Here is a 222,766-nt window from a genome sequence, read left to right as displayed (position 1 = left end):
TGGCCTCATGTTGCCGTGGCCGGGAAACGCCGATCCAGGGTCGCCTTCCGCTTCGCGGATCCACTTGCGCAGCACGTTCGCATGCACATCCAGATCGCGCGCTGCCTGCGATGCCGAAACGCCACGCTCCAATACCAGCTTCACCGCCTCGAGCTTGAACTCCCGGCTGAACTTCCGTCGTTGCATCGTCACCCTCCGGTTCCAAAAACACCTTATCTCGGTGTCCACGAAACCGGGTGCAGCTCAACGATGCGCTTACGAAGCGCGGACCTTCCGATGCGGGCCGCTAGGGTCGGGCCCAGGCGGTAGTACCACGAGGTAGCGAGCCGCCCCACAGGCCGCTTCAACAACCACTCGTCTCGAAACCTCCTGAGGACCCCAACGTCAGGGTGAGATGCATCACCCATTGCAGCTGTAATGACGAAGCACGCTCCAGCTTGTTTCTTTTCGATGGTGGGCGCCTGATAGGCGTCATCTATCTGGCACAGGCTCGCGACGGCCTGATCCATCATCGCACGTAGTGCCTCCTCGTACTGCGGCGATATGCTGTGCAGTCCAGAAACATTGTGGATGTTATCCCAATATTTATACCCTTCTATATTGTCCTTCGCTAGGTGAACGATGTTTTCGAGAACGGTTCTATTGCGGGGATCCCAATTTCTGGCTTGTTCAAGCGCATCCAGCATCTGAGCGACCTGGTTGATATAGCTCGCCCATGTTTGATCGAGGGAGGCATATTCCTCCATGTGGTTGCGCGACATTCGATATAGAGCTGAAATTATCTTGTTTATTTCTTCAACGGCGCCGTCGACCACTGCGCCACGTTCCTCGCCAGCGTTGGCGATCGCGTGCTGGAAGGCAATCAACCCCTCCGAAACCCTGAAGTTGGCCAATGTGGACTGCCAGGATGCGGACCTGCCCTTGCCGAGCCAAGCCTCGGTAATCGTCGGATCGATCTCCAGCACACGGTTGTAGTATTCTAGCGCCTCCGCGTTGTTAGTTCCGAGCTCAGCCGTTCGGGCCATTCCCATCAGTGTTTCAACATTTCCCTGCTCGGAACCCCTTCCTCTCCCCGGCACAGCTATCCCATTAGACGCCTGAGGTGTGCCACACTCACCACAGAACTTTTCGGAGCCACGAAGTTCATTTCCACACTCGGTGCAATGAGGCATATCTATCCATCCCCCGTTATTCTCGCGAAGCTTATCGGCTTGAACCCGTCGCGCAAGATCCCTCATTGCCCACAGCAGCCGGCGTCGTCGACGGGTCTGCGCAAGTCATCGGATGGTATCAAACTCCTGGCGATGCAAGTAGCGGCCACCGCGCCAATCGATACAAACCTTCGATCCAGTGCATAGACAGCCGTGCGCTGGAACGACTGTTCTCGGGCAATACCAAGCGAACGCCTAATGACGGGAACTGGGCGCTAAGCCGACTTCATCGCCCCATCCAGCCAATGCCCGCTTTTTACCACTTCTTGATTAGGATCACCCAAGTGGCGATTGCCGCGCCCTCCCCAGTCCCAGCCATCGGGTCCCATCATCAACGGTGCAACAGACGCCACTTGCAAGATCGACACCGACTCTTATCCCCGCATCCGCTTGTCTAGCATCTGGCGAGCATGATGTTGAAGTCGCACTATAATTACCCACCTCTGCCAATATCAAAAGTGTCAGCAACCTTCATGACATTCTGAAAAACCCCCGATTCAACCCGCGCCCCGCGCCCGCTATGCCCGCGCGATGCGCCGCCAGATCCTCTTTGCCGATCGGCCCGGCGCGTCAAACGACCCAGCAGAGGGCCACACTCGCGTCCCGCGATCAGGCGACGCCGGCGCAACGCGCTCTTCATTCTTGCATCTGATCCCCGATCCATCCGCTTGTGTAGGCCGCAAAGCACTCACGGCGTGCCACAAGAAAAGTGCGATGAAAATCCGATACCCCTCGCGTAATTCGGCAAGTAAACTGGCAATAGCGCTGCAGTACCGCAGCGCCGTCGAAGCCCCCTCGTTCAAGTCCCCGGACTCCCCGCATCCGGCCTCCTGCCCAAATTCCCGCACAAGCCCCAAGAAGCGCTCGATTCTGTCCCCCTCGTGGGTGCCTCGCATAAATCGACGAATATTGGCCGCTTCCTCTCAGCTCCGCGCCATCGCCAACACGAAGTCGCGCGCTATATTGTCCGCCCGATCCAACCGCGCATCGCTTGATTATCGCGCGCGGTCGCGCGGCGGCGAAATCGGCGTCGATTCCGCGCGAAACTCGCAATATTCGCATAAGTCGCGCTGCCGGCTATCCTCGGCGCCCGGGAACGCCCTTATCCGCCGCCGGCGCCACGACACCGGCGCACGCGCACGCGCACGCGCACGCGCACGCGCACGCGCAGCGATTCTACGCGTCATCCCCCATGCGCAAAGCCGCAATAAACGCCTCCTGCGGAATGCTCACAGAGCCATATTCCCGCATCCGCTTCTTGCCCTCTTTCTGCTTGTCGAGCAGCTTGCGCTTGCGGCTGGCGTCGCCGCCGTAACATTTCGCCGTCACGTCCTTGCGCAGCGCCGCGATCGTCTCGCGGGCGATCACCTTGCCGCCGATCGCGGCCTGGATCGGGATCTTGAACAGGTGCCGCGGGATCAGGTCCTTCAGCCGCTCGCACATGCCGCGCCCGCGCGCCTCGGCGGTGCCGCGGTGCACGATCATGCTCAGCGCATCGACCGGCTCGTTGTTCACCAGGATGCTCATCTTGACCAGGTCGCCCTCGCGATAGCCGATCTGGTGATAGTCGAAGCTGGCATAGCCGCGGCTGATGCTCTTCAGCCGGTCGTAGAAATCGAACACCACTTCGTTGAGCGGCAGTTCGTACGTCGCCTGCGCGCGGCCGCCGACATAGGTCAGGTTCTTCTGGATGCCGCGCCGGTCCTGGCACAGCTTCAGGATGGAACCGAGATATTCGTCGGGCACATAGATCACCGCCTCGATCCACGGCTCCGCGATGCTCGCGATGCGGCTTGGGTCGGGCATGTCCGCCGGATTGTGCAGCTCGATATGGCCGGCGCCGTGCGCCAGCTCGATCTGATAGACCACCGACGGCGCGGTGGTGATGAGGTCCAGGTCATATTCGCGGGTCAGCCGCTCCTGGATGATCTCCAGGTGAAGCAGCCCCAGGAACCCGCAGCGGAAGCCGAAGCCGAGCGCGGCGCTGGTCTCCATCTCGAAGCTGAAGCTCGCATCGTTCAGCCGCAGCTTGGAAATGCTCTCGCGCAGTTTCTCGAAGTCGTTGGCATCGACCGGGAACAGCCCGCAGAACACCACCGGCTGCACTTCCTTGAAGCCGGGCAGCGGCTCGTCGGCCGGGCGCTTCGCATCGGTGATGGTGTCGCCGACGCGGGTCTGCGCCACTTCCTTGATCTGCGCGGTGATGAAGCCGATCTCGCCCACGGCAAGCTCGTTCAGCTGCTCGATCTTCGGGCGGAAACAGCCGACCCGGTCGACCAGATGCAGCGTGCCGGTCTGCATGAACTTGATCTGCTGGCCCTTTTTCAGGACGCCGGCCATCACGCGGATCAGGATGACGACGCCCAGATAGGGGTCGTACCAGCTGTCGATCAGCATCGCTTTCAGCGGCGCGTCGATATCGCCCTTGGGCGGCGGAATGCGGGTCACCACCGCCTCCAGCACGTCGGCGATGCCGATGCCCGACTTGGCCGATGTCAGCACGGCGTTGGACGCGTCCAGGCCGATCACTTCCTCGATCTCGGCCTTCACCTTCTCGGCATCGGCGGCGGGCAGGTCGATCTTGTTGATGACCGGCACGATCTCATGGTCATGCTCGATCGACTGATAGACGTTCGCCAGCGTCTGCGCCTCGACGCCCTGCGCCGCATCGACGACGAGCAACGCGCCCTCGCACGCAGCCAGGCTGCGGCTCACCTCATAGGCGAAGTCGACATGGCCAGGCGTGTCCATCAGGTTCAGCTCGTAATCGAGCCCGTCCTTCGCCTTGTAGCGCAGGCGCACGGTCTGCGCCTTGATGGTGATGCCGCGCTCGCGCTCGATATCCATATTGTCGAGCACCTGCTCGGACATCTCACGGTCGGAAAGGCCGCCCGTGAGCTGGATCAGGCGATCGGCCAGGGTCGACTTGCCATGGTCGATATGGGCGATGATCGAAAAGTTGCGGATTCGGGAAAGGTCGGTCGACATGATCGGACGCGCGTTAGCAGGCGCGACGCCCGATGCGAAGGGGGTCGCGCGATACGGGCGCCCCGCGGGCGTTTCGTCGTGGCTGTCGACCGGCCGTCGCCTTTCCGTCGCACCTATCTTCACCGTGTCGCAAAATCGCCTACCGCGCCGGGCAGGCCTTTGATAGAAGCGCGTCCGAATGCCGGCGAGGTCGCTGGTCGGGCATTTTCGTGGAGGATCGCCGTAATCCGGATATTCGGAGCGGAATTGAAGTCGCGCCTTTTGCAACACGGCGCTTGGGGAGAAAGTACATGCGTATTTTGATGATCGGTGTCGCTGCTGTTGCCCTGGTGGCAACGGGAACCCCGGCCTTTGCCGGCGGCGGTCAGGCGCGGGCGTCCAAGACGCAGCGCACCCAGGAACAGATGATGACGGACGTGCCACGCTGCACGCGCAAGCTCGGCACCGTCTCGGTGATGGACGGCGACGATCCCTCGGGCTGGACCCAGTTCCAGCTGGCCGCCCCGCAGAAGCTGCTGAAGGTTCTGGTGCAGCGCTCGGGCTGCTTCAACCTGGTCGATCGCGGATCCGGCCTCAGCGCCGCCCAGCGCGAGCGCGACATCGGCGGCGGCCTCGGGCTGCAGCGCCGGTCGAACGTCGGCCAGGGCCAGATCAAGGCGGCAGATTACGTGCTGATCGCCGAGGTCCAGGCAGCCAACCGGAATTCGAGCGGCAGCGGTGTCGGCGCCGGCATCGGCGGCCTCATCGGCGGCGGCGTGGGCGGCATCCTCGGCGGCATCAGCTCGCGCAAGATGGAGGCGAACACCGTCCTCTCGCTCACCAACGTGCGCACGACCGAAACGATTTCGACGACTGACGGCTATGCGGCCAAGAACAGCCTGTCCTTCGGCGGCGGCGGCGGCGGTTTCGCCGGCGGCCTCGGCGGCGGCATCGTCGGCGGCGGCTATGACAATACCGATATCGGCCGGATCGTGACGCTCGCCTTCATCCAGGCCTATGCGAAGATGGTCAACGAGCTCGGCCTGGTCACGCCGGGCGACGCGGGCACCGCGCAGGCAGCGCCGGCCAAGACCTATACCGCACAGGCCCCGGTCGCGATGCGCGCCACGGCCGCCGCGGGCGGCAAGGTGATCCGCACCCTGCCGGCCGGCTCGGTGATCTATCCCACCGGCAACAAGAACGGCCTGTGGTGGGAAATCGCCGACGAGAACGACAATGTCGGCTGGGTGCTGAACACGAAGCTGGCCCCCACCGGCCAGCCCTGCGGCCAGAGCGTCACGTTCAAGTGTGAATGACGGGCTCTCCCCTTCGCGTCCGGTTGGGCGCGAAGGGGCCTGTCCAGCATCGCGCCGGGTCGCTACGATGGGGCTACTTCCCCAGCTGGAGTCCTTCGATGAAATCCGTTGCCCTCGCTCTTGCCGTCACGCTGCTCGCCGCCGCTCCCGCCACCGCGGCGCTCAAGGTCGGGGCCAGGGCGCCCGATTTCACCACCCAGGCGGCGCTCGGGGGCAAGCAGTTCAACTTCGCGCTGAAGTCGGCCCTGCGCAAAGGCCCGGTTGTCCTTTATTTCTTCCCCGCCGCCTTCACCAAGGGCTGCACGATCGAGGCGCATGAATTCGCCCTCGCCGCGTCCGAGTTCAAGAAGAACGGCGCGACCCTGATCGGCCTGTCGGCCGACCCGATCGACAAGCTCGCCGATTTCTCGAAGGTCGAATGCCGCGATGCCTTCCCGGTCGGCGTGGCCAAGCCGGCGACGATCACAGGGTATGACGTTCATATCGGCAAGGGAGAGCGGGTCATGACCAACCGCACCTCCTATGTCATCGCGCCCGACGGCAAGATCATCTTCGTCCATTCCGAAATGAGCCCCGCCGGCCATGTCACCGGCACCATGGACGCCGTGAAGGCCTGGCGCGCCAAACGCCGCGCCTGAGCGCGGCCCCGGCACCGCTCCGCACCTGTTCGATTCAACCGCGCCTGTTGCGAGGGTAACGATCGAACCGGGTGCGGAGGCGGGCTCTTTCCCCGACGCCCCTCCTCGGGGCATCGCATGGCGGCTTGCCCTGCCGCTCCCGTCCGCTAGCATCAGGCGAAAGACAGGAGAGCGTCCTTGCGTCACATCGCGATCATCGGTTCCGGACCGGCGGGCTATTACACCGCTGAGGCCTGCCAGAAGACCTTCGGCGACGCGGTCCGCGTCGACATCATCGATCGCCTGCCCGTCCCTTACGGCCTGATCCGCACCGGCGTCGCGCCAGACCATCAATCGATCAAGGGCGTCTCGCGCCGCTACGAAACCGTCGCGCTCACCGATAACGTCCGCTTCGTCGGCAATGTCAGCGTCGGTCGCGACGTCACCATCGCGGAGTTGGGGGATCTCTACGACGCCGTCGTCCTCGCCACCGGCGCCCCCGCCGACAAGCCGCTCGGCGTGCCGGGCGATGATCTGCCCGGCGTGGTCGGCTCGGCCGCCTTTGTCGGCTGGTATAACGGCCATCCCGATTTCGCCGGCCTCAACCCGCCCCTGCACGGCCCCGGCGCCGTGGTGGTCGGCGCAGGCAATGTCGCGCTCGACGTCGCCCGCATCCTCGCCAAGGCCGAAAGCGAATTCGCCGGCTCGGACATCGTCGGCCATGCGCTCGACCATCTCGGCACCGCGACTCACGACCGCATCACGATCCTAGCCCGACGTGGCCCGCACCAGATCGCCATGACCCCCAAGGAGCTCGGCGAGCTTGGCCATCTCGAGCGCGCCGTGCCGCATGTCGACCCGGCGGATCTGCCCCCGGTCGAGGAAGACGCCGACCTAGACCCCGGCCAGCGCAAGTCGGTCGCCCATCTGCGCGAGTTCGCGACACGCACCGACCGCAGGCAGATCGACGTTGATTTCGACTTCTACGCCATGCCCGTTCGCGTCGAAGGAGACGGCAAGGCGGAGCGCGTCATTGTCGAGCGCACTGCGATCGACGCCGAAGGCCGCGCCCTGGGCACCGGTGAGACCTATGTCATCCCCGCCAGCCTGGTGGTCAGCTGCATCGGCTATCGCACCCCGCCCATCGACGGCGTGCCCTATGACGAAAAGCTCGGCCGCTTCGCCAACACCGACGGACGGATCGGCCCCGGCCTCTACGCGGTCGGCTGGGCCCGGCGCGGGCCGACCGGCACGATCGGCACCAACCGGCCGGACGGCTTCCTCATCGCCGAGCACATCGCCGCCGACCTCATGGATGCCAGTGGCAAGGCCGGCCGCGCCGGACTCGATTCGCTGCTCGGTGATCGCAAGGTGGATGTCGTCACCTTCCGCGACTGGCAGAAGATCGAGGCGGCCGAAATCGCCCGCGCCCGCAACGGCGCCCCGCGGGAGAAATTCACCAGCATCGCCGAAATGCTGGGCGCGCGCGGCTGAATCGCCCGCTCCTCCCGGCTCTTTTATTGTCGCTGTCGAATGCGGGTTGATGCCCGCGATTCCCTCGGCTAAGGGCCGTCGCCTTGCCGCACTCGATAGCGCGGCATCCCTGGTCGGGGAATAGCTCAGCCTGGTAGAGCACTGCCTTCGGGAGGCAGGGGCCGGAGGTTCGAATCCTCTTTCCCCGACCAATGGTTTCCGCGATTTGTCGCGGATCGGCCCAAACCCCTCCAACGCTACCGCAACCCATTCTCGTCCGGACCACTCACGGCTCAGGCCGCCGCGATCGCCGCGTCATCGGCATGGGGCCGGCGCAGGCGCCACCAGCGCATGACGAAGCGCTGCGACGGCTCCTCGATGAAGATATGCGCCAGCCATGCCAGACCGATCATCGCGCAGCACGTGCCGACGACCGCTACCGCCTTGGGCAAGCCAAGCCGTAACAGATCGGCAATCAGGATGAGCCCGAGCACCTGGTGGAGCAGATAGAGTGGGTAGGAGATCCGCCCGATCCACGCCAATGGCCCGACCGTCCAGTCGCGGTCGAGCAGCAGCAACGCGATCAGCGCCGCACCCGGGATGAGTGCGGGCCATTGCAGATGGGCCTGCTGCCCCATGGCATAAGTGGCGACCGCGCCGCCCAACAGGCACAGCGCCGCACGATGGTCCTTTTCGCGGGACGCGTACCAGACGGCCATGCCGAGCAGGAAGAAGCTCGAATAATCCGCAATCAACAGCACGCCGATCGCCTTGCTGGCCAGCCGCAGAAAAGCCCCACCGACCAGCAGGACAAGCACACCCACCCAGAATCGTCGGCCGAACACCGCCATCGACACGGCGACGACGCCGTAGAACAGTGCCTCGACGAACAACGACCAATAGGCCCCGTCGATATAGCGGAAGCCGATCCGGTCCGCAGCCAGGGTCAACGAGGCGAGATAGTCGGCGAAGCTCTTCCCCGTCCCGAGCGGGTTATGGATCCTCGTCACCGCAAAGGTGATTGTGACGCAGATGAGAAAGGTCGGATAGATTCGGGCAAAACGCCGCGCCGCGAATTCCACTGGGCTTCTCGCCCTCAACGCAGTCATCGTAATGACCAGGCCGGAGATGATAAAGAAGAGCTGGACACCATATTTGCCGTACCCGGCAAGCCCCGCGGCATCCCATTTCAGTCCAATCACCCCGTAGTGAAAGATCATCACTACGAGAATCGCGACGCCGCGGAAGCTATCGATTGTCCGATTACGTTTCGCCGCGGTGTCAACGCTGTTCAAAGCGGCCCCCTGGGTCTGCAGGCAGCGAAACGGTCGATGCTGCACCGCCGCAATAGAGACCGAATCACTCAGCCGCTATGCGAAATAGCGGCAGTCCGACAGCGATTGGGCGCTCATCGCGGGCTCTTCGGCTGCTATTCGGCGAAAAGCCGTTACCGCTGCCCGCGCCGGTATGCTGCGGATCGTGGTTATCATCCGCATACTCGATGTTGAGGGGCCCTATTCCACGGACCGGGGCGATGTATTCACCCGGGACGGCCAAGTGGAACTCGGCCTGTTTCGCAACAGCATCACGCTGCCCCGTTCAACGCCCGTTCGGCGGCCAGCGCGATCTCTCTGGAGCTGACGACGTGCCTGCCCACACTCCCCTGTAGCGCCGCGTCGACCAGCAGGGCCGCAACGGTCGATGCGGGGCTGGTGCGGGCGCCAGCAGGAAGGATCGGCGCAGCAATGTCCAACAGCCGCCCGATGGCCTTCTCCATCGGCCTGTGCTCGCTGCGCTCCCCGCCCAGAAAACCCGGGCGTACGATTGTCAGTGATGGGAAACCGAGGCGATCGATCGCGTCCTCGAGTTCGCCCTTGGTACGGGGATAGCGAAACCACGACCGCGCATCGCCCCCCATGGACGAGGTCAGGGCAAAGCAGGTCGCGCCGCCCTTGCGGACCTGAGTCGCGATGGCGAGCGCATAGTCATAATCGATGGCCCGATACGCCGCGGCCGATCCGGCGTTCGCCCGCGTCGTGCCCAGTGCGGAGATGGCGCTGTCGACCGCCCACCAGTCGGCATCAAGCGGCAGATCCTCGCTCGTCGCCATCGGATTCAGCAGCTTCGCATGCGGCAGAAGCGGCCGCCGCGTCGGCGCCACGACCAGAGTCACACGCGGGTCCTCCAGCAACAGCGCCAGCGCCGCTGTGCCCACCATGCCCGTCGCGCCCGCCAGGAGAAGCTTTGTCATCGCAGGTGACATAGAGCATTTCGAGCCGGAGATGCACCGCTTCGATTGCGCCTCTCTCTCCCAAAGCCCCCGGAAGTGCGGCTTCTCCACGATGTCACGCCACGCGGTACGGGAAAATGCTCAGCCCGGACGGTTGCCCATCATGTCGCCCATGCGCACCGGCCGTTCGGGCGCCCAGTCTGCGTTGAAGGCGATGACATCCCGCCCAAACAACATCACGATCGTCGAGCCGAGAAGGAAGCGCCCCATTTCCACGCCCTTTTTCAGCACGATGTCCTGATCGGCATAGGCCCATTCGGAAACCTTGCCGGTGCGTTTCGGGTTGACCACGCCGTGCCAGACCGTGGCAATGCTGCCGACGATGGTCGCACCGACCAGCACCATGACGAACGGGCCATATTCAGGCGACTCGAACACACACACCACGCGCTCGTTGCGCGCGAACAGGTTCGGCACGCCGCGTGCCGTCGTCGGGTTCACCGAGAACAGCGCGCCCGGCACGTAGATCATGCGGACGAGCCTGCCATCACAAGGCATGTGCAGGCGGTGGTAATCCCTCGGCGACAGATACAGATTGGCAAAGCTGCCGCGGCGAAACCGGGCCGCCAGTGCGGCGTCGCCGCCGACCAGCTCAGTGACAGTAAAGTGACGACCCTTGGCCTGCAGGATGTGCTCGTCATCGATGGCGCCGAACTGACTGATCGCGCCATCTGCAGGGCAGACGAAATCGGCTGCTGCCAGCGGGCGCGCACCGGCCTTGAGCGGCCGCGTGAAGAATGCATTGAAGCTGGCATAGCTTGCTATGTCCGGATTCTCTGCCTCGCTCATATCGACGCCGTATCTGCGAACGAACCAGCGGATCAGCGGGAGCGTCAAGGAGCTTCCTCGCGCGCCTGCGACCCGGCCGGCGAATTCGGTCAGGTGTCGCTTGGGCAACACATGTTGAAGCAGGATCTTGAGGTGATCGGACATGCTCGGACTCGAATGAGCGACACTGGGGCGTGTCGTAAAGCGCATCGCACGCTTTCGGGGAAGGTACGGCTATCCCTTAGACATGGTTGGCGCGCTTGGACACTCGTCCCGGCCCGACTTTCATTGAGAACATCTCGACTCCGAATCACGGCCCCGCGTTACTGTGCCGCTTGCGGCGGGACATGCTTGAAGTCGGGATTCCGCCTCCGATCCATGGCGAGCCGTCCATTTCGCGGGGCTGATGTTCCGGTTGAGATTGCCCCGTGAATTGCTGCTAGAGGGCTTTTCCGATGCTGAGCAAATCTCCCCCAACACGCGCCATTGCCCTGGCCCTGATCTTTCTCGCGGTGACGGCAGGCGGGGTTTGGCTAGCGGCGACGCTCGGCTGGTTCGCGCCGACGCCGACGAGGTTCGGCTGGCCGGCGTCGCTGACGACCGTGGCCGGCCACGGCGAGCGTGGGCATATCGATGGCGCGCCGACAAAGGCACGCTTCGACGATCCGTTCGCGGTGGCGATCGATGCGCGGGGCGCGCTGTATGTTGCGGAAGCGGGCCACATCCGGAAGATCGATCCCGACGGTACCGTTACGACCTTGCCGGGATCGTTCGACACGCCGTCCGGCCTCGCGCTTGATGGCGCGGGGAACATCATCGTCGCAGACACCGCCACCAATAGGATCCGCCGGATCAGTCCGGACGGGGCCGTGACGATACTCGCAGGAGACGGTACGGCCGGCTATCGCGACGGCCCTTCGGCGCAAGCGCGTTTCAATGGCCCGATCGGCGTTGCCGCCGACGACAAGGGCAATGTCTATGTCGCGGACAGCTACAATGATCGCATCCGCCTCATCAGTGCCGATGGCCAGGTGCGGACCCTCGCTGGCCGGGACGCCCCGGGCTTTGCGGATGGACAGGGCCCGATGGCGGCGTTCGATACGCCGACCGGGATCGCGATCGACCGCCACGGTGCCGTGCTCGTCGCCGACACCGGCAACGACGCAATCCGGAAGATCGAGCCCGACGGCCGCGTCTCGACGCTCGCCCACACCGATCCCGGCGACGGCGCCGGCCTGCTGAACGGGATCACCAGCCTGGTGCCGACCTGGGACGATTACCTTTACATCGCCTCCTTCGATCGCGGACGCATCGTGCAATTGTCGCCCTCGGGCGGGCTGAGCGTACTCGCCGGGTCGGGCTCGACGATCGACGGCAACGCCGCACTGCCCTTGACCGGTCCTGCCGGACTGGCGATCGATCGGGCGGGCGCGCTGTATATTGCCGATGCGTCGGCCCATGCGATCCGCAAGCTCAGTCCGCGCCGTGCCGATGCCATCCCGGCGGCGGCCATTCCGGAGCCGCCCCTGCCGGAGATTATTCACGCAGGGGTCTTCCCCTGGCCGCTCAAGCCACAACTCGGCTGGCACGAAGTGGTCGGCGATATGGGCGAGGTCCGCGGCAATTATCAGGGCGAAAGCCGAGATCACCTCCATGCCGGCCTCGATATCAGCGCCCCGGTCGGAGAGCCGGTGCTCGCGTCTGCGGACGAGACGGTGATCGATCCAATGCCCAATTGGGACGTCGAGGGTCTCGCCGAAGGCCTGCGCATCGATCAGATGACCTATATCCACATGCGCGTCGGCCGGACCGCGAGCGGCGCGGCGCTGGATCCCGCACGCTTCCAGCTTATCCGCAACGCGGAAGGCCGGGTCATCAGGGTCAGGATCAAGCGCGGTACACGCTTCCGGGTCGGCGATCCTCTCGGCACGATCAACCGCATGGCCCATGTCCATCTCGAACTCGGACCGCCCCGCGCGAAGGTCAATGCGCTGTTGCTGCACTTCCCCAATTTCGGCGATCATGTCGTACCACGTATCGAGGACGTGCATATCCTCGACCGCGCGGGAACACGCCTGGCCGAGATGCAGAAGGAGCGCCTCGTCGTTCCCGCCGCCGGGGGTGTCGTCAGCATCGTCGTCGAGGCCTGGGACCAGGTCGACGACAATGCCGCCCGCCGCCGCCTCGGTCTGTACCAGGCGGGCTTTCAGATCATCAAGGCTGACGGGACACCGGTGCGCGGCTTCGAACGACCGCGCATCACGCTCGAATTCGATCGCATGCCGACCGCTCCCGACGCCGCGAAGATTGCCTATGCCCCTGCCAGCGGCGACGCGGTTCATAGCGACCAGCGGACACGCTTTCTCTACGTCGTCACCAACAGGGTGCGCGAAGGCCGCGCGGAACAGGTCGGCTGGAACCCCGCGGACATCCCTCCCGGCGATTACACGATCCGCATCTACGCCGCCGACCGTGCCGGGAACGTCGCATCTGTCGGACGCGATCTCCCGATCACGATCCACTAGGGCAATACTCACATCCGCCTGGCGCCTGCCGCAAACGGCGGAGAGGCGTGAAAAACCCGCCGTTCAGATATTCGAGCAATTGGCCACCGACCTGACGGGCGTCGAATATGGCGATGTCGCAGACGTGCCGACTCTCTCTTCCGGTAAAGGGAAGGGCCCACGGCTCCCGTAACGAAAAGGGCAAGGAAAACATGCGCCCTCCAGCATTTCGAGTCTCATTCCCCTCACCTTCCGGTCGCACCCCTCAGAGGGAGGCAGGGAAGTAAGGAAGGAAGAGAGCTTTAGAATGATCACCAGCTTGTCCATATGCTACCAAGATCATCATTCCGCTATCGTAACGAAAAGGGAGTGGGCATGATGCCCCACGCCACGCGGCATCTTCTTATAACACGAGCCCGTTGATGGCGTTACCAGTGCCGAAACCCCGAGTTGGCACCGAACCTATCCGATTTGTAACGCTTGATTTGCATTGTTGCAGATAAACCACACTAGTCTGCGATTATCGAGCTTTGACCAGTCCGAGTCCGATCCGGCCCCTTCGCTGCTTGAGGTGCGGCAAAACTGGCGATAGCCTTCGTTCATCAAAATGAAAGAATTCGGGCTCGCCTTAAAAAATTTGGGGATTATCAATGAATAAGACTGCTTCCTGCGTCTCGTTCGCGCGCAAACGCGGGCTTCTGCTTGCAACAGCTGCTACGATGTCGATCGCCATCGCCGGCTCCGCCCAGGCTCAGTCCTCCAATGTGGAGCTCCCCACCAACGCTTATCTCAGCGCGCAGAATGGTGGCTCGGGCGCACCGACCAACGCGTATCTCGAAGCACAGGACATGCGCCTCACCGCGCCGGTCAGCGATTATCTCGAGCCGCAGATCGTCATCGCTAATCCCGGCACACCTACCACCGCACGCGACCCCAACAACGTGACAGGCGTCGGTCAGATGGTCACCGACAACCATGACGGCACGATCGGCCTGTGCACCGGCACGCTGATCAATCCGCGTACCGTCATCTTCGCCGCGCACTGCGTGAACGAGAATCCTGCCACCGCCTATGGCCAGAATTCTGGCGGACTTGAGATCGGCTTCGGTTTCGGCAGCAACAACAATGTCGCAGGCGCCAGCGCGTTCGGCGGCTGGCTGGCCAATTACGCCACCAACACCTCGCGCTTCATGTATGACGTCAATCAGGTCCGCTATAACCCATTGTCGACCGAGCCTGATTCAGGCGGTTTCCGCTATGCCGATGTCGCGATCGCCTCGCTCGACACGCCGGCCAAGGACATTCCGACCTGGGCGCTGCTCTTCTCAGCCCTGCCTGCCACGACCATCACCTCAGCCGGCACCGGTTATCATGTCGTGATCGACGGTTATGGCAACAATGGCACCGGTACCAGCGGATCGACCGGCGGCATCGATTTCCGGCGCCGCATCGCCGAAAACACACTCGGCGCGCTCGCGTCGCTAGATACGTTCGAAAGCTTCCTGTTCGGTGAGCCCAACGGCCTTCACCAGAATCTCTACTGGATCGATTTCGACGATCCCCGTCGCGGCACCGGCGCGGCCAGCCCGTTCGATTTCAACGCATGGCGCGACAACGCCCTGCCCAACGAAGGCATCACTGCAAGCGGTGACTCCGGCGGCCCGTTGATCCTCGACAAGACCTTTGCCAAGCAGGTGGTGATCGGCGTTCTGTCGGGCGGCTATACCCGCTTCTTTGATGGCCAGGCGCCCAACGGCTACGGCACGGCGAGCTTCTACCAGCCGCTCTATCTCTATTGGGACTGGGTCGCCGCTAACAATCCGTACCATTATGTCTCGGCCAAGGCTGGCGACGGCAAATGGAGCGACGCCACGCACTGGGTCACCAATCTCGACCCGAACTACCAGATCATCGGTCCCAACGGCCAGCTGGTGAACGGCGTGCCCGGCACTCCCGGCGCCGGCACCGCCGCGCAGCCCGGCTTCGGCCAGGCCTGCTTCGAAAGCGGCGGAATCAGCGACTGCCTCGACGTCGCGACCGGCACCGAGAAGGTCGTGGTCCGTCCGATCGGCCAGGATGCGGCGGGTGGCACCGGCAACGACCGCGGCACCGCCACGGTCGCCGGTCTCACTGGCAGTGCCACGAACCAGGCAGGCGGCGGCTCGCAGCAGAGCTTCGATCTCGCCGCGGCGACGCTCCCTGCGGCGACGCTGGCCAACGGCCTGCCCGGCGCAAGCAACTTCGTGCCCAACAACAACGACGGCGATCGCCTGAACAATGTCATGTCGCGCTATTTCGACGTGACTCTGTCGGCAGCGGGCACCACCACGCTCGATACCGCGGTAACGGTCGATCGCTTCACCATTCGCGGGGCGGCGGCGCTCGACATTACCTCGGCCGGCTCGCTGACCAGCCTCATGGACATCAACCAGTTCTCCGGCACGATCAACGTCAACGGCCTGCTGCGCACGCCGGGCGATTTCTTCATGATGACCGGCGGACTCAGCGGCAGCGGCACCATCCGCACGCCGTTCTTCACCAACGTTGCCGGCACCATTTCCCCCGGCACCTCGACGACCACGGGCACGCTGACCTTCGAGGGCAACATCATTCTGTCCTCGGGCAGCTTGCTGGCGATCAACCTCGGTGCGAACGGCGTATCGGATAAGATCGTCGTCAAGGCGACGACGTTTGGCGCGGGCAACGTGCCGACCAACGGCACCGCCAGCCTGGGTGGCTTCGTCAGCTTCGCCCCGGCGGCCGGCTACACGATCCGCGCAGGCGACAGCTATACCTTCCTGACCACCGACAAGCCGATCGACGGGAACACGAAGTTTGCTACGCCGCTGCCGATCAGCGCAATCCTGACGCCGCGCCTCACCTATCAGGCACAGTCGGTGGCGGTTACCATCGACGCCGGGCTCTATGCCAATGTCGTCGGCAACACGCCGGTGCAGCAGGCCTATGCGAAGCTGCTCGACCAGGACCGCGTCGTCTATGATCGCCTGAGAGACTTGTACGGCATCCTCGACATGCAGAATGCCCCGACGATACGCTCGACGCTCGAGGGTCTCGCTCCCCGTGCCGAGACGTCGCGCCGGGCACTGGCCACCGCGGCGATCGACAATACCGGGCGCTTCTACCGCGATCGCCTGGCGTCGCTCCAGCCCGGCAACCTGGGCGGCAGCATCGCGATGATCGGCAAGCCGTTCCAGATCGCCGCGCTCGCCTCGTCCGGCCTGCCCAATACGCAGGAAGTGCGCAGCGACGCCGGTGGCGGCATGGTCTCCCAGGAAGGCAAGCTTCCCGAGACGATGAGCGCGTTCGTCGCCGGCGGGTACATCGATGGTAACAGCGAGACGATGCCGACGGCCATTCCGGCGGTGACACGCGACCAGTTCAACGGCTTCTTCGTGGCTGCCGGCCTCGAAGCTGAAGTCGGGTCGCGCGGTCTTATCGGCTTCTCGCTCGCCTATACCGATCTCGATGGCACGCCGACCTTTGCCGGCCAGGAGGCGAAGAGCAAGCTGTACCAGGGCACCCTGTACGGCAAGGTCAAGACGCCGGGTGGCATGTTCCTCGATGCGACGTTCAGCGCGGGTGCGTTCGAATCGCGCACCGTCCGCAACGTCAGCCTGGCCGGGACCAACTACCGCCTCGTCGGCAAGGACCGGTCGCTCCTCATTTCGGGTGAGATCGGGGCCGGCGGCACGGTTCCCGTCGGCAGCGCGATCGCGCTCGATCCGCGCGTCTCGATCCGCGGCACGCGTATCATGTTCGATACGATCGACGAAACCGGCGGCGGCCCTGCCCTTACCTACAAGCCGGGCAGCCTGGACAGCGTACAGACCCGCGCCGGCCTTACCGCGCATGGCAACAGCACGACGGTGAAGCCTTACCTTTCCGGCTATTGGGTACATGACTTCGGCCGTCAGCCCGGCTTCATCGGGGCAAACTTCGTCGGCGGCGTCGGCCCCAACGCGTTGTTCGCCGTGGCCGGCACCGACCGCGACTGGGCCGAAATCAGCGGCGGCATCGCCTTCGCCGCCGGCAAGAATGTCGAACTTTCGGTCGGCGCCAACACCACCCTCGACCGCAAGGACGTGACCAACCAGAGCTATCACGGGACGATCAAGATCTCCTTCTGATATCTCCAGCAGAAATGGGGCCGCTTCCTTCCCGGGAGCGGCCCCTTTTTTGCGCATTGGGACAGGACGACATTGCGTGGATCACGCTTTCCTCGCCGGTCGCTTCGAGCGAAGTCGAGAAACCGCCATGCCGCTCTCCGCCAATGTTTCTCGACTTCGCTCGAAAAAGCTGAAGTGCTCTCGCTCTCGAAATTTGTTGGATCGCGGCTGTGGGGGAGAGCTCAGCCGACAGCTTTCTGCCGGGCATCGCCACGCGACCAGGCGATGAAGGCCTCCTCATCCATCGGCGCCGCGATCGCATAGCCCTGGATCACGTCGCAACCGATCACGCGCATCACATCGGCCTGTGCCTGGGTCTCGATCCCCTCGGCCACCGCCTCGCAGCCGACACCGTGAATCAGGCCGACCACCGCATGCACGATGGTCCGCGCCTCTGCATTGTCGGCGATATGCTCGATCAGGCTGCGATCGAGCTTGACCCGGTCGACCGGCAGGTCGCGCAGCCTCGCCAGGTTCGAGTAACCTGTCCCGAAATCGTCGATCGCAATGCTAGCCCCGTCCGCACGAAGTTCCGCGATCGCCTCGATCACCTCCTCGCTACATTGCATTGCCAGAGTCTCGGTGATCTCCAGTTCGAGCAGCCGCGCCGGCGCATCGGCCTCCCGCATTGCCTCGCGCAGCAGCCTGAAAAAACTCGCATGGTCGAGCTGGCGCGGGCTGATATTGATCGCCAGCCGTTGCTCGATACCCATCCGTCCCCAGCGCGCGATTGTTTCCGCCACGGTATCGATCACCCATTCGCCGATCTCGACGATCATGCCGGTCTCCTCGGCACGCTGGATGAAGGTGCCCGGCAACCTGATCCCGTCGCGCGGATGGCGCCAGCGGAGCAACGCCTCGGCCGCGATGATCTCCCCGCCCCACACTGCCACCTGCGGCTGAAAGACGAGGGTGAACTGGTCCTGCTCGATCGCCTCGCGCAGGTCCCGCTCGAGCTGCGCGCGCTCGGCAATCTCGGTCGCCAGCGCCTCGGTGAAATGCTCGGCCCGGCCACGGCCGTTCGCCTTGGCATGGTACATCGCGGCATCGGCCGCCCGCATCAGGTCGGTCAGGTTCTCGCCATGCTGCGGGCGGAGCGCGATGCCGATCGACGCGCCGATCTCGACATCGGTACCGACCAGGTCGAACGGCTCGCTCAGCGCGAACAGCACCCCGCGACCGATCCGCGACGCCTCGGCCGGATCGCCGATATCGGCAAAGAACATGGTGAACTCGTCACCGGCGAGTCGCCCGATCAGCGGCTGCGACGCGCCCGTCTCCGCCATCACGCGGTCGGCGACGGCACGGATCCGGTTGGCGACCATGCCGAGCAGCATGTCTCCCATGGCGTGACCCATCGTGTCGTTGACCGACTTGAAACGATCCAGGTCGATGAAGAACAGTGCGGCACTCGCGCCTGGCGCCATGTCGCTCAGAATGCGCTCGCAGGTGCGGCGGAAGTTGGTGCGGTTGGGCAGTGAGGTCACGGGATCGAACATCGCCAGCCGGTGCACGCTCTCCAGATTCGCACCGAGCTGCTGGAACAGGCCGTTCATCGCGTGCCCAAGCTGCGGCACATTCTCCCCGATCTCCTCAGGGATCTCGCCCTGTAGATCGCCCTGCGCGGCGCGAATCAGGCGCGCGATGGCGGCATCGATGGCGGAAGCGGTCGAGGCGATCGCGCGCTCGGCCGCGGCCCAGCACATCGCCGCGCACACAAGCGCTGGAATCAGCGCCCGCGAGACATTGTCCACGTCGATCTTACCGTTGGACGTCGCCACCAGCGCAAGGATGAAGGCGAACGCCCCCGCGCCCATCGCAAACACGATCGCGCGACTTTTGAGCGACACACCTTCCATCGCGATCCGGAGACTCCCCGCAGCAGCGGACAAAAATCGTCCGGGCGAGCAGCGTGTATCGCGAACAGAGGTTAAAATTTTCGTTGAGTGACCGCCACCGGCCTGGGTCTGCGGAGGATGATGTAGAGTGCTCCGGCACCCCCATGGCGCGGGTGCGCGCCACGTACCGCAGCGATCGCAGAGGCATGGCGCGAGCCGGCGAGCCAGTCCCCCACCGCCGCCCTGATCGCACCGCGCGCATGCGGCCGCTCGCTTTCGGCCCGTGGCGGTTTTCCTGTTACAAGCAGGACGAGCCGGTCACCGGCCCGGATCGCCTGATCGAGCGCGGTGTCCAGTAGCGCATAGGCGGAGTTCAGCGTGTGGCCGTGCAAGTCAATCGCGCAGTCGGGCGATACGAGGCCGCGCGAAAGCTGGCGGTCCCAACTCCCGTCAAGCGTGTTGCTCGGCGCGCGCGGCGGCTCGGGTTTCGGCGGCGGCGCGGGCTTGGGCGATGGCGTCTTGGGCACCTTGGCCTTTGGCTGCTTCACCGGCGGCGCGGGGGCAGCAGCCACGACCATCGGCACCTTCGGCGCGGCTCGCGGGCGGATCGGCCGCACGCTTTCCATCACCCGTGCCCAGAGCGCGGCTTCGTCCGGGGTCAGCGGGCGTTCGGCCACTAGGGAACCTGGCTGCCCCCGCCCGCCGAGAGGCGCGCCAGCGTGCCGACCGGCAACAGCAGGAACGCCGTACCGCGCGCCGACATGCCGCCGGCCGTCGCCCGCGCATCCTCGCCGGCGCCCCAGAAGGTGTCGAAACGGTTGCTCCCGCGAATCGCCCCGCCGGTATCCTGCGCGATCCACAGGCCGGTCGCATCGGTCCGGTCCATCGACAAGAAGACGGGCGCACCGAGCGGCACGAATTTGGGGTCGGCGGCAGCACTCACCCCGCCGGTCACCGGCAGGCCCAGCGCACCGAGCGGCGGCGTTTGCTGCTCGCGGAAGAACACATAACTCTTGTTCTCGCGCATGATCGCGGCGCCCTCCTCGGGGTGGCTGCGCAGCCATGCGACGATACCCTGCATCGATGCCTGACCGGGCTCGAGCAGGCCGCGCTGCCGCATCAGGGCGCCGATGCCGGTATAGTCGCGGCCATTCTGGCTGTCGTATCCGATCCGCATTATCGAACCGTCCGGAAGTTTCAGCCGCCCCGATCCCTGGACCTGGAGGAAGAACAGCTCGACCGGATCGGCCGCCCAGGCGATGACCGGCGCCCGCTGTGCCAGCGCACCCTGCTCGATCGCGGTCCGGTCGAAATAGGGCACGAAATTGCTGCCCTCGACGCGCCCGCGTATCTTCTTGCCCTTCAGGTCGTTGGTGAACAGGCCGAGATCGACATCGACCAGATCGGTCGGCCGCCCATAGATCGGCACCTCATATCCCGGCCGGCGGTTGCGTGATCCGGCGATCTCAGGCTCGTAATAGCCGGTCGCGAATGCCTTGCCATCGCCGACCTGCACCGCCTCGAACCACTGCGCGAAAAAGGCCCGCGCGCCGCCCGATCCGACGGCCGTCGCAGCCGAGCAAGCCGGCTGCCAGTCGCTGCCGCGCGTCAGGCCCGAGGCGTCGGCACGGCGTTGCAGGGTCGCGCAGGAGGTACGGAACGCGGCCAGCGCCCGCGCCGCCTGAGCCTCGCTGATCGGAAGCGACGCGATGGGAGGTCCGGCGAGCAGCCCGGCTTTCGCCGCAATTGCGGAACCGGGCGCGGTCACGGCGGTGGCTGGCGCGATCGGAGTCGCGGCGACAGGCTGACGTACCGGCGGTTCACTACGCGTGGACGGCCCAGCGGGCCGCGGCACGACACCGCCACTACAGGCACTCAACACCAGGGCGAGCGCGACGATCCCCGCGCGGCGCATGGCCGTCACGCTTCGTCGGTGTCGGCGAGCTTCCAGTTCGGATCGCTGCTCTTCAGCGTGCGGGCGAAGGTCCAGACGTCATGCGTCTCGACGGCATCGCTCATCGATCCGGCGACGAGATTGCCGTCGGCATCGCGGGTCACCGCGGCGATATCGGCGTCGAAGCGCACGGTGATGCGGGCGATCTTGCCGTCGAGCGAGGCGTCGGAGATCATCGCGCGCTCGATCGAGACGAGGCGGTTGTCGAGCACATGCCCGGCGGCGGCGCGCTCGGCGATGGCATCGGCAAAGGCACCGCGTACCTCGTCCTCGACCAGCCAGCCGAGCGTTTCCTCATCGCCCTTCCAATAGGCTTCGAGGATCATGCGATAGGCGGATTGGGCACCCTCGAGGAACTGAGCGACATCGAACCCCGATTCCGCCGCGACGATCGATCGAAGGCCCGCCTCGGCGCGCGGATCGATATTGCGATTCGCGACCTCGCGCGGCTCCTGTGCGGCCTCGATCGGACGCGGCAGCGGCGTTACCGGCGCGCGCTCCTCCGCAGGCTTGGGCAGCACCTGCTCATGCCCGGTTCGCTTGCCAAGAACCATGTACAGACGCAACGCCAGAAAGCCGGCGACCATCGCGAGAAGAACTACCAGGAACACCTTGCCTCCACTATCGGCTAATCATCTACATAGGCGTAACGCGCCAACGTTTCAAATGGCTCACGTCACGTTACCGGCAGCAGCCGTTGAACTGCCCGCCGCCCCCTGCTAGGCGCGCGGTCGCCGGCACGCCACAGGGGGCGGCCGATATTTCGATCTTCAAGGAATGGACTTTCGATGAGCGAGCAGGACGACGGCATCATCACGGGCACCGAGCCTCTTCCCAACGGCGCCGACACGGCGCCTGCGGCCGGTCTGATCCAGCAATATGTGAAGGACCTGTCGTTCGAGAACCCGAACGCGCCGGCGATCTTCCAGGTCCAGACCGCGCCGCAGATCGACGTCCAGTTCAACATCGGCACTGCCCAGGTCGGCGAGGAAATCCACGAAGTCGTGCTTCGCGTCGATGTTCGCGCCGAGACCGAAGGCCAGGTCGCTTTCATCGTCGAGCTGACCTATGCCGGGCTGTTCGGCCTGCGCAACATCCCGGCCGAGCATGTCCAGCCCTTCCTGCTGGCAGAAGCCCCGCGCCTGCTCTTCCCGTTCGCGCGCCGCGTGCTCGCCGATGCGGTCCGCGACGGCGGCTTCCAGCCGCTGCTGCTCGAGCCGATCGATTTCGCCGCCATCTATATGCAGCAGGCCGAGGCGCAGCAGCCCACCACCGGGGAAATCGGCACCGCCTGATTCCTTCGGGCCTGCGGGACCAGAACAGATGAACCTCACGCGCGCGCTGGGATCGATCGGGGGTCTCACCCTCGCCAGCCGCGTGCTGGGGCTCGTACGCGACTCGCTGTTCGTCCGCTTCGTCGGGGCGAGCTTCGCCTCGGACGCGTTCCTGGTCGCCTTCCGCCTGCCCAATATGTTCCGTGCCCTCTTCGCCGAGGGCGCCTTCTCCGCCGCGTTCATTCCGATGTTCAACCGCAAGGTCGCGGACAAGGATGGCCCCGGCCTGCCCGCCGGCGTCGCCTTTGCCGAGGATGCGCTGTCGGTCCTGTTGCCGGTCCTGATCGTGATGACGATCATCGTCGAGATCTTCGCCTGGCCGGTGACGCTGGCGCTGTCCGGCAAGTTCAACGGGATCAGCAACGATCAGTTCGCCTTCGCGGTCGAGCTGTCACGCTTCACCTTTCCCTATCTGCTGTTCATCAGCCTGGTGTCCCTGCTCGGCGGCATCCTGAATTCGCTGCACAAATTCTGGGTCAACGCCGCCGCCCCGATCCTGCTCAACCTCACGCTGATCGCGGCACTGCTGTTCTTTCACAATCACGATCCGTATCTGACCGCGCGGAACCAGGCGATCGCGGTCAGCGTCGCCGGCCTGCTGCAATTGCTCTGGCTGATCCATGCCTGCTGGACCAGCGGCGTGCGGCTGCGGCTCAAGCTCCCCCGCTTCAACCCCGACGTGAAGAAGCTGATGGCGCTGATCTGGCCCGCCGCCGCCGGCGCGGGCGCGGTGCAGATCAACCTCGTCGTCTCGACCATGCTCGCCGCCTCGCTGCTGCCGGCGGGATCGGTGACCTATATCTATACCGCGGACCGGGTGAACCAGCTGCCGCTCGGCCTGATCGGCATCGGGCTCGGCACCGTGCTGCTCCCGCTCATCTCGCGCCAGCTCGCCGCGGGCGAGGAAAAGGCGGCGATGGACTCGCAGAATCGCGGCATGGAACTTGCCCTGCTGCTCACCCTGCCCGCCACCGTGGCGCTGGTGCTGTGCGGCGGCCCGATCGTCGCCGCGCTGTTCGAACATGGCAAGTTCACCGCGCAGGATACGATCTTCACCGCGCAGGCGCTCTCCGCCTTCTCGATCGGGCTGCCCAGCTACATCCTCGTGAAGGTGCTGACGCCCGGCTATTATGCCCGGTCCGACACGAAGACGCCGGTGCGCTATGCGACGATCAGCATGGGGGTGAACCTGGTGCTCAACCTCGCCCTCATCGTGCCGCTGCAGCATATGGGCCCGCCGCTGGCGACCGCGCTTGCCTCCACCGTCAATGTCTTCCTGCTCTATCGCACGCTGCGCCTGCGGGGTCATTTCCAGCCTGATACGCGCCTGCTCCACCGCGCCTGGCGGCTCGCCGCGGCGGCGCTGGTGATGGGCGGCATCCTCTGGCTGCTGCAGGGCCTGCTCACGCCCTATCTCCATGGCAGCTGGGTCGTCCGCACCGGCGCCATGCTCGCGCTGGTCGGCGCAGGCTGCGTCGTCTATGCGGTCGCCACCTTCGTGCTGGGTGCCTTCACCCGGGACGATCTGGCCTTTCTCCGGCGCAAGCGCGCCAAATGATACAGGAATAACATGCGCGTCGTCTCCGGCATCCAGCCTACCGGCAACCTCCACCTCGGCAATTATCTCGGGGCGATCAAGCAGTGGGTCGCCCTCCAGGATCAGGTTGGGCAGGATTCGACGACGCCGGGCGAGGACTGCCTGTTCTTCCTGGCCGATCTCCACGCCTTGTCGCAGCCGGTCGTCGCCGCCGAGCTGACCGCCAATTCGATCGAGATGGCGGCGACCCTGCTCGCCTGCGGCATCGATCCGGATCGTTCGATCCTGTTCAACCAGGCCCGCGTGCCGGCACATAGCGAGCTTGCCTGGATCCTGGGCGGCACCGCCCGCATGGGCTGGCTCAACCGCATGACGCAGTGGAAGGACAAGGCGGGCAAGAGCGGCGAGAGCCAGAGCGTCGATCTGTTCACCTATCCGGTGCTGCAGGCGGCCGATGTGCTGCTCTACCAGGCGACTCACGTGCCCGTCGGCGAGGACCAGAAGCAGCATCTCGAGCTGGCGCGCGACATCGCGACCAAGTTCAACAATGATTTCGGGGTCGAGCTGTTCACCCTGCCCGAGCCGTTCATCTCCAAGGCGGCGCCGCGGATCATGTCGCTGCGCGACGGCAGCGCGAAGATGTCCAAGTCCGACCCCTCGGATGCGTCGCGCATCAACCTTGTCGATGGCGACGACTTGATCGTGCAGAAGCTGAAAAAGGCGAAGACCGATCCCGAGCCCCTGCCCGAGACTTTTGCCGGGCTGGCCGAACGGCCCGAGGCGAAGAACCTCGTCACCATCTATGCGGCGCTTGCCGACACCACGACCGACGCGGTGATGGCCGAGTTCGGCGGCAAGGGCTTCGGCACGTTCAAGCCCGCGCTGGCCGATCTGGCGGTGGCGAAGCTCGGTCCGATTCGCGACCGGTTGACGGCGCTGCTCGGCGATCGCGCGGCGGTCAGCGCCGTGCTGGCCAGCGGCGGCGCGCGCGCCAATGCCCTTGCCGCGCCGACCCTGGCGGCGGCGCAGCGCGCGGTGGGCTTGCACGTCTGATTTTCCGCTCCCATCTTGATGGCAGGGCGGTTTCCTGAAGGGATTTGCATCCGGTCATTCAACCGCTATTCATAACGGCCGCAGCACAATTGCAACCGACTGAAGTTTCTATGCTTTTACCCGTTACCTGACATTCTGCCGTTCTCCACACCTCCCTTCGCCAAGGTCGCAAGCCAATGAAGATGTTTCCCATCGCCGCCGTCGCCCTGCTCGCGCTGGGCGGCTGCGCAACGCCGTTCAATGCCCGGGTTTCCCGCTTCCAGCAGCTCCCGCAGGCGCAGGGGCAGAGCTTCGTGGTCAAGGCGATGGACCCGCGACTCGATGGCGGTATCGAATTCGGCCAATATGCCCAGCTCGTATCGGCCAAGCTCTCGGCTCAGGGCTATCAGCCTGCCGCCGACCCGTCGCGCGCCGATCTGGTCGTGAAGATCGGCTATGAGGTCGACAAGGGCCGTGAGAAGGTCGTGAGCACGCCCGGATTCGGCGGCTTTGGTGGGTACGGCTTTGGCGGCTACGGCCCCTATCGCGGCGGCTTCGGTTATGGCGGCTTTGGCGGCGGTCGCTTCGGCTATTATGGCCGCAGCCGCTTCGCCTTCGGCTTCAACGACCCATTCCTGTTCGACAATGACGTGTCGAGCTTCACCGTCTATACCAGCGAGCTGGACCTGCGCATCGACCGCGCCGACAACGGCAAGAGCGTGTTCGAAGGGACCGCCAAGGCCCAGTCGCGCAGCGACGACCTGCCCTATCTGGTCCCGCGCCTGGTCGAGGCGATGTTCACCGGCTTCCCCGGCAATTCGGGCGAGACGGTGAAGATCACGATCGCACCCGAGAAGAAATAAGCCTTTTCAAGCCTCTCCCCTTCCGGGGAGACCCTCTGCAGCGCTACCGACAACAGAAAAAGGCGGGCATCAGGCCCGCCTTTTTTCGTTGGCCCTCCCCTTGCGGGGCTACGGGATAGAAGATCAGCCCTCGAGTTCGCGCAGCAAGGTCCGCACCGCGCCGTCGATCTCGCGATCCTTGTCGCGCAGTTCCTCGATGCGGCGTACCGCATGGATCACCGTCGAATGGTCGCGCCCGCCGAACTTGCGGCCGATCTCGGGCAGAGAGCGGGTCGTCAGGCGCTTGGCCAGGTACATGGCGATCTGGCGTGGGCGGGCCACCACCACGGCGCGGCGTGCCGAGACGAGGTCGATCGGCTTCAGTTCGAAATGCGCCGATACGGCACGCTGGATCTCGTCGATCGTCACCCGGCGCTCGGCCCCGCGCAGCACTTCGCCGAGCGTCGCCACCGCGAAGTCCATGTCGATCGTGTCGCCGGTTAGCTGCGCATAGGCGACCAGCCGGTTGAGCGAGCCTTCCAGGTCGCGGATATTGGCCGTGATACGGGTCGCCAGCAGGTCAAGCACCTCGGCCGGGACCTTGGCGTCGGGCAGGTCGACCAGTTTGCGTGCCAGCACCGCACGGCGCAGCGCGGCGTCGGGCGCCTTGATATCGGCGACCAGGCCGACCGACAGGCGCGACGTGATACGTGCCTCGACCCCGTCGAGCCCCTGGGGGCAGCGGTCGGCGCTGATCACGAGCCGCTTGCCCGCCGCCATCACCTCGTTGACGGTGTGGAAGAATTCCTCCTGGGTCGCGTCCTTGCCGGCGATGAACTGAAGATCGTCGATCATCAGCAGATCGGCAGCACGCAACCGGGCCTTGAAGCTGTGCGTGTCGCGCGCGCGGAGCGCCTGCACGAAGTCGAACATGAAGCGTTCGGCCGACATCAGGATGACGTTCGCGCCCGGGCACGCCTCGAGATAGGCGGCGCCGATCGCATGCATCAGATGGGTCTTGCCCTGCCCCGTGCCGCTGTGGAGGAACAACGGGCTGAAACGCGGCTTGCCGGCTTCCGCCAGCGCCTTGGCCGCGTTGAAGGCAACCCGGTTGGACTGGTCGACCACGAACCGGTCGAAGGTGAAGCGCGGGTCGAGCGCCGGGCGCGCAGATGCTGGTGCCGGGATTGCAGCTACGGGAGCCTCAGGGGCAGCGGCAACGACGGTAAGCACCGCTGGCGCAGCCTTGGCCGAGCGGGTCTCGATCGAGACGCTGCGGACCTCGGGCAGGATCGCACGGAATTCCTGGAACAGCCGGTCGGCGTAATGATTGCGAACCCAGTTGGTCATGAAGGCAGACGGCAGCGCGAGGCGAATCATATGGGACTCGGCATCGTCGATCAACTCGATCGGCTTCAGCCACTGGTCGAACAGGCGCACGCCGGCAGATTCGCGCAGATGCGCACGTACGGTGCCCCACGCTTTTGCGGCATCACTCAACCGAGCCGCCTCTCCGGTAACAGTCCCCGCCAACACTCGATCCTTCTCCCGGTGCCGGGACATACACGTCCCGGGCCGCCTGAACTCAAACAGACAAGCCTCCCCCCAGCCGGAATCGCAGTCCGCCTGACTTCGAAGGTCTCAATAGAGTCGCGAGACGGAAAGTCTGCGCGGCGAAGGTCGATTATGAAGATCAAACCGAGTCGGGCAAGAGCCGCACACGTAACAAAACCGAAATAAACGGGATTGACTCGGAATAGCGCAAGGATTCCCGTCGAGAATCTTACAAGCAGTTGGAAATGCTGTGTAATGTTAGTCGGACTGCCAACTGGCCGCTGCGAATCGCGGTGAATCCTGACTTTTCAGGATTCGGGTATGGTTCAGTCCAAAACGACATCATTTTTGCGCAGCGCGGCCATGGTCAGTTTGAGCGCACACGACAAAAAACCCGCCGGGATAATCCCAGCGGGTCGTTGTTCCGACCGATCGACTCAGATCAGGCGAGCGCGGTAAGACGCTTGGTCAGGCGCGAGAACTTGCGCGAGGCGGTGTTCTTGTGAAGCACGCCCTTCGCAACGCCCTTGGCCAGCTCGGGCTGCATCGCTGCAACTGCCGCGCTAGCGGCATCCTTGTCGCCCGACGCCAGTGCGGCCTCGGCCTTCTTCACGAAGGTCCGGATCCGGCCGACCCGGTTACCGTTAACTTCAGCGCGACGTGCGTTGCGCCGAATTCGCTTTTTCGCCTGTGGCGTGTTCGCCATGAAGCCCTCTGATCTGAAATAAAGAAAGGGCGCGGACGGCAAAGCCCGCAGCCCCGGAAAGCGCGCCTCTTACCCACCAAGAGTGAGTCGGTCAACGCCCGATGATACCTACGTGACGATTCAGTTTTGCCCCGCCGGTTCCGCGCGCCCGAACCTGACCGTTGGCTGATCGCCGCCCCTGTCGAGAACTCAAGCCCCTGGACGACAGGGTTTGGGTGATTAGCCAACTGGCAGCTTGCCGGCGGCGTAAACAGGAAGGCCAACTTTGAATTGCCGATCGTGCCCAAGACGGCTCCCGATCAGCTCAAGACTATCAGCGTCGCTGATGTGAGCGTCGGCTTTTGCTGAAACCCGCCATTCGGTTCGCGCAAACCTCCGGTCGGCTTTGCGCCCAATTGCAGTCGTTCGACGCGTTCGCCGGGCTCTCCGGAAGCTGCCGTCGTGAGCCTGTTCTGCCGCGCCGGTTTCCCGCAAGCACTGCCATCAAAGCCGACGTATTTCGCGAGATAAGCTCATCATCGGTTTAGCTAACCAGCATCAACCGGGCTTGCTCCGGCGGAACTAGCCGGATGACCAACCATATCGCTTGGCGTGATATGCCAATCGATTGGCGGGAAGCGCCAATGCTGAGAAGCAGCAGGCCCCTTAGCAGGACTTCACGGCCACGGACGTCGGTCCCGGCCAGATGGAGTCAGACACATGAACAATCTCATCAAGGATGCCCTGCTGATCCCGGTCGGCGACTCCTCCCAGACGATCTCAATCAGCCCGGTGGTCCTCGAAGTGAAAGATCGACCGATCCCCCTCGAACTGCGCATCACGGCGCCCGTGACCGGTGATAATCTGCCGGTGATCCTGCTTTCGCATGGCCATGGGCCGTCGCTCTACCTTCCGTCGAAAGACGGCTACGGACCGCTCGTCAACTTCTACGCGCAGCATGGCTTCGTCGTGATCCAGCCGACGCACCTCAATTCGAAAGTCGCTGGCATGCCGGCCGACGCTGCGGGCAGCCCGCTCTTCTGGCGCTCGCGGGTCGAGGACATGACTGCCATCATCGACCAGCTCGACACGATCGAGGCCGCGGTCCCGGCGATTGCTGGCCGCATCGATCGCAGTCGCATCGCCGTCTTCGGGCACTCGATGGGCGGGCACACGGCAGGCGTTTTGCTCGGCGCGCGGCTGACCGATCCGAACGATCCGAACGCGCAGAATGTCGACATGCGCGAGCCGCGCATCGTGGCGGGAATCATGCTGACGGCGCCGGGCAATGGCGGGGCTTCGCTGAGTGAGATGGCGGCGAGCCGCTACAGCTTCTTCAACCCCGACTTCTCGCATCTGACCACGCAGACGCTGGCGGTCGTCGGCGACGAGGACGCCTCTGCGCACCTGACCGTCCGTGGTCCGGCATGGCATGCCGACGCCTTCTATGACAGCCCAGGGGCTGACGCACTGCTGACCATGATCGGCGGCAAGCACGGCCTCGGCGGCATCGCCGGCTATGACGCCAGGGAAACCGACGACGAGGACCCTGAGCGCATGGAGATCGTCCTCCGAACGACATGGGCCTATCTGCGCTCCGCCTTGTACGAGGGCGACGACGCCTGGACGGTGGCGACGCAAGCGCTCGCCGCGCATTGCGCAGGTCGCGCCCGGGTCGAGCTGAAGTGACATGAGCAGGCCGGACCACGCCGCACGACAGGCGCGGTCCGGCCCACAAGGTAAGGCCGCGACGCAGCACGACACGTCGCGGCCTTGACCGTCGAACCAACCTGGGCTCTCGTGATGGTGCCGAAGATGACCAATAGCATTCCCGACAAGTGCCGCCTGCAGCAGTCCTTCTGGTCGGCGATGGAGGCGACCGGGCTGAGTCCGGTCGCGGTGCTGCGCCAGGCCCGCCTGCCCGTGACACTGCACCTCGATACCCGGCGCTTCGTGAGCACCGCGCAACTCTTCTCGCTGTGGACCGCGATGTCGGACCTTGCGGGATATCCGGACTATTGGCTCCGCTTCGTTCAGGCGACGGAATCGGTAGGGCATCAGGCCATGTTCGTGGCCGCGTGCCACGCCTCCAATTTCCGCGACGGCATCCGGCGCGTCGCGCGGTTCAAACAGTTTACGATGCCCGAGCGGATCGCGGTCGAGGAGCTCGGTTCGGAGGTCCACATCCACAAACAGTGGTTTCACGCCAGGGCGGTGGAGCCGGACCTCTCGGTCGATGTCAGCTTTGCATTCCTGCTGTCGCTTGGCCGGCGCGGGACCGGCCAACGGCTGACCCCGCTCCGTCTGGAGCTGACTCGGAACGGCATGCAGACGGCGGGACAGGACAGCTTCTTCGGGTGCCCGATCGTCTGTGGAAAAGGGCGCGACACCCTCGTGTTGAAGGCGTCCGATCTCGATCTTCCGTTTCCCGGACACAATGCCGAGCTGATCGAAATCATTACCCCCGCGCTGGAGGAAAGCTTCGGTCGTCTAATGCCACGCAGTTCGTTCTCGGAACAGGTCAAGGCAGTGCTGAAGCGCGGCTTCGCGAGCGGGCGCCCCGAGGTATCGGCCGTGGCGCGTGACCTCGGGACCAGCGAACGCACGTTGCAGCGGCGCATAACCGACGAGGGGGGCAGCTTCCGCGCGCTGGTCCAGGAAGCGCGAAAGGAGTTGGGCCGCAAACTGCTCTCCGACCCATATGCTGACGTAGCGGAGGTCGCCTGCATCCTCGGCTTCCAGGACACCACCTCATTCTACCGGGCGTTCCGCAGCTGGGAGGGCGTTACTCCACAGGCCTGGCGGAGCCGCAACGCCGTGATACAGCCAAGCTGAGGCGGCAAGACCGCTTTATGAGTTTACGACCTTTAGGTCACGGCCGTGCGACGGTCAGGATCAGTTGCCCCCGTTGTACGTCCAGGATCGTGTCGCCGCGCGACAGGAAGCCATTGCCGAGCAGGCCATCGGCCCTATCCTGCGCATAGCCGCTGTCGATCGGCACGCTTTTGGCGGTTACGGCGCCCATCCGAAAATCGGCCCGGGCGGCCCGCGTCGCGCGCGTGATGCCGTCCGCGGTTACCTGGGATCCGCTCGATATGGCGGCACCTGCCGGCAACAGGCGATCGAACACGGCATCGGTCAACCTGACCGTACCGCTCGATCCGAGGTCGATCTTGAGGCGCACCGGTCGCCCGTTGACCTCGGCTGCGACCTGGTTGCCGTTCTCGACGGGAACGGCGATGGCCCCTGCGCCGGGCGTGATGCCGCCGCTTGCGACGATCGATACCTGCCGCTTGCCCGGCCGCACCATGACCGCGACGCGGTTCAACACGTCCCCGCCGATCACCGCCGCGATCGGCCGGCCAAGCGCCGCCGACATCCGGGCAAGGTCGATGGCGGGCATCTGGCCTTGCGCTGTCAGCGTATGCGGCAAGGTGAGCGCCACGCCTTCGGCCATACGCGCGGGGAGGCGCGACCGTCCCGTGCTGGCGCCAAGGCCGGAGTCCCGAAGCTCGATGCCTGCACGCCGGGCGAGGCCCGCATCCACGACCGTTCTGTCGGTGCCGTTGTCGAGCAGGACGGTTGCCGGTTGCCCGAACAGCGTCGCTTGAACCAGGATGACGCCCCTGACCGTCTCATAGGGCAGCGGTGCCCAGCCGTCGCCCTGCACCAGATGGACGGCGAAGGTCTGCCCCTGCGCCTCGCTGCTCGACGCTTGCGGAACGGCCTGGAGGCTTGCGATCCCGGCAAGGAACAGGCCGGTCAGCGAACGATCCATCGCCACGCCTCCTACCTCCTAGGAACGACCGGAGCCCTGTGCTGCCGCGATCAATGCTGCAATGTCATGGCCCATGATCGTCAGCCCCTCGATATTGGCGTCGGCAATCGTCACCCCGGCCAGGTTCACGTCAGCGAACGACGCGCCGGCAAGCGTTACATCGCTGAACGAGGCGCCCGACAGGTTGCAATCGACGAAGCGTGCGCCGGCCAGGTCGCAATCGCGAAATGCGGCGCCCGCCAATGCCTCGTTCTCGAAAATGCGGTCGCTCATCACTGTTCCTTCATTCAGCGCTGACATTTCGGGCACCAGAAGGTCGAGCGGCCGCCTTCGCTGTAGCGCTCGACCTTGCCGCCGCAGTCGCACGGCTCGCCCTCGCGACCATAGACCTGCCATTGCTTGGAGAAATAGCCGAGTTCGCCATCGGGCCGGGCATAGTCGCGCAGCGACGATCCGCCGGCCTCGATCGCCGCATCGAGCACGGTGCGGACTGCCGCGACGAGTCGGTCCAGCCGCGCCAGCGATATCTGGCCCGCGGGCCGCATCGGCGCGATGCGCGCGACATGCAGCGCCTCGCACACATAGATGTTGCCGAGTCCCGCGACGATTCGCTGGTCGAGCAGCATCAGCTTGATCGAGGCGATTCGTCCATCGAGCGCTTTCAGCAGATAGCGCGCGGTGAAATCCGGCCCGAGCGGCTCGGGTCCCATCGCGAGGAAAGGCGGATAGCTTGCAAGCGACTCGGTCGGCACCAGATCGAGCGAGCCGAATCGCCTCGGATCGTTGAGCGCGAGGCGATGCGTGGCCGTCTCGACGATCAGGTGATCGTGCGGCAGCACCTCGCTCGGATCGACTCGCCAGCGGCCCGACATGCCGAGATGGAAGATGGCCGTGTCGCCGCGATCGGTATCGATCAGTCCATATTTGGCGCGCCGCCCAAGCCCAGTCACCACCGCGCCGGTGAGCCGCTGGCCGAGATCGGCGGGGAACGGCCGGCGCAGGTCCGGTCGGCGCATCTGGATCAGGGTGATCCGCTGGTCCTGCAACACCGGGCGAAGCCCGTTGACGGTGGTTTCGACTTCGGGAAGCTCTGGCATGGTAAGCATAGCGCTAGGTTGCGTTTGCTCCGCCCACAAGCGTTGGCTAGAGCGACCGCCATGAACGACACCGTTTCCTTCGGCTATGAAGACGTGGCCCCCGAGGAAAAGACGCGCCGGGTCGGCGGGGTCTTTTCGAGCGTGGCGTCACGCTACGACATCATGAACGACGCGATGTCGGGGGGTATGCACCGGCTGTGGAAGGATCGCTTCGTCCGCCGCGTGAAACCGCGCGAGCGCGAACAGATTCTCGACATGGCCGGCGGCACCGGCGACATCGCCTTCCGCCTGGCAAAGTCCGGCGCGTCGGTGACGGTCGCCGACATCAATCCGCAGATGCTCGAAGTCGGCATGGAACGCGCGCAGAAGCGCGGCATCGACGGCCTGGTCTGGACCGAGGCCAATGCCGAGACGCTAGTTTTCCCCGACCGCTTCTTCGACGCCTACACCATCGCCTTCGGCATCCGGAACGTGACCGACATCCCCAAGGCCCTGCGTGAGGCACATCGCGTGCTGCGCCGGGGCGGGCGCTTCTTCTGCCTCGAATTCTCGACCACGCTGTGGCCGGGGTTCGCCGATATCTACGACACCTATTCGCACAAGGTCGTGCCGAAGGTCGGCCAGCTGCTCGCCCAGGACGGCGACAGCTATCGCTACCTGATCGAATCGATCCGCCGCTTCCCCGACATGCCGACCTTCGAACGCATGATCGGCGAGGCCGGCTTCGTTCAGACCAAGGTCGAGCCGATGCTGGGCGGGCTGGTCGCGATCCATAGCGGCTGGAAGATTTGATGATCAGCCTGTTCCCCGGCGAAGGCCGGGGCCCAGTTCCGGAACGGGCTTTGGGTGGGCACGGCGTTTCGTTGCGGCAATCTTCCCAACCGGGCTCCGGCCTCCGCCAGGGAACGACAGCATGACCGCACCCGCCGTGCATCTCTGGCGACTCCTGAAATGGGGTCGTATCCTCGCGCGTCACGGCGCGCTTCGTGGGATCGAGCGTGACCCCAACACGCCGACGCGCATCCGCCGCCTCGTCCGTGTCGCCCGTGTCGGCGCGCGTGTGCCGAAAACCCCGGCCTATGCCGATGCGCTGCAGGCGATCGGTCCGGCCGCGATCAAGCTTGGCCAGACGCTCGCAACCCGGCCCGACATCGTGGGTGAAGCGGCGGCCAAGGATTTGCTGCGCCTCCAGGACTCGTTGCCGCCCCTGCCCTATGAGACGATCTACGCCGCGATGACGCGCGCGTTCGGGCGCCCTCCCGAGGATCTGTTCGCGTCGATCGATCCCGTCCCGGTCGGCGCAGCCTCGATCGCCCAGGTGCACAGCGCCATCACCACCGACGGCCGTCGAGTCGCGGTCAAGGTGCTGCGCCCCGGCGTCGAGGAAGAATTCGCCCGCGCGATCGACACCTATCAATGGGCTGCGGCACAGATCGAGGGGCTCGGCGGCGAGCTGTCGCGGCTTCGCCCCCGCCTGGTGATCGAAACCTTCAAGCGCTGGACCGCGCGCGAGCTCGACCTGCGGCGCGAGGCGGCATCGGCGTCGGAACTGGCCGAGGCGATGGCAGCCCAGCCCGATTTCATCGTGCCCGCGATCGACTGGCAGCGAACGACCAGCAAGGCGCTGACCATCGCCTGGGTCGACGGCATCAAGATCTCCAATCGCGCGGCGCTGGTCGAGGCGGGATATGACCTGCCCAAGCTGGCCAACACGCTGGTCCATGCGTTCCTGCGCCAGGCGATAGCCGAGGGTTTCTTCCACGCCGACATGCATCAGGGCAATCTGTTCGCCCTGCCCGACGGACGCATCGCCGCGATCGATTTCGGCATCATGGGTCGGATCGACCGCCGGGCGCGAGTGTGGCTGGCGGAGATCCTCTACGGCCTGATCACCGGCAATTATAAGCGCGTCGCCGAGATCCATTTCGAGGCGGGTTATGTGCCCGCGCACCACAATGTCGCCGAGTTCGCGACGGCGCTGCGTGCCGTCGGCGAGCCGATGCGCGGGCTTGCGGTCAAGGACATGTCGATCGGCATGATGCTCGACGGTCTGTTCAACATCACCCGCGACTTCGACATGCAGACCCAGCCGCACCTTCTCCTGCTGCAGAAGACGATGGTGATGGTCGAAGGCGTGGCGACCAGCCTAGACCCCGACATCAACCTGTGGGATTCGGCCGCGCCGTTCGTGCGCGAATGGATCAGGACCGAGCTTGGCCCGGAAGCGGCGGTGGCCGACCGGATCATCACCGATCTGCGCACCCTGGCCCGCCTGCCCGACCTCATCCGCAATATCGAGCTGCGCTATCCGGCGCCGGGCGGCGCCCCCCCTGCCCCGCCGCTCAAGGAGATCGAGGTCGTTCGCATCGGGGGGGGCTGGCGTTATGCCGCAATCGCCGTCGTCAGCGCGCTCGCGGCGGTCGCAGCAACCTTGTTGGTCCGCTAGCATGAGGCAGCCCGCCGCGTTGCCGCGCCCGATTCAACATCGGGTGTCGTCGTCGCAGCGTGGTGGGAACGGGATGCACCATTGGTCCCGGACCGTTGTTTCCCCTGTTCGTGGATGTTTGACGATGTCTCGTTCCTTTTCGGCGCCTTGCAGCGGAAGAAAAATAGCGACGCATCGAACAGCGGGGAAACACGCCGGAATTTCTCCGACTCCGGCATCGACTCGCCCCGCCTGCCGCCAACCCATCATGGAACGGCGCTAAGTCTTGGCACGCCCGCATGCCCCGCTCTGGCTCACCGCCCCCACCCGCTTTGCAGGACTGAAGCGGAGTACCGCGCAGATCCTGCTCGCGCTGCTTGCCGTCCTGCTCGTCGCCAGCCTGTCGGCGCTGGTCAGCGCAGGTCCCCCACCCGTCAGCCATGATCCGGCCCAGCGCGCCGACGACGAGGCCGATGTCATGCTGTACGAGACGATCGTCGCAGGGCTGCGCGGCGGTGGCGATTATTATACCGTGACGGCGCAGGCATTGCGCACCGGCAATTATCCGCTGAAGCCCTTCGTCACCTTCCGCCTGCCGACTCTCGCCATGGTGCAGGCGGCGATGCCGCCGATCGTGACGGTCGTGCTGCTCTACGCGCTGGTCGCGGCGGTGATGCTCGCCTGGTTCATCAGGCTGCGCCCGGCCTTTGCGCGGGCTCCGCCACTCGCCATCGCGATGGTGCTGCTGACTGGCGGGATGATGGCGTTCGTCCAGCCCGAGCTGGCCAGCTTCCACGAGATATGGGCCGGCCTGCTGATCGCGCTGTCGCTTGCGCTGCGACGGCGCGACCGCTGGGTCGAGGCAGTCGCGTTCGGCCTGATCGCGATGCTGATCCGCGAAACGGCTGCCCTCTATGTCGGGATCATGGTTGCTCTGGCCTTTGTCGAGGGCAATCGCCGCGAGGCGATCGGCTGGGGCGTCGCCGTCGCGGTGTTCGCGGTGGTCGTCGCCTGTCATGCGCATGCGGTGGGGCTGGTCGTCCGCCCGATCGATCCTGCATCGCCCGGCTGGGCGGGCATGCTCGGCTTCGGCTTCTTCGTGAAGACCATGACCCTGTCGACCGCGCTCAATCTTGCCCCGGCCTGGCTCGGGGCGCTGCTGATCGCCTTCGCCCTGTTCGGCTGGGCAGGATGGGATAGCGAAATCGCGCTGCGGACTCTTGCGACGTTCGCGGCCTATGCGGTGCTGCTGAGCCTGTTCGGGCGCACCGACACCTTCTATTGGGGGTTGATGATCGCGCCCACGATCCTGGTCGGCCTTGCCTTCGTGCCCGATGCCCTGCGTGACCTGGTCGCCGCGGCGCGCGACAAGCGACGGATCATCGTGACGCGAATGGTCAGATAGGAACAAGCGATGAAGATCCTGCTCATCGTCGGTGGTGGCATTGCCGCCTACAAGGCCTGCGAGCTGATCCGGTTGTGCCGCAAGGCGGGCATCGAGGTGAAGTGCGTGCTCACTGCGGGCGGCCAGCATTTCGTCACCCCGATGACCCTCGCCGCGCTTTCCGAGAACCAGGTCTACACCACCCTGTGGGACCTGAAGGACGAAGCCGAGATGGGCCATATCCAGCTCAGTCGCGAGGCTGACCTGATCGTGATCGCGCCGGCCACGGCCGACCTGATGGCGAAGATGGCCGCCGGCATCGCCGACGATCTGGCGACGACCCTGCTCCTCGCGACCGACAAGGCGGTGCTCGCCGCTCCGGCGATGAACGTGCGTATGTGGGGTCATGCCGCGACCCGCCGCAACGTCGCGACCCTGCGCGGCGACGGCGTCACCGTGATGGAACCGGACGAAGGCCCGATGGCGTGCGGCGAATATGGCCCCGGCCGCCTGCCCGAGCCCGAGGTGATCCTCGCGGCGATTCAGCGGGCGCTGTCCGCCTCGTGACCCTCGCCGGCAAACATATCCTGGTCACCGCGGGGCCGACTCATGAGCCGATCGACCCGGTGCGCTACCTCGCCAACCGCTCGTCGGGGCGGCAGGGTTTCGCGATAGCCGGAGCGCTCGCGAAGCTGGGGGCGACGGTGACGCTGGTCGCAGGGCCGGTCACGCTCGACACACCGGCCGGCGTCGACCGGGTCGATGTAGAAACCGCGATGGAGATGGCCAATGCCGTCGCGCAGGCACTCCCGGTCGATGCCGCGGTGATGGTCGCCGCCGTCGCCGACTGGCGGGTCGATACCGCCGGCCAGAAGATCAAGAAGGGCGTGATGCCGCCCGTGCTTCATCTCGTCGAGAATCCGGACATCCTCGCCATCCTGGCCAAGAGCCCCCGTCGCCCGGGCCTGCTGATCGGCTTCGCCGCCGAGACCGAGCATGTCATCGAGAACGCCACCGCCAAGCGCGCACGCAAGGGCGCCGACTGGATCGTCGCCAACGACGTGTCGGGCGACGTGATGGGCGGTACCGCCAATGCGGTGCACATCGTGACGGCGGACGGCGTGGAAAGCTGGGACCGCCTGCCCAAGGAAGAGGTGGCCGAGCGGCTGGCGGCACGCATCGCCGACGCCCTCACCTCTCGTTCAGGCTGACGGTGCGACTGTGCTTTTCTTCACGCGCCCCAACAACAGCCCTTTCGGCAAGCCCTGGGCGAACCATATTGTGAGACCATGACCGACCCGATCACCATCGCTCTCAAGCGCCTTCCCCATGGCGCCGGCCTGCCCGCGCCGGCCTATGCCACTGACGGCGCCGCCGGCATGGACGTCGTATCGGCGGAAGATGCGGTGCTTGCACCGGGCGCCCGCGCCGCCATCGCGACCGGCTTCGCCATGGCCATCCCGCCAGGGTATGAGGTGCAGGTCAGGCCGCGCTCAGGTCTGGCGCTCAAGCATGGCATCACCTGCCTCAACACGCCGGGCACGATCGACAGCGACTATCGCGGCGAGGTGAAGGTCATCCTCGCCAATCTCGGCAGCGAGGATTTCGTCATCGCCCGCGGCGACCGGATCGCTCAACTGGTTCCGGCCCCGGTCCAGCGCGCCGTGCTGGACGAAACCGACACGCTGGAGGATACCGCGAGGGGAGCCGGAGGATTCGGCTCGACTGGGCGCTGATGCTGCTTTTCCTCCTCCTGCAGGCGACCGCACCGGCGGTGCCGACCGACTGGTCCGCGCTTGCCCCGCTGCCTTATGCGACTCCGCCGCAGATGACCGCGCCGCTCGCGCGTTTCGTGGCCGACGAGATTGCGGCCGGTCGCTGCGTGCAGCCGAAGCCGGCCGATGGCCATTATGTCGTGAAGGTCGATGTGGCTGCGCTGGTCGACGGCGATGGCGAGATCCGCCGCGCCGTGCCCCGCGCGATCAACTGCCCGACCGTCGAGCAATATAGCGCCGGCCTCGTCGTCAGCTTCGCCCGCGCCAATCTGCAATCCCACGCCGGTGCCGCCGATACCTGGTACCGTGCGACGATCGTCTACGACTGGCACGGATGAGCCTGACCGACGCCGAGCTCGAGCGGTACGCGCGCCACATCGTGCTGAAAGAGGTCGGCGGTGCCGGCCAGCAGCAGCTGCGCCGCGCGACCGTCGCGATCATCGGTGCCGGCGGCATCGGCTCGCCCGCGATCCAGTATCTTGCGGCAGCGGGCGTCGGCCGCCTGATCGTGATCGACGACGACACTGTCGATCTGTCCAACCTCCAGCGCCAGACGCTGTTCGGCGGTAACGATATCGGCGCACCCAAGGTAGAGGCGGCGGCACAGGCGGTCGCGCGGCTCAACCCGGGCGTGACGATCGAGGCGCGGCGCGCGCGGATCGATGTCGGCAATGCGCAGGATCTCATCCTGGGCGCCGATATCGTCATCGACGGCACCGACAATTTCGCCACCCGGCTCGCGGTCGCCGACGCCGCCCTGGCCATGCATATCCCGCTTGTCTCGGCTGCGGTCGGCCAGTTCGAAGGGCAGCTCGGCGTGTTCCGGGGTTGGGAGGCCGACAAGCCCTGCTACCGCTGCTTTGTCGGCTCCGATCCCGACCGGCCGGAGACGAGCTGCGCCGAGGCGGGCGTGCTGGGCGCGATGACCGGGGTGATGGGCAGCCTAGCCGCGCTCGAGGCAATGCGCAGCATCGTCGGGTTCGGCGAGGACAGCGCGGGCAAGCTGCTGCTCGTCGATGCGCTCGCCTTCCGCTTCCGCACCATCGCCCTGCCCAGGGACCCGGGCTGTTCGGCATGCGGTTAGCCTGGTCTTAAGCCAATCAGTCTAGGGGCGTGGGCATGTCCGCTGAATCTCCCAAGGTCCTGGTCATCTTCGGCACCCGTCCCGAAGCGATCAAGCTGTTCCCCGTCGTCGCCGCGCTAAAGCGGATCCCTGGCCTGACGGTGCGCACTTGCGTCACCGCCCAGCATCGCGGCTTGCTCGACCAGGTTCTCAGCATCGCCGGCCTGTCCCCCGACATCGATCTCGACCTGATGGAGCCGGGCCAGTCGCTGGACCGCCTCACCGCGCGCCTGCTGACGGGTCTCGGCGAGGTGATGGATGCGGAGAAGCCCGACCGCGTCATCGTGCAGGGCGACACCGCCACCGCGATGGTCGGTGCGCTTGCCGCCTATTACCGCAAGACGCCGGTCAGCCATGTCGAGGCGGGGCTTCGCTCGGGCGACATCTGGCAACCCTGGCCCGAGGAAGTGAACCGTCGCATCGTCGCGCCGATCGCAGACCAGCATTTCGCCCCGACCGATACCGCCGCCGCCGCGCTGAAGCGCGAGAATATCGATCCGGCGACGATCCATGTGACGGGCAACACCGTGATCGACGCCCTTCACGCAACCCGCGCCCGCCTGGCCGAGGACCCTTCGCTCGCCGCCGGGCTCGACGAGATCGCCGCGCGTTTCGCGGGCAAACGCATGATCCTGGTGACCACCCATCGCCGCGAGAATTTCGGCGACGGCATGGCCAATATCGCCCGGGCGCTGGGCCGTATCGCCGACCGGCCGGACACCGCGATCCTGTTTCCGGTCCACCCCAATCCCAATGTCGTATCGGTAATGGACGAGATGTTGGGTGACCGGCCCAATATCGCCCGCATCGATCCGCTCGATTATCCTCATTTCGTCCGCGCGCTCGGCCTGTGCGAGATCGCATTGACCGATTCGGGCGGCGTGCAGGAGGAAGCACCCGCGCTGGGCAAGCCGGTGCTCGTCATGCGCGAGACGACCGAGCGCCCCGAAGGCGTCGTTGCCGGCACCGCGAAGCTGATCGGCACCGACGCCGACCGGATTGTCGCCGAGGTGGCAACCCTGCTCGATGATCCCGCCGCCTATGCGGCAATGGCACGCGCGCATAATCCCTTCGGTGATGGCAACAGCAGCGCGCGGATCGCCGACATCGTCGGAAAAAGCCTTATCTGACCAGGATGCGGGCTCGGTCGCCGAATGCGGCCATGACCTGCCCCTCTGCTTTCGATCCGCGATGCTTGGTATTTCGCCAGCGGAAGCCGGTATTGGCGGCCGTTGCTTTACATTGGTCGCAGAAATACCGCCCGTTTCTGGACGCGGCTTCGTTTTTCATTCAGGACAGCACCCAATGTGGAACGCGCCCGGTCGAATCGGGCAAAAAAATACAGGAAAAGGGAGGAACGGTATCGCATGCGCGTATTCGGCTTATGGTGCCTAATGTTCAGGCATCGAACGGCATCAGGATCCAAGAAAGGTTTCGAGGGCAATGTCTTTGCCCGATGCAAGGTCTGTTCCCGGGAATTGTTCCGCGATCCGAAGACCGGCTCCTGGCGCGCGTCCAGGCCTGATGATCATCGTCCCCGCAAATTGACTCTCTTCGGCGAAGAAGGCGCGCCTGAGCGTCGGGTACGCAGCTCACGCCGTTAGCGTTTTTTCGCAGCCATCCGGCCGACATTTCCGAAATCTTCACCCGCCTCGGCGACAAGCGGTGCCGGTCAGCGATAGCTCGCCGCCGCTGGCGGCCGGGCGTCGCAAGGTTTTGCGAGGACATGCCGTCGATGGTTTCGGACAATGAGCTCAAGGTCGTCATGCTGGGTCTCGGCTATATCGGCCTTCCCACCGCTGCGGTGATCGCACGGACGGGCGCCAAAGTACTTGGCGTCGATGTTACGCAATCGGTCGTCGATACGGTCAATTCGGGCAAGGTGCATATCGAGGAAGTCGATCTCGACGGACTGGTCTCCGGCGTCGTCGCGCGTGGCAATCTGCGTGCCTCGACCGTCATCGAACCGGCCGACGTCTTCGTCATCGCCGTGCCCACCCCCTTCGCCGACGATCATGCGCCGAACATCGGCTATGTCCTTCAGGCTGCGACGACCATCGCCACGGTGCTGAAGGCAGGAGACGCCGTCATCCTCGAATCCACCTCGCCGGTCGGAACGACCGAGAAGGTCCGCGACCTGCTTGCACAGCTTCGCCCCGACCTGAAGGTGCCGGGCAAGACGAACGAAAGCCCCGACATCGCCATCGCCTATTGCCCAGAGCGCGTGCTGCCGGGCCGTATCCTGGTCGAATTGATCGACAATGACCGGGTCATCGGTGGCATCACGCCGCGCTGCGCACGCAAGGCCCTGGCTTTCTACCGCCGCTTCGTTCGCGGTGCCTGCGTCACGACCACGTCGCGCGCGGCGGAAATGACGAAGCTGACCGAGAACGCGTTTCGCGACGTCAACATCGCCTTCGCCAACGAGCTGAGCCGCGTCGCGGACACGATGGACGTCGATGTGTGGGAAGTGATCCGCCTCGCCAACCGCCATCCGCGCGTCAACATTCTCTCACCGGGCCCGGGCGTGGGCGGGCATTGCATCGCGGTCGATCCGTGGTTCCTTGTCCATGCCGACCGCCCCAACACACCGCTGATCCGCACGGCTCGTGAAGTGAACGACGCCAAGGTCGATTATGTCATCGCCCGCGCCGAGACGATGGTCGCCGACCACCCGGGCATGCCGGTCGCGTGCCTCGGCCTCGCCTTCAAGGCCAACATCGATGATTTCCGCGAGAGCCCTGCGCTGAAAGTGGCGACCGCACTGGCGGCGCGCTTCGGCGACCGGCTTCATGTGGTCGAGCCTTATGCGGCCGCCCTGCCCGCCTCCTTCGACGGCACCGGCGCACATCTGACCGATATCGACACGGCAATCGAGACCTGCCCGATCATGATCGTGCTGGTCGACCATGACGTGTTCAAGTCGGTGCCGCTCGACGAGCGGGCCGACAAGATCGTCTACGATACACGCGGCATCTGGCCCGACCAGCCGCGCGTCCAGCCAAGGCCGGAGCCGTTGCGCCTGGCTGGCTGACGCTGGACTCGGGACCTGCCATCCCCTAGCCGGGTCGTGTCGTGCCGGGAGCTCCTGGCGGCACGACAGCGGGGGCAAAGATGAGCGAGCCAATCATTCCGGCGATCGCCGCAGCCGACTCTGTATCGGCATCGCCGGATAATGGTGCCGGCCCTGCAAGGCGCACCGGCAGCCGGATCGAATCGATCCACAATCTGCGTGGTGTCGCCTCGCTCACCGTGCTGTTCGATCATCTGATCGCCACGCCCTATGTGGGCGCGCCGGCCGCAGTCGCCGCAGTCGGCATCCTCGGCAATTACGGCGTCACCATCTTCTTCTTCATTTCGGGTTTCGTGCTGCCCTATTCGATGCGGAAGACGAGATACCGCATCCAGGACTTTCCAATGTTCATCGCGCGACGATTCGTGCGAGTCGATCCGCCGTTCTTTGTTGTCGTCGGCCTCACCCTGCTGCTCAACGTCCTGCTCGGCATCGTCAAGAAAACGCCCTATCATATCGACGGGATCCAGGTCCTCGCGCATGTGGCCTATATTGCGCCGCTGCTGCACAAGGAGTGGCTGCTGAACGTCTTTTGGACGCTGTGCACCGAATTCCAGTTCTACATCACGATCGGCCTGATCTTTCCGATCCTTCACAAATATCCGATACCGATCGCCCTCGCCTGCGCGCTCTGCATGTGGCTGTATGTCCCGGGTTATTTCCCGAGCGAACGGCTGCCGCTGGGGGAGCGCGAGATCATCTTTGCCTATCTTCCCTGTTTCATGATCGGGATGGCGACCTTCCTTTACCGGGAAAGACTGGCGAAGCTCCCGACCTTCGCGGCTGCAATCGCTATCTCGGCTGCGGCCCTTTTCCTCAAGGCACCGCTCGACATCCCGATCGTCGCGCTGATCACCATCGCCGTTGTAATGTACGTGAACTTCTACAATCCGGTGCTCGATTTCTTCGGGAAGATTTCCTACTCGCTGTACCTTGTTCACCTGCTCGTGATCGTCACCGTGCTGCCGATCCTCCATCGGCTGGATCCGCCATGGATCGTGGCGTTCCTGATCGGCGGCGGCGCCTCGATCGCCGCGGCGGTCGTCCTCTATCATGTCGTCGAAGGCCCGGCCCTCGCCTTGTCGAAGCGCGTGCGGTTCAGAAAACACCCGGCGGCCCCGGAAAATGAGGCCGGGCAGAGACTAGAACTGGACCCGCCCCCCCAAGTTGGTAAGGCGCCCTGAAAACGCACCGCAGCGGTCGCATCAACCATGGAGCTTCATCACATGACCAAGACCGCCCTGATCACCGGTATCACTGGCCAGGATGGCGCGTATCTCGCCGAACTGCTGCTCTCCAAGGGATATGACGTGCACGGCATCAAGCGCCGCTCGTCATCGTTCAACACCGGACGCATCGACCATATCTACGAGGACCCGCACGAAAAGGGCGCCCGTCTGCACCTTCACTATGGCGACATGACCGATTCGACGAACCTGATCCGGATCGTCCAGGAAGTGAAGCCGGACGAGATCTACAATCTCGCGGCGCAGAGCCATGTTCAGGTCAGCTTCGATACCGCCGAATACACCGCCAATGCCGACGCGATCGGTACGCTGCGCCTGCTCGAGGCGCTCCGCCTGCTCGGCCTTGCCGACAAGACCCGCTTCTACCAGGCATCGACGTCCGAGCTATACGGCCTGGTTCAGGAAGTGCCGCAGTCGGAAACGACGCCCTTCTACCCGCGCTCGCCTTATGCGGCCGCGAAGCTTTATGCCTATTGGATCACGGTGAACTACCGCGAGGCGTACGGCATGCACGCCTCCAACGGCATCCTGTTCAACCATGAAAGCCCGCTGCGTGGCGAGACCTTCGTGACGCGCAAGATCACGCGCGCGGTCGCCGCGATCCATCTGGAACTTCAGGACATGCTGTGGCTGGGCAATCTCGACGCCAAGCGCGACTGGGGCCACGCGCGGGACTATGTCGAGGGCATGTGGCGCATCGTCCAGCAGGACAAGGGCGACGATTTCGTGCTGGCGACCGGCCAGACCCAGACTGTCCGCTCCTTCGTCGAGCTGAGCTTCGCCGAAGTCGGCGTCGAGATCGACTGGAGCGGCACCGGCGTGGACGAAGTCGGCCGTTGCAGGAAGACAGGCAAGGTCCTGGTCAAGGTCGACCCGCGCTATTTCCGGCCGACCGAGGTCGAGTTGCTGATCGGCAACCCGGCCAAGGCAAAGCGCGTGCTTGGCTGGGAGGCGACGACCACGCTGGCCGAACTGGTCTCGGAAATGGTCAGCGAAGACCTGAAGAACGTTGCACGAGAAGCGGAGATTCGCCGTCCCGACGAGGAACGGCCAAGCTCACTTTATGCAGTGAGGGGCTGATCCCCTCGCCCATCGGCGAAACCCATCATGGTACGCACCGCACGGCGAATGGAACCAACATGTCGACGCCACTTCAGAGCTATGCATATGAAGACGGCGAGCGCGCCCACACGCACGCCTATCTCTTCCCGACGCTGTTGAAGATCATGGCCGATCGGCCACCGGGGGCGATGTTCGAACTCGGATGCGGCAACGGCACCACCGCGGCGATGTTGACCAAGCAGGGTCACGTCGTCTGCGGGGTCGATCCGTCGATCACCGGGATCGAGATCGCGCAACGCCAATATCCCGAGTGCCGGCTCGAACTGGGTTCGTCCGAAGAAGATCTGCGCGCGCGATTCGGCACCTTCGACACGCTACTGAGCCTCGAGGTTGCCGAGCATGTCTATTCGCCGGCGCGTTATGCCACGGCGATCGGCGAGTTGCTGAACCCGGGCGGCATCGCGATCGTCAGCACGCCCTATCACAGCTATCTGAAGAACCTCGCGCTGGCCGCAAGCGGCAAGATGGAAAGTCACTTCACGGCGCTGTGGGAAGGCGGCCATATCAAGTTCTGGAGCCGCAGGTCTATCGCGACGCTCTTCGATGGGGCCGGATTCGACGAAATCGGCTTTTACCGTGTGGGGCGCGTACCGGCTCTTGCGAAATCCATGATTTCGGTATTCCGCAAGCGGGAGACACCCCCCTCCAATGCCTGACGATGGCGAGACAATGAGGCCGCCGCAGCGCGTCGCGTTCCAGGTCGGCGGCTTCGAGGCCGTGGGGGGAATCGAAGCCTTCCTTTTCGACCTGCTGACCAACCTGCCCATCGGTCGGGACGAACGATCGATGTTGGTTTGGGCCAACGACCTGCGGGAGTTCCACGACATCGAACGGGCCGGAACCAGGGTGTTCAGGACACCGTTGCGCAAGGGGTGCAAGTTCGGCCTGCCCGATGCGCTGCTTTACGCGCGCCACGGCCGGCAATTGGCAAAGGCCGATCGTATCGTCTTTGCCAAGATACCGCCCAGGCCCATCTTCAGCCATATCGTCGACAGGGCCCGCGCCAGAAGACCGAAACCGACAGAGACGGTGTTCGTCACGCCTTATCGCCCTCGCGAGATGTGGCCGGATGGCGTGCCGGACTGGGTGAGCCGCGGCCTGGACAGATTCCTCGTCCAGAGTCGCGAGTTCGTCGACGACCTGCGCGCAATGGGTTTTACCGGGCCGGTCGATATCGTCCCCTATATCCCACCGGTCGCCGCTCCCGACCCTGTCGAGCGGCCGCGCGACGGCCGGTTCCGTCTCGGCTTTCTCGGCCGGTTCGTCACGCAGAAGAACCTGTTCTATCTGCTCGATATCGCCGAGGAACTGCGATCGGACGGCATCGAGTTCCATCTGTTCGGCGGTGGCGACCACGATATCGCGCTGCGAGAGGCAGCGGGCCGGCGCAACCTGCCGACGATCTTTCACGGCATGGTTTCGCGCGACGCTGTCCCCTCAGCCATCGACAGTTGCGACGCTTTCATCAATCCTTCGATCTCGGAAGGACAATGCCTCGTCGCGCTCGAGGTGCTGAGCCGGGGCCGCCCCTTCATCGCCACCGGCGTCGGCGCGATTCCGGAGATACTCGGCAAGGGTCGGCTGGGCCGGATCATTCCGCTGGAGGATGCGGCCGGGGCGGCCGGCACCATCCGCGACTTCCTGATCGAGTGGCGAGCGGGCGCCTGGGGTGCGCGCGAGATTGCGGACGCCTATACGAAGGCTTATCCGCGCGAGGAGATCATCAGCGAATATGAGAAGTTGTTGTAGCGCGCACCGCCTTCGACACGAACAAGGACCGATATCGTCATGAGCGAACTGTTTTCCCTGACCGGCAAGCGTGTCTGGGTTGCCGGAGAACGCGGCATGGTCGGCCGGGCGATCATCCGACGCCTGGCGTCGGAACAGTGCGAGATCGTCTCCGCCGCAACGCGGATTGACCTGCGCGACCAGGCCGCGACTTTCGCCTGGATGGAGGCGAACCCGGCCGACCTGATCTTCCTGGCCGCAGCCAAGGTGGGCGGGATCGCGGCCAATGATACACTGCCGGCGGAATTCCTCTACGACAACATGATGATCGAGGCGAACGTGATCGAGGGCGCGCGCCGCACCGGCACCGCAAAGCTCGTCTTCCTCGGATCGTCCTGCATCTACCCCAAGCATGCCGAACAGCCGATGCGGGAGGATGCGTTGCTGACCGGCCCGCTCGAGCCGACCAACCAATGGTATGCCATCGCCAAAATCGCCGGGATCATGCTCGCCCGGTCCTATCGCCGCCAATATGGATGCGACTTCATTTCGGCCCAGCCGACCAATCTCTATGGCCCGTTCGACAATTTCGACCTGCGGGGCAGCCATGTGCTGCCCGCTCTCATCCGCAAGGCCCACGAAGCACGGCTGGCCGGGGCTGCAACGTTGCCGGTGTGGGGCAGCGGCGAACCGCTGCGTGAGTTTCTGCATGTCGATGACCTTGCAGATGCGCTTGTTTTTCTTGCCCGGAACTATTCGGGAGAAGAAATCGTCAATATCGGATCTGGCGAAGAGATCAGCATTGGCAACCTCGCCCGGATGGTCGCGGAGATCGTCGGCTTTCGGGGAGATACGACGTTCGATGCTTCCAAACCCGATGGAACGATGCGCAAGCTGGTCGATACCGGCAAGCTGAACGCATTGGGATGGAGTGCCCACCGCCCGCTTCGGGATGGAATCGCCGACACCTACCGCTGGTTTTTGGACAATAGCGACACGCTCCGCACCGGCCCCCTCGCTGCCTGAAATCCCGGCTCGGCCGGACCGTCCGGAACGGCGGTTTCAGAGGGTTTGTTGCCCCGCAGCAGGGTTGACGGGCGGAGCCGCGCGGTTAAAGGTTCCGGCTCTATAACCACATAAAGCGGCGGGCTATTTATTCGTCGCGATTCGCCACGTGTAGGATATTCGGAATGACATTCTTGCATCGTCTCCGCACGGTGGTCGTGGCCCTGCTCGTACCCGTCGCTCTTGCCGCTTGCTCGACCGGGCGGGGCGGCTCCGTGCCTTATGAGGTCAAGGATTTCGGCCGGCCGGATGCTCCCGTGGCAGCTGCGCCGGATGTGGAGTACCGCATCGGCGCGCTCGATCAACTTGCCATCACGGTATATCGCGTCCCCGATCTCTCGGGTGAGTTGCCGGTCGATGCCGGTGGCAAGATCACCATGCCGCTGATCGGCGAGGTTACTGCCGTGGGAAAGACATCCGCGGAACTTGCCGCCGAAATCAAGAACAAGCTCGGCGAAAAATACATCAACAACCCTGAGGTTCAGGTTGTCGTCAAATCGGCGTCGAGCGCCCGGATCACGGTCGATGGCGCCGTCGGTGCGCCCGGCATCTACCCGATCGCCGGCCCGACGACMCTGCTTCAGGCTGTCGCGATGGCCAAGGGTACGACCGAAGACGCCAATCCCCGCCGTGTGGTGATCTTCCGGCAGATTAACGGTCAGCGCCAGGCAGCCGCATTCGACTTGAAGTCGATCCGCCGTGGCGAGATGTCCGACACGCCGGTCTTTGGCGACGATATCGTGGTTGTCGACGGTTCGGAATCGAAGAGCCTGTTCAAGAACGTCATTCAGACCATCCCACTGCTCGCCTTGTTTCGGCCTTTCTGACGTCCGTCACGGCTGACACCGCAAATATGGATTGCTTCCCCTCATGACCGATACGATCCAAGCCTTCCGTGGAAGTGGTCCGGCCTCCCTTCCGGCCGTGCCGGCCGGCGGGGCGATTTCGACAGCGGTCGCCCTTCCGCCCCCTGAAACGCCCGAATTCGAGCTGAACCTTCGCGCGATCCTGCGCATCCTGTTGAAGTGGCGCTGGTTGTTCGTGGCGTTCGCGGTAGCCGGTCTGGCGGTCGCCACGGCGATGACACTGCTCGCAACCCCGCTCTACCGCGCGACCGCGACGATCGAGATCAAGCGGCAAGAAACGCAGATCATGAAGGAATCGTCGATCGAGCCGGTAACGGTCAACGACCCCGCGGCGATGGCGACCCAGTTCGGCCTGATGCAGAGCCGCGATCTCGCCGTGCGCGTGGCGCAGCGCCTGAACCTGGCATCGAATCCGGCCTATGCGCCGCCATCCCTGCCGCGCGAGGCGCGTGAAAATATCGCCGTCGGCCGGCTGCGTGGCGGTCTGAGCGTCGCGCCCGTCGGCACAAGTCGCCTGATGAGCGTCAACTTCGTGAGCGCCGACCGCAACGAGGCGGCACGCATCGCGAATGCGTTTGCGGACAGCTTCATCTCGACCGGGCTGGAGCGTCGCTATGACGCGACAGCCTATGCCCGGAACTTCCTTCAGCAGCGCATCGCTGCCGTGAAGACGGCGCTCGACCAGTCCGAACGGGCCCTTGTCTCCTATGCGCGTCAGCAGGGCATCGTGAACATCGAAGGCGCCCCCGGCCCGGATGGTCGCGCCAGCGCCGGTACGTCGCTCGACGCCTCATCGCTCACCGCGTTGAACGGGTCCCTGTCTTCAGCCCAGGATGCGCGGATGGCCGCCGAGGGCCGGTACAAGGAATCCCGTGCGGGTGGTACGACGACGGAGACCGTCTCCAATCCGACGATCGCCGCATTGCAAGGCGAACGGACCCGCCTTTCGGCCGAATATTCGGAAAAGCTCGGTATCTTCAAACCCGACTTCCCGCAGATGAAGGACGTCCAGGCGCGTATCGCCGTCCTCGACAGCCAGATCGCACGGGAGCGCGCGGCAGTCTCCACTGCACTGCGCTCGGAATACGAAGCCGCGCTTTCGCGCGAGAACGCCCTTAAGGGTCGCGTAAACGAGTTGAAGGGCTCGGTGCTCGATCTTCGCGACCGCAGCATCCAGTACAACATCCTGCAACGCGAGGTGGACACGAACCGCTCGCTCTATGATGCGCTGCTCCAGCGGTACAAGCAGATCGGCGTCGCCGGTGGCATCGGCGAAAGCCAGGCATCCGTGGTCGACCACGCGATACCGCCCGGCGGGCCGTTCAGCCCGCGACTTGGCGCGAACCTGATCATGGGCCTGCTGATCGGGTCCCTGCTCGGCGTCCTCGTCATTCTGGCGATCGAATATATCGACGACACCATCAAGGTGCCGGAGGATGTGGAAACGAAGCTCAAGGTCAGCGTGCTCGGCGTAATTCCGAAGCTTGGCCGCGAAACGACCCTGATCGAGGAACTGTCGATCTCCCGGTCGAAGATATCGGAGGCCTATTTCACCGCGCGCACGTCGCTCCAGTTCTCGTCGCCGGAGGGTACGCCCCGCACCCTTCTGGTGACCAGCACCAAGCCGTCCGAAGGCAAGTCCAGCTCGGCGCTCGGCCTGGCGCAGAGCTTCGCCAAGGTCGGCCTGAAGGTCCTCCTGATCGACGCCGACATGCGCAAGCCATCCTTCACCGCCAAGGAAGGCGACGGGACTGGCCTGTCCGCGCTGCTCGCGGGCGGCAACCTCTCCGAACCGAAGATCTTGTCGACCAACATCACCAACCTTCACCTGCTGCCGAGTGGGCCGATCCCTCCCAACCCGGCGGAGCTGCTGGCCAGCGTGAACCTGCCGCGCCTGCTCTCGATCATGCGCGAGCGCTTCGACCTGATCGTGGTCGACGGCCCGCCGATTCTCGGTCTTGCCGACGCGCCGTTGCTCGGTGCCGCCTGTGACGGCACGGTGGTGATCATCGAATCCGGCGCCATCCGCCGCCCGGCCGCGATGAACTCGATCAAGCAACTGCGGGCTGCGGGTGCGCGGGTGATGGGTGTCGTTCTGACCAAGTTCAACCCGAAATTCGAGGGTTACGGTTATGGTTATGGCTATGGCTATGGCTATAGCTACGGCTATGGCGCCGATAAGGGCGAGAACGAGAAGGATCGGCTGCGGCGCATCGAGCTGATGTCGTAAGAACCATGGCGGCATCGGGGGGAAGCAAGACCAGGTCAGTCGGTTTCGCGCTTCTCGGCGCGGCCGCCACCGCGGCCGGGCTTGCGGCGGTTCTGACCAATGTGGTGAATCTTTCCGTCAGCGACGCGCACCCCAATGGCGTGGCGGGATTGGCAAAAGGCAGCGTGGCCGCGTTGCGCCAGGAGCTAACCGCCGAACTAGCGCCGGCCAGAGGCCCGAGCATCGTCGTCAATAATCCGGCACGAGCGGAACGCCTGCTCGCTGCCGCACCGCTCGATCCGGTAGCCCTGACCTATCTCGGCCTGACCGCTGACAAGAAGGGCGAGAGCACGCGAGCACGCTCGCTGATGCTTCTTGCGGTGCGCAGCGACGGACGCGCCCTGCGCGCGCGGCTGTGGATCATGGACCAGGATCTGCGCCATCGCGATTACGGCAGCGCCATCGAGCATTTCGACCGGCTGGTGCGAATCGGTCCCCCCGGCACGAGCGGACTGATCAATGCCATGGCCGGTATCGTTAGCGACCCGGCAAGCCGCGCCCCGCTAGCCCGCAAGCTCGCGACCAACCCGCCCTGGCGTGCCGCATTCCTCTATGCGCTCAACCAGCAGAACGTGTCGCCCGACATCGTCTACCAGCTGACGCCGCAGAATACGACGAAGGCCCAGGTTTCATCCGAACAGTCGGCGCTGCTCCAGACGCTCCTGAAGAACCAGGAATATGAGCGCGCCTATCTCGCGTGGATCAACTTTTTGCCGGAATCGTCACTCAAGCAATTGGGGCCCGTCTACGATCCGCAATTCCAGCAATTGCCGGGACCGCTTCCGTTCAACTGGCGGCTGACGGACGGAACCGAGGGATCGAGCGAGTTCGGTAAACCAAAGGGCCTGAATGTGTCCTATCTAGGGGGCACGGTTGCGATACTGACCGAGCAGACCTTGCTGCTCTCGCCGGGGCGTTATCGCCTGTCGGTGACCGCGGCGGGATCGGACGACAACAATCAGCTTTCCTGGACCGTGACGTGCCTGAGCGGCAGCGAACCCCTCCAGAGCCTGAAGCTGACTGGCCTGAAAGACAGCCCGCAGCGCTATACCACTCAGTTCGAGGTTCCCGCCGCCGGTTGCGGCGCCCAGAGTCTTGCACTGGTCGGCGCCCCGGCCGAGTTCCCGCGGACGGCTGGCGCGCTGATCGATTCGGCCACGGTCGACCTGGTGAAATGACATCATGAATCCAAAATCCACCCCTCGCCGCTCGACCCGCTCGTCGTCGAAAGCGCCTTCGACCATGATCGGGCAGTTGCTGATCCCCGGTTTCATGGCGTTGTGCATCATTCTGGGCGGATCGAGCGGCGGCGGCCAATGGGCGAATGCGGCATTACAGCTGATCGCGACCGTCGTGCTTGGCTATAGCGTGGCGAATTTCGCCAGAACGCCCCTGTCCCGCTCGGCCCTGGTGCTCATTGCGATCATGGTTTGCTGGATTCTCTGGGCCTGTCTCCAGCTGGTACCGGTTCCCCCATCGCTCTGGACGCTGGCACCGGGCCGCGAGGCCCTGCAGCAGAGGCTGGTAGCCGGTGGCAGCCCGCTCCCCTGGCTGCCACTGTCGATGAGCCCCGCGGGCACCCTGTCCCACCTGACCTCGCTATTGCCCCCGCTGGCCATCGGCGCGGCGATCCTGTCGCGCCCCGCCGGCGATGCCAACGGGCTGCGCTGGGCGATTCCGCTGCTCGCCCTGGCATCGCTGCTGCTGGGTGTCGCTCAATTGATCGGCGACAACGCCTCCCCGCTCTACTTCTACGACAGCAGCAATCGCGGCCTTCCGATCGGCCTGATGGCCAACGCCAATCATCAGGCGACGCTGATGCTGTGCGCAATTCCTTTCGTCGCCTCCCTGGCAGGTTCGGAAAGATCGGCAGGGTCGAAGGGGCAAGGCCGGGATCTGCTCTTCGCTGCTATGGCGGCGATGTTCCTGATGGGTGTCGCCATCTGCCAATCCTATGCAGCCTATGTCCTGGTGCTGCCTGTCACCATCGCGAGTTGGGCGATCGCCCGTCCGCGCTCGCTCGGGCCGGCGCGCTATATCGGCTCGGCCATCGCGCTGGTGTCCGTCGCCGCGCTGGTCATGGTGATCCTCTACGGCCCGACGACGGTGGATGATCCGTCATTCGCCCAGAACCAGTTGTCGCGGTCGGCCATGTACAGGATCGCAGCACAGGCGGCCCTGCACTCCTTTCCCCTCGGCAGCGGTCCAGGGAGCTTCGTGCCGGTTTTCAAGTTGTTCGAAGAACCTGGACAGGTCACCAACGTCTTCGTCAACCACTCCCATTCGGACTATATCGAACTGGTCGTCGAGGGCGGGGTTGCGGGGTTTCTGCTCATCGCCTGTATGCTGATCTGGTGGCTGAGCCGTGCTGCGACGATCTGGTTCGCCCGCGCGGCGAGCAGGATCGATCGCGCGGCCGTTGTCGCAACCGCGGCCATCCTGGCGCATTCGCTGGTCGATTATCCGGCCCGCACTGCCGCGATCGGATCGATCCTGGCCGCAGGCCTCGCGCTGATGGCGTCGAGGCCAGAGATTAAGATCGAAGAGGAAGCGGCCGGCGGGCGTCACCTGAAGGCCGAATGACGCGCAGGCAGCACAATTGCGAGAGCATTCGGCCGGCGGCGGCACCGCCCCCCGAACGATATCTCGAGGGGCGGGCGTCGTGATCGCGCAGTTCGACGTCAACACCATCTGGCGCCGCAAGTTCGGGCAAGCGCTCCAGCGCCGCCATCCCGACACGCTGTTGTTCGCCCCTCGCGCCTGGCGGCGGCCCGGCGCCCTGCCTGACGAGCCGGGACTCACCTCCGCCTCCTTGCCGCCGGGCTGGGCGAGCCGCACCGCGGCGCTGGCGATGCCATTGCTGCTCCGACGGGCCAATGCCGTCGCCTCGGCGCGCGGCGGCACGATCGACACGGCGATCTTCACGTCGTTCCACTATCTGCCCCTGGCGAAGCGCCTGCGCGCGCGCGCGCGGATCATCTATTATTGCTCTGACGATTATCGCGGTTATGCCGGCTGGGGCGGCGACGACGCCATCGCCCGCGAAGCCGAACTCTGCCGGATCGCGACACTCTCGATCTTCGTGAGCGACGCGCTGCGCGACCGCGCGGTCGCCGAATATGGCCTGAATCCAACCACTTGTATCGTTGCGCCGAACGCCTCGGAGCAGCGCTTCACGGCGACGACCCCGCGACCGCCCGAACTCGCCGCCTTGCCTGGCCCCGTCTTCGGCACTGTCGGCGTGTTCAACGACCGGATCGACTTCGGCTTTTTGGACCGGCTTGCAAATTCCGACGAAGTCGGCTCGCTCGCTCTGGTCGGCCCCTTGCAGGATTGCCCCGACCCCGATGGCGCGATCGCCCGCCTGCGCGACAATCCCAAGGTCCACTGGTTCGGCGCCCGCCCTCACGCCGAGATCCACGCCTGGATGGCGGGAATCGACATCGCCGTGATTCCTTATGCGCCCACCCCGTTCAACCATTTCTGCTCGCCGATGCGCCTTTGGGATCACCTCGCGATCGGCCAGCCGATCATTGCGACCGACGCCTGCGACCAGATCGCGCGGCAGGATGGTGTTTTCGTCGTCGCGCCGGGCGACGCGCTTGATCGATCGATCCGCTCTGCTAAGGCTTGTGCCGAAGTGGGCCGACGCCCTCATCTCGAAAGCTGGGACGACCGCGTGGCGTCGATAGCGCCCTGGATCAGTTAGGAAGTACTGCGTGGTCGCCAGACGGATCCGCGAGTTGATGTCCTGGAACACAGCGACCCGCTCGCGCCATAAGTCACCCGCTCAACATTTTTTGACGTCGATATCTGATTGCCTGGAGCAACTCGCAGACCGATGTCGGAATCGACGGCGATCGTTGGTTGGCCAAAACCATCGCCAGGCGGATGCCGGAAACGGTGCGGTATTTCTATACGTCGGGGCGAATGTCGGCGACTGGAGCCGACTGGTCCTCGACAGCCCGCTGGATGCAAGGCTTGTAGCGTTCGAGCCTGCACCGCCTGTACACGAAAAGCTCGCCGCCAACCTCCTCGGCGGCGCGGAAATATTCCATATGCCCTGCCCAGTTAGACAGGTTCGGTCGCGATTGCGAATCGCACCACTGTTGCGCGACAGAATCGAGTATTTCGACTATGCTATGCGCCAGCATTGTAAAATTTCATTCAGGCGATTTTCATTGCCGTTCGTGCCGCCCTTGAAGGCGAACTCGCCTTCCTCGCGGGGCGAAAGGCGAATGGCGCTGACGGAGAGACGCTTGTGAGCCCTTCACTGATCATTCTGTCCGGGCTTATCATGGGACTCGGCATCGTGCCGCTCCTCGCGCCGCGTAAGATGTTCGAATTCCCTTATGTTGTGGGCATGTTCCTGTCAGTGTGGCTGTTGCCCCAGGCTTGGGCGCTAGAAAAGGGTGGCCTGGCTGACCCGTTCGACCCGACCATCGCTTGGGTCTATATGTCTCTGTGCATCGTCTTTCTCGTCGCTGGATATTTCGGTGGGCGGCTTCTCGGCAAGCAGACTGCGGAAAGAAAGCAGGCCGAAATCGCCGCGATGTACAGCGAGAAGCGCATGGCGCAGGCCTCGGTGGTCCTGATTGCAGTGGGCGCCATCGGCTTCTTCATGATGTCCCGGACGGCTTCTGTGACGAATTATGAAGCCGGGTGGACCGGCATCATCATCGTCTATGCCTTGCTCGCGCAATGCCTGGTGTTCGGCGCGGCACTGAATTTCCTAATTTTCATCCGAACGAAGAATCGCGTCTCGCTAATCCTGTTCATCGTCGCGACGGCGATCTTCTCGCCAGGCCTGCTCGTCGCCGTGAAGCGCGAGTTCATCTTCGAGTTCGCTATCATCATTTTCGGCAGCCTGTTCCTCGTGCGCAACTTCGTTATGCCGAGGTTTTTCCTGTTCGCCGCCTGCCTGCTCGGCGCGTTCATCGTCAATCAGGCGGGCATGCTGCGCGGCTATGTTAAGACCAACGACACCACGCTAGTTGGCGCACTCACATCCAGCGAAGTGTTATCGGGCGAATATGGCAAGAACATGCAGAATCCCGCCGCCCCGGAAGTCACTGGCGCGGTGACGGACATCGCGATCGCGACAGATATTGGCGAGTATCGTCCATTCGTATCGCTTTATAACGGCATGATGTCGCGATACTTCCCCGCCGTCGTCTTCGGACGCGAGGCCAAGAACGCAATGATGATCAAGGTCACGGAAAACCCTCTCAGCAATCGCTATTTCGCGAACGGTGCGACGAGAACGGGCTTTTCGGACACATTCCTCGACTATTGGTATTTTGGCGTTTTTGCGTTCGCCTTTCTGGGTGGATTCTTCGGCTGGCTGTTCAGCATGGCATCGGTCGGCGGGCTGAGGGATCAGTATCTCTATATTTCTCTTCTGGGCACCGGCCTACATGGGATCACGCATGCCTTCCAGGAATTCGTATGTGCGTTGCCATTCCTGCTGCTCGTCGTCTGGCTACCCTTCCGTTATGCTCGGATCACCGCCGCCGAGAGCAAACGCCTGAACTTCGCGGCGCAATTGCGGGGCGGATCGTGAGCCTTGGCGGCGAACTATGCCAGATGACAGCGATGCGGGCGCTCCGCGATGTCACGCGTCCGAGTGGTTGGTGCTTTCACCTACTCGCGATATTCGCCGACGGCTCGCGATGACGACAATGGCTGAGACGCCGACGATCAAAGACCATGCAGACATAAATGGCCTGCGGGCGCTTCCATTCGTTCGGGTGCCGCCTTCCCTTGGCTGCCACCCCCTATCTCAGGGCGACTTTATCGACGACGATATCGAGCCCTGGCTTGAGAACGCCCGGCTGCGGCACGTCGAATCAGTGTGGACTTCGAGCCGATGAAGACCATTCTGATCCAGCCTGGCGCCCGACACAATTACGCCCTCGCGATCTTCCTCCAGCAAGCCGGTGCGTTGCAGGCGCTCTATACCGACCTCGCCGTCTCCGAAGGCTCGCTCGAGCATCTTCTCATGAAAGCCGCGATAGCGGCCTATCCCAAGGCCCAGAACCTGTCCCGGCGCGTAATTCCGGAATTGCCGCAAGCCGCTCTGCGCAGATTTTCACCCGGCGCACTGCTCGCCAAGAAACGCGCGCCGGACACGACCGACCGCTGGGCCTTTCGCAAGCATGACCTGCGTGAGGCCGATGTCATCTATTCTCAGTATTTCGCCGCCGGCATGGAGCAATATGACGAGTTAGTCTCGCATGGCGCGCGATTCGTGTCCGACGTGTTCATCATGCCATCTGCACACCGCGTGGTGAATCGGGAGGCAGCAAAGTTTCCCGAATGGCGCGAAACAGCATTCTCCCCCGAGGCAGCCGCCGCTTTAGACGCGGTCAGCCAGACCATGATCGATCGGTCGGACGGGCTGTTCTGCCCTTCGCAGAGCGTGATCGAGGACGTCGCCAACTACAATCCGGCGGCTCGCGCGAAATGCCGGCTCGTCCGGTACGGATCCGGCCTCACCTTCGAACGGCCCAACGACCCGCTTCCCAAGCGGGTGCTGTTCGCCGGCTCGATCCAACTCCGCAAGGGGCCCCAATATCTCGCCTTGGCCGCGGCCAGGATTGCGCGCATTGATCCGTCGGTCCGCTTCGTCTTCGCTGGCGGCGTGACGACAGCGGCGGCGGAGCAACTTCGCGCGCCAAACATCGAGGTGCTCGGCCACATCTCGCGTGACAGGATGCGGGCGGAATTCCTATGCGCCGACATTCTTGCGTTCCCGTCGCTGGCCGAAGGCTCGGCTGGCGTAGTGCTGGAGGCCATGTCGGCGGGCCTGCCGATCGTCGCAACGCGTGAGGCCGGGGTCGATTTTCTGGACGGCGAGAGCGGCATCATGGTACCGCCGACAGATGTGGACGCATTGACCGACGCCATCCTCGCCATCCTCGGCGACCGTCCCCGACGCGACGCGATGGCGCGATCCGCCCGTGCCGAATTCGAGGCTTATGACAAACGGGTCTGGGGAAATGCCTTTGTCGGCGCCTTGCGGGAGTTCTCGCGCGACGGTTGAAAACACCGGCCCGCCGACCGTTCGAAACTCGAAAGACGAGATGACAAAAAATTGAGTCGGGACATATCGAATTCCCGCTAATATAGGCGCGCTGACAGGAGAATCTCATGATGGACCACGCTCGCAACATCTGGTCCGAAGGTGTCGCCTGATATGGCAGGCCTCGGTTCGAAATTGGCCCGCAACGCGGCAAGTCTCGCCCGCGATCCTTCGATGGTAGGAGAGTATCTAGCCTGGGTCGCCAGTTCCGCCCGATCGGGCGGCAATCCGTCTCGGCGCCTGCTTGACGGCATCGAGATCGGCGGCTTCTCTAGTTTCTCCGAATATCACTCGGTCCCCGAGTTCATCAACGCATCGGAGCGGCAATTTTTCGAGCAGACCTCGTTCGGCACGGGCCCGATCGTCGACGTCGGCGCGAATATCGGCCTGGTCAGCCTGGTGCTAGCCCGCCGCTTCCCGGACAGGGAAATCCACGCATTCGAGCCCAATCCGACTACCTTCGAGACATTGGAAGCGAACATTGCCCGCAATGGCGCGGCCAAGGTGTCCTGCCATCGCTATGCCGTGTCCGATGCGGACGGTACGGTGATGTTCGACAATGATCCGATCAAGCGTGGCACGGCCAGCATCAGCAGGGACGGCGGCGGCCATGTCGCCGAAGTGCCGGCGACCACCCTTGACAGCTTCGTCGCTAAGCAGGGGATCGATGCGATCGGCTTGCTGAAGATCGATGTCGAGGGATATGAGACGCTGGTGTTGCGCGGCGCCCAACGCGTCCTGAGAGAGATTCGCCCTGCAATCTATTTCGAAGTCTGCCCCGACCTGACCGAACGGGCGGGTTTTGGCGCTGCCGACCCCGCMAATATGCTGATCGAGGCAGGTTACGATCTCAGCCGCCTTACCGATACGGGCACTCTCACGCCCGCCATACCCGACGAGATATCGGGTATCGTTCTGGAGAATTGGCTAGCCACGCCGCGATGAAGCTGCTCGCCTATGTGCATCTGCGCCGGATTCACAATGCGACCGGTGCCGGCCGGGTGGTGCGAAACATTATCGAGCAGCTTGAACTGCTGGGCCAGGACGACATCAGGATACTGGCCGATCGGGCAGATCATCGCGACGTGATACCCAGGGTTGGGAAGCCCTGGAGCGACTATCGCTATCTTGATTTCTCACTGGATACGTCCTGGCAGCAAGCATTGTGGATCGCGACCGACCGGCCTCGCGCCGAACATTGGTGGCCGGAGGCAGAGGTCGTCTACTGCGCCAGCGAATCCTATGTGCCGACGAGACGCGCAAAGAGCGTCGTCACCCTGCACGACGCGTCCTATTTCGAACCGAGCGCCCTGCCCCGCAGCGCCGGCTTCGCGCGGCAGAAGGCGAAGTGGCAGGTGCTGTACGGCAAGCTCGAACGCAAAGTGGACATGTTCCACACCGTCTCAAACTTCTCCGCGGAGCGCATCGCTCATTTCTACCCCACGATGCGGGACCGCCTCCGAATAGTTCATAACGGGGTGACCGAACGTTTCTTCCAGCCGCCCAACGCCGCCGGTGAAGCCGAGCTCGAACGCCTTGGTCTGCGCGACCGACCATTCATCCTGTTGCCGGGTGGCTTGTCCTATCGCAAAAATGCCGATGTCGCGCTGGCGGCATGGCCGAAACTGCAGGCAATGCATCCCGATCTGCTGCTGGTCGTGCCGGGGCAATGCACCCCCGACTATGTCGAGCACGCAAAAGCGATCGGAGCGTCGATCGTGCTTGCCGGGTTCGTCAGTGACGATACGCTCCGCTCCCTTTATCATGCCGCCCGTCTCGTCTGGTTTCCCTCGCTGTACGAAGGCTTCGGCATCCCGGTGATCGAGGCGATGATTTGCGGTACCGCAGTGGTGGCCAGTAACAGCTCGTCGATCCCGGAGGTCGCGGGCGACGCGGCCCTGCTGGTCGACCCGTCATCGCCTGACCAGCATGTCGATGCGCTGGACAGCCTCCTCACCGACGATTCGGCACGAGCAGATTTGGTTGCTCGCGGATTGCTACGCGGCCGCCGCTTCACCTGGCAAGCGGCGGCGGCCAGCCTGCGCGGCTATCTGGGTGAGCTGGCCTGATCAAAGTCAAGGTCAGTAAAGTTTCTCTCGCAGTTGCAACAAAACCGCGATACCAGCCCGTAGTTACGCAAGGAGCGCTAATATTCGCGTCGCGATCGCCTTCGACAATTTCGGCCCCTACCACATCGCGCGCCTCAATGCGGCGGCGAAGCAGGTCGAGCTGCTCGCGGTCGAACGCGCGTCGACCAGCGCACTCTATCCGTGGGATTCGCCGGACTTGCCTGCCGGAATGACCCGGGTTGTGCTTAGCACCGATAAATATGCCAGCCGCGCGGCGGATGTCTTTGCCGCGATCGAGGCGAAGGTGGCACCGTTCAGGCCGGATGCCGTCGCCGTGCCGGGGTGGTCATCCCAAATGGCGCTGGCGCTCGCGAGTTGGGCCGTGGCGCGCGGCATTCCAGTGATTGCGATGTCGGAAACCAACCCTTGGGATTTCGAGCGCAAGTGGAGTACTGAATATCTCAAGCGTCGCGTCTTCGAATATTTCACGGCAGGTCAATGTACCAGCGATGGGCAGGCAGCATATCTCCACACGCTGGGATTGCCGTCCGACGCGATCTTTCGCGGATACAATGTCGTCGATAACGATTATTTCCAACGGATGGCCGGGGCGGCAAGGAACGCGCCCATGCCGGACGGTGCTGACGGGCTGCCGCTTCCCGACGCGGCGCGGGGAAGATATTTCCTCGCCTCGAATCGTTTCATTCCGAAGAAGAACCTCGCGGTCATGTTCGATGCTTATGCCGAGTTCCGCCAGGGACGCAGCAACGATCCGGCCGACTGGCCCTTGGTGCTGCTCGGCGATGGCGATCTGCGCGCGTCGCTCGAACGGCAGCGCGATGCACTAGGCCTCGCGGCGCATGTCCATATGCCGGGCTTCTGCCAATATGGCGAACTGCCGAGCTATTATGGAACGGCGGGCTGTTTCGTGCACGCAAGTACGGTCGAGCAGTGGGGTCTGGTGGTGAACGAGGCAATGGCGGCCGGGCTGCCTGTGATCGTCTCCGACCGGTGCGGCTGCGCTCCGGTCCTGGTACGGGACGGCGTGAACGGCTTCACCTTTTCTCCGCATGACCGGGAGGCCCTGGCGACGGCGATGAAAGCGATCGCTGCAGTAGGAGACGATAGTAAGATGCGGCAGGCGAGCCTTGCGCTGGTCGCGGAATGCGCGCCTATCCGATTCGGCGAGGGAATGGCCGGTGCCGTCCGTTATGCGGTCGCAGCCCCGCGTGCGCGCCCTTCACTGATGGCTCGCGCGGTGCTGGCGTTTGCAATGCGCAGGATGGCGACTCAATGACCGCTCAGGCGACACCCTTGAATCTGGGCATTCTCACCACCTCGCTGAGTTCGGGGGCCGGCGGCCTCTTCGAATCCGTCAGGCTCCCCGCCAATCTGATGCATCAGCGCGGCCACAATGTTTCGGTATATGGCGTTGCCGACACTGCCCTGGCAGACGTCCGGGATGCCTGGAAGGTCGACCATTTCCGGGCCTTTCCATCGATTGGCCCGAAACGTTTCGGCTACGCGCCGGGGCTGACCAGCGAATTGAAGGCCCATTCGTACGACGCACTTCACCTACACGGCCTGTGGAACCACACATCCGTAGTGGCGCGAGGCTGGAACCGTGCGAACGATGGCGCCCTGGTTATCTCGCCCCACGGCATGCTCGATCCCTGGGCGCAGCGGAATAGCCAGATCAAGAAAGCCGTCGCAAAATGGGCCTTCGAAAACGCCAACCTGCGCTCAGCCGCCGTTCTTCGCGCACTGTGTTGGGCGGAAGCCGATGCGATCGAGGCGCTTGGTCTCGGCGTACCGATCGCGGTGATCCCCAACGGCATTTCCCTACCCGAATCGGATTATGTTCCGGTCCACCCGGCCGACACCTCACGCAAGAGGCTGTTGTTCCTTGGCCGCATCCATCCGAAAAAAGGCATCGCGGAGCTAATCGAGGCGTGGGCGATCGCGGGCGCCAAATCATCCGCGCTCCGGGATGACTGGATTCTGCAGATCGCCGGCTGGGACGATGGCGACCACCTGCAGCACCTCGTTCGCCTGGTTCAGGAACGCGGCCTCACCAATGTCGAGTTCAGCGGCCCGCTGTTCGGCGCGGCGAAGCTGGATGCCTATGCCAATTGCGATGCGTTCATCCTTCCCTCTTATAGCGAGGGGATGCCGATGACCGTCCTCGAGGCCTGGGCACACCGCAAGCCGGTGCTGATGACGCACGCCTGCAACATCCCGGAAGGCTTTGTTGCAGGCGGGGCCTATCGGATCGAGAATCCGCCGCAATCGCTCGCCGCTGCCCTGCTCTATCATCTCGACCAACCTTCGTCTCTCGAAGAGACCGGCGAACGAGGCCGAAAACTGGTGGAGGAACGCTTCACCTGGGAACGGATCGTCGATCAGCATATCGCACTGTTCACCTGGCTTTCCGGCCGGGGTCCCCGCCCGCGTCATGTCGCCGACTGAACGTGGCAGGGGAGAGCTCTTCAGGACCACCAGGGGTGTCGGCGCTCGACATCGAGGGCAACCGGCGTATCCCCAATTATACGCGGGGCGAACGTTTCGCGAGGATCGCCTGGAGCCTGGGCAAACTGGTCTTTCGGGCAATCCCCCGCCCCCTCTACCGCGCCCGAGCCGGTTGGCTCCGGCTGTTCGGCGCCAAGATCGGCAGGAACTGCCAGATATACCCAAATGTGCGGATCTTCATGCCCTCCCAACTGGAAATCGGCGACTGGTCGTCAGTTGGCGACGGCGCTAACCTATATAACCTTGCCGGCATCAGGATCGGCGAACGCGTGACCATCTCACAAGGCGCCCATCTCTGTGCCGGAACACATGATTTCCGTGATCCGCAAATGCCGCTGATCCGCTCTACGATCACCGTCGGCGACGAGGCCTGGCTGTGCGCCGATTGCTTCATCGGCCCCGATGTGACGGTCGGCGCCCGCGCAGTGGTGGGCGCGCGCGCCGTCGCCATGCGCGATGTCCCTGAGGGGGCGATCGTCGCGGGCAATCCTGCCCGGCGGGTCGGCGAACGATGACGGCCCTCCCGATCACGGTGGTGGTGCCGACCCGCAACGAGGAAAAGAACCTCGATGCTTGTCTCTCGCGGCTCGGCGCGTTTGCCGAGACATGGGTGGTGGACTCTCGCAGCACCGACGGGACCCGCGCCATTGCGGACCGACACGGCGCGCGCTGGATCGATTTTGACTGGTCGGGCGATTTCCCCAAGAAGCGCAACTGGGTCCTGGCGAACCATCCGCCGTCGACGCCCTGGGTGCTGTTCCTCGATGCCGATGAGCGTGTCACCGAACAGTTCGTCGACGAGCTGGGTCGGGCTTTGTTCGGCGACGCTGAACCCTCGGTGGTCGGCTTCTGGCTGAACTACAGCAACCATTTCATGGGTCGGGTGCTCAGGTACGGCGTACCGCAGCGCAAGCTCGCCCTGTTCAGGGTGGGGGCCGGCCAATATGAGCGAATCGACGACCGGCGCTGGAGCAACCTCGACATGGAGGTGCACGAACACCCGGTACTCGACGGCCCAACCGGCGAGATCGCGGCGCCAATCGATCATCTCGATTACCGCGGGATCGAGCATTATATTGCGCGACACAATGCCTATGCCACCTGGGAAGCGAAGCGGCATGCCGACCTGATGGCGCGGGGCGACGCAGCCTGGGCAGCGCTAACGCCGCGCCAGCGGACCAAGTATCGCAACCTCTCGCATTGGTGGTTCGCGCCGGCCTATTTTGCCGGCACCTATTTTCTGAAGCGCGGCTTCCTGGATGGCGCGGCGGGCTTCCACTACGCGTTCCTTAAGCTGCTCTATTTTTACGAGATCCGCCTAAAGATCATTGGCGCCCGTAACGACGCCTGAACGTCAACGCGCTTCGTCGAGGAACCAGGCGGCATAGGCGGCCAACCCATCTGCGAGCGCTCGTTCGGGGCGCCAGCCCCAGGCCAGCGCGCCAGCGATATCGGCCTCATAACCGATCGGGTCTCCGCTCCGGCGCTCGCCAGAGAAGACGGGAGGAATGGCGACACCAAGCGCGCGCTCGAGCCCTTTCACGATCGTGCGCACGCTCGCTGCCTGTCCGGTGCCGCCGTTGACGATGGGGCACGCGGCACTGGCTTGCCCCGCTGCCGCGAGCAGCAGCGTTGCGGCATCCTGGACGTCGAGCCAATCGCGCAGTTCCTCCCCAGTGCCGGCAAATCGCGCCTCGCCTTGAGTCAATTTGATGCAGCTATCCCACAGGAGCTGCTTGCGCAGACCGATTCCATAGACAGAGAACAGTCGCACGATCGCCGCCTGCACCCCGAAAGTGCGCGCATAGGATCTGCAAAGATCTTCGGCGATCGTCTTGTGCACGCCATAGGGTGATTCCGGACGGAGAGGATCGGCGATGCCGATCGGCATCCGCTCGACCGTGCCATAGACCGCTGCGCTGGACGGCAGGACGAAACGGCAGCCGGGCGCATGCAGGCGGACGAAGTCAAGCGCAGCCAGCGTCGACTCGACGCTGCGCCTGAAGTCCTGTGCCGGGTGAGTCATCGAAAAGGCGACCGATCCGCTACCGGCGCATTGAACCAGTATCTCCGGCTCGCCGGCATAGGTCAGCAGTGCCTCCATGCCGATATCGGCGACATGCCATTCACGCAGGCCCCATTCGCGCCACTCGTCGCGGAGCCAGGTGCCATGGCCGATGCCGACCACCTCATACCCCGCCCCGGCAAGCGCCCTGGCCGTATGGCGGCCGACAAAGCCCGCTGCCCCAAGTACTGCCGCCTGCTTCACTGCCGATCACTCCCTGGTCGAGCACATTGCGCCGCGCGCCGGCGTTTCTTCCAACTGCAGGGAGATTGCGAGCGAATAATCGCCTCGATCCTATTTGCCATTCACCAGGAACCGGAAATAGCTTTCCCATTTGCCGACGAGCACGTCGAAGGAGAAATTGTCGCGATAATGGCGTTGCAGCCTCGACCCGTCGATCTCCCCCGCCACCATCGCACCAGCAATGTCCGCCACCGCCGGTATGAAGCCGGATATGTCCTTGCTGACCCGGCAATCCCGGTTGTTGAAATCGGGCACACCGCCCATGCCGTTCGCGACGAATGGCGTACCGCATGCCATCGCCTCCAGCAGCACGAGCGGGCCGCCCTCCAGGCCGACCGTCGGCAGGAGCAGCAGATCGAACTGACGCAGCAGATCGACATAGGCCTGACCGTCAGGATAACGACCATGGAACTTGATCACATCCGACAGCCCGAGTGCAGCAACCTGAGGCTCGAGTTCGGCCAACTGGTCGCCGGTACCGTAAACGTCGAGTGACTGGAGATAGGGCGCCAGCGCCGCCCATTGATCGACCAGGAAGCCGACACCCTTGTGCGGTACCACTCGCCCGAAATAGACCGCGCGGATCTTGCCCGCCGGTACCGCGACGATGCCCCGATCTCGGATGGTCGCGCGCTCTTCCAGCGGCTCGGGCAACGCCTGGATGATGGTGCGCTTGCCGCGCCAGTGGAATTCGCTGCAAACCTTCTCTTCGACCGCGGTCGCGAGGCTGACGATCGCATCGAATCCAGCATGCACCAGCCGTCGCGGATCGAGCCACCCCATGGCGTCGCCGCTCATCACCTCGAAGAAAATGCGGCGCTTGATCCGGCGATTGGCGATAACGCCGCCCATTGCCTTCCAGCCGGTGCCCGCCACCACCGCGACATCGAACCGGTCCTTGCCCAGCGCCGCGAAGCCCCGAAGCGCATCCTTCGCATCGCCATAATGGTCGACGGCATAGCCGCGATACGGCCATGGGCTTTCTGGCAAATCGCGGGGCGGCACGGGCGACAGTACCCGCACCTTGTGGCCGCGTTGGGTAAGTCCGTGCGCCAGCCAGTGCGTATGGGTGGTCACGCCGCCCTCACCATGGGCATAGCCGATCAACAGGACGGAAAGAGAATCAGACATCATGGCCGCCTCCTGCGGCGGGAACGGGCCGGTGGATGCCGATACGGCGGGCAAAATCGTGAACCATCTTGTCGAATTCCGGAGGACGCCGTTTCAGGGTCAGCGCGATCGAGGCACCGGTCAGCAGCACCGCGACGGCGAGCGGCGGCTGCGCCGGCCAGGCGAACAGACAGGCGGCCAATGCGACGAGCAGCAGTACGAAATCCGGGCCGATGGTGGTCGCTAGCATGCGCCATGCGTATGTGACGGTCGCCCTCCCGGTCACGAACATCAGATTCCGCCCGAGATACCCGGCCGCACCGCCGACTACGCCCCAGATTCCTGTGAGATAGTAGATCAGCGCGCAATAGGGCAGCAGGATAATCGCAACCACGGCCGCGCTCGTCCTGGGCCGCCCCTGGGCGAGCAGGCGATAGAACAGGATCGCCGAAATCCCTTCGAGCCAGAAAGCCGGCAGCAGGATCTGCATCGGCATGGTCGCGATCTTCGCGAACGGTGCGCCCATCCACAGGCGCAGAAAAGGATCGGCTAGGAAGATACCGCCGACGAAGCACGGCGTCATCATCGCGACCATCCTGATGACCTTGCGGGCAAGGATCGCCTCTTCATCGGACGAACGTGCGGCGAGTTGCGGCAACGCCGCACCGCCAATGCTGGTCGGAAAGATCATCACCCGGGCAAGTACGCTCGAAGGTACAGAATAATAGCCCACCGCCGCCGGCCCCGCGACCGCACCGATGATGAAGCGGTCCGCCGACGATATCGAGAGTTCGAACACCCCGCCGAGCGACGACCAGGCACCATAGCCGACCAGGGATCGCGCAGCACCGAACGAGACGCTGGGTCGCCTGCCTTTCAGAATCACCACCAGGGCAAAGACGATCGCCGATCCAACCACGATCAACCGGCTGGCAAGCACCGCCATGATCAGCACATGAAGCGACGGTGAGATGAACAGCGCCGCAAGGACGGGCAACAATATGGACAGCGTCAGCGCCACCGCCGTCAGCACTGCGTTCGTGACGAAATATTCGCGCCCGCGCAACAGGCCGCCTGTGGTCGACAACAATATCGTGCAGGCGCCGATCCCCAGCAAGGCCAGCGCCGAACGCACTAACTCTGCAAGAACAACGTCGGTGAGGTGAAACAGGTTGCCAAACCCACCGCCGACCAGGCCAAACAGCAGCAGCCCCATGGTGAGGCCCACCGGCAGGCTGATCGACAGCGCCGTCCAGTAATATTCGGACTGGCGCTGGACGTCACCGCGCAAATCGCTCGCCACACGATAGGTCAGCGCCGAGCCCATCCCGAAATCGAATGCGGCAAAAAAGGACAGGAACGCCCAGATGATCGCCAGGATGCCGTAGCGCTCACTGCCGATCACATGAAAATAGAGCGGCGTCAGTGCCGCGAACAAGACGAGGCCGACCAGATTCCCGGTCAGGTTGACGAAACTGTTGCGGCGAATTGCCATGCTGGTGGCGGCTGCGCCTCAGCCCTTCCGAAGCTCTGAGAAATACTCGATGGTCTTGACCAGGCCCTGACGCAACGGGATCGACGGTTCCCAGCCGAGCGTCTCGCGAGCGCGCGTGATGTCGGGCTTACGCTGCATGGGGTCATCCTGCGGCAACGGACGGAACACCAGCTCCGACTTCGACCCGGTCATCTCGACCACCAGTTCAGCCAGTTCGCGGATGGTGAATTCGACCGGGTTGCCCAGATTGATCGGGCCCGACACCTCGGGCGCGGTCTCCATGAACGCCATGAAACCGGCGACAAGATCATCGACATAGCAGAAGGACCGGGTCTGCTGGCCGTCGCCATAGAGGGTGATCGGCTCGCCATTCAGCGCCTGCATGACGAAGTTGGAGACGACACGTCCATCGGCCGGGTGCATGCGCGGGCCATAGGTGTTGAAGATGCGCGCGACCTTGATCTCCAGACCGTGCTGGCGATGATAATCGAAAAACAGGGTCTCCGCGCAGCGCTTTCCCTCGTCATAACAGGAGCGGATGCCGATCGGATTGACGTTGCCCCAATAGGCCTCGGTCTGGGGATGGACGCTCGGGTCGCCATAGACCTCGCTGGTCGAGGCCTGGAAGATCTTGCAGCGCAGGCGCTTGGCCAAGCCCAGCATGTTGATCGCGCCATGCACCGACGTCTTGGTCGTCTGCACCGGATCGTGCTGGTAATGGACCGGCGATGCCGGGCAGGCGAGATTGTAGATCTCGTCCACTTCGACATACAGCGGGAAGCAGACGTCGTGGCGCATGAACTCGAAGCGCGGATGGCCGGCGAGATGGTCGATATTCCGCTTCGTACCGGTGAACAGGTTGTCCACGCACAATACCTCGTCGCCCCGTTCAAGCAGGCGGTCGATCAGGTGAGAGCCGACGAACCCCGCCCCACCGGTGACCATGATGCGCCTGCGGCTGTTATAGAGTCTTGCCACGTCCTTGATGCCCCCGCCTTGTGAACAGGCCTATGGTCGGGCGGTACCATGCGATACCGCTAATCCCGATCTGGACCGAGTTATTGTGCTGCTACAAGGTGCAGTCGTATCGCACCAGACCACACACTTATAAAAAATGCTGCGTCCGCACAGTCCTTACCGCGCCCGGTCACAACTCGCGCTCGTCGACCTGTATCGTGCGACGCTTCGAGCCTTCAATGCACAGCGCCGTCAGGATACCCGACTGATACGCCCCGGTATCGATGCCGATGCGGTTCCCCCGCTCTTCCGGCTCGGCCGAAATGGTGTGGCCATGCACCACCATGCAGCCGTGATCGCTCTCATCGTTCAGAAACTCGTCGCGGATCCAGCGGAGATCGTGCGTATCCTGCTCTTCAAGAGATTTGCCCGGCCGCATGCCGGCATGGACGAACAAATAGTCGCCGAAGGTGAAACTGTCGGCGAACCCTTCGATGAAGGAGAAATGGGATCGCGGAACGGCCGAGCGTATGAGAGCCGCCGCATCGGCGGGCGTCATTGCCGCAAGCCTGCCGACTTCCACCTCATAGCTTTGCGCAAACTCGTAGCCGCCATAGGTCAGCCACTGGTTAACCGACTCCGGCTCGTCACCGAGCACGCGGAGCATCATCTCCTCATGATTGCCCATCAGGAACACGGGCCGGATTCCGTCATCCGGCAGCCGCATGAGATAATCGATGACGCCGCGCGAATCGGGGCCGCGATCGATCAGGTCGCCGAGCAGAATCAGATAATCGCGCGCCTGGCCGCTTTCCCGGCGATCCCGCGCGATTCGATCGATCATCACCTCGAGCAGGTCGAGCCGCCCATGCACGTCGCCGATCGCATAGGCGCGCGCGCCGGCGGGCCCCTGCCACTCCTTCGGACCGGTGCGCTTTGCGCGCGATTGCCTGAAACGCGAGAACATCATCAGAACCTTTTGTCTCTTATAACCGCAGCTAGCCCCGCTCGGCGAGCGGCTCAAGCGCGAGCACCCATTGCTCGAGCGCGGTATCGCGCCGATAGCCTTGCTGCAGCATTGCCCGCGCACGCTTGCCCATCGCACGACACGCCGCTCGATCGTCCGCAAGCGCCGCAATGGCCCGGGCGAGTCCCGCGGCATCGCCAGGCGCAACCGTTATGCCCGCCCCGGGTGCCGCAATCATTGATGGCACTTCGCCAGCGGGATCGCAGACCGCGACGATCGGGCGCGCCGCCGCCGCGATACCGAATACCTTGCTCGGCACGATCAGCCCCTCGAATTCGGGCCTGAGCGACAACCAGTGGGCATCGCCCACGGCAAGGCTTTCCGACAGGCGTGCGCGTGGCTGATAGGGTTGAAAGACGAAGCGCTCGCGCCCGGCATCTGCCACGTTGCGACGCAATTCCGCCTGAGCCTGTCCTCCACCGACAAACAGAAACCAGATATCGGATCGATGCGCGAGCAGCCCTGCCGCAGCGAGCAAGGTACCCGCTTCATGCGCGCGGCCGAGATTGCCTGAATATTCGAGTACGAATGCGTCGAGAGGCAATCCCCACTCCGTGCGCAGCACCGGGCTGGCGGATTCTGAGGACGTGATCGCCTCGTCGTCACTCCAGTTGGCAATCGTCGCAATGCGGTCCGCCGCGACGCCGCGGCGTTCGATCCGGTCCGCCATGCGCCGTCCGATCGCCACGGTCAGCGCCGACCGCCGCCACGCCATGTCCCGTATCGCACTCAGCACGCCCCCAACCGGCCCGCGCAGCGCGCTCATACCCATTTCGACCGCGACTTCGGGATAGAGATCCTGCACCCAGTTGACCAGGCGCGCTCGCCGCATCCTGCACGCCACCAGCGCCACCAGCGCGATCAACGGCGGGTCGGTCTTGGCCACCACGATCGTACCCGGACGAAGGCTGCGCATCAGCGCCCAGCCGGCGCTGAAATAGAAGGTCAGATAAGCAAGCAGCCGACCGATCAGACCCAGCCCGGCATTGTTCACCGTCGCGACCCGAGTGACGGTGACGCCGTTGATCCGCTCCTTCGGCGGCAGACTGGCGTCTGTATTGCCATAAATCAGCCGGCTGGTGACGATCTCGACCACCCAACCCCGCGCTGCGAGATGTTCGGCGAGGTCGGTCAGAATCTGCGCGGTCGCCGAATGATCGGGCGCATAGAAACGATTAACGAAGACGATCCGGCGACCGGTCGTCTCGTGCGCGGCATCGCGCCCGAGAGAATCGGAAGTCATGGGCCGGTTATTTCGAGCCGAAGCCGTTGAGCATCACCACCACGGTGCGCATCGTGATAAGGATATCGAGCCACGCCGAGAAGTTCTTCACATAGAAGAAGTCATATTGAAGCTTCATGTTGATCTCGGCGAGATCGGCAACATGGCCCTGATTGACCTGGGCCCAGCCGGTGATGCCTGGCCTGACGATATGCCGGTACGAATAGAAGGGAATTTCCGCTTCGTACCAGCTCGACAGGTCGATCGCTTCCGGCCGCGGTCCGATCCAGCTCATGTCGCCGGTCAGGATATTGAGGATCTGCGGCAGTTCGTCGAGCCGGGTGCGGCGGATAAACCGGCCGATCCGCGTGATCCGGTCGTCGTCCACCTTTGTGATGGCGCTCTTGCGCCGCGACGCCTGATCGCCCTCATCGTCACGCGGCCTCATCGACCGAAACTTGATCATGGTGAACGACCGCCCACGATATCCCATCCGCCTTTGCAGGAAAAAGACCGGCCCGGGCGAATCGATACGAATGGCGATGGCGATCATGATCATCGCGATCGCCAGCGCTGGCATTACCGCCACGCACGCCCCAAGATCGACGAGGCGCTTGAGCTTGCGATAGGCGAGGTTGGGGAGCAGGGATCCGAAACTGTTCTCCGACAGGTGTTCGATCTGCACGCGCCCGGTGAGCAACTCACGGACCTGCTTTACATGGTAGACCGGAACACCGTTGATCGCCGCCTGGGCAAGCATCCGTTCCCAGGGCGAATCAAGATCGTGATGAAGATCGGCCACGATCATCACGTCGCGCCCGCCCGGAACGACCGGCTCAACCAGTGGGATCCACAAGGCTCCCTCGATATCCTCGAGAAAACCCGTCCGGCCGCCGGGCACGACATGGAAACGGCGGACAGTCCTGCGCGCGCTGAGATAGGCCAGGGCATATGCCGCGGCGACACTCAGGGTGAAACTCGCGATGAGGACAGTCCGGTTATAGTCGAGCCGCAAGACGATTGCGGTCAGGATCGCCAGGCCGAAAGCCATGGAAAAGGTCGGCAGGACGTAGATGAAGGTGCGGGTTCCCGGGAACCCTCCTATGCGCCTGGCCAGCAAGGTTGCGCTGACGACGCTGCAAAAGGAGAGCACGAAGCTAGCCGGCGCCGAGGGATGATGATCATAATTGGAATGCAGGCCGTATCGCGCCGCGAGGGGCAGAAGCACGCCCAGCAATATCTCGACGAGCAGTTGCACCCGTAACGACGATATCCATCGCATATTGCCGACGAGACTGGAGAGACTACGCTGCATCAGCATGATTCAGGTACGATCCCAACGACCTGAAACAAGCACCATCGCTAAGCTCCCGCATGAACACCCATCGAATGCGACGCCAGCACCATGCGCCCCTCCACCGCTTCCGTCCTTGATCCAAATCGTTCCCCGAATCCAGCCACGTCCCGCACATGCGAAGATATTTCTCCGCCTCTTCTAGCACTCGGAGGCTGTTACCGCGATCACAACATCCGATTCGGTATCCGATTCGGTTAGATTCGCCCGGAACGATGTTACCAGTCACCACCGCCCCAGATAAAGCGTAACCGCCGCAATGGCGTAGATACATTGTCGTCATTCGCCCCGAGTCGACATTCATGGGCTATTTTGGGCTTAACCCGTTGCTTGGTACAGAATCGACATATGTCCCCTGCGAGGTCATGAAACCTTTCTTCTGGTGTGATGTTACCGCATCAGTTCAAGAAGGTTGTGCAAATGCGAACGTTTTGGGTGGACAAAATCCGGGCTTAACGCTAAGCCCAGACCGTGAGCCTACTTCCAAGCGGTTCAGGAGGAGACTGAATAATGAAATTTTCGCGGGTAACCGCCGCCATCCTTATGGTGAGCCTTTCTTCGCCGCTGTTCGCCGGTGCCGAGCAGTCGGTTGGCAAGCTGACGGCAGCTAGTGAGGGTACTTTCGTTTCACGCGCGGGCAAGCTGATGCCGGCAACCGCTGGTCAGTCGCTCTATGCTGGCGATCGCGTCGTCACGCGTGGCCAAGCCAAGGCAAAGGTTGCCTTTCCAGGCTGCAGCTACTCGATGGTACCAACGTCGGTGCTTTCGGTTAGCGCCTCGGGTTGTGCGACCGGTCCCAAGTCGTTCGCTCAGGACGGCAGCACAGACGATACCGGCGCGGGCAGTGGCGGCGGCGGTGGCGTCGTTCTGGGCCTCGGCATCGTAGCCGCCGGTCTTGGCGCTTACTTCGCGTTCAAGAACGACGACTCGAAGCCTGCCAGCCCGTAAGCGCTGCAGCTACGATCAGAGATAGAGGGCCGGACGCAAGTTCGGCCCTTTTCGTATGCGCAGCCTTTCCGAAGGCGCTGATCCGGCGGCAAAGCACGGTCTTCCCTTCAGCCGATTCGTGTCGAGGGACCCAGTCCCATCTTTCGGTCGATGGCGAAATCGCAATTGGCTAAAGCCGCTCACTCACCGAACGGTGGGTTGCCAACCCGGCCATCCCTTCCTACCCCCAAACACGGGGAGCGAATGACCTGATGCGAATTCTTGTCACCGGCTCGGCCGGGTTCATCGGTTATCACGTTGCATTGCGTCTGATCGCAGGCGGCGACACCGTCATCGGAATCGACAACCTCAACGACTATTACAGCGTCGCCCTCAAGGAGGCGCGCTTGGCGCAGCTTGTCGAACGGGGGGGCGACCGATTCCGGTTCGTGAAGGTGGACTTCTCGGATCACAAGAGCCTGGATGAGGCGCTTTCCGACATCCGATTCGACCGGATCGTGCATCTCGGCGCGCAGGCTGGCGTGCGCTATTCGATCGACAATCCTCGTGCCTATGCGACGTCGAATGTCGCGGGGCACCTGAATATCCTGGAGCTCGCCCGCAGCCGCCAGACCGAGCATGTCGTCTATGCGTCATCCTCTTCGGTCTATGGCGGCAATGCCGAACTCCCCTTCCGGGTCGAGGATCGCGTCGACCATCCACTTTCGCTTTACGCCGCCACCAAGAAGGCGGACGAACTGATGAGCGAGACCTATGCCCATCTTTACCGGCTGCCGCTGACGGGGTTGCGTTTCTTCACCGTCTACGGGCCCTGGGGCAGGCCCGACATGGCGATGTGGCTGTTTACCAAGGCGATCCTCGCCGGTGAGCCGATTCGCGTATTCAACGGCGGCGACATGCGCCGGGATTTCACGTTCATCGACGATGTGGTGTCGGGTGTGGTCGCCTGCGTACAAAAACCGCCGGCCGATGATGGAGCGATCAAGGCCGGCGGCAGTGTAGCGCCGCATGCGATCTACAATATCGGCAATCACCGCGCGGAAGAGCTGGGCCGGCTGATCTCACTGATCGAGGCCTCATGCGGGCGCGAAGCGATCAGGATCATGGAGCCGATGCAGCCAGGCGATGTGCACGCGACCTATGCCGATATCAGCGCCATCCAGCGTGATATCGGCTTCGAGCCATCGACCACGCTCGATACCGGCGTGCCCCTGTTCGTCGACTGGTACCGGACCTATCACGGTCTCTGAGGGCGAACCTCAGCGCAGCAGGTCGACCGCAAAAGCACGTACCGACGGGCCGATATCCGCGCGGGCGATGGCCAGGGCCAGATTAGCCTGGACGTACCCCGCCTTGTCGCCGCAATCATAACGACGGCCATCGAAGGTCAGGCCGTGAAACGGCTGATCGCCGATCATGCGCGCCATGGCATCGGTGAGCTGGATCTCGCCGCCCGCGCCCTTTTCCTGGGTTTCGAGCACACGCATTACCTCGGGCTGGAGAATGTAGCGCCCGATCACCGACAGATTGGACGGGGCCGTGCCGGGCTTTGGCTTCTCCACCAGGCCCTTGACTTCGGTAAGCGCTCCTTCGCGGACACCCGGCGTGATTACGCCGTACATGTGGGTCTGGTCCTCAGGCACTTCCTGAGCACAGATCATGTTGCCACCGACCTTCATATAGGCATCGACCATCTGCCTGAGGCAGCCCGGCTTGCCGACCATGAAATCGTCAGCGAGCAGCACCGCGAACGGCTCGTCCCCGACGATGTCACGCGCGCACCATACGGCATGGCCGAGGCCCATCGGCTCCTGCTGGCGGACATAGGCGACGGCGCCGGGCTTGAGGCGGGTCTGATGGAGCAGATCGAGCGACTTGCCGCGATTCGCCATAGTCGTCTCAAGCTCATAGGCGATGTCGAAATGATCCTCGATCGCCGACTTACCGCGACCGGTCACGAAGATCATCTGCTCGATCCCCGCCTCGATCGCCTCGTCCACCGCGTATTGGATCAGCGGGCGATCGACGACCGGCAGCATTTCCTTGGGCAGCGCCTTGGTCGCGGGAAGGAAGCGGGTGCCCAGACCGCCAACGGGGAACACGGCCTTACGCAGAGGCTTGATCGGCATCTTGTCTCTCTTTTTGAACTGGGAAAATAAGGCGTGTCGAAGGTAATTGTCCGCCCCTAGTAAAGCAGTGTGTCAAAGGAAAGTACCCATAGCCGGATGATGCGCCGAAGGCATCCGCCACCCGTGACGAAGCGAAAGGCGCGGCTATCCTGATGAAGAAGAAGAGGGACCACCGGCGACATGACGCTGGAGAGGATGGAGGCCGGATTCAGCCCCTGATCCACCAACGGAGTAGACCGGCGACAATGCCCAGCGCGAGAACGCTCGCGGCCCATATTCCCGCCATCCAGACGAGCCGCTTCCACAGGGGCGCCGCGTCAGCCTGCATCAGTGATAACCTTGCGTGCCCACCTTGCCGCGGAACACCCAATAGGCCCAGCCGGTATAGCCGAGGATCAGGGGCAGCATGATGCTCGCCCCGATCAGCATGAAGACCTGCGAGCTTTCCGGCGCGGCCGCATCCCAGATCGTCAGCCGCGCTGGTACGATATAGGGATACATGCTGATACCGAGCCCGACAAAGCAGAGAGCGAAAAGCCCCAGCGCAAGCAGGAAGGGCATATGCTGCGCCTCGCGCCCCAGAGCACGCCAGAACAAGAGGCCCAGCACGCCGACCAGGACCGGGACAGGCGCCGTCAGCAACAGGCCGGGCATCTGGAACCAGCGGGAATAATAGTCATTGGTCAGGAACGGCGTCGCGGCGCTGACCGCAACGATCGCGACCAGCGTGACAACACCATAGCGCCGGGCGAGGCGATAGGCGTGCCGCTGCGCCTTGCCTTCCGTCTTGGCGATGAGCCAGGTGCTGCCGAGCAACGCATAGGCGGCAACGACGCTTGCGCCGGTCAGCAGGCTGAACGGTGTCAGCCAGTCGAGCCAGGCACCGCCGTAGCCACGCCCGCTGACCTTCACCCCCTGGAGCAGCGCACCGAGGATGATGCCCTGCGCCAGCGCAGCGACGATCGAACCGGCCGTGAAGCCGAAATCCCAGAAGGCGCGGTGGCGCGGATCACGCCAGCGGAACTCGAATGCAACGCCGCGGAAGACGAGCCCAAGCAGCATAGCAATAATCGGCGGGTAGAAGGCAGGCATCAGCACCGCAAAAGCGAGCGGGAAAGCAGCCATCAGCCCTCCCCCGCCGAGCACCAGCCAGGTCTCGTTGCCGTCCCAGACCGGCGCGATGGCGTTCATTGCCGCGTCGCGCTCCTCGCCGACGCCGAAGGCCGGGAAGATGATACCGATTCCGAGATCGAACCCGTCGAGCACGACATAGGCGAAGACGGCGAAGGCGATGAGGAATGCCCAGATCGTCGCGAGGTCGTAATTATAGCTCATGGCGCCCTCCCCGTCACATCCTGGGCCGGCGCGGGTGCAATCCCGGCGGTACGGATCGGCGCCGTGCCGAGATCAGGCTCGCCTGCCTCCACACCCTTCTCGATCAGTTTGAGGATGTACCAGACGCCGATGCCGAACACCGCGAAATAGACCAGCACAAAGGCAATGAGCGACGCGCCGACAGCGGGCGCATCGAGCGGCGATGCGCTGTGCACTGTCCGGAGCAGACCATAGATGGTCCAGGGCTGGCGCCCGACTTCCGTCGTGACCCAGCCGGCGATAACGGCGACGAAGCCCGCCGGCCCCATCAGCACGCCGGCACGGTGAAGCCATTTCCAGTCATAAAGCTTGCCACGCCACCGTGCGACCAGGCTCCACAACCCGAGTCCGAAGATCGCGAGGCCGAGCCCGACCATGATGCGGAACGACCAGAAGAGGATGCCGACCGGTGGCTGGCGATCTTCGGGGATCGTATCGAGCCCGGCGAGCGGAGCATTGGGATCGTGCTTCAGGATCAGCGAACCCACCTTCGGGATCTCGACCGCATAGTCCATCCGTCGCTCTTTAGAGTTCGGGATGCCGAACAGGATCAGCGGGGCACCGTCCGGATGGCTGTCGTAGTGGCCTTCCATCGCCATCACCTTGGCCGGCTGATGCTCGAGCGTGTTCAGCCCCTGCTGATCCCCGGCGAGGATCTGGATCGGCGCGACGAGCGCCGCCATCCACATAGCCATCGAGAAAATCTTCCGCGCATGCGGATCATTGCGGTCCTTCAGCAGATGCCACGCGCCGGTTGCACCGACCACGAGCGAGGTGGTGAGATAGGCGGCAATCACGGTGTGGACGAGGCGATAAGGGAAGCTCGGGTTGAAGATCACCGCGGCCCAGGATCCCGCCACGACGAACTGCCCCTGCGGGTTGATGGCGTAGCCGACCGGCGTCTGCATCCAGCTATTGGCGGAAAGAATCCAGAAGGCGGAAATGGTGGTGCCGATCGCGACCAGGCAGGTTGCGGCGAAGTGAAGCTTGCGGCCGACCTTCTCCATGCCGAACAGCATCACGCCCAGGAAACCCGCCTCGAGGAAGAAGGCGGTCAACACCTCATAGGCCATCAGCGGGCCGATCACCGGCCCCGCCTTGTCCGAGAACACCGCCCAGTTGGTGCCGAACTGATAGGACATGACGATGCCCGAGACGACGCCCATCGCGAAGGTGACAGCAAAGATCTTCAGCCAGAAGCGGAAGATGTCGATGTAGAGCTGCTTGCCCGTCCGCAGCCACAACCCTTCCAGAACCGCAAGGTAGCTCGCCAGGCCGATCGAGAAGGACGGAAAAATGAAGTGGAAACTGACAGTGAAGGCGAACTGAGCGCGGGCCAGGACGATAGGATCGATGGCGTCGAACATGGCAGCCCCCTCGTTCCCGCTGGTCTGCGCCCGATGCGGACCCAAGGCAAGTGCAGCGAGCGCAATCCCGATAGCGCCAAATGACTTGAGCGGTCCCGCGGAATAACCTTATGGAAACGCAGCGCGACTGCAGGAAACCCATCGGCGCGCCCGGCCACTGCACCGATCAGCGTTGAATCAGCGGAGCGAACCCCGACCTTTTCACCCGACCCTGTTCAGGGTTTCGCGGCGCCCGGTGCCGGCGGCGTGCCGGCGGCCGAAGGGGCATCCGGTGCCGGCGGCGTGCCCGCCTGTTGCCGCTGCTGCTCTTCGAGCATCATCTGGCGGAGCACCGACTCGGGGATGAAATCGAGCAACTCGATATCGAACACCAATATCGAATGCGCCGGAATCGGGCCGGTCGCTTCGTCGCCATAAGCGAGGCTCGGCTTGATCCAGAAACGGGTCTTGCCGCCCTTCTGCATCAGCTTCAGCGCCTCGGAGAAGCCGGGCACGACGGCGGTGACGGGAAGCGGCGTCGGCCGCTGGGTCTTGTCGAACACGGTACCGTCGATGAGCCGGCCCTCATATTGGATGAGGGTGACATCCGAATCGGTCGGCTTCGCCTCGCCCGTGCCCGGCGTCTGCACCTGATATTGCAAGCCCGACGCCGTCTCGACCACGCCTTTGACGGCTCGGTTGGTCTTCAGGAAAAGCTCGGTCGGATCGGGCTGGACCGGCACCGACGGCACCGATGGGACTGCGGGCTTGGGCGGAGCGGACTGGGCCAGAACCGGTACGGCGATCATTGTCGCCCCGGCCAGGGCAACGGCAACCAGCGAGCGACGAAAAGACAGCGGCGTCACTTGCCGGCGGGCGCCGCGCCAGGGGCGGGAGCAGGGCCTGCCCCGGGAGGCATTGCGCCTTGCATCTGCTGTTGCATCTGCATCTGGCGGATCACTGCCTCAGGCAGGAAATCGAGCAGTTCGACGTCGAACACCAGCACCGAATTGGCGGGGATCGGGCCAGTCACCTTGTCGCCATACCCAAGGCTCGGCTTGATCCAGAAACGGTATTTCGACCCCTTGGGCATCAGCTTCAGTGCTTCGGAAAAGCCCGGCACGACCTCGCTCACTTTCATCGGGGTCGGCTGCTGCGACTTGTCGAAGGTGGTACCGTTGGTCAGCTTGCCTTCGTAATTGACGAGCGCAACGTCGGCATCGGTCGGCTTCGGGCCGCCCTTGCCCGGGGTGATGACCTTGTACTGAAGGCCCGACGGCGTCTCGACCACGGTCTTGTCACCGCTGCGGTTCTTCTTCAGGAAGACCACCGCCGGATCGTTCTGCACTTTCCACCAGGCCATGCCCTGAAACACGCCGAGAGTAGCCGCTACGCCGAGAGCGATGCCGATCACGACATAGAGAATCGGCTTCGCGTTAAAAGGCTTCTTGGCGGTCGGCGGAATGGTGGCCATCGGGATGTTCCTGGGCGCCGCGGCGCGGTGGACCGCGCGGCGACTGGAAATTAGAGAAAGCGGATCAGCGCGCCGGCGGCGGGCCGCCCTGTGGCATCTGCTGTTGCATCTGCTGCTGCATCATCTGCTGGCGATAGGCCGCCTCCGGCATGAAGCCGAGCATATCGATGTCGAAGATGAGGACCGAGCCGTTGGGGATCTTGGCCGGATCGGGCGAGCGCTCGCCATAAGCCAGTTCCGGCTTCATCCAGACCCGATATTTCGCGTCCTTGGGCATCAGCTTTAGCGCCTCTAGGAAGCCCGGCACGGCGCCACCGGAGAGCGGGAACGGCACCGGCTGCTGCGAGGCATCGAAGACGGTACCGTCGCGCAACCGGCCAACATACATGACGCCGGCTAGATCGGCCTGGGTCGGGCGCGGCCCCTCGCCTGCCTTCAGCACTTTGTACTGCAGGCCCGACGCGGTTTCGACCACGCCGGGGCGGCTCTTGTTCCAGGAGAGGAACTGGGCGTTGGAGCCCTTGAGCGCAACGACCTCAGCCGTGCCGCGATTCGCCAGCCATCCGGCGGCGAGGATCGCGACCAGGATGCCGATCCACAGATACACCAGAAAGCTCCGCTTCGTGGGCTGGAGCGGGACTGCGGTGATCGTGGACATCGTGGAGCACCCTTACTCGGCGGCCGGAAGGACAGCCGGGACTAGAAGACAGCAAGCGCAAGACCGTGGGGGCGCGAGAGCCATGCCCCCCGCGCCGGCGGAGTTACCGCGCTCCGTCACGCTCCAGGCGCTTGCGCTCCAGCTTGCGGGCGCGGCGCACGGCGGCGGCACGCTCACGAGCGCGCTTCTCGCTGGGCTTCTCATAGTGACGGCGCAGCTTCATTTCACGATAAACGCCCTCGCGCTGCAGCTTCTTCTTGAGGGCGCGCAGCGCCTGATCGACGTTGTTGTCGCGAACGATGATTTGCATAAACCCGCGGGTCTCCGGTCAATAGGAATCGGTCGTCGCAAACATGGGTTTGCGCCGTGTGGGAGGGCCCCTATCAGGCGAAACCGGTGTTTTCAAGCCGAATCACCTTGCGGGCTGGCCGCCCATGGCGCCTGCGCCAAGGTCCGGGCGAGGTAATCGATCAGCACCTGCACGCGCAGTGGACGCAACGGACTGGGCGGCATGACGAGGTGCAAACCCAGCGGTCTGGCGGTCCATTCGGGTAGGCCCACCTCAAGCAGTCCCTCCTGCACCTCGCGCCACACCAGGAACTCTGGCTGGAGGGCGAGTCCCTGGCCGGCGATCAGCACCGGATTGAGCAGATCGGCATTGTCGGTCCAGACCCGGACGGGCGGCTCGACCACATCCTCGCCGAACTGCGGATGGCTGAAACGCCACACACCCGGCTGTGCGCTTCCCTTATAGGCGAGCGCGACGTGATTGCTCAGTTCCGCTGGGTGAGTCGGACGGCCATGGGCATCGAAATAGGCAGGCGCGCCGACCAGCAGCAGGCGGACCGGGCATAGCCGGCGCGAGAGGAGCGAAGAATCCTCGAGACTCGCGATTCGCAGGGCGAAGTCGAAACCCTCGGCCACCAGATCGACCCGGCGGTCGCTGAGCGCGAGATCGAGCGCCACCTCGGGATAGGCCTGAAGAAAGGCCGGCAACACCGCGCCGAGATAGGCGGTGCCGAACGACAGGGGCGCGCTGACCCGCACAAGGCCGCGCGGCACCTTCGACTGATCGGCCGCCTCGTCCTCGACCGCCTCGCCTTCGCTGAGGATGCGCGTGGCGCGATCGAGCGAGGCCCGCCCCGCCTCGGTCAGCGAAAGCCGCCGCGAGGTCCGGGCGAGCAGCGCGAAGCCGAGCCGCGCCTCGAGCCGGCCGATCGCCTTGGACACGGTCGGGTTGGACAGGCCGAGTTCCGTCGCCGCCCCGGAGAAGGAGCCGCGTTCGGCGACCTTGGCGAAGATCGCCCAGGCTTCGAGATCGGGAAGTCGTCTTGTCATTTTCGGCAATGATGTGATGCCAACGTTTCTATTTCGTCAAGCGCCGATCGACCACATCTTGCTGGCAACGGAGCACAGGGGCTCCACCAAGGAGACAGACAATGATTGATCGCAGGCCTTTCGCAACGCTCGGCGGCGCCAACCACGGGTGGCTCGACGCCAAGCATCATTTCTCGTTCGCCAGCTATTACGACCAGGCCCGGATGGGCTGGGGCGCGATCCGCGTGTGGAACGACGACACGATCGCCCCGGGCACCGGCTTCCCGCCTCATCCGCATGCCGACATGGAGATCATCACCTATGTCCGCGAAGGCGCGATCACGCATCAGGACAGCCTGGGCAATATCGGCCGCACCGAGGCCGGCGACGTCCAGGTGATGAGCGCGGGGTCGGGCGTCCGCCATTCCGAATATAATCGCGAGCCCGGCACGACCCGCATCTTCCAGATCTGGATCGAACCGAAGACCCGCGGCGAAGCCCCCAGCTGGGGTGCCAAACCCTTTCCCAAGGGCGCCCGGTCCGGCCAGTTCGTCACCCTCGCCAGCGGTTTCGCCGATGACGCCGACGCGCTGCCGATCCGCACCGATGCCCGCATCGTTGGCGCCACGCTGAAGGCAGGCGAGACGGCCGAATATCCGATCGGCGCCGACCGCCACGGCTATCTCGTCCCAGCCAGCGGTTCGGTCGAGGTCAACGGGGTGCGCCTCGATGCGCGGGACGGCGCCGCCATCGCCGACGAGGCGGTGCTGCGCGTCACCGCGATCGAGGATGCCGAGATTGTCCTCGTCGACGCAGCCTGAACCACCAACCACCATCACGCCAAAGGGAGAACGACCGTGAACAGCATCACCACCAAGGTGATCAACGCCGACCTGTTCGCCTTCATCAAGGGCTGATCGCCGACCCTTCCGATGGGAAGACAAGAAACGGGCTGCGGCCATGGGGCGTTTGCACCATCGCCGCAGCCCGCTATTGCGAGCCGCATGACCGGTACGCCCCTCACCTTCTACAACAGCCTGACCCGCTCGCTCGAGCCTTTCAGCCCGATCGATGCCGCCAATGTGCGAGTCTATTCGTGCGGGCCGACGGTCTATAATTATGCCCATATCGGTAATCTGCGCGCCTATGTCTTCACCGACACGCTGAGCCGGGTGCTGACCTGGAAGGGATATCCCCTCACCCACATCATCAACATCACCGATGTCGGGCACCTGACGTCCGACGCCGACGCCGGCGACGACAAGATGGAAGCGGCCGCCCGCGCCAGCGCCAAGAGCATCTGGGACATCGCGGCGCACTATACCGAGGCGTTCAAGTCCAACTTGAGGGATCTGGGCATCCGCGATCCGGCGCGCTTCCCGCTGGCGACCGACCATATCGTCGAGATGATCGACTTCGCTGAAAAGATCGCACCGGAGCACTGCTACGAGCTGGAGAGCGGCCTGTATTTCGACGTGTCCACCGTGCCCGATTACGGCCGGCTGGCGCGCGTGGCGGATGACGAGCGCGAAGGGCGGATCGATCCGGTCGCAGGCAAGCGCCATCCGCAGGACTTCGCGATCTGGCGCAAATCGGCCGAGGGCGAGAACCGCCAGATGGAGTGGGATTCGCCCTGGGGCCGCGGCGCGCCGGGCTGGCATCTCGAATGCTCGGTGATGAGCCAGAAGTATCTCGGGCCGAACTTCGACATCCACACCGGCGGCATCGACCACCGCGAGATTCACCACCCGAACGAGATCGCGCAGAATCAGGCGCATTGCGGCTGCGCGGATACGGGCGCGGCGTTCTGGATGCACAACAACTTCCTGGTCGAACGCGACGGCAAGATGAGCAAGTCCAAGGGCGAGTTCACCCGGCTGCAGACGCTGATTGATGCCGGGGTGCATCCCCTCGCCTATCGCCTGATGTGCCTGAGCGCGCATTATCGCAGCGAACTTGAGTTCAGCCCGGAGAATCTCGCCGCAGCGGCGACCCGGCTGAAGCGGCTGGTCATCACGGTGCAGGCACTGCGTGCGCGGGCCGACGGGACCGAAACGGGGGATGCATCGCGCTATCTCGACGCGCTCGATGCTGCCGTCTCCGACGACCTCAACACGCCGCGCGCTTTGCCCGTGCTCGACGAGATGCTGGCCGACAAGAAGCTGTCGCCCGCGACGCGGCTGAAGACGCTGGAGGCGTTCGACCAAGTGCTCGGGCTGCAGCTCTCCACCCTCACGCGCGAAGCATTGCGGGTGAGGCCGGCATCAGCCGCAATCGCGCCCGAAGCGATCGAGGCACGGCTGGCCGAGCGCAAGGAAGCGCGGGTCGCGAAGGACTTTGCCCGGTCCGACGCGATCCGCGACGAGCTTGCGGCGGCAGGCGTCGAGGTGATGGACGGCGATCCGCTGGGCTGGGACTGGAAGCCCACACTTTAGAAGGAAAAGCGTCCCACACGACCCGGGATGAGCACGCGCATTTTTTCTTCCGCTGTTATGTTGGAGTTCCGAGCAGAATTGCCGCTTGTCTCTCAAGGACTTGAGAGGCGTTTCCGCTGTTACGCGAAACAGCGGAAAAACGGCAGCGGAACAGCGACATTTTCCGCTGTTTCCTCCGCGAAATGCGCCGGAAAACCGCTGATATTTCGTCGACGATATCAAAGAGCGGGACGAGGCCGGGATAGCCTCCTTCCGGTGGGATCGTGCGACACCCGGCCCCGGCGTTGAATCGATCCAGAGCATGACGACGCCGGGCTTGTCGCACGGGTGACCGCACGGCATGAACCGGGCGATCCCGGGACCATCCGGGACGACGAGAGGTCTCCGCCATGAAAGCCGTGCTCCCAGCGCTCGCCCGTCCCCTGCTCGAACCGCGCCTGCCCGCTGGCCTCGATGTCTCCTGGTTCGCCAGTCGCGAGGACGCGATGGAGATGATCGTCGATGCCGACATCGCGTGGGTCGACATGCAGAAGACCGGTACGATCGGCGAGGCGGTCGCGGGTGCGAAGCAGCTCAAATGGCTGTTCACGATCCTGGCCGGAATCGACTTCCTCGACCTGCCCGCATTGCGCCGACAGGGCACGATCGTGACCAACGGTACCGGCATCAACGCGCTTGCGGTGGCCGAATATGCGGTGCTGGGCGTGCTCGCCGCGGCCAAACGCTTCGACGAGGTTGTGCGCATCGCCGACCGGCACGAATGGACCATTACACCCCCCGGACAGGTCGAACTGTTCGAGACCAAGGCGCTGATCGTCGGCTATGGCACGATCGGCGCGCTGATCGGGGATCGGCTGAAGGCGTTCGGCGTCGAGGTGACGGGCGTGACCCGTTCCGGGCGGGACGGCACGCTGACGCCGGAAGCCTGGGCGCCGAAGATCGGCGACTATGACTGGGTGATCCTGGCGGCGCCCTCGACCGACGAGACCCAGGCGCTGATCGGCGCAGAGGAACTGGCAGCGATGAAGCCGAGTGCCTGGCTGATCAACATCGCACGCGGCGACATGGTCGATCAGGACGCGCTGATCGAGGCACTGGCCAAAAAGCGGATCGCCGGTGCGTTCCTCGACACGGTGAGTCCGGAGCCGCTGCCGCCGGAGCATCCGTTATGGGATGCGCCGAACACAATTCACACCATGCATCTGTCCGGGCGGAGCCAGACAAAGATGTTCCAGCGCGCGGCAGCGCTGTTCCTGGACAATCTGGATGCGTTTCTCGCCGGACGGGAGATGCGCAACGTGGTCGATCTCGAAGCCGGATATTGAGCCTCACCAGCAGCTACAGCACCATGCGTCAAATCTGACTCAGGCGAGCTCAAATATCCCTTCTGCGATTCCCCGGCGAAGGCCGGGGTCCAGTTGGGAAGGCCATGGTGGCGGAGCGACGACGATCATTCCCGCCCCCCCAACTCGACCCCGGCCTTCGCCGGGGAAGCAAAAAGAAGAATCGAAGCAGCGGTTCTAACGAGCCAGATTCAAGGCTTGCCGCCCTAGTGGCGGAAGAACAGGGTCAGGGCGGCGACGTGGTTCATGCGGCTGCGGCCGGCCGGCTGGTCGATCAGCTGATTGAGATAGCCCGCCTCGACCGTCGAGGCCCCGCCGACCGGAATCTCGAGGCCAATGAAGTTGCGCATCTGATCGAAGCCCGAGCGGGCGCCCCAGCGGGTATCGTTCAGCGCGACGAAGACCTCCGAATAGACCAGCGCATTGGGGCCCTTGGTGCCCGGCTTCAGCGGCGTTTCGTACCGCAGCATCTCGCGCAGGCGCAGCCCCATACCGCCGTCGTCCGATCGCCAGCGCTCCTCGAACCGTGTGCGGGACGAGAGCTCCCCGCCGGGCGACGCCTTGATGGTCCAATTCACTTGCTGGAAGCTGCGTTCCTCGTTGATGTCGCGCCCGCCCGCCACCGGCACGACGACATGGGCATAACCCTGATAAAGAGTCACAGCCTTGCCCAGTTTCACGCCGATCGCGCCGCGCAGGAGCAACTGGTCGAGGCGGGAGGAACCGTCCCCGATGCGCGGCTGAAGCTCGGCGAAATAGACGAGGTCGCCGGAAAGTGTGCCCATCGAGGTCAGGTTAACCCAGACCTGCTCGTCATGACGGGTCTGGGCCGAGGCAATGGCGGGCAGGCAGAGCAACGTTGCGGCGGCAGCGCCCGCGAACAGGATTTTCGGCATCATGGGCGGGTACCGCCGCCATATTGCTGATATTTTTCCGGTTCATCAGGAAAGGTCGCGCCTTTTGCTATCCGCTATCATTTGCAACAGCCGGGTCGTTCCATTAGCGCGCTACGGCAGTTTCGTTTCGTGACGCCCGTCCGCGAGGGACAGACCATGTTGCTCCATATCCCAAGCCTGTTCTCCGCCGAGGAAGTGCGGGAGGCGCGCGCGCTGCTGGAAGGCGCCGACTGGGAGGATGGACGGCGTACCGCCGGGCATCTGGCGGCGCAGGTCAAGAGCAACCTGCAACTTCCGATCGACCACCCGGTGGCGAAGCGGCTGGGCGACCTGATCCTCGACAAGCTGGGGGGCAATGCGCTGTTCGTCGCCTCCACCCTGCCGCTGCGGGTGCTGCCGCCGCGGTTCAACCGCTATGAAGGCGGTGGCGCCTATGGCGCACATGTCGACAATGCGATCTTCCCGATCCCCGGCACACCGGTGCGGGTGCGTACCGATGTGTCGACCACCATCTTCTTCAGCGATCCGGACGAGTATGACGGCGGCGAGCTGATCGTCGAGGACACGTTCGGCAATCATAGCGTGAAGCTGCCCGCGGGCGACATGGTCGTCTATCCGGGCAGCAGCCTGCACCATGTGACGCCGGTGACCCGGGGAACCCGCTTCGCCTCCTTCTTCTGGACCCAGAGCCTGGTGCCGCCCGATGCGCAGCGCAAATTGCTGTTCGACCTGGACAAGGCGATCCAGGGACTGAGCATGGACCACCCCGAACATGACTCGATCGGGGGGCTGACCAACATCTATCACAATCTGCTGCGCCAATGGTCGATCACGTGACGCACCTGCCGCCGCTGGCGGCGATACCGGCCGGGTTGAACACGCTTGGCGATTATGCGCGGCGCGCGGCCCAGCATCTGCCGGCCGATGTCCTCGACCATATCGAAAGCGGATCGGGCAGTGGCCTGACCCTGATCGAGAACCGCGAGGCGTTCGACCGGCTGCACCTGTTGCCGCGCGTGCTGCGCGACCTGCGCGGCGGGAGCAGCGAGATCGCGCTTTTCGGCCGCCGACATGCGGCGCCGATCCTGCTTGCGCCCCTCGCCTATCAGCGCCTCGCCCATCCCGAAGGCGAGCTGGCCATGGTGCGCGCGGCGATGGCGATGGAGATCGCCACCATCGTCAGCACCCTGTCCAGCTTCACGCTGGAGGAGATCACCGCCGCCGGGCAAAGCGCGGCCGCGGAGCTGGACAAGCCGGCCGCGCCTCTATGGTTCCAGCTTTACCTGCAGGACGATCGCGACGTGAGCGCCGAGCTGGTCGGCCGCGCCGAGCGCGCCGGCTATGAGGCGATCGTCCTGACCGTCGACGCATCGGTGAAGCGATCCGAGTTCATGCTGCCGGCGGGGATCGATGCAGCCAATCTGCGCGGCTTGCCGTGTCTGCGCCAGACGAGCACGGCACAGGGCAGCATCCTGTTCGGCACCCCGCTTACCGACGCGGCACCGCGATGGGACGATCTTGGCTGGCTCAGGGCGCAGACGCGCCTGCCGCTGATCGTCAAGGGTGTGCTCGCGGTGGAGGACGCGCGGCAGGCCGTGTCGGCGGGCGCTGACGGGCTTGTCGTGTCGAACCATGGCGGACGCGTGCTCGACGGCCTGCCTTCGGCGCTCGACGTGATGCCGGCGATGATCGAGGCAGTGGGTGGCACGGTGCCGCTGTTGCTCGACGGCGGCGTCAGGTCGGGCACCGACGTCGTAAAGGCCATCGCGCTTGGCGCATCGGCGGTGCTGGTCGGCCGTCCCCAGATGCACGCGCTGGCGGTGGCCGGCATGGCGGGTGCCGCGCATATGCTGCACATCCTGCGCGCGGAGTTCGAGCTCGCCATGGCGCAACTCGGCTGCCGAACGGTGGACGAGATCGGCCGCGAGTGCCTGTTCCGCGGCCGCTGAAGCACTGACCGACAGCTGCGGCGCGGTAAGGGGCGGACCGTCCCGGGCGATGACCGTATCGCCCGGGCCGGCCGCCAGCCCTCGCCGTGAACCGCCCTGTCAGACGGGGGCGAACTGCGCTTCCACCTTCGCATGGGTCTTGAGATCGAGTGTCAGCTTCGGATCGGTCACCGTCCGGGGTTTGGCGTTGCCCTGGCGGATCTCCCAATGGGCGAATTTCACGCCATTGGCCGGTTTCGGATCGACCGTGAGCTGGACCGTCTCCCCGCTGCGATCGAAGACGCGGTAGAGCTCGGCATAGTCGTGCCCGCCGAGTTGGATCGGCGAGAACCCGTCGGACGACCGCAGATCGAGAACGATCTGGCGGGGCGCCTTGAGTCCGCTGATCTTCATGCTGAAATCGAGCCGCTTGATCTTCGGGGCCGTGTCCTCCCCGCGCAGATTGAAGGTCGCGCGCAGGGTAAGGCTGGTCCAGGCCGACGGCATTGCCAGCTTCTGCCTGATCTTGTCGTCAGCATCGTCGAGAATCAGCCGCATCAGGTCCTTCGAGAATTCGCTCTCCTCGGCCTTGTCGATCTTGCCGCTGGCGAAATGATATCGGAAGGACTTCACGATCGGCGCGGCCAGACGCAGGCCGAACAGGGTCGTACCGTCGCGCACCACGCCGAGATCACTGATCTCGACGATGATTTCCGCATCGCCTCGCTTGGGCAGCGGCAATGTATCGTCGAACACGATTCCCTTCAGCGTGAGATCCGCCATCATCTGATGCTGCCATTCGGGCTCGATCACGCCCAGGCGGAGGGTGTCGATCTCCGAATTCAGGCCATCGTTGAGATCGGCGAGCACGCGCCCTTCGGTCGCCGCGTCGATCTCGAAATCGACATTCCGGTCGCTGAGGATCAGCGCCTGGAGATCCTTGATCAGCGAGGCGCGAATGTCGCGCAGGTTCGCCATGAACAGCGGCTTGAGCGCCGCGACCCGATCGGCCACGTCCCGGCTGGTCCATTGGTGAATCGGCTTGTCGCTGAGCAGCTTGTTGATGTCGTCGGCAAGCCGGTCGAGCGACCAGTTGACGCTCACGGGGCGGAACAACGAGGATTCGAACGCGCGCACGACATTGTACAGCGCTTCGGTCAGCGCCAGCCGGGCGCGATTGCGCATACCCTCGACGATCCTGAGCGTGTTCGCGCCGAGCAGCCGGGTGCGAGCCGACGCCTCCTTGTCGTAGAGCGCGGCGAGGCTGTCGAGATTGGAGGCAATGTCGGAATAGCCCTGGCCGACCTGCTGGCCGAGCTCGATCGTCGTCACATGCACCGCGGCGCGCTGCTCGATCAGATCCTTGATCTGCTTCGACAATGCCTTCCACGTCTCGTCCTGCGCGCCGAGCTTGGCGAGCCGCGCCTCGATCTCGCTCTGCGGGAGCTGCACGCTCTCATAGGCTTTTTTGAGGTGCGACGCGGCTGGAGAGAGTCCCTTGCCGATCGTCGACCAGGTCGAGGGCTTGGTCTTGGACAATTCCTTGATCTGATCGACCGTGAGCTTCTTGCCCCCGGCCTCGGTGAGTTCCTTGGCCTCGGCCTTGGCTTTCTTGACGACCTCCTCGGTGTCCTTCTGCATCGCCTTATAGGCACTGACGGTATCGCCGAGCCTGGTCTTGAGGTTCTTGACGACCTCATCCGGCTCCTTGTCGAGCAGGTCGGCCGCGTCGGCGCCCATCGACGCGATGCCGCCAAGGATCGGCTGGCCATAGGGAATGACCTGGCACAAGGCGGCGGCGAGGTTCACCGCGAACTTGATCTGCCCGATTTTGGCGAGATCGCCCGAAGCCTGGTTATAGAGGCGGGTCCGTTCGGTATCGAGCTTGCTCTGGACGGCGTTCTGGGCCTTTTCCAGATCGAGCACGTCCTGCTTGAGTTTCTCGGACCGGGTCTGCGCATCATGGAGCCGCTCCGCGATCTGCGCATTTTCCTTGATGATCAGGCGCGCTGCCCCCTCGGCCGCCTCGGCGTCTTCCTGCTGATGGCCCTGTTTAGCGGCGACCCACACCGTGAACATCAGCACCTCGAGCGCCATGTCCACTTCCATGCGGTAAAGCTGGAAGGCGCCGGAGAGCGACAGCATCGGCGTATAGCCGGCCGGCTTGCCGAAATAGTCGAGATGCGCGGCAAGGCGCTGCGACAGGGTGGAGAATTCGGTCTGCAGCGCACGCCAATAGGCTGCGTCCTTCTGCCGCCAGATCCGCTGTCCGATCGGCATCGGTTCCAGGAACACCTCGCTGTAGATATCGACCAGCCGCCTTGCATCGTCGCGCTCGTCGCTGAGATAGCGGGAGCTGACATGGCCCTGGATCAACGGGATGATGGCCGGGTGAAGCCAGACATTGGTCTCGGTCTCGTTCAGCTCCTCGGAGACGGGATCGGCATCCTTGCCTGCCTTGCCGGTGAAGCTGGCACCGTCCTTCGTGCTGTGTTGCGTGACCTGGACCTTGGCAGACGAGGAATTGTCATCGCTGCCCCAGAGATGGAACTCGTGATAATAGGTGCATTCGTAGAAGACCGACTGGTTCGGCCAGCCACCTTTGCCGCCCTGCGCCGTCGGCGCCTGCTTGCCCGCCTTGCCGGGCTTGCCCGACCAGAGGGCAACGAGCTTGCGCTGGTTGGTGAACAATTTTCCGGCAGCGCCCCCGTCGCCGGCATCACCGGGGGCTACCGCCGACGTGCCGTCGGTCGGCGGCTCGGTGATGCCCTCCACCATATTGCTGCCCGTGACGAATTCCGCGACCTTCCAGATGCGGCGGATGCCGAGGACCGTCTTGCCCTTGTGCTTGTCGAGCTTGACCGCGACCGTCGTCTTCATGCCCGAATCGATGTAGTAATCCTTGTCGGTATAATCGTTTCCGATCCAGGAGAGCGCGCCCCACACGCTCTTGCCGTCCGAGCCATTCTGTCCCCTGCCCGCACCCTGGCCGCTACCGCCATCGGTGACGATCCGCTTGATCCTGGAGCCCTGGGGAGTGACCAGGTCCTCGACATGGACTCGCACATCGCCGCCCTGCCTACCATTGGCGCCGTTCGCGCCCGGCGTGCGGCCGGCGGAATCCTGCGCATTGGGCATGTCCCAAGGGGCAGGGCTGGTGTCGATACAGCCGTCGCCCTCGAACTCGATCCGGCGCGCGAAGATGGTGACGCTGCATTCGGGCAACCACCAGCGGCACCGGATCGTGAGCGTGTCGCAGATGACGGTCAGCTTCGATACCTTCTGCGCTGGCAGATCGCCGGTCCGGCTGGAGCGCGTCGTGCCGGCGGCGACGGCGGTAACACCGAAGAGTCTGTGCGCATCGTCCTTGTCGTCGACGATCACGTGCAGGCCGGTCGCGGTGCGATCCTTGATGTTCTGCGTGCTGCTGCTGATCGAAACGTCGGTGAGTTGCACGGGATTCTCGCCCCCGGGCATCGAATGATAGAATGTCAGCTGATCCTTGATCGTCGCCGGCGACCGCAATGTCATTTGCCCCTCCTGTGCAATTTCGGAGGGGCGATCTCGCAACCCGCCTCGTGCCACTCAAGCGCAGTTGCCGCCGCTCTGGCGCTATCAGGCCCGTTTTGGGCAGGGCAGTAAGTTTCCGAAACGTTTACGAAAAAAAGCGCGGTCGTGAGACAAATGCCCCGCGCCGATCCTCCCCGTCCTATCGCAAGCGAGGACGATCTACCCGATCGCCCTGACATCGATCACCCGGTCGATCAGCGTTTCATCGACCGGCACCTGCCCATCGAGCATGAGCATCGCCAGCCCGTGCACCAGCGCCCATGCCTGAAGCGCGATCACCCGCGCGTCGCCGCCCTTGCCCTCTGCCGCCAGCGCCGCGTTGGCGCGCAGGAACGTCATCGCATCATCGTCGTGATTGTGCGGATAGGCAGGCATCGCCTGGGGATTGGCGAAGATCAGGCGAAACAGCGCCGGATTGGCCAGCGCGAAGCGGACATAGGCGACGCCCGTCGCGCTGAAGCCGGCGACGCCTCCCCCGGCGGCTTCCGAGGCGGCGTGCTGCGCCGTCGCCAGCCGGGCAAGCCCCTCCCCTGCCAGCGCCGTCATCAGCGCGCCCTTGTCAGGGAAGTGGCGATAGACCGCCGTCGCGCTGACCCCGACGGCGCGCGCGACCTCGCGCAGCGACAGATCATCGGCGGTGCGGGTTTCGAGCAGTTTCAGCCCAGCCTCGACCAGCGCTGAGCGCAGGTCGCCATGATGATAGGCCTTTTTCGGCGTTTCGGGATCAGATGTTGACACTGTTACCTTCAAGCTGTATGTACACGCCGTAAACATTAGACGTGGAGGCCATAATGGCAAGCATGATCGAAACCGCAATCCGCAGCACGGTGACCAAGGGTATCGGCATGGTCGCCGAGTTCAATCGGAAGCGGATGGAGGTGGTGACCGACCATGCCTTCCTGACCGGTATCCACAAGCCGATGCACGAGGAAGTGACGATCGAGGACCTGCCGGTCACCGGCACGATCCCCGCCGCGCTCGACGGCCGGTATCTGCGCATCGGCCCGAACCCGATCGATCCCGATCCCGCCGGCCATCACTGGTTCACCGGCGACGGCATGGTGCACGGCGTCGCGGTGCAGGACGGCAAGGCGCTATGGTATCGCAACCGCTGGATCCGGTCGAAAAAGGTCGCCGCCGCGATGGGCGTGCCCGCAGCGCCGGGGCCGCGCCACGGCCTGTCGGAAACGGTCAACACCAATGTGATCGCCATTGCCGGGCGAACCTTCGCGCTGGTCGAGGCGGGCAGCTACCCCGTCGAACTGTCCGACACGCTGGAGGAACAGACCTTCAATCCGTTCGACGACACACTGACGGGTAGTTTCACGGCGCATCCGCATCTCGACCCGCTGACGGGCGAGCAGCATGCCATCGCCTATGAGGCGACCAACCCGGAGGTGGTGCGCCATGTGGTCATTTCGCCCGAGGGCAAGGTGATCCGCGAGGAGCCGGTCGCAGTGAAGCACGGGCCGTCGATCCACGACTGCGCGATCACGGCGCGCTATGTGTTGATCCTCGACCTTCCGGTGACCTTTTCGATGAAGGCGCTGATCGGCGGGCACAGCTTCCCCTATCGCTGGAACCCCGACCACCAGGCGCGGATCGGGTTGCTGCCGCGAAACGGCAATGGCGACGAGACGATCTGGGTCGATGTCGATCCCTGCTACATCTTCCATGTCGCCAATGCGTTCGACACGGCCGACGGCAAGGTCGTCCTCGACGCCTGCGTATACAACACGATGTTCGCCGACAGCGCGCAGGGGCCGGACGCGAAGTCGCGCGGGTTCGAACGCTGGACGATCGACCCGGTGACGAAGACGGTCGAGCGGCGGATGATCGACGCGACGCCGCAGGAATTCCCGCGGCCGGACGAGCGGCGCTTCGGCCAACCCTATCGTTATGCCTGGACCATGGGCCTACCCGATGCGGACAAGGCGTTCATCGGGGCGAGCTATCTGCTGAAGCACGACCTGGAGATGGGTGCTCGCACGGTGCATGATTTCGGCGAGGACAAATATCCCGGCGAGTTCGTGTTCGTGCCGGCCTCAGCCGAGGCGGGCGAGGGCGACGGCTGGCTGATCGGGCTGGTGGTCGACCTGCCGAACGAGACGACCGACCTGGTGATGCTCGATGCGCAGGATTTCAGCGGAGCGCCGGTGGCGAGCATCCGCATCCCGCACCGTGTGCCGCCGGGGTTCCATGGGAACTGGGTAGCTGCCTGACTCACCCCGCCCCGAGCTTGCTCGGGGAGGAATGCCCCCAAAGTTTTCCTTGATTGCGGAAAAAGCGGTTTTCCCGCATGGGAGCCAACCAATCCCGCAATCACTGGACTCGTATCATGGCCGCCAAATGGGCCCCCGACAGCTGGACCAAGTCAGAAGCACGTCAGCTCCCGACCTATTCCGACGCCGCTGCACTCGATGCAGCGACGGCGACGCTGGAGAGCTTTCCGCCGCTGGTCTTCGCCGGCGAGGCGCGCAACCTGACCGCGGATCTGGCCAAGGTCGTCGAGGGCAAGGCCTTTCTGCTGCAGGGCGGCGACTGCGCCGAGTCCTTTGCCGAGCATAGCGCGAACAACATCCGCGACACGTTCCGCGTGATACTGCAGATGGCGGTCGTGCTGACCTATGCGTCAAAGCTGCCGGTGGTGAAGCTCGGCCGCATGGCCGGCCAGTTCGCCAAGCCGCGTTCGGCCGATACCGAGATTCAGGACGGCGTGGAACTGCCCGCATACCGCGGCGACATCGTCAACGACATCGCCTTCACCGCAGAGGGTCGCCAACCCGACCCCCAGCGCATGATCCGCGCCTACAGCCAGTCGGCCGCGACGCTGAACCTGCTGCGCGCGTTCGCCGGCGGCGGCTATGCCAATCTGGCGCAGGTGCACCGCTGGACCCACGACTTCATGGGCCGCAGCCCCTGGGCCAAGAAGTTCGCCGAAACCGCCGACCGGATCGGCGAGGCGCTCGAGTTCATGGCGGCATGCGGGATCAACCCGGAGACGGTGCCGCAGCTTGCCGAGACGCATTTCTACACCAGCCATGAGGCGCTGCTGCTGAAATACGAGCAGGCGCTGACCCGGCAGGACTCGCTGACCGGCGACTGGTACGACACCAGCGCGCATTTCCTGTGGATCGGCGACCGCACGCGGTTCGAGAATTCGGCGCATGTCGAATATCTGCGCGGCATCGGCAACCCGATCGGCATGAAGTGCGGTCCGAGCCTCGAGCCCGACGCGCTGCTGCGGCTCCTCGACACGCTCAACCCGGCGCGCATCCCGGGGCGGATGACGCTAATCACCCGCTACGGCCATGACAAGATCGAAGCCGGCCTGCCCAAGCTGGTCCGCGCGGTGCTGCGCGAGGGCCATCCGGTGGTGTGGAGCTGCGACCCTATGCATGGCAACGTGATCAAGGCGTCGAACGGCTACAAAACGCGCCCGTTCGACCGGATCCTGGCCGAGGTGCGCGGCTTCTTCGCGGTGCACCGCGCAGAAGGCAGCATCGCCGGCGGCATCCATGCGGAGATGACCGGGCAGAATGTGACCGAGTGCACCGGCGGTGCGGTCGACGTGACCGAGCAGTCGCTGGCCGACCGGTACCACACGCATTGCGACCCGCGGCTGAATGCGGGCCAGAGCCTGGAACTGGCGTTCCTGCTGGCTGAAATGCTCAATGTCGAGATGGCGGAGCGGCGCCGCGCCGCGGCCTGACCGCGGATAATCATCACTGAAATCATACGCATCGCGCTCGAGTCCCGCACTCGGGCGCGATGATTTTTTGTACCCGCACGAATAAAGTACACAAAAAAGCGAATTTGGATGCAATTCTCCCCATTGCGCCCGCGAGTCGTGCGTGACATGCTATATCCTATAGGGTTCGCCAAAGGACCAAAACAGGGGAGATGCTATAATGAAGAGGTTGTTCCTGCTTGCGGCTGCGCCACTGGCGCTGACGTCGATGCCCGCCCATACTCAACAGGCACCCGGCCAGCCTTTCGCGGTCGAAGCACAGCCGGCGATGCCGACCAAGACCACCCGCACCGGCAAGCACGTCAACCGCATCATCGACATGTGGCTGAAGAACCAGCCGGTCTATTACACCCAGATCTCCGGTGGCGGTTACGAGGAAGGCAAGAAGCAGGCGGCGACCAAGGCCGACTACATCACCTATGAAATGGAGCATGGGCCGCTCGATTTCAAAGAGCTGCACGAATTCATGCGCGGCCTGGTCGATGCCGGCCCGACCCGCACCGGCCACCGCACCCCGGCCGTCATCGTCACCCTGCCGATCCAGGGCACGCCCGATGCGGTACGCGCCAACGCCTGGATGATCCAGCAGGCGCTCGCCGCCGGCGTGCACGGCATCCTGCTGTGCAATGCCGAGTCACCCGAGGCAGCCAAGATCATGGTCGAGGCGTCGCGCTATCCCTTCGCGCCGGTGGTACAGGGCCTCGCCCAGGGCTTCCGCGGCAATGGTAGCCAGGCATGGGCGTCACAGGTCTGGGGCGTGTCGCAGAACGAATATCTGCGCCTCGCGGAGCCTTGGCCGCTCAATCCGGACGGGGAACTGATCTTCGGCGTGAAGATCGAGAATCCGCGCGCCGACGCCAATGTCGAATCGACCGTGCGCACGCCGGGCATCGCCTTTGCCGAATGGGGGCCGGGCGACCATGGCTTCTACCTGGTCGGCGCACCCAAGCCGCGGACGCCGGGTGCTGGGTTCGAGGGTTATCCGCCGTCGATGCTGGCCGTGCGAGCCCGGGTGCTGGCGGCGACCAAGGCGAACGGCCTGCGTTTCCTCAATGCGTGCAGCGAGCGTGACGTGATCGACCAGTTGAAGGATGGCGTGATGATCTGCACCGGTGGCGATTCTCCGGCTGCCGACAAGGGCCGTGCCTATACGAAGCGCACCGATCCCTCCTGATCCGACCTGCACGACGACACCTGCGGGCCGCGCCGCGAAGGCGCGGCCCGTTCAATGATGAGGGGAAGCCGATGAAAACCGCGTTCAAACTGGCCACTGCGATGGTCGCCCTGGCGGCACCCGCCGCTCTTTCGGCGCAGATCGCCGTCTCCGCCAACGACGGCAAGCAACTCCGCCCGGGCGAGACGACCCGGACAGCCGACAGCGTCTCGATCATCGATCTGCGCAGCTATCCGCCGAAGACGATCGGCACGGTCGCAGCACCCGCCAGCATGATCGGGCCGCCGGCCTCGGTTGCCGTCGCCCGCAAGGGCGGATTCGCGCTGGTCTCCGCGGCGCAGCGCCTGACGCAGGCGGGTGCGATCGAGCTGAACGACGAGGTTTCCGTGATCGATCTCGCCAACCCGGCCGCGCCGGTCGTGGCGCAGACGGTACATGCCGGGCCGGGCGCGAGCGGCGTAGCGATCAACCGGGCCGGTACGCTGGCGCTGGTCGTCAGCACGGGAGACGACACGGTCTCCGTCTTCTCGATCAAGGGCAAGACGCTGACGCCGGCGGGCAAGGTCCAGCTGCCGGCCAAGGCCCGGCCGACGGACGTGGCCTTCCTGCCGAACGGCAAGGAGGCGATCGTGGTGGCACAAAGCGCCGGGGAGCTGATACGACTCTCGGTATCGGGCGATACGGTGACCCTGGCCGAGGGCAAGATCACGACGGGCGTTCAGCCGTATGGCATCTCGTTCAGCCCCGACGGGCGCTACGCCTATAATACCAACCTGCAGGGCAATGTCCCGCCTGCGGGCACCACCCCACCGCGCGGGCCGCGCGTCGGCACGGTAACCGCGGTCGACCTGACCAGCGGCAAGATCGTACCGGTCGAGGTCGGTTTCACGCCCGAGCACCTGACCCTGTCGCGCGACGGCCGCTATCTCGCCGTGGTCGTACACAATGGATCGGGCGGCGCTCTCGGGTCGCCGGGTTATTGGCCGAACGGCGCGCTCAAGCTCTATGGCGTCAGGGGCACGACGTTGACCCAGATCGCCGAGACGCCGACCAGCGCGTGGTGCCAGGGCGCGACCTTCAGCGACGATATGCGCACGATCCTGCTGCAATGCGCCGCCGCCAAGGACATCGAGGTGTATCGCATCAACGGCCGCTCGCTCGTCCAGGACAAGGCAGCGACCCTGCAGTTCGATGCCCGGCCAGGTGCGATCGCCACCGCCAACAGCCGCTGACTTGCTTCCGGCCTCCGCGAACAATGACATTGCGGGGGCCGGGCCCGGCTTTTAGACCGGCCGCGTGACACCGGCCTGCATCGACGATTTCCGGCTGCTTGCGCAAGCGCGCCTGCCCCGCTTCCTGTTCGATTATATCGACGGCGGTTCCTATTCGGAATCGACCATGCGCAGCAATGTCGACGACCTGCAGCGGCTGAAGCTGCGCCAGAAGGTCATGACCGACGTCTCGCAGATCGACCTGTCGACGACCCTGCTCGGACGCCCCTCATCCCTGCCCGTTGCGCTGGCGCCAGTCGGGCTGGCGGGCATGTATGCGCGCCGTGGCGAGGTGCAGGCGGCGCGGGCGGCGGAAGCAGCCGGCGTGTCGTTCATCCTCTCCGCCTCGGCCTGTTGCGGGATGGAGGAGGTGGCGGCCGGCGTGACCCAGCCCATCGCCTTCCAGCTCTACATGATCCGCGACCGCGCGTTCATGAAGGACCTGCTGGCCCGCGCCAAGGCAATTGGCGTCGAGACGCTGGTGCTGACCGTCGACCTGATCGTGCACAGCGCACGCTACCGCGACGTACGATCGAGCCTGACCGGCAAGCAGGGCCTTGGTGCGCGGATCAAGCGCTTCACCCAGATCGCGACACACCCCCATTGGGCATTCGATGTCGGCCTGTTTGGCGGGCCGCATACCTTGGGCAATTTCGCGCCGGTGATGCCCGAAGGCGCGGGCCTCGACCAGTTCACCGCCTGGGTCGCCCGCAATTTCGATCCGTCGATCACATGGAAGGACATGGACTGGATCCGCCAGCATTGGGATGGACCGATCGTCATCAAGGGTGTGATGGACCCGGCCGACGCGGCAGCCGCCTGTGATGCCGGTGCGTCGGCGATCGTGGTGTCGAACCATGGCGGGCGCCAGCTCGACGGCGCCCCCTCCTCCATCGCGGCGCTGCCCGGTGTGGTCGAGGCGGTGGCGGGACGCGCGGATGTGCTGATGGACGGCGGCATCCGATCGGGCGTCGACGTGCTGCGCGCGCTCGGGCTCGGTGCGAAGGGCGTATTGCTTGGCCGCGCCTGGGCCTATGCGCTCGCGGCGCGGGGCGGTGCGGGCGTCGCGCACATGCTCGAGCTGCTGCGTCATGAGATGGCGGTGGCGATGGCGCTGACCGGCCAGACCGATGTGAAGAAGCTCTCCCCGGACATGCTTCTACCCAGATAAGCTTCGGGAGCGTGCGCACCATCTTGACGATGAGCCCCGCTCACCGTAGATGCGCCCCTCCGCAAGGTAAGGCCCCTTCGTCTAGCGGTTAGGACGTCGCCCTCTCACGGCGAAAACACGAGTTCGATTCTCGTAGGGGTCACCAGCGATTTCAATGACTTAGCGCGAAAATTTCAGTTGCAAAAAGCAACACGTCTAATTCTCGTCTAATAAGCGTTTTCTGATTTGCCGGGATCTGCCTGGACGGGCCATGCTCAAGCTCGTTGGCGGGGCGTCAGGTGGCCGGTTCTGTACGGTGATTCGCTCACACCCAATTGAGCGCGATTCGCAGCGCTCTTGAGCAATCACGCCTTCCCGATATCGCAAACCGACGTGCTTCGTGCCTCAACCGTGGATCAGATCGCCAGCGTGAATTGATCCGCGTCCACGCTGGGCGACGCGTCGTGAAACCGGTCTACAATCACGCTCGCCAGCTCTTCAGCGGCCTGCTCGCGTAATCGATCGTTCGGCATCGTGATCCAGACGCGCGCCCAGCCGGGCGCAGCAAGAAGGGCCGAGGAAATGGCAACGCGGGAGGGTACGCGTCCTTGTAGAGTTCAGCGTATCGAATGAGGTCGGCAAATAGCTGTGGCGTCGCTTCGAAGGTGACTTCCAACGGCATCGACAGCTGTGCCGCGGTCATCGCGACCGTGCCGGTCGCGGTCGATGGTCAGATGAACCTGCCCCGGTCCATGCGCTTGGCCGAACTCGAGACGGTGCGCAACAGGATCAACGGCCTCAGAACGGCGCTTGCCGCGGCGCACCCGGCGCTCTCTGCGATGCTGACAGCGGCATCTACATGGCCGGCAACGGTCGCATCAAAATGGCGGGCCCAACCGAGGCGGGCGTCCCGACCTTCGTTGCCGCGGCGTCGCGATATCTTTGATTCTGGAGAGAATGGAAGATGACTTCCGAGACGAACAATCCGCTGGGCCTCAACGGTTTCGAATTCGTCGAATTCACCTCACACGATCCGATGCAACGATCTGCTGGCCGAAGCTCAGTTGACCAGCGCTCCACCTTGGGGAGGCGACCGTGCCATCGGGCACCACGGCAACTGAGAGCCTTCCGATGGCGCGACCCGGGCCGCTGCAGCAACAGCTCAGCGATGGCTCACCATCCGGTGATAGAGGGATCGTATTGTCGAGCTGCCGGAGGTCTTGAACAGAACCGGGACGAAGGCGTGGATCGCACACAGTATCCCGCCCTTTATCATGGCCGCTGAGAAGGACAGCGCGTGGACGAGATGCTCCCCATAGGTTTCATTGACCGATTGAGGGTGTTCCTTGAATATCTTGCGGAACATGGAACTGCCTTTCGTTAGCGGAGGATTTGCTGCACGATCATCGCGATCGCCACGGTGAAGATGAGGGCGGCAAAGATGATCTCGAGCGCCGCACCGCGCATCGCGAGACGGTTGGCAGCAGCCACGCCGCCAAGTCCGCCGATTGTGCCGCCGAGCACGAACGTCGCGGCCAGCGACCAGTCGACATATCCGGACCAGGCATAGTTCAGCGCCGTCGTTAGCCCGAACGCGAAGACGGCGATCAACGAGGTGCCAACCGCATTGACAGTCGGCATTCCGGTGGCGGTGACGAGGCCCGGAACAATGAGAAACCCGCCCCCGATCCCGAAAAAGCCGGCGACGGTGCCGCTGCCCGCGCCATAGGCGAGCAGCCGACGCCAAGTGGTCGCAATGCAGTCGGCAGGGACATTGCCCACCACGCGTCGCCGGCGCAGCATCATCACGCCGACGAAGAGCATCAGGCAGGCGAACAGCAGGATGAGCCTGCCGCCATCAAACAGCTTGCCAACGCTCGATCCCGCAAAGGCGCCGCAAATGCCGCACACAGCATACAGCAGTCCAGACCGCCAGCGTACAGTGTGAGCACGCATGTGGCCGGCCAGGCCGGTGGCAGCGTTTACGGAAACGGCAAAGGCACTGGTGCCGATTGCGACGTGCGGATTGGTGACACCGACAAGATAGAGCATCATCGGCACGGCAAGGATCGATCCTCCCCCGCCGACCAGCGCCAGGGTGAATCCGATTAGACCTCCTGCCCCTGCACCGAGGCAATATTGCAGCAGGCTGAGGCTGGTCATTGACCCGCCCCCGCTCGGGTTCCGGCGTCATATGGTGGATCGGCGGCAACAGCCATGAGCGTCATCCAACACGGGCGCGCGGCGGCGCTACGGCCAATACGCAGATGGCCGTCTACGCTGAAGCGCGAGGATCTTAAGGAAGGATGGGAGGACGGCGTAAGCCACCGCCCTCCCCGGGGGAACTTAGAACCGCACGCCGAGGCGCGCGTAATAATAGCCGCCATACGCACCGAACGGGGAGTTCGAGCCGTAGATCGAGCTGCCGATCGTATTGGGAACGGTGTTCTTGTCGGGATAGGTATCGAAGACGTTGTATGCGCCTACCGAGAGGCGGGTCGTATCGGTCACGTCATAGCCGACCTCGATATCTGTGATCCATTTCGCGCCGTAGCTTTGGTCCGATGACGGGGTGTTGTTGAGCAGTTGGAAGCCGCCGTAGCGTGTCTCTTTCACATTCACGCCCAGGCGACCAAGCGTCCAGTCCAGGCCGAGGATCAGCTTGTCCTTGGGCGTGCCGACCGTGAAGTAGCCCTGCGTTTGACGATCGAACAACGTCAGGCCCAGACCGGACAATGCAGCCGGGGTAGCCGCGATGCGTCGTATCGTAGTGACGTTGTGGTTGTAACCGACGGTCGAACGGAACTTGCCGAATTTGCTCAGGTCGAAGCTGTACGATCCGACCACGTCGATGCCGCGGGTGCGAGTGTCGATCGCGTTGGTGAAGAAGCGCACATACTGCTCGCCGGAAAAGCCATTGGCCCGTAGAATAGCGCGGACGCCCGCGCTCGACAGCAGCCCGGTCAGGGTGATGCGATTGTCGATATCGATCTGATAGGCATCGACCGTAAGGGAAAGTGCTCGCGTCGGTGTAAGTGCGAATCCGAGGCTGTAATTTCGCGATTTCTCCGGCTTCAGCGGCGCGGCGCCGAGTGCCAGAGCGATGGGCGAACCGGTCTGGACGATCTTGGATTCGATCAGCTGATACGAACCGCCGACCAGATTGAACTGGGTCGATGTTTGGGCGAATGCCTGTTGTGCGAGCGACGGCGATCGAAAGCCGTTGGAGATCGCGCCGCGAAGGTTGAGCCAGTCGAACATCTTGTAGCGTGCCGAAGCCTTGCCGCTCCAGACATCGCCCGAGCTGTCGTCATAGGTTTCATAGCGGACCGCGCCCGTGACGAGCAGACGATCCGTGACGTCGAATGCGAGATCGACATAGGCCGCGCCCACGTTGCGTTTGATATCCGCTTCGTCTGCCGGCGTGACGATAACAGCGCCTTGGGCGCCCACCGCACCCGGCTGTCCAGCAAGCGGCGTGCCGGCGGGATAGACATAACCGCCATTGGTATAGGCCGCCGCGTCCAACGCTTTGGTGACATAGGATTCGTAGCGATATTCGGCACCGGCGGAGACCTGCAGGTTGCGACCGAAGAGCGAATAGCCCCGCGTGAGGTCGAGATTATTCGTCCACTGATCGAATGCGGCGCTGAATGTCGAGAATTTCGTCGGGCTGGCAGCGCCGAGCGAGGCGTTGAGCGAGTTATCGGCGCCGTTTTCGGCGTAATCCCGGCCATAAGTCGTGCTGAAATCGATGTTCCACGCTCCGATCGATCCGCGCAGCCCCGCGGTTGCCTGGAAGTCGGTTTCCTTCAGCGTGTAATAGGGCGCGAAGCCGTCCGGGTAGATTGCGATGATGTCGCTGGTGGAATTGGGCTTGCGCCCCGCCTGGCCGACCCGGGCCTCGCGATAACCGAGGGTGACCGTCGTGTACGCCTCGACATTGCCGAGATCGAACTTGCTGTTTTGCGCGGCCTGAATCGAACGGAGCTGCGGCAGCCCACCCTGATAGAGGCGGCGGTTGGCGGTAGCTTCCCGTGGGTCCGGAGCGCCGTTGACCGGAAAATAGAAGCTGCCGGTCAGATCGCTGTTGCGAACCGTGGCGTTCTGATATTTGCCTTCTACCGAGAGTACCATCGAACCACGCTCGCCCAACGCGAACCCGTGCGAAACCTGCGCCTGCACCGTCTCGCCATCGCTGCCATTGACCGAATCCTTGAAACGCTGGCCAGCTTCGATGCTGAGGCTGCCACCCGTGGCGCTGCTCTTTAGGATGATATTGATCACGCCGGCGATCGCGTCCGAACCATATTGCGCGGCGGCGCCGTCGCGCAGCACTTCGATCCGCTCGATCGCGCTGGTCGGGATCTGATCGAGATCGACCGGGTTGCCGCCGGCGGAAACGTTGCCGGAGTTTAGGTTGATCAAGGCACTGTTGTGGCGGCGCTTGCCGTTTACCAGAACCAGGACATGGACGCCGGAAAGTCCGCGCAGACCAGCTGGGCGCGCGACGCTGTCGAACGAGGAACTGCCGACCTGCTGCGCCTGGAAAGACGGAACGAGCTGGCTGAGCACGTCGCGAAGCTGCAGGCTGCCCGCCATTCGGGCAAGCTGCTCGCCGCCGATGACGTCGATCGGCGTCGGGCTTGAAGTAATGGTGCGTGGCTGGCCGCGCGATCCGGTGACGACGATGTCACCGCCATTCTCGGCAGGTGCGCCGACTTCGGCGCTGGTTTCGGCAGGCACGTCCTGAGCGATTGCGGGCGCCGCGAGGGCGATCGCGGACAGCGCCGTGGTGATCAGAAATCCGGTCTTCATCGTCGTTCCCTTTCAGGGCGGCGTTAGCTCGCCCTCAATCATGTCTGGATCTGTTCCGAGCAGGGCCGCCTCTTCGGACGGCTCACGCTTCAGCCTGCGGTGATCTCTAATTTCTGTTCTGAGCCGGATTGGCGAACCTGTGCGAAGGCGTCGAAAGCCCGGCGCAGATCGGCGATAAGGTCGTCGGGATGTTCGAGCCCGATATGGAAGCGGAGCAGCGGTCCGGTGCGGGCGACCGGAAAGCAGCGCATGGCGAGCTGCGCGTCGCAGGGGATTACCAGACTCTCGAACCCGCCCCAGGAATAGCCAAGACCGAACAGCGTCAACGTATCGAGCAGCACGTTCACGCAGCCCGCATCGCCATCCAGTACGACGCTGATCAGGCCGCACGCGCCCGTAAAGTCGCGCGACCAGATCGTATGGCCCGGATCGGAGCGGAGCGCGGGAAACAGAATCTCGGCAATTTCGTCCTGCTGCGTGAGCCAATCGGCGACGCGCATCGCGCTCTGCCCATGCCGGTCCAGCCGGGCGTGGAGTGTCCGCAGCCCGCGCATCGCGAGATAGGCATCGTCGGGCGACACCGCCCAGCCCATCTCCTGGCTTCCCCGCGCGAGCAGGTCGACGCATTCGCCGCGCGCCGCCGCCATGCCCATGAAGACATCGGAATGGCCGCACACATATTTGGTCAGCGACTGAACGCTGACATCGACGCCATGATCGAGCGGCTTGAACAGCACGCCTGCCGCATAGGTATTGTCAATCAAGGTGAGAACGTTGCGCGCCCGCGCCATGGAGGCGATCGCCGGAATGTCCTGCATGTCGAGCGTCAGCGATCCGGGGCTTTCCAGCACGACCAGCCGGGTTTTCGGCCCGATCATCGCCGCGATGTCTTCCGCCGACGCGCTCGACGGGAAATAGCGCGTTGTAACGCCGAAGCGCGCCATCGTTCCGGCGAGGAAGCGCCGCGTTGGATTATAGACGCTGTCGATCGCCAGCACTTCGTCGCCCGTGCCGGTAAGCGCCTGGATCGCTCCGGTCAGCGCGGCAAGGCCGGACGGATAAAGCTGGACATCCTCGGCATGTTCAAGTTCGCACAGCGCGCGACGCAACACATCCTGGGTTGAGAGCCCGCCCCGGCCATAGGTCGGCGTCGGGCAACTCGAAAACTGCCCACTGTCCGCCAACAGCACCGTGGATCCGCGCTGGATCGACGGCGAGGGCGTACGAAGTATCGGGCGCACATCCTGCGCACCGTGGATCAGCCGTGTCGTTTCATGGCAGGTGGATTTCATCGACGTCAGGCAATCCGGATTTGGGGAAACGGAAACGCGGCAGCGGCCGCAGCGAATGTTTCGCCCGGAACGGAGCGAATGATCTCACCCAGATTTGCAGGCGATCGCACAATTCCCGGGATGCTCATCCCATTCGCGCGGCAAAATCGGGATGATCGTTTCATCGCGCCAACCGAGACAGCGGGAGTGCCGTAGTGTGCTTGAGTTCTTCCATGGCGAACGCCGAACTGACGTCGGTCAGCTTCACCGCACCGATCAGCCGCTTATATACGGCGTCATAGGCGGCGATATTGGCGACCTTGAGCTTCATCAGATAATCGACGTCACCGGTCATGCGATAAAGTTCGACCACTTCGGGCATCTCCTTCACCGCTGCGGAGAATTCGCGCAGCCAGTCGTCGCTATGTTCGCTGGTGCGGATACTGACGAAGGCCGTGAGATCGAGACCGAGCGCCTGCGCATCGATCAGTGCCACACGCCCGATGATGATGTTCGCAGCTTCCAAGCGGCGCAGGCGGCGCCAGCAGCTATTGTTCGACAGATTCACGGCATCAGAGAGCGCAGCAATCGAAAGCGTCGCATCCTTTTGCAGCGCAGAAAGGATGCGCAGGTCGGCTTCATCCAGATTGACGCGCGCGGACATCGCGTCAGCCGATCCGCTCAAGGGGCGGCGGTGGGAGGACGTCGGCGAGCATGACGCCAGTGTCGAGCGCGGTTACGATTGCCGTTTCACGCTCGGCATGCGTCGCCGCGCGGTCGAGCTCCCGCGCGGCATCGGCAGTGTCGATGCACGCAACGCCGTCACCGTCGCAAAGCAGGAGGTCGCCTGGAATGACGACCGCGCCCCCGATCGAAACCGGGGCATTCAACCGCCCGCCGAGGCCAAGCCGACGCGTCGTTCGGGCGCTGGTTCCCCGCGCCCAGATCGGCAGGCCCAGTTCGCGCAGTTCGGCGATATCCGTCACCGGGCCGTCCACGACGATTCCCGCCGCGCCGCGCGCCAACGCTACCCTGACGACGATCCCGCCGACACAGGCATGCAGGTCGTCGCCGAGACGGTCGATCGCGAGAATATCGCCGGGCCGCAGCAACCCGAGGGCGTGATGCAGCAACGCACCGTCTGCGCCCGGCAGCGCCAGCGTCACCGCGGTGCCGGCAACGGCAGCGCTGGGGTCGATCGGCGCGACCCGGCGATCGCACATGCCCCAAAGTCGCCAATGGCCCAGTGTCGAGGTCTGTACGCCGGCACAGCGCGCAAGCAACGCCGCATCTACCTGATCCGGCATCGCGCGTAGGTCATAGGCGCCGGTCATGCCGGCGCTGCCGCCGGGCTTGCGGGATCATAGCTGCGAAAATGGCGGAGGAACCGCGCGACATGATCGGTAGTCCAGCCGACGATTTCCGCGCCGATCGCGGCAGAGGCATGGCTCGCGTCGCCGCTGCCCACACCGTTCGATGCCACATCCGTGACGTCAAGCGGCAGATCGACGGGCGCCCCATCGAACGTCACGCCGGAGAACTGGCCGTGTGTCGGCAGACCGAAGGCCATGCGCCGGTCGGCCGGTGCGATCAGATCGGTGCGGACCAGGTCGGGGGTCAAATGCAGCATCACCGAGGTTAGCGGATCGGCACCGTGTCCGCGCGCCGCACCGGCATTGGCACCGTACAGCCGTTGCCACAGACTGTCGGGAGAAAGGCGCCACAGATTGAGGTTCGGCACGCATAGCCCCGTTTCGCGGCGCACCTGATGCGTGACATCGGCGATCAGCGGCGCGTTGGTCGTATGTCCGTTGACGATGACGATGTGGCGAAAGCCATGATCCGTGAACGCACCGATCATGTCCCGCAGAACGAGCCGGAACGTGTCCGCACGTAGCTGGATGCCCCCCGCCATGCCACGAAAGAACTCGGCATAGCCGAAGGGAAGCACCGGCGCACAGATCGCGTCGGCCCGCTCCGCGGCGGCCAGCGCGATATGCTCGGCCACGACGAAATCGCCCATCGGCGCATGCGGCCCCTGCTCCTCCTGGCTACCCAGCGGGAGGACGATCACCGGGCGGTCCGCCGCGCGCTCGGCGAACTCGACCCAGCTCAGATCCTGCAGGGCGTGACGGCGCTTGGTCATGCAGCCACCCTCACGCCGAGCGCCTTGTTTTCGGCGACGGGGATCTGCGCGCGCACGCGATCGGTCAGCGAGCCATCAATATGAGCCGAGACGAAGCCGACGCCGTCGGATACGCGGGCTACAACCTGCCCCCAGGGATCGACGACCATCGACTGGCCGAACGACTGCCGCTCGCCGGCGGGCGTCATGTAGCCGCCCCATTGCGCCGCCGCGGCGAACCAGGTCTGGGTTTCAATCGCCCGTGCGCGGATCAGCGTCTCCCAATGATCCTTGCCCGTCAGCAAGGTGAAGGCGGCGGGCAGCGCGATCAATTGAGCGCCACGCGCCACCAGCGCCTGATACAGTTCGGGAAAGCGGATATCGTAGCAGATCGAGCAACCGACGCGGATGCCTTCGCAATCATAGACCACCACCGCATCGCCCGGTTCGATCGTGGCGGATTCGTGATAGCGCGTGCCGTCCGCCGTGGTGACGTCGAACAGGTGGATCTTGCGATAGCGCGCGGCCTCCAGCCCGTTGCGATCGAACACGACGCTGGTGTTGTAGGCCCGGCCCGGCATCGGTGCGCGTTCATAGAACGAGCCGCCGTGAATCCAGACCCGGTGTTTGCGCGCGAGACCGGCAAGCAGCTCATAGGTCTCGCCCCCCACTGAAGGCTCCGCCACCCCGGGCGCGCCGCCCGATCCGCCGAGCCATTCGCAATGTTCCGGCAACAGCAGCCAGTCCGGGTTGTCGCGGTCGACGGCGCGCTCGATCAGATCGGCAATCATGCGCAGATTGGCAGGCTTGTCGCCCTGCGAGTTCATCTGGATGACACTGGTCTTGAACATCGCTCTATCGCCTCGCGTCCGGGGCCTGTGCGGCGCCGTAGTAGATTGCGTTGAACAGCAGCTTGAACGCGCCCTGAGTCTGAGCGCGCAAGGCGACCTCCGGACCGAAAAGGAAGACGCGCCCCTGCCCCACCGGCAGATCGAGCACGGCCGCGGATCCGGCGAGCTTCTCCTGATGCCACGCCCAGCCGCTGTGCAGCAGATTGGTGCCCAGGAAGCTGATCGGCGCGGTGCCCGTGCCTCCGGTCAGTCTGAACACCGGGCTCGAATCGTAGAACAGGTCCACTTTGGCCGGCAGACCATAGGCAAGCGGCTGGGTGGGATCGGCTGTCGCGGTGAGCAACGCGCCGGGAACGTAGAATTCCGAGCGCGGCGGTACCTGCAACTTGCCGTCGCGCTGCTCCGCCAATGCGTTTGCCACCGGCAGGCCAAGACCTGCGATCAGGCCCGAGGTCGAACTGCCCATGCCTAGGATGGCGCCCCCATCGGCCGTGAAGGCCTTCAGCGCCGGCAGCGAATGTTCCTCGGTGATCTCGCCGAGCCAGGAGCGATACTGCGCGGGAATCGATGCGGGATCGGGCTGCTTGACCATGAAGCGACCGCGGAACATGCCGCCCTCGCCTCCGGAACCGGCATTGGGAATTGCGGCGTCAGGCACGATCAGCACGTCAAAATCAAGGCGCAGCTTTCCGGCGTCCAGACGCTGTGGATAGACGATCGTGTAGGGGAACTCATACTGGTCGAGTATCCAGCGCAACCATCCCGTGGGGTGGAGGCCGCCATACATATCGACGAGCGCCACGCGAGGACGCCGAAGGACCATCTTCGCGCCGCCGGGTGCGGCATCGACAGCCTCCGCGGACAGGCCGAGATCGCCCACCGCTGTTTCGACGATCCTTGCCGCATGCGCGCTGTAGGGCACCCACAATGCGCCCGGTTCCGCAGCGCCACCCGCCACCGCGACCGGATCGGTGAGCCAGGCGAGTTTCACGCCCGCCTTGATCAGTCGATTGGTCAGGACAAAGACGTTGTTGGCGCCATGGCCGACCAGCCAACCTGCCTTGCCGCTTCCGACGATATGGCCGGGATCGACCTTGATGGCACCGTCGATCCGCGCCGTCGGCGCGTCCAGCGCATCGAGCACGCGTTCGAACCTGACCCCCATCTGGAAGGCCGGCGTATAGCCCGACGCATCGGCAGGCGGGATCGGCGGCCCACCGGGATATTGGAAATTGTTCGGATATCGCTGCGGCTCGAACATATCGAGCACGTGCGCGCGATAGGCCTGGCCGGTGCGGACGACATAGCTGCCAGCGGGCCAGTTTCTGCCATTGGCAGTGAACGGCGCGGTCGCGCGATCGACGCTGACGCCCAGTTTGATCAACGCATTGAGGAAGTGCACCGCGGTGGGAAAATCGCGCTGGTCGACCGGAACGATATAGGCGCGGGCATCGCGTTCGGCGGGATCGAGCAGCACCTTGTCGTAGAATTCACTGGCGATCGCGCTGCTCCCCGTGGTCCGGGTCGGGACCGGCTTGGCGCCGGTTGCCGCGGAGACGGCATGGGCGGCGGCGATGCGGTCGGGGGTAATCGTCCAGCTGTCCCGCTGGCCCTTTTCGATGCCGTTGGCGCCCATGCGCCAGATGTTGAACAACAGCTTTTCGCGATTGGCTGCGGCATAGCCCAGCAGCGACCGATTGATCGAAAGGCTATAGGCGATCGACTGGCGCATCGACCACATTTGCGGCTTGATCGGCAGAGGCTGATCGTTCTTGGCGATCTGGCGCTCGGGCACGAAGGGAATTTCGATCGGCACCGGCATACCGATGATCTCGATCAATATGCCGATCGCATTGTGGAAATAGGCCGAGGTTCGCAGGTTGCCATTGTACCAGGTATCGTAGTGCGCGCCGCCCCGTGTCGTGCCGCCGCCCTTGTTCTCGGACAGCAAACGGCTTTCCATCGTCGCGCCCAGTTCGTCCAGGCTGCTGATGACAAGCGGTTCATAGTGATAATTGAAGGGATCGCGGAACGGCGGCATGAACAGCACGGTTCCGGCCGGACCGGTCTGATGCTGGTTCAGCACGATCTGCGGACGCCAGTCGCGATATAGAATCCGCACGATATTCTGTGTCTCGACCATCTCGGCCAGGTAGAAATCGCGATTGTTGTCGTGGCCGACATACGGGTGGTACAGCTTGGGCAGGCTCTGGAAATCCGCCTCGCGCTTCGCCGGATCCTTGATCCGCATGTACCAGTCGGCCACCAGTTGCTGGCCATCGGGATTGTCGGGCGCGAACAGCGTGATGACATTGTCACGAATTCGGCGCGCTTCCGGGTCCTCGCTCGAGACGAGGTCATAGACCTGCTGGATCAGCGCCGTCTGCGCCTCGACTTCGCTGGCGTGCAGTCCGCCATCGACCCACACCACCGCTTTACCGCGTGCAGCAAGCGCACGGGCCTCTGTATCGTCGATACCCTCGGCGCGGCCCATCCGTTCCGAGATTCTGCGATATTCGTCCAGCTTCGCGAGGTTCTCGGGCGAAGACACGACGGCGACGATCTGCCGTCGCCCTTCGGTGGTGGCACCGATATCGATCAGACGGATCCGATCGCTCTGCCTGGCCACGGTGCGCCAATAGGTTATGAGATCGGTATAGCTGGGGACGTAGCGGTCCTCCCCCATTTCGTGGCCGAGCACCTGATATGGGGTACTGACTCTGGCGGCCTGCGCGTGAACCGGAAGCGGTGCCGCGAGCAACGCGGCGACGGTTAGGAGAAGCAACGTCTGCCGGGTCATTGATCAATCGCCGTTGCCGGATCTGGCGCGCGCAGCGACAGGATCACGGTGAGGGAAATCGCGGCGCATGCGGTGATGTAGAAGGCCGGCGCGATCATCAGGCCGGTCTGCTTGACCAGCAGCGTGGCAATGAACGGCGCGAAGCCGCCGAACAACATGACAGCCATGTTGTACCCGACGGAAAGCGCGGTGTAGCGCACCCGCGTCGGCAGCAGCTCGCACAGGAACGTCGGCGCGACGCCGCTGAACATGCCGGAGAAGATCGCGGCGCACGCGGTGGTCATCACCACGGCGGGTCCGCTGCGATACGCGGCCATTAGTTCGAACAGCGGTATCGACACGAGCAGGAAGCCGGTCGCGCTCGCGATCAGAAACGGCTTGCGTCCGAACCTGTCGGATGCCCAGCCGGTCAGCGGAATAACCATGATGTTGACCAGCGCGCCGACCAGCGTGCCCGTGAGCGCCCAGGACGAGCTCACGCCGAGCACCTGCGTCGCGAAGCTGACCAGGAAGGCACCATAGGTATAGCCGGCGACCGTCCAGATGATCACCAGTCCGAAGATCTTCAGCACCGCAGCGCGATGCAGCGTCAGCGCCTCGCGCAAGGGATGCTTGGGACGGTCAAGCTCCGCCTGGAAATTCGGCGTCTCCGGTACGTTCACGCGCAGGTAGAAACCAAGCGGGGCCACCAGAACCCCCGCGACAAACGGGATGCGCCAGCCCCAGGCCTCCAGCGCCTCCGGGCTCATCGCCACGTTCAGCAGCAGCGCCACGCACACCGCCGACACTATGGCAAGGCTGGTGCTGAGTTGCTGAAGCGCCCCGAACAGGCCGCGCCGATGCGCCGGCGCGTATTCGACAAGAAACGTCGTCGCCCCGCCCCATTCGCCGCCGGCGGCGAACCCCTGAAGCAGCCGGCAGACTACCAGGGCAATCGGCGCGGCGATACCGATTGTGCCGTAAGGCGGGATCAGCCCTGTAGCGCAGGTCGAGCCGGCCATCAGCAGCATCGTGAACACCAGTGCCGACTTGCGGCCATGGCGGTCGCCTAAACTACCGAGCACCATCGATCCAACCGGTCGCATGACGAAGCCGACGCCGTAAGTCGCAAAGCTGGACAGGATGATCGTCACCGGATCAGCGGCCGGGAACATCGCCTTGCCGATCTGCGCGGCAAAATAGCCGTAGATGATGAAGTCGAACAGTTCGAACCAGTTGCCGATCATCGCGCTGCCCAATGCGCGCGCGACATCGCGACGTTTCGTTACAGGACTTTCGAGCGGCATGACGAGCGGCGCGGTCACGGCGCTCATTTCACCGTCGCCGGGGGCGAGGGCTTCAGCAAGGGAACAGGGACATGTCGCTCGGCGACCACAGCGCCGCCGCGCACCATCACGCGACCATCCTTCACCACCAGATCGATCCGGTGCAGTGCGTCGAGGTCCTCGTCGGGCTTGCCGTCGATGACGATCACATCGGCCAGCTTGCCCGGCTCGATACTGCCCAGCCTGTCACCCATATCCAGCAGCCGCGCATTGATGAGCGTGGCGGCCTGAAGCGCCGCCGGTATCGAATAACCGCCCTTCACGAACCATTTCAGCTCGGCGATGTAGACATTAGGGATCATGCGGTTGGCATCGCCGATCGTATCCGTCCCTACGCCCATAACGATGCCCGCCGCCTTCATTTTCTTGAAGATGTCGAAGTCGCCTTGCGCAGTCATGGTGAAGCGGCGTGACGTCGATCCGTAGAACCCGCCTGAGCGATCGAGCACATTCTGGTAAACCTGGAGCGTCGGCACCGCCGCAGTCCCATGCTTTGCCATTGCCGCGATCGTCGCATCCGTGCGCGGCAACGGGTGTTCGATCATGTCGATTCCTGCATCGACGGCCATGGCGGTGTAGATCGTCTCGCAGTCGCACGTCACTTTCAAACCGAGTCGGTGGGCCTCGTCCACCGCAGCGGAAATCTCGTCCGGCGCGAAATGGCTGGCGACCTTCACAACGTTGGCGCCCTGCTTGAACGTCTGACGCACGGCCGCACGCCATGCGTCGGCACCGTCGCGTTCCCAGGCGAAATCCGGCCCATGGCTGGGCGAAACGGGGCGTTCCGTGGCGTGACCGCCGGTGGCCGTGATGATGTGCCCGGCGGTGAAGACGCGCGGCGCCACGATCGCATCGTCGGCGCTCGCTTCGGCAAGCAGATACGGAGCGTTCGACACGCCGTTCAGATCGCGAACCGACGTGAAACCGGATTCGAGCATCCAGCGCAGATTGCGGATTCCGCGCAAGACACCTGCACCCTCGCTCGCTTGTTCGTCGATCGGAGTTGCGCTGTCCGGGTAGGTGATATGCACATGCATATCGATCAGCCCCGGCATGACCGTCTTGCCTGTGACGTCGATCACTTCGGCATCAGCGGCCCAACCAGTCGTCGCGTCTGCGGGAAGGATGGCAGCGATATGATCGCCTCGGATCACCACGGTAGCCGGCCGAACCCTAAGCGTCACCGCATCGAACAGGCGCCCGCCGCGCAACACGATCTGCCTTGCTGAGGCCGGGTCCGGCTTGAGCGGGATCCGGCGGGGATCGTCCGTGGTGCGCGCGTCCGGCGCGAGTACCGCGCTGCGGTCATTCAGTTTGACGGCTTGGGCCAGTGCCGGCGATGCGGTCACGAGCATGGCGCCAATCGCGGTGCTTGTCAGTATCCGCATCCAGTCCTCCCCCCGAGCAGTAGCAATTGTGAAGTGCCGTGGCCGGCACTGCCGGGACCCAAGATCGGCGTGAAGTCCATCATGCCGCCCGATCTGGTTGCATCGATCCGCCGATCGCCTTCGCCGCTTCTTGCAGCGCTTCGATGATCAACACGCGATTGGCGTGGAAGCGCGGCGTGACGCAGGCAATATTGAGTGCTGCGAGCGGCTGGTCTTGCGCCATCGGAACAAGCGCTGCGATGCCTGTGCCCCCGAGCGCGAATTCATCTACAACAACCGCGACGCCCGTTTCGCGGACCCTTTCGATGAGCGCCCGCAATTCGGTTTCGTCGGTGATCGTCTGCTCGGTCAGGGGCTCGCGCGCGACGGCAGCGAGTGCGGAAGAGACCTTGGCGTCGCTTTGACCTGCCAGGAGCGCACGCCCGATCGCCGTGCAATAGGCCGGCACCTGGCGCGGCAGATCGATATCGAAGCGGATATCGCGCGGCGAGACCTCTTTTGCGATCAGCCGCACCATACCCGCGCTGCCCATCATGCCCAGGATCACGGTTTCACCCAATGAGTCCGCAAGCCTGCGCATTACCGGCGGTCCGACGCGTAACAAGCGGCCATGCCGTGCAAAGCCGTCACGCCGAACGATATCATTCAACCGGTAAACGTCGTCGGCTTCTCGTACGAGGTAGCCGCGGACATGCAACGTTCGGAGCAGACCCAATGTGCTGCTCTTCGGCAGACACAAGCCCTTGGCCACGTCCGTCAGCGTCAGACCGTCGCAACGCGTCGAGAATAGCTCGAGCATATCTAAAACACGCGATGCGGATTTAATCTCGTCGGTCATGTACGGGAACTCTTGTTCACGGACGTGAACTGATAGACAGCTATTTTGCGCTGTCAATCACCAGCGGTCCCGTTGCCCACTTTGGATGTGGAGCAGGACCGTAAAACATCGTTTGACCTGCTCCCGAGAAGTCATGCCATTGGTAAGACAGCTCGTCAGATGGAGACGAGTGCTGGCGGCGACGCGGCGACATCGTTGTCGGTCAGCACGACGCGCGAGGCATCGATCCCGGCATTCACCGGGTCAGTTTTTTCCCATCAGATCCTTCAATAGCCTGGCCTTGTCCGGTCCCGACACGCCAGCTGGCGCGATCGCGAGCGTCAGGCCAATCAGGGCAATGTGACGGCAAGGGTGACCTGGCCACGCGTCCGTCGAGGCCAGTTCAAAGGCTCATGCTAATCCAGCCTTGCTGCATTGAGATCAAGCAACACCTGCCAGCTCTGACGCGAGGCCAGATGCAGGGCGACGAGATCGAGCCAGCCCTTGGCATGCCAGTCGGACAGGGTTTCGGGCGGCAGGGCGCGGTACGCTGCTTCCTCGACGGCCAGGAAACCGTCGAGAAGATATCGGCTGCCGTCGGGAAACCGCATGTCCGCAGTCTTCGGTGCCAATAGCCCGGCCCCGCTCAGTGCGGCCACGAAGTCGGCGGTCTGGAGGTGATCCTCGTGATACGCCTGGCAGAAATCCATCGCGGACTGCGCCGTCGGCGTTGCATTCCCGGCCGCGTCGAACAACCGGTCGACGTCGGCGCGCTCCGGTGAATCGATGATGAAGCGATCCGACGCCGCGTCGATGGCAAGCAGCCGCGCGCTACCATCGGGCGTTTCCGCGGCAATGAACGGGTAACGCCGCAGATAGGCAGGGACATAGGCCCCCGACCGCCACTGACCTGTCACCTCTACGAAGAGATTGATGCCCTGCTTTACGCCAACCACAGCGAGTGGGGAGTTGTCGTCGCCCGAGAAGACGATCGGATAGTGCCGGATGGCGGCGGCGAACTCTCCTATCCCGAGCGGTACGGCGACAGCCTCTCGCGCGAAGTCGAAGCCGTTATGTCTGGCAAGACCAGCGGTGGCGTGATCCGCAAAGCGCAGGAGCACAGGCTCTTTGTAGAAAAGCGGAAGGGCAGTTTCGGGTGCCGTCGCGGACGTGTTTGCCTCGGTCATGGTGATGTCCATTCATGATAGTTGCGGCCGCGCCGCTGCTCTGAAGAGTTCTATTGCGACTGCTGGTTGAGGCCGCCCTGAGGCGGCCGATCCCTAATGCGTGGTGACCGACTGGGTCGCGGCGATCATCGTTCGGGACAACGCCCGATAGGCTATGATCCAGGCCCGCTTCACATCGGGGGTGAAAGCGTCACCCAGTGCGTGCTCCAGCGTCCAGATGAGGGTATCGCCCACGACCGGATAATGCTCCGGGACGACGCCGTAGTCCTCGTGCCGGCGAGCAAGATCCTCGATCGCCGGCTTGAGGGCATTCAGCCGGTGCAGGCCGTTGACCACCATGGCCAGCATCTGAACCAGCTTCTTCGACTGGGGCGCGATATCCTCAGCGAACAAGGGACGAAGCTCGGGATGGGTCTCGAACAGCCTCGCGTAGAACATCGCTCCGATCTCGTCGGCAATCGGAGCGATGCTCTTGAGGCTAATCTGCACGAGAACGATCGTCTCGGGGGTCATGCCTGCCTCAGAATTTGACGGCGAGCGTCGCGCGCACCGAGTTGCTGGAGGAGCCAGACCCGAACTGGCCACCGTAAGAGAGACCGAAACTGATCTTCTCGCTGAGGTTCACATCAGCGCCCAGATCGACGACCGCTGCCTCGCGTGTCACCGGCACGCCGGCGATGCTGAACGAGGCACCGTTCGCAAAGGCCATCGGCGCATCGGGAGTGAGGTCCCCGAAGGCATGCCGCCAGCCTGCCGATCCGCGTAGCTTCAGCGTCGTGCCGCCACCCAGGTCGAAGCGCGACACGCCGCGCAGGCCGAGTGTCGAGAAGGTGACGTTCGTCTGCCCACCCTTGCCGGAAAGCGCCGCCGCTCCGCCCTTCTCCGTGAAGCGGTTCGAAGACTGGTCGACATAGGCGACATTCGCGAAAGGCTCGAGAGTGGCCTTGCCGACCGGCAGGGCATAAGCAATCTCGCCGAACGCTTGGGTCGTCCGCGCCTGGTAGTCGCTGCTCAGCGCATCCGAGAAGCCAGCGAAGTTGACCGTCCGCGTCGCCTTCACGTCGTGCAGCGTATAGCCTAGGCCGGTCCGGAAGCTGAACTGACCAAGCTGGGCGCCGCCATAGGCGCCGACATGGTAGTTGTCGCTTTCGCCATGCGAATTGCGGCCGGCGTCGTTGAAGGTCGAGTGGCTGTAGCCGCCGACGAACCCGACCCGCACGCTGGAGCCCACCATGCCGTCAGCGCCCATCAGGATGCCGCTGTCGTCATGCTTGAGGGTGGCGGCATTGCCGTCGCCCTTCAGGCGGCTGCGCTGCCCGAAGCCGCGACCCCACACCGAGACGCTGCCATCGGTCGTTCCCGACGCCGCATCGATCGTACCGCGCAGGCGATCGAGCATCGATTCCCGCACGATCCGGCTATCTTCGATCATCCCGCTCGCCATCGAGGCGTGGATCTCGCCGGAGAGCTGGTTGAACGCGGCCTGTGCTGCGGCATCGCTCGGTAGGTTCGCAACCGCGCCGACCAGCACCGAGCTGAGCGGCAGGCTATCCAGCCCTTGGCCCGTGGCCTTTTCATTGGCCGTCATGCCCGCTGCCGCGAAAGTCTTCGTCTTCGCGACATCGAGGTAGACGCTATGCGCGTCGGAACCAACGACCAGGCCCATGAAGTTGGTGAGCTTGATCGTGTCGAAGCTGAAGCCACCGGTCAGCGCACCACCCGCCTTGATGATGTTGTAGTGGGTGCCCAATACGTACGGTACCGCGTCCGTCTTGATCACGCTGAGCTGCGCGCCGTTCGCGATGTTCACCGAACCTGCGACGTTGAGCAGATCCGACTGCCCCAGACCGTTGAGCTCGACCTGATAGATAGAGCCGCTGGCGAAGCTGGCATTGCCGGCGACATTGAGCGTGCCGATCGAGTTGCCGGGCGCGACGATCGCGCCGGACTGCGCAGTGAGGCTGCCGATGACGCCATTGCCGCCAAGGGTCGCGCCAGCGCCGACGGTCACCTGCCCGCCGGCCAGCAAACCGTTGACCGCAAGACGGCCGCCCTTGACGTTAACCGCGCCAGCAAACCCGCCGGAGCTGCCGGTAAGGTTGGTGTTGCCGGCAAGCTGGTTGATCGTGCCGGCACCCGCCATGTTGGTGCTGAACAGATAGTTCGAGCTGGTGTGGTTGAAGTTCACCACGCCGCTGCCGTTGCCGAACTGAAGGCTGGCGGCGTTGAGCGTGCCGGCCCCGACAGCGGCCGAACCGTTCGCCGCCCCGATATTGAGCACACCCGTCGATGACGCGCTGCTCGCCAGGGTGAACGTGCCCCCGACGGTGACCACGCCATTGTTGGCGATCGTGAGGGTGCCGTCTCCGAACTGGCCGATCAGGGCCTGGCCGGTGTTGGTCCAGCTAGAGCCGGCCCCATCGACCCGTACCGAGCCCGCGACCCCGACATGCGACGCGACCGCCGCGACATCGTTTCGCACCGACCCGCCATTGGTGATCGACAGCGTACCCGCACCCAATCCGCTCACCGCGAGGTTGGTATTGACCCAGGAGGAGCCCGTGCCATCGACGCTGACCGTGCCGCTCGAGCCGAGGCCGCGGCCGATAAAGCCGGTCGCGTTCGTGACAGCGGCGCCGTTTGAAATCGCGAGCGCGCCCGTTCCGTCCGCACCGATCGTCAGATCGGCGATGTTGGTCCAGGCCGAGCCCGCGCCGGTTACCGCGACCGTCCCACTGGAACCCGCCGAGGCGCCGACGATGCCCTCGCCGCCGCTCACGACCACGCCCTTGTCGGCGATGGTCAGCGATCCCGTCCCGCCGACGCCGATCGCGATGCCGAGCGCGTTGTTCCAGGTCGAGCCCGCGCCGCTTACCGTTGCGGTGCCGGTCGAGCCTCCCTCGAAGCCGAGATAGCCCGCCTTGCCGCTGACCTTGCCGCCATTGGTGATGTCGAGGCGGCCGTTGCCGCCCTGACCGACCGAAAGGTTGCCGATATTGGTCCAGGTCGAACCTGCCCCGTCCACCGTCGCCGTCCCGGTCGAACCGGTCTTGAATCCGATATAGCCGGCGTCGTTCGAGACCGCGCCGCCGCTGGTGACATGCAGCGTGCCGGTGCCGAGATTGCCGACCATGAACGTGCCGCTATTCACCCATTTCGAGCCTGCACCGTCGACCGTCGCCATGCCGCTCGAGCCGGATGCCGCCCCGACGACGCTGCCGCTGCCGGCGCCGCCATCGGCGACGATGCCGCCATTGGTGATGCTGAGCGTGCCGGTTCCGCCGACACCGATTCCGACGGTGGTCGCCTGCCAGATCGAGCCTGGTCCGGTAACGCTCACCGTACCGGTCGAGCCCGCTCCGAAGCCGACAAGGCCCGTCAGATTGCTGACCGCGCCGCCATTAGTGATCGCGAGCGCGCCCGAGCCGGCGGACCCGATCGTCAGATTGCCGGTGTTGGTCCAGCTCGATCCCGGGCCGTCGACGGTCGCGGTGCCGCTCGACCCGGCGAAGTAGGCCAGGAACGCTTCGTCGTCGCTCAGAGTCGCGCCGTTGCTGACGGTCAAGCTCGCGGTGCCTCGCGCACCGATGATGAGCGGTCCGGCGCTGGTCAGCGCCGAGCCGGCGCCGTCCACGGTAACGGCGCCGCTCGACCCCGTCTCGACGGCGGCATAGAAGGTGCTGCTGCCGAGCGTGCCGCCGCCCTTAACGGCCAGTCCGCCCCCGTTGACGACGACCGAGCCGGTGAACGCGCCGGAGTTGCCCGTCAGGTTGGTCGTGCCGGCCCCGGCCTGCTCGATCGCACCGTTGCCGGAGATCGCGCCTGCGAAGGTCACGGCATCCGCGCGGTTGAAGACCAAAATGCCCTTGTTGAGGATGTCCCCGGCGATCGACCCGGTCGTCCCGCCATTGCCAAGCCGCAGCGTGCCGCCGCTGATCGTCGTGCCGCCCGTATAGTCGTTGTTGCCGGTGAGGATCAGCGTGCCCAAGTCGGTCTTGTTCAGCCCGCCGGTGCCGGTCAGTGCCGAGCCGATCGTCGCGGTGAAACCGGCGCCCGCTGCCGAGCCGTCGCCTACCCGGATGATGGAGCTGGCATCCGCAAGCGTGATCGGCGCGCCGGTAATCTGATAGCCGTCGCTGGCGAACTGCATGCCGGTGACCGCAATGTCTCCGGCGCTGGCGTCGGCCGTTACCGTTCCGGCCGTGCCCTGGAAGATCGCGAACCCGGGCTGGGGATGCATCACGCCATTGGTGGTGCCGTTGAAATCGGTCCAGTTGGTCGAGGCCGCGCTCCAGACGCCTGAGCCACCATCGACAGCATTGTTGTTGGCGGAGCCGGCTGCGTCACCGTCCCAAAAGCCGAGGTTCGGAAGCGAATTGTTGACCAGATTGACCTGGCCCGCGACCGCGGTTTGGACGAGAAAGTCGCTCGCCGTCGAGCCGATGGGGGTCGCGCCGATATCGAGGCCATTGTCGGTCAGAGCGCCGCCATAGGTCATCAGGCTGTAGACGCCGGGGCCGAAGGGCGTGCCGGCCGTGACGTTCAGCGTGCCATCCAGCGTCAGATCGGCCGCGACATCGAACAGGGCAGCCCCGCCCGGGGTGTCCAGCGTCACATCCACGTTCGCGCCGCCCGCGAGGGTGAGCTGCTGCATCGAAAGCGTCTGGCCCTGGAGGCCGCTCAGCGTGCCGCCCGTGGCGATCGCCACATGGCCACCGATCGTGCCGTAGCCGCCCAAAATGCCGCCGGACTGGACATCAATCATGCCGGTGCCGAGCTTGCCGTCGACCAGCAGCGTGCCGCCGGTGACATGCGTGTCTCCGGTGAAGCCGCTGGAATCCGCGGTCAGATGGGTGACGCCGGTCTTATTGTTGATCGTGCCGAGACCATTCACCGCCGCGTCGAAATTATAATTAGTGCCGGCGTGCTGGAAATTGATCTCGCCGGTGCCCGAACCGAACTGGACCTTCGTTGCGTCCAGCGTGCCCGGCACGGATCCAAAAATGTTCAGGACTCCGGTCGAACCTGCAGTCTTCGCTAATATCAAATCACCGCCGATAGACACCTTGCCACCGTTCGTGAGCCTCAGCAGACCGTTACCCGCGTCACCGACGACCATGTCTCCGCTGACGTCCCAGCGTGATCCCGCGCCATCGACATACGCGGACCCGTTGGAATTTACGGATAACCCGACGGTGGCGTTCGCACCCGCGACCGTAGCGCCGGTGACCACGTGGCCGCCGGCGAAGATCGACAACTGGGCCTGGCCATTGACGCCGACGATGGTCGCGCCATCGTTAGTCCAGGTCGAGCCAATGCCCTCGATTTTCACGAAAGCATAAGAGGCGACATTGGACAGTGCCAGGGCGCCGAGGAAGTCGCGAACCTGGCCGCCGTTCAAGATGTCGAGCGTTCCGTTACCGCTATCGCCGACGACGAGGAAGTTGCTGGTCCAGCTCGAGCCGGGACCATCGACGGTCACCTTGCCCTCCGAACCCGCAACCGCGCCGATCGTGCCCTGCAGATTGCTGACGGCGCCGCCGTTGGTGATGGCCATCACGCCGCTGCCGAAGCTGCCGATCGTCAGGTTATCGCTGCCGACGAAGGCCGAATTCGTGCCATCGACCGTCATCGTGCCGACAGCGCCGACGGAGCTCCCGACCCCGGCAAATCCTGCGGTCACCTTGCCGCCATTCGAGATATTCAGCGTCCCAGAACCTTCGTCGCCGACGTAGAGGCTGCCCGTGTTGGTCCAGGTCGAGCCGGCGCCGGTCACCAGCACGGTACCGGTAGATCCGCCTTGCGCCCCGATCCTGCTCAAGTTCGCGCTGACGGATCCTCCGCCCGCCACGGTCAGCGTGCTTCCAATGTTGTAATATCCGACATTAAGTTCGCCCGAGTTCGACCAACTAGAGCCTTGGCCCGTCACGGAAACCTGACCTTGACCGAAGGCACCGACGGTGCCGTTTCTGTCTGAGACTTTACCGCCATTCGAAATATCGAGGACGCCATGCCCTCCTGACGAGCCAATTGTGAGGTCGAGACTATCGGTCCACGATGAACCCAGACCGTCCACCGTCACCACACCGGTCGAACCTGTCTGGAATCCGACGGTTGAGCCGACGCTTGTGACAACCGCTCCGTTCAAAATTTCGAGGTGGCCTTGGCCAGAACTGCCGACAGCCAAATTGCCCGTGTCTGTCCATTTGGAGCCAGCGCCCGTGATCGTGACCTTTCCATCAGAACCTGCGTTCACACCAATGAAGCTAACGCCGCTACTCAGTTGTCCGCCGCCGGAAACGGTCACCGTGTTTCCAATATTGTAGTAGCCGACATTAAGCTCGCCGGAGTTCGACCAGCTCGAGCCTTGGCCAGTCACGGAAACTTGACCTTGACCGAAAGCGCCCACGGTCCCGTTTCTGTCTGAGACCTCACCGCCATTCGAAATATTGAGGACACCATATCCTCCGGACGAGCCAAGTGTGAGGTCGAGACTATCCGTCCAGGATGAACCCAGACCATCGACCGTAACCAAGCCCGTCGAACCTGATTGGAATCCTATCCCCGAACCGTGACTTGTAACAGTAGCGCCGTTGACAACGTTCATCACACCGTCGCCGGAGCTTCCGACAATCAAATTTCCGTCATTCTTCCAGGTCGAACCAACACCGGAAACGGTCGTCGTGCCCTTTGATCCAGCGACGTCGCCAATTGTTGCAGTAGCATCGGTGACCTTGCCGCCATTGGAAATGTCCAGCACACCGCTGCCCGCGCCACCAACAGTCAGGGAACCACTATTGGTCCAGACCGCGCCCGCGCCACTGAGCGCCACATAGCCGAAGCTACCGGCTTTTGCGCCGATCATGCCATCGGTGTTGCTGACCGTGCCGTTCCCGATGCTGAGGTTGCCGCTGCCGAAATTGCCGATGATCAGGCTGCCGCTGTTCGTCCACTTCGACTGCACCAGGCTGAACGCGGCGGCACCCACATCGACGGACCCATTGGAACCCGCCTGGTCGCCGATAATGCCCTGATTGCTGGTGAGCGTTGCGCCCGCTTCGATGAAGAGGCCGTTGCCGTCACCAGCGGCGGTTTTGCCAATCGTGATGTTGTGCACGACGGCATCCTTGCCCGCACCAACCAGCCGGGCATCTTGCCCGGTGGGGTTGTCGATCGTCACATCGTCGGCCGCGGTCGGCACGTGGGTGGGCTCCCAGTTCGACGCGTCCATCCAATTTCCGTCTGTGCTGCCCTTCCACTCCTGGGCCTGCGCAGACGGCGTAAGCGCCAGGCCCACAAGCGCCGTCGAAGTCAGCGCCAGAAGCTTGAAGGCCGATTTCCGACCCGTGTTGTTGCTCATGCCCATGTCTCAAAGCTCCCGCTAAAACGAAAATTCGCCAATGTTGGGAGGGCTATCGCACTGGTTTTTTGGTTCGTCTTGGACAGGGACACGTGGTTTTTTGGACGGGGACACGCGTTTTCATTTTTTTCGATCCGGCGACGCGAAATCGCCACCAAATTCAGCTGCTCAGGAGCTTTGCCAGACGGCAAATCCGTCCGAAATCAGGACTGGAATCGTTCCGAAACAGGCGATTCGCGACGTCGGGCAGATTTGCTCATCAGCGCTATCAACACGGCGTTCGAACGCGCTCGGACGGCAAGAAGCTCGCCACCCGCGGCGGCGAGGAGGCGATCCTAGTGGGCGGTCGCGCCAGCCTGCAATTGCGCAGCGGCGCCGCTCGCCGATCCCCCGAGCGGCGTGCCGATATCGGCGACCAGCCTGACAAGGTCAGTCTGCCGCTTGGTGCCGGTCTTGGCGAAGATGCGGCCGAGATGGGTCTTCATGGTGTTGTCGCCGATCCCGAGCGACAGGGCCGCCGCCGCCGAGCCCATGCCGCTGCCCACCTTCAGCAACACCCGCGCCTCCGCCGGTGTCAGGTCGAACAAGGTGATCAGCACGGCTTCCGGTAGCGGCGAGGCCGATGTCGTGGTCGATACGAACACCGCGGCGCACGCCGGCCGGAACGCGGCGCGCGCTGTGCCGTCGGTGAGCGGAAGCACATAGGCCACCGCCGGCGGCTGGCCGGCGGCCGAGATCGGCAGGCCGATGCCGCGCGACCCGAGCGATCCCTCTGCCTTGGCGGCGCCGGCAATCGCCTCCAGCAGCGCCCTGCCCGCCAGCTGGTTCTGCGCCTGGAGGATGCCGTTCCGCGACTGGATGGGACCGGTGCCCGACAGCATCGCCTCGGCATTGCCGTTGGCATAGAGAATGGCGCCATCGGCCGCGGTCAGGACGACCGGTGCCGAAAGCCCCTCGAGCGTCTCGCGGTAAAAATGCGCGGTCACCCGCGCCTGGTCGAGCAGGTCGCCGATCAGCGACGCGCGGCGCAGATGCGGCGAGAGCAAAGTCAGGAAAGACTGTTCCTCGGCCGAGATGATGTCGCGGTTGGCGTAGATCGACGTGCCGAGCAGCCCGATCCGGTCCTCGGTATGGACGAACTTGACCATGCAGCCCTCGCGGAGCCCCTGCGGTCCGGCCCAGTTGCGGTAGAAATTGGTCTGCTGGAGTTGGGCCTCGCTCATGCCCGACAGCGTGGTTATCGGTGTGTCGATATCGCCGACCACCGCTTCCTTCAGCCCGGGAATATCGTCGAAGCCATAGTCGCGCTGCAGGATATGCATCTGGTCTGCGTCCCAGGCCGACTGCGCGGCGAAGCGGCCATGACTGTCGTTCGAGCTGGCCAGGGCGATCGTCGTATAAGCGGCGTCCACCGATCGGGTTATCCGGGTGCAGACACTGGCCCAGCCGTCCGGGCTCAAAACACAGTCATAAATATCGCCGATGATCGAGGACAATAGGTCGTTACTCAGCCCCGTCATCGATCGCCTGCCCGTTCACGTCTGAGAGTCTTGATGCCAGCCGAGGTGTGACAAATCAATCAACGGTCGCTCCAGACGCGGCCTGAAACCTCTCCTCCCCCATCGCGCCCCTTTCCGCGAAATCTCCAAACGTCACACTTTCGGGTGACGACGCTCGCGCGTCCGCACGGGTACACGCGGACCATCGGTCGGTCCTCGCGGAGGACATAGCGCCAGCCTGGATTTCCCAGGGCTTTCAAGTGCGCACGGGAACGCACCCGCCGTCCTGACGGCGGCAAGACGCATGACTTCGGAACGAGCGGTTTCGAGCAAAGAAGGGGGGCTAGCCGTGCAGAGACAGATCTTTTCATCCGCAGCCCTGCCGGAGCATCTGAGCCACAAGGCGCGCTACGAGCTGTGGCGTGACATACATTATGCCAATGTCACGACGACTGAAGTCGATGTGTCGGACTTGCCCTTCGAAGCCACACTCGAGGCGCTCGCGCTCGGCCCCCTTACCTACGCGAAGATGTCGGGGACGATCAACCGCGTGGTCCGCACGCCCCACGCCGTCCGCACCGACACCGAGGACAAATATTGCCTCGTCCTAAATCTCGGCAGTTCGCTGATCGGCGGCACCTACAAGGGCAGGGATCTCGCCATGACCACCGGCAGCGCGTTCCTAGACGGGACGCAGCCCCAGGAGTTCACCGGCGGCGCCATGAACACCTGGGTCAATGTGACCCTGCCGCGCAAGCTGCTCAACGACACCTTCGCCCGGATTGAGGACAAGCAGGGCTTGCTCATTCGCTCGGACAATGAAGCGCTCGGGCTGCTGCGCAACTATCTCGCGATGCTCGATGCGACGCCGCTGCCGCCCGGATCGCCGTTGCTCGACCATGTCTCGACGACGCTGATCGATCTCGTCGGCCTGGCGACCGGCGCCAAGGGCGAGGAAGCCGAAGTCGCCGGCCTGCGCGGCCTGCGCGCAGGCCGGCTCCAGGCAATCCTGAACCAGCTGCGCAGCAACTATCGCAACCCTGCCCTATCCGCGCCGCTTGTCGGCTTGCAGCTCGGCCTTACCGGCCGCTACGTGCAGGAATTGCTGTCGGCGACCGGGCCGACCTTTGCCGAACGGTTGCTCGAGCTCAGGCTGCAGGATGCGAAGTCGATGCTGAGCGATCCGCGTTTCATTGGACGGCGCGTCGGCGACATCGCCCTCGACGTTGGCTTCAGCGACGTTTCCTACTTCAATCGCACCTTCCGCCGCCGCTTCGGCTGCAGCCCTGGTTCGTCGCGTTGAACGCGGTCGGCGTCTCCGCAATAGCGGGCCAGTACCGCGGCATGATATGCGCCTGACGTGCCGTCTCCAGCCCCACCCGCGCCTCTTCCGCGCCAGCTACAGAGCGCAGACATGACGGTCCGACGGTGATCCCCCAATTCTATCTGCTCGCCGTGCTCGCGATCGCGCTTCCGGCGGCGTTCATCGTCGTGCTGCCGCGGCGCTGGCTAATACTGGCGTTGCTCGCATGGACGGCCTCGCCCTTGGCCGCGTTCGTCGCCGTGGTCGCCTGGGAAGCACTGACGCGCCCTGACGTCAGCCATTCGTTCGAGGACGTGCTTCTCGGCTTCTCGCTGATCAGCGCGATCTTCATCATCCCCTGGACGATCATCTGCGCGCTCGGCTTCTCGATCGGCTTCGCGCTGCGTCGACTGATCCGCGGCCGTCAGCCCGGCGACACACCGTCCGCGGATCACGGTGCGCCACCATTTGTCGCGCCGACGGCTTTCCAGACGGCAGCGGCGGCAGCGGACGCACCCCCAGGCTTCGAGGCAGCGCTACCGATCGCCGCCCGTGACCGCTCGTCCGACACGGATGCGTGGCGGCAGGCGCATATCGGCTTCGAGATGGACGATCTGAAGATCGGGGGCCTTGGCGTCTGGAGCAACGCCTGGCGCAGCGTCGGCACGCCGCCGCTGCGCCTTCCCCACCCCGCTTATCCCGAACAGCTGCATGACTATACGGTCCAGGAGATCGCGGAAGGATCGACCCTTGTCCGCTTCGCGGTGAGCGAGCTCTCCAACGGGGTATGGGGCTTTTACGTGCCCCGACATCCTGCGCTCGATACCAGCGCATTCTCGATCGATCGCTCGCTGCGCTACGAGCAGCGCCACGGCGAAAGGGGGGCGGGCCAGCCCGATACAGAGAGGAGCTGGGCGGTCCTGAGCGATGCCGCAACCGGCCGCGCGCTGGTCGATTGCGCCGCATGGCCGGAAAGCCGCATCACCGGCAACGCCGATGGCAGCCTGTTCCTGCGGCTCAAACAGGAAGACGGCGAGACACTGTTCCGGATCGATCCGACCGTCTGGATGTTTCGTAACCAGGGGGAGAACGGCACCAATTGGCCACTTCTCGAACTCGCCGATACCGTCGAGCAGCTGCGCCGCGCTCCCACCCTGGGCCCGGCCGGCCCACAATATCGCCACATCTCGCCGGACGGGACGATCCGGGTCGATTCCGAAGCTGTGGAATGGGGCAACTCGCACTGGGTCTATACGCCGCGCGTGACCGACATCGCGAGCGGCCGGGTCGTGCTCGATCTATGGGGCACGGACTGGGACGCCACGATCGCCTGGCCCGGAAACCGGCGCGTGTCGCTCGATTTCCGGCGCTATCATTTCAGCGGCGACCTCACGATCGAGCTCGATCTCGAGAACGATATCTACCGCATCGTCCGCGAGCCTGGTGCCACGGCGGAACTCCCGTCCGGGCCCCTGAGCGAGGCTGCGGATGCGATGGAAGCGTCCGGCCGGCGGGTTGCGGCCTGGGCGGCGAAGCATAACGCCAGTCGACCGGTCCGGGATACCCTCGGCAAGCCCCATCCCTTCGCGGCATGGCGTACCGCGCTGGTCATCCTCCTGGTCGCTGTCATCCTCATTGCGGTCGCGACGACACTTTCGATGAACACCGGTCCGCTACGCGATCCCGATGCCGACCCCGCACTGCTCCGGCCGATCCCCGAACCGGACCTGTCGTCGTCGGACCGAATGCGCGCAGCCGTCGTGACCGTGAACAGCACCATGGAAGCCCCGGTACGATGAACTGGTACAAGGTCCTCTTCGCCTTCGATCTGCTGGTCCTGCTGGTGCTGATCTATTTCTTCGCCGATGGCCTGCGCTACAGCGCACCGGGAGCGATGCCGGCCATATGGCTGCCAATCCTCGCGGTGCCTATCGCCATGTTGGCCGGAGCCTGGGCGCTGCGCAGCAACGGCAAGAACAAGCTGGCGATGGGGCTCATCCTCCTGCTCGCAATCCCGCCTGCGCTGTTCTCCCTTTTCTTCGGCCTGCTCCTGGCAGCCAATCCGAGCTGGCACTGATGCAGCCGCGCCTTCCCTCCGACCCGATCGGCACCAACCCCGTCGCTGGCACCGCGCGCGCCTATCCCGTCGCCACCCCCGTCAAGGTGCTCGCCGTCCTGCACATCACCTTGGGATTGGCTGGCCTGGTCGCGGGAGCGGTCACAATTGCCAGCTTCTGGGCGATCCCCGGGCGGTTCAGCGACATCGTCCTGGCCTTCGCCATCCCCATCTTCCTGTTCCTCGCGATCTTCCTGTTCATCCCCAGCCTCTTGGGCGGGATCGGCCTGCTGCGCGGCAGGGCGTGGGGCCGCATCGTCATCCTGATGCTGTCCGGGCTGATGATGCTGATCTTTCCGATCGGCACTGCACTCGGCGGCTTCGGCCTGTGGGCGTTGCTCCGCCGCCCTGCACATTCGGCTCTGCCACGCCATTTCGAGGGCGCCACCGACGCGCCACGTATTCCCCTGAATTATGCAGCGGCGACAGTGCCGCTGCTGGTTGCGCTCGGCGCGGGCGCGATCGTCCTTATCGGGGTCCTCTCCCGCTTCCAGGAGAAGCAGGCGCCGATCCTTATCGAAGACACCTTCCTGGGCGCCGCCATCGTCTTTCCGCTCGCGCTTCTCCTTGCGGCGGCGGCCGTCCTCTACGCGCATCGGAGAAGCGCATGATGCGACTGTTCGCTACGGTTACCCTGCTTGCCTGCGGGATCGTCGCAGGCAGCGCCGGCATGGCCAGTGCCGTCCCCCCAGGCGCTGGCCATGCAGGATGCTTGATCGCTGCGCATCTCGCCGATCCCGATCCCGCCGGTACCAATGTCCGCGCGGGCCCCTCTCCAAATGCCCCGATCGTCGCACACCTCCCGCAGCATCGCAGCATTGGCGACGACACCGTCGCCCCGGAGGTAGAGATCGTCGGGTTCGTCAATGGCTGGGCGAAGGTGCGGCGCGTCCGCTTCGCCGATTATGGTGCGGGCGAGACCGTTCTGTTGGAGGGGCAAGGCTGGATCTCGGGCAAGCTCCTTTCCGGGACGCTGCAGGCTGGACTGCGCGCGGGGCCAGCTAGCGCGAGTGCGCCCCTGGCAATCGCCGACCCGGAGGAGGCAGTCGTGGAAGCGATCGACGATTGCAGCGGCCAGTTCGCCCATGTCACCGTTCGGTTGGGCGACGGGCGCCGGATCTCCGGCTGGACGAACCGCCTCTGCGCCAACCAGGTGACGACCTGTACCTGAGTCGCGCGGGTGAGTGGGATGCCTGGCCCGCGCGCCATCTGACCGTACGAAGCGGTCGGCCGGCGCGCGCGCAGCAATGTGCATTTGTCGCACCCGTCAGCAGGATCAAGGCGACAGCCGATGGCCGAAGCGACCGCGCGGCCGCTTCGGCCAGACGATCAGCCGCGGCGGGCATCGAAGCTGAAGCGTCCGCCACCGAAGGCGACGACGTGCAGCAGGCCCCCAGCCATCGCGATGTTCTTGAAGAAGTGGAAAAACTGGTTCTGATCGCCGAGCGCGCTGTGGAAGAACACGGCGGTGACGAGCGCGTACAGCACAAACACGCCGGCGACGGCACGGGTGCGATAGCCGAGCAGCAGCGCGAGACCGCCAACGATCTCGACGAACGCTGAAAGAACGAATGCGACCGAAGGGAGCGGCAGGCCAACCGACTGGATGTAGCCGATCGTCATCGCAGGCGCTGCCAGCTTCGACATGCCCGACAGGAGGAAGATCGCGCTGATCATCGCGCGTCCGACGACGGGAACGACTGTAACCAGCGAACTGGAAGCGGCCGAAGGCGAAGTGCCGGCGGCATAGGTCTGGGTGTTCATGTCACTATTCCTTACTCTTGGGTTAAGTGGGGACGTGTCTGGACATGCCAGGTCACACTGCCGATCCGGACACGGCCCGGCAGTACGAAGGGATCAGAGAGTCGCTCGAAGCGCCGCCAGTCGTAACGGTCGCGCCAGTAGGCGATCAGCGCCTTGGCCTTGTCCAGCGGCACGCCCTGCGACCAATCAGCCACCGTCTCCCTCTCCGGGAGGCGTGCCGTTGTCAGACGCCTCTTCAGGTCGTCGATGGCGCCTTGCGGCACGTGCACTCGGAACGGCACTATCGCGGACGTGGCAGAAGCAAGAACAGGCGTCGCGTCTCGGGCCAATGCCTCGGACGACAAGCCGCCGAGCGTTGCGATCGCCAAGCCTTCGGCCAGACCGCGCAGGGCCAATCGCCGCGACGGCGATTCCAGATCATCGGAAAACGGTTGCGGGACCATAAGATGCCTCCTTTGCAAGAGAGCCGCGCTCGCGGAGCGGTCGGGGGTTGGGCTGGGGGTCAGCTCGCGGTCTGACCGCTGCTGCGGCGGAGCTCGTCAAAGTTCTCGTCGAGAAAGACGTAGAGAGCGCTTATCCTGCCAGCGCGGACAGTGATGACGTCCCAGCCGGTATATGCGGGCGCGTCCCCGCGTGGCCCCGAACTCCAGGCCAACCGGCCGGCGTCGTGGAGCACCTGCGGCGCGCCCAGAGGTGTGTAGACGTAGTTCGGGTGCGTCGCGCGGAGCTCGCCGGCGAACTTGTCGATGGCTTCGTGCCCGACGATCATGCCTGGCGGAACGTAGAGGACGCCATCCTCAGCCCATAGTTCGTCGACCGCGGCGCGGCGACGCGCGTCGTCGCCTTCGCCGAAGACCTCCTGCAGATTGCGGTCGAGCAGTTCGCGGACCCGGTCCGCGGATTCGGTGGTCTGTTTCATTCCGATTTCTCCTTTGGGAAAGCCTGAGCCTCGACGGCGGGATCCCGCCGAGGCCGATGACAAGACGAAAGTCGTCAGATCTGCGCTTGGCCGCCGTCCACGAAGAGCTCGACGCCGTTGACGAAGCTCGCATCGTCGGATGCGAGGAACAGCACCGCCTTGGCGACCTCCTCGGGCTGACCGACACGGCCGGCCGGGATCAGCGCCGCCAGATAGTCCTTTGTACCCTGGGCCCGCGCGCCGCCGCCGAACAGTTCGTCCAGTCCGGCCGTTTCCGTGACGCCCGGGCTCACCGCGTTGACGCGGATGCGACGGTCCTTGAGGTCGAGCATCCAGTTGCGGGCGAAGTTGCGAACGGCCGCCTTCGTCGCCGAGTAAACGCTGAACGCCGGGGTGCCCGAAATGCTGGTGGTCGAGCTCGTCAGGATGACCGATGCGCCGTCCTTCAGCAGCGGCAGCGCCTTCTGCACGGTGAACAGCACGCCCTTCACGTTCGTGTCGAAGGTCCGCTCATAGTGCTCCTCCGTGATCGAACCGAGCGGGACCATCTCGCCACCGCCGGCATTGGCAAACAGGACGTCGATCTGAGCGTGCTTCTGCTGCACTGCATCGTAGAGTCGGTCGATATCGGCAAGATTTGCCGTATCACCGCGGACTGCGGTAACCCTGCCACCGATCTGCTTCACGGCCGCGTCGAGCGCTTCCTGACGACGGCCGGTAATGAAGACCGAGGCACCCTCGGCCGCAAAGGCCTTCGCCGCGGCAAGGCCGATGCCACTCGAACCACCGGTGACTACCACTACCTTGTTCTTGAACTGATCCTTCATCGTCATTCTCCTCACGTTCGGCGAAGCGCCGGTGTGCCACCTAAGTGAATGATGAACGATGATCCTTGTAGTGGGTTAAATTAGCACTTAGCGTTCTACCAGAGGAACGCTGATGCGCATTGATCTGAACGACTATGGCTATTTCGCGGAAGTGGTGGCGCATGGAGGCTTCGCTGCTGCGGGGCGGGCGCTGCGAGAACCGAAGTCGAAGCTTAGCAGGAGGATCGCCGGGCTGGAGGACCGGCTGGGTCTCCGGCTGATCGAGCGGTCGAGCCGTCGCTTCCGGGTGACGGATACAGGCCAGGCATTCTACGAGCGATGTCGCGCGATGCTCGCCGAAGCGGAACAGGCGGAAGCGTTGGTCGTGCAAGCGCAGGCCGAGCCCCACGGACGCATCCGCTTCAGCTGTCCGACCGGAATGCTCGCGCCAATCTCGGGTCTGATCTCATCGTTCCTGTTACGCTTCCCCAAGGTGCGCGTTCAGCTCGTAGCCACGGATCGCGCGGTGGACCTGATCGACGAGCGCATCGACCTGGCGCTGCGCGTTCGCGGCAGCCTCACATCCGACGCCGCCCTGACCATGCGCTCGCTCGGCATATCCACTCGCATCCTCGTCGCCAGTCCCCAGATGGCCAGCAAAGTGGCCGACATCGACCACCTCGCAGTCCTGCCCGCGCTGGCGACCAACGACGCGGCAGACGATCTCGAATGGCAGTTGGAGGCGGACGACGGCCGCAAACACGTCGTTCGCGTGCAGCCCCGCATGGGATGTGAGGACATGGCGACCGTACGCGACGCGGCGATCGAAGGTCTCGGCGTTGCAATCCTGCCGGACCACGTCTGTCGCGAAGCGTTGGACGCGGGAAGACTTGTGCGGGTGTTGCCCGCGTGGCGTGGCTTGCAGGGGATCGTTCACCTCGTTTTCACGACGAGACGCGGCCTGCCGCCGGCGGTGCGCGCGCTGATCGACCATTTGGCAGCCAATTTTCCGCGGGAGGATCTGGTGGTCTCCGCGGTCGAGCGAAGAGGCGATCATCGCGAGCGCGGATAGCCTGGAACAACGGTCATTACTGAAACCGCTCGGTCGATCTGCCCAATGAAAGCGAATGTTGCACCTTGAACCGCGCCGGGTTTGCCGAAGGCTCTACAACTCCTGAAGAGGTGGGGCCTGTACGAGCAAGACGACGAACAAGTTTGCGCCCGAGGTAGGCGCCCGAGCGGTGCGGATGGTGTTGTATCACGAAGCCGATCATCCCTCTCGGTGGGCGGCCATCGTGTCGATCTCAGAGAAGATAGGTTGCGTTCCGCAGACGTTATTTAAGTGGGTGAGAAGGCTGAGGTGGACAGCGGCAAGCGTGCCGGTGTTCCCGCCGAGATGGCTGATCGCCTAAAGGCACTGGAACGCGAGAACCGCGGGCTGCGCCAGGCCAACGAGATACTACGTAAAGCATCTGCATATTTTGCCCAGGCGGAGCTCGACCGCCCGTTCAAGTCAAGCGGTCGCGCGTTCCGCCGACCGCAGAGCAAGGGCCGCGGCAAAGGTCTGCAGGTGCTCGATCATACCATCGGCATTGGCGGGGTTCATGAATTCGCTGTGTCGGACGTCCATCTTGACCACATCGACGTCATCGAACAGCCGATCCCAGCCGAGATAGGGGTAGATTGCGGGATCGAAGCGCCCTTCGTTGGAGAGGAAGAGGCTGAGGCGCCCAGCCACGGGGCCCTCGGGCACACCCCGAAACAGGAGCACGCGCGCGTGACGCGTAATCTCTCGCCGCAGCGATACTTCGAGCCCGGTGCGACCCACCAGCCGGATGAAGCTCAGCAGGTGGCTCGCGAGACGATGTCGATCGCCGTTCGCCAGCCAGGCACCCAGCTTCCGGACGCTGTCGTCCAGAGGATGCGGGCGAGAGGAGCGTGGCTTTTGCCCCAGCGCCCTGCCCCGCGCCCGCGCCGCGAGCGGGTCGTCAGGTACGCTGTCGAGCACTCCGATGAAATCCACCGCTACTCCTCGCGCCATGAGGCGACGCGCCGTCTCGACGGCGATCTTGCCGCCGAAGGAATTACCCAGCAGCCACACGCCCGGCAAGGGCTTCGGGCCGATCCGTTCGACGACCGCAGAGACGATCCGGTCCAGCAGGCGCTCTCGATCGAAATCGCCATTGAACCAATCGCCGCCCCACCGATAATCGGCGATCATCGGCGTAAAATCCCGGCTGGCACGGCGGGCGAAATCGGCGATCACGACGTCGCCGCCGAAAACGCCGGGGCATAGCACCAGGATCGGACCGCCGTTCGTGGGTTCCGGAGCGCTCTCCATCAGACGGGCCGTCAGCATCGCCGGCGTCGTCCGGAAATCGAGCACTTCCCAGTCGATGAGCCGATCCAGCCGCCGCTCGAGTTCGACGACGAGGTTCAGTCCCTTGAGCGAATCCCCGCCGACGGCCTCGAAGGTGGCGCCGGCATCGAAGCTGCCGGGCCCGAGGATCCGTTCCCAGCTTTCGCGCACTACCTGCTCGATACCGGAAACGGGCAAGCGCGCGTGGTCCGGAAACTCCGCGGAAACGCTGGCGCGGGCGCGCTGCTCATCCTCGCGGCCAAGCTCGCCCAGGTCCGGCTTGCCGCTGGGCAGGCGCGGAAGCGCGTCGCGGGCGATCAGTTCGCTCGGCCGCATGTGCGCCGGCAACCGTTCCGCGCACCAGCGCGCGATCTCGGCAGGGTCGGCGGACGCGCCGGCTTCAGCCACATAATATGCGACGATCGCGGGATTGGGCCCGGCACGAACGATCACGGCGGCCTCAGCCACGCCGCGGCTGGCAGCCAGCGCGGCCTCGATCTCGGCCAGATGGACCGTGTTGCCGCGAATCTTGGTCTGCCGGTCCTTCCGGCCCACGAACTCGAGCAGGCTGCCGGGCAGCAGTCGCCCCATGTCACCGGTATGGAACTCCCGCGCGTCCGGCAGGATCGCCGATTGCTTGAATCGCTCGGCCGTCATCGCGGGATCGCACCAATAGCCGAGCGACAGCGAGGGGCTCGACACAACGATCTCGCCGAGCTCGCCCGGCGCGACCTCGGCACCTTCGTCGTCGATCAGTCGCACTGGCGCATCGGCGCGCGGATAGCCGACGGGCACGAGCAGCCGCTCGATGGCGATGTCATGATCCGGATACCAGGAAGCGTAGCTATAGGTTTCGGTCGTGGCGAGATCGATGCAGAGCCGGCACTCGGCCGGGAAACATCGCCGGAACAGCTCCACGTCCGATTGCTGCACCCGATCCGAGATCAGGTGGACGAGGCGCAATCCGCGCAGCAACCGATCGGCGGCGGCGCCGACGGGCTCGCTGAACATCGCCCGAAACAGGCCTGGAATGATGTGAAGCACGGCGACTTTACCATCGGCGAAGATGCTCGCAGCTCTGGTCAGACCCTGCGAACGCACATCGACGACGACGAGCCGGGCGCCGGCGGCAAGGCTGCCGTAGAGGTCGCGCGTGGCTCCGCTGACGCTCGGGGAATAGATCAGCGCAACGCCCTCGCCGCGCTGCAGCCCCGCGCGCCAGCAATGCCGCAGCACCTCGTAGAGCACGGCCCGCTGGCTCTGGAACACACCCTTCGGACGGCCCGTGCTGCCGGAAGTGTAGAAGATGGCCGCAAGGTCGTCGGGGGTCGCGGTGACGCGGAAGGTTGCGCCCTCGCACGTGTCGAGCGTCGGCATCCGCACCCTGGGTATGTCGGGCACGCTGTCGCGCATCGCAGCGGCAGTAGTCTCGTCGACGATCACCGCGCTCATCCCCGCGCGCGACGCAATCTCCGCATTGCGCGCCGCTGGAAAACTGGCGTCGAGCGGCACATAGCAGATGCCACGCGCGAGCAGGCCGAGAATCGCCGCAACATAGTCGGTCGATGGCGCGAGCAGAATGCCGATGGGGCGGCCGGGTACCGCAAACGGCGCGGCGAGCTCGCCAACGCGCCCGGCGAGCCTCGTGAGCTCGGCATAGGTCAGCGCGGTGGCCGCGTCCTGTACGGCGATCGCCGTGCCACGATCGCGCGCGTGACCGGCGACGATCTCCGCGAGCGTCGTGGCAATCTCCGCGGGCGTGCCGGCCGGCGTGGGTGCGGAGGAGCCCATATCGGCTTCCGATGGTCCGGTGATCATCGGGCGATCTTTCGATGCGTCGGCATTGGCGCGGTCTGTTCGAAGCGGCCATGCGCGGCGCGTCGGAGCTCCGTTCGAATCAAAGGCAATTCCAAGTTCACGTGCCCAAGGGTGTGAATCGCCGGGCCGGCGTTCATCCTCTTCTATTGCTGCAAATGACTGGAATGCCTAGACGCGCTGGATTGCGAGAAAGGATGGCGCACATCGTGGTGGAACGAGTTGCCCCGGTCAGGGTCGCAGTCGGGGTCGGGACGCCAATGCCGGACACYAAACCGTCGCGCAGCCCGGTGCTCGCGCCATGACGCTCGACGAAATCATCCGCGTCGGCGCGGACGATATGCCCGCTCTGGTCGATCCGGCCCGGCCGCAGCTTTCCTATCGCGATCTGCGCGCGCATGTCGCGGAAATCGCTTCTGCCTTGGCGCAGGCCGGCATCGGCCGCGCCGATCGCGTCGCGATGGTACTTCCCAATGGCCCGGAGGCGGCAACCGCCTTTCTCTCGGTCGCGATGGCGGCGGCGGCCGCGCCTCTCAACCCCGGTTACACCGCTGCCGAGTTCGACTTCTACCTGTCCGACCTGAAGGCTCGCGCATTGTTGGTCGAGACTGGCTCGACCTCGCCTGCGATCGCCGTGGCACGCGTCTTGTCGATCCCCGTCTTCGAGATCGAACCGCTCGAGCCCGTCGGGCGGTTTGCATTGCACGGCAAGGCGGGGGGAAGTGTCGCGACGACGACACCGCAGCCATCCGATCTTGCACTGCTGCTGCATACCTCGGGAACGACCGGGAAGCCGAAACTGGTCCCGATCACGCATCGCCAGCTCCATGCCTCGACGCGCAACATCGCCGCGACGCTCGAACTCGCTCCGCACGATCGCGGGCTGGAAATGATGCCATTGTTTCACGTTCACGGCCTCGTCGCCGGGCTGCTCGCGCCGCTGTTCGCAGGGGGCAGCATCCATTGCACGCGCGGGTTCGATGCGGCCGCCTTCCCCGCCTGGCTCGAGACAGTCGGCGCGACCTGGCTTACCGCGGTGCCGACGATGCTCCAGGCGATCCTGCGCTGGGCGGAGACCGTGCCGCACCATGCCGCGCGGAGCGGCCTGCGTTTCATCCGTTCCTGCTCGGCCGCCCTGCCCCCGCACGTCGGCGAACGGCTGGAAGCGCTGTTCGGCATTCCGGTCGTCGAAGCCTATGCGATGACGGAAGCTGCGCATCAGATGACCAGCAACCCGCTTTCCGAAGCGCGTCGCTTTGGCAGTGTCGGACGCGCCGCCGGCCCGGAGGTCGCGATCCTCGACGCGACGGGCCGGCTCCTCGGCCCAGGGGAAGAGGGAGAGGTCGGCGTGCGTGGCGAGAATGTCATGCAGGGCTATCTGGACAATCCCGAAGCGAACCGCACGGCCTTTGCCGGTGACTGGTTCAGGACCGGCGATGTCGGTCGGCTCGATGAGGACGGCTTCCTCCGGCTGACCGGACGGGCGAAGGAGATAATCAACCGCGGCGGCGAAAAGATCGCGCCCGTGGAAATCGAGAACGTCCTGCTGACCCACGAAGCCGTCGCGGAAGCGGTCGCTTTCGCGATCCCGCATGCAACTCTCGGCGACGATGCGGCCGCCGCCGTGGTGTTGCGTCCGGGCGCCGTCGCCGATCCGGCGTCCTTGCTCTCCTTCCTGCTCGGGCGCCTCTCCGATCATCGCATGCCGCGCAAGATCCTGTTGCTCGATGCGATCCCCAAGGGGCCGACGGGCAAGCTCCGCCGTATCGAGATGGCGGCGCAGCTGGGCCTCGACCGCCCGTCGGCGCGGCCGCCGCACACACCGCCGGCAACGCCGTCGGAACACTTGCTCTATGCCTTGTGGAGCGAGCTTCTCGCGGTGTCGGATCTCGGCACCGACGACAATTTCTTCGATCTGGGCGGAAACTCGATCGCCGCCGTCCAGATCGTCGCGCGTGTCCGCGCCGAAACGGGCGTGGATCTGCCGATCTCGCGCTTCCTTATCGATCCAACCATCCGCAGTCTGGCGCTGACCCTCACCGCGCTTCAGGCGCAATCGCTGTCGCCCGAGGCACTCGATCGGATCCTGGCGGAGCTGGAGGCATCGCCGGACCTGGCGCGATGACGTCCGAACGAACGGAGGACGACGCGCTCCGTCGTCGCATCGCCGCTTTGCCGACGGAAATGCGCGCGGCATTCGAGCGGCGATTGGGCCAGGCTTCGCCGGAGCGCGCCGATCACCGCCCCATGCCATCGGCGGAGGCATTCCTGTCGTTCGCGTTGACCGACGTGCAGCAGGCGTATTGGGCCGGACGCACCGGAGACTTCGACCTCGGCACCGTGTCGACGCACAACTATGTCGAGGTCCAAGGACGCGATATTGATCTCCACCGGCTGGTGCGCGCCTGGCAGCAGCTGATCGATCGCCATCCGATGCTCCGGACCGTGATCTCGCAGGACGGCACCCAGCGCGTTCTTCCCGAATTGCCGCCTTATTCGATCGCGTCCGACGATCTGCGCGCGCTCCCGACTGAGGCGTCGGACGCGATCCTGGCATCGACGCGAGAACGCATGTCGCATCAGGTGCTGCCGCTCGATCGATGGCCCTTGTTCGAAATCCATGCCAGCCTGATCGATCAGGAGCTGACGCGCCTGCATCTCAGCTTCGACTCGATGACAATCGATCTCGACAGCCGCACGCGATTGCTGCGCGAATGGGGCGAACTGTACCAACATCCGGACGCCGCCCTGCCCCAGCTTCCATGCTCCTTTCGCGATGCTATCGTGAATGCGCGGCCGGATGGGTCGGCCGGGGCGCGCGCGCGCGACTATTGGCTGGCGCGGCTCGAAAGCCTGCCGCCGGCGCCAGATCTGCCGCAACGGGATGTTCAACCGGAGCGCATCCGATTTACCCGCCGTACCGGCTTGCTCGATGCCGCGGCCTGGGAGAGGCTGGCGCGGATCGCGCGCGAGGGCGGCCTTTCGGCCAACGCGCTGTTGCTGGCGGCCTATGCGGACGTGCTCGCGCTCTGGCAGGACGGCGGGGCCTTCACGCTCAATCTCACGCTGTTCAACCGGCCGCCCGGGGCGGCCCGCGTCGTCGGCAACTTCACGGGCTTGTCCTTGCTCGAAGTTGCGGCGCGCGGCGCGCGGAGCTTCGGCGAGCGGGCACGGCAAATCCAGGAACAGCTTTGGCGTGATATCGATCATCGCCAGTTCGGCGGCGTCGCCGTGATCCGCGAGTTGCTTCGCGCCAGGGCCGATCCGGCACGCGCGGTCATGCCGGTCGTGTTCACCAGCGGGGTGACGGCAGATGGCACGGCGGAGGACGAGCTGGACTGGCTCGGCGAGGAAATTTTCTCCGTCAGCCAGACGCCCCAGGTCTGGATCGACCTGATGGTCCGGAACACGGCAGATGGGCTGCGTTACGACTGGAATTCGGTCGATGCGGTCTTTCCCGAAGGCATGATGGACGACATGTTCGCCGCCTTTGCAAGCCTGATCGAAGCACTGGCGAACGGCGTCCTGACCCTGTCCGACCCTTGGCGCCGCATCGCGGAGCTTCTGCTGCCGGCGGAGGCCGCGCGCGTCGCCGCCGAAGCGAACGACACCCAGGCGCCGCTTTCCGCCCGTCTGTTGCATGAACTGTGGCGCGATCGCGTCGCGCAGGCGCCCGACCACCCCGCTTTGATCGACGCGAGTGGAACGATGACCTATCGGCAGCTCGCCCGACGCGCCGCCGGGGTTGCACGCAGGATCGCCGGGTCGGATCTCCCGCCGCTGGTCGCGATCGTTCTCCCCAAGGGTTGGGAGCAAGTCGCGGCGGTCATCGGAGTTCTTGAAGCCGGTGCGGCCTATCTGCCGATCGATCCCGGCTGGCCGGCGGCACGGATTGCGCAGATCCTCGAACGATCGAACGCAACGCTGGCGCTGATATCAGGCACCGGCCCGGTGCCGGCATGGGCCGGCGACGTCCGCGTGATCGAGATCGGCGACGATACGGATACGGAGTTCCCGCTCACGACCGTACCGAGGGGAGCACCCGACGATCTCGCCTATGTGATCTATACGTCGGGTTCGTCGGGGCAACCAAAGGGCGTCGCGATCGATCATCGGGGCGCGGTCAACACCATCCTGGACATCAATCACCGCCTCGGCATCGGGCCGGACGACCGGGTGCTGGCGCTGTCCGCGCTGAGCTTCGATCTCTCGGTGTACGACATCTTCGGCACTCTCGCCGCGGGCGCGACGATCGTGATGCCGGATGCGGAACAGGCCTCCGACCCCGCAGGCCTGGCGCAGCTCGTCAGGATGCACGGCGTGACGCTGTGGAACAGCGTGCCGGCGTTGATGGAGCTGCTCGTCGATCATGCGTGCCGCACGCCGGGCCTGCGCTTCGATTCACTGCGTCACGTGTTGTTGAGCGGCGACCGGATTTCGCCGGCATTGCCGGCGCAGGTCCGGCGGATCGCGCCCGCGGCTCGGATCAACAGCCTCGGCGGGGCAACCGAGGCGTCGATCTGGTCCATATTTTATCCGATCGATCCCGGCGCGGTCGGCTCGACTATTCCCTACGGACGGCCGCTCGCCAATCAGCGGTTCCGGGTGGTCGATCCACAGATGGCGGATCGCCCGATCTGGGTGCCCGGCGAACTCTGCATCGGCGGCGTGGCACTTGCACGGGGGTATCTCGGCGATCCCGAGACGAGTGCAGCGAGCTTCGTGGTCGATCCCTTCGGGGGCGAGCGATGGTATCGGACCGGAGATCGTGGCCGCTATCTGCCGGACGGCACCATCGAGTTCCTCGGCCGCACCGACGATCAGGTCAAGATCAACGGCTTCCGCATAGAGCTCGGCGAGATCGAGCGCGTCGCGAGCCGCCATCCGGCCGTCCGCGCGGTCGCCGTGGTCGCGAGCGGCACCGGCGCGCTCGACCGCAAGCTCGTCTGTCATATCGTGCCTGAAGGCGCCTGGCCGGGCGCCGCGGAGATCCGGGACCATCTGCACCGCCTCCTGCCGGCCTATATGATCCCCACGGTCTTCTCCCCCCTCGCCGCCCTGCCTTTGACGCCGAACGGCAAGGTCGATCGCAAACGCCTCGCCGCGATGCTTCCGACTGGCGCCACCCAGCGCCCCGAGCCGCAGCACGAGGCGCCCGCCGAACGTGACACGATCGCACAGGTAGTCGGCACGATGGTGGCGAATATCGCCGACGTGCCGGTGCCCTCCGCCGATGCCAACCTGCTCGATCTGGGTGTCACCTCGGTCGAGGCCATTCGAATCGTCAACGCGATCGGCGACCGATTCGGTACCAGGCCCAGCGTCCGCGATTTCTATATCACGCCGACGGTCCGCTGGCTTGCCGCGCAAGCGACGTCGACAAAGGCGTCCGCCGGTGAATCGGGGTTGATCCAGGATCCAAAGGCACGTGACGCGTTCAAGAAAGCGCGCCACGGTCGTCGCCCGACAGCAGACCAGCAAAGCGTCGTGCCGCTCGCCGACGAAGTCCCCGAGGCGATGCGCGACCTTCTCGACGCGCGGCGATCGGTTCGCGAATTCGCGTTGCGGCCGCTGCCGCTGTCCAGCCTGGCCGCGCTGCTCGATACCCTTGCGCAACGCGACGGACGGCGCCGGTATGGCTCGGCGGGCGATTCCTATTCCGTCCAGACCTATCTGTACGCCAAACCCGGCCGCGTCGTCGGGCTCTCGGGCGGGGCCTATTATCACGATCCTGAAGGGGGCGCCCTGCACCCGTTGGACGGGGGCGCGCGCCTGACCAATGCCGCGTTCGATGCGTTCACCGGCGCGCCGGCGTTCGAGGAAGCGGCCTTTGTCGTGGCGCTGGTCGCCGAATTGCGGGCGATCGAGCCGCTGTACGGCAGCCGCAGCTTGCAGTTCGCCGGGATCGAGGCGGGGCTCATGACGGGCTTGCTGGAAACCGCGGCGCCCCCCTGCGGCCTGGCCGTCTGCCAGATCGGAAGCGCGGATGAAGCGATCCTGCGCGAGGTCTTCGTCCTGGGGCCCTCGCATCGCGTGCTGCATGTGGTGGTGGTCGGCATCGGCGACCCAGGTAACGGCGAAAGCGCTTCGCTCCTGGACGAGGAGCGCCGTCTCGCGCGCTTGATCGACCGCGTCGCGGCATTGACGGAGGACGAGGCGGCCGCGTTGCTCGCTGCGTGCAGATCGGCAACGGAGGATGGCGGATGAGCGCGAATCCACGCCTCGCGACTCTCACCCCCGCCCAAGCCGAATTGCTGGGGCTCCTGCTCGACGAAATGGCGGGTCCGGCGCCGCAAGGACCGTGCCTCCCCGAACGGGCCGAGGTACGAGAGACCGCCGGCGAGATCACACTGGTCGTCATCCACGGCGCCGGCGGCGGCACGCTATTCCTGCACCAGCTCGCCCGGCATCTGTCGCCGGGCCTTGGGCTCGTTGGGGTAAACGCCGATTTCGCGAACGATAGCGCCACATCCGCTCCCCAGGACACCGAAGGGCTGATTGACCGCTATGTCGAGGCTGTACGCACCGGCGGACAGCCGGGTGTCCCTCTGCATCTGGGCGGCTATAGTTCCGGCTGCCTCATCGCGCTGGAAGTCGCTCGCCGGATCGAGGCGAGCGGAGATCCGGTAGCCTCGTTGACGCTGATCGATCCGGCGCGGCTTCCGGCGTCGGAAGCCTTGCAGCAGGATCGGCGCTCGCCCCTGGAGCTTCTCGCACGGCGCTTCGAAACCGCCCGGCTGGCCGGGATCACGCCGGTCAGCAGCATCTATCCCACTGTGGCGCGCGTCCAGGAGGTGGTTTCAGCGATCGCAGCGATCGTGAGGGCCGACCCCGTCGCCGCGCCCTTCCACCTGCTGCGCGCGACGCAGGGTCCGGAAGCGCTTCCCGCCGCGGAAATCGCGCGTTGGGCAACCCGAACCTCGACCGGCCTGTTCATGAGCGAGGTGGCCGCGGATCATGCAGGGATCATCGCCGAGCCAGGAATCGCCGCGGTTGGCGCCGCGATCGTGAAATGGTTCAGCAATCCTCATTCGCTTGAGGCAGTGTAGCGGTGGGGCTAACCGCACTGTTAACGACATATCACTCGAAAGGGTAACTGGGCTTGGGAACACCTATAAAAAACATCGTGATCGTCGGCGGTGGGACCGCTGGCTGGCTGACTGCGGCTTATCTGAATCATCGCTTGCAATGGGCCTATGGTCATCCCGAGGGTGTGAGCATAACCCTGATCGAAGCGCCGGACGTGTCGACGATCGGCGTCGGCGAGGCGACGGTCCCGATGATGAACCGGACTCTCCGCCATCTCGAGATCAGCGAGCGGGAATTCATCGCGCGGACGGAAGCGACCTTCAAGCTGGGGATCGACTTCCGGGATTGGAACGTCGACGAGTCCGGCGCCTTCACGCGTTTCTTTCACGGCTTCGAGGGCGGCGTCCAGGTGCGGGGACGCAATCCCGGCGCGGCATTGCTCGCTTATGGCGCTGACGCGGCGGTGTTAGGCTATGAGCCCAGCTTTACGGGGATCATCGGCCATTCGGAGGAACGCGCCGCGCGCCACAAGGGCCCCAAACTGTTCGAGAGTGCCCCATTCACTGGCCCGCAGGCCTATGCCTATCATCTCGATGCAGGCAAATTCGCGGCTTTCCTCGCCGAGATCGCCGTCGCGCGCGGGGTCACGCACGTTCGCGACAAGGTGGTCGGCGCGACGCGCGACGAACGGGGCAACATCGCCGAACTGGTAATGGCGGACGGCACCCGGCGGCCTGTCGAGCTGGTGATCGATTGCACGGGATTTCAGGGCCTTCTCATCAACCACGCGATGGAAGAGCCTTTCGTTTCCTATTCCGATTATCTGCTCAACGATCGCGCCTTACCTATCCAGATCGCCCATGCCCCCGAACCCGATCTTTATCCGGCGACGATCAGCACCGCACGCCCTGCCGGCTGGTCGTGGCGCATCCCGCTCCAGTCGCGGATCGGAACCGGCTATGTTTTCTCCTCGGCTTTCGCCAGCGACGAGCAAGCGCTCGACGAGGTGCTCGGCTACCTCGACGGCGAGACGTTGCTGACCGAGCCGCGCACGCTGGCGATGCGCGTCGGGCACTGCCGCCGCTCCTGGGTCGGCAATTGCGTCGCGATCGGGCTCTCCGGCGGCTTCATCGAACCGCTCGAATCGACGGCAATCCAGCTCATCGAAACAGCGTGCCGCCGGCTGCTGCAGTTTTTCCCCAGTTCCGATTTCGAGCCCGATCTGGCGCAGAAGTTCAACGTCGCGATGACCGGCCAATATGAGGAAATCCGTGATTTCCTCGGGATCCACTTCTCCCTGAGCAATCGCAGCGACACGCCCTATTGGCGCGCCGTCCGGCACGAGGCGAAACGCTCCGACCGATTGAACGAGAGCATCGCCCTTTGGCGCCGGTCCTTGCCGGATGCTTATGACCATCGCGCGTCGAACGTCTTCAACTATTGGAGCATCTGCACGCTTTTGTTCGGCAAGCACTTCTACACAGGCCCACTGGAATCGGGGACCGACATGCTTCCGCGGGAAACCTGGGACCGCTTCCAACGCGAGTGGGGGGCGATCAAGAAGGCATCGGTCGACATGTTGCCCGATCACGGCGACCTGATCCGCCATATCGTCGCCGGAGCGACGGCGGGCAGCAGCGCGGCCCGCACACCGCACGTGCCCCGGGTCACGATCGGCGGCGACGCGCTTTCGGACATGCTGACGGTGATGCGGCCGCCGGCGGCCTTCGTGGCGCCGTGATCCCCCCAGCGGTACGGCTCGCGGCGTTGCAGGTCGCGTCCGACACGGTCAGCTTCACCGAGGATGCCGAGGCATCGGTCGCCGTTGCGCTGGCCGAGCGGCCGGCGATCGCGCTCTCGGGGCTGCTTGCGCCGGAGTTTCGGCGCATGCTCGATCCGGTGCTGCGGCGTCCCTTCGTCGAACAGAGAGTCGAGGGCTCACCCGGAATGCGCCAGGTGGAACCAGGCATCCAGCCGGCGAGCCGCGCGCTGGAGCTGGCGCTGCGGCGGGCACCCCTGCTGCGCTGGCTGGAACGGGTCTCAGGCTGCGGCCCGCTGATCCGTGTCGAGGGCGAGGTCGCCGAGCATCGGCCCGGCGGCGAAGATTATCTTTCCTGGCACCAGGATATGCACAAGCCGGGGCGCAAGCTGGCCTTGGTGATCAACCTTTCGGACGCTCGCTACGAAGGAGGAATTTTCGAGTTGCGCGACAGGCATAGCAAGCAATTGCTGATACGGCATCACCACGATCAGCCGGGTTCGGCGTTGCTGTTTCGCATCGCCGCGACTCTCGAGCACCGCGTCCTGCCCGTCACGAGCGGTGGTCCGCGCCGCGTGTTTGCCTGCGGCTTTCACGGAGCGGAATGATGTCGCCGGGAATTTACGCGGTCGGCTCCCTGGCCGGAGAACCTGTCGACCCGGCCGATTGTCGGATCCTCGGGATCGATCCCTCGAACGACGGCTTCGCGGGCACGGCGCGAGATTTTCCTGGAACGAGCGGGACGGTCGACCGGCACGAGGATGGCGCGAACGTCCTGTTGTTCATCGGCAGGCTGCACGACGGAGCGAAACTGGCGGCAGAACTGGGCCTCATCGAAGCCGGCCCGGCGGAACTGGCGCTTGCGGCGCTGCTGCGCTGGGGTGCCGATGCACGCGCGCGGATGCCGGGCGAATGGTCGCTGCTGCATTGGAATAGGCTCGACAGACGCCTGCAGATCGCGACGTCGTATCGCCTGCGGGATCGGGTCCTTATCGCCCGGGCGGGATCGCGCTTCGCGGTTGCGCCCAACTTGGCCACGCTCTCCAGGCTGCCTTGGATCGACGACGCGATCGACCCCGAAGGTTTGGCCTTTGAACTCTCGCCGCAGCGCTTTCGGCTCGGTCGGGAGGGGCACACTGTGTTGCGCCAGGTCCGGCAAGTGGAAGCCGGACAATTCGTCACCCTCGATGCAACGGACAAGCAGGTCGTGTTCCGCCCTCGCCTCGAGGCGATCCCGTGGCAGGGCAGTTTCGAGGACGGTGTCGCGGCCGCCACTGACGCGCTGCGAGCGATCATCCGCAGAACGATGGCGCCCTATCGGCGGATCGGCGTTCTGCTGAGTGGCGGACTCGATTCGACCCTGGTCGCGGCCATAGCCGCCGAGGAACTTCGATCGGACCAGACGCTAACCGGCTTCACCTCGATCGCGCGCCCCGGCACGGGCCTGATCGACGAACACCAGTGGACCCGACACACAGCCGATCATCTCGGCATCGAGATGGTTCCCATCTGGCCCTCCGATGACTGCGAGATCTATCGACCGACACCGCAGCATTTCGAGAACGGCCCCACGCGATCGGTGCGACACTATCTGTACATGGCGCTGTTCGGCGCCGCGCACGAACGCGGCGTGGAAATGATGCTCGACGGCGAATATGGGGAATCCGCGATCTCGCGCGGGGCGCATTTTGTCACGCCGATGAATCGGATACGGGCCGCCTCTCGGCGTTTGCGCCAGCACCTCAGGCTGGGCGGGGAGGCGCCGCCGGAAAGATTCATGGCGCATTTCACGCCGCAGTTCGTCACCGGTTTGCCCGCGCCGCTGCGGGAAGCTGTCCCCCCGATGCCGATCGACTGGTTGTCGCCCTCGCGCCCTATGGGCTTTACGAAGGGGCAGCCGGGCTTCGGCGCCTTCCCGACAGCGGACACCGGCTTCGCGCTTCGGCGCGCCAACCCTTGCCTGGGCGATATCGAGCTGCTGCGCCTGGTGGGAGGGATGCCGGCGTCATTCCTGCGCCGCGATGGCTATGATCGAGCGCTGATCCGCGGGATGCTCGCCGGGCGGGTTCCCGACGAAACGCGACTGCGAACAGAAAAAAGAGCATTCTCGCCGGACTACAACAACCGGCTGCTTCGCGAAGCACCGCCACTCAGATCAAGGCTCGACGCCTGGCGCGCAGCGGGCGTGGCAGAAATCCTCGACTTGGACTGGATGACGCAAAAGGTCGAACTGATGGCTGTTGGCGATCTGCCGCCGCCGCAAACCGTCGGGAAATTTCATATGACCGCGATGGCGGCGGAGTTCCTATCGTGGTGGCCCCGGCAAGGGTGATTCACCTTGCCAGGACACGGTCGCTCTGAGCGTATGGACGCACGCAGGCCTAGCTAGGCTCTTGACGGGTTGCAGCCGGGACGCATGCTTCAGCCACCCAGACACGAGCCTTGAGCGTCGTGCCGCCAGTCCGCCCCCAGTGTCAGCCAATTTTCGCGAAACCAGCTGTCCAGCGCGCGGGACAGCCGTCCCGCCCGTCCAACATCGACCGGCCGCCGCACAGCCGTCCCGCCCGTCCAACATCGACGGGCCGCCGCATTCCGCCTGTTAGGAGCCGCTATCCGAGACAGCGAAACCGTCGGTGCCGTTAGCTCCCCAATTCGATTCGGTCCCGCGAAGGTCGAGGGACTCGACGATCGGCTCGACCCAGATCAAACGCTCGGTTCCTTCCACAGGATCGTTCTGCATTGTCAGTTCCCCATTTCGTGTTTGCCTGTAAACCTTAGGCAAGGAGCTTAGACGAAATCAAGCGCTTGCGCAGCAATAATTATACGCCCATACTTACGATTCGTTACGCCAGCGAACCGGCTAGATCAGTGGCACGCTTCACAAACGCGTCGACCTCCCGATCCCTCAGTCCCACGATCCGCTGGAGCGGCACTTGCGTGGCGAGCGCGTCGATCATGGCAAAGCGCGCCTCCGTGCCCGGCAGTCGCGCCATGGCAGGGCGACGATAGACGTGTTGAACGAGCAGGTTCGTGGCCAGGGCACGCGGAATCGCGCTGTCCGATGCGTCGAGATGGACCAGCGAACCGATCGGGATCGGCGCGATCCCCCCGACATGCCGCGGCTGGAACCGGAGCTTGCCGCCTTCACTGATTTCGGAGGGGCCAGGCTCGTTTCCCAATAGCCATGCCAACTCGGGAAACAGGCGGATAGTCGTACGGCCAGGCAACACGCAAGCGCGGCCGGCGCCGTCGAACGTCAGCACGCTGAGATCGTCCGAGATCAACTGCCCGCCCTGCCCGATGAGGGTCGCGGCGAAGCTTGACTTGCCCGCACCGCCAGCGCCGCACACCAGCACCGCGCGCCCGCCGATCGCAACGGCCGAGGCATGAAGCGGCGCCATCCCGCGCAACGCCATGAGCAAGGCCGCGGCGCCGCCGAAGAATTGAGCGCAAAGCGGCCCGGCCTCGGCTTGGGACACCGCGATATGGTCGGCTGCGAGGATATCGATGATGCAACCCTCGCTCGCCAGCAGCCGCACGCGATCTTGGCCGATGACGACCTTGCGTCCATCACTGGGCATCGGCTCCACCGGCCAGGAGCCGTGTTCGACGCGAACATCAGAGGCGCCGGCGGCGGCCGGTGTGAAGACCGGCAAGGGAAAGGCACTGCGCCAGCGCAGCCCGAAGGCAACCCCGTAATGCTCAGCCGAATTCGCCAGTTCAGCCATGATCGGCTAAGATCAGCCGGCCGCCTCGAGCAACTCGAGTTCGGCCAGGCTCCTGAGCGTCCGCGTCACCGCCGCTGCCGCGGTATCGCGATCGACCTCATAGCGTCCGGCCAGCACGTCAACCAGCATCGCCTCCGAAACCGGATTCGCCAAGGCCTCCCAGATCGCGTTGGCACTCGAGTTGAGTGCGATGTAATTCCCGCTCAGAATGCTGAAGATGACGTGCGACCCCTCTGCCTCGGTCGACACGAAATCCGGACGTCGCTGCCATCGCCTATCGTTCATTTCTGCGCCCTAGCCACCTTTTCCAGGAATGCCAATTCCCGATCGCTCAGTGTCAGCGGTCCTGGCGGTCGGAACCAGAGATAGACGTCGAGCGCGGCCAGCCGTCCGAATTGCGGCAGAAGTTCCGCCTCGATCCCAAGTACTTCCGGCATTGCGGGGCGGTGCCGTTGCGACAGCAGCGCCGGGAGTTTGGCGATGCCGGTGAGACTTTCGAACCGCGGCGCCTCGCCTTCGCCGGCGCGCCGCGGCAGGAAGATGGCCTCCAGCGGCGCGCGCGCGCATTGTCGATCTGGAGCGACAGGAAGCGTTTCCCGATACTCGTCCTGCGCACTTCGCCTGCGCCGATAGGCGGCGGCCAAACCGCTGGCCACAAGGGCGTCGCCGGTCGTAACGATACGAACGGTATCGTCGGCCACCGCCTTTGCCCCGCGCATCAGCATCGCCTCGAGTACGGTCGATTTTCCGCTTCCCGAGCCGCCGCAGATAGCGACTGCCCGCGAGGCGCCCGCGGGAACCAGGACGCTTGCGTGTAGAACCGGTTCGCCCCGCAGCCAAAGGCATGCGGGCAGCGCGGAGGCGATCAGCAGCGCGGAGAGCCATGCCGGGTCCGCGCCGGGCAGCGGCTCGACGATCACGGAATCGGCCGTGCATCGGAAGCGCGCGGTGGGAGCGAGATCAAGCAGGAGCGAATGATCTGGCCCAGTCGAGACGATGTCCCCGCCGGTCCAGGGCACGGATCCGTGCGTGATGCGGATATCGGCCATCGGCTGTGGCGGGCACGGCGCTGCGCCGGGCACGGCGATCTCGGAATGCAGGACGAGATCGTACCCCCTTCCCCAGTGACTCTCAATCATCTGCTTGCGGTTCCAGGTCGAAGGCGACGACGATGCGTGGCCCGGTGTCGCCGGGCGCGGGCGCATAGGGAAAGGTCCGATGATGGGCATGCGCGGGGAAAGTCACGCACAGACCGGCCTGCGGCCGGATCATCGGCCCCTCGATCGCCCGCCCAGGTGCCGACGCTTTCTCCGGCAGCGCGAACTGCAGACATCCGGCAGGCCCGCTTCCGCAAGCGATCGCGTCAGGCACGGCGACATAATAGACGCCGCTGAGCCAGCCTGCCGGATGGGCGTGGGGTATCTGGTGACCCTCGCCATCGGAAAGCAGCACCCAATAGCGGACCAGCGCAGTTGCGGGCCGCGCAAGCATGAAGGGATGATCTCCCTCAAGTTGATCGACATGCGCGCCGATCAGCGTCGCCAGATGGGACTCGAGCATGGCCATGTGCCGCGAACTCGTCAGGTGCGGCTCATCGATCCGGACGCTGTCCACAGAGGCAGAGCCGAGACGTTCTGGGCGGCGCGCCGGGTGATCGGCCAGCTCGTCGGCCACCGCCGCATGGAAGGCGTCGAGCGTGGCCCAGCCCGATGGCGTTGCACCGGACGAGTGCTGCAGAAACCGGTCCAGCCCGATCGCTGCCCTGGCTTGCTGCAACCGGCCGGCCGCCGCCAGCGCCCCCGCCCAGCTCTCCAGCACCGCGGCACGCCTGTTGCCGTCTGCGATTCGCTGGCTCAGCCAGTCGACCGCTCTCTCCGGATCCGTTCGCGCCACGATCCGGCCATAGCGGCCGGCCGCTTCGGCATGCATTGGGTCCAGCACGACCGCCGCGGCGAGCTGCCGTTCCGCTTCCTCCATATTCTCCTGCCGCAACAGCGCCCTCGCGGAACCGACAAGAGAAGCGATGCGGACGCTGTCGTCGCTGGCGACCGCCACGGCGCGGCGGAAGGCGGCGAGCGCACGCGCATCGTACTCAGGATCGTGGGCGTCGAGGCATACCAGCCCCAGCAGCATCCATTCGCGGCCGCTCTGCGGGTCGCTTTGCTCGATCAGCGCCACGCTCCCCCGCGCATCCGCGGCCTCTCGGCGCAACGCCGCCAAGGCGTATTGTCCCGGCCGATCGAGCAAAGCCTGCGCCAGCCGCGCCTCGGCAAGTCGGCGGCGGCCGTTGAGGGAGAAGCGCGGCGCGGGCGGGAAGAGCAATTGCGTCGCTGGCAATGGTTATGATCCAGGCTGAAGATTACACGTCGCAATGACTTGGAACGCAGCCGGGTGCAAGCGAGGCTAGGTTTCCCGCACAATCATGATATTCGCGCTCCATGGGTGAGCCAAGCCAAATGTCGACGTTGCCGCATGTTCGATGAAGCGGCGCAGGAACGGATTTCACTGGCGCTCGCGCGACGAGCCTATGCGCGGCGGGAAGTCCGGGTCGTCGAATCCGATATCGGCGACCTGCCACTTCTCGTCTCGTCGCGGCAGGGCCTGTTCGCAGCCGACCGCGAGCATGCCCTGCTGGTCGCCCATGGCCTGTTCTTCGGCCTGACCCTTCGCGACGACCTCATCTACGCCTTCGAGTCCTGCGACCTCCCCCACGCACCGACGAATCTCGGCAGGATCATCCGGCTGCGGCGGCGAGGCGGCCGGATTATCGAGCGCGACGTCTTCGTCGAAGGGCTCGACAATGGCTGCCATCAGATCGATTTCGTCGGCGACCGGTTGTGCGTCCTCGACACGTATAATCAGCGCGTTCTCGCCTTCGCCGAAGACGGCAGTCCTCTGGATATCCCCCAGCCGCTTGCTGCCGCCGAGCAGGGTGCCTGGGATCGCGGCTACCGGCATGTGAACGCGATCCTGGCGGTTGGCGATCACATTCTGCTGATGCTTCACAACGGCGACGGACCGAGCGGCCGGTCGAGCCAGATCCTGGTGCTCGACCGGAGCTGGCGGCAAATGGGCGCCTGGGATTTGCCGCACGGTGGATGCCACGATCTCGCATGCCTGCCGGACGGGACGCTGCTCGCGTGCGGCTCGCCGGCGGGGGAACTGATCGCGCTCGACGGGCGCGCCAAGCGGATCAGCACGATGATGACGCGCGGGCTCGCAGCGAGCGATCGGGAAATCGTGGTGGGCGCATCTCAATTCTCGGCTCGCCGCGCGCGCGTCCGGGCCAGAGGCGCCCTCCATTTTCTCGATCCGGCTTGGCGAGTGACGCACGAACTCGAACTCATCGCAGCGCCTACCTGCGTCATGTGGCTGGACAGGGCGGATTACGGATGTTCGCAACCGTCAGCGCGATTGCCTTTAGTCCCACCGGACCAGGACCCTCATCACGCCGAGAGAGCTCAGGCTCCAAAATCAAGCAGTGACCCTCGCCGGGAATGCTGACGGGATGCTTCAGCGGCTGAGATTATGTCCTGTTGGGGCAGGGTCGGAGAGACGGTATCCGACAAGCCCGCGCCGAGTCGCGACCCCGACCACCCACCCGGCGCTGGGCCAGGCGTGGCACCCGCCCTTCAGCGCCGAAGGAAAGGGCGCCGGCATCGTCATGGCTCGCTGCAACGGCGAGGCGATGACCATGCATCTGGAAGAAATCGCCTTCCACGTCGCGCCGGGCGCGCGCGCCGACCTGTTGCTCGATCAGGCGGGATGGCACGGCTCGGCTGAACTGATCATGCCCGACAGCTGGCTGTCCAACCGCATCTTCAAATCCTGCGACGACATCGTCGATCACTGCTGCTTCGCCTGGACAAGGCCGGCTGGCGAGAAGACGGTGGCGACCCATCTCGGCGGTTGCCGCGAAGGACAAGGCGATGATCTCGACATGGTCCTTCGCATGCTGGCGCAGCGGCTCGGTATCGAAGAGTGGATGAAACAGACGACACGGCAAGGAGTATCGCGCGGATGAAAGTGATGGTGTCAACGCTTGTGGCCGTCTCGGGACTGCTCACGGCATGCTCGGCGACCGTACAGGAGAGCCCCGAACCTCGAGACAGCGCAACACCGCAGGCGTGCCGCTCGGAGGCGGCGGCCGCGCTCGTCGGTTCTGCGGCTCCGAATGATATAGAGCTCAGGCAGCGCACCGGCGCGGAGCTGATCCGACGGATCGCGCCCGGTGATCCGGTCACGCACGATTTCCGACAAAATCGCCTCACGATCGCCATCGATCCTGACCGGAAAGTCGTGCAAGCCAGCTGCGGGTGAGCGCAAGCTGCGCCGGCTGAGCTCGAACCTGGCCATCAGCCGCCCGCTAGGCTGCTGACCGGCAGTAGCTGCTCAGCCTTCAGAAGCGCGTCGCGGATACGCGAATTCCGGGCTCCTTCGCAGCCGGTATAGAAAATCAGCCGGTCGCGATCACCCCAGCTTACCTGGATCGTGGGCATGTCAGTGGGGGCCTGCTCGCAGCCAGGCTGACCGGGATAGAGCGTCTGCTCGCCCCTGGGGCGGATTGGCGCAAGCGCCGACGCGATCGCTCGATATTGCTGCGGACTGAGGGCGAACCGCCGCTTGCCGGTCACCCGCGAGAACTGGCCGCCGCGGAACACGCCGCCAGCTTCCGTCACGGTCGCTGTCCAGGCCGGACATGTGCCCTCGCAGACGCCGGTCGAAAAGGTGATCGGGACCGGTGCGCTCTGGTCCGTCGGGGTGCATCCCAACAAGACGCCCATCATCAGGATCGCTCTCATCTAAAGACGGCCGCCATGCGTGCCGACGCACTGCAGGTTTGCGGGGCAGCGGCTATTGAAAATAGGATTTTGCTCTTTCCGGATGGTTGCTCGGGACATTGTGCTGCTCCTGACAATGAGACTATCGACTCCAATACGAAGAGATCCGTTCGCCAATCGGACGAAAGGAGCGAAACACGCCACCGGAATTGCCTTTTCCCGCCGGCGATGGGACGGCCGCGTTAAGCCCCCTCGCCGAGTCACGGATCCAGATCATGAGCATAGACGCGTTCTTCACCAGGGTCCGGACCTATGTCGATATGCCGGCCAGAGCCGAGTTGGTCTGGTCATCGTTCCTGCGGCCCAGGCGATATGCCAATAAGGACCTGTCATTGCGGAAGCGGGCGACGTTGGCGAAAGCCAGCTGCACAGGATCGATCCTCCTTCTCGTGGCGACGGCCACCTTGTCGGTCGCAGCGTCACCGCCGCGCGACCCGGTCCAGTCTTATGACACCTACGGATCCTGGTTCGTCGCATGCGACAACGCGCTCACTTGCGTCGCTAAGGGCGTCCGCGACAGCTACCAGGGTTCCGAGATCAGGATCGAGCGGGATGCTGGCCCGAGAGGATCGCTGGTCGCTTCGATCAGCGCCACCCATGGGTTCGCGCTGGGAGACGTCCGGATCGACGGGCGGCCGGCGGGCCTCGCCGGGCCGGCGTGGGACATCACCACTTCCGACGGCGAGACCACGGCCACTACCGATAATCTTGGGGCGATACGCGCGCTTGTACAGAAGCTGCGCAATGCGTCGAAAGTAACGCTTGGCGAAGACGAGGAGGTGCCGCTCGATGGCTTCGCCGCGGCCATGCTTCGCCTCGATGACCGGCAGCAAAGGGTCGGCGGCGCGACCGCGCTGCTCCGGCCAGGCGCGAAGCCGGCATCGCAGGTTCCTGCGCCGCCAGCGCTGCCGAGAATTCCCAACCATCCAGTCCGCGCGCGCCTGGCAGCAGGCGAGGAGCAACGGCTGATCCAGGCCGTCCGGGCAAACCAGAAAGCCCTGTTCGAGAAGGAAGGGTGCGAGGAGACGCCGCAAGCGCCGGAAGCGCACGCGCTCGACGACAGCCAGGCGCTGGTGCTGATCCCCTGCATCATGGGGGCATATCAGGGTTCCTCGCTTGCCTTCATCGCGCCACGGCGCGGCGGCACCGCGCGCCGGCTGATCGCCCCGACCCCGTATCTTGGCAATGGATCCGACCGCGCCGATGCGGCCTATTTCACGGAAGGCGCCTTCGATCCAGAGACCGGCACGCTCAGCATGGCGGCAAAGGGCCGTGGCCTTGCCGATTGCGGGATGTCGGCAAGCTGGATCTGGGACGGACGATCTTTCCAGCTGTCGGAAATGACGCTGCAGCAATCCTGCGGCGGAATCGAGCCGGGAGATTGGCCGACATTGTTTCGTTCGGTCCGCTAGGCTCGCCACCGGCCATCCGCAGCCGGCCGTGAAGTTGATATCCGTGAACGGCACGACCCTTTGAGCTTCAGGGGCATCGTCAAATCCTTTCGCCCGGGAGAACTGGCGAAGCGGAGGGCGGTTGCCTCGCATAGCTCGTTTCAGGTCAGCCCGCGCCACGCGCCGCTCGCGCATCAATTTGCGGGCACACCACCCGCCGCGGTCTCGCAGCCTTGAGGGACGACAAGCGGCAAGCTCACAGCTAGAGGGGAAGCCGATGAAACCCATGTTCCTTGTCGCGGCAATGGCCGCCGCCATTCCGCTCGCCGCGTCAGCTCAGGCCATTGAGGGCCCCGATCCCGATCGCATCGATGTGGTCGACGCCATCGAATGCCGGCTCGACGCGCCGGCCTATAATGGCTTTGCGCTGGCGCTGAATGGCGAGGAGAAGATCGCCGTCAAGCGCCGCTGGGTGCCGATCAAGACCAAGAATTTTCTCATGAACGAGTATGAGCTGCCCGCCCCGATCACGGTGGCCGGGCATTACAGCACACGCCGTATCGCGTTCACGTCGAACGGCGTTCTCGCCATTCTCGACCTCGCCGATCCGGCCGTGCTCGCGCGGGAGCAGGGTATCGAAAACGCAGCCGATCCCAATCCGCTGATCGATGCCATGATCGCATCGGGCAAGGCCACACCTCAGGAAATCGAGGCAGCGACCAAATCCCGCAAATTTCTCGGCGAGAAGATACTCATCGATCGCACCGAGCCCGCGGCGGCCGGGGAAAGCTTCGGCACGCACACCGTCATCGGCCGCAATGTTTCGAACGTGGCCAGCCACCCGGGCAAAACGCTCTACGGCTGTTCCTACAGGATCGACCTCATCGACAAGGACGGTAAGCCGCTGTGACCCAGCTTAGCCCGGGGCAGCACTCAGCCCCCGGCGCTCATCTTTGAGGCGAGGTTCACCGCCGCCCTTCCGAGCGTATCCTCGGCGGCGCGGGCCATGGTTTCCCAAGTGACCGCGGACCGCTCATGCATCTCGCGGCGGTTCGGCAGATTAGTCTTTTCGGCTGCGGCGCGCTGGGCTGCGGCATTGGCAAGATAGGTTTCGATCGTTGTCATCGCGCGCCCTATCGCCCAAATCCGGCTCCGCGTCGAATCCGATTCGGCAATCCAGTGCCGGCGCGCCCGCAATATGCACGGCGGCCAGCAGGTCGGCGCCTCGTTCGCTATCCATGTCGACGCTGCCGACGCGTGACAGGAACAGGGATCGGGATGGACGCCTGGCTCTTCTCCAATTCCGACCGCCTTCATGCGCTGACGATCACATTGCGATGCTGGGCACCCCGCCGGCCGATTTCATTGCTCGAAATCAGCAGGAGGCGATCCACACCTGCAAGCGCGCTGGCTAGCGTCTCCCGCCGGGAATAGGTCGCGACACGGACCTCGACACCCTTATCCCGAATGGCGACCGCAGCCACGCCGCTATCAGGGAGGCCCGTTCAGCCTTCGACGCCGTCGATTGAACGGGCGCTTGCGGTGATACGGGCTTACGCCCGTCGCTTCACCGCCCCCCGTGCGCCAAGACGCGCGCGCTTATCGGGGCCGACATCCGCACCACCAACGTGCGCCCGCTCCGTGGCCACCGACGCTGCTTCGGCGGGCAGTGGCTGCGCGAACCGGAGCAGCAGGTCGGTCATCGCATCATGATCGACGGCCGGCGAAAACAGATAGCCCTGCCCGAGGACGCAGCCGAACGCGCTCAGTTGCGCCGCCTGGTTCTCGGTCTCGATGCCCTCGGCGACGACACGGATGCCGAGCTGTTCGGCGATGCTCAACAGTCCCCCGACAATCACGCTGCTAGGGTTTCCGGGAGAGAGACTGTCGACGAAGCTCTTGTCGATCTTGAGGACATCCACCGGGACCGTCAGCAGATGGGTGAGCGACGCGAAACCAGTGCCGAAATCGTCGAGCGCGACCCGTAGTCCGAGCTCGCGCATCGCCTTGATCTCGCGCGCGATTACATGATCGCGGCGCCCCATGTAAACATTCTCGGTGATCTCGACGATGAGGTGGCTGAGCGGCACGTTCGCTGCCGCGAACGCTGCGCTAAGCTGGCGGCCGAGCTTGCCGCGATGGACGTCGGCATAGGACACGTTCAGCCCGACATGCTGGACCGGGATGCCAAGATCGAGCCATTTCCGGATGTCGGCGACGATGCAGCCCAGCATGCGCTCCGTCAGCGAGCAGGCGATCTGCGCGTCCGACGTCGCATCGCTGAACGCTGCGGCCGGGATTATGTCGCCGCTTGCGGTTATCATGCGGCATAACGCCTCGACGCCGACGATCTCGCGGGTGTCGAGGCGGAAGATCGGCTGATAATAGGCCTCGACCCGGCCCTCGCGGAGCGCTTCGCCTAGATCGCGAATGGCCGTCAGCCGCTTCGTGATGGCCGTCCCGATCCCCGGCCAGTAGCGGACAAACCCGCCCCTGCCCGTTTCCTTGGCGTGATAAAGCGCAAAGTCCGCTTTCTGCCGGACAGCCTCGGCGGTCGCATCCCCGATCGACAGTACCGCGCCGCCGATCGTCGCCTGCGGAGATATCTGGTGTCCGTCGCAGGAAACCGGTTCGGCCAGGCAATCGAGAAGCCGCTGCGCCCTACCGGAGATATCTCGAAGGTCCTCCGGCGTCTCCCAGATGATCGCAAACTCGTCGCCTCCGATCCGAAAGACCTTGGCCGGCGCCGAGGCGGCGGCGAGCCGGGACGCGACCTCCCGCAAGAGCGCGTCGCCGACATGATGGCCGAACGTGTCGTTGGTGACCTTCAGATTGTCGAGATCCAGGATCATGATCGACCAGGTACCCGGCTCGTCGCAGCTGAGGTCCGCCAGCGCGCGATTGAAGGAAGCGCGGTTCAGCAGGCCGGTCAGGTCGTCGATGTTCGCCTTGCGCTCCCGCTCGATCACCCGGTCGTGTCGTTCCAGCGCGATCGCACAAAGATGCGTGCACAGCGCGACGATCCCCTTTTCCTCCGCCGTGGGGCCACGCCGTTCGCGATAGTAGATCGCGAACGTCCCAAGCACGACGCCGGCCGCGTCGCTGATGGGACTGGACCAGCACGCCACCAGTCCGAGCGGCAAGGCACGGTGCTTGAACCCGGCCCATTTGGGATCCGTCGCGATGTCCGCTGATACGACCGGCCCGTTGATATAGGCGGCGGTGCCGCAGGAGCCGGCCTCGGGTCCGATCGGCACGCCATCAAGGGCGGCAGAGTAGTCCAACGGGAGACTCGGTGCCGACAGCGGACGCAGGAAGCCAGCGCGATCAACCGCCAGGACGGAACAGATCCCGTTCGGCAGCAACGTCTCGACTTCCTCGCAAAGCCGGTCGATCGTGGCTTTCAGCGCGCATCCTGTCGCGATCATCTCGAGAATAACGTTTTGGAGGGGAAGCACGGCAGCCCAATCATACAGGGGTACCCGAAGACCCTAGGCAAAAGCCGTCAACGTCGCGTGATGTTATTGGGTTAATTTCAAATAATATCGTGAGCATATAAAGTGATTACGGCACCGATTTATTTCGAGTCCGTTATAATGACCAAGCGTCGGCAAGAATGTGGGATGAGAAGCCAGACTTCTCGCTGCCGCTTTTCCCAGCGCAAGGCCGTAGCGACTTCCATGCTGATAGTGGGCAGATTGAGCGAAAGGTTCCGCGCTGGTGGTGTCCATGATCCGGTGCCCGCGCGTCCAGTTTTTTTCTAGCTTATGGTCAAGCAGAATTCAGCGCCGCCGGTCTGCGTCGCCTGGGCGAATGGCGCAGCGAAATCCGATATGGCTGGTGGAGGTATCGATCATCTGCGGATGACGCGCCGCCGGACGGTAGCGTTGACAATAATTCGCCGCGCAGAGATGCGATCCCCCTTTTAGCACCCGGCGGCCGATGTGTATCCCCGGCGTCGCGGGATCACGGCTTTCGCGCTCGCGGACGCCACGCGGGTTGCGCGGAATCTCGCAACAGCCCTTCCCCGCCTTGGGCTTTGCGGGTTTGGTGACACCGTACCAGTCGGCAGTCCACTCCCACACATTGCCGATCATGTCGAACAGGCCAAAGCCATTGGCAGGAAAGGTTCGGACCGGGGAGGTGCGCTCCCATCCGTCGAGCATCTGGTTGGCGAACGGGAACAGACCCTGCCAGTAATTGGCGAGCATTGCTCCGCCAGGCGCCAGTTCCCTGCCCCAGGCATAGTCAGCGTCCGCCAGGCTGCCGCGCGCAGCATATTCCCATTCGGCCTCGCTCGGCAGCGCCTTGCCCGCCCATCGCGCATAGGCTTCCGCGTCGGTCGCGGTGACATGGACGACGGGATGGTCCTCAATGCCCGCCAGGCTGGTCGCAGGCCCATAGGGATGGCGCCAGTCCGCGCCGAACACAAAATGCCACCAGTTTGCAACATCATGCATGTCGACGGGGCCAGCGGTCTCCTCGAATACCAGCGAGCCCGCTTTGGCCATCTCTGGCAAGAGATCGGGATAGTCTTCTATTTTGGGCGGAATCTCGGCAGTCGTGACGTACCCAGTTGCTGCGACGAACGTGGCGAACTCCTGATTGCTGACCGGCGCTTCGTCGATCCAGAAGCCGGCCACCTCCACCGTTCGCACCGGCGCCTCTTCCGGATAGAAGCGCTCCGAGCCCATTGCGAAGCGTCCGCCCTCGATGAAGCGCATTCCTGGGCGGTCGGGAGGTTCGGTGGGTTCGGCTGTCATTCCCTGCTTTCGTAACCCGATGAACGCGCCTCGGACAGCCGCTCGGTCACGGCCAGCCTCGCGGCGAACGGGTCGCGGGTCATGCGCGGTTGCCCGTCCGATGCCAGGTCGAGCAGATTCAGGTCGCCGGCGCGAAAGGGCGTCCAGGCCGGAAGTCCCGCGCCGTTGGGATTGCCGGTCCTGGCGAAATTCTCGACATAGGTGTGGAAGGTATCAGAAAGCTGCTGGTCAAGCGGTGCCAGCTTGTCGCCGTAGCGCGCCGCCACAGTGCGAAACATATATGGCACGTCGCTGGCGTGGCGGGCGCCGGTTACGCCAGGCCGCAGAGATTGCGCGACATAGGAGAAGCGATAGTGCCAGACTGGCTGACCGCTGCGCTGTACTGAGGCGGCAATGAACCGCGCCGGCTCGAGGAATGCGCGATCGCGCGCCATTGCCCGGCGGATTAGGTCGGTATCGGCACTTCCATCGGGATCATAGGCTGCGCGCGCAGCGGGAGCGTCAGCACCAAACGCGGCGAACAGGGTGTCCTTGTCCCCCGGCTGCGCGCCGATCGGCGCGTCTTCGGAGGTCGCCCCGATAATCAGAGGCACCTTCAGCTGTTGTCCCGCGCGGAAGATCTGCTCGTTCGATGCGGTGATCAACGTGCCGTCGATCAGCCCGCCGCCAACATAGGTGTCGTTGCCGGGCGCCTTGCCGATCGCCATGAACACCCCTTCCGAAACCTTAGCTGCAGGAAGCGCGCGCAGTTGCGCCAGTGCTTGCCGACCCGTCTGCGCGATCCCGGCGCTCGCGGCGAACCTCACGCCGCTCTGCTCGGCCTCGGCCAGCGTCTTGGGCGCGAGCAGGTTCCGTCCGCCGCCTGACATCACCACGGCCCGCGCAAACAGCCCCTTGGCGGCGGGCGACCCCATCAGCGTCAGGATCGAGATGCCCCCGGCGGACTCGCCGACCACCGTCACGTTGCGCGGATCGCCGCCGAAGCGCGCGATGTTCGATTGTACCCATCTGAGGGCAGCGAGTTGGTCCATGAACCCGAAATTGCCGGTCGCCCCTTCCTTCGTGGCGCTCAGCGCGGGATGGGCGAAGAAACCGAACCGCCCGAGGCGATAGTTGAGCGTGACCGCGACGATACCGTCCCTCGCAAAGGTCGATCCGTCGAAAATGTCCGACGCGGCACCGCCATTCGTCAGGCCGCCGCCATGAATCCACACCACCACCGGGCGCGCCTTGGCGGCCATGGCGACCGGCTTCCAGACATTGAGATAAAGGCAGTCTTCCGACGGCTGGGTCAGCTGCGGCTCGTCCATTGGAACCATCTGCTGCATGCAGACGGGCGCGAAATCTCGCGTCGCGCGAACCCTCTTCCACGGGGCGACCGGTTGGGGCGCGCGCCAGCGTAGCTCCCCGACCGGCGGGGCGGCAAACGGAATGCCGCGGAACCCCACAACCGCATTCTCGATGCGACCTTCAATAGGACCCGACAAGGTTCTCAGCTGCGCGGCATCACCGGTCCCGGCGGACGCGGGCATCGTCACCACAGCCAAAGCCAGCATGGAAAGGCGGAGCGCAGTGGAAGTTCGCTGGATCATCGGGAAACTCCATGGGCTCATTGGTCGAGGATTCCGATCGTCGCTGCGGGATCGGACGCGGGCGCGAGCGGCGGTGTGAATGCGGGCACATCGCGGCTGTTGCGCGTGTCGGCGGGGACGCCGGTCGTGTTGATGTACCAGTCCAGCAGCCGCCGCTCGAGCGCGGCCTCCACCTTGGCGTGGCTGCGCTGGCCGATCAGATTGTCGGTCTCGCTCGGATCGGCCTGGCGGTCGTAGAACTCGCTCAACCCCTGCGGGCGTTGGACGAAAGTATAACGCTGGGTGCGGATCGACGCGGCACGGCCGACCAACGCCGGGCGTTCCGCCGCCAGCTCGGATTTGCGCGCATAGAGTCCGCCCGAGGGTGAATCGAATGCCTGAGGTTCATAGCGGTTCATCCCCGCCTCGGTGAAGGCGGCGCGCGCCGGGTCGCCCGGTCGGCCGTGCAATTGCGGGATCATCGACCGCGCAAAATGGGTGTGGCCCGCCTGCAGCCCGGCGAGATCGAGAAAGGTCGGTAGCACATCGTAGAGTTCGGTCATCCCGGCGCTGACGCCGCCGGCCACGCCCCCCGGCACCCGGCCGATCATCGGTACATGGGTGAGACAGGTCTCCAGCCCTCCATGCCACTTCTCGATAAGGCCATAGTCGCCGGCATAATCGCCATGGTCCGAGCTGACGAACAGCGCGGTATCGCGGTCGCGCCCGCTACTTTCCAGCGCTTCCATCAGCTCGCCGAGCAGCCAGTCGGCATAGGAAACCTGACCGTAATAGACCGCCCGTACCTGTCGCAACTCGGCGTCGCCGACCTCGGTCAGACGGTATTTCTCCCGGATCGCCGCATGATAGGCCGGGCGTCCTTCAGTGCCCGGCGGGATCAGCGGCGGGAGATCGCCGGGCTTGTACATGGTGTGGAAGTCGGCAGGTGCGCGATAGGGAGGATGCGGCTGGAAGATCGGCAGGAACAGACAGAAGGGTCGGTCCTGCTCACGCCGTTTGACCACCTCGACGGCACGCTGGAGGATGCCATAGTCGCTGGTCGCGCGGCGATCGCCGGCCGCGGGCAGCAGCATCGTGGTTGGTCCAGTGGGCCTGCCGCTACGCGCGCCGGGGGCATGATCCCCGGTCGCCGCGCCGGGTGCCGGCGGATCGGCCCACGCGGTGAGGCTGCGCGCGAAGGTTTCGGGCGCGAAAACGTCGTTCTTGCCGAAGAAATAGGTGTCGTACCCGCCGTCGCGCAGCGTGCGGAACAGGTTGGGCTCGTCCGGCTGAAGCAGATAGCCGAACCCGCGATGGCCGGTCGCGCTGGTCGGAAGGCCGGTGAGCATACTGCAGCGCGACGCTGCACAGATCGGGGTCTGGACGTGGCAATTGGCGAAACGTGTGCCCTGTGCCGCCAGCCGATCGAAATTCGGGGTGCGCGTGACCGGATTGCCATAACAGGCAAGCGCATCGGCACGCATCTCATCGGGAAAAAACAGAATCAGATTGGGCCGCGCTCCGCCAGCGGCGCCAGCCCGCGCGGCGAGCCCCGCAAGAAAGGTCGATCCAGCCGCACCGATCATCGCGCGGCGGCTAAGAGGAAAAGCCTTGCTCATTCTATCCTCCCCTGGCCCTTTGCGGGCTCCGTTCATTCGGCGTCGGGCTGGTTCTCCGGCGCGGCCCTCTGAAACGCGTCGAGCGCGAGACACGCCTTTTCGATTTCGAGCAGACGCGGCCAGCGCAGCGCGACACCGAAGCGGCGCGCATTGACGAGCTGCGGCACGAGGAACAGGTCTGCGAGTGTCACTGCTTCGCCGAAGCAATAGGGTCCCTCAGTGCGGGCGATGAGCGCGTCACATGCCGCCAGTCCCTCGTCGATTACCTTCGCCGCCCAGGCGGTGACCTGTGTCTCGTCGAGGCCGAGCGCGCGCAGATTTGCGAGGACTTTCAGGTTCTGCACGGGATGGGTATCGCATGCGATCACCTGGGCAAAGGCACGCACACGCGCGCGGGCGATAGGATTCGCCGGCAGCAGCGGCGGCTCCGGGTGGATTTCGTCAAGATATTCGCAAATCGCCAGGCTTTGGGTCAGCGTGGCCTCACCGATCTCCAGGGTCGGCAATAAAGCCTGAGGGTTGAGCGCCATATAGGCCGGCGCGTTCTGCTCGCCCTTGCGAAGATGATGAAAGACGTCGGCATAGTCGACGCCCTTCAGGTTGAGAGCGATGCGCACCCGATACGACGCGCCCGAGCGGAAATAGCCATGGAGCGTCACTGTTTCAGTCACGTGCCGGCGAGCCCACCGTCACGACGCAATCGGAAAGGCCGGCGATCGACACGACGATCTCATCGCCTTGCTCGACCGGACCCACCCCGGCCGGGGTACCAGTGTAAATCAGGTCGCCCGGCTCCAGCCGGTAAAAGCGCGAGACATAGGCGATTACGTCGGGCACGTCCCAGATCAGCTCGTTGAGATCGGCCTGCTGCTTGACCGTGCCATTGACGGTCAGGGTAATGCTGCCACTCTCGGGATGGCCGATCATTTCGGCAGGGTGGATCAGGCCGAGCGGCGAGGATTGCTCGACATTCTTGCCGGTATCCCATGGACGGCCCTTTTCGCGTGCCTCGAGCTGCAGGTCGCGACGCGTCATGTCGAGGCCGGCGGCGTAACCATAAACATGGTTCAGCGCATCGGCGGCGGCGATGTTACGCCCGGCAGTGCCGATCGCGACTACCAGCTCGGCTTCGTAATGGAAGCTGGCGGTCTCGCTGGGATAGGAGATCGTCGCGCCGCTTGGCACCACTGTCTCTGCCCATTTCGTGAAGAAGAACGGCGCCTCGCGATCCGGGTCGCGACCCATCTCGCGGGCGTGTGCGGCATAGTTGCGGCCGATGCAGAAGACCCGGCGCACTGGGAACGCGTTCCCGTCGCTGGTCGCAGCGAGGATCGGCATCTGGGGTTCGAAAAGGGTCTTCACGCGTTCTGCTCCTTGTAGAGATTCAGCTTTTCCTGTGCCGCCTTGTCCGAATAGCCGAACAGCACGAGCGTGTCCGACGCCTGCAGACGCAACTCGTGCCATGAGGGCACGACAAAGATGTCGCGAGGAGCGAGGGCGATTTCCCGGCCTTCGATGACTGCGATGCCATTGCCCTCGACGACCACGAATATGGTGCCGTCGGTAGTGCGGCGGGGTCGAGTAGCGAAGCCAGCCGGAAGCAGGCGGACATGCGCCGCGATCGTCGGCATCACCGGACCACCATTTGCCGGATTGAGAAATTCGAGGGCATGGCCGAGATGCGGGTCAATCTCAGCGGAGGCCGCCATCGCATTCAGCGCCGGGCGCCATTCGGCATAGGGGTAATGGAATAGCGGCTGCTGCGATGGACGCCGGTCGGCCAGCGATCCGCGCATCGGGCGCATATTGTGGCCGTAGCGTGCCAACGTATCGCCCGGCGCCACCGTCTCCGGATGTTCCGTGAGCTCCAGCCGCTCGGAGAAGCTCGCATCGAAATGTCGGACGATGGGGATGTCGAGACCGTCGAGCCAGATCATCGGCTTGTCGCTCGGATTGCCATGGTCGTGCCATTGCCAGCCTGGCGTGAGTACCAGGTCGAACGGGCGCATAATCGCCTTTTCGCCGTCCACCGCAGTGAAGGCCCCGTCCCCCTCCATCACGAAGCGCAACGCCGACTGGGCATGACGATGGCTGGGCGCGACCTCGCCCGGCAGAATCAGTTGAAGCCCGGCGTAAAGGCTGGGAACGATAGCCGACTGCCCCTTGAGCCCCGGATTTTCCAGGATCAGCACGCGCCGCTCCGCCTGCTCGGCCGAGATCAGGTCGCCGGCGCGCATCAGATAGTCACGTGCCGCTTCATAGGACCAGAGATGCACCTGCGCCGGAGATTTGGGTTGCGGCCGCACCAATTCGGCAAGGGACTCCCACAAGGGCGTCAGATGTGACGGCGCCATCTCCCCATATAATTGTTCAAGCTGGGATTGCTGATCGTTGGCCAGACTCATGCCCGATACTCACTGGGGAGGGTTTCGCGGCGAATTGGCTCGCCGACCCATTCTCCATCGGGCAATCAGTTGTTCTATGTCAAACGATTTATCCGCTCCAACCCAGGCTGGCGCTGACGGTCCGGCAGGTATCGGCGAGCTTTTCGAGCGCCGCGCCACCATCTCCCGACTTGAAGGCACCCGGCACCAGCGCCGTGGCGCTCAGGATCGCGCGGCCCTGCAGATCGAATATCGGAAAGGCCGCGGCGCGCAGCCCCGGGATCATCGTGCCTTCTACATAAGCGCGCCCGTCCGCGCGGACCTGTGCCTTGAGCGCCTCGACTTCGACGAGGGTCATGCCGCTCTCCGGCAATTCGCGCTCGAGCAGTGCCTCGATTTCCACCTCGGGGACGAAGCTCAGGAAGATGTGACCGGTTGCCGAATAGAGCAACGGCAGCACCGCACCTACGCCGAACGAGGTCATTACCGCCGGCCGGCCCATGTGCCATCGCACCACCGTCGGTCCTTGCGCGCCGAGCGCGGCGACCTGGACGGTGCGGCCGGTCTCGCGCACATACGCCTCGATCGCGGTATCGGCGACGCGGAACGCATCGGTGCGGGCAAGCGCGCTCAGCCCCAATTTGAGTGCCGCCGGGCCGAGATCGTAGCGGCCCGAGCCCGGATCCTGCTGGGTCATGCCGGATGCGGTGAGGCTGGCGAGGTAGCGATGCGTCTGCGACCCCGACATGCCGCTCGCCTGGGCGATCGCGCCCAGTGTCGATGCCTCGCCCAACCCAGCCAGCGCTTCGAGTACATGCAGCCCGATCTCGACCGACTGGATTCCCCTGCGGCGTTTGTCCGCTTCGCCTAGCGTGTTTTCCGTCATCACGACACCTTAGGCTGCAGCGCTATCGATCGAAAGCGGTCGATTCACGCTCGATCACGTCGAACGGCATTCGAAATGCACGTTCTGCATCGGCATCGCTGCGGCCTGTGATGCGCGAGACGAGCCATTCGGTGGCGCGCTCTCCCATCAGTTCGACCGGCTGGCGCACGGTGGACAACGAAGGCCATATCTTCACAGCGATCGGTGCATCGTCGAAACCGGCGACCGCGATGTCCTGTGGGATTCGCAGATTCCGGCGGTGCACAGTGGAGGAGACGCCGGAGGCCATGTCGTCATTCGCGGCAAAAATCGCGGTGGGTGGCTCGGCAAGATCGAGCAGAGCGCCGCCCGCGATAAGCCCGGATTCAAAGGTGAAGTGGCCCCGCCGCACCAGCGTGGTGTCGAGTGGTAGACCTGCTGCAAGCAGTGCGTCCTGATAGCCTCCTAGCCGCAGCGGGGTCGAATCGTGCGTGTCGGGGCCTGTGACGAACCCGATCCTGCGGTGGCCATGCGCGATCAGCCGCTCGACCATCGCCCGTGCCGCCATCCGGTCATCCACGCCGATCGTCGCCATGTCGGGAAGGTCACCACCATGGGCAAGGGCCGCGACCGGCACGTCGAGGCCCGCGATCAATCTCGAACCGCTCACCAGTTCGCCATATGGCGGGGCAAGCAGAATGCCGTTGGCACCTCGGTGGATCAGATTGCGGATCGTAGCCTCGGCATCTCCGAGCGTTGGCGCATCGACCTTGCCGATCGTCAGCTGGGCTCCGAGCCGCGAGGTGGCGTTGAGCACGCCGACCAGCATCGCGCTCAAAAAGGCGTTCTGGGCGTTCTGATAGACGGCGCCGATGCGGCAGGTCACGGCAGTCGCCAGGGACCGGGCGGCGGCATTGGGCTGATAGCCGAGCGCCTCCACCGCCGCGAGCACTGCTTCGCGCGTCGCGGGACTGACGCGACCGGTGCCGTTGATGACATAGGAGACCGTCATCGTCGATACGCCAATATGTTCGGCCACCGTCTGTATGGTGACGCCTGTACCTTTGCGCCGCGCCCTTGCCATGGTCCTCCGTTTCGCCGTTGCTAGGCCGCCTGCCGGATGAGTGCGGACCGGGCGCGATAGCTGCGCATCCCAACCCATAGTGCCAACACGGAAAGCGGCGAAGCGATTCCGCAGACCAGCGAGATGGCCTGTGGCAGCTTCTGCGGATCGGCGAACCAGTAATCGGTGCACAGCGCGATGGCCGTTGGCCCCAGCGCCGCGCCGATCAGGTTGATGGTCAGCATGTAGAAGGCCGATACCAGGGCCCGCATGCGGTTCGGCGTCATCTCGAGCAATGTTGCGAGGCCACCGCCGAAGTTGAACCCGGCAAAGAAGTTCATGAAACCGATCATGATCAACGCACCAGTGGCCGTCGGCATCAGCGGGAAAGCTACCGTGATGGGCACCAGTGCGATGAAACCGAACAAAGAAGCGCGCAGGCTGGCTTCCGGCCGCCCCGAAGCGCGCAGCTTCGATGCCACCAAACCGCCGGTCAGCGCTCCACCGGTGCCGCAGAAGAAAACGATCGGACCGTAGTGGCTGCCTACCTGCGCAGTGGTCCAGCCGAAGCTGCGCTGAAGGAAGGCCGGGATCCACACGCTCGAGCCGTTGCCCGCCAGGATCATCAGCGCGAAGCCCAGGGTAATGCCGATATAGGCCCCCTTGTTTTGTCCGATATGGGCGAACAGTTGCGCTAGCGGAACGCTTTCCTGCGCCACTGGAATACCCCGGCGCAGCGGCTCGCGTATGGTGAGCATCAGTCCTGTCAGCACTACCCCGGGGATACCGAGCAGAAGGAAGACGATCTGCCAGCCCTTGAGGGCCCCGAACACCGGTACCATGACGGTCGCGGACGGGGGGATCGCAGTCGAGATCAGCCCACCGATGATCAGCGCAGAGGCGCCACCCAGATAGAGGCCGATCTGGTAGACCCCCATCGCAGCCGGAAGCCGCTCCTTCGGAAAATAGTCGGACAGGAGCGAATAGGCCGCTGGTGTCAGCCCGCCTTCTCCGGCGCCGACCATCACCCGTGCCGCGAAGAGCCCCGCGAACGAACGCACCAGGCCGCACATGCTGGTCGCCACGCTCCACACCAGGATCGCTCCCGCGATGATGTTGCGACGATTGGAGCGATCGGCGATCCGCGCGATAGGTATGCCGACGGCGACGTAGAAAATCGTGAAGCTCAGCCCGTAGAGCAAGCTGATATCGGTATCGGAGATGTGCAGATCCTGCTTGATCGGCTGTACCAGCAGCGCCATCGCCTGGCGATCGACGAAGGCCAGGGTATTGGCCAGCATCAGCAGGATCGCGACGTACCAGGCGCTGATTTTGGAGGGCCACGGGGTGGCCGAGGATGCGGTCATGGTCATTCCGGCGTTTGGGGGAAATAGGGCCTGTTGGCGGAGTTCGCCTTGTTCTTGGCGCGACTGTCCGGGAACATGTTGTTCATCTTCGTCGGCAGATCGGGGCGCCTGTACCAGCTGGAGGGGAAGTCGGCCGCATGGGCGCCCCCTTCGGTTCGATAGACGATGCCAGGACTGGTGCGCTCGGTGTAGGGCACGGCGTGTTGGCCCTTGCCGTTTTGCAACTGCGCGAACAGCGCGTGACGCAAGGTCACCTTGGCATCGAAATACGCTGGATCGTCGATCAGATTGTGGCGCTCGTCAGGATCCTTGGCAAGGTCGTATAGCTCTTCGGTGTCCCAGACGCCCTGATATTGGATGTACTTCAGTCTCTTGCGCTCGATCGCAAAGGTCGTCGGTGTTTGCGGGAAGGTCCATTCCCAATAATATTCGTAGATGAAGTCGCCCGGATTCCATTCGGCCGGTACGACCTTGCCCTCCGCCAGCGGCAGGAAACTCGTTCCCTCCATCTGTGCGGGCTTGGCGATATGCGCCGCATCGAGGAAACTGGGCGCCAGATCGAGATTGCGAACCAGCGCGTCGTTGGTCACCCCCTTCCCAACGCCCAGGTCCGGCGCATAGACCAGCATGGGCACGCGTACCGAAGGTTCATAGGCATTTCGCTTGTCGATCAGGCCATGATCCCCAATCAGGAAGCCGTTGTCCGAATAGAACACGATCATCGTGTTTTTCTCGAGCCGGTTCTTCTTCAGATAGGCCAGGATCCGCCCCAGGCTCTCGTCGACCGGCGAGAGCGTACGGTAGATATCGCGCACCTGCTCTTTCAGGTCACGACCGCCATTGTACGGGAAATCCGCACCGTGCCAGCTGTTGCGCTGGTTGCGCACCCAAAGCGGTTTGCCTTCGGTATTTTGCGGCGTGTCGGACATCGTATCGGGCAGTTCGATGTCCAGATCGCTATATTGGGTCTTGTAGCGATCGGGCGGTAGCGGATCCGAATGCACCGCCTTGTGGCTCAGATAGACGAAGAAGGGCTTCGATTTATCACGGCTATGTTCTAGCCAATCCATCGTGTAGTCGGTCAGTTCGTCGGTGATGTAGCCGGCGCGCTTGGTGAGTTTGCCGTCGACATTGAGCATCTGCCGCTCGCCCGACGCGAGCTGAGCGGGGCTGAGCCGCTCGGTGGGGAAATAGGTCCCCTGCCCTTTGAAGCTCACCCATTTGTCGAAGCCTGGACGGGGCGCGTCGCTGTCAAAGCCCATATGCCATTTGCCGAAGAAGGCGGTCTGGTAGCCGGCATTGCGGAGATAAGAGGGAAAGAAGGTCAGCCCCTCTTCGGAACTGTTGTTGTTGTCGATCACGCCGTGATTGCGAGCGGTCTGACCGGTGAGGATTGTCGCGCGGCTGGGGCTGCACAGCGACGAGGTGACCACCGCATTGGGAAAATAGGTGCCATTCCTCGCCAGGAAATCAATGTTCGGCGTTTTCAGCCCAGGGTTGAGGAACCCCACCATGTCGAAACGCAGATCGTCCACCAGGACGAAGACGATATTGGGACGGGTTGCCTGCTGTTGTAGCTGGGCTGACTCCGGCGTCTGGTGTTTCGGGGTCGAGATCGCCGGCATGGCAGTCAAGAGACTGGCGATGACCGCGCCTCCCGACAGGATGACGCGGCGGTATCCGGTATTACCCTTCATCGGTCTCAATCCTTCAGAAAGGCGTCGCGATAGCGATCGAGTTTGCGGACATAGTCTGGCCCCTCGCTGAGCGGCAGCGCGCCGAACCGCGTCGCCTCGCGAAACCACAGCGACTTCAGCTCGGCGACCTTGGCCGGGTAGCGATCAGAAAGGTCGTCTGCTTCGGCAAAATCGGCGGCGGTGTCGAACAGCGCCCAGTGATCGTCCTCGAACGGCGTACCCAGCCTGTGCATCGCCACCGCCCGCCATTTGCCCGCGCGGATCGCGCGATTGCCGCGTAGTTCGAAGAACTGGACCACGCGCGGATCTGGCGCGCCGGGGTGAAACAGGGTCTTGCGGATCGAGACACCGGCGACCGGGATCTGCGGTCGCCCGCGATAGCGGGGGTCGAACCGCGTGCCCGCGAGATCGACAAGCGTCGGGGCGATGTCGATCGCGTCCACCGCCTGGTGACGGATTGCGCCCTTGCCTTGCAGATGCCCCGGCCAGGCAACAATCAGCGGGGTTCGCACGCCGCCGGCGAAGGGCCAGGACTTATAGCGCCGGAACGGTGTATTGCTCGCCATGCCCCAGGGCCTCTGCATCCCGATCTCGACCTTGCCGATATCGTCGAGATGCATGTCGAGTTCGGCGGCATTGAGGTGTGCGGGCGGGTAGAGTTGGCCAACCGAGCCGGTCTGGCCATGCTCGGCGCTGGCGCCGTTGTCGGAAAGCAGCACGAAGACGGTGTTGTCATAGTCCCCGCTTGCCTTGAGCGACGCGACCAGCCGACCGATCTGTTCGTCGGCGTGCTCGAGGAAGCCGGCATAGGCCTGCATGAACCGTGCATAGACACGCTGCTTGACTGGATCGAGCGATTCCCATTTTTCGTCCCCGGGATTCGCCGGTGGCATGGTCGTGCTCGCGGGCACGATGCCAAGCTGCTTCTGACGCTCGAACCGCTCGGTGCGAATGGCGTCCCAACCCTTGTCGTACATGCCGCCATAGCGTTCGACATAGGATTGCGGCACCTGGATTGGCGCGTGCGTGGCCCCGAAGGCAAGATAAAGGAAGCGCGGCCTCTCCGGCGTTTCCGCCCGGGCCTGGCCAAGCCTGCTGATCGCTTTGTCGACGATATCGACCGAGAAGTGATAGTTCGGCTCGTGCGGCTTCGGTAAAGACGCATTGTTCTCGACTAGATCCGGGCGGTATTGATCGGACCAGCCGCTGACGAAGCCGTAGAAATAGTCGAAGCCGCGCTGAAGCGGCCAGGAAGCGTTGTTGCCGGACCGGCCGTCTTCGGTGTCGGGCGCCAGATGCCATTTGCCGATCGCGCAAGTCGCGTAGCCGCTCGCCTGAAGCGCTTGCGCGACCGTCTCGGCATTGGCAGCGAGCACGCCGGTATCTTTGCCGGTCCCGACCGGCTGGAGTTTCCCGGCAGGTAGGTCGGCAAGACCGAGGGTCTGGTTGTTGCGCCCCGTGAGCAGCGAGGCTCGGGTCGGCGTGCAGATCGCACGGCTCTCGAAATGCGTGTAGCGCAGGCCGTCGGCCGCCAGCGCGTCGATGTTCGGCGTACGAATCTCCGAGCCGAAGCAGCCGAAATCGGAATAACCGGTATCGTCGAGAACGATCAGAACGATATTCGGCCGCCGGCGTGTGCGGGCGAAGCCTGGCGCGACCGCCAGTAAAGCGCTTCCGCCAAGCAACGCTCCGATCAGCCGGCGCCTGGAGAGACTCATTTCGGCGACACCTCCACGATGATGCGACGATAGCGCGTGATCGGTGGGGTGCCCCGATCGCGGACCTCCAGGATGATGTGCAGATCGGTCGACGCCTTCACTGGCGGCGCGACGAAGCTGGCATGCGGTCCCCCCGGATCTGCGATCGCGATCGGCGGCTGGCCGGGAATGCCCCCGACCTCGCGATACTGCCACCAGGAAAGATCCAGCGCATCTCCGTCGGGATCCGCGGTGCCGCCAGCATCGAGTGCGACCATCTCGCCGGACTTCGCCTGGATCCGCACCGGCGCCAGCCCTGCCACCCCTTGCGCGACCACGACAGGGGCATTGTTGGCCCTGTCATCGAGCGACCAGGCAATACGCGCGGCGAAATCATTCTGGAACGCCGCGCGCCAGCGATAGACCGACGCCTGATTGCCGGACCAAACGCGGCCGTCGCGCGTAAATCTGTCCTTGGCATCGGCGAACAGTCCTCCGCTAAGGCCCGCGCGCATATAGCGCCCGCCCCAGCTGCCGAAATCGGGCCGCTCGGGGTCGCCCAGCCCGTTGGGGATCAGATAGAGAAAGGACGGTGTATCGCCTTCCATGATGAAGGCCGGCAGCGGATAGAGTGCGCCCAGCGGTCCGCGGCGCACCTGCTTCTCCAGCCATGGGTCCATCACAAGAGCGCTATCCGGCCATTGTTCGGCGTTGCGACGGTCGCCGGAAATGCCCGACCAGGTCGCCATGTCATATTGGCCCCAGCCATGGATGCTGGCGATCCAAAACAGCTTGGGAAAGGTTGTGCGCGCCCAGGGACCTGCATCATCCTGGTCGGAGATCGAATAGACGCGCAACTTCGCGACGAAGTCCGCAATCTGCGCAGGGGTCCGCGTCGCACGAACGTGCCACAGCGCCTGCGCGAGATCCACTGCACCGCCCCAGACCAGCACCCAGACCGGACGATGATCGGCACGGTCGACGGCATCGACGATCAGTCGCGAGGCAGCGGTGTTGCGCCCCTTCCCGACGCCCAACATCCCGTACAGCGGCTGCCCCGAACGGACGACATCTCGCAGCGTCGCCGCACTTGGGTAGCCCGACGAATGGCGGACGAGATTGGAGCGCACCCGTTCGAAGGCGTCGATCCGTTCGCGGATGAGTTGCGGCTGGACGCGATCCCGCTGCCACACCGACGTGGTGGCCACGAGGCCTTCGACGTCAAGGCAATCAGTGTAGAGCAGGAAGCGGACGAGCGATTCCGCATCGTCTGGCTCGTTGCCGATATCGCTCAGCACGATGACGCGCGGACGATCGATCGCGGCGACCGGCCTCGGCGCAGCGATCGCGCTATGCGCCGGAAGCGAGGCGGCGGCGGCCATCAGAGCGAAGGCGAGACCGTTCAACCTTTCACCCCTGCGAGAAGCCCGGAAAGAAGGAGGCGGAACAGCATGATCGGTCCCGCCTCCAGTAGGGGATCAGAAGCGAACGCTGAACGTGCCGCCGAAGTAGCGATCGGCATCCTTGTTGACGTTGGCCCACAAATCATTGGGGTTCGCCGCATTGGCCAGGATCGTGCCGTGGTTGAGCTGCGAATAATAGGTCTGATCGAACAGATTGCGCACGTACAGTGTTAGGCCAAAGCGGTTATCCACGGTGTGGAGCCCGATACTGGCATCGACCAGCGCGTAGCCGTCCTGCTTCAGCAGCGAGTCCTGGTTGAGCGCGAAGCCGGTGTCGCTCTGATAGTTCAGGTTGAACTGGATGAAGCCGGCCACCGGGCCGAACTCATGCTCGTAACGCGGAGAGACGCCGACGCGATACCGCGGGGTTGCCGGCAGCTTGCCGTTGACCACGTCGATGATCGGGCTGGACAGCGTGGTAGCGCCGTTCACCGTCGTGCTGCGGACGTAGCAGGTGTTGGCCGGGAAATTGGCGGAATAGGTCCCGGCCGATGCGGCCTGAAGCGGGCAGCTCTGGCCGGGCACGTTGATCGTCGCGTCGACAAGCGTGAAATTCGCCGCGACCGAAAACTCCGACGACGGGCGGAAGTTCATTTCCGCCTCGAACCCCTGCGAACGCGACTTGCCCGCATTCTGCAACACGGTGAGGAAGGTGCCGGCCGCAGGATCGCTGATCAGCGCCTGCACCTGCAGATTGGAGAAATCGGAGCGGAACAGCGCGGCGTTGATGTCGAACTTGCCCCCGGGTGCGATCCACTTGGCGCCGAGTTCATAGGCATTGACATGCTCCGGCGCGATGCCGGTCTGGGTCGCGAAGTTGGTTGTGGCATCGATGTCGAGCGCGAATGCCTTATAACCGCGGGTATAGCTGCCATATATCTGCAGGTTGCGCGTGAACTCGTAGCGCACTCCAGCCTTGCCCGTAAGTGCGCTATCGTCGCGCGAGCGTGTCCCGCTATTGAGCGTCGCGCCCGGGAACAAGGCGTCTCCGGCAACCAGCGGACCGAAGACTCGGCCGGTAACCGTCTGCTTTTCATACTGGCCGCGCAGGCCGCCAATGACGTGCAATCCGCCCGCGACACGCCAGTCGACCTGGCCGAACGCCGCGTAATTGTCGCTGACGAAATTGCCGGTAAAGCCGGAGGAGTCCGCGGTCGCCGCCGTGCAGGCCTGGCCGATCGTTCCCGAGGAGCAACGCAGCCTGCGGCGGTTGAGATCGCGGTTGAGGTCGAGATGATTATAGAACAGGCCGACGACATAGGTGAGGTCGCGGCTGCCGTTCGAACCGAGCCTCAGTTCCTGCGATACGTTCTTGTAGTTAAGATGGGTGCCGTTCTGGTTCCACTGCGAATAGGGAAACGCGCCGACATAGCGAACCGGATCGGACGCGATCTGGTCGGGCTCGAACTGATCGTTCTGGCGATAATATTGAAGCGCACTGACCGAAGTGACGGTCGCGAAGCCGAGATCCCAGTCGCCCTGCAGCGAAACGATGTTCGACTTGGTGCGGTAGAAGCTCAAATCGTCGTTCGAGATGGTGCGGTTCTCGGGCGTCGCAACCACTGCCGGGCCGAGCAGCGTCCGCATGACCGGATTCTGGATCGACACGGGCACGCGCGAACAGCAGTCCGCGTTGTTTATGCGGTAATCCTCGGACAGCAGGAAGGTCAGGTTCGGCGCAGCATCCCATTCCAGCTTGCCCCGGACACCCCAGCTCTCATTGCCATTGACCATCTTGTCCTTGGCGGCGTTGTAGATGAAGCCGCCGACATGGTTGTAGAAGCCGCTGACGCGCGCGCGTAGAACGTCGCTGATCGGGCCGGTGACCGAGCCCTTCGCGCGATATTCGTTATGCTCGGCAACAGTCACCTCTGCGTTGCCGCCAAAGACGCTGGACGGCCGCGCGGTGACGATGTTGATCACGCCGGCGGTAGCATTCTTGCCGAACAGCGTGCCCTGGGGGCCGCGCAAGACTTCGACACGCTCAAGATCGGCGAGGTCGCTAAATCCCTGCGCCTGCCGCGGCGCGACGACGCCATCGACGACGACAGATACTGCGGATTCCACACCGAGGCTGAAGAGCTGCGTACCGACACCGCGGATACGGAAACCGCTATTGCCGGGATTGTTGCCCTGCTGAAACGACAGTGACGGCACCGCGCGGACGAGGCTGGCAGTATCGTTGATCTGCTGGCGCGCAAGCGACTCCCCACTAACGGCGGTCACTGCGATCGGCACTTCGACAAGACGCTCGCTGCGCTTGTTCGCGGTAACGACGATGTCGCTTTGCGCACCCTCGGCATCTACAATGGCTTGGTCGGCAGGCTGCGGTACGTCCGTCGCGGGCTCGGTGGCCGCGCCCGCGCTCTGCGCGATTGCCGCCGCCGGCAGAAGCAGGATACCCGCGAGCACCGCGATGCCGCTGACGCCATATTTATAACCATTGATAGGATCGCGCATCAGTTCCTCCACCTCGACGGCCATCGGCGCGTCCCTTTCGTTTCGTGGAACGGCGCCACACGTGCTGCGACGCCTTCCAGCCTAGTCGCCGAGGCAAAATGCCTTAGCGCTAAATCTCAGGGCGTGCTGACGGTTTCGTTCCGCGTTGTCAATAACGGAATCCATTGCCCAATGCGAACTGAGCGCACAAATTCTGAGCTGTGTCTTTTTCGCCCCAGGGCGGACTAACCTTACAAGGCTGGCGAGTGGAGGCTAGCGGGTGGAACCGCGCTCGATCACCGCGAACTCGACGATACGATCGGCCCCACCGACATTGTCTTTCGTGCCACCCAGTTCTGTGATCAGCGCCAACGTCGCCTGCTCCGCCATCTCGGTGATCGGCTGGTGAACGGTCGTGAGCGTCGGCCACGTCGTCATGGCGATCGGCGTGTCGTCGAAGCCGGCAACGGCAAGTTTACCCGGGACATGCAACCCGCGCCGGTGCGCGACCGAGACGACTGCCGCGGCCATGTCGTCGCTCGACGCGAAGATCGCGCTGGGGGGCTCGGCGTTTTCCAGCAGGCGTTCGGCAGCACCCAGGGCTGATTCGAATGTGAACGCGCCAGTCGCGATCAACGATGGATCGATACTGATCCCGTGCGCGATCAAGGAGTCGAGATACCCTTCCCGCCGCGCTGCGGTCGAGCTGTGACCGTCGGGGCCTGCGATGAATCCAATCCGCCGGTGGCCCTGGCCCGCAAGCAGGTCGGTGACGGACCGCGCCGCCGCACGGTCGTCGATCCTCACGGTGATCATATCTGGCAGTGCCCGGCCCGGCGCGATTGCCGCGATCGGCACACCGAGTTCGGCCACTACAGGCTGTCCCGTCACGAACTCCGAATAAGACGGCGGCAGCAACAGCGCGTTGGCGCCGCTCCGCACGAGCGTACGAAGGGACTCCGCCAGCGCTTCATAGTCCGGCTCACCGCTGTGCTGGATCATCAACTGCGCGCCGCGCGCCGCGGCCGCGTGCAACGCGCCGACCAGCATCGCGCTGAGAAAGGCATTCTGCGGATTGGCGTAGATCAGTCCGATCCGGGCGGCCCCGGCGCTCGCCAACGCGCGCGCGTTGGCATTGGGCTTATAGCCGAGCGCATTGATCGCCTCGCGCACGCGCAGGCGCGTTGCGTCGCTCATCTTGCCCGTCCCGTTGAGCACGTTGGAAACCGTCATCGTCGAGGTGCCGGCGCGCTCCGCCACCGCCTGAAGCGTTACCCCCACTCCGCCTCGCCGGCGCACCATCAAGCCCCCCAATCGATCATTTCCGCGTGTCCCTATCCGTGAACTGCGTCGCGCTACAAGCAACGTGCTCGCGCTTGACACGGCAACGACAAAAGGTTTAGCGCTAAATTAGCGTAAAATAAATTAGCGAAAAAAACAGGTGAGGTCGCATGGCGAAGATCAGGCTGGGCATGGTAGGCGGTGGCATCGGCTCCTTCATTGGCCCGATGCACCATCTCGGCGCGCATCTAAGCGGTCGCTACGCGCTGGTCGCCGGGGCGTTCTCGAGCGACATCGAACGATCGCGCGCGGCGGGCGCCCAATATGGCGTCGCGCCAGAGCGCTGTTACGCCGGTCATGACGAACTGATCGCCGGAGAAAAGATCCGCGCTGATGGGATAGAGGTGCTGGCGATCGCGACGCCCAACCATCTGCATCTGCCAGCGGCGCTAGCGGCACTTGACGCCGGCCTTCATGTCATCTCGGACAAGCCCGCAACCGCAACGCTGGCCGAGGCCGAGACGCTCCGCGCGGCGTTGACGAACAGTGACAGCATCTATGCGCTCACTTTCACCTATTCCGGGTTCCCGATGATCCGCGAGGCGCGCGCGCGCGTCGGATCCGGCATGATCGGCGCGGTGCGTAAGGTCGCGGTAAGCTTCTCCCAGGGCTGGCTCGCTGCGCCGCTAGAGCAATTGGGCAATACCCGCGCGGCGTGGCGCATGGATCCGGCACGGTCGGGTGTCGGCGGCTGCATCTCCGACATCGGCACCCATGCCTTTCACCTCGTCGAATATGTGACAAACGAGACCGTCACCGAGATCATCGCCGATGTTCGCACGCATGTGCCGGGTCGGGCACTCGACGACGACGCCAATGTGCTGATGCGCCTCGCTGGTGGCGCGTCCGGCGTGCTGGCTTCGTCGCAGGTGGCGGTCGGCGAGCGGCTGGGCTTCACCCTTCAGGTGTTCGGGGAGCGCGGCGCGCTGCACTGGGCCGCCGAGCAGCCGGAAACGCTGCGCTTCGTCGCCGCCGATGGCGCCGTCTCGCTTCTTGGCCCGATGTCGCCTGGTTTGCTGGTCCGCGAGCCGCTGCCACCCGGAATCGGTGGGTCGATCCTTGCCGGCTTTACGGTCCAGTATCGAGACTTCGCCAGGGCTATCGACGGCGAGCGAGCGCTGATTGACACGAACCTGCCGGGGATCGAAGCGGGCGTGCGGACGATGCGCTTCGTCGAGAATGCGGTAGCGGCAAGCGCCGCGGGCGCCGGCTGGACATCGCTGGCATGAAGGAGCGGCTTTCGATCGGTATCCTGGGCGCAGGCCCGGTGACCCAGGCGATCCACCTGCCGGTCCTCGCTGGGATGCGCGATTTGTGGCGCGTCGACAAGGTGATGGACGTCAATGCCGATGTCGCACAGATCGTCGCGGACCGCTGTGGCGCTCAGGGTGTGACAGAGGTTGCCTCGGTGATCGAGGACCCCGAGATCGACGTTGTCGCGATCTGCAGCCCGCACGCCTTCCACGCCGAACAGTTGATAGCTGCCGCCCGAGCCGGAAAGCGCGCTGCGCTGGTCGAGAAGCCTCTCGCGGTCAGTCGCGAACAGGCCGAAGCGGTGGGTCGGATCGTCGCCGAGCACGGGATGACGGTGCTGGTCGGAACGATGCACTGGTATGATCCAGGCTTCCGTGCCGGGCTCGCGGCATGGGAAGCCGAAGGCACGCGGGCGACGCGTATCCGTTCGGCGATCTTCGTGCCTCCCAATGCGCAATTCGTGAATGCCGCGACCGAGGAAGCTTTTCCGTCCTCGCCGCCGCCCGCGCCGCCCGCCGATCAACCGCCAGCATTCCAGCGCGAGCGCCTTCGCCAGACGATCCTGGGGCTGGCCATTCACCACGTGCCGCTGTTGCGGCGCTTCTATCCGCAGCTCGGTACTGTCGTTGAAGCCCGCCGCCATGCCCCGTTCGGCTATTCAGTGCTGCTGCAGCATGGCGATCAGATTGCTGAATTGCTGGCGATCATGCCTGGCCAATGGCCACCCTCGTGGACGTTCGAGGCATCGTCGCCCGAGCGACGGCTGCATGTCGACTTCGGGCCTTCCTACGTGTCCGCAGGCTCAGGGCGCGCAACATTGCAGGACGCGACCGGCAGCCGCGGCTTCGCGCACTCTGACAATGGCTATGCCGCGCAGTGGCGTCACCTGCATGACGTAGTGACCAAGGGCGTGCCCCTGGACACCCAGTTTGAAACAGCCGTGGAGGATCTCGCTTATGCGCTCGATCTTGCCGATGCCGCCGCCGAAGTGATGGAGATAGTACCGTGACGCAGTTGAACGTACGCATCGCCGATGCGGCGGGCGGCCAAAGCGCGGTGCTCGCGACGTTGCCCAATCGGTTCCGGACGGACAGGGGGGCCGATGTCACGGTGGTTGCTGGTGACGCGCTGCCCGCTGGACGCAACGGCGCGGTGATGATCGCCGATCCGGGCCTTGCCTCGGCAGCGGACTTGGACGCGCTGGCGAAGTCGGAACACGTGATCGGACTGGCGCTCGTCGCGGCCCCCGCGCTTCCCGCAGCGGCGCTGGAACTGCTCGCCGGACATCACGACGACTTGGCATCGATCGTCGATGCGGCAGCCGAGACGCCGGGCTCCTTGCGTGCTGCGCTGTTCGAACTGCTGATGCTGCTCGATAGCCTGGGCGGCCGGATCGACTCGCTGCGGATCCTGGCGACGAGCGCAACCGAGATCGTATTGGGAGTCGAGGCCGGGCCGTGGCACGGCACGCGCGTGAGTGCACGTCGGAGCTTCCGCACCCGTTTCGCCCTGGAAACCGTTTCTCGCACCCTGCGGCGTCGTATCGTCGTCGATGGCGACGCAATCTCCGCTCCGGCAGAGATTTGCCTGTTCGACGGCCAGGGCACTCGGATCGCGCTACCGCGCTACGAAAGCGGACTTCGTGCTTCCTGGCGCGCCCTGCACGAGCGGCTGACACAAAGCGCGGACGACGGCGAACAGGTCGCGACGGCGATCCGCCTGCTGGGTCAGCTCGATGCGCTGGGCGTATCGCGCTGAGCGTCACGCGGACAAGCGATGGAGCGGCGCGGGCTCCACCGGCTGGCTGGGAGCGATCCCCTGCCACCAAATCATTGGTTGCCCCGTGTTCCGCCCATACAGCCACGTTCCGCGTGGTGATCCTCGCGCCAGCGAGTGCGGCACTGTCCCAATAGCGGTTCACGACCCCGCCACCTTCCACAGCTTTTAATTTCAACACGCGTCGCGCGACCACACCGAAACGGTCAGGCTCGATTGGCTCGAGCGCGGTGACACCACCGCCGCCATCCTCATCGTCGATCGCTTGCTGGCCGAGATCGGCGCCTAGAGAGTCACCGCCGTTTCGATCAGCGCATCCGACGCGCCGCCTACCAGCACGCGGTAGCGGCCGGGCTCGAGACGCCATTGATGCGTGGCCGGATCGCGCCAGCGCATGCTTTCGAGCGGTACCGAAAACTCGACGATTTTGGTCTCACCAGGGGCAAGTGCGACGCGCTCGAAGGCCCGCAACAGCTTCAGCGGGCGCTCCGCCTCGACACCGGGCGCCCCGACATAGCATTGCACTACTTCCTCGGCCAGGCAGTCGCCCTCATTGCGCACCGCAACCGAAACGGCGAGCACCTTGTCCCCTGCCCGCGCCTTTAGCGCGCGATAGGTGAAGCGGGAATAAGACAGGCCATGACCAAAGGCATATCGCGGCGGGCGTTGCTCATGGTCGAACTTGGTATAGCCATGCCAATAGCCATATTCGATCGCCAGGGCGTCGCGGTCGAAGAATGGATAGTCGGCGGCGTCGCGCGCGACGGTGAAGGGGAGCTTGCCTGAGGGGCTGACCGCGCCGAACAGAAGTCGGGCAAGCGCGGTGCCGCCCTCCATGCCAGCGTAGAAACTCATCAGGATAGCATTCGCTTCGTCGCGCCATTCCTCCACCAGCACCGCCGAACCGGCGACAAGTACCACGATCACCGGTTTGCCGCCCTGCGCCGCGGCGCGGATCAGCGCGACCTGGTCTTCGGGCAAGGTGAGCGCGGTGCGATCGCCGCCGATGGGCTCCGCCGACAGGCTCGGGCGGCCCGGCTTCTTGTCCGCGCCGAGGGCCACGTCGCCGATAATATATTCGCCCTCTTCCTTAGCCGTGAAACCGGCAACCACCACCACCGCGTCGGCGGACGCTGCAACACGGCGGGCGGCATCGAGGTCGTCGCCGCGCTCGAACAATACCGCCTCCTCGCCCAAGAATGCGCGGAGTCCCTGGAGCGGCGAAATGACATAGGGCGGCCGCACACGGCTCGATCCATTATCGCCGGTATTCTCCATGTCGGCGAGCGTACCCAGCACCGCGATCCTTACGATCCGGTCGCGCCGCAGGGGCAACGCCCCGTCATTCTCAAGCAGGACCGCGCATTTCTCAGCGACTTCCAGCGCGAGCGCACGATGACTCGGGTGCGCGATCAGGTCGGAGGTATAGGCGGGCAGCGGGTCCTCGGTGGAGGCAAAGCGAAACTGGGTGGTCAGGATCCTGCGGCAGGCCCGATCGACCACTTCCGGTTCGACCGTACCCGCCTCGACCGCCGCAACCAGCTTGTCGCCGAACACCAGCGGCTCCGGATTTTCGATGTCTAGCCCGGCGGCGGCCCCATAGGTCTGATATACGCCGCGCACCCAGTCCGAATGGACGAAGCCCTTGAAGCCCCATTCGTGACGCAAAATATCGGTCAGTAATACGCGGTTTTGCCCACAATATTCGCCATTCAGCTTATTGTATGCAGTCATGACGGTTGCGACGCCCGCATCGAGACAATGCTTGAAGTGTGGCAGATAGACTTCGTGCAAGGCGCGTTCGCCGGCGGATACGTCCACCTTGAAACGGGCGTTTTCCATTGAATTGAGCGCGAAATGCTTCACCGTCGCGATGACGTTGTGCGCCTGGATTCCGGTGCCCATCGCGGCCCCCATCACACCCAAATGCCAGGGATCCTCACCATAGGTCTCTTGCGCGCGGCCCCAGGCAGGATGGCGCAGAAGGTTGATACACACTGCGCCTGAGAAATTGCATCCCTGCGCGCGCGCCTCGATGCCCATCACTTCGCCAACGCGTCGCTCCAGCGCCGCGTCGAAGGTCGCGCCTCGCGCCATGGTACAGGGAAAGCAGGTCGAGCCCACGCGCGTGACGCCGCGCGGGCCGTCGGTGAAAAGCAGCGGCGGGATACCCAGACGCTCGACACCGCCGCCTGCGCGATAGGGCCGTGCCCCCCAAACGCGCTCGTCCTCCGCCAGAGCCTCGAAAAAGCCTCGGCCTGACATCATCTCGACCTTCTCGGCGAGAGTGAGTTCGGCCAGAACCCGATCTATCTGAACAGCGATCTCATGCGAAGATGCACCCTTGGACGGCATAAAATCCGATTGGATCGCGGTCTCAACGCCATCACGGCGCTCATCTATCTTCGATGGCGTTTCCACTTCGACCTCTCCCCAACGCCTTTGCGTCGCCGAGAGTACTGCACTGGAATTAGCGCTAAAGCAATATGCTCGGGTTAGAGACTCGCTGATTGATTCAACGCTTTTTTGGGAGACGGTGTTGGGCGAGCGGAACGCTGTGTCGAACGAAGAGTGGCCGCTGATCGGGCCGTTACTTCCCCCGAGCATGGTCGCGGATGTCGTCCTGCGGGCGACAACCGGCGTCATTTCGAAGGCATGATGTGGATGGCAAGTGGAACAGCGTGTTCCGCGCTGCCGGCGCTGACATGATCGACAGCATGGCGGTCCGGCGCATCGTTGCGCCGTTGGGCTAAAAAAGGGATCAAGCGGCCCTGGGGCTTGGCCGGTCGCGTGGCGGCTTCACCACCAGGCTGCACGCCCGCTGCGACCGACCGCTCGACTTCGTCCTGACGCCCGGGCAGACGCAAGATGTGAAGGTTTCGGCCCGCCGTCCCGAATGCACGGCGACCGCATCGACGCACTGCTCGCCGACAAGGGCTACGACGCCGACGCCATCCGCGCAGAGCTTGTCGCAGCCAGTGTCGAAGCGGTCATGCCCACCAAGAGCAATCGTCGCTTCCCCATCCCGCACGAACGCGCGAAATACCAATCGCGCAATCTCGTCGATCTAGGCGACGCCGCGGCCACCAATACCTCCCGTCCCTGTGCTTGATGAGTGCGGGAAGGCGCCTTCAGTTCGTCATTATTTGTCGCGTTCGGCGCGTTTGCGATCTGCCTTTCGCGCCCGGCTTATTGCTGCCGCGCGCTCACGCGCTCTCTTCTCCGACGGCTTCTCGTAATGCCGACGTAGCTTCATCTCGCGATAAACGCCCTCGCGCTGCAGCTTCTTCTTCAAGGCGCGAAGGGCCTGATCGACGTTGTTGTCCCGGACGATAATCTGCATGCGATCTTGCTTCCAGCTGACATGGCGCTTGGCCGAATTCAGGGGGCTCTACAACCAGAGGCTCCGTAAGCCAAGGAAACGAGCCACCGCCGATCTCTGAGGGCTAGAAGGTAGAGCGCGCGGGCCGGATCTCACTCTCGAATGCAGACGGACCCACTCGATCATGATCGCTCCACCTTCACGGCGTCGATAACCGCTCGCAGGCCCGCAGACAGATATTTCCGGGTCGGATAGTAGATGTAGAGCCAGTCCTCCGGCACGATCCAGTCCTTTAGGCAGGAGACGAGCCGCCCGCTTTCGACGTAGGGCCTTGCCCGATCTTCCCAGACATGGGCCAGCGCGATGCCGGCGAGCGCGGTCTCGATCATCAGTTCATGGTCATCGAGCGCGATCGGCCCCTTCACGTCGATGTCGATCTCCGCGCCATCGCGACCGAAGGACCAGGGATAGCCGACGCCGCTCGGGTACATGTTGCGGATGCAGATATGCTCCATCAGATCGGCCGGCACATTCGGGGTAGCGTGCTTCTCAAAATAGGCGGGCGATCCGACCACCGCGAACGTGAGCCGGGGTTTGATCTTCACTGCGGTCATGCCGTCCCGCAGGCTCTCACCCAGGCGGATACCGGCGTCGAACCCTTCCTCGACGATGTCGACCAGTCGGTCGGTCGCGACGATTTCCAGTTCGAGATTGGGGTTGGCCGTCAGCAGCGGCGCGATCACTGGCCCGAGCACGAAGGGGGCGATCGAATTGGGGGCGTTGATTCGAACCTTTCCGAAGGGCGTATTACGAAACTGGTTCAGCGCGTCGAGCGCGAAGCCGATCTCGCCAAAGGCAGGCGACAATTGGGACAGCAGCATCGCGCCCGCATCGGTCAGCGAGACGCTGCGTGTCGTGCGGTTGAGCAGCCGGATGCCAACCCGGGCCTCGAGATTGCTGACCGCATGACTGATCGCAGAAGCGGTGACCCCACGCTCCTCGCTGGCGCGGCGGAAGCTGCGGTGGCGTGCAACCGCGTCGAAAGCGGCGAGCTCGGACAGGTCGGTCGTGCGCATTACTGATTCTCACTCAGGATTGATGCGAAAACTATCCCGCTAATCGGCGAAAAGGAAAAGGCGCAAATCCCTGTCGTCAGCCGGACGCACGGCTCGAAAGGGAGAAAGCAAGTGACCCTCACAATCGATCAGGCCGATGCGATGATCGCGGCGGGCACCGCCCGCGCTCACGACATCGGCGTCGCCGCCAACATCGCGGTGCTCGACGCCGCCGGTCATCTGAAGGCCTTTGCCCGCATGGACGGCGCGGTGCTCGGCAGCATCGACGTGTCAATCGGCAAGGCCCGAACGTCTGCCCTCTTCCAGATCGGGAGCGATGCCGTGTGGGATTACTGCAAACCCGGCGCTCCGGCGCCCAATCTCGAAGCGAGCAATGGCGGCCTGATGCCCTTTCCGGGCGGACTGCCGGCCCGGGCGGGCCACGGCACGATCATCGGCGCAGTCGGCGTGTCCGGCGGCGCTCCCGCCCAGGATCTCGAAATCGCCGAAGCCGCGGTCGCCGCGCTTCTCCGGTGAACGACCCTGCGACCACCCTCAAGCACCTAGGAAAGGAAGTTACGATGACCAAGACGATCCTCATCACCGGCGCCGGCTCGGGCTTTGCCGAAGCCGCCGCGATCGGCATGGCGCAGGCCGGCCACAACATCATCGCCACCGCGCAGATCAGTCCGCAGGTCGCGGCGCTGCGCGAGAAGGCGGCGAAGCTCGGGCTCGACAACCTAAGGGTCGAGAAGCTCGACCTGACAGATCCCTATGACATGGCCTTCATCCAGAAGTTCGATGTCGATGTGCTTTGGAGCAATGCCGGCTATGGCGAGAGCGGTCCGGTCAGCGAAATCCCGCTCGATCTCGTCCGCAAGAATTACGAGATCAACGTCTTCAAGCCGCTGGAACTGACCCAGGCGTTCATCCGCAAGTGGATCGACCAGGGCAAGCCGGCCAAGATCGTGTTCACTTCCTCGATGGGCGGGCTGTTCACGCCGGCTGGCTGGGGCACCTATGTCTCGACCAAGCATGCGCTGGAATCGATCTCGGAAGCGATCGCCCAGGAAGTCGCGCCCTTCGGGATCAAGGTCCAGACGATCAACCCGGGCGCCTATTATACCGGCTTCAACGAGACGATGGCCGACACCGCCTTCCGCTGGCTGGACGCGGACAAGAACTTTACCAATCCGGCGGACCTGCGCGCCACGTTCGATGCGCTGCTCGCCTCGCCGATGGGTCATATGGACGCCCAAGAACAGATCGGCCGCATGATCGCGATCGTCCCTGCCGACACCGGCAAGGTCCGCAACGTCAGCCCCAAGGCAGTCGAGGACATGCTGAAGCAGGCCCAGGCAGCGGCCTGGGAAGCGGAAATCTAAGCTTCGACCGAAGCGGCGGCCCCGGCGCTGCCGCCACCCCAATTCTTATCGGAGAGTCATCATGACCAGCAACACCCGTTTCTGGACGCCCGTTGCCGCGCGCGCTGCCCTGGGCTTCGCCGCCGCCAGCCTTGGCATATTAGCCCTCACGCCCCGCGCGAATGCTCAGACCGCGCAGGGCAACAGGGCGGCGATCGAAGAAAAGTTCGAGGCCTGGAAGGCGGGCACCGGCAACCCGTTCGACCTTCTCGCCGATGAGGCCAACTGGGCGATCGGCCAGCAGGCCTCGGCCTCGACCTATAATCTCCATTTCGGCAATTTCGGCGGCCTGCCGGTGACGAACCGCGCCTACGCGATGTGGGACGCCGCGGTATGGGGATCCCCGCTGATCCTCGCCGCCACCTTCATCCTGCGCAAGCTCGCCGGTAACGGCGTACCGTTCGCGGCAACCTACTGGCTCGCGACGGCAGCACTGATCCTGGCGGGGTTCTTCGTGACGAAGACGGGAAAGTTGGAAAAGCTCCTGCGGCGGTCGCAGGCCGCCGCGCTGCTCCTGAGTTTCGCGCTGGTCATTTTGGGTTATGCGATGGAATGATGCTCGCGCAGCTTTTAGCGTCTCAGGTGATGCCAAATGCTCCGTCAGTTCTCGTAAAAACGTTCTCCGGCCAGCTGCGGTTCGCGTGATCGTGAATTCGCCTTCGGGGGAGCTCCGAATGCCCGCCGAAAGGCATGCCCGAACGCACTCTGCGACGTGTAGCCGATCCTGCTCGCTATACTGGCGACGGTCTCGTTGCCGTGCGCCAGTGCCGCACGGGCGAGCGTGAGACGCCACCCACGAACATAGGTCAGCGGCGGTTGTCCCACGAGGTGGGTGAACTCGGCAGAAAAGGCAGCGCGCGACATACCCGCCAGGCTCGCAAGCCCCGCCACCGTCCAGGGCCGCGCGACGTCGTCGTGAATGGCGCGAAGCGCTCGGCCGATCCGTGCGTCGGAAAGCGCGCCGAGCCACCCGATGTCGGTTACATCGACTTGACCGGCGTAAGCACGGATGGCCTCCACCAGCAGTACGTCGGCAAGCCGGGCGCCCACGATCTCGCTGCCCAACATGCCGCGATCAAATTCGCCGTTCATGAGGCCGAGGATCGTCGAAACCCTATCGGCTCCGGACGAGGACCGGGAAACGATCATGAACGTCGGCAACATATCGAGCAGAAATTCCGCGTTCCCCGCGCTGAATGTAACGGTCCCGCCGATCGCAATCATATCGTCACCGCCGACATGCGCGATATCGCTGTCCGCATAGAGCGACTGCCCATCGATCGGGATCTCGGCGGGATGGCTCGCCACGGCGTAGGCAGTACGCCCGAGCAAGCACACATCTCCCTCGTTCATCAGCTGAGGCGGACATCCCGGAAGCAGCATCCACTGGCTGCCGCGCAGCAAGGCCACGAATTTGAGCCGGTCGACCAACGGAAAGGCGAAGGCCCATCGCCCTGCCGCTTCCAATCGGGTGCGTCGCGTGACGCGTGCGCCGAGAACGCCGAGCACATCGGACAGCGGATCAATGGCGCTTTTGGACGATCGCGACAAATACATAGACGACATAGCATAGAGCATCTTCAAAGCAGTGCCTATCTCCGTCGCGAGGAGATTGACGATGGGTATCGAAAATAAGGTTGTCGCCATCACGGGCGCGAGCAGTGGAATAGGCCGGGCGACGGCGACGCTGCTGGCCGAACATGGCGCGCTCGTCGTGCTTGGAGCGCGCCGCGAGGATGCGCTCATCGCGGTCGTGGAGGCAATCACCGCCAGCGGGGGAAACGCGGTGTGCAAGGTGACCGACGTCCGCCGGCGGGACGATCTTGAAGCACTCGTCGCATTCGCGGTCGAACGCGGCGGCCGGCTCGACGTGATCATCAACTGTGCTGGGATCGGGCCGATCTCCCGCTTCGACGCGCTGGACGTCGAGGGCTGGGATGCCATGATCGACGTAAATCTGCGCGGCACGCTCTATGGCATCGCCGCTGCCCTTCCCGTGTTTGCACGGCAGGAGAGCGGGCATGTGATCAACGTGATCTCCACGGCGGGCATCAAGATGGTTCCCACCATGGGGGTCTATGCCGCGACGAAGAACGCCGTGCGCACCGCCACGGAGGTGTTGAGGCAAGAGGCAGGGCCGAACCTTCGCGTGACCGAAGTGTCTCCCGGGATGATCGCCACGAATTTCGGAGACGGCATCACCGATCAACCGACGAAGAAAATGATCGGGGAACGTCTTGGGGCAATCGCGATCTCACCCGATGCGATCGCGCGAGGCATTCTCTACGCGATCGATCAGCCGCCCGAGGTCGATGTGGGAAGCATCGTCATCCGCCCAACCGCACAGGACTGATCGCGCGCGCCGAGTCCATCGATCAGCGCGACATGCTCCCTTCCCAGCTTCACTTCGCATCGGCCACCGGGGGCCACGCCGCGTCTCATTCACCATCATGTCCGGCACCATCACGTCCGGGACGCGGCAGCGAAGCATCCGGAGCGCATCGATCGCTCGTTTTCTCGATCAGGCGCAAAGGCCAGAGGAGACCATTGCCGCATGGTTCCGCGGGGTTCTGTATGGCGTCGAGGAGCATCCGGCCCAAACGGGCGCCCAGTTCAGGCAAATTCACCGAAAAACAGGTGAGCGGCGGATCAAGGGCGGCACAAGCCGGTGTATCGCGCGACCCTATTATCGCCACGTCCCTGCCCGGTTCGAGGCCATGCGCGCGCAATCCGGCGTAAACGCCGACCGGGCCATTCTCACTCATGACGAAGATTGCCGTCGGTGGGCGATCGAGAGCGAGTAACCGGCTGGTCGCGACGGCGCTGGCCAGTGCATCCACATCCCCGCGGTACACCAACTCGCTGTCCGCCGTATAACCAGCCTCATCCAGCGTCTGCCGATATGTGCGCACCACGATGTCGCTGAAATTCACGTCACGTCCCGGGGTGATCAGGCCGATTCGCCTATGACCTGAATCGATGAATCGCCGGATTGCCTGCCTCGTCGCCGTCTCGACATCGAGATCGAGCCAGCGATGGCTGCCAGCCGTCAGGCTCCGGCCGAACGTTACAAACGCCGCATGGCGTGCCTCGAGCAACGCGATCCGCTCATCCTCACGCTTGACCTCGGCCAGCAGCCACGCATCGGCGGTTCCCCTGCCAAGGTGACGCCGGATGAACTCCAGCTCATCCTGGTCCCGTCTTATCGGCAATACGATGAGGTCGAGTTGCTCACGCTCGAGCTCGCGCTGCACTCCCTCCAGTACGGCCATGAAGAACGGGTCACCATAAAGCCCGCTTTCCGTCGTAAGTGGCAGGACAAAGACGACCGTGCCCGTCCGGCCTCGCCGCAGCGAGCGACCGGATTGATTGGGCGTGTAGCCGAGGGCGGCAGCGGTCTCGGTGACACGCCGACGCGTCTCTGCACTCACTTCTCCACGATCGTTGAGTGCCCGCGACACTGTGCCGATCGACAGGCTGAGGTGCTTGGCAAGGGCACGAATGTTCATCTTGAGCATCTGGGAGGAAACTACCGATCGGATGCAAGCTCAAATGCGGATTGATATTGTCGCAGCCTTCGCCGTAAACGTTTTCGGAAATATTGGGCTCAAGCCCGATCGTGCATGGGAACCAGGGGATCGCGATGGTGATGGGTCGAAACGCAGCACTGTCCGCGGCCTTGCTGGCACTGAGTGCCGCCCACGGATCTGCTGCTCAGACGGCACCCTCGTCGAATACCGGCCTTGATGCGAGAGGCCATCTTCAAGCCATTGCGATACCGGGACAAAAGAGCTTCGCCTATGCCCGCCTGCGCGAGGGTGTGCAGCTTCGGGTTGGCGGGCTGACCAAGAATCTGATCTTCTACGGTCCGGCAATCGTCAGGATAAATGCCAATCTGGGCGAGAATTACTGGACCGCGCCGAGCCTGGCGGTGATCGGCAAGCCGCAGCCGATCAAGTTCACGATCGCCGAGACAGCCGATCGACTGACGATCAGGAGCGCGAAGCTTCGCATCGAGGTGAGCAAGGCCAATGGCGCGCTGCGATTCTTCGACGCTTCGGGGAAACTCTATACCGAGGAAAAGGCGGACGCTCCGCAAACACTGAAGAAAGTCACGATATCCGGCGCACCGACGATGGAGGCGAGCAATGCCTTCACCCTTCGCCCGGACGAGGCGGTATACGGCCTGGGCTTCAACGCCGAGGAGCATAGCAACCGGCGCGGCAGGGAATTGCTGCTCGTCCAGACCAATGTCGGGATCATCATCCCGGTACTGATGTCGTCTCGTCGTTACGGCGTGCTTTGGGATGACTATTCCCAGATGCGGTTCAAGGACGATGCCGGCGGCGCCTCGATGTGGGCCGAAAGCGCGCCTGGCGGGGTCGACTATTATTTCATGGCCGGCGACACGCCCGACGCCGTCGTCGGCGCCTATCGCGCGCTGACCGGCCAGGCGCCGATGTACCCCAAACAGGCGTTCGGCCTGTTCATGAGCAAGGAGCGGTACAAGACGCAGGACCAGTTGCTCGACGTCGCGCGTACCTTTCGAAAGGAAGGCTTCCCGCTCGATTACATCGTGCAGGACTGGCAATATTGGGGTTCGGACAAGGACGGCAGCTGGAGCGGGATGACGTGGGATCCGACCCGCTATCCCGATCCCGTCGGCATGGCGCGGCAGGTCCACGACATGAACATGAAGCTGATGGTGTCGATCTGGCCGTCGATCGGCGACGACACGGCGCTGGCGCACGAGCTTGACGAGCATGGGCTGCGTTTCAAGCCGGTGCACTGGATATCGAAGCATGCCCGGGTCTACGACGCCTATAGCCCGCTCGGCCGCCAGATATATTTCAAGCACATCAAGTCCGGCCTGCTCGACAAGGGCGTCGACGCGCTGTGGATGGACGGCACCGAGATCGAGGTCAGCAGCGCGATGTGGAACGCGCAGGACAATATCCGCGACACCAAGGCGCTCGGTTCCAACGCGCTCGGCGATTTCACGCGCTATCTCAATCCCTATTCGCTGCTGACGACGCAGGGCACCTATGACGGCCAGCGCGCGGCGAACGACAAGCGCGTCTTCACGCTGACCCGATCGGCCTGGGCCGGTGCGCAACGAACCGCCGCGGCATCATGGAGCGGGGACATCTTCTCGAGCTGGAAGACCCTGCAGCAGCAGGTAGCCGACGGCGTCAACGTGACGGTGACGGGCAATCCCTATTGGACCCAGGACACTGGCGGCTTTTTTGTCGCGGATTTTCCCGGCGGCGAAAAGAACCCGGCGTGGCGCGAGCTCTATGCGCGGTGGCTGCAATTTTCGGCGTTCAACCCGATCATGCGTATCCATGGCACCAACGTCGAGCGCGAGCCTTATCTATTCAAGACGATGGACCCGCAGGTCTATGGCTCGCTGCTGGACAGCACGCGCCTGCGCTATCGCCTGCTCCCCTATATCTATGGGCTGAGCTGGAAGGTGACATCGGACAGCTATACGCTGATGCGGCCGCTGATGATGGACTTTCCCGACGATCGCGCGACCGACCATATCGACGACAGCTTCATGTTCGGCCCGTCCTTTCTGGTCCATCCGGTGACGCGGGCGATGTACCACATCCTGCCGCCGCCCGCCGCGACCATCCCGAGCGATTATCTCCGCACCCCGGACGGGCAGCCGGGCTTGGCGGGCCAATATTTCGAAGGCGAGAATTTCGAGACGCCGAAGAGCCGCTTCGTCGACAAGAAGGTCGATCACAACTGGCCCGATCCGCCCCTGGCTGAAATACCCGCCGGACTTTCCAGCCTGTCGCACTTCTCGGCCCGCTGGGAAGGAACACTGATCGCCCCCGAGGATGGCGAGTATGAGATCGGGATCGAGGGGAATGACGGTTATCGGCTGAAGCTCGACGGCAAGACAGTGGTGGAGGACTGGAAAGCAGGCGCCGCGCGCTACAAAGGCACCGTCGTCCGGTTCAGCAAGGGCCAAGCGGTCAAGGTCGGCATCGACTATTATCAGATCGACGGGAACCGCGTGCTGCGTCTCGCCTGGCGACTGCCGAGCGAGCGGCAGGCGCTGAACGCCCCCGCGCCGGCGCTGAACACTGCCGTGGAGACATATCTGCCCAAGGGAGCCGGCTGGTATGATTTCTGGACAAACCAGCGCTTCGCGGGCGGCGAGCGGGTGACGCGGCAGGCACCGCTCGACATACTCCCGCTCTATGTGCGGGCAGGCTCGATCGTGCCGATGGGGCCTGAGGTTCAATATGCGACCCAGGCACCCGAGGCACCCTATGAGGTGCGTGTCTATCCGGGCGCCGACGCCAGGTTCACCGTCTATGAGGACGACAATGAAACCTATGCCTATGAGAAAGGGCAGCGGGCGACCTATGATCTGACCTGGAACGACCGCGCGCGGACGCTAACGATCGGTGCGCGGAACGGGAGCTTCCCGGGCCTGGTGCAGCGACGCACGTTGAACATCGTCCTTGTCGGTGGCGCGCCTCAGGGCGGCACCGGCGCGATACCGCCCAGCAGGCAGGTCACCTATACCGGCAAAACCGTCATCGTTCGCCTTTGATCAAGCGCTCGAGGCCTGGATTGTCGCGCAGTCGGGCCCGCTGCGTAGCCGGTTGGCATTTTTTATGTAGGAAGAAAGACGATGTTGAAGCGTTTGCTGCTCGTGCCTGCGATGCTCGCCTGTGGTGTTCCTCTCGGCGCCGCACGCGCCGACAATCCTATCATCCAGACCCGCTTTACCGCCGATCCCGCGCCGCTGGTGCATGACGGCGTCGTCTATCTCTACACGAGCCATGACGAGGACGACGCCGATGGCTTCAAGATGCTCGACTGGCGGCTCTACAGTTCGACCGACATGGTCAACTGGACGGACCGGGGCGTGGTCGCCTCGCTCAAGACCTTCCCCTGGGCCGTGCAGAGCAATGACGCCTGGGCACCGCAGGTGATCGAGCGCGGCGGGAAATTCTATCTCTATGTCCCGATCAGCGTCGCCGGGTCGCCCAAGAACGTTATCGCGGTGGCAGTGGCGGACAATCCGGCCGGTCCGTTCAAGGATGTGCTGGGCAAGCCGCTGATTGCGCCGGGACGCGACAATATCGATCCGACCGTGACGATCGACGACGACGGGCAGACCTATCTCTACTGGGGAAATCCGGACCTTTGGTACGTCAAGCTCAACAAGGACATGGTGTCCTATGCCGGCCCCGTAACCAAGATCGAGCCCCGTATCACCGATTATCAGGAAGGGCCGTGGTTCTATAAGCGCAAAGGCCATTATTATATGGGCTTCGCCTCGACCTGCTGCTCGGAAGGTATCGGTTATGCGATGAGCGACAAGCCGACCGGGCCATGGACCTACAAGGGCCCCATCATGGACCATGACAAGCGGGCCACCGGCAATCATCCCGGTATCATCGACTATAAGGGCGGGTCGTATGTGTTCGGGTTCAACTATGAGCTCAACTTCGCGCTGACGCCGATCCACCACGAACGGCGATCGGTGACCGTCGCCAAGTTCGACTATAATGCCGACGGGACCATTCCGAACCTCGGCTGGTGGGACAAGGCCAGTGCGCCCCAACTCGGCACGCTTGACCCTTATCGTCGCGTCGAGGCGGAGACGATCGCCTGGACCTCGCGCATCAAGCGCGATCGCGACCGTCCCTATGCCTGGGCGCCGGGCGTCACCACCACGCAGGATGAGCGCACCGGCGTCTATGTTACCCGCGTCACCGATCGGAGCTACATCAAGGTCGCAGGCGTGGATTTCGGCAAGGCCGGTGCGAAGCAATTCATTGCCCGCGTCGCGAACGGCACCCCCAAATCATCGATCGAGCTTCATCTGGACCGCATAGACGGGCCGTTGATCGGTACGTTGCCAGTCGGCGAAACCGGCGTGCCGGGACAATGGCAGGAAAAGACCGCCACCGTTTCCAACGCGACCGGTATCCATGACCTCTACATGGCATTCAAGGGAGGCAACGAGAGATCGATGTTCGACTTCGATTATTGGCAGTTCGTCCCATGATCGCCTGGAACGGCGGCGGCCGGTCCGTGGCCGCCGTTTAATCGCGGGACCACCGCAAATGGCTTTCCCCGATTTGGGACGATCCTCAGAACGTGATCGGCGTGGCCGTAGCGGTCGCCGGCCTGCCATCTCCCCCCGCCACGGCGCCGGTGCCGATCGACAGCGTGAAGCCATAATGAAGTGGCGCCACCGGGATTCGATAGCGTTGCAGCGGCCTGCCCTGGGGGCTCCAACTGTCGATGCCGCCCAACCCGCTCTGGACCGCGTCAATCATCACACTGACCTCGCCGTGCGGGACGATGTCGCTGCTGCGGCGTGTGCCTGGCGGCCGCCGGGACAGATCCGCATAGGGAAAAGCGAGGACATTGGCGGACAGGGGTTGCTGTCCGGTCACGTTCAGCACGGGCAAATTGGGTCCGCGCACGCTCAGCCACCGCACGCCGACCTTATTTCCAGTCTCCTGCGGCCGCATATAATCATGATTCTGATCAGCGATGGCGCCCGTCCAGCGCCCTAGCGCGGCCCCCGCCTGCCGGTCCCAATAGCTCTCATGCGGGCCTTTGCCGTACCATTCGACCGTGTCGAAGGCGATCGGCATCGTATAAGCGAGGCCGATGCGCAACGGATCGGGCAATCCGGTTGCCAGCGGTGTGAATTGCCCGTCGACGCCAACACTGCCGTCGCCGCGCATCATGTAGCGGCTTTCGAAGCGCGCAGATGCGCCTCCTATGGCAAATCGGACGCGAACGCCGACATCGCCGCCGCTTCGCTCCACCGTCACCGCTTCCACCTTGCGTTCGGCGGACGCCGTTTTCCATATGTCGTGCGTCCGCTCGGTCCCTGTTCCTATATCGTTATCCGTCACTGCCCTGTAGAAGTTCGGAGCCCCACCGATCAGAACGACCTGCCCGTCCTTGCGATAGTCGATGAGACCCGTCCCCCGGTCGATCGTGAGCACCGTCCCGGCCGCAGTCAGGGTGACCTTTCCGTCGTGGTCGCTCGCATCGACCGTTCCTGCCACCACGGGCGTTTCCGGCGCCGCTACGGCCGGCAACACGAACTGGTCCCACGCAATCAGATGACCGGCGGCTACCAGTGGCACTGACCCGCCCCGCGCCCGCGCGGTGAGCGTCACGACATATTCGTGCCCGGCTTTTCGGGCTTCGGGCAGCGCGATGGACAGTTCGCCCTCCGACCGTGCCGCCACGTCCATCGATGGCAGGCTCGACCGCGCCACTTCGACACCGTCTTCCATCAGGATCCAGCCCAGATCGAAGTCGGACAGATTGCGGAAGTCGTGATGATTGAGGACGGTGAACCGCCCGCTGGCGGCATCCCGCGCTCGAAAGGCGATCGGCTGGTAGACCTTGCGCATTTCGAACAGATGGGGGTTCGGTGTCCGGTCCGGCTGGATCAATCCATCGCCGAACTCGATGTCACCGCCAGGATTGGGGCCGTAAATGCCGCCGGTCCCCCAGAAAGGTTCGCCATTCTCGTCGCGGGCATGCATCGACTGGTCCACCCAGTCCCAGATGAAACCGCCCTGCAGCTTGGGATTGGCGTAGATCGCCTCCCAATAGTCGGCCAGGTTACCGCCGCTGTTCCCCTGCATGTGCGAATATTCGCACTGGATCAGTGGCTGGGGGTAACGGCTGTCATGGGCATAGTCGATCGTCTGGTCGACGGTGTAGTACATCGGCGCGAAGATATCGGCATAGGCGTCGGGCTTGGGCCCCGACAGCGTGCCCAAGCCGAGATAGCTGATCAGTCGGGTAGGATCGCGTCGCCGGGCCTCGGCCGCCGCCTTCTCGAACACCGGCCCGGTACCCGCCTCGTTGCCCAGTGACCAGAAGATGATCGATGGATGATTCTTGTCGCGCTCCACCATATTGGCGACGCGCGAAACATGGGCCGCGTCCCAGGCGCGGTCGTATCCGAGCTGGTAGAGTTCGCGCTCCGCGTCACCCTTCCATCCCATTTCCATATAGGCGTGCGATTCGATGTTCGCCTCGTCCATGACGTACAGGCCATATTCGTCCGCGAGGTCGTACCAGCGGGGGTCGTTGGGGTAGTGCGACGTGCGCACCGCATTGACGTTGTTGCGCTTCATCATCTCGATATCCCGACGCATCGAGTCCATCGAGATGACATGGAAGGTATCGGGATCATGCTCGTGCCGGTTCACGCCCCGGATATAGACCGGTCGCCCGTTCACCGTCAGTTGGCCGCCCCGGATTGCCACGTCGCGAAAGCCGATGCGCTGCGCGGTCGCCTGCAGGACGTTCCCATGATCGTCCAGCAACTCGAGGAGCAGCGTATAAAGGTTCGGCGTCTCCGCAGACCAGGGCCGTACGCCGACGAGGCGATCGGCAATCCTTACTGTCTGCTCGGCCTGGCCCGGTCGAACCATCGTGGTGCGGCGTAACAGGCTCTTCGCCCCGTCGAGCAGGGTTGCGCGCACGGTCAACGCCTTTTGCCCCGACAGGACCTTGGCTGCGACATCAAGCGTACCATCGCGCCAGTCATTGGCGAGCCCGGCCCGGACCGCGAAATCGCGGATTCGCGTCCTCGGCGCGGCCATCAGGAATATTTCGCGCTCGATACCGGACACGCGCCAGAAATCCTGGTCCTCCAGATAGGATCCGTCGGACCAGCGATAGATGCGCATCGAGATGTTGTTCCGCCCCGGCCGCAGGAAACGGGTGACATTGAACTCGGAGGGAAGCTTGCTGTCCTCGCTGTACCCGACCTGCTGGCCATTCACCCAGACATAATAAGCAGAACCCGCCGCGCCGATATGCAGCAATACATCGTCGCCGGACCAGTCGGCCGGCACATCGACGTCGCGGCGATAAGAACCCACCGGATTACGGTCGTGCGGGATAAGGGGCCGGTTGGCGGGAAACGGATAGGTGATATTGTTGTAGCGGGCCTGATCATAGCCTTCCGCCTGCCAGTCGGCGGGGACCCGAATCTGCTTCCAGGACGACACATCGAAATCATCGCGGTAGAAATCCGCGGGAGCGCCCTCGACATTGGGTGAAAAGGCAAACCGCCATTTGCCGTTGAGCGAGAGGAACCGGCTGGATGCGGTGCGATCCCCGGCAAGCGCCCGCGCGCGATCTTCGAAGGGAAATCCGGTGGCGCGCGCAGGCTCCTTGCCGCGTTCGAAAATGGCCGGGTTTTCCCAGTCGGGCCGGGCGGCGTCAATTTGGGGCGCAAGCGGCACGGCCGGCCGATTCTGCGCCTGGGTCGCCGGGGAGACAAGGAGAAGGGCCAGTACAACCCAACGAACCGCAAGCATCCTTAGCATCCCCCTATTCAATCGCTTCGCAACTTGTCCGGGTACTTATCATGGGCCGGAGGTTTCTCCCAGCGGCGGTAATGCACCGTCTTTGGCAGGGGATGCATCCCCTGTCCTCGCCCCGGCTCAGGAAATCCGTGGACCTTTCGAGACACGCTGCAACTGAACCTGGCCGATCTCCGCCTGATCGGGCGGCATATCACCATGTCGCTGGCGGTTGGGCTGAACATATTGTCGCACATTGCTCCGATTCGCGATTCGCGATTGCGATGACGGCCGGGATCGATATGTCCGAGTATAAGATCCGTGCGGTTCACGCGGACGATAGTAGCGAGGGATGCTGAAACGACATGACCAGGTTCAAGGCAGTGATGCTCGCGTCCGCAACCTCCCTGGCGGCAGGTCTGATCGCGACCCCGGCCCTGGCGGCCCCGGCCCGCCCGCAGGGGCCGTGCGACCTGTACAATGCGGCCGGCACGCCCTGCGTCACCGCGCACAGCACCACGCGAGCGCTGCTGTCCAGCTATGACGGGCCGCTCTACCAGATCCAGCGCCAGTCCGATGGGCGGATGCTCGACATCGGCATCGTCAAGCCGCGCGACGTGCCGGTGGCGGATGCGGGCGGCTATGCCGATGCCGCCGCGCAGGACCGCTTCTGCGCCGGCACCTTGTGCTTCATCACGCGGATCTACGACCAGTCCGGCAAGGGTAACCACCTGTACCAGGCGCCCCCGGGCCCGCTCTATCCCGGCCCGGCCAAGGGCGCATTCGACGCCCACCCCATCGCCGACATGGCGCCGATCACCATTGCCGGGCACAAGGCATATGGCGTGTACATCATGCCGGGCATGGGTTTTCGCAACAACAACGCCCGCGAACTGCCGATCGACGACGAGCCGGCGGGAATCCATGTGGTGGTCGACGGCAAGCATTTCAGCAATGGGTGCTGCTTCAACTATGGCAACGCCTCCACCAACGGCCTGGCTGTCGGCACGGGCACGATGGAGAGCGTCTATTTCGGCAATTCCAGCGGCTGGGGCAGCGGCGCCGGCAAGGGCCCCTGGATCATGTCCGACATGGAAGCCGGCCTGTTCTCCGGCTATAATGCCGGGGTGAACGCGGCCGATCCGTCGATCGACTGGCGCTTCGTCACCGGCGTGTTCGGCGGCGGCGGCCGCAATTTCTGGAGCCTGCGCGGCGGCGATGCGCAGTCGGGCGGGCTGAAGACCTTCTACGAAGGCGAGCGGCCGGGATCGCGGGAAAACAACGCCTATTTCCCGATGCACAAGAAGGGCGCCATCCAGATGGGTAATGGCGGCGACAATGGCAACGGATCGGCCGGCACCTTCTATGAAGGTGTGATGACGGCCGGCCAGCCGGGCAATGCCATCACCGATGCCGTGCAGGCCAATATCGTGGCGGCTCGGTACGGCGTGCCGCTGCTCACCCAATCGCGGCTGACCAGCTTCCGGCCCGCGGGCACCAGCGATGTCACCGCGACCTTCACCAACAGCACCGGCGCGGCGGCATCGGCCGTGACGCTGGCTGCCACCGTTCCGGCGGGATGGACTGCCCGCGCCACCACCCCGGCCAGCTTCGCCTCGGTCGCGCCGGGCGAAAGCGTGAGCGCGACGTTCCAGGTCACCGCACCGGCCGGAACCAGTGCCGGCTTCCTGACCGCCAGAGCGAACTGGAACAGCGACGGCCGCGCCTTGGCCGATACCAGCCTGCAGCGCGTGCGCAGCGCCGAGCCGGTGAAGATCAACGAAGTGCGCTTCGCCAGCGGCGGCAACGCCACCAACCAGTTCGTCGAACTCTACAACGCTTCCGCGCGGGCGGTGGATATCTCGGCCTGGCAGTTGACCAATACCCGTACCTTCTTTGCCCCGGTGCCGCTGGCGACGATCCCGGCGGGGACCACCCTGGCGCCGAGGGGATTTTACGTGCTCGGCCTGGCCAGCTCCGGGCTGGCGGCGCCGGCGGCGGCGGGCGCCACCACCATCAATGTGCGCAATATCGGCGGGTTCGCGCCGGGCCGGCAGATCAGCATCGACCGCGAAAGCCGGGTGGTGAAGAGCGTCGGCACGGCGGCGACCGTGCCGACGACGATCTTCATTCCGGTATCGACCGGCCCCTGGCTGACCGTGCCGGCGGGATCCACCAACATTCCTGTGATGAACGCGGCCGGCTTCGCAGTGGGTCAGAAGATCGGCATCGATGCGGGCGGACATCACGAGATCGTCACCGTGACCGCGGTGGGCAAAGCGGGCACGCAGACCACGCTGCCGGTGGGGTCGAAAGCGGGCGCGACGGTGATCAAGGTGGCGGACGTTTCCACCATCACGCCGGGCGACATGCTGACGGTCGGCACCGGCCAGCGGCTGGAACACGTCAAGGTCGTGGCGGTCGGCACGCCAGGCGCCGACGGGACGGGCGTGACCCTGTCCGAGCCGCTCAAGTTCGACAACATGGAGGGTGTCGATGTCGCCGGACCGGGCACGGGCATCAGCTTCACCCCCGCCACCCGCTTCGCGCACAGCAGCGGCGAGGCGGTGCAGGCGCTGGGCAGCGGCATCACGCTCGACCGACCGCTCACCCGCGCTCATGCGTACGGCGCGCCGCTGGTCAATCCGGCGGCAACGACCGACGGCTATCAGGGCCCGCGGCCCAATCAATGGTTCGGCGGCGATCTTTCGATCCGGGGCGGGTCGATCGCGCTCGCCGACCCCACCGGCAAGGTGTTGGTGGACGCCATCGTCTATGGATCGCAGCAGGGCAATTCCAGCGCCAGCGGCGCAGTGACCTCGCCCGAGATCGCCACCCTTGAGGGCCTACAACACCAGGGTGGGTGCATCGCGGTGATCCCCGGCGCCGGCTCCGGCCCGAGCGCGCCGGCAACGGCCCTGGCCGCCTCCGCACCGGGCGCGCCCGACCGCAGCGTGGGCCGCTTCCCCGACGGCGCCGACAGCGACAGCCTATGTGCGGATTTCAGGGTTCAGCCGGCGACCAGCGTGCCGCAGGGATCTGTGGCAGGCGCGACCAGCATCCGCGTGGCCAGTGTGGTGGATTTCGTGCCCGGCCAGGTGATCGCCGTGGGCGCGGCCGCCGAGCAAGAACGCGCCGTCATCACCGCCATCGGCACCTCGGGCGCGACCGTGTCGAGCGCGGCCAGCGAGCAGGGCGGAACGGTCATCCCCGTCGCCAGCACGGTCGGGTTCAGCGCGGGGCAGACCATCACCATCGGCGACGGCGCGGATGCCGAGGACGCGGTCATCAAGCTGGCCCAGGGCGGGCGCGCGGGCGCGCGGATCACCGTCACCGAACCGCTGGGTCGCCCGCATGCCACGGGCACGAAGATATCGGGCAGCGGCATCACCCTCGCCACGCCGCTGGCCCGCGGCCATGGCGCGGGCGCGCCGGTGACGGCCGAGCTGCCCACGCCGGGCACGGCGAACCTGTATGCCGAGGCGAAGGCCCGCCAGTGAGGCTGAGACAGCCAGATGACCTTATGGAGATGTCCGGCGTCGCATGCCACTGGATGCTGCTATCAAATACAGGGGGGCCGTGGCGAGACGCCCCCCGTTGTCGAGACGGTGAAGGGCGAGGAATAGCATGATCTGATCTGCGATCAGTCGCGCTCAGCGTCCTCGCCCGGTACGGACGCATGGCGCCCGCCTTCGATCGGCCAGCCATCCTTGGTCCAGTTTTCAAATGCCTAAAATGTCCGGTCAACGGAGACGGCGACTGTCATCGGCGTCCTTATGGTCCAGATCTCACGCCGGCTCAGGATTGTGGAACGGTCCGGCGAATATAATTGCCGACGATAGATATTCTGCGTCCCGGTCAACCCATCGAGTTGCAGCCTGATCCTGGTGGCGGTCAAGCGGCTGGTTTCGACGAACAGGCTGAGATCCTGAGCGTTCCCCGGGCGACCTTCGGACATGTCGCTGCGTCGCCAGAGAAACCGAACCGGTTTCACATTGCCGTCTCATGGCGGTGCTAGCGGGCGCACGGGTGCCAGGCCCCGGGGGCGACATCAGATGATCCGCAAAGTCACACGGTCTTTTGTCACCGCCCTTTCCTTGCTGATGCTGAGCCTGACGGCCGCAACCGCGCAGCAGGAACCCGCCGACGGGATCGAGCATGCCAAGCTTCGGAGCATCCTGAAGCTCGAAGGCGAACTGTTCCACGTCCAGGGCGTCGATTTGGACAGCCGGCATATCTGGGTCACATCGGTCGATATCGCGAACAGCAAGGGCTATATCCACCAGTTCGACCGGGCCACCGGCAGGTTCGTGCGACGATTGGAGCTGACGGACGGCGCGCGATATCATCCGGGTGGCATTTCGCTCCACGGCGGTTCGATCTGGGTTCCCGTTGCGGAATATAAGCCGAACAGCTCGGCCGTGCTCGAAGAGATCGATATGGAGACGCTGCAGCTACGCCGAAAAATCCACGTTGCCGACCATCTCGGTTGCGTAGCGGTGTCGGACCATAGCATCGTCGCGGGCAATTGGGGCAGCCAGTGGCTGTACGTCTTCGATCTGCGCAGCGGCGAACAGGTTCGGGTCCTACCCAACCCTTCGGGCACCAACTATCAGGACATGAAGTTCGTCCATGGCAAGCTTGTTGCGAGCGGGTATCTGACGCCGCTCAGCGGCGCGATCGACTGGATCGACTGGCCCTCGATGAAAGTCGTGCGGACACTGCGCGCGGGAGCAACCGACCGCGCCCAATCCTATACCGGCGAGGGCATGACGCTGAAGGGCCGGGATCTTTTCGTCATTCCGGAAGATGGTCCGAGCCGGTTGTTTCATTTCAGGCTCGATGCCTGACGCCGAAGGCATTTCAATCGCGGGCGTGACGCATGGTGGCTACAAGAGGCCATTCGAGACGGAAACCCGGATCGAATAGCGCGTGGGTCCTGCTCGCTGACTTAGCGGGAGCATGACGATGGTTGAACGCACCGAGGCCGAGCAGGCGGCGAAGATGGCCAAAGAAGGCGGCGCACGATCGTATCGTCGATTCCAGACAGCGCGAGAAGGGCCTGCCGATCGTCCACACCGGCAAGGGCAAGACCAGCGCTGCGCTTGGCATGGTGGTCCGCGCGATCGGGCACGGGATGAAGGTCAGCGTCGTCCAGTTCGTGAAGGGCGCGATGGCGACCGGCGAGAAGGGCGTGTTCGACCGCTTCGAATTTTGAGTACAATATCGTTCTGTGTCATTTGGCGGCTTCTCTTGCGCAGGCCATGAGATGCGACATCGCACGCGCGACATGTTTTTCGACCGCGCTCGGCGAAATGCCGAAACGCTCCGCAATCAGCTCCTTTTCGATATTCTCGACGCGATAGAGGATGAAGATCGAGCGCGTCGTGACCGGCAGGTCGCCGAGCGAACAAAGGAACTGGACATGACGCTCTTCGCGGCAGCGAGACGTTCGGGATCGAGGAAGTCGATGCTTTGCCCGTAAAGCTCGCGCACGGCATCGGCCTGGTCGGTCCGGCCCCTGCCGTAGCGGGCGCGATCCCGGAGAAGGTTGGCCGCGATCTGGAAGATGTAACCGGCATGCAGGCCGCTTTGCCGGGCGTCGCCGCCGAACAGGCGCGCGAAGGTCTCCTGAGTCAGATCCTCTGCCTCGGCCCCGTCGCGCACCCGCTTCAGGAAGAACGAGATAAGCGCCGGTCGCCAGCGCGGACCTCGACATCTACCTCAAGGCTTCTTTCACCAAGCAGGTCGCACTTCCCCATTCGAGCATTCCAATGGGTAATACGTCCCAGAGCGCCAAACACACAGCATCACCGACAACGCATGACAATCCGGCGGTCCTCAGCCACTCTACCGGATGCAACACGTCAGCGATCCCATCGGAGCCCGCTCGTTCAGTTGAGCCTCACTCCGGCTCGAAATTGTGCAGGATCACCGGGCGCGGGTTGAACGGAATGCGCGTCGACATCGGCGTCGACGGGCTGTTGCCGGCACGGTGCCAGCGGCCCTTGGCTGCGGTGACGACGTCGCCTTGATCAGCTTCGAAATAGGGGAAGCCCTCGATCTGGTAGCCGATCTTGCCCTCCATGATGAACCAGAACTCGGTCCAGTCGACATGGAAATGGCCCTTGTTGGTCGCCGGCGGCACTGGCGCGGCCTTGCTGCGCAGGATGTTCGAGGTGAAGTGATCGTCCCACACGAACTTGCCGTTATAGGTCTTGTCGCCGACCGCGATGTCCTTCTGGAAATCGACCCAGATCGGATTGCTCGTGCCACCCGTGGTGATGGTCGCCGGCCCCGGATTGCCGCGCACCTTCACATAGGTACGGCCCGGATAGGCATCGGGCGTTTCGGAGAGCGGGAAGAGCGGTGGCGAGCCGGCCTGGCGCACTTCGAAACGGAGCGAGGGCTTATCGCCCACTGTCTCGATCGTATAGAGATGGCGGAACGGCACGCTAACCATGAAGCCCTTGGTCGCGACGAACGGCTCGACACCGTCGATCGTCACCTTCATCGAGCCGTCCTGCACGATCCAGACGACCCGGTCGTCGCCATACATGCGCGCCTTGGTCTTCTTGCCTGCGCCGAGCGAGATATAGTCCGCATCCTGTTCCTGGTTGCGGATGATCGGCTGAACCCAGTCGGTCTTGCCACGATGCGCAGCGAGGATCTCGGACAGTTTCCAGTGCACCTTGTTGGGCGCGACGTAGGGCGTCGGCTTGGTCGGCTTGGCCGACCAGTAATTCTCCGCGATCTTCTGCCCGGCGGGCATCGGTTCGGTTTGCGGCACAAACTGCGCGGCCGCCATGCACGCCGTTGAGACCGCGACAGCCGCCGCCCCGAAATACAACAAGGCCTTCATCATACTCTCCCTCCAACGGCGTTGTCCCGCCTCGTTCATAGGGATGCATGACATCGATTTTGCATGCAAGGTGCCGGGACTGTATCTGGCGACAGTTTATTCCGCCCGGTCGAGCATCCTGATGATGCCGGAGAAATCCACACCGCCCTGCCCCTCGGCCGCGAACTTCTCATAAAGCTCGGCCGCCTTCGCACCCATCGGCGTGTCGGCATGCGCCCCGGCTGCCGCTTCCATCGCGAGACGCAAGTCCTTGAGCATCAGCGCAGCGGCGAAGCCGCCCTGATAGTCATGATCCGCGGGCGTATCGGGGCCAACGCCGGGCAGCGGCGCATAAGTGGTCATCGACCAGCTCTGCCCCGACGAGACCGACGAGATGTCGAAGAATTTCTGCGGGTCGAGCCCAAGCTTCCGCGCCAGCAGGAACGCCTCGCAGGTCGCGACCATCGTCGCGCCGAGCAGCATGTTGTTAGCGATCTTCGCGGTCTGGCCGGTACCGCTGTCGCCCGCATGGATCACTGCCTTGCCCATGTCGGAGAGGAAAGGCTCGGCCCGGTCGAACGCCTCGACGCTGCCGCCGACCATGAAAGTCAGCGTGCCGGCATTGGCCGCGCCGATGCCACCGGAGACGGGTGCGTCGACCGAGGTCAGGCCCTTGGCCAGCGCTGCCTCACCGATGCGCTTGGCCGTCGCGACGTCGATCGTCGAACAGTCGATCAGGATCGCCGACGCAGGCGCGGTGCCGAAAAGGCTTTCAGTATAGACCTGCTCCACATGCTTGCCGGCGGGCAACATGGTGATGATCGCCTCCGCGCCATCGGCCGCTTCCTCCGCACTTGCGACGGGCAGGCAACCGGCGGCTTTGGCGCGTTCAAGCGCTTCGGCGGAGAGATCGAAGGCGCGGACGTCGTGCCCCTTCTTCGCGAGATTCGCGGCCATGCCGCCGCCCATATTTCCGAGACCGATGAATCCGACGCGTGCCATTTTTCTATCCTTCTCCCCTCCCGCWWGCGRGAGGGGGAGCAATAATTACTTGCCCGTCCAGTTACCCGGGCGCTTCTCTACAAACGCCGCCATGCCTTCCTTCTGGTCCGCCGTGCCGAACAGGCCGTGGAACAGGCGCCGTTCGAACTGCACGCCCATGGCGAGCCCGGTCTCGAACGCCGCATTGACCATTTCCTTGTTCGCCTTGACCGCGAGCGGCGCCATCGATGCGATCGCGGCAGCGGTCTTCACCGCTTCCTCGACCAGATCAGCGGCAGGGACGATACGGCTGACCAGCCCGGCGCGTTCAGCCTCGTCGGCGCCCATCATGCGGCCGGTAAGACACATCTCCATCGCCTTGGCCTTGCCCACGGCGCGGGTGAGCCGCTGGGAGCCGCCCATGCCAGGGGCCACCGCGAGCTTGATCTCGGGCTGGCCGAACTTCGCCGTGTCCGCGGCAAGGATGAAATCGCACATCATCGCCAGCTCGCACCCGCCACCGAGCGCGAATCCGGCGACCGCAGCGATGATCGGCTTGCGCGTGGCCGTGAACTTCTCCCAGCCGGCGAAGAAATTGTGGCCGTACATGTCGGCAAAGCCCTGGGCCTGCATCTCCTTGATGTCGGCGCCGGCGGCAAAGGCCTTTTCGCTGCCGGTGAGGACGGCGCAGCCCTGTGTCTCGTCCGCATCGAACGCGGCCGTGGCGGCGATCAGGTCGGCCAGCACCTGGCTGTTGAGCGCGTTCAGCGCGTGCGGTCGGTTGAGCGTGATCAGCGTGACGGCGCCGCGCTGCTCGACGAGGAGGGTTTCATATTCTGCCATGGGGTGTTCCTTATGCGGGGGTCCACGCCTCGCCGTCAGGCAAGGGTGCGAAGATCTGGTCGATGACATGATCGGTCACGCCCTCCGGCGTGGGCGGATCCCATTTGGGCGCGTTGTCCTTGTCGACGATCACCGCGCGGACCCCTTCAAGGAAGTCGTGACGCTGAACGACATGGGCACCGACGGCATATTCCTGGCGCATCTCGTCCTCGAAGGTCGGCATCATCGCGCCTTCCTCGAGCAGGCGGAGCGAGACCTTCATCGTTTGGGGTGATTTGGTACGCAGCGTGGCAAGCTGGGCCTGCGCCCATTCGCCCTTGTCGGCTTCGAGTGCGGCGAAGATGTCTTCCAGCACATCCGACGCGAACAGCCGGTCGATCGCCTCGCGGTGGGCGAGGATTCGGGCCTCGGGGGCGGTCGCCGACAGATCGTCGAGGATCGCGGCGATCTCCTGCGGCTCGGCGGTGATGCGGGCCTTGGCCTCATCCAGTGCCTCGCTCGGCACATAATGACTGGCAAGACCAAGCGCGAGGCACTCGGCGCCATCCAGTCGATGGCCGGTCAGCGCGAGATATTGCCCTGTCCGGCCCGGCAGGCGCGAGAGATACCATCCGCCGCCGACATCGGGGAACAGGCCGATGCCGGTCTCTGGCATGGCGAGCCGGGTGTTCTCGGTCGCCACCCGATAACGCGCCGGCTGCGACAGACCGACGCCGCCGCCCATGGTGATACCGTCCATGAAGGCGACGATCGGCTTGGCATAGGTGAACAGCCGGTGGTTCATCCGGTATTCGGTGTGGAAGAATTCCCGCGCCTCCGCGCCGTCCTTCGCGCCGCTTTCCGCGAGCATGCGGATGTCACCCCCCGCGCAGAAACCGCGGCCCTCGGCATGATCGATCAATACCGCCTCGACATCGAGGTCGATCCGCCACGCTTCGAGCGCCGCCAGAATCTCGGCGCACATCGCGGTGTTGAGTGCGTGAATCGCCTTGGGCCGGTTGAGCCGGATCCGGGCGACTTTACTGCTGTTCTGAGTGATAACGTCGGTGGTCATCGATTCAATCTACCAACAAGAGCGAGCGGGCACATTTCCCTCTCCCAGCGGGGGAGGGAGATACGTGCGAACGTCTGTCACTGCCGCGTCAGGTCCCGGCCGACGATCATGCGCATCACCTGGTTCGTGCCCTCCAGGATCGAGTGCACGCGCAGATCGCGCCAGAAACGTTCGATCGGATAGTCCATCAGATAGCCATAGCCGCCATGGAGCTGCAACGCGCGGTCGGCGACGGACGATCCGGTGTCGGTCGCGAGACGCTTGGCCATCGCCGCGAACTTGGTCTTGTCCGGCGCGTTGGCCGTGACCTTGGCCGCCGCCATATAGAGCAGCGCGCGGGCCGCCTCGAGCTCCGTCGCCATGTCGGCGAGCATGAACTGGGTGTTCTGGAAATCCGCGATGGCGGTGCCGAACTGCTTGCGGTCCTTGGTGTATCTGATCGCTTCGTCGAGACACCGCTGCGCCCCGCCGAGCGAGCAGGCGCCGATATTGAGCCTGCCACCGTCCAGGCCCATCATCGCGATACGGAACCCCTCCCCTTCGGCGCCGACGAGGTTCCCCTTCGGCACACGCACGCCGTCGAACATCACCTGCGCAGTAGGCTGCGAGTGCCAACCGAGCTTGCGCTCGTTCGCGCCGAAGCTGACGCCCGGCATGCCTTTCTCGATCACCAGGCAGGAGATGCCCTTCGGCCCCTCCTCGCCGGTGCGGACCATGGTGACGTAGATCTCGTTCTCGCCGCCGCCCGAGATGAACTGCTTCGAGCCGGTGACGACATAATCGTCGCCGTCCTTGACCGCCCTGGTCTTGAGCGCCGCTGCGTCGGAGCCGGAGCCGGGCTCGGTCAGACAATAGCTTGCGATCTCGTCCATCGTGACGAGGCGGGGCAGATATTTGTCTTTAACCGCCTGGCTACCGAACCGGTCGATCATCCACGACGCCATGTTGTGGATCGAGATGAAGGCCGAGGTGGACGCGCAACCATAGGCCATCGCCTCCATGATCAGCGCCGATTCCAGCCGGCCGAGGTTGATGCCCCCACTCTCCTCCGAGACATAGATCGCGGCAAAGCCTAGCTCGGCCGCGGCCTTGATCGTCTCGCGCGGGAAGATGTGCTTCTCGTCCCATTCGGCCGCGAACGGCGTGATGCGATCCGCGGTGAACTTGCGCGCAAGATCCTGGATCTCGCGCTGATCGTCGGTGATGTCGAATTGCTGGGTCATGCAGATGTTCCTGAGAGAAAAAACTTCGCGCCTCTGCGCGGCGAGGCGGCATTTCCGGACACCGGACCGGGGTCTATCGCGCTTGACGGAGAATTCCCACAGGCGTGATGGACGGCGTTTCGCGGGCCAGCCATAACGGCCGCGATATGACGCGGCTGATGCTCCTCGATACGGTGATGCGCGTACTGGCAATCGGCCAGCTGCTGCTGATCGCGATGGTGATCGGCCGCGGCCGGGCGCCGAAACCGATACGGATCGCGACGGCGATGCTGCTGATCGGCGTATGCTGTTACCTGACCCTGGCGACCTATCTGTTCCGGCCGGTCGAGGGCCCGCTCTGGGCGCTGATCCAACTTGCCGCGCAGTCGGTGCCGCTGCTGCTGTGGATCTTCGCCCATCTGCTGTTCGAACGCGCGATCGACCGGCGGGCCCTGATCGCCGGCATCGTGGTTACCCTCGGCTGCTGGATCTGCTTCTTCTTCGCGCGCTATGCGGTGATCGACCCGCGGTTTGCGATCTCCCTGGTTCAGCGCGGCGCTTCGCTCATCCTCATCAGCCATGCGATCCTGATCGCGCTTCGCGAGCGGGGCGACGACCTGATCGAGAAGCGCCGCCAGCTCCGCGTCGGATTCGTGATCGTCGTGGGGACACTGGCCTTCATCGTGATCGTACTGGAGATGCTGTTCGGATTCCGCCGCGCGGATCCGAGCATCGCCCTCGCACAGGCCCTCGCGATCCTGATCGCCACGACGGCGATGGGCGTCGCCCTGCTGCAAAGCGATCCCGAGTTGCTGTTCGACCCGGCCCAGCCCGAGCCCGAACCGGCGCCAAGCTTCAGCCCCTCCGAGCATGTGCTCAACCGCAAGCTGGAGACGGCAATCGCGGAGGCGATCTATCGCGAGCCGGGCCTGAGCATCGGTGCGCTGGCCGAGCTGCTCGAGACGCCCGAGCACCGGCTGCGCAGCCTGATCAACCAGCGGCTCGGCTATCGCAATTTCTCGGCGTTCCTGAACCACCACCGGATCGGCGAGGCCAAGGCACTGCTGGTCGACCCGATGCATGTCGACCTGCCGATCCTGACCATCGCGATGGACCTGGGATATGGCTCGCTCGCGCCGTTCAACCGCGCCTTTCGCGAGACCGTCGGCCAGTCGCCGAGCGAATATCGCCGCACGAACATCGTGCGGAACTGAAAAAAGGCGATCGATTCCGGAATCGATCGGCATTTTTCGGGGCAGCGCAGCGGCGGAAAGCGCGGCCGGGTAGGCTGAGAGCCGAACCCAATCGAACGGAGCACCCAAGTGATCGGCACTTTGATCGGAACCCTGCAGATCGTCAGCGAGCACTGGCTGCACAGCTTCACCATCGAGATGACGCGCTACCTGATCGGGGCCGCGGGGATCGCGATCCTCTATTGGCTGTTGCGCCGCTGGACCGCGCCGCGCCGCATCCAGCAACGCGCCGCGACCATGGCCGACCGCCGGCGCGAGCTGACGCTCTCGGTGCAGACGGTCGCGGTCTTCGGCGTGGTCGATCTGATCGCCTTCGCGCTGATCACCGGCGGCGTGATCGCCATCGCGCATGATTTCAATCCGTGGCTGGTAGCGGTGCAGGCGGTCGCCCTCGCGATCGCGCACGATGCCTATTTCTACTGGATGCACCGCGGGCTCCACCTGCGCGCGATGTTCCGCCGCGCCCATGCCGCGCACCACCAGTCGCGTACGCCGACGTCCTGGGCAGCCTACGCCTTCGCGCCGATCGAGGCCGTGTTCGAGGCTCTCTACGTGCCGATCGCCCTGCTGCTCCTGTCACTGTTCGGGCCGATCTATCCGCTCGCCATCTTCATCTTCCTTGGCCACCAGATCGCGCGCAACGCGATCGGCCATTCCGGGCATGAACTCGCCTGGTCCGGCTTCACGCGGTCGCCCTGGACCGGCTGGCTGACCACCACCACGCACCACGACCTGCACCATAGCGAGGGCCGGTATAATTTCGGCCTCTACTTCAGCTGGTGGGACCGGTGGATGGGCACCGAGCATCCGAAATATCATGCGCGGTTCGAGAGCGTGGCGGCGCGGAATTTGGTGGAAGGCAGCCCGGCCACCGCCTGACCCTCACAGCCACGGGCCCACACGGGTCCATGGCTGGAAAGATCGAGGCAGCCCGGCAAGTGCCTCACCCCATGGTCGGAATGACGAAGGCGTTGGCGCCATCGCCCACACCGCCATCCGGCCAGCGCTGCGTGACCGTCTTGATCTTGGTCCAGAACTTCACGCCTTCCATGCCATGCTGGTTGGTGTCGCCGAACCCGGAACGCTTCCAGCCGCCAAAGCTGTGATAGGCGATCGGCACCGGGATCGGCACGTTGATGCCGACCATGCCGACATTGACGCGCGAGGCGAATTCGCGGGCGGCATGGCCGTTACGGGTGAAGATGGCGACGCCGTTGCCATATTGGTGCTCCGACGGCAGGCGCACGGCGTGCTCGAAATCGTCGGCGCGGACGATCTGCAGCACGGGGCCGAAAATCTCTTCCTTGTACGCCTGCATGTCTGGCGTGACGTGGTCGAACAGCGACGGGCCGACAAAGAAGCCCTGCTCATGTCCCTGAAGCTCGAAACCGCGGCCGTCGACGACCAGCTCGGCGCCTTCGTCGACGCCGGTCTGGATCCAGTTCTCGATGCGCTGCTTGTGCGCGGCGTTCACCACCGGGCCGTAATGCGCCTCGGCATCGGTCGACACGCCTACCCGCAGCGCCTCGATCGCGGGGATCAGCTTTTCGCGCAGCGCAATGGCGGTCTTCTCGCCGACCGGCACGACCACCGGGAGCGCCATGCAGCGCTCGCCGGCCGAGCCGAAGGCGGCGCCCGAGAGATCGGCAACGACTTGGTCGAGATCGGCATCCGGCATGACGATGCCATGGTTCTTCGCCCCGCCCATCGCCTGGACGCGCTTACCGGCGGCGACACCGCGCTTGTAGACATAATGCGCGATGTCGGACGAGCCGACGAAGCTGACCGCCGAGATCGCCGGATGATCGAGGATCGCGTCGACCATTTCCTTGTCGCCGTGCACGACCTGGAAAATGCCCTCCGGCAGGCCAGCCTCGAGGAACAGCTGCCCGAGCCGCACCGGCACCGACGGATCGCGCTCGCTCGGCTTCAGGATGAAGGCGTTGCCCACCGCCATCGCGATGCTAGACATCCATAGCGGGATCATCGCCGGGAAGTTGAACGGGGTGATACCGGCGCCGATGCCGAGCGGCTGGCGCATCGAATAGACGTCGATGCCCGGGCCGGCGCCCTGGGTATATTCGCCCTTCAGCGCGTGCGGAATGCCGCAGGCGAACTCGACGACCTCAAGGCCGCGCTGGATATCGCCCTTCGCATCGGCGACGACCTTGCCATGTTCGGACGAGAGCAGGTGCGCCAGCTCGTCCATGTTCTTTTCGACGAGCGCCTTGAAGGCAAACATCACGCGGGCGCGGCGCTGCGGGTTGGTGGCCGCCCAGGCCGGCTGCGCCTGTTGCGCGGCGGCGATGGCGGCATCGAGCACCGCCTGGTCGCCGAGATTGACGGTTGCCTGGACCTGGCCGGTATTGGGGTCGAACACATCGGCCGTCCGGCCCGAACCGCCGCCGCTGAGGCCCGCGACGTGATGATCGATGAGGCGCATGTCGAACCTTCCCAAAACTTTTGTCTCCCCTTCCTTACGCTCGGAGAATTTGCAGGCAAGGTGCCGAGGGTGCATGTGACGCCTGCAATTATGCAGGACTGAGACGAGATGTTCGATTGGGACGACCTGCGGATATTCCTGGCGGTGGCGCGGTCGCGGCATCTTGCCTCTGCGGCGCGATCTCTGGGGATGGATGCGACGACGGTGGGGCGGCGGCTGCGGCGGCTCGCCGCGGCGCTCCAGTCGGAATTGTTCGAGATGGAGGCGGGCGAGCGGCGGCTGACCGAGCAGGGCCAGGCCTTGTTCGCCCATGCCGAGACGATCGAGAGCACCGCGTTGCACGCGCTGGGCGAAGTGGGCGGCGGATCGAACCAGGCGACCGGGCATGTGCGGCTGAGCGTCGCCGAGGGGGTCGCCACATGGGTGCTGGCGCCGCGCCTGCCCGAGTTCCGCAAGCGTCATCCCGATATCAGGCTCGACCTCGTCACCGCGTCCGGGTTCCTCAACCCGTCGAAGCGCGAGGCCGATATCGCGGTGATGATGGCCCGGCCGCGCCATGGCCGGCTGATCGCGGCGAAGCTCGCCGATTACCGGCTGCGGCTCTATGCGGCGCAGGGCTATCTCGACGCGCACGGCCCGATCGGTTCGATCGAAGAACTGAACGGGCACACGCTCATCGGCTATGTACCCGAATTTCTTTACTCGCCGGAACTCGACTATCTGGGGGAGGTCGCGCCGGGGTTCGATGCCAATCTGCGCTCGACCAGCATCAACGTACAGTATAGCGCCATCGCCAACGGCACCGGCATCGGCGTGCTGCCAAGCTTCATCGCCGACCAGGACCCAGGCCTTACCATGTTGTTCCCCGACCAGGTCGATATCGTGCGTAGCTTCTGGCTGGTGACGCACAGCGACATGCGACGGCTCGCACGGATCGAAGCAGTGCTGGACTGGTTGAAGGAGTCGGCGACGGGCCCGTTGCGGCCGTCGATATTTGCCCCCGGGAGGACATCATGAGCGTCGCATTCCGCCGCGAGAGCGACGAGGAACACAAGGAACCGAAGTTCGAGTTGCCGCTGCCACCGGGGCCGAACCTGGTGACGGCGCGCGGACTGGCGCTGATCGATGCGCGCGTGGCCGCGCTTGAGACCGAGATCGCGGCCGAGGCGGACGAGACGGCGCGCGAGGTACTGAAGCGCGAGCTACGCTACTGGAACACCCGCCAGACCACGGCGATGCTCGCCCCCGACCCCGATGGCGAGGACGTCGCGTTCGGCACGCGGGTGACGTTCCGCCTCAACGGCGCGCTGCGCACGATCGATATCGTCGGCAGCGACGAGGCCGACCCGGCGGCGGGGCGCATCGCGTTCACCGCGCCGCTGGCGAACGCGATGATCGGCGCCGAGGCCGGCGAATTTCTCGACTATAACGGCAAGGCCAATGCGATCGAGATCGTAGAGATCGGTCGAGCAGGCAACGAGAAACCTGAACGGGAGTAATACGCCTGACACACTTTGCGACAATCCGAATCCTTGTCGATGCGGATGCGTGCCCCGTAAAGGACGAGACCTACAAGGTGGCCTTTCGCCACGAGGTGCCGGTGGCGATCGTGAGTAACAGCATCATGCGAATTCCTGTCCATCCTTTGGTGGAGCGGGTAGTCGTGAGCGACGGATTCGACGCCGCCGATGACTGGATCGCCGAGCGCGCCGACGCCGCCGCCGTGGTCGTGACGGCGGACATCCTGCTCGCCGACCGGTGCCTCAAGGCCGGTGCCACCGTGATCTCGCCGACCGGCAAACCCTTCACCACCAGCTCGATCGGGGCCGCCGTCGCGACCCGCGCGATCATGGCCGACCTGCGCGCCGGCGGCGACGTGATCGGCGGGCCGGCCCCTTTTTCGAAGACGGATCGTTCCCGCTTCCTCTCGGCGCTCGACCAGGCGCTGGTGTCACTCAAGCGCAGGGGTCTTTCGTCATGAGCGAGGACAGATTCGAACGTCACCGCCAGCCATGGACCAGCGACGAGATCCAGAAGCTGCACACCCTCGCCAAAAAAGGCATGGCGCTCAAGGCGATAGCCAAGGCGCTCAAGCGGAGCGAGGAATCCACGAAGGATCGCGCAAAGGCGGATGGCCTGTCTATCGCGAAACTTCGATAGGATATAGGATATAGGACCAGAACAAAGCATTTGCTGGACCGTCGGTGACGGGACAGGAACCGAGGGCTGAGGGATGTTGTTCGGCATTTTTTTTGCGTGGGAATCCCCCATCGCAAATGCCGCTGCGGTCTGAAGCGATGGAGAAAGAATGACCGTGCGATCGCTTAACCCTGTGCGTATGTCCTCGCTTGCCGTGCTTGCCGCGGCCATGCTGCTGTCCGGCTGCGGCAAGGCCGACCCGCAGGAGCAGGGCGGCGGCGGCCGCCGTCGCGGCCCGCAAGGCCCGCCGCAGGTCGGCTTTATCGTCGTCCAGCCGACCAGCGTCGCGATCATCACCGAACTGGCCGGCCGCACCACCGCCTATGAAAGCTCCGAGGTGCGCCCGCAGGTATCGGGCGTGATCTATCGTCGCTTCTTCACCGAAGGCGCCCTCGTCAAGCAGGGCCAGCCGCTCTACCAGATCGACCCGAGCCTCTATCGCGCGGCGGCCAACCAGGCCTCGGCCAATCTGGCCAGTGCGAGCGCGAGCGCCGAGGCGGCCAGGGTCAAGGCCGACCGCTACAAGCCGCTGGCCGATATCGAGGCGGTGGCGAAGCAGGATTATACCGACGCCCTCGCCCAGGCACGCCAGGCCGCGGCAGCCGTCGCGCAGAACCGTGCGGCACTCGACACGGCGAAGGTCAATCTGCGTTTCACCACGGTCCCCGCCCCAATCACGGGCCGGATCGGGCGCTCGCTCTACACGGTGGGCGCACTGGTCACGACCAACCAGGCCGATCCGCTCGCGACGATCCAGCGGCTCGACCCGATGTATGTCGACATCCAGCAATCGAGCGCCGATCTGCTGCGGCTGCGCCGCGCGCTTGCATCGGGCGGCCACAGCCCGACCAATGCCGAAGTGCGCCTGAAGCTTGAGGATGGCAGCGATTATGGCCCCGCCGGCTCGATCGAATTCTCCGAAGTGGTGGTGAGCCCGACGACCGGCACGGTGACGTTGCGCGCCCGCTTCCCCAACCCGCAGGGCGAATTGCTGCCGGGCATGTTCGTGCGGGCGAGCTTCGCCCAGTCGGTCGATAACAACGCCTTCCTCATCCCGCAGCCGGCCGTGTCGCGCGACCCGAAGGGCGGCGCGACGGTGTTCATCGTCGGGCCCGGCAACAAGGCCATCCAGCGTACCGTAACCGCGACCAAGGCAATCGGCACCAACTGGGTCGTCACCTCCGGCATCAACAAGGGCGACAAGGTGATCGTCCAGGGCGTCGGCAAGACGCTGCCCAACCAGGTGGTGAAGCCGGTGCCGGCGAGCCAGCCGGAACGGATCGGCGCGCCCCAGAAGGGTGCAGACGGCAACAAGACCGGAGGCCAGGGCAACCAGGCCGGCCAGACGCGCGGTTGATCGGACAGTGATTTCACGCATCTTCATCGACCGGCCGATCTTCGCCTGGGTCGTCGCCATCATCATCATGCTCGCCGGTGTGGGCGCGATCTTCACCCTGCCAATCGAGCAGTTCCCCGACGTGGCGCCGCCCAACGTCAACATCCGCGCCAATTACCCCGGCGCCTCGTCCGAGACGCTGGAGAACAGCGTCACGCAGGTGATCGAGCAACAGCTGACCGGCATCGACGGGCTGCTCTATTTCAGCTCCAATTCGAACTCGCGCGGCGGCGTGAGCATCAGCGCGACCTTCGCCAAGGGCATCGACCCCGACATCGCGCAGGTGCAGGTGCAGAACAAGGTGCAGCAGGCGTTGCCACGCCTGCCCTCCCAGGTGCAGCAGCAGGGCCTGACGGTCACCAAGTCCAACCCCGACTTCCTGATGGTCGCGGCGATCTTCGACACGACCGATACGCGCACCAACCAGGACGTGTCGGATTACATGGTCTCCACCCTGCAGGAGCCGATCGGCCGCCTGGAAGGCGTGGGCGACATCAACGTGTTCGGATCGCAATATGCGATGCGCGTGTGGTTGAACCCGGACCGGCTCGCCAGCTATTCGCTGATGCCGAGCGACATCATCGCCGCAATCACGGCGCAGAATGCCGAAGTCGCGGCGGGCGAAGTGGGCGGCGTGCCCAACAGCCCGGACCAGGCGCTGAACGCCACGGTGACGGCACAGAGCCGCCTGTCGACGCCCGCGCAGTTCGCCAATATCGTGGTGAAGACTCAACCCGACGGATCGACGCTTCACCTGAAGGATGTCGCACGGGTCGAGCTGGGATCCGAAAATTACGGCATCGTCAGCCGGATCAACGGCCATCCCGGCGCCGGCATCGCCGTCAGCCTCGCGCCGGGGGCAGACGCGCTCAAGACCGCCGAACTGGTCAAGGCCGAGATCGCTGCGCAGGCGAAGAAATTCCCGGCCGGCTTCGACTATGATTTCCCGCAGGACGTGACCGAATTCATCAAGCTGTCGGTCGAGGAAGTGGTCTGGACGCTGATCGAGGCGATCATCCTGGTCGTCATCGTCATGTTCATCTTCCTGCAGAGCTGGCGCGCGACCCTGATCCCGACGATCGCGGTGCCGGTCGTGCTGCTGGGCACCTTCGCGATCTTTGCCGTTGCCGGCTTCACGATCAACACGCTGACGATGTTCGGCCTGGTGCTGGCGATCGGACTGCTCGTCGACGACGCGATCGTCGTGGTGGAGAATGTCGAGCGGCTGATGGATGAGAATCCGGGCATGAGCCCGCGCGATGCGACGATCGAGTCGATGAACGAGATCACCGTCGCGCTGATCGCCATCGCGCTGGTGCTGTCGGCCGTGTTCCTGCCGATGGCGTTCTTCGGCGGATCGACCGGCGTTATCTATCGGCAATTCTCCGTCACGATCGTCTCGGCGATGGTGCTGTCCGTGGTGGTGGCCCTGGTTCTGACGCCCGCGCTGACCGCGACGATGCTCAAGCGCAAGGAAGACGAGCACGAGAGCAAATATGCCTGGGTCCGCGCCGTCAACCACCGGATGGAAGGCGCGAAGACCTGGTTCAACAGCAATTTCGAGCGCAATCAGGACCGCTATACCAAGGCAGTCGGCAAGGTCGTCGATCGCAAATTCCTGTTCCTGGCGATCTATGGCGTGACCGTGGCGATCCTGGCGATCATGTTCATCCGGTTGCCGACCGGCTTCCTGCCGACCGAAGATCAGGGCACGACGAGCATCCAGTTCAACCTCGGGCCAGGCGCGACGATCGGCAAGACTCAGCAGGCGCAGCGCGAGATCGAGAAATATTTCCTGAAGACAGCCGGCAAGAACACCGACGCGATCATGACGGTCGCGGGCGGCGGCGGTGGCGGCCAGAATACCGGCCGCGGTTTCGTGGCGCTAAAGGACTGGTCGGAACGCAAGGGCGAAAAGAACGGCGCACAGGCGATCGCTCGCGGCGCGACCCAGGCGCTGGGCGGCCTGCGCGATGTCGAATTCTATGCGACGGTGCCGTCGGCTGTGCGCGGCCTCGGCCAGTCGGCCGGTTTCCAGATGGAGCTGCAGAATACCGGCGGACTGAGCCGTCAGGAGTTCAAGGCGGTACGCGACAAGCTACTCGCGGCGGCCCGCGCGGATTCCTCGCTTCAGGCAGTCCGGCCGACCGACCTACAGGACCAGCCTACCCTGAAGGTCGATGTCGATCCCCAGAAGCTGAGCACGCTCGGGCTGAGCCAGGCCGACGTCAACAACACGCTGTCGACCGCATGGGGCGGCCGCTACGTCAACGACTTCAACGACCGCGGCCGCGTGAAGCGCGTCTATGTCCAGGGCGATGCGCCATACCGCGCCTCGCCGGACGATATCGCCGCCTGGTATGTCCGCGGATCGACCGGCCAGATGGCGCCTTTCTCGTCCTTCGCCAATGTCACCTGGGGCACGGCGCCGTCGTCGCTCAGCCGGTTCGGCGGCTTCTCGTCCTACGAGCTGCAGGGCCAGGCGGCACCGGGCGTCAGCTCGGGCGAAGCGATGGCGAAAATGGAACAGCTTGCCGCGCAATATCCGGGCACGAGCGTGGCATGGGCCGGCCTGTCCTTCCAGGAACGACTGTCGTCGGGCCAGGCGCCTTATCTCTACGCATTGTCGCTGCTGGTCGTCTTCCTGTGCCTTGCCGCGCTCTACGAGAGCTGGACGATCCCGATCGCGGTGCTGCTGATCATCCCATTGGGCCTGGTCGGCGCGGTGTTCGCAGTGACCCTGCGCGGGCTGGAGAATGACGTGTACCTCCAGATCGGCCTGCTGACCACGATGGGCCTGGCGGCGAAGAACGCGATCCTGATGATCGAATTCGCCGAACAAGCCGAGAAGCAGGGCAAGCGCGTGATCGATGCGGCGCTGGAGGCGGCCCGTATCCGTCTCCGCCCGATCCTGATGACCAGCCTCGCCTTCATCTTCGGCGTGCTGCCACTGGCGATCTCGACCGGCGCCGGCGCCAACAGCCGTGTCGCCATCGGCACGGCGGTGATCGGGGGCATGCTGACGGCGACGATCCTCGCGATCTTCTACATCCCGCTGTTCTTCGTGCTGGTGCGTCGGGGCACGCGCAACGTGATGGCGCATTTGCACCATGAACATCCGGTGCCCCCTGCCCCGCCCTCCGCCCAGCCCGAGGGGGAGAAGGCATGATGCGCATCACCCACACCGTTCGGGCTGAACTTGTCGAAGCCCTGCACTTCTCTTCTGACGGTGAAAAGAAGGACAATCCTTCGACAAGCTCAGGACGAACGGGAAAGTTGAGGCTCGTAGCGCTTCTCGCCATGACCTCGCTCGGCGCCTGCTCGATGGCGCCGAAATATGTGCGGCCGGAACTGCCGGTGCCGGCATCATGGCCGGTCGGCGATGCCTATCTGCAGCAGAGCGAGGCAGCGCTGCCGGCAGTCTCCTATCGCGATATCTTCCGCGACCAGCGGTTGCAGGCCCTGATCGAACAGGCACTAGCCAACAATCGCGACCTGCGCATCGCGGCGGCGAACATCGCGGCGGCCCGGTCGCAATATCGCATCCAGCGGGCCGGCCTGTTCCCGGCGATCGGGACGTCGGCCGGCGCAACGCATTCGGACAATGGCAATGGTGCCGGCGACCGGAGCAATTTCTCGCTCGATGGTGGGATCACCGCGTTCGAGATCGACCTGTTCGGACGGATCAGGTCGCTCAGCACGGCGGCGCAGAACAGCTATTTCGCCACTGAGGCAGCGGCGCGGGCGACGCGTCTGACCCTGGTCGGCGATATCGCCAGTGCATGGTTGGCCTATGGTGCCGACAAGAGCCTCCAGGCGATCGCGCAGGACACGGCGAACAGCGCGGAGCAGAGCGTGAAGCTGACCCGCGCGCGGTTGCAGGGCGGCATCGCGCCGCGCACCGACCTGCGCCAGGCCGAGACGGTGCTCGCGACCGCTCAATCGGACCTTGCCCAGCAGACCACAAATGTCGCGCAGGATATCAACGCGCTGCAATTGCTCGTCGGCGCGCCGATCGACCCGGCGATGCTGCCGGGATCGATCGAGGAAGCGGGCAAGACCATCGCAGAGCTGCCGGCCGGCGTCGATTCAGGCATCCTGCTGCGTCGCCCCGATGTGGTGCAGGCCGAATATCAGCTGCGCAGCGCCAATGCCGAGATCGGCGCGGCGCGGGCCGCCCTGTTCCCGCGCATCTCGCTGACCGCCCTGCTCGGTGTTGCGAGCGGTTCGCTGGGCGATCTCTTCAAGGGCGGGTCGTTCAACTATTCGACCGGCGCCAATGCCAGCTACACCATCTTCAACGCCGGTGCGGGCCGGGCGAATGTCCGCCTGTCCGAAGCGCAGCGAGATGCGGCGCTGGCCGGGTACGAGAAGTCGATCCAGACGGCGTTCCGCGAAGTCTCGGATGCGCTGGCGTTGCGCGGGACGATCACCGAGCAGTTGCGAGCGACCCAGGCGCTCGCCACGGCGTCGGCGGATAATTATCGCCTGTCCGACGCGCGCTATCGCGGCGGCATCGACACCTTCCTGCAGAGCCTGGATGCGCAACGGTCGCTCTATTCGGCGCGGCGGCAGCTTATCGGTACTCAATTGTCGGCGGCGACCAATCTGGTGACGCTGTATCGAACATTGGGCGGGGATTCGACGCTTGATGCTACGGCGTCGGGGCCGACGCCGGTGAGCGGCGGCCCTTCAGGATGATCCCGCGAGAGGCGGTACGCGCGCTCGCTTGACGGATGCCTAAAGCGGGTAAAGGATGCGGTTGCATGACGACCACCCCCGACCCAGGCGCGTTCTTCCGCGAGATGCTCGGCCAGTGGGAGCAGATGGCCAACCAGTTCGGCGGCCAGGTGATGAAGTCAGGCGAATTCTCCCGGGTGATGCAGGGCGCCAGCAGCGCGACCATGACGGCCCAGGGCGCAGTTCACCAGATGATGGACAAGGCGCTGGCCGCCGCCAACATGCCGAGCCGGAGCGAGGTCGAGGATCTGTCCGCACGCGTCAGGCGGATCGAGGAGTCGGTCGGGCGGATCGAGGCATTGCTGATGGCCCAGGCCTCCACCCTGCCGCCGGGCATGCAGCCGCCGGAGCGTCCGAAACCGAAACGCACCAGAAAGCCGCCGGAGAAATCGGCTTGAGCGTGTCGCGCCGCTGATCATGGCCGAGCAGAGCGCCCCCGACCTGTTCACCCAGGCGCGTACTGCGTTCGACCGCGCCCTGCAGCGCAACTTCAAGGGGCTCGACTATTTCGCCTCGCCTGCGCCGGCGCTCGGAGCGAGCCCGAAGGATCTGCTGATCCAGCGCGGCACGATGAACCTCTACCATTATCGCCCGATGACCGACGAGGTGTTCCGGGTGCCGTTGCTGCTGGTGATGGCGACGACCAATCGCGGCTACATCTTCGACATGGTGCCGGGGCAGAGCCTGGTCGAATATCTGCTGAAGGCCGGGTTCGACGTGTTCATGCTCGACTGGAGCCCGCCGCGCGCCGACGAAAAAGGCCTGACGCTCGACGATTATGTGCTGGATTTTATCCCGAGCGCGATCGCGCGGGTTCAGCAGGAGACCGGCGAGGAGGATTTCACCATCGTCGGCTATTGCTTCGGCGGGGTGCTGTCGCTGCTTTGGGCCGCGTTGCATCCGGACGCGCCGATGAAGAACCTCGTTACCTTCACCACGCCAGTCGATTTCTCCAAGATGGAGATGTTCCAGGCCTGGGCCGACCAGCGCTTCTTCGATGTCGACCGGCTCGTCGATACGTTCGGCAATTGCCCGGCGGATTATCTCTATACTGCGTTCGACATGCTGCGGCCGGGTGCTCGGATCGCGGGGAATATCCGGCTGCTCGATAATCTGTGGAACGACGACTATGTCAAATCCTTCCGGATGTTCGATCGCTGGGCGAGCGACACGCTGCCGCTGGCGGGCGAATATTTCCGCGAAACCACCAAAAAGCTGATGTGGGATAACGCCCTCGACAAGGGCACGATGGAGGTCGGCGGACGCCCGATCGACCTGGGCGGGATCACCGCACCTTTCCTGCACGTCACTGCCGAGCACGACCATATCGTGCCGTCCGAGGCATCCGCGCCGCTGATCGACAAGATCGGTTCGGCCGACAAGGAACAGGTGACAATGAAGGGCGGCCATGTCAGCCTCGTCGCCGGGGGCAACGCGATCAAGCGGCTGTGGCCGAAGCTGGTCGACTGGTTAGGGGAAAGGTCGACATGAGCCATCATATCAGGCGGTTCGCGCCGGGCGACCGTGACGCGATGCTGACCTTCGCCAATACGCTGCCCGAACATGACCTGCTGTTCCTCGGCCGCGACCTGAAGCATCCGCGCGTGGTCGACGCCTGGCAGTCGGCGATCGAGGAAGGCTGGATCGACAGCCTGGTGGCTGAGGACGGCGGCGAGTTCATCGGCACTGCGGCGCTGGTGCGCGATCCGCTCGGGTGGAGCGCGCATGTCGGCGAGATCCGCCTGCTGGTCGCGCCGGGCAAGCGCGGGTCCGGCATCGGGCGAGACCTGCTCGAGGCGATCTATGCCGTCGCGATGGAGCGCGGGCTGGAGAAGCTGACCGCGCAGATGACGCCCGACCAGATCGGGTCGGTGATGCTGTTCGAGAGCCTGGGTTTTCGCGCCGAAGCGCTGCTGAAGGACCATGCGCGCGACCGCGACGGCAAACCGCACGACCTGGCCATCCTGGCGCATGACGTCGCGCGGGTGACGGCGCAGCACCGGGCGTTCGGGATCGAGGAATGAACTATAGTGCAATGCAGCGGGTTTAGACTGCACGACGTAGGAAGGACGACCGAATGACAGCAGCTCAGGCCGACGAGATTCGGCCGCCTTCAGCATTTCTCGCCGTTACCGAATTGCCGCGCGCGCTTGCCGAGTTCGGCTCATTGGGCCTCGCTGCACCGATCCTCGCCACGGCGCCGCGCGGCGACGGGCATCCGGTGATGGTGCTGCCGGGTTTCGTCACCAGCGACCGCTCGACCACCGTGTTGCGGCGTTTCCTGAGCGGGCTTGGTTATGACGCGCATGAATGGGGCCTTGGCCGCAATCTCGGCCCCAAGGCCATCGGGTATGAGGGCGAAAAGCTCGTCGAGCGGCTGCGCGCAATTCATGACGCGACGGGGCAGAAGGTAAGCCTGGTCGGCTGGAGCCTAGGCGGCGTGATGGCGCGCCAGCTGTCGCGGCGCGTGCCGGAGGCCGTGCGGCAGGTGATCTCGCTCGGATCGCCTTTCACCGGCACGCCGCGCGCCACCAATGTGTGGCGCGCCTATGAGGTGCTGACGGGGCAAAAGATCGACGACCCTTCAGTCCGCAGCCAGATGCGCGAGAGCGAGGAAGTGCCGCCGGTGCCGTCCACCGCGATCTATTCGCGCGAGGACGGCGTGGTCGCCTGGCAGAACTGCATCGAGCCGCGCGGGCCCGAAACCGATAATATCGAGGTGCATGGCAGCCATTGCGGGCTCGGGGTGAACCCGGCGGTTTTGTACGCGATCGCCGACCGGCTGGCGCAGGCCGACGGGGCGTGGCGGCCGTTCGAGCGCAGCGGGCTTAAGGCGCTGGTCTACCCGTTTGCGGGACATGCCTGACTCCTGATCCTCCCCGGTACGGCAGGGGAATCGCATATGGCGATAAGGGTCTGGCGCAGTTTGCCAGATTGGATTCTGTATCGTCTCCTGGATTGCCTGGGAGGAGCAGATGCGGGGTTTCCAAGAGCTATTCGAGGTTGTGCCGGACCCTCGTCGTGCGAATGTCAGTCATGCCTTGCCGGACATATTGCTGATAGCGTTTGCAGCGGTGCTGTGCGGGGCGGAGACGTGCGTCGATATCGCCGAATTTGGCGAAGCGAAGCTGGA

Annotated in this window: 182 protein-coding genes, 2 tRNA genes and 6 pseudogenes; 97 read left to right on the top strand and 93 right to left on the bottom strand. The window is 64.4% G+C overall.

Annotated features, from left to right (window positions below; translation table 11 throughout):
• The 4 genes and pseudogenes from AC1DT7_RS08685 to lepA form a co-directional block, all read right to left on the bottom strand.
• On the bottom strand, positions 1–186 hold a 186-nt coding region (locus AC1DT7_RS08685), incomplete at its 3' end, for a transposase (RefSeq protein WP_478035524.1).
• Between the two features lie 26 nt (positions 187–212).
• Positions 213–1,031 carry a CFI-box-CTERM domain-containing protein gene (locus tag AC1DT7_RS08680; RefSeq protein ID WP_478035541.1) on the bottom strand — a complete coding sequence of 273 codons (819 nt, stop codon included), beginning with the start codon at positions 1,029–1,031 and terminating at the stop codon, positions 213–215.
• Between the two features lie 75 nt (positions 1,032–1,106).
• Positions 1,107–1,172: pseudogene (locus AC1DT7_RS08675) on the bottom strand (zinc-ribbon domain-containing protein); the annotation flags it as partial.
• A gap of 1,215 nt (positions 1,173–2,387) precedes the next feature.
• Positions 2,388–4,199, bottom strand: coding sequence for a translation elongation factor 4 (gene lepA / locus AC1DT7_RS08670; RefSeq protein WP_478035523.1), 1,812 nt, complete (start codon positions 4,197–4,199; stop codon positions 2,388–2,390).
• Between the two features lie 290 nt (positions 4,200–4,489).
• Here lepA and AC1DT7_RS08665 point away from each other — a divergent pair, with 290 nt between their 5' ends.
• From AC1DT7_RS08665 to AC1DT7_RS08650, 4 genes are all read left to right on the top strand, one after another.
• Positions 4,490–5,494, top strand: coding sequence for a CsgG/HfaB family protein (locus AC1DT7_RS08665; protein ID WP_478035522.1), 1,005 nt, complete (start codon positions 4,490–4,492; stop codon positions 5,492–5,494).
• Between the two features lie 98 nt (positions 5,495–5,592).
• Positions 5,593–6,132 (top strand): peroxiredoxin, encoded by a 540-nt coding sequence (locus AC1DT7_RS08660; protein ID WP_478035521.1) that lies wholly within the window; start codon positions 5,593–5,595, stop codon positions 6,130–6,132.
• Positions 6,133–6,309: 177 nt separating this feature from the next.
• Positions 6,310–7,605, top strand: coding sequence for an FAD-dependent oxidoreductase (locus AC1DT7_RS08655; protein WP_478035520.1), 1,296 nt, complete (start codon positions 6,310–6,312; stop codon positions 7,603–7,605).
• A gap of 114 nt (positions 7,606–7,719) precedes the next feature.
• Positions 7,720–7,796, top strand: a tRNA-Pro gene (locus AC1DT7_RS08650).
• 81 nt (positions 7,797–7,877) lie between these two features.
• On the opposite strand, the gene AC1DT7_RS08645 is transcribed toward AC1DT7_RS08650, so the two are convergent.
• The 3 genes from AC1DT7_RS08645 to asd all read right to left on the bottom strand — a co-directional run bounded on the left by AC1DT7_RS08645 (position 7,878) and on the right by asd (position 10,807).
• Positions 7,878–8,924: an acyltransferase family protein gene (locus AC1DT7_RS08645; RefSeq protein WP_478035519.1), complete on the bottom strand. Its 1,047-nt coding sequence runs from the start codon at positions 8,922–8,924 to the stop codon at positions 7,878–7,880.
• A gap of 245 nt (positions 8,925–9,169) precedes the next feature.
• Entirely contained in the window at positions 9,170–9,835 is a 666-nt protein-coding gene (locus AC1DT7_RS08640) for a Rossmann-fold NAD(P)-binding domain-containing protein (RefSeq protein ID WP_478035518.1), read from the bottom strand.
• A 120-nt stretch (positions 9,836–9,955) separates the two neighbouring features.
• Positions 9,956–10,807, bottom strand: coding sequence for an archaetidylserine decarboxylase (gene asd, locus AC1DT7_RS08635; RefSeq protein WP_478035517.1), 852 nt, complete (start codon positions 10,805–10,807; stop codon positions 9,956–9,958).
• Positions 10,808–11,097: 290 nt separating this feature from the next.
• Between asd and AC1DT7_RS08630 the strand changes: the two genes are divergently transcribed.
• Together AC1DT7_RS08630 and AC1DT7_RS08625 are read left to right on the top strand one after the other, a co-directional pair.
• On the top strand, positions 11,098–13,167 hold the full coding sequence (locus tag AC1DT7_RS08630; RefSeq protein ID WP_478035516.1) for a hypothetical protein: 2,070 nt from the start codon (positions 11,098–11,100) through the stop codon (positions 13,165–13,167).
• 629 nt (positions 13,168–13,796) lie between these two features.
• Positions 13,797–17,294, top strand: a complete 3,498-nt coding sequence (locus AC1DT7_RS08625) for an autotransporter domain-containing protein (protein ID WP_478035515.1) — start codon at positions 13,797–13,799, stop codon at positions 17,292–17,294.
• Between the two features lie 221 nt (positions 17,295–17,515).
• On the opposite strand, the gene AC1DT7_RS08620 is transcribed toward AC1DT7_RS08625, so the two are convergent.
• The 4 genes from AC1DT7_RS08620 to AC1DT7_RS08605 form a co-directional block, all read right to left on the bottom strand.
• Positions 17,516–19,192 carry a putative bifunctional diguanylate cyclase/phosphodiesterase gene (locus AC1DT7_RS08620; protein WP_478035514.1) on the bottom strand — a complete coding sequence of 559 codons (1,677 nt, stop codon included), beginning with the start codon at positions 19,190–19,192 and terminating at the stop codon, positions 17,516–17,518.
• 71 nt (positions 19,193–19,263) lie between these two features.
• Positions 19,264–19,848: a Smr/MutS family protein gene (locus AC1DT7_RS08615; RefSeq protein WP_478035513.1), complete on the bottom strand. Its 585-nt coding sequence runs from the start codon at positions 19,846–19,848 to the stop codon at positions 19,264–19,266.
• Positions 19,848–21,095, bottom strand: coding sequence for a murein transglycosylase A (gene mltA / locus AC1DT7_RS08610; protein ID WP_478035512.1), 1,248 nt, complete (start codon positions 21,093–21,095; stop codon positions 19,848–19,850). Before mltA ends, AC1DT7_RS08615 begins: the two co-directional genes overlap by 1 nt.
• On the bottom strand, positions 21,092–21,736 hold the full coding sequence (locus tag AC1DT7_RS08605) for a Tim44/TimA family putative adaptor protein (RefSeq protein WP_478035511.1): 645 nt from the start codon (positions 21,734–21,736) through the stop codon (positions 21,092–21,094). The genes mltA and AC1DT7_RS08605 overlap by 4 nt, the downstream gene beginning before the upstream one ends.
• A gap of 177 nt (positions 21,737–21,913) precedes the next feature.
• Here AC1DT7_RS08605 and secB point away from each other — a divergent pair, with 177 nt between their 5' ends.
• From secB to AC1DT7_RS08585, 4 genes are all read left to right on the top strand, one after another.
• On the top strand, positions 21,914–22,420 hold the full coding sequence (gene secB, locus AC1DT7_RS08600; RefSeq protein ID WP_478035510.1) for a protein-export chaperone SecB: 507 nt from the start codon (positions 21,914–21,916) through the stop codon (positions 22,418–22,420).
• A gap of 28 nt (positions 22,421–22,448) precedes the next feature.
• Entirely contained in the window at positions 22,449–24,017 is a 1,569-nt protein-coding gene (gene murJ, locus AC1DT7_RS08595; RefSeq protein ID WP_478035509.1) for a murein biosynthesis integral membrane protein MurJ, read from the top strand.
• A gap of 12 nt (positions 24,018–24,029) precedes the next feature.
• On the top strand, positions 24,030–25,049 hold the full coding sequence (gene trpS, locus AC1DT7_RS08590) for a tryptophan--tRNA ligase (protein ID WP_478035508.1): 1,020 nt from the start codon (positions 24,030–24,032) through the stop codon (positions 25,047–25,049).
• A 176-nt stretch (positions 25,050–25,225) separates the two neighbouring features.
• Positions 25,226–25,891, top strand: coding sequence for a DUF4136 domain-containing protein (locus AC1DT7_RS08585; RefSeq protein ID WP_478035507.1), 666 nt, complete (start codon positions 25,226–25,228; stop codon positions 25,889–25,891).
• A gap of 123 nt (positions 25,892–26,014) precedes the next feature.
• Here AC1DT7_RS08585 and dnaA read toward each other — a convergent pair whose 3' ends face one another.
• Together dnaA and rpsT are read right to left on the bottom strand one after the other, a co-directional pair.
• Positions 26,015–27,403: a chromosomal replication initiator protein DnaA gene (gene dnaA / locus AC1DT7_RS08580; RefSeq protein WP_478035506.1), complete on the bottom strand. Its 1,389-nt coding sequence runs from the start codon at positions 27,401–27,403 to the stop codon at positions 26,015–26,017.
• A gap of 463 nt (positions 27,404–27,866) precedes the next feature.
• Positions 27,867–28,130 carry a 30S ribosomal protein S20 gene (gene rpsT / locus AC1DT7_RS08575; protein ID WP_272627889.1) on the bottom strand — a complete coding sequence of 88 codons (264 nt, stop codon included), beginning with the start codon at positions 28,128–28,130 and terminating at the stop codon, positions 27,867–27,869.
• Positions 28,131–28,829: 699 nt separating this feature from the next.
• Here rpsT and AC1DT7_RS08570 point away from each other — a divergent pair.
• The gene (locus AC1DT7_RS08570) at positions 28,830–29,798 is read left to right on the top strand and encodes an alpha/beta hydrolase family protein (protein ID WP_478035505.1); all 969 of its coding nucleotides are present in this window, start codon (positions 28,830–28,832) and stop codon (positions 29,796–29,798) included.
• A 114-nt stretch (positions 29,799–29,912) separates the two neighbouring features.
• Positions 29,913–30,944 carry a helix-turn-helix domain-containing protein gene (locus AC1DT7_RS08565; RefSeq protein WP_478035504.1) on the top strand — a complete coding sequence of 344 codons (1,032 nt, stop codon included), beginning with the start codon at positions 29,913–29,915 and terminating at the stop codon, positions 30,942–30,944.
• A 37-nt stretch (positions 30,945–30,981) separates the two neighbouring features.
• Here AC1DT7_RS08565 and AC1DT7_RS08560 read toward each other — a convergent pair whose 3' ends face one another.
• Genes AC1DT7_RS08560 through mutM form a run of 3 tightly spaced genes read right to left on the bottom strand, consistent with a single transcriptional unit; the run spans position 30,982 to position 32,984 of the window.
• Entirely contained in the window at positions 30,982–31,887 is a 906-nt protein-coding gene (locus AC1DT7_RS08560) for an aspartyl protease family protein (RefSeq protein ID WP_478035503.1), read from the bottom strand.
• Between the two features lie 18 nt (positions 31,888–31,905).
• Positions 31,906–32,160 carry a pentapeptide repeat-containing protein gene (locus tag AC1DT7_RS08555; RefSeq protein ID WP_478035502.1) on the bottom strand — a complete coding sequence of 85 codons (255 nt, stop codon included), beginning with the start codon at positions 32,158–32,160 and terminating at the stop codon, positions 31,906–31,908.
• A 14-nt stretch (positions 32,161–32,174) separates the two neighbouring features.
• Positions 32,175–32,984, bottom strand: a complete 810-nt coding sequence (mutM, locus tag AC1DT7_RS08550) for a bifunctional DNA-formamidopyrimidine glycosylase/DNA-(apurinic or apyrimidinic site) lyase (protein ID WP_478035540.1) — start codon at positions 32,982–32,984, stop codon at positions 32,175–32,177.
• Positions 32,985–33,044: 60 nt separating this feature from the next.
• On the opposite strand from mutM, the gene AC1DT7_RS08545 reads away from it, so the two are divergent.
• From AC1DT7_RS08545 to AC1DT7_RS08415, 27 genes and pseudogenes are all read left to right on the top strand, one after another.
• The gene (locus AC1DT7_RS08545; protein ID WP_478035501.1) at positions 33,045–33,776 is read left to right on the top strand and encodes a class I SAM-dependent methyltransferase; all 732 of its coding nucleotides are present in this window, start codon (positions 33,045–33,047) and stop codon (positions 33,774–33,776) included.
• 121 nt (positions 33,777–33,897) lie between these two features.
• A complete protein-coding gene (gene ubiB, locus AC1DT7_RS08540) occupies positions 33,898–35,430 on the top strand; it encodes a 2-polyprenylphenol 6-hydroxylase (RefSeq protein WP_478035500.1) in 1,533 nt (510 codons plus the stop codon).
• 265 nt (positions 35,431–35,695) lie between these two features.
• Positions 35,696–36,814: a hypothetical protein gene (locus AC1DT7_RS08535; protein ID WP_478035499.1), complete on the top strand. Its 1,119-nt coding sequence runs from the start codon at positions 35,696–35,698 to the stop codon at positions 36,812–36,814.
• A 9-nt stretch (positions 36,815–36,823) separates the two neighbouring features.
• Positions 36,824–38,004 (top strand): annotated as a pseudogene (gene coaBC / locus AC1DT7_RS08530) (bifunctional phosphopantothenoylcysteine decarboxylase/phosphopantothenate--cysteine ligase CoaBC).
• 78 nt (positions 38,005–38,082) lie between these two features.
• Positions 38,083–38,529, top strand: a complete 447-nt coding sequence (gene dut / locus AC1DT7_RS08525; protein ID WP_478035498.1) for a dUTP diphosphatase — start codon at positions 38,083–38,085, stop codon at positions 38,527–38,529.
• The gene (locus AC1DT7_RS08520; RefSeq protein ID WP_478035497.1) at positions 38,529–38,906 is read left to right on the top strand and encodes a hypothetical protein; all 378 of its coding nucleotides are present in this window, start codon (positions 38,529–38,531) and stop codon (positions 38,904–38,906) included. Before dut ends, AC1DT7_RS08520 begins: the two co-directional genes overlap by 1 nt.
• Positions 38,903–39,652, top strand: coding sequence for a HesA/MoeB/ThiF family protein (locus tag AC1DT7_RS08515; RefSeq protein ID WP_478035496.1), 750 nt, complete (start codon positions 38,903–38,905; stop codon positions 39,650–39,652). Before AC1DT7_RS08520 ends, AC1DT7_RS08515 begins: the two co-directional genes overlap by 4 nt.
• A gap of 35 nt (positions 39,653–39,687) precedes the next feature.
• On the top strand, positions 39,688–40,821 hold the full coding sequence (gene wecB / locus AC1DT7_RS08510; protein ID WP_478035495.1) for a non-hydrolyzing UDP-N-acetylglucosamine 2-epimerase: 1,134 nt from the start codon (positions 39,688–39,690) through the stop codon (positions 40,819–40,821).
• 605 nt (positions 40,822–41,426) lie between these two features.
• Positions 41,427–42,725, top strand: coding sequence for a UDP-N-acetyl-D-mannosamine dehydrogenase (gene wecC / locus AC1DT7_RS08505; RefSeq protein WP_478035494.1), 1,299 nt, complete (start codon positions 41,427–41,429; stop codon positions 42,723–42,725).
• Between the two features lie 80 nt (positions 42,726–42,805).
• Positions 42,806–43,948 (top strand): acyltransferase family protein, encoded by a 1,143-nt coding sequence (locus tag AC1DT7_RS08500; RefSeq protein ID WP_478035493.1) that lies wholly within the window; start codon positions 42,806–42,808, stop codon positions 43,946–43,948.
• Positions 43,949–43,990: 42 nt separating this feature from the next.
• Positions 43,991–45,091 (top strand): GDP-mannose 4,6-dehydratase, encoded by a 1,101-nt coding sequence (gene gmd, locus AC1DT7_RS08495; protein WP_478035492.1) that lies wholly within the window; start codon positions 43,991–43,993, stop codon positions 45,089–45,091.
• A gap of 59 nt (positions 45,092–45,150) precedes the next feature.
• Positions 45,151–45,789: a class I SAM-dependent methyltransferase gene (locus tag AC1DT7_RS08490; protein WP_478035491.1), complete on the top strand. Its 639-nt coding sequence runs from the start codon at positions 45,151–45,153 to the stop codon at positions 45,787–45,789.
• 13 nt (positions 45,790–45,802) lie between these two features.
• Positions 45,803–46,882, top strand: a complete 1,080-nt coding sequence (locus tag AC1DT7_RS08485) for a glycosyltransferase family 4 protein (RefSeq protein WP_478035490.1) — start codon at positions 45,803–45,805, stop codon at positions 46,880–46,882.
• Between the two features lie 39 nt (positions 46,883–46,921).
• Positions 46,922–47,887: a GDP-L-fucose synthase family protein gene (locus tag AC1DT7_RS08480; RefSeq protein ID WP_478035489.1), complete on the top strand. Its 966-nt coding sequence runs from the start codon at positions 46,922–46,924 to the stop codon at positions 47,885–47,887.
• A 296-nt stretch (positions 47,888–48,183) separates the two neighbouring features.
• Positions 48,184–48,753, top strand: coding sequence for a polysaccharide biosynthesis/export family protein (locus AC1DT7_RS08475; RefSeq protein ID WP_478035488.1), 570 nt, complete (start codon positions 48,184–48,186; stop codon positions 48,751–48,753).
• Positions 48,754–48,796: 43 nt separating this feature from the next.
• Positions 48,797–51,022, top strand: a complete 2,226-nt coding sequence (locus AC1DT7_RS08470; RefSeq protein WP_478035487.1) for a GumC family protein — start codon at positions 48,797–48,799, stop codon at positions 51,020–51,022.
• A gap of 5 nt (positions 51,023–51,027) precedes the next feature.
• Positions 51,028–52,239 carry a tetratricopeptide repeat protein gene (locus tag AC1DT7_RS08465; RefSeq protein ID WP_478035486.1) on the top strand — a complete coding sequence of 404 codons (1,212 nt, stop codon included), beginning with the start codon at positions 51,028–51,030 and terminating at the stop codon, positions 52,237–52,239.
• Positions 52,240–52,303: 64 nt separating this feature from the next.
• Entirely contained in the window at positions 52,304–53,644 is a 1,341-nt protein-coding gene (locus AC1DT7_RS08460; protein ID WP_478035485.1) for an O-antigen ligase family protein, read from the top strand.
• A 79-nt stretch (positions 53,645–53,723) separates the two neighbouring features.
• The gene (locus AC1DT7_RS08455) at positions 53,724–54,770 is read left to right on the top strand and encodes a glycosyltransferase (RefSeq protein ID WP_478035484.1); all 1,047 of its coding nucleotides are present in this window, start codon (positions 53,724–53,726) and stop codon (positions 54,768–54,770) included.
• 552 nt (positions 54,771–55,322) lie between these two features.
• Complete coding sequence (locus AC1DT7_RS08450) at positions 55,323–56,624, top strand: hypothetical protein (RefSeq protein ID WP_478035483.1); 1,302 nt, start codon at positions 55,323–55,325, stop codon at positions 56,622–56,624.
• Between the two features lie 306 nt (positions 56,625–56,930).
• The gene (locus tag AC1DT7_RS08445) at positions 56,931–58,106 is read left to right on the top strand and encodes a glycosyltransferase family 4 protein (protein WP_478035482.1); all 1,176 of its coding nucleotides are present in this window, start codon (positions 56,931–56,933) and stop codon (positions 58,104–58,106) included.
• A gap of 153 nt (positions 58,107–58,259) precedes the next feature.
• Positions 58,260–59,090 carry an FkbM family methyltransferase gene (locus tag AC1DT7_RS08440; protein WP_478035481.1) on the top strand — a complete coding sequence of 277 codons (831 nt, stop codon included), beginning with the start codon at positions 58,260–58,262 and terminating at the stop codon, positions 59,088–59,090.
• Entirely contained in the window at positions 59,087–60,214 is a 1,128-nt protein-coding gene (locus AC1DT7_RS08435; protein WP_478035480.1) for a glycosyltransferase family 4 protein, read from the top strand. Before AC1DT7_RS08440 ends, AC1DT7_RS08435 begins: the two co-directional genes overlap by 4 nt.
• Positions 60,215–60,455: 241 nt before the next feature.
• Positions 60,456–61,511 (top strand): glycosyltransferase, encoded by a 1,056-nt coding sequence (locus AC1DT7_RS08430; protein ID WP_478035479.1) that lies wholly within the window; start codon positions 60,456–60,458, stop codon positions 61,509–61,511.
• Entirely contained in the window at positions 61,508–62,683 is a 1,176-nt protein-coding gene (locus AC1DT7_RS08425) for a glycosyltransferase (RefSeq protein ID WP_478035539.1), read from the top strand. The genes AC1DT7_RS08430 and AC1DT7_RS08425 overlap by 4 nt, the downstream gene beginning before the upstream one ends.
• A gap of 35 nt (positions 62,684–62,718) precedes the next feature.
• Positions 62,719–63,258 (top strand): LbetaH domain-containing protein, encoded by a 540-nt coding sequence (locus AC1DT7_RS08420; protein WP_478035478.1) that lies wholly within the window; start codon positions 62,719–62,721, stop codon positions 63,256–63,258.
• A complete protein-coding gene (locus tag AC1DT7_RS08415; RefSeq protein ID WP_478035477.1) occupies positions 63,255–64,094 on the top strand; it encodes a glycosyltransferase family 2 protein in 840 nt (279 codons plus the stop codon). The genes AC1DT7_RS08420 and AC1DT7_RS08415 overlap by 4 nt, the downstream gene beginning before the upstream one ends.
• Before the next feature lie 3 nt (positions 64,095–64,097).
• Here AC1DT7_RS08415 and AC1DT7_RS08410 read toward each other — a convergent pair whose 3' ends face one another.
• The 7 genes from AC1DT7_RS08410 to AC1DT7_RS08380 form a co-directional block, all read right to left on the bottom strand.
• On the bottom strand, positions 64,098–65,012 hold the full coding sequence (locus AC1DT7_RS08410) for an NAD-dependent epimerase/dehydratase family protein (protein ID WP_478035476.1): 915 nt from the start codon (positions 65,010–65,012) through the stop codon (positions 64,098–64,100).
• 90 nt (positions 65,013–65,102) lie between these two features.
• A complete protein-coding gene (locus tag AC1DT7_RS08405; RefSeq protein WP_478035475.1) occupies positions 65,103–66,185 on the bottom strand; it encodes a glycosyltransferase family 4 protein in 1,083 nt (360 codons plus the stop codon).
• Positions 66,175–67,656: an oligosaccharide flippase family protein gene (locus AC1DT7_RS08400; RefSeq protein WP_478035474.1), complete on the bottom strand. Its 1,482-nt coding sequence runs from the start codon at positions 67,654–67,656 to the stop codon at positions 66,175–66,177. Before AC1DT7_RS08400 ends, AC1DT7_RS08405 begins: the two co-directional genes overlap by 11 nt.
• A gap of 18 nt (positions 67,657–67,674) precedes the next feature.
• Positions 67,675–68,601: a UDP-glucuronic acid decarboxylase family protein gene (locus AC1DT7_RS08395; RefSeq protein WP_478035538.1), complete on the bottom strand. Its 927-nt coding sequence runs from the start codon at positions 68,599–68,601 to the stop codon at positions 67,675–67,677.
• A gap of 202 nt (positions 68,602–68,803) precedes the next feature.
• A complete protein-coding gene (locus AC1DT7_RS08390) occupies positions 68,804–69,583 on the bottom strand; it encodes a metallophosphoesterase family protein (RefSeq protein ID WP_478035473.1) in 780 nt (259 codons plus the stop codon).
• A 28-nt stretch (positions 69,584–69,611) separates the two neighbouring features.
• A complete protein-coding gene (locus AC1DT7_RS08385) occupies positions 69,612–70,883 on the bottom strand; it encodes a glycosyltransferase family 4 protein (RefSeq protein ID WP_478035472.1) in 1,272 nt (423 codons plus the stop codon).
• A gap of 7 nt (positions 70,884–70,890) precedes the next feature.
• Positions 70,891–72,177, bottom strand: coding sequence for a sugar transferase (locus tag AC1DT7_RS08380; protein ID WP_478035471.1), 1,287 nt, complete (start codon positions 72,175–72,177; stop codon positions 70,891–70,893).
• Between the two features lie 549 nt (positions 72,178–72,726).
• Between AC1DT7_RS08380 and AC1DT7_RS08375 the strand changes: the two genes are divergently transcribed.
• Together AC1DT7_RS08375 and AC1DT7_RS08370 are read left to right on the top strand one after the other, a co-directional pair.
• The gene (locus AC1DT7_RS08375) at positions 72,727–73,164 is read left to right on the top strand and encodes a FecR family protein (protein WP_478035470.1); all 438 of its coding nucleotides are present in this window, start codon (positions 72,727–72,729) and stop codon (positions 73,162–73,164) included.
• 251 nt (positions 73,165–73,415) lie between these two features.
• Positions 73,416–74,414 (top strand): GDP-mannose 4,6-dehydratase, encoded by a 999-nt coding sequence (locus AC1DT7_RS08370; RefSeq protein ID WP_478035469.1) that lies wholly within the window; start codon positions 73,416–73,418, stop codon positions 74,412–74,414.
• 9 nt (positions 74,415–74,423) lie between these two features.
• Here the strand turns inward: AC1DT7_RS08370 and galU are convergent, their stop codons facing one another.
• The 9 genes from galU to AC1DT7_RS08325 form a co-directional block, all read right to left on the bottom strand.
• The gene (galU, locus tag AC1DT7_RS08365; RefSeq protein WP_478035468.1) at positions 74,424–75,293 is read right to left on the bottom strand and encodes a UTP--glucose-1-phosphate uridylyltransferase GalU; all 870 of its coding nucleotides are present in this window, start codon (positions 75,291–75,293) and stop codon (positions 74,424–74,426) included.
• 208 nt (positions 75,294–75,501) lie between these two features.
• Positions 75,502–75,621, bottom strand: a complete 120-nt coding sequence (locus tag AC1DT7_RS08360; RefSeq protein WP_478035467.1) for a DUF2474 domain-containing protein — start codon at positions 75,619–75,621, stop codon at positions 75,502–75,504.
• The gene (gene cydB, locus AC1DT7_RS08355) at positions 75,621–76,628 is read right to left on the bottom strand and encodes a cytochrome d ubiquinol oxidase subunit II (RefSeq protein WP_478035466.1); all 1,008 of its coding nucleotides are present in this window, start codon (positions 76,626–76,628) and stop codon (positions 75,621–75,623) included. The genes AC1DT7_RS08360 and cydB overlap by 1 nt, the downstream gene beginning before the upstream one ends.
• Positions 76,625–78,034 (bottom strand): cytochrome ubiquinol oxidase subunit I, encoded by a 1,410-nt coding sequence (locus tag AC1DT7_RS08350; RefSeq protein WP_478035465.1) that lies wholly within the window; start codon positions 78,032–78,034, stop codon positions 76,625–76,627. Before AC1DT7_RS08350 ends, cydB begins: the two co-directional genes overlap by 4 nt.
• 215 nt (positions 78,035–78,249) lie before the next feature.
• Entirely contained in the window at positions 78,250–78,822 is a 573-nt protein-coding gene (locus AC1DT7_RS08345) for an FKBP-type peptidyl-prolyl cis-trans isomerase (RefSeq protein WP_478035464.1), read from the bottom strand.
• Between the two features lie 53 nt (positions 78,823–78,875).
• Positions 78,876–79,487 carry an FKBP-type peptidyl-prolyl cis-trans isomerase gene (locus AC1DT7_RS08340; RefSeq protein ID WP_478035463.1) on the bottom strand — a complete coding sequence of 204 codons (612 nt, stop codon included), beginning with the start codon at positions 79,485–79,487 and terminating at the stop codon, positions 78,876–78,878.
• A gap of 64 nt (positions 79,488–79,551) precedes the next feature.
• On the bottom strand, positions 79,552–80,145 hold the full coding sequence (locus AC1DT7_RS08335; protein WP_478035462.1) for an FKBP-type peptidyl-prolyl cis-trans isomerase: 594 nt from the start codon (positions 80,143–80,145) through the stop codon (positions 79,552–79,554).
• A 103-nt stretch (positions 80,146–80,248) separates the two neighbouring features.
• Entirely contained in the window at positions 80,249–80,455 is a 207-nt protein-coding gene (gene rpsU, locus AC1DT7_RS08330; RefSeq protein WP_034160206.1) for a 30S ribosomal protein S21, read from the bottom strand.
• A 92-nt stretch (positions 80,456–80,547) separates the two neighbouring features.
• Entirely contained in the window at positions 80,548–81,483 is a 936-nt protein-coding gene (locus AC1DT7_RS08325; RefSeq protein ID WP_478035461.1) for a LysR family transcriptional regulator, read from the bottom strand.
• A gap of 101 nt (positions 81,484–81,584) precedes the next feature.
• On the opposite strand from AC1DT7_RS08325, the gene AC1DT7_RS08320 reads away from it, so the two are divergent.
• The 3 genes from AC1DT7_RS08320 to AC1DT7_RS08310 all read left to right on the top strand — a co-directional run bounded on the left by AC1DT7_RS08320 (position 81,585) and on the right by AC1DT7_RS08310 (position 85,222).
• Positions 81,585–82,283, top strand: coding sequence for a pirin family protein (locus AC1DT7_RS08320; RefSeq protein WP_478035460.1), 699 nt, complete (start codon positions 81,585–81,587; stop codon positions 82,281–82,283).
• 183 nt (positions 82,284–82,466) lie between these two features.
• The gene (gene cysS / locus AC1DT7_RS08315; RefSeq protein ID WP_478035459.1) at positions 82,467–83,897 is read left to right on the top strand and encodes a cysteine--tRNA ligase; all 1,431 of its coding nucleotides are present in this window, start codon (positions 82,467–82,469) and stop codon (positions 83,895–83,897) included.
• Positions 83,898–84,286: 389 nt separating this feature from the next.
• Positions 84,287–85,222 (top strand): NAD(P)-dependent oxidoreductase, encoded by a 936-nt coding sequence (locus AC1DT7_RS08310; RefSeq protein WP_478035458.1) that lies wholly within the window; start codon positions 84,287–84,289, stop codon positions 85,220–85,222.
• Positions 85,223–85,446: 224 nt separating this feature from the next.
• Here the strand turns inward: AC1DT7_RS08310 and AC1DT7_RS08305 are convergent, their stop codons facing one another.
• Positions 85,447–86,136 carry a DUF2490 domain-containing protein gene (locus tag AC1DT7_RS08305; protein WP_478035537.1) on the bottom strand — a complete coding sequence of 230 codons (690 nt, stop codon included), beginning with the start codon at positions 86,134–86,136 and terminating at the stop codon, positions 85,447–85,449.
• A gap of 156 nt (positions 86,137–86,292) precedes the next feature.
• Between AC1DT7_RS08305 and AC1DT7_RS08300 the strand changes: the two genes are divergently transcribed.
• Both AC1DT7_RS08300 and AC1DT7_RS08295 read left to right on the top strand, forming a co-directional pair.
• Positions 86,293–86,973 (top strand): Fe2+-dependent dioxygenase, encoded by a 681-nt coding sequence (locus AC1DT7_RS08300; protein WP_478035457.1) that lies wholly within the window; start codon positions 86,293–86,295, stop codon positions 86,971–86,973.
• Positions 86,958–88,085 (top strand): alpha-hydroxy acid oxidase, encoded by a 1,128-nt coding sequence (locus AC1DT7_RS08295; RefSeq protein WP_478035456.1) that lies wholly within the window; start codon positions 86,958–86,960, stop codon positions 88,083–88,085. The genes AC1DT7_RS08300 and AC1DT7_RS08295 overlap by 16 nt, the downstream gene beginning before the upstream one ends.
• A gap of 99 nt (positions 88,086–88,184) precedes the next feature.
• Here the strand turns inward: AC1DT7_RS08295 and AC1DT7_RS08290 are convergent, their stop codons facing one another.
• Positions 88,185–91,595 carry a hypothetical protein gene (locus AC1DT7_RS08290; protein ID WP_478035455.1) on the bottom strand — a complete coding sequence of 1,137 codons (3,411 nt, stop codon included), beginning with the start codon at positions 91,593–91,595 and terminating at the stop codon, positions 88,185–88,187.
• Between the two features lie 198 nt (positions 91,596–91,793).
• Positions 91,794–92,372, bottom strand: a complete 579-nt coding sequence (locus tag AC1DT7_RS08285) for a TetR/AcrR family transcriptional regulator (RefSeq protein ID WP_478035454.1) — start codon at positions 92,370–92,372, stop codon at positions 91,794–91,796.
• 53 nt (positions 92,373–92,425) lie between these two features.
• Between AC1DT7_RS08285 and AC1DT7_RS08280 the strand changes: the two genes are divergently transcribed.
• The 6 genes from AC1DT7_RS08280 to AC1DT7_RS08255 all read left to right on the top strand — a co-directional run bounded on the left by AC1DT7_RS08280 (position 92,426) and on the right by AC1DT7_RS08255 (position 99,146).
• Positions 92,426–93,856, top strand: a complete 1,431-nt coding sequence (locus AC1DT7_RS08280; RefSeq protein WP_478035453.1) for an 8'-apo-carotenoid 13,14-cleaving dioxygenase — start codon at positions 92,426–92,428, stop codon at positions 93,854–93,856.
• A gap of 116 nt (positions 93,857–93,972) precedes the next feature.
• Complete coding sequence (locus AC1DT7_RS08275) at positions 93,973–95,346, top strand: class II 3-deoxy-7-phosphoheptulonate synthase (RefSeq protein WP_478035452.1); 1,374 nt, start codon at positions 93,973–93,975, stop codon at positions 95,344–95,346.
• A gap of 199 nt (positions 95,347–95,545) precedes the next feature.
• Positions 95,546–96,559, top strand: a complete 1,014-nt coding sequence (locus tag AC1DT7_RS08270) for a hypothetical protein (RefSeq protein ID WP_478035451.1) — start codon at positions 95,546–95,548, stop codon at positions 96,557–96,559.
• 71 nt (positions 96,560–96,630) lie between these two features.
• A complete protein-coding gene (locus tag AC1DT7_RS08265; RefSeq protein ID WP_478035450.1) occupies positions 96,631–97,791 on the top strand; it encodes a lactonase family protein in 1,161 nt (386 codons plus the stop codon).
• Between the two features lie 64 nt (positions 97,792–97,855).
• Positions 97,856–99,001: an L-lactate dehydrogenase gene (locus AC1DT7_RS08260; RefSeq protein WP_478035449.1), complete on the top strand. Its 1,146-nt coding sequence runs from the start codon at positions 97,856–97,858 to the stop codon at positions 98,999–99,001.
• Between the two features lie 70 nt (positions 99,002–99,071).
• A tRNA-Glu gene (locus tag AC1DT7_RS08255) sits at positions 99,072–99,146 on the top strand.
• A 250-nt stretch (positions 99,147–99,396) separates the two neighbouring features.
• Here the strand turns inward: AC1DT7_RS08255 and AC1DT7_RS08250 are convergent.
• The 18 genes and pseudogenes from AC1DT7_RS08250 to AC1DT7_RS08165 form a co-directional block, all read right to left on the bottom strand.
• Positions 99,397–99,564: a DUF6771 family protein gene (locus tag AC1DT7_RS08250; RefSeq protein ID WP_478035536.1), complete on the bottom strand. Its 168-nt coding sequence runs from the start codon at positions 99,562–99,564 to the stop codon at positions 99,397–99,399.
• A 578-nt stretch (positions 99,565–100,142) separates the two neighbouring features.
• On the bottom strand, positions 100,143–100,346 hold the full coding sequence (locus AC1DT7_RS08245; protein ID WP_478035448.1) for a DUF6356 family protein: 204 nt from the start codon (positions 100,344–100,346) through the stop codon (positions 100,143–100,145).
• Between the two features lie 14 nt (positions 100,347–100,360).
• Entirely contained in the window at positions 100,361–101,143 is a 783-nt protein-coding gene (locus AC1DT7_RS08240; protein ID WP_478035447.1) for a sulfite exporter TauE/SafE family protein, read from the bottom strand.
• A gap of 183 nt (positions 101,144–101,326) precedes the next feature.
• Positions 101,327–103,798 carry a TonB-dependent receptor plug domain-containing protein gene (locus AC1DT7_RS08235; protein ID WP_478035446.1) on the bottom strand — a complete coding sequence of 824 codons (2,472 nt, stop codon included), beginning with the start codon at positions 103,796–103,798 and terminating at the stop codon, positions 101,327–101,329.
• Positions 103,799–103,887: 89 nt separating this feature from the next.
• Positions 103,888–105,090, bottom strand: coding sequence for a cystathionine beta-lyase (gene metC / locus AC1DT7_RS08230; RefSeq protein ID WP_478035445.1), 1,203 nt, complete (start codon positions 105,088–105,090; stop codon positions 103,888–103,890).
• 160 nt (positions 105,091–105,250) lie between these two features.
• Entirely contained in the window at positions 105,251–105,733 is a 483-nt protein-coding gene (locus AC1DT7_RS08225; protein ID WP_478035444.1) for an Lrp/AsnC family transcriptional regulator, read from the bottom strand.
• Between the two features lie 4 nt (positions 105,734–105,737).
• A complete protein-coding gene (locus AC1DT7_RS08220) occupies positions 105,738–106,403 on the bottom strand; it encodes an RraA family protein (RefSeq protein ID WP_478035443.1) in 666 nt (221 codons plus the stop codon).
• Complete coding sequence (locus AC1DT7_RS08215) at positions 106,400–107,215, bottom strand: creatininase family protein (RefSeq protein ID WP_478035442.1); 816 nt, start codon at positions 107,213–107,215, stop codon at positions 106,400–106,402. The genes AC1DT7_RS08220 and AC1DT7_RS08215 overlap by 4 nt, the downstream gene beginning before the upstream one ends.
• On the bottom strand, positions 107,212–108,045 hold the full coding sequence (locus tag AC1DT7_RS08210; protein WP_478035441.1) for a carbon-nitrogen hydrolase family protein: 834 nt from the start codon (positions 108,043–108,045) through the stop codon (positions 107,212–107,214). Before AC1DT7_RS08210 ends, AC1DT7_RS08215 begins: the two co-directional genes overlap by 4 nt.
• A 4-nt stretch (positions 108,046–108,049) precedes the next feature.
• The gene (locus AC1DT7_RS08205) at positions 108,050–110,845 is read right to left on the bottom strand and encodes a M14 family metallopeptidase (protein ID WP_478035440.1); all 2,796 of its coding nucleotides are present in this window, start codon (positions 110,843–110,845) and stop codon (positions 108,050–108,052) included.
• Positions 110,842–112,158, bottom strand: a complete 1,317-nt coding sequence (locus AC1DT7_RS08200; protein WP_478035439.1) for an MFS transporter — start codon at positions 112,156–112,158, stop codon at positions 110,842–110,844. The genes AC1DT7_RS08205 and AC1DT7_RS08200 overlap by 4 nt, the downstream gene beginning before the upstream one ends.
• Positions 112,155–113,558, bottom strand: coding sequence for an amidohydrolase family protein (locus tag AC1DT7_RS08195; RefSeq protein ID WP_478035438.1), 1,404 nt, complete (start codon positions 113,556–113,558; stop codon positions 112,155–112,157). Before AC1DT7_RS08195 ends, AC1DT7_RS08200 begins: the two co-directional genes overlap by 4 nt.
• A gap of 79 nt (positions 113,559–113,637) precedes the next feature.
• Positions 113,638–114,396: an IclR family transcriptional regulator gene (locus tag AC1DT7_RS08190; protein ID WP_478035437.1), complete on the bottom strand. Its 759-nt coding sequence runs from the start codon at positions 114,394–114,396 to the stop codon at positions 113,638–113,640.
• Positions 114,397–114,791: 395 nt separating this feature from the next.
• Positions 114,792–115,562: a SapC family protein gene (locus tag AC1DT7_RS08185; RefSeq protein ID WP_478035436.1), complete on the bottom strand. Its 771-nt coding sequence runs from the start codon at positions 115,560–115,562 to the stop codon at positions 114,792–114,794.
• Positions 115,563–115,655: 93 nt separating this feature from the next.
• Positions 115,656–116,075, bottom strand: a complete 420-nt coding sequence (locus AC1DT7_RS08180) for a globin family protein (RefSeq protein WP_478035435.1) — start codon at positions 116,073–116,075, stop codon at positions 115,656–115,658.
• A 7-nt stretch (positions 116,076–116,082) separates the two neighbouring features.
• On the bottom strand, positions 116,083–121,383 hold the full coding sequence (locus AC1DT7_RS08175; RefSeq protein WP_478035535.1) for an autotransporter domain-containing protein: 5,301 nt from the start codon (positions 121,381–121,383) through the stop codon (positions 116,083–116,085).
• Between the two features lie 15 nt (positions 121,384–121,398).
• Positions 121,399–122,793: pseudogene (locus AC1DT7_RS08170) on the bottom strand (hypothetical protein); the annotation flags it as partial.
• Between the two features lie 464 nt (positions 122,794–123,257).
• A complete protein-coding gene (locus AC1DT7_RS08165; protein ID WP_478035434.1) occupies positions 123,258–124,334 on the bottom strand; it encodes a helix-turn-helix transcriptional regulator in 1,077 nt (358 codons plus the stop codon).
• Positions 124,335–124,770: 436 nt separating this feature from the next.
• Between AC1DT7_RS08165 and AC1DT7_RS08160 the strand changes: the two genes are divergently transcribed.
• The 5 genes from AC1DT7_RS08160 (at position 124,771) to AC1DT7_RS08140 (ending at position 129,011) form a co-directional block, all read left to right on the top strand.
• A complete protein-coding gene (locus AC1DT7_RS08160; protein WP_478035433.1) occupies positions 124,771–125,724 on the top strand; it encodes an AraC family transcriptional regulator in 954 nt (317 codons plus the stop codon).
• Positions 125,725–125,849: 125 nt separating this feature from the next.
• Positions 125,850–127,523, top strand: a complete 1,674-nt coding sequence (locus AC1DT7_RS08155; protein WP_478035432.1) for a hypothetical protein — start codon at positions 125,850–125,852, stop codon at positions 127,521–127,523.
• A complete protein-coding gene (locus tag AC1DT7_RS08150; protein WP_478035431.1) occupies positions 127,520–127,801 on the top strand; it encodes a hypothetical protein in 282 nt (93 codons plus the stop codon). The genes AC1DT7_RS08155 and AC1DT7_RS08150 overlap by 4 nt, the downstream gene beginning before the upstream one ends.
• Complete coding sequence (locus AC1DT7_RS08145) at positions 127,801–128,451, top strand: hypothetical protein (protein WP_478035430.1); 651 nt, start codon at positions 127,801–127,803, stop codon at positions 128,449–128,451. Before AC1DT7_RS08150 ends, AC1DT7_RS08145 begins: the two co-directional genes overlap by 1 nt.
• The gene (locus AC1DT7_RS08140) at positions 128,448–129,011 is read left to right on the top strand and encodes an SH3 domain-containing protein (RefSeq protein ID WP_478035429.1); all 564 of its coding nucleotides are present in this window, start codon (positions 128,448–128,450) and stop codon (positions 129,009–129,011) included. The genes AC1DT7_RS08145 and AC1DT7_RS08140 overlap by 4 nt, the downstream gene beginning before the upstream one ends.
• Before the next feature lie 158 nt (positions 129,012–129,169).
• On the opposite strand, the gene AC1DT7_RS08135 is transcribed toward AC1DT7_RS08140, so the two are convergent.
• The 4 genes from AC1DT7_RS08135 to AC1DT7_RS08120 all read right to left on the bottom strand — a co-directional run bounded on the left by AC1DT7_RS08135 (position 129,170) and on the right by AC1DT7_RS08120 (position 131,350).
• Positions 129,170–129,604 (bottom strand): DoxX family protein, encoded by a 435-nt coding sequence (locus AC1DT7_RS08135; protein ID WP_478035428.1) that lies wholly within the window; start codon positions 129,602–129,604, stop codon positions 129,170–129,172.
• Between the two features lie 11 nt (positions 129,605–129,615).
• The gene (locus AC1DT7_RS08130; RefSeq protein WP_478035427.1) at positions 129,616–130,047 is read right to left on the bottom strand and encodes an epoxide hydrolase N-terminal domain-containing protein; all 432 of its coding nucleotides are present in this window, start codon (positions 130,045–130,047) and stop codon (positions 129,616–129,618) included.
• 59 nt (positions 130,048–130,106) lie between these two features.
• A complete protein-coding gene (locus tag AC1DT7_RS08125) occupies positions 130,107–130,523 on the bottom strand; it encodes a nuclear transport factor 2 family protein (RefSeq protein ID WP_478035426.1) in 417 nt (138 codons plus the stop codon).
• A gap of 74 nt (positions 130,524–130,597) precedes the next feature.
• Complete coding sequence (locus tag AC1DT7_RS08120) at positions 130,598–131,350, bottom strand: SDR family NAD(P)-dependent oxidoreductase (protein WP_478035425.1); 753 nt, start codon at positions 131,348–131,350, stop codon at positions 130,598–130,600.
• 112 nt (positions 131,351–131,462) lie between these two features.
• Between AC1DT7_RS08120 and AC1DT7_RS08115 the strand changes: the two genes are divergently transcribed.
• A complete protein-coding gene (locus AC1DT7_RS08115; protein WP_478035424.1) occupies positions 131,463–132,401 on the top strand; it encodes a LysR family transcriptional regulator in 939 nt (312 codons plus the stop codon).
• A gap of 175 nt (positions 132,402–132,576) precedes the next feature.
• Positions 132,577–132,844, top strand: a pseudogene (locus AC1DT7_RS08110) (transposase); the annotation flags it as partial.
• On the opposite strand, the gene AC1DT7_RS08105 reads toward AC1DT7_RS08110, so the two are convergent.
• Positions 132,843–135,479 carry an AMP-binding protein gene (locus AC1DT7_RS08105; protein WP_478035534.1) on the bottom strand — a complete coding sequence of 879 codons (2,637 nt, stop codon included), beginning with the start codon at positions 135,477–135,479 and terminating at the stop codon, positions 132,843–132,845. The pseudogene AC1DT7_RS08110 and the gene AC1DT7_RS08105 sit on opposite strands and share 2 nt — an antisense overlap.
• 325 nt (positions 135,480–135,804) lie before the next feature.
• Here AC1DT7_RS08105 and AC1DT7_RS08100 point away from each other — a divergent pair, with 325 nt between their 5' ends.
• The 6 genes from AC1DT7_RS08100 (at position 135,805) to AC1DT7_RS08075 (ending at position 146,623) form a co-directional block, all read left to right on the top strand.
• Positions 135,805–137,628, top strand: a complete 1,824-nt coding sequence (locus AC1DT7_RS08100; RefSeq protein ID WP_478035423.1) for a non-ribosomal peptide synthetase — start codon at positions 135,805–135,807, stop codon at positions 137,626–137,628.
• Positions 137,625–141,710, top strand: coding sequence for a non-ribosomal peptide synthetase (locus tag AC1DT7_RS08095; RefSeq protein WP_478035422.1), 4,086 nt, complete (start codon positions 137,625–137,627; stop codon positions 141,708–141,710). The genes AC1DT7_RS08100 and AC1DT7_RS08095 overlap by 4 nt, the downstream gene beginning before the upstream one ends.
• Complete coding sequence (locus AC1DT7_RS08090; RefSeq protein WP_478035421.1) at positions 141,707–142,552, top strand: alpha/beta fold hydrolase; 846 nt, start codon at positions 141,707–141,709, stop codon at positions 142,550–142,552. The genes AC1DT7_RS08095 and AC1DT7_RS08090 overlap by 4 nt, the downstream gene beginning before the upstream one ends.
• A 77-nt stretch (positions 142,553–142,629) precedes the next feature.
• Positions 142,630–144,273 carry a tryptophan halogenase family protein gene (locus AC1DT7_RS08085; RefSeq protein WP_478035533.1) on the top strand — a complete coding sequence of 548 codons (1,644 nt, stop codon included), beginning with the start codon at positions 142,630–142,632 and terminating at the stop codon, positions 144,271–144,273.
• Between the two features lie 26 nt (positions 144,274–144,299).
• The gene (locus AC1DT7_RS08080) at positions 144,300–144,899 is read left to right on the top strand and encodes a 2OG-Fe(II) oxygenase (RefSeq protein WP_478035420.1); all 600 of its coding nucleotides are present in this window, start codon (positions 144,300–144,302) and stop codon (positions 144,897–144,899) included.
• Complete coding sequence (locus AC1DT7_RS08075; protein ID WP_478035419.1) at positions 144,899–146,623, top strand: asparagine synthase-related protein; 1,725 nt, start codon at positions 144,899–144,901, stop codon at positions 146,621–146,623. Before AC1DT7_RS08080 ends, AC1DT7_RS08075 begins: the two co-directional genes overlap by 1 nt.
• Positions 146,624–147,134: 511 nt before the next feature.
• On the opposite strand, the gene AC1DT7_RS08070 is transcribed toward AC1DT7_RS08075, so the two are convergent.
• The 4 genes from AC1DT7_RS08070 to AC1DT7_RS08055 form a co-directional block, all read right to left on the bottom strand.
• Positions 147,135–148,019: a hypothetical protein gene (locus AC1DT7_RS08070; RefSeq protein WP_478035418.1), complete on the bottom strand. Its 885-nt coding sequence runs from the start codon at positions 148,017–148,019 to the stop codon at positions 147,135–147,137.
• Positions 148,020–148,031: 12 nt separating this feature from the next.
• Entirely contained in the window at positions 148,032–148,304 is a 273-nt protein-coding gene (locus AC1DT7_RS08065; RefSeq protein ID WP_478035417.1) for a PqqD family protein, read from the bottom strand.
• Positions 148,301–149,068, bottom strand: a complete 768-nt coding sequence (locus AC1DT7_RS08060; protein ID WP_478035416.1) for a hypothetical protein — start codon at positions 149,066–149,068, stop codon at positions 148,301–148,303. Before AC1DT7_RS08060 ends, AC1DT7_RS08065 begins: the two co-directional genes overlap by 4 nt.
• Positions 149,069–149,150: 82 nt before the next feature.
• Positions 149,151–150,197: a putative 2OG-Fe(II) oxygenase gene (locus tag AC1DT7_RS08055; protein ID WP_478035415.1), complete on the bottom strand. Its 1,047-nt coding sequence runs from the start codon at positions 150,195–150,197 to the stop codon at positions 149,151–149,153.
• Between the two features lie 198 nt (positions 150,198–150,395).
• Here AC1DT7_RS08055 and AC1DT7_RS08050 point away from each other — a divergent pair, with 198 nt between their 5' ends.
• The 3 genes and pseudogenes from AC1DT7_RS08050 (at position 150,396) to AC1DT7_RS08040 (ending at position 152,339) form a co-directional block, all read left to right on the top strand.
• Positions 150,396–151,523 carry a hypothetical protein gene (locus tag AC1DT7_RS08050; RefSeq protein WP_478035414.1) on the top strand — a complete coding sequence of 376 codons (1,128 nt, stop codon included), beginning with the start codon at positions 150,396–150,398 and terminating at the stop codon, positions 151,521–151,523.
• Between the two features lie 98 nt (positions 151,524–151,621).
• Positions 151,622–151,890: pseudogene (locus tag AC1DT7_RS08045) on the top strand (IS630 family transposase); the annotation flags it as partial.
• Positions 151,891–152,039: 149 nt separating this feature from the next.
• Positions 152,040–152,339, top strand: coding sequence for an I78 family peptidase inhibitor (locus AC1DT7_RS08040; RefSeq protein ID WP_478035413.1), 300 nt, complete (start codon positions 152,040–152,042; stop codon positions 152,337–152,339).
• A 35-nt stretch (positions 152,340–152,374) separates the two neighbouring features.
• On the opposite strand, the gene AC1DT7_RS08035 is transcribed toward AC1DT7_RS08040, so the two are convergent.
• Positions 152,375–152,821: a DUF6438 domain-containing protein gene (locus AC1DT7_RS08035; RefSeq protein WP_478035412.1), complete on the bottom strand. Its 447-nt coding sequence runs from the start codon at positions 152,819–152,821 to the stop codon at positions 152,375–152,377.
• Between the two features lie 254 nt (positions 152,822–153,075).
• Between AC1DT7_RS08035 and AC1DT7_RS08030 the strand changes: the two genes are divergently transcribed.
• Both AC1DT7_RS08030 and AC1DT7_RS08025 read left to right on the top strand, forming a co-directional pair.
• The gene (locus AC1DT7_RS08030; protein WP_478035411.1) at positions 153,076–154,272 is read left to right on the top strand and encodes a DUF1176 domain-containing protein; all 1,197 of its coding nucleotides are present in this window, start codon (positions 153,076–153,078) and stop codon (positions 154,270–154,272) included.
• 256 nt (positions 154,273–154,528) lie between these two features.
• Complete coding sequence (locus AC1DT7_RS08025) at positions 154,529–155,161, top strand: hypothetical protein (RefSeq protein WP_478035410.1); 633 nt, start codon at positions 154,529–154,531, stop codon at positions 155,159–155,161.
• 23 nt (positions 155,162–155,184) lie between these two features.
• Here the strand turns inward: AC1DT7_RS08025 and AC1DT7_RS08020 are convergent, their stop codons facing one another.
• The 16 genes from AC1DT7_RS08020 to AC1DT7_RS07945 form a co-directional block, all read right to left on the bottom strand.
• Complete coding sequence (locus AC1DT7_RS08020) at positions 155,185–155,376, bottom strand: hypothetical protein (protein ID WP_478035409.1); 192 nt, start codon at positions 155,374–155,376, stop codon at positions 155,185–155,187.
• Between the two features lie 428 nt (positions 155,377–155,804).
• Positions 155,805–157,679: a bifunctional diguanylate cyclase/phosphodiesterase gene (locus AC1DT7_RS08015; protein WP_478035408.1), complete on the bottom strand. Its 1,875-nt coding sequence runs from the start codon at positions 157,677–157,679 to the stop codon at positions 155,805–155,807.
• A gap of 354 nt (positions 157,680–158,033) precedes the next feature.
• Positions 158,034–158,975, bottom strand: coding sequence for a formylglycine-generating enzyme family protein (locus tag AC1DT7_RS08010; RefSeq protein WP_478035532.1), 942 nt, complete (start codon positions 158,973–158,975; stop codon positions 158,034–158,036).
• Positions 158,976–159,010: 35 nt separating this feature from the next.
• Positions 159,011–160,546 carry a carboxylesterase/lipase family protein gene (locus tag AC1DT7_RS08005; protein WP_478035531.1) on the bottom strand — a complete coding sequence of 512 codons (1,536 nt, stop codon included), beginning with the start codon at positions 160,544–160,546 and terminating at the stop codon, positions 159,011–159,013.
• 77 nt (positions 160,547–160,623) lie between these two features.
• Positions 160,624–162,204: a sulfatase family protein gene (locus tag AC1DT7_RS08000; RefSeq protein WP_478035407.1), complete on the bottom strand. Its 1,581-nt coding sequence runs from the start codon at positions 162,202–162,204 to the stop codon at positions 160,624–160,626.
• Between the two features lie 32 nt (positions 162,205–162,236).
• Positions 162,237–162,875, bottom strand: coding sequence for a maleylacetoacetate isomerase (maiA, locus tag AC1DT7_RS07995; protein ID WP_478035406.1), 639 nt, complete (start codon positions 162,873–162,875; stop codon positions 162,237–162,239).
• Positions 162,868–163,566 (bottom strand): fumarylacetoacetate hydrolase family protein, encoded by a 699-nt coding sequence (locus AC1DT7_RS07990; protein ID WP_478035405.1) that lies wholly within the window; start codon positions 163,564–163,566, stop codon positions 162,868–162,870. The genes maiA and AC1DT7_RS07990 overlap by 8 nt, the downstream gene beginning before the upstream one ends.
• Positions 163,563–164,609 (bottom strand): gentisate 1,2-dioxygenase, encoded by a 1,047-nt coding sequence (gene gtdA / locus AC1DT7_RS07985; protein ID WP_478035404.1) that lies wholly within the window; start codon positions 164,607–164,609, stop codon positions 163,563–163,565. The genes AC1DT7_RS07990 and gtdA overlap by 4 nt, the downstream gene beginning before the upstream one ends.
• Positions 164,610–164,697: 88 nt before the next feature.
• Entirely contained in the window at positions 164,698–165,474 is a 777-nt protein-coding gene (locus tag AC1DT7_RS07980; protein WP_478035403.1) for an IclR family transcriptional regulator, read from the bottom strand.
• Between the two features lie 22 nt (positions 165,475–165,496).
• The gene (locus AC1DT7_RS07975; RefSeq protein ID WP_478035402.1) at positions 165,497–166,537 is read right to left on the bottom strand and encodes a LacI family DNA-binding transcriptional regulator; all 1,041 of its coding nucleotides are present in this window, start codon (positions 166,535–166,537) and stop codon (positions 165,497–165,499) included.
• A 20-nt stretch (positions 166,538–166,557) separates the two neighbouring features.
• A complete protein-coding gene (locus AC1DT7_RS07970; protein WP_478035401.1) occupies positions 166,558–167,883 on the bottom strand; it encodes an MFS transporter in 1,326 nt (441 codons plus the stop codon).
• 2 nt (positions 167,884–167,885) lie between these two features.
• Positions 167,886–169,580: a sulfatase family protein gene (locus AC1DT7_RS07965; protein WP_478035400.1), complete on the bottom strand. Its 1,695-nt coding sequence runs from the start codon at positions 169,578–169,580 to the stop codon at positions 167,886–167,888.
• Positions 169,581–169,585: 5 nt separating this feature from the next.
• Positions 169,586–171,298, bottom strand: a complete 1,713-nt coding sequence (locus AC1DT7_RS07960; RefSeq protein WP_478035399.1) for an arylsulfatase — start codon at positions 171,296–171,298, stop codon at positions 169,586–169,588.
• On the bottom strand, positions 171,295–172,683 hold the full coding sequence (locus AC1DT7_RS07955; RefSeq protein ID WP_478035398.1) for a DUF1593 domain-containing protein: 1,389 nt from the start codon (positions 172,681–172,683) through the stop codon (positions 171,295–171,297). The genes AC1DT7_RS07960 and AC1DT7_RS07955 overlap by 4 nt, the downstream gene beginning before the upstream one ends.
• Before the next feature lie 72 nt (positions 172,684–172,755).
• A complete protein-coding gene (locus AC1DT7_RS07950; RefSeq protein ID WP_478035397.1) occupies positions 172,756–175,224 on the bottom strand; it encodes a TonB-dependent receptor in 2,469 nt (822 codons plus the stop codon).
• A 228-nt stretch (positions 175,225–175,452) separates the two neighbouring features.
• Positions 175,453–176,481 (bottom strand): LacI family DNA-binding transcriptional regulator, encoded by a 1,029-nt coding sequence (locus AC1DT7_RS07945; protein ID WP_478035396.1) that lies wholly within the window; start codon positions 176,479–176,481, stop codon positions 175,453–175,455.
• A 149-nt stretch (positions 176,482–176,630) separates the two neighbouring features.
• On the opposite strand from AC1DT7_RS07945, the gene AC1DT7_RS07940 reads away from it, so the two are divergent.
• The 3 genes from AC1DT7_RS07940 to AC1DT7_RS07930 are packed head-to-tail and all read left to right on the top strand — an operon-like array spanning position 176,631 to position 179,532.
• A complete protein-coding gene (locus AC1DT7_RS07940; protein WP_478035395.1) occupies positions 176,631–177,749 on the top strand; it encodes a Gfo/Idh/MocA family protein in 1,119 nt (372 codons plus the stop codon).
• Positions 177,746–178,783 (top strand): Gfo/Idh/MocA family protein, encoded by a 1,038-nt coding sequence (locus tag AC1DT7_RS07935; protein WP_478035394.1) that lies wholly within the window; start codon positions 177,746–177,748, stop codon positions 178,781–178,783. Before AC1DT7_RS07940 ends, AC1DT7_RS07935 begins: the two co-directional genes overlap by 4 nt.
• The gene (locus AC1DT7_RS07930) at positions 178,780–179,532 is read left to right on the top strand and encodes a hypothetical protein (protein WP_478035393.1); all 753 of its coding nucleotides are present in this window, start codon (positions 178,780–178,782) and stop codon (positions 179,530–179,532) included. Before AC1DT7_RS07935 ends, AC1DT7_RS07930 begins: the two co-directional genes overlap by 4 nt.
• Before the next feature lie 303 nt (positions 179,533–179,835).
• Here AC1DT7_RS07930 and AC1DT7_RS07925 read toward each other — a convergent pair whose 3' ends face one another.
• Positions 179,836–181,818, bottom strand: coding sequence for a beta-glucosidase (locus tag AC1DT7_RS07925; protein ID WP_478035392.1), 1,983 nt, complete (start codon positions 181,816–181,818; stop codon positions 179,836–179,838).
• 628 nt (positions 181,819–182,446) lie between these two features.
• Here AC1DT7_RS07925 and AC1DT7_RS07920 point away from each other — a divergent pair.
• Positions 182,447–182,662 (top strand): hypothetical protein, encoded by a 216-nt coding sequence (locus tag AC1DT7_RS07920; protein ID WP_478035391.1) that lies wholly within the window; start codon positions 182,447–182,449, stop codon positions 182,660–182,662.
• A gap of 30 nt (positions 182,663–182,692) precedes the next feature.
• On the opposite strand, the gene rpsU (AC1DT7_RS07915) is transcribed toward AC1DT7_RS07920, so the two are convergent.
• Together rpsU (AC1DT7_RS07915) and AC1DT7_RS07910 are read right to left on the bottom strand one after the other, a co-directional pair.
• Positions 182,693–182,893, bottom strand: coding sequence for a 30S ribosomal protein S21 (gene rpsU / locus AC1DT7_RS07915; protein WP_116842203.1), 201 nt, complete (start codon positions 182,891–182,893; stop codon positions 182,693–182,695).
• A 161-nt stretch (positions 182,894–183,054) separates the two neighbouring features.
• Positions 183,055–183,948: a LysR family transcriptional regulator gene (locus AC1DT7_RS07910; RefSeq protein WP_478035390.1), complete on the bottom strand. Its 894-nt coding sequence runs from the start codon at positions 183,946–183,948 to the stop codon at positions 183,055–183,057.
• Between the two features lie 111 nt (positions 183,949–184,059).
• Between AC1DT7_RS07910 and AC1DT7_RS07905 the strand changes: the two genes are divergently transcribed.
• The 3 genes from AC1DT7_RS07905 (at position 184,060) to AC1DT7_RS07895 (ending at position 185,907) form a co-directional block, all read left to right on the top strand.
• On the top strand, positions 184,060–184,464 hold the full coding sequence (locus AC1DT7_RS07905) for a GlcG/HbpS family heme-binding protein (protein ID WP_478035389.1): 405 nt from the start codon (positions 184,060–184,062) through the stop codon (positions 184,462–184,464).
• A 44-nt stretch (positions 184,465–184,508) separates the two neighbouring features.
• On the top strand, positions 184,509–185,312 hold the full coding sequence (locus AC1DT7_RS07900) for an SDR family oxidoreductase (RefSeq protein WP_478035388.1): 804 nt from the start codon (positions 184,509–184,511) through the stop codon (positions 185,310–185,312).
• Positions 185,313–185,373: 61 nt separating this feature from the next.
• Positions 185,374–185,907, top strand: coding sequence for a hypothetical protein (locus tag AC1DT7_RS07895; RefSeq protein ID WP_478035387.1), 534 nt, complete (start codon positions 185,374–185,376; stop codon positions 185,905–185,907).
• A 44-nt stretch (positions 185,908–185,951) separates the two neighbouring features.
• Here AC1DT7_RS07895 and AC1DT7_RS07890 read toward each other — a convergent pair whose 3' ends face one another.
• Positions 185,952–186,929, bottom strand: coding sequence for an AraC family transcriptional regulator (locus AC1DT7_RS07890; protein ID WP_478035530.1), 978 nt, complete (start codon positions 186,927–186,929; stop codon positions 185,952–185,954).
• A 40-nt stretch (positions 186,930–186,969) separates the two neighbouring features.
• On the opposite strand from AC1DT7_RS07890, the gene AC1DT7_RS07885 reads away from it, so the two are divergent.
• On the top strand, positions 186,970–187,704 hold the full coding sequence (locus tag AC1DT7_RS07885) for an SDR family oxidoreductase (protein ID WP_478035386.1): 735 nt from the start codon (positions 186,970–186,972) through the stop codon (positions 187,702–187,704).
• Between the two features lie 85 nt (positions 187,705–187,789).
• Here AC1DT7_RS07885 and AC1DT7_RS07880 read toward each other — a convergent pair whose 3' ends face one another.
• Positions 187,790–188,860 (bottom strand): LacI family DNA-binding transcriptional regulator, encoded by a 1,071-nt coding sequence (locus AC1DT7_RS07880; RefSeq protein WP_478035385.1) that lies wholly within the window; start codon positions 188,858–188,860, stop codon positions 187,790–187,792.
• Positions 188,861–188,994: 134 nt separating this feature from the next.
• Between AC1DT7_RS07880 and AC1DT7_RS07875 the strand changes: the two genes are divergently transcribed.
• A complete protein-coding gene (locus AC1DT7_RS07875; protein WP_478035384.1) occupies positions 188,995–191,925 on the top strand; it encodes a TIM-barrel domain-containing protein in 2,931 nt (976 codons plus the stop codon).
• 81 nt (positions 191,926–192,006) lie between these two features.
• A complete protein-coding gene (locus AC1DT7_RS07870; RefSeq protein ID WP_478035383.1) occupies positions 192,007–193,392 on the top strand; it encodes a glycoside hydrolase family 43 protein in 1,386 nt (461 codons plus the stop codon).
• 85 nt (positions 193,393–193,477) lie between these two features.
• On the opposite strand, the gene AC1DT7_RS07865 is transcribed toward AC1DT7_RS07870, so the two are convergent.
• Complete coding sequence (locus AC1DT7_RS07865; RefSeq protein ID WP_478035382.1) at positions 193,478–196,696, bottom strand: glycoside hydrolase family 2 TIM barrel-domain containing protein; 3,219 nt, start codon at positions 196,694–196,696, stop codon at positions 193,478–193,480.
• Positions 196,697–197,046: 350 nt separating this feature from the next.
• On the opposite strand from AC1DT7_RS07865, the gene AC1DT7_RS07860 reads away from it, so the two are divergent.
• The 3 genes and pseudogenes from AC1DT7_RS07860 to AC1DT7_RS07850 all read left to right on the top strand — a co-directional run.
• Complete coding sequence (locus AC1DT7_RS07860) at positions 197,047–200,181, top strand: arabinofuranosidase catalytic domain-containing protein (protein WP_478035381.1); 3,135 nt, start codon at positions 197,047–197,049, stop codon at positions 200,179–200,181.
• Between the two features lie 555 nt (positions 200,182–200,736).
• Positions 200,737–201,531 carry a DUF6454 family protein gene (locus AC1DT7_RS07855; protein WP_478035380.1) on the top strand — a complete coding sequence of 265 codons (795 nt, stop codon included), beginning with the start codon at positions 200,737–200,739 and terminating at the stop codon, positions 201,529–201,531.
• 118 nt (positions 201,532–201,649) lie between these two features.
• Positions 201,650–201,890: pseudogene (locus tag AC1DT7_RS07850) on the top strand (cob(I)yrinic acid a,c-diamide adenosyltransferase); the annotation flags it as partial.
• A gap of 27 nt (positions 201,891–201,917) precedes the next feature.
• On the opposite strand, the gene AC1DT7_RS07845 reads toward AC1DT7_RS07850, so the two are convergent.
• From AC1DT7_RS07845 to AC1DT7_RS07815, 7 genes are all read right to left on the bottom strand, one after another.
• The gene (locus tag AC1DT7_RS07845) at positions 201,918–202,052 is read right to left on the bottom strand and encodes a sigma factor-like helix-turn-helix DNA-binding protein (RefSeq protein ID WP_478035529.1); all 135 of its coding nucleotides are present in this window, start codon (positions 202,050–202,052) and stop codon (positions 201,918–201,920) included.
• Positions 202,016–202,348 (bottom strand): sigma factor, encoded by a 333-nt coding sequence (locus AC1DT7_RS07840; RefSeq protein ID WP_478035379.1) that lies wholly within the window; start codon positions 202,346–202,348, stop codon positions 202,016–202,018. Before AC1DT7_RS07840 ends, AC1DT7_RS07845 begins: the two co-directional genes overlap by 37 nt.
• Positions 202,349–202,586: 238 nt before the next feature.
• Positions 202,587–203,543, bottom strand: a complete 957-nt coding sequence (locus AC1DT7_RS07835; RefSeq protein WP_478035378.1) for a cupin domain-containing protein — start codon at positions 203,541–203,543, stop codon at positions 202,587–202,589.
• 96 nt (positions 203,544–203,639) lie between these two features.
• Entirely contained in the window at positions 203,640–204,524 is an 885-nt protein-coding gene (gene mmsB / locus AC1DT7_RS07830; RefSeq protein WP_478035377.1) for a 3-hydroxyisobutyrate dehydrogenase, read from the bottom strand.
• 45 nt (positions 204,525–204,569) lie between these two features.
• A complete protein-coding gene (locus tag AC1DT7_RS07825; protein ID WP_478035376.1) occupies positions 204,570–205,346 on the bottom strand; it encodes an enoyl-CoA hydratase in 777 nt (258 codons plus the stop codon).
• Positions 205,347–205,356: 10 nt separating this feature from the next.
• Positions 205,357–206,400, bottom strand: a complete 1,044-nt coding sequence (locus tag AC1DT7_RS07820) for an enoyl-CoA hydratase/isomerase family protein (protein ID WP_478035375.1) — start codon at positions 206,398–206,400, stop codon at positions 205,357–205,359.
• A 77-nt stretch (positions 206,401–206,477) separates the two neighbouring features.
• Positions 206,478–207,623 (bottom strand): acyl-CoA dehydrogenase family protein, encoded by a 1,146-nt coding sequence (locus tag AC1DT7_RS07815; protein ID WP_478035374.1) that lies wholly within the window; start codon positions 207,621–207,623, stop codon positions 206,478–206,480.
• A gap of 107 nt (positions 207,624–207,730) precedes the next feature.
• Between AC1DT7_RS07815 and AC1DT7_RS07810 the strand changes: the two genes are divergently transcribed.
• Positions 207,731–208,816: an AraC family transcriptional regulator gene (locus tag AC1DT7_RS07810; RefSeq protein WP_478035528.1), complete on the top strand. Its 1,086-nt coding sequence runs from the start codon at positions 207,731–207,733 to the stop codon at positions 208,814–208,816.
• A 108-nt stretch (positions 208,817–208,924) separates the two neighbouring features.
• A complete protein-coding gene (locus tag AC1DT7_RS07805; protein ID WP_478035373.1) occupies positions 208,925–209,734 on the top strand; it encodes a sterol desaturase family protein in 810 nt (269 codons plus the stop codon).
• A gap of 64 nt (positions 209,735–209,798) precedes the next feature.
• Here AC1DT7_RS07805 and AC1DT7_RS07800 read toward each other — a convergent pair whose 3' ends face one another.
• The gene (locus tag AC1DT7_RS07800; protein ID WP_478035372.1) at positions 209,799–211,298 is read right to left on the bottom strand and encodes a CoA-acylating methylmalonate-semialdehyde dehydrogenase; all 1,500 of its coding nucleotides are present in this window, start codon (positions 211,296–211,298) and stop codon (positions 209,799–209,801) included.
• Between the two features lie 108 nt (positions 211,299–211,406).
• Between AC1DT7_RS07800 and AC1DT7_RS07795 the strand changes: the two genes are divergently transcribed.
• From AC1DT7_RS07795 to AC1DT7_RS07740, 12 genes are all read left to right on the top strand, one after another.
• Entirely contained in the window at positions 211,407–212,315 is a 909-nt protein-coding gene (locus tag AC1DT7_RS07795) for a LysR family transcriptional regulator (protein ID WP_478035371.1), read from the top strand.
• Positions 212,312–212,797: a GreA/GreB family elongation factor gene (locus AC1DT7_RS07790; protein ID WP_478035370.1), complete on the top strand. Its 486-nt coding sequence runs from the start codon at positions 212,312–212,314 to the stop codon at positions 212,795–212,797. The genes AC1DT7_RS07795 and AC1DT7_RS07790 overlap by 4 nt, the downstream gene beginning before the upstream one ends.
• A gap of 23 nt (positions 212,798–212,820) precedes the next feature.
• The gene (locus tag AC1DT7_RS07785; protein WP_478035527.1) at positions 212,821–213,279 is read left to right on the top strand and encodes a YaiI/YqxD family protein; all 459 of its coding nucleotides are present in this window, start codon (positions 212,821–212,823) and stop codon (positions 213,277–213,279) included.
• Positions 213,276–213,458, top strand: coding sequence for a hypothetical protein (locus tag AC1DT7_RS07780; protein ID WP_299908929.1), 183 nt, complete (start codon positions 213,276–213,278; stop codon positions 213,456–213,458). The genes AC1DT7_RS07785 and AC1DT7_RS07780 overlap by 4 nt, the downstream gene beginning before the upstream one ends.
• Positions 213,459–213,606: 148 nt before the next feature.
• On the top strand, positions 213,607–214,854 hold the full coding sequence (locus AC1DT7_RS07775) for an efflux RND transporter periplasmic adaptor subunit (RefSeq protein WP_478035369.1): 1,248 nt from the start codon (positions 213,607–213,609) through the stop codon (positions 214,852–214,854).
• Between the two features lie 7 nt (positions 214,855–214,861).
• The gene (locus AC1DT7_RS07770) at positions 214,862–218,062 is read left to right on the top strand and encodes an efflux RND transporter permease subunit (RefSeq protein ID WP_478035368.1); all 3,201 of its coding nucleotides are present in this window, start codon (positions 214,862–214,864) and stop codon (positions 218,060–218,062) included.
• 131 nt (positions 218,063–218,193) lie between these two features.
• Positions 218,194–219,594 carry an efflux transporter outer membrane subunit gene (locus AC1DT7_RS07765; RefSeq protein WP_478035526.1) on the top strand — a complete coding sequence of 467 codons (1,401 nt, stop codon included), beginning with the start codon at positions 218,194–218,196 and terminating at the stop codon, positions 219,592–219,594.
• A gap of 65 nt (positions 219,595–219,659) precedes the next feature.
• A complete protein-coding gene (locus AC1DT7_RS07760) occupies positions 219,660–220,031 on the top strand; it encodes a poly(R)-hydroxyalkanoic acid synthase subunit PhaE (RefSeq protein WP_478035367.1) in 372 nt (123 codons plus the stop codon).
• A gap of 19 nt (positions 220,032–220,050) precedes the next feature.
• Positions 220,051–221,124 carry an alpha/beta fold hydrolase gene (locus AC1DT7_RS07755; RefSeq protein ID WP_478035366.1) on the top strand — a complete coding sequence of 358 codons (1,074 nt, stop codon included), beginning with the start codon at positions 220,051–220,053 and terminating at the stop codon, positions 221,122–221,124.
• A complete protein-coding gene (locus AC1DT7_RS07750; protein ID WP_478035365.1) occupies positions 221,121–221,657 on the top strand; it encodes an N-acetyltransferase family protein in 537 nt (178 codons plus the stop codon). Before AC1DT7_RS07755 ends, AC1DT7_RS07750 begins: the two co-directional genes overlap by 4 nt.
• Positions 221,658–221,710: 53 nt before the next feature.
• The gene (locus AC1DT7_RS07745; RefSeq protein WP_478035364.1) at positions 221,711–222,499 is read left to right on the top strand and encodes an esterase/lipase family protein; all 789 of its coding nucleotides are present in this window, start codon (positions 221,711–221,713) and stop codon (positions 222,497–222,499) included.
• A gap of 109 nt (positions 222,500–222,608) precedes the next feature.
• Positions 222,609–222,766, top strand: a 158-nt coding sequence (locus AC1DT7_RS07740) for a transposase family protein (RefSeq protein WP_478035525.1), incomplete at its 3' end; no start/stop codon positions are given.

Source organism: Sphingomonas sp. P3_C6 (assembly GCF_056402595.1).
Note: the sequence above shows the minus strand (reverse complement) of the source record. Positions and strands in the feature narration are given on the sequence as shown.

Excerpts from the sequence above, each read along its gene's own strand:
- AC1DT7_RS08325 (WP_478035461.1), bottom strand. The coding sequence starts at position 81,483 with ATGACAAGACGACTTCCCGATCTCGAAGCCTGGGCGATCTTCGCCAAG.
- AC1DT7_RS08435 (WP_478035480.1), top strand. The coding sequence starts at position 59,087 with ATGAAGCTGCTCGCCTATGTGCATCTGCGCCGGATTCACAATGCGACC.
- AC1DT7_RS08125 (WP_478035426.1), bottom strand. The coding sequence starts at position 130,523 with ATGAAACAGACCACCGAATCCGCGGACCGGGTCCGCGAACTGCTCGAC.
- AC1DT7_RS08210 (WP_478035441.1), bottom strand. The coding sequence starts at position 108,045 with ATGTTCAAGACCAGTGTCATCCAGATGAACTCGCAGGGCGACAAGCCT.
- AC1DT7_RS08215 (WP_478035442.1), bottom strand. The coding sequence starts at position 107,215 with ATGACCAAGCGCCGTCACGCCCTGCAGGATCTGAGCTGGGTCGAGTTC.
- metC (WP_478035445.1), bottom strand. The coding sequence starts at position 105,090 with ATGAAATCCACCTGCCATGAAACGACACGGCTGATCCACGGTGCGCAG.
- mmsB (WP_478035377.1), bottom strand. The coding sequence starts at position 204,524 with ATGGCACGCGTCGGATTCATCGGTCTCGGAAATATGGGCGGCGGCATG.
- AC1DT7_RS07790 (WP_478035370.1), top strand. The coding sequence starts at position 212,312 with ATGAGCGTCGCATTCCGCCGCGAGAGCGACGAGGAACACAAGGAACCG.
- cydB (WP_478035466.1), bottom strand. The coding sequence starts at position 76,628 with ATGAGCTATAATTACGACCTCGCGACGATCTGGGCATTCCTCATCGCC.
- AC1DT7_RS08070 (WP_478035418.1), bottom strand. The coding sequence starts at position 148,019 with ATGGCTGAACTGGCGAATTCGGCTGAGCATTACGGGGTTGCCTTCGGG.
- trpS (WP_478035508.1), top strand. The coding sequence starts at position 24,030 with ATGCGCGTCGTCTCCGGCATCCAGCCTACCGGCAACCTCCACCTCGGC.
- AC1DT7_RS08485 (WP_478035490.1), top strand. The coding sequence starts at position 45,803 with ATGAGGCCGCCGCAGCGCGTCGCGTTCCAGGTCGGCGGCTTCGAGGCC.
- AC1DT7_RS07820 (WP_478035375.1), bottom strand. The coding sequence starts at position 206,400 with ATGACCACCGACGTTATCACTCAGAACAGCAGTAAAGTCGCCCGGATC.
- AC1DT7_RS08205 (WP_478035440.1), bottom strand. The coding sequence starts at position 110,845 with ATGACCCGGCAGACGTTGCTTCTCCTAACCGTCGCCGCGTTGCTCGCG.
- AC1DT7_RS07745 (WP_478035364.1), top strand. The coding sequence starts at position 221,711 with ATGACAGCAGCTCAGGCCGACGAGATTCGGCCGCCTTCAGCATTTCTC.
- AC1DT7_RS08065 (WP_478035417.1), bottom strand. The coding sequence starts at position 148,304 with ATGAACGATAGGCGATGGCAGCGACGTCCGGATTTCGTGTCGACCGAG.
- AC1DT7_RS08225 (WP_478035444.1), bottom strand. The coding sequence starts at position 105,733 with ATGTCCGCGCGCGTCAATCTGGATGAAGCCGACCTGCGCATCCTTTCT.
- AC1DT7_RS07860 (WP_478035381.1), top strand. The coding sequence starts at position 197,047 with ATGACCAGGTTCAAGGCAGTGATGCTCGCGTCCGCAACCTCCCTGGCG.
- AC1DT7_RS08220 (WP_478035443.1), bottom strand. The coding sequence starts at position 106,403 with ATGACCGGCGCCTATGACCTACGCGCGATGCCGGATCAGGTAGATGCG.
- AC1DT7_RS08120 (WP_478035425.1), bottom strand. The coding sequence starts at position 131,350 with ATGAAGGATCAGTTCAAGAACAAGGTAGTGGTAGTCACCGGTGGTTCG.
- AC1DT7_RS08135 (WP_478035428.1), bottom strand. The coding sequence starts at position 129,604 with ATGAACACCCAGACCTATGCCGCCGGCACTTCGCCTTCGGCCGCTTCC.
- AC1DT7_RS08240 (WP_478035447.1), bottom strand. The coding sequence starts at position 101,143 with ATGACCAGCCTCAGCCTGCTGCAATATTGCCTCGGTGCAGGGGCAGGA.
- AC1DT7_RS08145 (WP_478035430.1), top strand. The coding sequence starts at position 127,801 with ATGCAGCCGCGCCTTCCCTCCGACCCGATCGGCACCAACCCCGTCGCT.
- AC1DT7_RS08195 (WP_478035438.1), bottom strand. The coding sequence starts at position 113,558 with ATGCGGATACTGACAAGCACCGCGATTGGCGCCATGCTCGTGACCGCA.
- AC1DT7_RS07795 (WP_478035371.1), top strand. The coding sequence starts at position 211,407 with ATGTTCGATTGGGACGACCTGCGGATATTCCTGGCGGTGGCGCGGTCG.
- AC1DT7_RS08625 (WP_478035515.1), top strand. The coding sequence starts at position 13,797 with ATGAATAAGACTGCTTCCTGCGTCTCGTTCGCGCGCAAACGCGGGCTT.
- AC1DT7_RS08180 (WP_478035435.1), bottom strand. The coding sequence starts at position 116,075 with ATGACCCCCGAGACGATCGTTCTCGTGCAGATTAGCCTCAAGAGCATC.
- AC1DT7_RS08585 (WP_478035507.1), top strand. The coding sequence starts at position 25,226 with ATGAAGATGTTTCCCATCGCCGCCGTCGCCCTGCTCGCGCTGGGCGGC.
- AC1DT7_RS07855 (WP_478035380.1), top strand. The coding sequence starts at position 200,737 with ATGATCCGCAAAGTCACACGGTCTTTTGTCACCGCCCTTTCCTTGCTG.
- AC1DT7_RS08400 (WP_478035474.1), bottom strand. The coding sequence starts at position 67,656 with ATGGCAATTCGCCGCAACAGTTTCGTCAACCTGACCGGGAATCTGGTC.
- AC1DT7_RS08425 (WP_478035539.1), top strand. The coding sequence starts at position 61,508 with ATGACCGCTCAGGCGACACCCTTGAATCTGGGCATTCTCACCACCTCG.
- AC1DT7_RS07870 (WP_478035383.1), top strand. The coding sequence starts at position 192,007 with ATGTTGAAGCGTTTGCTGCTCGTGCCTGCGATGCTCGCCTGTGGTGTT.
- AC1DT7_RS07765 (WP_478035526.1), top strand. The coding sequence starts at position 218,194 with ATGACCTCGCTCGGCGCCTGCTCGATGGCGCCGAAATATGTGCGGCCG.
- AC1DT7_RS08385 (WP_478035472.1), bottom strand. The coding sequence starts at position 70,883 with ATGACTTCCGATTCTCTCGGGCGCGATGCCGCGCACGAGACGACCGGT.
- AC1DT7_RS08270 (WP_478035451.1), top strand. The coding sequence starts at position 95,546 with ATGAAGAGGTTGTTCCTGCTTGCGGCTGCGCCACTGGCGCTGACGTCG.
- rpsU (WP_034160206.1), bottom strand. The coding sequence starts at position 80,455 with ATGCAAATCATCGTTCGCGACAACAACGTCGATCAGGCGCTGCGCGCC.
- AC1DT7_RS08190 (WP_478035437.1), bottom strand. The coding sequence starts at position 114,396 with ATGACCGACGAGATTAAATCCGCATCGCGTGTTTTAGATATGCTCGAG.
- AC1DT7_RS07775 (WP_478035369.1), top strand. The coding sequence starts at position 213,607 with ATGACCGTGCGATCGCTTAACCCTGTGCGTATGTCCTCGCTTGCCGTG.
- AC1DT7_RS07925 (WP_478035392.1), bottom strand. The coding sequence starts at position 181,818 with ATGATGTCAGGCCGAGGCTTTTTCGAGGCTCTGGCGGAGGACGAGCGC.
- AC1DT7_RS08100 (WP_478035423.1), top strand. The coding sequence starts at position 135,805 with ATGACGCTCGACGAAATCATCCGCGTCGGCGCGGACGATATGCCCGCT.
- AC1DT7_RS08555 (WP_478035502.1), bottom strand. The coding sequence starts at position 32,160 with ATGAGCGACCGCATTTTCGAGAACGAGGCATTGGCGGGCGCCGCATTT.
- galU (WP_478035468.1), bottom strand. The coding sequence starts at position 75,293 with ATGCCGATCAAGCCTCTGCGTAAGGCCGTGTTCCCCGTTGGCGGTCTG.
- AC1DT7_RS07780 (WP_299908929.1), top strand. The coding sequence starts at position 213,276 with ATGAGCGAGGACAGATTCGAACGTCACCGCCAGCCATGGACCAGCGAC.
- AC1DT7_RS08465 (WP_478035486.1), top strand. The coding sequence starts at position 51,028 with ATGGCGGCATCGGGGGGAAGCAAGACCAGGTCAGTCGGTTTCGCGCTT.
- AC1DT7_RS08090 (WP_478035421.1), top strand. The coding sequence starts at position 141,707 with ATGAGCGCGAATCCACGCCTCGCGACTCTCACCCCCGCCCAAGCCGAA.
- AC1DT7_RS08320 (WP_478035460.1), top strand. The coding sequence starts at position 81,585 with ATGATTGATCGCAGGCCTTTCGCAACGCTCGGCGGCGCCAACCACGGG.
- AC1DT7_RS08460 (WP_478035485.1), top strand. The coding sequence starts at position 52,304 with ATGATCGGGCAGTTGCTGATCCCCGGTTTCATGGCGTTGTGCATCATT.
- AC1DT7_RS07810 (WP_478035528.1), top strand. The coding sequence starts at position 207,731 with ATGGACGGCGTTTCGCGGGCCAGCCATAACGGCCGCGATATGACGCGG.
- AC1DT7_RS08565 (WP_478035504.1), top strand. The coding sequence starts at position 29,913 with ATGGTGCCGAAGATGACCAATAGCATTCCCGACAAGTGCCGCCTGCAG.
- AC1DT7_RS07940 (WP_478035395.1), top strand. The coding sequence starts at position 176,631 with ATGGCGAAGATCAGGCTGGGCATGGTAGGCGGTGGCATCGGCTCCTTC.
- AC1DT7_RS08235 (WP_478035446.1), bottom strand. The coding sequence starts at position 103,798 with ATGAAGACCGGATTTCTGATCACCACGGCGCTGTCCGCGATCGCCCTC.
- AC1DT7_RS08290 (WP_478035455.1), bottom strand. The coding sequence starts at position 91,595 with ATGACATTGCGGTCGCCGGCGACGATCAAGGATCAGCTGACATTCTAT.
- AC1DT7_RS08380 (WP_478035471.1), bottom strand. The coding sequence starts at position 72,177 with ATGCAGCGTAGTCTCTCCAGTCTCGTCGGCAATATGCGATGGATATCG.
- AC1DT7_RS07980 (WP_478035403.1), bottom strand. The coding sequence starts at position 165,474 with ATGACGGAAAACACGCTAGGCGAAGCGGACAAACGCCGCAGGGGAATC.
- AC1DT7_RS08265 (WP_478035450.1), top strand. The coding sequence starts at position 96,631 with ATGAAAACCGCGTTCAAACTGGCCACTGCGATGGTCGCCCTGGCGGCA.
- AC1DT7_RS08060 (WP_478035416.1), bottom strand. The coding sequence starts at position 149,068 with ATGGCCGATATCCGCATCACGCACGGATCCGTGCCCTGGACCGGCGGG.
- AC1DT7_RS07815 (WP_478035374.1), bottom strand. The coding sequence starts at position 207,623 with ATGACCCAGCAATTCGACATCACCGACGATCAGCGCGAGATCCAGGAT.
- AC1DT7_RS08295 (WP_478035456.1), top strand. The coding sequence starts at position 86,958 with ATGGTCGATCACGTGACGCACCTGCCGCCGCTGGCGGCGATACCGGCC.
- AC1DT7_RS08095 (WP_478035422.1), top strand. The coding sequence starts at position 137,625 with ATGACGTCCGAACGAACGGAGGACGACGCGCTCCGTCGTCGCATCGCC.
- AC1DT7_RS08500 (WP_478035493.1), top strand. The coding sequence starts at position 42,806 with ATGAGCGAGCCAATCATTCCGGCGATCGCCGCAGCCGACTCTGTATCG.
- AC1DT7_RS07835 (WP_478035378.1), bottom strand. The coding sequence starts at position 203,543 with ATGAAGGCCTTGTTGTATTTCGGGGCGGCGGCTGTCGCGGTCTCAACG.
- AC1DT7_RS07875 (WP_478035384.1), top strand. The coding sequence starts at position 188,995 with ATGGTGATGGGTCGAAACGCAGCACTGTCCGCGGCCTTGCTGGCACTG.
- AC1DT7_RS08150 (WP_478035431.1), top strand. The coding sequence starts at position 127,520 with ATGAACTGGTACAAGGTCCTCTTCGCCTTCGATCTGCTGGTCCTGCTG.
- AC1DT7_RS08040 (WP_478035413.1), top strand. The coding sequence starts at position 152,040 with ATGAAAGTGATGGTGTCAACGCTTGTGGCCGTCTCGGGACTGCTCACG.
- AC1DT7_RS08370 (WP_478035469.1), top strand. The coding sequence starts at position 73,416 with ATGCGAATTCTTGTCACCGGCTCGGCCGGGTTCATCGGTTATCACGTT.
- AC1DT7_RS08375 (WP_478035470.1), top strand. The coding sequence starts at position 72,727 with ATGAAATTTTCGCGGGTAACCGCCGCCATCCTTATGGTGAGCCTTTCT.
- AC1DT7_RS08640 (WP_478035518.1), bottom strand. The coding sequence starts at position 9,835 with ATGACAAAGCTTCTCCTGGCGGGCGCGACGGGCATGGTGGGCACAGCG.
- ubiB (WP_478035500.1), top strand. The coding sequence starts at position 33,898 with ATGACCGCACCCGCCGTGCATCTCTGGCGACTCCTGAAATGGGGTCGT.
- wecB (WP_478035495.1), top strand. The coding sequence starts at position 39,688 with ATGTCCGCTGAATCTCCCAAGGTCCTGGTCATCTTCGGCACCCGTCCC.
- AC1DT7_RS08185 (WP_478035436.1), bottom strand. The coding sequence starts at position 115,562 with ATGACCGAGGCAAACACGTCCGCGACGGCACCCGAAACTGCCCTTCCG.
- AC1DT7_RS08545 (WP_478035501.1), top strand. The coding sequence starts at position 33,045 with ATGAACGACACCGTTTCCTTCGGCTATGAAGACGTGGCCCCCGAGGAA.
- AC1DT7_RS08480 (WP_478035489.1), top strand. The coding sequence starts at position 46,922 with ATGAGCGAACTGTTTTCCCTGACCGGCAAGCGTGTCTGGGTTGCCGGA.
- AC1DT7_RS08470 (WP_478035487.1), top strand. The coding sequence starts at position 48,797 with ATGACCGATACGATCCAAGCCTTCCGTGGAAGTGGTCCGGCCTCCCTT.
- AC1DT7_RS08345 (WP_478035464.1), bottom strand. The coding sequence starts at position 78,822 with ATGATCGCCGTACCGGTTCTGGCCCAGTCCGCTCCGCCCAAGCCCGCA.
- AC1DT7_RS07975 (WP_478035402.1), bottom strand. The coding sequence starts at position 166,537 with ATGGCAAGGGCGCGGCGCAAAGGTACAGGCGTCACCATACAGACGGTG.
- AC1DT7_RS08075 (WP_478035419.1), top strand. The coding sequence starts at position 144,899 with ATGTCGCCGGGAATTTACGCGGTCGGCTCCCTGGCCGGAGAACCTGTC.
- AC1DT7_RS08350 (WP_478035465.1), bottom strand. The coding sequence starts at position 78,034 with ATGTTCGACGCCATCGATCCTATCGTCCTGGCCCGCGCTCAGTTCGCC.
- AC1DT7_RS07885 (WP_478035386.1), top strand. The coding sequence starts at position 186,970 with ATGGGTATCGAAAATAAGGTTGTCGCCATCACGGGCGCGAGCAGTGGA.
- AC1DT7_RS08490 (WP_478035491.1), top strand. The coding sequence starts at position 45,151 with ATGTCGACGCCACTTCAGAGCTATGCATATGAAGACGGCGAGCGCGCC.
- AC1DT7_RS08310 (WP_478035458.1), top strand. The coding sequence starts at position 84,287 with ATGAAAGCCGTGCTCCCAGCGCTCGCCCGTCCCCTGCTCGAACCGCGC.
- AC1DT7_RS08395 (WP_478035538.1), bottom strand. The coding sequence starts at position 68,601 with ATGGTCACCGGTGGGGCGGGGTTCGTCGGCTCTCACCTGATCGACCGC.
- dut (WP_478035498.1), top strand. The coding sequence starts at position 38,083 with ATGACCGACCCGATCACCATCGCTCTCAAGCGCCTTCCCCATGGCGCC.
- AC1DT7_RS08115 (WP_478035424.1), top strand. The coding sequence starts at position 131,463 with ATGCGCATTGATCTGAACGACTATGGCTATTTCGCGGAAGTGGTGGCG.
- AC1DT7_RS08360 (WP_478035467.1), bottom strand. The coding sequence starts at position 75,621 with ATGCAGGCTGACGCGGCGCCCCTGTGGAAGCGGCTCGTCTGGATGGCG.
- AC1DT7_RS08005 (WP_478035531.1), bottom strand. The coding sequence starts at position 160,546 with ATGCCCGCGTCCGCCGGGACCGGTGATGCCGCGCAGCTGAGAACCTTG.
- AC1DT7_RS07935 (WP_478035394.1), top strand. The coding sequence starts at position 177,746 with ATGAAGGAGCGGCTTTCGATCGGTATCCTGGGCGCAGGCCCGGTGACC.
- gmd (WP_478035492.1), top strand. The coding sequence starts at position 43,991 with ATGACCAAGACCGCCCTGATCACCGGTATCACTGGCCAGGATGGCGCG.
- AC1DT7_RS07825 (WP_478035376.1), bottom strand. The coding sequence starts at position 205,346 with ATGGCAGAATATGAAACCCTCCTCGTCGAGCAGCGCGGCGCCGTCACG.
- gtdA (WP_478035404.1), bottom strand. The coding sequence starts at position 164,609 with ATGAGTCTGGCCAACGATCAGCAATCCCAGCTTGAACAATTATATGGG.
- AC1DT7_RS08140 (WP_478035429.1), top strand. The coding sequence starts at position 128,448 with ATGATGCGACTGTTCGCTACGGTTACCCTGCTTGCCTGCGGGATCGTC.
- AC1DT7_RS07970 (WP_478035401.1), bottom strand. The coding sequence starts at position 167,883 with ATGACCGCATCCTCGGCCACCCCGTGGCCCTCCAAAATCAGCGCCTGG.
- AC1DT7_RS07895 (WP_478035387.1), top strand. The coding sequence starts at position 185,374 with ATGACCAGCAACACCCGTTTCTGGACGCCCGTTGCCGCGCGCGCTGCC.
- AC1DT7_RS08340 (WP_478035463.1), bottom strand. The coding sequence starts at position 79,487 with ATGGCCACCATTCCGCCGACCGCCAAGAAGCCTTTTAACGCGAAGCCG.
- AC1DT7_RS07965 (WP_478035400.1), bottom strand. The coding sequence starts at position 169,580 with ATGAAGGGTAATACCGGATACCGCCGCGTCATCCTGTCGGGAGGCGCG.
- murJ (WP_478035509.1), top strand. The coding sequence starts at position 22,449 with ATGAACCTCACGCGCGCGCTGGGATCGATCGGGGGTCTCACCCTCGCC.
- AC1DT7_RS08560 (WP_478035503.1), bottom strand. The coding sequence starts at position 31,887 with ATGGATCGTTCGCTGACCGGCCTGTTCCTTGCCGGGATCGCAAGCCTC.
- AC1DT7_RS07750 (WP_478035365.1), top strand. The coding sequence starts at position 221,121 with ATGAGCCATCATATCAGGCGGTTCGCGCCGGGCGACCGTGACGCGATG.
- AC1DT7_RS07865 (WP_478035382.1), bottom strand. The coding sequence starts at position 196,696 with ATGCTTGCGGTTCGTTGGGTTGTACTGGCCCTTCTCCTTGTCTCCCCG.
- cysS (WP_478035459.1), top strand. The coding sequence starts at position 82,467 with ATGACCGGTACGCCCCTCACCTTCTACAACAGCCTGACCCGCTCGCTC.
- AC1DT7_RS08245 (WP_478035448.1), bottom strand. The coding sequence starts at position 100,346 with ATGTTCCGCAAGATATTCAAGGAACACCCTCAATCGGTCAATGAAACC.
- AC1DT7_RS08020 (WP_478035409.1), bottom strand. The coding sequence starts at position 155,376 with ATGACAACGATCGAAACCTATCTTGCCAATGCCGCAGCCCAGCGCGCC.
- mutM (WP_478035540.1), bottom strand. The coding sequence starts at position 32,984 with ATGCCAGAGCTTCCCGAAGTCGAAACCACCGTCAACGGGCTTCGCCCG.
- AC1DT7_RS08030 (WP_478035411.1), top strand. The coding sequence starts at position 153,076 with ATGAGCATAGACGCGTTCTTCACCAGGGTCCGGACCTATGTCGATATG.
- AC1DT7_RS08000 (WP_478035407.1), bottom strand. The coding sequence starts at position 162,204 with ATGAGCAAGGCTTTTCCTCTTAGCCGCCGCGCGATGATCGGTGCGGCT.
- AC1DT7_RS08010 (WP_478035532.1), bottom strand. The coding sequence starts at position 158,975 with ATGCGCTTCATCGAGGGCGGACGCTTCGCAATGGGCTCGGAGCGCTTC.
- AC1DT7_RS08275 (WP_478035452.1), top strand. The coding sequence starts at position 93,973 with ATGGCCGCCAAATGGGCCCCCGACAGCTGGACCAAGTCAGAAGCACGT.
- AC1DT7_RS07945 (WP_478035396.1), bottom strand. The coding sequence starts at position 176,481 with ATGGTGCGCCGGCGAGGCGGAGTGGGGGTAACGCTTCAGGCGGTGGCG.
- AC1DT7_RS08680 (WP_478035541.1), bottom strand. The coding sequence starts at position 1,031 with ATGGGAATGGCCCGAACGGCTGAGCTCGGAACTAACAACGCGGAGGCG.
- AC1DT7_RS08300 (WP_478035457.1), top strand. The coding sequence starts at position 86,293 with ATGTTGCTCCATATCCCAAGCCTGTTCTCCGCCGAGGAAGTGCGGGAG.
- rpsT (WP_272627889.1), bottom strand. The coding sequence starts at position 28,130 with ATGGCGAACACGCCACAGGCGAAAAAGCGAATTCGGCGCAACGCACGT.
- AC1DT7_RS08520 (WP_478035497.1), top strand. The coding sequence starts at position 38,529 with ATGCTGCTTTTCCTCCTCCTGCAGGCGACCGCACCGGCGGTGCCGACC.
- lepA (WP_478035523.1), bottom strand. The coding sequence starts at position 4,199 with ATGTCGACCGACCTTTCCCGAATCCGCAACTTTTCGATCATCGCCCAT.
- wecC (WP_478035494.1), top strand. The coding sequence starts at position 41,427 with ATGGTTTCGGACAATGAGCTCAAGGTCGTCATGCTGGGTCTCGGCTAT.
- AC1DT7_RS07900 (WP_478035388.1), top strand. The coding sequence starts at position 184,509 with ATGACCAAGACGATCCTCATCACCGGCGCCGGCTCGGGCTTTGCCGAA.
- AC1DT7_RS08025 (WP_478035410.1), top strand. The coding sequence starts at position 154,529 with ATGAAACCCATGTTCCTTGTCGCGGCAATGGCCGCCGCCATTCCGCTC.
- AC1DT7_RS08280 (WP_478035453.1), top strand. The coding sequence starts at position 92,426 with ATGGCAAGCATGATCGAAACCGCAATCCGCAGCACGGTGACCAAGGGT.
- AC1DT7_RS08445 (WP_478035482.1), top strand. The coding sequence starts at position 56,931 with ATGAAGACCATTCTGATCCAGCCTGGCGCCCGACACAATTACGCCCTC.
- asd (WP_478035517.1), bottom strand. The coding sequence starts at position 10,807 with ATGTCCGATCACCTCAAGATCCTGCTTCAACATGTGTTGCCCAAGCGA.
- AC1DT7_RS07880 (WP_478035385.1), bottom strand. The coding sequence starts at position 188,860 with ATGAACATTCGTGCCCTTGCCAAGCACCTCAGCCTGTCGATCGGCACA.
- AC1DT7_RS08035 (WP_478035412.1), bottom strand. The coding sequence starts at position 152,821 with ATGAGAGCGATCCTGATGATGGGCGTCTTGTTGGGATGCACCCCGACG.
- AC1DT7_RS07890 (WP_478035530.1), bottom strand. The coding sequence starts at position 186,929 with ATGCTCTATGCTATGTCGTCTATGTATTTGTCGCGATCGTCCAAAAGC.
- AC1DT7_RS08405 (WP_478035475.1), bottom strand. The coding sequence starts at position 66,185 with ATGATGTCTGATTCTCTTTCCGTCCTGTTGATCGGCTATGCCCATGGT.
- AC1DT7_RS07950 (WP_478035397.1), bottom strand. The coding sequence starts at position 175,224 with ATGGCCGTCGAGGTGGAGGAACTGATGCGCGATCCTATCAATGGTTAT.
- AC1DT7_RS07800 (WP_478035372.1), bottom strand. The coding sequence starts at position 211,298 with ATGCGCCTCATCGATCATCACGTCGCGGGCCTCAGCGGCGGCGGTTCG.
- AC1DT7_RS08305 (WP_478035537.1), bottom strand. The coding sequence starts at position 86,136 with ATGCCGAAAATCCTGTTCGCGGGCGCTGCCGCCGCAACGTTGCTCTGC.
- AC1DT7_RS08130 (WP_478035427.1), bottom strand. The coding sequence starts at position 130,047 with ATGGTCCCGCAACCGTTTTCCGATGATCTGGAATCGCCGTCGCGGCGA.
- AC1DT7_RS08620 (WP_478035514.1), bottom strand. The coding sequence starts at position 19,192 with ATGGAAGGTGTGTCGCTCAAAAGTCGCGCGATCGTGTTTGCGATGGGC.
- AC1DT7_RS08570 (WP_478035505.1), top strand. The coding sequence starts at position 28,830 with ATGAACAATCTCATCAAGGATGCCCTGCTGATCCCGGTCGGCGACTCC.
- AC1DT7_RS08335 (WP_478035462.1), bottom strand. The coding sequence starts at position 80,145 with ATGTCCACGATCACCGCAGTCCCGCTCCAGCCCACGAAGCGGAGCTTT.
- AC1DT7_RS07755 (WP_478035366.1), top strand. The coding sequence starts at position 220,051 with ATGGCCGAGCAGAGCGCCCCCGACCTGTTCACCCAGGCGCGTACTGCG.
- rpsU (WP_116842203.1), bottom strand. The coding sequence starts at position 182,893 with ATGCAGATTATCGTCCGGGACAACAACGTCGATCAGGCCCTTCGCGCC.
- AC1DT7_RS08665 (WP_478035522.1), top strand. The coding sequence starts at position 4,490 with ATGCGTATTTTGATGATCGGTGTCGCTGCTGTTGCCCTGGTGGCAACG.
- secB (WP_478035510.1), top strand. The coding sequence starts at position 21,914 with ATGAGCGAGCAGGACGACGGCATCATCACGGGCACCGAGCCTCTTCCC.
- AC1DT7_RS07960 (WP_478035399.1), bottom strand. The coding sequence starts at position 171,298 with ATGAGTCTCTCCAGGCGCCGGCTGATCGGAGCGTTGCTTGGCGGAAGC.
- AC1DT7_RS07920 (WP_478035391.1), top strand. The coding sequence starts at position 182,447 with ATGCACGGCGACCGCATCGACGCACTGCTCGCCGACAAGGGCTACGAC.
- AC1DT7_RS08660 (WP_478035521.1), top strand. The coding sequence starts at position 5,593 with ATGAAATCCGTTGCCCTCGCTCTTGCCGTCACGCTGCTCGCCGCCGCT.
- AC1DT7_RS08390 (WP_478035473.1), bottom strand. The coding sequence starts at position 69,583 with ATGATGTTCTCGCGTTTCAGGCAATCGCGCGCAAAGCGCACCGGTCCG.
- AC1DT7_RS08415 (WP_478035477.1), top strand. The coding sequence starts at position 63,255 with ATGACGGCCCTCCCGATCACGGTGGTGGTGCCGACCCGCAACGAGGAA.
- AC1DT7_RS07910 (WP_478035390.1), bottom strand. The coding sequence starts at position 183,948 with ATGCGCACGACCGACCTGTCCGAGCTCGCCGCTTTCGACGCGGTTGCA.
- AC1DT7_RS07760 (WP_478035367.1), top strand. The coding sequence starts at position 219,660 with ATGACGACCACCCCCGACCCAGGCGCGTTCTTCCGCGAGATGCTCGGC.
- AC1DT7_RS08630 (WP_478035516.1), top strand. The coding sequence starts at position 11,098 with ATGCTGAGCAAATCTCCCCCAACACGCGCCATTGCCCTGGCCCTGATC.
- AC1DT7_RS08105 (WP_478035534.1), bottom strand. The coding sequence starts at position 135,479 with ATGGGCTCCTCCGCACCCACGCCGGCCGGCACGCCCGCGGAGATTGCC.
- AC1DT7_RS08515 (WP_478035496.1), top strand. The coding sequence starts at position 38,903 with ATGAGCCTGACCGACGCCGAGCTCGAGCGGTACGCGCGCCACATCGTG.
- AC1DT7_RS08015 (WP_478035408.1), bottom strand. The coding sequence starts at position 157,679 with ATGATCGCGACAGGATGCGCGCTGAAAGCCACGATCGACCGGCTTTGC.
- AC1DT7_RS08200 (WP_478035439.1), bottom strand. The coding sequence starts at position 112,158 with ATGAGCGCCGTGACCGCGCCGCTCGTCATGCCGCTCGAAAGTCCTGTA.